This is a genomic window from Mesorhizobium sp. M4B.F.Ca.ET.058.02.1.1 (assembly GCF_003952505.1).
GTDB lineage: Bacteria > Pseudomonadota > Alphaproteobacteria > Rhizobiales > Rhizobiaceae > Mesorhizobium.
Map to the genome: position 1 here is coordinate 5025129 of NZ_CP034450.1, position 221891 is coordinate 5247019.

Consider the following 221891-nt stretch of genomic DNA (forward strand, 5'->3'; position numbering starts at 1 on the left):
TTCTGTGCCTCGACGAGCCGGCCGCCGGCCTCAATCCGAAGGAGTCGGCGGCGCTCAACGATCTCCTGATGGACATCAAGAAAAGCACCTCGATCCTGCTGATCGAGCACGACATGTCGGTGGTCATGCAGATCTCCGACCATGTGGTGGTGCTCGAATATGGCCGCAAGATCTCGGACGGCAATCCACAGTCGGTCAGGACCGACCCGCGCGTCATCGCCGCCTATCTCGGCGTCGACGACGAGGAGGTCGAGACGGTGCTGACCGAGGTCGGCGACGAGGATGTCATCGAACAGCTCGATACCGGCCCCGACGCCGCGCACGGCCCGGGTAGCTCATCTTCCTTTCTCGCCGGACCGGTGACCGATACGATCGGCCACAGCGAGGGCGAGCGCGTCACGGTCTCGAAGGGCGCCTCCAAGGCAGAACAGGTCGATGCAAAGGCCAACGCCCAGCCAAGAAAGCCGTCGGCGCGGGCCACGGCCAAGCCGACCGGAAAATCCCCGACAGCCAAGCCGCGCGGAGGGCGTAAATAATGGCCGGCACAACGCTGCTCGACATCAAGGGCGTCGAGACCTACTACGGCAACATCCGGGCGCTGAACGGTGTCAACGTGCAGGTCAACGAGGGCGAGGTGGTGGCGCTTATCGGCGCCAACGGCGCCGGCAAGTCGACGCTGATGATGACCATTTTCGGTGCTCCACGCGCTCGCGCGGGCACTATCACTTTTGCCGGTACCGACATCACACAGTTGCCGACGCACGAAATCGCCCGCATGCGCATCGCCCAGTCGCCGGAAGGACGCCGCATCTTCCCGCGCATGACAGTGATGGAAAACCTGCAGATGGGCGCCAGCCTCGACAACCTCAAATATTATGACGAGGACGTCGAGAAGGTGTTCACGCTGTTCCCGCGCCTCAAGGAGCGTATCGCCCAGCGTGGCGGCACGCTGTCGGGCGGCGAACAGCAGATGCTGTCGATCGGACGTGCGCTGATGGCGCGCCCGAAGCTGCTTCTGCTCGACGAGCCATCGCTCGGCCTCGCGCCGCTGATCGTCAAGCAGATCTTCGACGCCATCCGCGAGCTGAACCGCACCCAAGGCTTGACCGTGTTTCTGGTCGAGCAGAACGCATTCGGCGCGCTGAAGCTCGCCAATCGTGGCTATGTCATGGTGAACGGCAATGTGACGATGAGCGGCTCCGGCAAGGAACTGCTCGCCAATCCGGAAGTGCGCGCCGCCTATCTCGAAGGCGGCCACCACTGAGTTTGGAGCGGAATGTGTGCGTCCGGTATTCCGCTCCAAGTTGTTTGATTGTCGCATGACCTTTGCCCGAAAAGTCTGCAACTTTTCGGGATCATGCTAGGGAGACTTCATCATGCAGGGCATTCTCTACGAGGAACCCTCGATCTTCCAGTTCTTCTTCGTCACCTGCCTGCTCGGCGGCTGGGCCGCCTGGATGACCGGCAAGGCCAGCGCGCAGACATGGCGCAGCTTCTTCCAGCTCTTCCTCTACATGCTCGGACTGGGCATCGGCATCAGGTTCATCCATCACGCGCTGTTCGACGGCACGATGTTCTCGCTGCATTACTATATCGTCGACACCATCGTGCTGATGATACTGGGCTTCGTCGGCTATCAATACACGCGTACCAACCAGATGGTGACGCAGTATAATTGGCTCTACGAAAGAGCCTCGCTATTGAGCTGGAAGCCGAAAGGCTGACGTTCATGATTAACGTCGTCTCGGGGATGAAACGGCGTGACAAGTGCCTGAAAATCGGCAAACTATGCTTTCTGCGATAAGGGTGGGCATCGCATGAAAGTATCATCCACGCCCACTCCGTAAATGGGAGCGTTTATATGAAAAAGTCACTCTTGTCCGCCGTGGCTCTGACCGCGCTCGTCGCGTTCAGCGGTAGCGCGTGGGCTGACATCCTGATCGGCGTCGCCGGTCCGATCACCGGCCCGAACGCCGCCTTTGGCGCGCAGCTGCAGAAGGGCGCCGAGCAGGCCGCCGCCGACATCAACGCGGCGGGCGGCATCAACGGCCAGCAGATCAAGCTCGAGATCGGCGACGACGTGTCGGATCCGAAGCAGGGCATCTCGGTCGCCAACAAGTTCGTCGCCGACGGCGTCAAGTATGTTGTCGGTCACTTCAACTCGGGCGTCACCATCCCGGCCTCGGAAGTCTATGCCGAGAACGGCATCCTGGTGATCACGCCTTCGGCCACCAACCCGCAGCTGACCGAGCGCGGCCTGTGGAACACCTTCCGCACCTGCGGACGCGACGACCAGCAGGGCAAGGTCGCCGGCGACTATCTCGCCAAGAACTTCAAGGACGCCAAGATCGCCGTCATCCACGACAAGACGCCTTACGGCCAGGGCCTCGCCGACGAAACCAAGAAGGCGCTCAACGGCAACGGCGTCACCGAAGCCCTCTATGAAGGCATCAATGTCGGCGACAAGGACTTCTCGGCCCTCATCGCCAAGATGAAGGAAGCCGGCGTCTCGGTCGTCTATTATGGCGGCCTGCACACCGAAGCGGGCCTGATCATGCGCCAGCTCGCCGACCAGGGCCTCAAGGCCCAGTTCATGTCGGGCGACGGCATCGTGTCGAACGAGCTCGCCTCCATCGCCGGCGACGCCGTCAACGGCACGCTGATGACGTTCGCTCCGGATCCGCGCAAGAACCCGAACGCCAAGGAACTCGTCGAGAAGTTCCGCGCCGCCGGTTTCGAGCCTGAAGCCTATACGCTCTACTCCTACGCCGCTCTGCAGATCGTCGCCGCCGCCGCCGCCAAGGTCGGCTCCGCCGACGACGCGCAGAAGGTCGCGGAAGAGATCAAGAAGAGCGGCCCGTGGAAGACCGCGATCGGCGACATCGGCTATGATGCCAAGGGCGACATCACCCGCCCCGACTACGTGCTGTACACCTGGAAGAAGGGTGACGACGGCAAGTACACCTACTTCGAGCAATAAGCCGACGAACGTCTGAAATCCGGAAATGCCCGGCGCGAAAGCGCCGGGCATTTTTGTTTTGCGGGCCTTTCGTGCGCCGATTGGCGGCTCTGGCGCAAACAAACGATTTAAATCGGTTTAGATGTCGCGCGATTTAGTTTGCGCTGCAGCATTTTCACGCTAATCATTGCGCCAGCCCCCATCCTCTCCGTCCCTGGAGCCCAGTCCTTGGCCATCACGAAGATCCTCGTCGCCAACCGGTCCGAAATCGCCATCCGCGTCTTTCGTGCGGCCAATGAGCTTGGCCTCAAAACCGTGGCGATCTGGGCCGAGGAGGACAAATATTCGCTGCATCGCTTCAAGGCCGATGAAAGCTACCAGGTCGGGCGCGGGCCGCACCTCGCCAAGGACATGGGGCCGATCGAGAGCTATCTGTCGATCGACGAGGTGATCCGTGTCGCCAGACTTTCGGGCGCCGACGCCATCCACCCCGGCTACGGCCTGCTGTCGGAAAGCCCGGAGTTCGCCGAAGCTTGTGCCGCCGCAGGCATCACCTTCATCGGCCCGAAGCCGGAGACGATGCGCCGGCTCGGCAACAAGGTCGCGGCGCGCAACCTGGCGATCGAGGTCGGCGTGCCCGTGGTGCCCGCCACCGATCCGCTGCCGGACGACATGGAGGCGGTCAAGGAACTCGCCAAGACGATTGGCTATCCGGTGATGCTGAAGGCCTCGTGGGGTGGCGGCGGCCGCGGCATGCGCGCCATCCGCGCGGAAGCCGATCTCGCCCGCGAGGTGATGGAAGGCAAGCGCGAGGCCAAGGCCGCCTTCGGCAAGGACGAGGTCTATCTCGAGAAGCTGATCGAACGCGCCCGCCATGTCGAGGTGCAGGTTCTCGGCGACGGCCAAGGCAACGCCGTGCATCTGTTCGAGCGCGACTGCTCGATCCAGCGCCGCAACCAGAAGGTCGTCGAGCGTGCGCCGGCGCCTTATCTGAGCGAAGCGCTGCGCCAGGAGCTGTGCGGCTATGCGCTGAAGATCGCCAACGAGACCAGCTATATCGGCGCCGGCACGGTCGAGTTCCTGCAGGACGCCGACACCGGCAAATTCTACTTCATCGAGGTCAATCCGCGCATCCAGGTCGAGCACACGGTCACCGAGATGGTGACCGGCATCGATATCGTCAAAGCGCAGATCCACATCCTCGACGGCTTCGCCATCGGCACGCCGGACTCGGGCGTGCCGGCACAGAAGGACATCAGGCTGAACGGTCACGCGCTGCAGTGCCGCATCACCACCGAGGATCCGGAGCACAATTTCATCCCGGACTATGGCCGCATCACCGCCTATCGCGGCGCCACCGGCTTCGGCATCCGGCTTGATGGCGGCACCGCCTATTCGGGCGCCGTCATCACCCGTTTCTACGATCCGCTCTTGGAGAAGGTGACGGCGTGGGCGCCGACGCCGGCCGAGACGATCGCGCGCATGAACCGGGCACTGCGCGAGTTCCGCATCCGCGGCGTGGCGACCAACCTCACCTTCCTCGAGGCGATCATCAATCACCCGAGCTTCGCCGACAATTCCTATACGACCAAGTTCATCGACACGACGCCGGAACTGTTCCAGCAGGTGAAGCGGCAGGATCGCGCCACCAAGCTGCTCAACTATCTGGCCGATGTCAGCGTCAACGGCCATCCCGAAACGCGCGGCCGGCCGATGCCCAAGGCCGATGCCGCGGCGCCCATCGTGCCCTATCTCAACGGCAAGGTGCCGGGCGGCAGCAAGCAGCGGCTCGACGCGCTCGGCCCGGAGAAATTCGCCGCCTGGATGCGCGCGCAAACCCAGGTGCTGGTCACCGACACGACGATGCGCGACGGCCACCAGTCGCTGCTCGCCACCCGCATGCGCACGCATGACATCGCCGGCATTGCCGGCACCTATGCGCGGGCGCTGCCGCAGCTACTGTCGCTGGAATGCTGGGGCGGGGCGACCTTCGACGTCGCCATGCGCTTCCTCACCGAAGACCCGTGGGAGCGGCTGGGCAAAGTGCGTGAGGCGGCACCCAACCTTCTCTTGCAGATGCTTTTGCGCGGCGCCAACGGCGTCGGCTACACCAACTATCCCGACAATGTCGTGCAGCATTTCGTCCGCCAAGCGGCTGCCGGCGGCGTCGACCTGTTCCGCGTCTTCGACTGCCTGAACTGGGTCGAGAACATGCGCGTCGCCATGGACGCGGTCGGCGCCGAGGGCAAGCTGATCGAAGCGGCGATGTGCTACACCGGCGACATACTCGATCCGGCAAGGGCCAAGTACGACCTCAGATACTATGTCGGACTGGCGAAGGAACTCGAGGCTGCCGGCGCCCACATCATCGCCGTCAAGGACATGGCCGGGCTCTTGAAGCCGTCAGCGGCGCGCGTGCTGTTCAAGGCCTTGCGCGAGGCGACCGACCTGCCGATCCATTTTCATACGCACGATACGTCCGGCCTTTCGGCGGCCACCGTGCTGGCGGCGGTCGAGACCGGCGTCGATGCCGTCGACGCGGCAATGGATTCCTTCTCCGGCAACACCTCGCAGCCCTGCCTCGGCTCAATCGTCGAGGCGCTGAAGGGCACCGAGCGCGATCCCGGCCTCGATCCGCAATGGATCCGCAAGATCTCGTTCTATTGGGAAGCTGTGCGCAACCAGTACGCGGCCTTCGAAAGCGACCTCAAGGGGCCGGCCTCGGAAGTCTACCTGCACGAAATGCCCGGCGGGCAGTTCACCAACCTCAAGGAACAGGCGCGCTCGCTCGGCCTCGAAACGCGCTGGCACGAGGTGGCGCAGGCTTATCACGACGTCAACCTGATGTTCGGTGACATCGTCAAGGTGACGCCGTCGTCCAAGGTGGTCGGCGACATGGCGCTGATGATGGTGAGCCAGGATCTGACCGTCGCCGATGTCGAGAACCCGGCACGCGATATCGCCTTCCCGGACTCTGTGGTCTCGATGCTGCGCGGCGATCTTGGCCAGTCGCCCGGCGGCTGGCCGCCGGCGCTGCAGAAGAAAGCGCTGAAGGGCGACAAGCCGATCACCGCGCGGCCAGGCTCGCTGCTGAAAGCCGCCGACCTCAAGGCCAGCCGCAAGGAGATCGAGGGAAAGCTTGAGCGGAAGCTCAGCGAATATGAATTCGCCTCCTGGCTGATGTACCCGAAGGTCTTCACCGACTTCGCCGCGGCGCAGGAAACCTACGGGCCGGTCAGCGTCTTACCGACGCCGACCTACTTCTACGGCATGAAGTCGGAAGACGAGATCTTCGTCGACATCGAGAAGGGCAAGACGCTGGTGGTGCGCTGCCTTGCCATCGGCGACGTCGACGAGAAGGGCATGGTCACCGTGTTCTTCGAGCTCAACGGCCAGCCGCGGCGCGTCAAGGTGCCGGATAGGGCGCATGGCGCGTCGGCGGCCAAGGCGCGCCGCAAGGCGGAACCGGGCAACGAGGCGCATGTCGGCGCGCCGATGCCGGGCGTGGTCTCGGCTCTTGCCGTTGCCGCCGGCCAGGCGGTCAAGGCCGGCGACGTGCTGCTTTCGATCGAAGCGATGAAGATGGAGACGGCGCTGCATGCCGAGCGCGACGGCGTGGTCGCCGAAGTGCTGGTCAGGGCCGGCGACCAGATCGATGCCAAGGATCTGCTGATCGCTTTCTCCTGACAATGATCGAGGCTGTGAATGGCGGCTGACAGCAGCCCTTCATGCCGCACCGATAATGTCTTGACCCGCCGCGCCTGCTCGGGCATCGAACCCGCTCCAATTTGCCGGCCGGCCTTCGCGAGTCGCCGGTAGCCAAACGACGCGGAGAGAAAAATGGCCGACGATATCACCGAGACCAGCCAGACTGTTGCCGCCGGCCAGCTGCGTGCCTTCATCGAGCGCATCGAGCGGCTCGAGGAAGAGAAGAAGACGATTTCCGACGACATCAAGGACGTCTTCGCCGAGGCCAAGGGCACCGGCTTCGACACCAAGGCGATGCGCACCATCGTCCGGCTGCGCAAGAAGGACCAGGCGGAGCGCCAGGAGGAAGAGTCCATCCTCGACCTCTACAAAGCCGCGCTCGGTATGGTCTGAGACCGGCCCCGGTTCGCTTAGCAATTCTTTCGGACTGACGCAGGCGAGGCATCTGGAGCCTCGCCTCGTAGCTTGCACGCTTTAGCCTGGAGGCACTGCCGCGCGCGATAGCTGGCGGAGCGACCTCGGCTACGGACACGTCCAACACGGCCAAGAACGATGCGGCGTTCTATATCGATGCCTCGGCGTCCTATGATTTCGGCGCCATCGACAAGAAATATGACGGCATCACGGCAGCCTTGCCTGTCCGCAACATCGCCAATGCCCGCGCGACAGTTTGCAACGAGGGCTATTGCTATCTCGGCCAGGTCCGCAACATGACGGCATCGCTGACATACCGCTGGTAGTTTGCGGTGCCCTGACGGGGTGTGTCAGTTGCCTTCAGGCAGGGCGGTGTGATGTAAGACGGCCTCGTGGAGGCTGCAGCGAGCATCGGACCATGAGCGAATTCGACTTTGGTGGCCGCCGCGCCTCGGAATTCCGCCAGCGCGGCTTCTGGACGCTGTTCGCCGAGCGGCATCCTGAGGAAAGGGCCACGCTGGCGCGCCGCGGACCCTGGTTCTGGCAGCGTGGTCTGCCGGATTTCGCACTGGTCCTTTCCATGTATGTCGCGCCGGCGCAGAACCATGTCGGCGTCTTCTTCGGCCGCAACGAGAAGTTCGGCGCCACCGAATCGTGGTCGCGGTTGAAGCCGTTCCAGCCGGCGATTGAAGGCAGGCTGAGACTCAGGCCCGAACAGAGTTGCGAGGGCCTCGGCATCAATTCGATGTGGCGGGTGAATTGCTATGCCGAGGACAATTGGCCGGCGATGGCCGACTGGCTGGTGACGGAATGCTCGCGCTTTGAGCAGGCCGTCGTCGTGGTGCTCGGGGAAACCCGGCCCTAGGCCCGACGGTCGTTCGCTCTCCCCACTTGCCTGCTGTTCAGTTTGGCCCGGACCCGTCGCGGCCGATTTCGTCCAGATGCTGCTGCAGCGCCAGTTTGTCGAGCGAACCCATCGGCAGGTTGGTGAACACTGCGATACGGTTGCTCAGCATGCGATAGGCTTCGGCGAAGGCGAGATGCTGCTCGGCTTCGGTACCGGATGCCTTGGCGGGGTCCGGCACCGCCCAAAGCGCCGTCATCGGATGGCCGGGCCAGATCGGACAGCTTTCATTCGCCGTGTTGTCGCAGACGGTGAAGACGAAGTTCATCTCCGGCGCGTCAGGTCCGGAAAACTCCTCCCAGCCTTTCGACCGGGCGAAGGAGGTGTCGTATTTCAGGCTTTCCAGCAGCTGCAGCGCATAGGGGTTGACCGTTCCTTTCGGCTGCGAGCCGGCAGAATAGCCTTTGAAACGACCGGCGCCGACGCGGTTCAGGATGGCCTCCCCCATGATCGACCGGGCCGAGTTCGCATTGCAGAGAAAAAGCACATTGTAGACATGATCGCTCAATTTGAACTCCTCCATGCTGGCGCTGCAAAATGACTGACTGGCAATGCGGAACACAGGTTTCCGGCCCGCTTGAGCATAGATGCCAGATTTCCGTGTCATATTCGCGTCACATGTTGCGGGGGCTTGCTTTGACGGCAGGCTCCGGCATTTTCGAAGCGGCATGATCGCAAGCGGAGCCCAAACGATGGACGAATCGCATCCGGCCCGCACGGCGCCCAGCAAGTTTGGTGGCCTAGCCGGCTTCTTCCGCTCGCGCTGGCAGGGCCGGGTGCCACTCGACCGGCTGTTCTGGCGCGACATGGTGCTTGTCGGCACGGCTATCAACATCGCATCGTCGGTGCTGGCGCTCATCCTGCTCGGGCTGAAGCTGCCGCTTTGGCTGGTTCTGGCCGTGCATTTCACGCTGGTGCCCTACAATCTCTTCCTGACCTTCGCCGTCTGGCGAACCGCGGAAAAGTCAGGCGGTGGCAAGGCGTCGCTGATGATGCTCGGCTCGGCGCTGTGGCTGATTGCGACGGTCGTGGCTTGAAACGAAAAAGGGCGGCCGGAGCCGCCCTTTGCAGACCAGAAGTTGGGACGGTCGCTCAGGCGGCCGGCTCGAATTTCAGCGCCACGCCATTGATGCAATAGCGCAGGCCGGTCGGCGGCGGGCCGTCCTCGAAGACATGGCCGAGATGGCTGCCGCAGCGCGAGCAGTGGCATTCGGTCCGCACCATGCCATAGCTGCGGTCGACCGTGGTCTCGACCGAGCCCGGCACCGGATCGTTGAAGCTCGGCCAGCCGGTGCCGCTCTCGAACTTCAGCTTCGATTCGAACAGCGGCTGGTCGCAGCCGACGCAGGAAAAGGTGCCGGCGCGCTTCTCATAAAGCAAGGCGCAACTGCCGGGACGCTCGGTGCCATGGTTGCGCATGACGGCATACTGCTCGGGCGTCAGCCTGGCGCGCCATTCGGCATCGGTGCGGGTGACGGGATAGGCGTGGGTGTCCATGAAGATCTCCTCGGCCTTGGCGGCTCGTTGTTGGTTGGCATGTCGTATTCGCACGAAGATAGGTGTTTGTTACAGCTCTGCCTACCACCGGCCTGCGCTGGAGCTAGTGCCTGCGCGAAAGCTGTTTCGTCGCCGCTTCGAGCCCGGCAAGCGTCAGCGGAAACATGCGGCCGCCGAAGATGTCGCGGATCATCCCGATAGAATGGGTGTAGCCCCAGTTCTTCTGGCTTTCAGGGTTGAGCCATATCGCATTCGGCCATTGCTGCAGCAGGCGGCCGAGCCAGACGCCGCCGGCCTCCGGGTTCCAGTGCTCGACCGAGCCGCCGGGATGGGCGATCTCGTAGGGGCTCATCGAGGCATCGCCGACGACGATCACCTTGTAGTCAGGACCGTATTTGTGGATGAGGTCGAAGGTCGGGATCGTCTCGGCCAAGCGGCGGCGATTGTCCTTCCAGACGCGCTCGTAGGGGCAGTTGTGGAAGTAGAAATATTCGAGCTGGCGGAATTCTGCGCGGGCGGCGGAGAACAGCTCCTCGAGGCTCCTGATATGATCGTCCATCGAACCGCCGACATCGAAGAACATCAGAAGTTTTACCGCGTTGCGTCGTTCCGGCCGCGTCTTGACGTCGAGATAGCCATGCTCGGCGGTGGCGTGGATGGTGCCGGGCAGGTCGAACTCCTCCTCGGCGCCCTCGCGCACCCAGCGGCGCAGCCGCTTCAGCGCCACCTTGATGTTGCGGGTGCCGAGCTCAACGCCGTCGTCGAAATTCCTGAATTCGCGCTTATCCCAGACCTTCACCGCGCGGCGGTGGCGGCTCTCGTGCTGGCCGATGCGCACGCCTTCCGGATTGTAGCCATAGGCGCCGAAGGGCGAGGTGCCGCCAGTGCCGATCCACTTCGAGCCGCCCTGGTGGCGGCCCTTCTGCTCCTCCAGCCGCTGCTTCAGCGTCTCCATCAGCTTCTCGAAGCCGCCCAGAGCCTCGACCTGCTTTTTCTCCTCCTCGGTCAGGTGCTTCTCGGCGAGCCGGCGCAGCCATTCCTCGGGGATGTTGGCGACCTCGACGGCGTCCGGCCCGCCAAGCGCCTCGACGCCCTTGAAGATATGCGCGAACACTTGGTCGAAGCGGTCGATATGGCGCTCGTCCTTCACCAGGGCCGCGCGGGCGAGGTAATAAAAACCCTCGACATCATAGTCGACCAGCCCGGCTTCCAGCCCCTCCAGCAGCGACAGATATTCCCTGAGCGAAACGGGAACCCGCGCGACTTTCAATTCGAGGAAGAAGGGGAGGAACATGCGGCCATCTATAGCAGATCGTATTCGATGAAGCCCGTCCGCCGTGCCACATGGTCGTAGAGCCGGCGCGCGGTGGCGTTGGTCTCGTGCGTCATCCAGTAGACGTTCTTCACCCCGATCTTGCCGGCCTCGTCCTGCACCGCCTTGATCAACGCGGCGCCCACGCCCTTGCCGCGCACGCCCGGGTCAGCGAACAGGTCCTGCAGGTAGCAGTTGTTGACCAGCGACCAGCAGGAGCGGTGGTAGATATAATGGGTGAGACCCACCGCCTTGTCGTCCAGCGTGGCGATAAAACCTTTCGGCTCGAACTCGCCTTCCGTGAACAGCCGCTTCCAGGTCAGGGCGTAGACCTCGTCCGGCAGCGTGGTCTCGTAGAAGGTGAGGTAGGCGGTCCACAGGCGCCGCCAGTCGGCATGATCTGACTGCGCGAGCGGGCGGATGGTGATCTCGGACATCGAATGCTCTCCGTTTTCTTGCGCTGTAGCTTGGGCAATGTCCGCTAGCGCGGCAAGGGTCCACGGCGAGCAACCGCCTAATCCTGCTCTTAACCACTAGGCTCCAGGCAGAAGCTGGCTGGCAAAGACCTCAAAGCGGCTGACCTCTTCGAGAGATTCAACGGAGTATGGTTGAGACGTATCGATCTTCGCGATCAACCGACCGTATTGGTCTTGGCTTTGGGACAGGGCCAAGCAACGGATGTCGCCGGATCTCGGATAGATGCAATTCGCATCCAGCCATTCTGACGAAACAAGGCTCTGCTTTTCATGGAAGCGCCATAGCCGGCCAAACCGATCGCTGAACTCAAACTCAACGATTCCCGGCTGCGGCTCGTCATCGACCCAGCGTGTTATGGAGACAACCAACACTACATGTTCAGGCACGGCTTTACCCCTGCCGTCGCGCCATGAAGGCCAGGCGCTCGAACAGATGCACGTCCTGTTCGTTCTTCAACAGCGCGCCGTGCAGCTTCGGCAGCATGTTCTTGGGGTCGGCGCGCAGGTCTTCCGGCGCGATGTCGTCGGCGACCAGCAGGCGGATCCAGTCGAGCGCCTCGGAGGTCGACGGCTTCTTCTTCAGGCCCGGCACGTCGCGGATCTCGTAGAACTGGGTGAGCGCCGCCCGCACCAGGTTCTGCTTGATGCCCGGATAGTGGACGTCGACGATGCGGTGCAGCGTCTCGATGTCGGGGAAGCGGATGTAGTGGAAGAAGCAGCGGCGCAGGAAGGCGTCCGGCAGTTCCTTCTCGTTGTTGGAGGTGATGATGACGATCGGCCTCAGCGCCGCGCGAACTGTCTCGCCGGTCTCGTAGACGAAGAATTCCATCCGGTCGAGTTCCTGCAGCAGGTCGTTGGGGAACTCGATGTCGGCCTTGTCGATCTCGTCGATCAGCAGCACCACCTTCTTCGCCGCGGCAAAGGCATCCCAGAGCTTGCCGCGCTTGATGTAGTTCCTGATGTCGCTGAAGCGGTCGTCGCCGAGCTGGCTGTCGCGCAGCCGTGAGACGGCATCATATTCGTAGAGGCCCTGCTGCGCCTTGGTGGTCGACTTGACGTTCCATTCGATGAAATCCAGCCCGAGCGCCGCCGCCACCTGGCGGGCCAACTCCGTCTTGCCGGTGCCCGGTTCGCCCTTGACCAGCAAGGGCCGCTCCAGCGCGATCGCCGCGTTGACCGCAACCATCAGATCCTTGTCGGCGACATAGGCCGCGGTGCCTTCGAAACGCATTTTTGCTCCCTGGTTCGTCCGGGCCGACCGTAAGGACGCGACCTCGACAGCGCAAGGCGCGGCAGCGTCGCAACGCCAGGCCCGGGTTTGCTGGCCAGCGTTGTGCGAAAGATCCCGTTTCTCTGGCGCTCGGCCAGCCATCGGCCTATATTGGCTTTGGCGGTCTGCGCTTCCCGGCAGGAGAAACTTATCCCCGGGGCCTTATCGATCCTTAGGGAGCTGTCCCTGGGAAGACCCGTGGGTTTTCTCACACGGCGCCCACCTACTTTGTAGGCACCCGGGATCGACCTCTCCACCGGTTGCGTGGATCGTCACTCACCGAATTTTGGGATAAGCGGTAGAAAACGTCGCTCCTGCAACGCCGCCTCGCTGCGGCCTTTTCTAGCGTCCGCACATGACCTCTTCCAAAGACCTGAAAAAACATCTGCGCAAGGAAGCACTGGCCCGCCGCGACGCGCTCGACGAATTCTGGCGGGTGGAGATCGCGCTCGAAATGGCCGAGACGGCGCGCGACCAGATCGCCGTCGAGCATGGGCAGATCGTCTCCGGCTTCTGGCCGATGCGCTCGGAAGTCGACGTGCGGCCGCTGATGTTTGCGCTGCGCGAAAAGGGCGCAAGGCTCTGTCTGCCGGCCATCCTCGACAAGAGCACAATCGTCTTTCGCGAGTTGGTGCGTGGCGCGCCGATGGTCGAAATGGGCTTCGGCACGGTCGGTCCGCATGAGGAGGCGGCGGTGCTCGATCCGTCCGTCATGCTGGTGCCGCTCGCCGCCTTCGACGCGCGCGGCCATCGCATCGGCTATGGCGCCGGCTACTACGACCGTGCGATCGGCAAGCTGGCCGACAAGGGGTTGTCCCCCAGGCTGATCGGCATCGCCTTCGACTGCCAGGAGGTGGCACAGGTCCCCGATGAGAACCACGATGTGATCATCCCGGAAATACTCACCGAGAGCGGGTTGCGCCGGTTCACGCCGGAATTGTAGAAAAGCGTCTGAGAACGCATGATCTTTTGCGGAAAGTCATGCAGCTTTTGCTTGGCGGACTTTCAGCGCGGGATCGTATGAGACTTTTCTTCCTCGGCGACATGGTCGGAAAAACTGGGCGCACGGCGGTGTGGGAACAACTGCCGGGCCTGATCTCGGACTTCAAGCTCGACTTCGTCATCGTCAATGGCGAGAACGCCGCCGGCGGCTTCGGCATCACCGAGGAGATTTTTCGCGAGACGCTCGCCGCCGGCGCCGATGTCGTGACCACCGGCAACCATGTCTGGGACCAGCGCGACGCGCTGGTCTTCGCGCCGCGCGAGGAGCGCTTCCTGCGTCCGTCCAATTTCCCAAAGGGCACGCCGGGGCGCGGCTCCGGCGTCTACATCGCCAGGAACGGCGCGCGCGTGCTGGTCGCCAACATCATGGGGCGCGTCTTCATGCATCCCGAGCTCGACGATCCGTTCCAGGCCGGCGAGCGCGAGCTTGCCGCCTGTCCGCTCGGCGAGCAGGCCGATGCGGTGGTCATCGATTTCCACGCCGAGGCAACGTCGGAAAAGATGTGCTTTGCGCATTTCGTCGATGGCCGCGTCAGCCTCGTCGTCGGCACCCACACGCATCAGCCGACCGCCGACCACCAGATCCTCAATGGCGGCACAGGCTATATGTCGGACGCCGGCATGTGCGGAGATTATGATTCCTCGCTCGGCATGGACAAGGAGGAGCCGCTCAACCGCTTCCTGTCGAAAGTGCCGAAAGGCCGCTTCGAGGCGGCAAACGGTCCGGCGACCTTGTGCGGCGTCGGCGTCGAGATTTCCGACCGGACAGGGCTGGCGGAGAAGATCGCGCCGTTTCGTCGCGGGCCCAGGCTGGAAGAAACCGCGCCGTCCTTCTGGTCGTGACATTGATATGAGCGGCGTCAGTACCTAACTGGCGGCGACACCTGCTTCAGATCGTAGAGGGGACGACCTCCATGCAGCTCATCGAATTCCTGGCGCCGCACTTTGCCTTTGTCTCCGACCCGACCGCCTGGGTCGCGCTGCTGACGCTGGTGGTGCTGGAGGTCGTCCTCGGTATCGACAATCTGATCTTCATCTCGATCCTGACCAACAAATTGCCCGCAGGGCAAAGGGCCCGCGCGCGCCGGCTCGGCATCTCGGCGGCGCTGATCATGCGGCTGGTGCTGCTCGCCACCATCTCGATCATCGTCCAGCTGACGACGCCGGTGTTCACCGCCCTTGGCCACGGCTTCTCCTGGCGCGACCTGATCCTGATAGCCGGCGGCCTGTTCCTGGTATGGAAGGCGACCAAGGAAATCCACCACACGGTCGATCCCGAGGACCACAAGGACACGATGCTCGGCGAGACGCTGCAGATATCGCTCGCCGGCGCCATCTTCCAGATCCTTTTGCTCGACCTCGTGTTCTCGATCGATTCGATCATCACCGCCGTCGGCATGACCGACGAGATCGCCATCATGTACATCGCCGTCATCGTGGCGGTGAGCGTGATGATGCTGGCGGCCGGTCCGCTTGCCGATTTCATCGCCAAGAATCCCAGCATCGTCATGCTGGCGCTCGGCTTCCTGCTGATGATCGGCATGACGCTGATCGCCGACGGCATGGGCTACCATGTGCCCAAGGGCTACATCTACGCGGCGATGGGCTTTTCGGCGCTGGTCGAGGGGCTCAACATGCTGGCGCGGCGGCGCAAGAAGGCAAGGTCCGGCGAAGGGCATTGAGCATGGCAGCCCGCCCGGCGGCGGGCGGTCCCCTTCCCGGCTGCCTCGGGCTTATTTGCTGTCCGAAGTCGGTAGCTCACCACGCATTTCGCTGGGGTAGAACCCTTCACGCAGGTTGATGCCGTACTCGACATAGGCCTTCATGCAGGCGAGCATCTGTGACCAGCCCTCGCAATTGCCATAGGATGATTTGCGGCCGGCCTCATCCTCACGCCATCCGCTTTCGGCGATGGTGACGAAGGTGCCGCCGTCCTCCAGCGGCTCGAAGTTCATCTCGATCGTGGTCTTGTAAGCCGGCACTACGCCGGGGCCGCTGCCATCCCAACGCAGCAAAATGCGCTTGTTGGGAACCACCTCATCGACCTCCACCGGCACGGTCTTCCACCAGGTCACGGTGGTGCCGGCGACCAGTGGGGCGCTGGCGCCGCCAAGGGTGGTGAAATAGCCGCTCAGCTTGCCCGGATTGGCGACTGCGTCGAAGACCTCGGCGACCGGCTTGCCGATGCGACCGGAAACCCTGAATCCAAGAGACATATCCACAGCTCCTTCCTTGCTCGTCTCGACGATATGTTATATAATTATAACATGTCAAGCCGATCGCGAGACGACAATGTTTTCAAGGCGCTGGCGCATCCGCGCCGGCGGGAATTGCTGGATCGGCTGAAGGATGCGCCGCTCACCACAGGCATGCTGTGCGAGGCCTTCCCCGACATGGACCGGTGCACCGTCATGCTGCACCTCAAGGTGCTGGAGGAGGCCGAGCTCGTCGTGGCGAAGCGCGAGGGGCGCGAGCGTTGGAACCATCTCAACGCGCTGCCGATCAAGCAGATCCATGACCGCTGGATCAGCCAGTATGCCGGCCATGCGCTAAGCATCATCGGCCGGCTGAAGTCCGATCTGGAGCACTGAAGGCCGGATCGATCGGATCCGCGCGCGCCCCTTTACCACGCGCGGCTGGACGAATTGAGCCGATTTATCTATAAGCCGGCCATTCCGAGAGAGCGCCGTATGCCTTGCAGGCGTATCAGGGACGTTCTGAAATTTTGAATTCGAGCATTTTGCGAAGAGCAAGGTCACTGCACCTGGCTTCAGGATGCTCTAGCCGAAAACGACAGGGGTGCCATGGCTGGCCATTCACAGTTCAAGAACATCATGCACCGCAAGGGCCGCCAGGACGCGGTGCGGTCGAAAATGTTTTCCAAGCTGGCGCGCGAAATCACCGTCGCCGCCAAGACCGGCACGCCGGACCCGGCGATGAACCCACGGCTGCGCCTTGCCGTGCAGAACGCCAAGGCCGTCTCGATGCCGAAGGACAACATCCAGCGCGCCATCAACAAGGCTTCGGCCGGCGACGGCGAAAACTACGAGGCCGTGCGCTATGAGGGCTACGGCCCGGGCGGCGTGGCGCTGATCGTCGAGGCGCTGACCGACAACCGCAACCGTTCGGCTTCGAACGTGCGCGCCGCCTTCACCAAGGCCGGCGGGGCGCTGGGCGAAACCGGCTCGGTGTCGTTCATGTGGAACCGCGTCGGCGAGATCTATTATCCGGCATCGGCCGGCAACGCCGACAAGGTCATGGAAGCGGCGATCGAAGCCGGCGCGGACGACGTCGAATCGGACGAGGAAGGCCACACCATCTACTGCGCCTTCGAGAATCTCGGCGACGTGTCGAAGGCGCTGGAAGCCTCGCTCGGCGAGGCGGAATCGGTGAAGCCGATCTGGCAGCCGCAGAACAACGTTCCGGTCGACGAGGAACGCGCGCAGTCGCTGATGAAGCTGGTCGCCACGCTCGAGGACGACGACGACGTGCAGAGCGTCTACGCCAATTTCGAGGTCGACGACGAGACCATGGCCAAGCTCAGCGCGGCCTAAGTCCGAAATATGAGCGAAGCTCAACCTGATATGAGCGACAAGCCGCTGCCTACCGTCCGCATCACCTATTGCACGCAGTGCCAGTGGCTGCTCAGAGCCGGCTGGATGGCGCAGGAGCTGCTCTCGACCTTCGGCACCGATCTCGGCGAGGTGACGCTGGTGCCGGGCACCGGCGGCATCTTCAGCATTTCCTGCAATGACACGCTTGTCTGGGAGCGCAAGCGCGACGGCGGCTTTCCGGACGCCGCGAAGCTCAAGCAACTGGTCCGCGACGTCATCGACCCGGAGCGCGATCTCGGCCATGCGGATCGCAAAGGTGATAAAAAAGACCCGGCCTGAGCCGGGTCTTTTGTTTGTGCCTTGCGCTTCTCAAAGCATCGACAGGATGAAACAGGCCATCGACACGATGGCCGTGATGGTGCGGACGTGATTCCACATCACCCATTGGCTCAGATGGTTCGCCCACACGGCGGCGCCGTTGGCGCTCGCCGGGTCGACGGCGGCGAGCGCGTCGTTGAGCGGCACGTTGAAGACCATGGTCACGATCGGGTTGCCGACGAAATAGATCACGGCGCCGGCAAGCAGCCAATACGTGCCCGACTGGGTCCAGCCCAACAGCGCGGCGGCAATCAGCCCCAGGCAGATGAGGCCGGTGCCGAACAGGGCCGTCATGAACGTCGGGGTGATCACCGTGACGTTGATCGAATTCATCGCCGCGATGCCGCTTGGGACGGGCAGCCGGGCAAGCGCCGCCATGACGAAATTGGAAAAGGCGAAGAAAACGCCACCGACGACGCCGGAGCCGATCGCGGCAATGAAGGTGAGGGTGGGAAGAAGTTTCATCATCTCAATTGCTCCAGATGCCGCTGGCGGCGGTTTCGGTTGCATAAGCGGAAAAGTCCTTCGGCTGGCGGCCGAGCGCGCGCTGCACGCCGTCGGCCAGCGTCTCGTTGCGGCCGTCGAGCACCTTCGTGAAGAGCTCGTCGAGCAGCCAGCCGAATTCCGGCGGCAAATTGTGCGCCGCCACAGCCTCGGTGAATTCGGCATGTGAGATCTGCTGGTAACGGATGTCGCGGCCGGCGGCCTTGCCGATCTCGGCGACGGCGTCGGCGAAGCTCAACAGGCGCGGGCCGGTGAGCTCGTAAAGCTGGCCGATATGACCTGGCTCCGTCAGGACGGTTGCGGCGACGTCGGCGATGTCGTCGACTTCGACGAAAGGTTCACCGACATTGCCGACCGGCAAGGCGACCTCGCCCTCGAGGATAGACTCGATCAGGAAGCCCTCGCTGAAATTCTGCGAGAACCAGGCGCAGCGCAGGATGGTCCAGTCGGCGCCGGAGGCCTTCAACATCTCCTCGGCGCGCTGGGCTTCAGGCTCGCCGCGACCGGAGAGCAGCACCAGGCGCTTGACGCCGCGTTCGACGGCAAGCCGGGCAAACGCCTCGACGGTTTCGGCGGCGCCCGGCACGGCGATGTCTGGATAGTAGCTGATGTAGACGGCGCCGACGCCGTCGAGCGCACGGCCCCATGTTTCCTTGTCCAGCCAGTCGAAGGGTGGCGTGCCAGCGCGGGAGCCGATGCGCACAGGAATTTTCCTGGCGATCAGCCGTTCGGCCAGGCGCCGGCCGGTCTTGCCGGTGCCGCCCAGGATCAAAATAGGTTTCGCAGTCATCTCGATCTCCTCGGCTTACAAATATGAGTAATCCTCACATTTGCAAAACGTGATAAACCCTCGTATTTTGTGAGTCAAGCGAGTTGTCGCAGAATCTTTCCGGAGGACTCCATGGAAGGCAGAGGTGCCGCGCCGCATCAGCAGGATGGATCGGTGGCCTCGCCGCGCCGGTCCCCGAGCCAGCAGCGCAGCCGCGAGCGGGTCGAGCGCATGCTTGCCGCCGCCTCGGCGCTGATCGCGGAGCAGGGCAGCGACGCCATGCGCATGGGCGAGGTGGCGGAAAGGGCGGGCGTTTCGATCGGCTCGCTCTACCAGTTCTTCCCCGACAAGCGGGCGATCGTCTGGGCGCTGGCCGAGCGCTACACCGCCGAAAGCCAGGCCTGCATTGCCGCAGCGCTCAAGGATGTCGGCGACGCCGAGGGCTTGCGGCGAGCATTTTCGGAACTGGTGGACGTCTATTACCGTCTGTTCCTGGCTGAACCGGTGATGCGCGACATCTGGTCGGGCACGCAGGCCGACAAGGCACTGCACGCGCTGGAACTCGCCGACAGCCGCGCCAACGCGGAATTCCTGACAGCGGTGCTCAAGCGGCTGCGTCCGAATGCCGATCCGGTGGCGCTTGAGACGACAGCGCTGCTGATCTGGCAGATGGGTGAGGCCGCTATGCGGCTGGCGATCTCCGTTGACCGCAAGGAAGGCGACCGGCTGGTCGCGGCCTACAAGCGCATGGCGTTGCGAGAGCTGGTGGATGGGTAGAGACGAGCCGCCCTTGGCGTTTTTCCTGCCGCGTTGTCGATTGGCGGAATCGGCAATGAGAGCGTCCCCTGTCCCCAGGGAGAGGATGCCGGCAGGCAGCACGGGCCTATGATATTTGACGGCAGCTTTGTCGCGAAAAGTGCGCGGTCACCGAATTCCCGAATTGAATTTCTCAGCCAATTGTCGAGGTCGGCCCCGCCCCTCATCCGCCCGCCGGCACCTTCTCCCCGTATAGTGACGGGGAGAAGGGAGCTCTGGTCAACAAAAAACCCGCCTCGAAGGCGGGTTCTTGATCTGCGACAAGGCAGGAATAGGCTTAAAGGCCGAAACCTTCGAAGCGCTTCTTGAACTTCGACAGGCGGCCGCCGCGGTCGAGCAGGGTCTGCTGGCCGCCGGTCCAGGCCGGGTGCGTGGTCGGGTCGATATCGAGGTTCATCGTATCGCCTTCCTTGCCCCAGGTCGAACGGGTCAGGTATTCGGTGCCGTCGGTCATGACGACCTTGATGGTGTGGTAGTCGGGATGGATATCGGTCTTCATGGTTCTGTTCCTGGCTTACCGGCGCTGCCGACGGGCCCAAGGCCTGCGTCGATGCGCCCCTTTTTAAAACTCGAAGCCGCAGCTATTGAGGAGCCGCGGCTTCTAAAACGGTCGGCGAGCCTATACATCAGCCGGAATTGAATCACAAGGCCGCGGCACGCGCATATTCGAAGCGCATAGCCGAAGGTGGCCAGAGGAAACGGTCATGGCGAACATCAGTGGCGAGGAAGACGGGCGCAGACGCTCGCTCGGCCCTCTGAGACGCCTTTATCCTTACATCTTCCGCTACCGCAAGATGGTCATCGGCGCGATCATATCGCTGGTCGTAGCGGCGGCAACGACGCTGGCCTTGCCAATGGCCGTGCGCCGTATGATCGACCATGGCTTTTCCGCCTCCGATTCCAAATTCATCGCTGAATATTTCGCCATGCTGGTGGTGATGGCCGCATTGCTGGCTGCGGCCTCGGCCAGCCGCTATTATTTCGTCATCACCCTCGGCGAGCGGGTGGTCGCCGACATCCGCCGCGACGTTTTCGCTCATGTTACGACGCTGTCGCCGGCCTTCTTCGACACGGCCCAGTCGGGCGAGATCGTGTCGCGTCTTGCCGCCGACACCACGCAGGTGAAATCGGCGGTCGGCGCCACCGCCTCGGTGGCGCTGCGCAACGTCATCCTCGGTCTCGGTGCGGTGGCGATGATGGTGTTCACCAGCCCGAAACTGTCCGGCCTCGTCATCGCCGCCATCCCGCTCATCGTGCTGCCACTGGTCGCTTTCGGCCGTTCGGTCAGGCGCAAGTCACGGCAGGCGCAGGATACGCTGGCCAACGCCACCGCCTATGCCAGCGAGCAGATCGGCGCGGTGCGCACGCTGCAGGCCTTCACCAACGAGACGCTGGTCACCGGCCGTTTCTCCGCAGCAGTGGAAGCCGCCTTCGAGGCGGCGCGCGGCTCGGTCTTCGCGCGCGCCTTCCTCACCTTCTTCGCCATCTTCATGATTTTTTCCTCGGTGGTGGCGGTGCTGTGGTTCGGCTCGCGCGACGTGCTCTCCGGCACGATGTCGGCAGGCACGCTCGGCCAGTTCCTGCTCTATTCGGTGTTCGCGGCCGGCGCGCTCGGCGCGCTGTCGGAAGTGTGGGGCGAGCTCGCCCAGGCGGCGGGTGCCGCCGAGCGGCTGACCGAGATCCTGGCCGAGAAGCCGGCGATCCAGCCGCCCGCCGATCCGCGGCCATTGCCGGCGAAGGCGAAAGGCGCGATCAGCTTCGACGACGTCTCCTTCTCCTATCCGGCACGGCCGGACCGTGCCGCCGTGCATGGCCTCAGCTTCCAGGTGAAGCCCGGTGAGACGGTGGCCATCGTCGGCCCTTCCGGCGCGGGCAAAAGCACTGTCTTTTCACTGATCCTGCGCTTCTACGACCCCGAGACCGGCCGCATCGTCATCGACGGCATCGATTTGCGCGAGGCCGATCCGGTGGCGATCAGGCAGCGCATCGCCATCGTGCCACAGGACGTCACCATCTTCGCCGCCAGCGCTCGCGACAATATCGGCTTCGGCCGGCCTGGCGCCAGTGATGTTGAGATCGAGGCGGCGGCGAAGGCAGCACTCGCCGACGAATTCATCCTCAAGCTGGACAAGGGCTATGAGAGCCAGGTCGGCGAGCGCGGGGTGACGCTGTCCGGCGGCCAGCGCCAGCGCGTGGCGATAGCCCGCGCCATCCTGCGCGACGCACCGATCCTGTTGCTCGACGAGGCGACCTCGGCGCTCGACGCCGAAAGCGAGACGCTGGTGCAGACGGCGCTTGAGCGCCTCATGCAGGGCCGCACCACGATCGTCATCGCCCACCGGCTGGCGACGGTGCTGAAGGCCGACCGGATTCTCGTCATGGAAGGCGGCCGCATTGTCGAGGAAGGCACGCATCAGAGCCTGGTCGCCAAGGGCGGCATCTATGCGCGGCTGGCCAAGCTGCAGTTCGAGACCGGCGCCAGCGCCTTCAAAGGCGCGGCTGAATAATCGCCTCGGTTTTCATTCAGTTCAGTGCGGCAAGCCGCCGTTCGGGCCGGCGCGGTCCACCATGGTCGGCGTCGGCAGGTCGGTGCCGAGGTCGGCGGCCTTGATCGGAAAGTTCTTGGCGAGATCGTTGGCAGCCAGTGCTTTCAGACTCTTTCCGGCCAAAGTAAAGACTGGTGGCGAATGTTCCGGGTGTCTTGATCCAGAGAAGCGGGCTCAGTTGCCATAGCGCTTGCGCAGATGCTCCGTGAAATACGTTGCATTGAGCTTCTCGCCGGTGGCGCGTTCGAGCAGGTCTGGGGTCGACCAGCGCGACCCCTGCGACCAGATCCTTTCACGCCGCCAGGCGTTGATGGCGCTGAAGTCGCCCCTGGCGAGGTCGTCGTCGGCGGACGGATGCTCACGGGTCAGCGCCGCCCATTGCTGTGCCGCCATCATGGCACCTAGCGTATAGGACGGGAAATAGCCGAAGGCGGCGCCCGGCCAGTGCACATCCTGCATCGGTCCGTCGGCTGGATTGTCCAGGGTCGACAGGCCGAGATAGTTGCGCATCCTGCCGTCCCAGGCCTCGGGCAGGTCGGCAACCTCCAGCCGTCCCGAGACGAGTTCCTGCTCCAGTTCGTAGCGCAGGATGACATGCAGCGGGTAGGTGACCTCGTCGGCATCGACGCGGATCAGGCCGCGCTCGACCCGGTGCACATGCGGCAGGATGTCGTCGATCGACCAGGTCTCGCCGAGATGCTTCTCGACCACCGGCAGGGCCCAGCGCCAGAAGGCCGGATTGCGGCCGACCTGCTTTTCGACGAACAGGCTCTGGCTTTCGTGCACGGCCATGCCGCGCGCCTTGCCAAGCGGCCAGTGCGCCCAGGCCTTCGGTAGGTTCTGCTCGTAAAGCGCATGGCCGGTCTCGTGCAGCACGCCCATCAGCGCCGACAGGAAATCGGTGGTCTTGTAGCGGGTGGTGATGCGCACGTCGCTCGGCACGCCGCCGCAGAAGGGGTGATGCGACACCGACAGCGAGCCATGGGTGAGGTCGAAACCGACCGCCGCCATCATGGCAAGGCCGAGCTCGCGCTGACGCTCGATCGCATAGTTGCCGGAAAGCGGCTTCAGCGGATGCTTCGCCAGCCGCTCCTCCTGCAACGCCAGCGCCTCCGGCACGAAGCCCTTGAGGAAGGCCTTCAGCTCCGCGAAGACCGGCGTGATGTCGACGGCGCGGTTGCCGGGGTCATATTGCTCCATCAGCGCGTCATAGGGATCGAGCCCAAGCGCATCGGCGCGCAAGGCCGCTTCCTCGCGCACCAGGGCGATCACGCCTTCCAGCGCCGGCTGGAAACCCGCCCAGTCGTTTTTGGCGCGCAGGTCGCGCCAGAGCTGCTCGGAGCGCATGCGCGCCGTCGTCTGCCGCTCGACGAACTCGACCGGCAGGCAGGTCATGTTGGTGTATTGCCGGCGCAGTTCCCTGACCGCCGCCTGCTGCTCCTCGTTCAGCGCCTCCTCTTCCGCCGCAGCGATCCAGTCGCCGATCTCCGGCGCCGTCGCCCGGGCATGCAGCATCCCGGCGAGCGCCGACATCGCCTCGGCGCGCTTCTCGCCGCCGCCGACCGCCATATGTGTCGCCTCGTCGGCGCCGAGGATGGCGAGCGCATGTTCCAGCGCTTCGAGCTTGTGGCCGAGGTCGTCGAGTTTCTGAAAGGACATGGCGGTTCCAGTCTGGTCTGCTATCGAATTGGACGGCGCGAAAAGATACCAACGCGCCAGCCTTGGCAACCCCGACGAGGTGCCCGAGCCGCCTTGCGCGGGCAAGCTGCGGCGTGATCAATGTTGGCAACGAAGCGGAGGGGAAAATGATAGGCAACATCCTGGTCGCGCTGGTGGCGCTGATCCACTGCTACATCGTCTATCTGGAGATGGTGCTGTGGGATACGCCGCAGGGCCACAAGGCGTTCAGGCTGACGCCGGATTTCGCCAAGGCGTCCAAGGTGCTGGCCGCTAATCAGGGGCTCTACAACGGGTTTCTCGCCGCCGGGCTGATCTGGGGGCTCTATCTCGGCGCGGCCGGCTTCCAGGTCAGGATGTTCTTCCTGATCTGCGTCGCCATCGCCGGTCTCTATGGAGCGGCGACCGTCGGCAGGAAGATCCTGTTCATCCAGACCGTGCCGGCCGCGCTCGGCATCATCGCGCTCTGGCTGGGCTGGTAAAAAGGACGCCCTTGGGACGGAGTTCCCTCGGGCGCCAGGTGTCCCTTCCTCGGGTCGAGCGATCAGCCGTTGGGATAGTGCCCGCCGTCCGCGCCGTCGCCCATCAGGAAGCCGGCCCCGGTGTCGATGCGAAGCGCCTGGTCAACATCGTCGAGACGGCGCAGCAAATCATGATACTGCGCTGCCGGTATCCTGCCATGATCCGCGGCGGCCGTTTTCGCGGCGGCCTGGCTGATCTGGGCGGCGCGCATGCGCAACGTCTGTGCCTCGGCCGGCGTAATCGCATTCTGCTGCCGCGCATCGGTGATGCCCTGGTCGAGGCCCTGCACCTGCTCGATCAGGCCTGTCACGCGCGGACCGGTGAAATCGGTGGGATCGGGCGCGTCGAGAGCGCCCTTGTGATGTCCGGCAGCGTAAGCGCCGGCGAGCGGGGCCGTGACGAGAATTGCGGCAAGCGTGGCAGTCCTGAGAGAGAATGAAACGCGCATGCGGCGCATCCTTTTGCTGGGGAAGGGAGCGGCCGCGCCGCTCCGCTTTCCGACCTTGTGAGCCGTCGGTTCCGTCGTGCCGCGATGGGAGGCATCGCCGGCGGTTCTCGGCCCTGCGCGGCAAGCTAGGAGCGCCCAGCCGCGAAGTGTAATTAAAAAAAGATAATGTTTTCAGGACTTGCCGGTCACGTATCTGCGCCCTAGCGTTGAGTCTGTGAACAAATTCTCGTGATACGCGATCACCGTTCAGTGAGCTTCAGCTCGATGCGGCGGTTCTTGCTGCGCGCCTCGTCGGTGTCGGCTGGATCGAGTGGCTGGAATTCACCGAAGCCGGCCGCGACCAACCGATTGGCCGGCACGCCGTTCTCGATCAGGAACTTCACCACCGAGGTCGAGCGCGCCGTCGACAGCTCCCAATTGTCGCGATAGCGGCCGGCACCCGAGAGTGGCTTGTTGTCGGTATGGCCGTCGACGCGCAGCACCCAGTTGATCTCCGGCGGGATTTCCTTCTGCAATTCGATGATGGCGTCGGCGAGCTTCTTCATTTCAACCTTACCGGCATCGTTGATCTCTTCGGAGCCGGTCGGGAACAGCACCTCCGACTGGAAGACGAAGCGATCGCCGACGATGCGGATGTTCTCGCGGTCGGCGAGGATCTCACGCAGGCGGCCGAAGAAGTCGGAGCGGTAGCGGTTCAGCTCCTGCACGCGCTGCGCCAGCGCGACATTGAGGCGGCGGCCGAGGTCGGCGATCTTGGTGTTGGAGTCGCGGTCGCGCGCTTCCGAAACGTTGAGCGCGTCCTCGAGCGCACCGATCTGCTTGCGCAGGGCGGCGATCTGCTGGTTCAGGATCTCGACCTGGCTGAGCGCCTGCTGGCTGATCTGGCGCTGGCTGTCGAGCTCGCCGGAGAGGGCGGCGGCGCGCTGGTTGGCGGCGTCGCCGGCGCCGGCGCCTTGCGCCAGCAGTTGTTCGAGCCGGCTCTTTTCCGCCTCCGACGCCGATAGCGAGGCCTGCAGATTGGCGAGAGAATCCTCCCTGTCCTGCGTCGTAGAGCGCTCCAGCGCCAGAAGCTGGGTCAGTTCGTTGATCTGCGAATTGAGCCGGTTGAGCACCGTGTCCTTGCCGGAGATCTCGCGGCCGAGCAGGAACTGCGCCAGCACGAAGACGGTGAGCAGGAACATGATCGCCAGAAGCAGTGTCGATAGCGCGTCGACGAAGCCCGGCCAATAGTCGATGCGGCGATCGGCGCGCCGCCTTGCCAGCGCCACGTCAGTGCACTCCCGGCTTCTTCAGCGCGTCGGCGATCTTTTCCAGCGTGTTGCGCATCGCCTTCTGCTCGTCGGACTGCGCTTCGACCCAGTCGCGCATGATCTGCTGTTCCGAACGCATGTTCTTGACCAGGCCCGAAATACCGTCGGCGAGGTTGGCCATCGCGGTGGCGACGCGCGGATTGGAGCCGCCGCCATTCTCCTGCAGGCTGCGCAGCCTTTCCGACAGCAGGCGGATCTCGTCGGAGGGCTCGGTCCTGGCCGAGTCGGAGACGACGATATCGTGCGACAGATCGGTGACCGAGGACAGCCAGTTTTCCAGCTCGGTGTAGAAGCGGGTCTGGGCACGGCCGGCCTGCAGGTCGAGGAAGCCGAGCACAAGCGAGCCGGAGAGGCCGAACAGCGAGGACGAAAACGCCGTGCCCATGCCTGCGAGCGGCGCGGCAAGCCCTTGCTTCAGCGAATCGAGCACGGCGGCGGCGTCGCCGGTGCCGGGATCGAGCGATTCGATGGTTTCTCGGATCGAGCCGATGGTGTTGAGCAGACCCCAGAAGGTGCCGAGCAGGCCAAGGAACACAAGCAGCCCGACGAGGTAGCGCGAGGTGTCACGGCTTTCGTCGAGGCGAGTGGCGATGGAATCGAGCATCGTGCGCATCGAGCTGGTCGAGAAGGCCACCGTCGACGAGCGGCCGATCATCGCCTTCATTGGCGCGAGCAGCACAGGCTCCGTGGTCTCCGAGCCGGCGCGGAAGGAGTTGACCCAGCGCACCTCGCGAAACAGGCGCCCGACCTGGACGAAGGCCAAGAGGATGCCGACCACCAGCACGCCGATGATCAGGCCGTTGAGGCCGGGATTGGTGACGAAGGCGGTCGAGATCTGGCGGGTGAGGATAGCGGCGATGAATGCAACGATGATCAGGAAGATCACCATGGTGAGCAGGAAGACCTGCGGGCTCGACAATTTGTGCGGATCGTAGATCAGAACGTCGGAGCGCCTGCCCATGCCGAAGGATCTGAGAAAAGCCATCCGAACCCCGTTTCCGATGCCGCGCCGCCGATCAGGTTGACGGCAACTCTAAACGGAATTGTGACCAAATTGAATGGTGGTTGGCAATAATGCCGAGCCAGGGCTCAGAGCCTGTTCCATCCCCGATGGAAATCGGGATGGGACTCTACCTTCTTGTTGGAGCTGTTCTTTTCCGAAAACCGGTTCCCCACTTTCGGGATCACGCTCTAGATCCGGTTTATCACCAGACAGTCGACCATTGCGGCCAGATGCAAGCCGGCGCCGGTGACGACAAAGCCATGCCAGACGGCATTGTGGAAGCGCAGCCCCTTCCAGGCGAAGAAGATGACGCCAAGCGAATAGACGATGCCGCCGGCAACGATCAGCGCGATCGATGTCGTCGGCAAGGTCCGCACCATCGGGCCGACCAGGACAATGCCGCTCCAGCCGATGGCGAGGTAGAAGACAATCGCAAGCCGGTCGAAGCGGCCGGGGAAAAGCACCTTGATGGCGATGCCGATGGCCGCTGCCGTCCAGACCAGCACGATCATCGAGACGGCGAGCGGGGAGCCGTCGAGCTGGGCGAGAAAGGGCGTGTAGGTCGCGGCGATCAACAGATAGATCGCGGCATGGTCGAAGCGGCGCAGAATCCACTTCGCCGGCGACGACACCGGCCAAAGATTATAAGCCAGCGACACCGACAGGACGGTGAGCAGCGAGGCGACATAGAAGGCTGCAGCGACATACTCGCCGGGGCCGGCATGAAAGGCGGCCAGCGCCAGGAAGGCCGAACCCGCCGCGATCGCCAGCACGATGCCCACCGCATGTACGATGCCGTCGGCGATCACTTCGGCACGCGAGTAATGCCAGCGTCCCACGAACGGGATCTCGATCTGGGATTGTGACCTGGTGTCGCTCATGAACGGTCCTGCATGGCCCTCATCTGGGCGTCTGCCGGACAGTATTTCAAGCTTTGGTTGCCGTTTTGCGACTGCGGCGCTTCAGCGCGGCGCCCGTCAACGTGACTTGCCTGTCAACGAGATGGCAGCGGCTTCTTGACGGTCTTCAGCAGCGCGCGCTGGATGATCTCGTTGCCGGCAACGACCGAGCCGTGCTCCAGCATCTCCTGCCCACCCTCGAAATCGGAAGCGAAGCCGCCGGCTTCGCGGATCAGCAGCAGGCCGGCAGCGATGTCCCAGGCCGACAGACCGACCTCCCAGAACCCGTCCATGCGGCCGGCGGCGACATAGGCGAGATCGAGCGAGGCGGAACCGAGACGACGCACGCCCGAGACCTCGGCCATCACATTGCGCAGTTCGATGAGGAAATTGCCGTGCTGGCCACGGCCGAGATGCGGCACGCCGCAGCCGATCACGGCGTCGGTGAGCTTGGTGCGGCCGGCGACGCGCAGCCGGCGGTCGTTCATGAAGGCGCCGCCGCCGCGCTCGGCAGTGTAGAGCTCGTCCATCGCCGGATTGTAGATGACGCCGGCGACGATCTGGCCCTGGCGCTCCAGCGCGATCGAGATGGCGAAGAGCGGGATGCCGTGCAGGAAGTTGGTGGTGCCGTCGAGCGGGTCGACGATCCAGCGGTGCTGGCCATCCTCGCCCTCGATGGCGCCGCGCTCTTCCATCAGGAAGGCGTAGCCGGGTCTTGCCTTCGACAGTTCGGTGAACAGGATGTCCTCGGCCTTGCGGTCGGCCTGGCTGACATAGTCGCCTGGCCCCTTCATCGACACCTGCAGGTTCTGCACTTCGCCGAAGTCGCGCGCCAGCGAACGGCCAGCCTTCATCGCGGCCTGGACCATGACATTGAGGATCGCTGAACGCGCCATCTTGTTTTCCCGCTGTCCCGCGCTCTAGTCGGCGCGGCGGACGTAAGTGATTTCGTTGGTGTCGACGATGATGCGCTCGCCGGCGGCAATGAAGGGCGGCACCAGCACGCGGATGCCGTTCTCCAGCACCGCGGGCTTGTAGGAAGAGGCAGCCGTCTGCCCCTTCACCACCGGGTCGGCCTCGGTGATGGCCAGCGTCACCTGATCGGGCAGCGAAATGCCGATCGGCCGTTCCTCGTAGAGCTGGACCGTCACCATCATGCCGTCCTGCAGGAAGGCGGCGCGATCGCCGACGAAATCCTTCGCCAGTTCGAGCTGCTCGTAGCTTTCGGTGTCCATAAACACCAGCGCATCGCCCTGCTCATAGAGGAAGGAAAAATCCTTCAGATCGAGCCGGATCTGCTCGACGGTCTCGGCCGAGCGAAAACGCTCGTTGAGCTTGGTGCCGTTGATGAGGTTCTTCAGCTCGACCTGGTTGTAGGCGCCGCCCTTGCCGGGCTTGACGGTGTTGGTCTTGACCGCGACCCAAAGTCCGCCATCGTGCTCGATGACGGTGCCGGGACGGATTTCGTTGCCATTGATCTTGGCCATGATGATGCTGGTCCGGAGTGAGGGAGCCGCCGCGACGGCGATTTGGCGCCTCCAAGACCACAAATCGTCCGGAGAGGCAAGGAGGGAGCAGCGCGACGCAGCGCCGCCGCCCTGCGCCTCTTGCCCTCAAGGCAAACGGTTCGCCTTCTGCAGCGCCTGCTTGGTCTGGCCGTCGTCGAGGCCCTGGAGGAAATCATCCATTTCGGGATCGATAAGTCCGGCGCGACGGGCAACGATATACCAGGCGGCCGCGAGGATCAGGTCCGGTTCGGTGCCGATGCCTTCCATGTAGAGCTTGGCGAGGCGATTCTGGGCGGCGACGTTACCGCCCTCGGCCGCCTGTTTCATCCAGCCGAAGCCGGACTTCAGGTCGCGGTCGCCGCCGCGCCCCTCGATCATCCATGTGGCGAGATCGACCTGCGCCGTATCGTAGTTCTGCCTGGCGGCCTGCGCCAGCAGCCGACGCGCCTGGGCATCGTCGCGCGGCTTGCCGCCGGCGCCATTGGCGTAGATCTGCGCCATCGCATATTGCGCGTCGGCCAGTCCGGTGGCGGCGGCGCGCTCGTAATAGGTGGCAGCCTTGGCGATGCCGGCGTCGCCCGGATCCTGCTGGACAAGCAATTGCGCGAAATTGAACTGCGCCAGGCGGTTGCCGGCCTCCGCGGCGGCCTGCATCAGCGCATACGCCGCCTTCTCGTCCTTCTTGACGTAGCGGCCGTCGAGCAGCATCAGCGCGTACTGGAATTGCGATTCCGGCACGCCCTGCTCGGCGGCGAGCGCGTACCATTTCGCGGCCTCCGCGGCGTTGAGCGGTACGCCGAGCCCGCGCGACAGGATCTCCGCCACCAGGGTCTGGGCGGCGGGGTCCCCGTTCTGGGCGCGCACCAAGGCGAGATTGTAGGCGGTCTTGTAGAGGCCACGCTGAAAGGCGCCATAGGCCGAATCCGACGGTTTGGCGCCGAAGCGATCGGGATTAATGGCGTCCGCCGAAGGCAATGGGGCCGTGGTGGCGGGCTGCGGCAGCGGCGTGGCGATCGGCTTATCGACACGCACGCCGGTTGTTGGCGCACCTGCGGCGGGCGCATTTGCAGCCGGCGCGCTTGCGTCCGGTACGCCCGCATCCGGTCGGGGCTGCGGCAGCGGAACGGTCTGCGCCGCCGCCGCCGCCTCGGTCAAAAGGGCCGCGGCCAGAACCGCGAGGGGAAGCAAAGACCGGCGCACGTCAATCCTCGAAGCGCGGCGCGGTCTCGTCGAGCAGCACATTGGCGGCGGCGATCGCCCCCCTGGGGTCGATCCCGTCGGCGAAGACGGCGCTGGACAGCGCCACGAATTCGGCGCCGGTGGCGGCCACCGCCTCGACCGATGCGAGATCGGATCCGGCCATGACGATGCACGGGATCTGGATCATCTCGGCCCACCATTGGCCAAGAGACAGGTTGCGCGGATGCGGCTCCGGCTTGTTGTCGTAACCGAAGCGGCCGAAGAAAATGTAGTCGGGCCGCGCCTCGCCGAGCGCCAGCGCATCGTCGCGGGTCTTGGCGCCACCGACGCCGACCATCATCCTTCCCTGGAAGTGTTCGATGGTCTCGGCGAGCTCCTGGCTGGAGACCTCGACATGGATGCCGTCGGCCTGGACGCGGCCGGCGATGCGGGTATCGCCGGCGATGACGACCGCGATGCCTGCCGCCTGCGCCGTGGGCACGATCCTTTCGGCGAAGGCCTGGAAGGCGACGTCATCCATGCCGTTTTCCGGCAGGATGAGCGAGGCGACGTCACCGCCCTCGAAGGCCGCGGCAATACGCTCGCCCGGCGCGTCTTTCGGCGCGATCAGCACGATACGGCAGCGATTGGGCGGCGTGGCGTCGTTCATTGGTCATCGATCCCGGTTTTCGCCTATGCCGGGCGAAGATGGTTGCATTGCGGCATAGAGCAAAGCGCCCGGTTTGAACAGGCGGGCAAGCGGGATCATGATATCAGAGCTAACCGGGTCGGGCGGGACCGCCGCCCAGCCGAGACGGCAGGACGGCCGTCGCGGTCCTTCACTCGGCCGCTTGTGGGCTCGGCACCTTGGGCTTCCAAAGCGTCCAGCCGAGGGTCATGCCAGCGGCGGCGATCAGGATGGCGGCGGCGCCGAGGATCTGCGCGGGGTGCAGACGGTGGCCGAAGGCGCCGACGTCGACGAGGATCGCCACCACCGGATAGACGAAAGAGAGCGCGCCCTGCAGGTGTGTCGGCAGCTTCTGGATGGCGCCATACATCAATATGTACATCAGACCGGTGTGGACGACGCCGAGCGTCGCCAGCATCACCCAGCTCCGGGCGTCGGCGGGGAGGTGGGAAAGATTGGCGAAGGGCGCCAGCATGACAGCGCCGACGCAGACCTGGATGAGCGCGATCAGGTGCGGCGGCGTGCCCTTGAGCGTCTTGGTGACGATTGCCGCCACGGCCCAGAAGAAGGCCGCCCCCAGCGCCATCACGATCCCGGTGAAATAGTCGGTGCCGACATCGCCGGCATCGGGCCTGGTCTGTACGATCAGCAGCATGCCGGCGAAGGCGATGGCGAGCCAGGCCAGCTTGGTCAGGGTCAGGCGTTCGCCAAGGAAGAGCGCCCCGAAGCCAACCAGCATGAAGGGCTGGGTGTTGTACACGGCGGTGGCGATCGAGATCGAGGCGCGGGGAAAGGCGCTGAACAGCAGCAGCCAATTGATGACGATGGCAGCGCCGCCGAGAACGGCAAGCCCAGCGACGCGCGGCGTCAATGTCCCGCGCAGCAGGCCGAGCGCCGCGCAGATGACGAGCAGCGTCGCCGCGCCGAAGGCGCATCGCCAGAACACCACATCAATGGCAGGCTGGCCAGAAAGCACGACGAACCAACCGATCGTGCCGAGGATCGCCATTGCCGCGGTCATTTCGACCGTGCCGTGCAGAGTATTGTTCATGAGGCAGCCTCTAGATCTTTATGGCTGCATGATCTCAAGCTCCGACGGCCATTTCCATGCCGACAGAAAGATGGTATGCCGTATTGACCTAATTAAATAAGGCAAAACCACTCTTCATCGTGGAATGTGGAAATGCTCGACGATCTTGACAGGCACCTTCTCGACATCCTCGTCCGGGATTCCAGAACGTCGCTGAAAGATCTGGCGCAGCAAGTCGGCATGTCGTCACCGAGCGTTTCGGAGCGGCTGCGGCGGCTGGAGGAGCGCGGCGTCATCCGCGCCTTCACCATCGAGGTCGATCCGGAAGCGCTCGGCTACCCGCTGCAGGCGATCGTGCGCATCCGGCCGCTGCCGGGCAAATTGCACATCGTGCAGAAGCTGATCGAGGAGACGCCCGAATTCGGCGAATGCGACAAGGTGACGGGCGACGACTGCTTCGTCGCGCGGCTGTTCGTGCGCTCGATCGGCGAGCTCGATCGGCTTCTCGACCGGATCGCCGACAAGGCGGAGACGAGCACCGCCATCATCAAGGCGCAGCCGATCCGCCGCCGCCCGCCGCCGCTGGGCGTCTAGCTATTTCAGAAAAGCCGTGAGCGGTTCTCCGTCCGGAATTGCGTAAAAGCAATTCGGCGTTTCCGTGAAACGGTGAACCGCTCTTGAGGTCACCCGTCCGGCAGGCCGAAGACGGCGCACGATCTGGCGATTCCGCGCAATTGATGTTCGCCCAGCGCGACCACGGGCGTTGATGTTTCCGCCGCGACAGCGCCCGAGATCAGCACGCTCCGTCCAAGCGGCCGGCACAGGCCTTCGAGCCTGCTGACGAGATTCACGGCCGGGCCGATCGCGGTGAAATCGAGCCGGTCGGCTGTGCCGATATTGCCCCAGACCATGTCGCCCAGATGCAGCGCCATGCCGAACTGCAGTTCGGGCATGCCCTGTCTGGCACGGTCCTGATTGAGCTGCGCCATTCCCGCCCGCGCCGCTCCGATCGCGCGCAACGCTGCCTCGCAAGCCACTGAAGCCGAGCGCTCGCCGACAGGAAAGATCGCCAGCACCCCATCGCCGATGAATTTCAGCACCTCGCCGCCGAAAGCGTGAACGGCACCAGCGATGCGGTCGAAGCTAGCGTTGAGCGCCGCCACGACCTGTTCGGCGTCCGTCTCCTCCGACAGGGCGGTAAAGTCGCGCAAATCGCTGTAGAGCAGGACGGCACGGATCGTCTCACCAACCTCGCGCCGAGAACGGCCGGCCAACACCTGCGCCGCGCTTCGCTGCCCAAGATAGGCCTCAAGCAGGGCCGACAGCGCCGACCTGGCAGCGAGAGCGGCAAGTGGCGCGGCGGCGAAGCGTGCCACCTGGTCCAGTGTATTCGATTCGTGCTCCGCGAGAGGGCGGACCGCGACCCAATTCAGTTTTGGACTCTCGGATTGCGTATCCTGACGCTCAGGCCCGACCGTGTAATTGTGCACGACACCCGTTCCCAGTCCCGCCAGCCATTCGCGTCCGAGATCGCCCTCCCCGGTTCCAGGCGTCGTGCCGGCGCCAAAACCCAGCGCCTCCATGACGACGCCTGTCTCGGCCCGCCACAGCCAGGCGCGGCGCGTTATGATCGGATGCGGCGCGGCGAGCGTCAGGGATCCACCGGCGAGCGGCAGCCCATCGTCAACCAGTCGCGCGCCGAGCGTGGCCAGAAAAGCATCCGGTTGGACGGCGCTGCCGGCGCGGTCGACCAACCAGGCGAGAGTTGAAGAAAGCCGCATCGACACGATCATGCTTCGGCGTTCCGTCGCTGTCACCAGCGCGAAACAACCCGAGGAGTTTTTTGTTGAAAGGAAGGGCGATTTAGCTTCGAATCGAATGCGCTGGTCCGGCGCCGTGTGTCGGGCGAGCCGTGTTGCGGCGCGCACACCCGGGAGATTTCGATGGCTGAACCCTTGATCGTTCGTCGTGAGGTGCAGATCGCGGCGCCGCCGGCGACGGTTTTCGCCTTCCTGACAGATCCCGACAAGATCGTGCGCTGGATGGGAACGGAGGCAACGGCGGAACCCAACCCCGGCGGTCTTTACTTGCTGAATTTGGCAGGAAGGGCCACGGCACGCGGCCAATTCACCGAGGTCGTACCCGTCCACCGCCTTGCCTACAGCTTCGGCTGGGAGGGCAACGACCAGACTCCGCCGGGTTCGAGCCTTGTTGAAATCGACCTGGTCGAAGAGTCCGGCGGAACGCGGGTCAAGCTCACCCATAGCGGCCTTGCCGACCGAGAGATTTGCGACAGCCATGAGAAGGGCTGGACGCACTATCTGGGCCGGCTCGCAATCACCGCCGCCGGCGGCGACCCGGGACCTGACAAGATGTAGGCTGCGGCCGCGATTACCGACAGCCACGACACCAACCGCTAGAGCTCCAGCTTGTAGCCGATGTGGCTCGCCTTGAAGCCGAGCCGTTCATAGAAGCGGTGCGCATCCGCCCGGCTCTTGTTGGTCGTCAACTGGACGACCCTGCAGCCGCGCTTGCGGCATTCCCCGATCGCCCATTCGAGCAGGAGCTGCCCGAGCCGCTCGCCGCGCCGGTCTGCGGCGACGCGGACGGCCTCAATCTGGCCGCGCCATGCGCCCCGCAGCGACAGGCCGGCGAGATAGGAGATCTGCAGCGTGCCGATGACGCGGCCATCATCCGTCATGACGGCCAGGAACTGGTTGGGGTCGGCGTCGACAGCCGCGAAGGCGTCCCGATAGGATTTGGCCAGCGGTTGGCTGGCGTCCTCCCGACCGCGACCCAGCGGATCGTCCGCGAGCATGGTGACGATGGCCGGGAGATCGGCTTCCTCGGCGCGGCGGATGCGGATTTCGCTCATTGTCAAACCTCATGCACGGGTCCGGCGACCTTATGCATGGGCCATGCGCTTGCCGCAAATCCGCAAAAGCTGTGTTACGGACAGTTGATCGCGCAGGCGGCTGCCAGAGCACATTGGCTATCGCGATATACCGCTTTCTGGTCTATTGCAGGGCTCCCGCCATCCTCCAGCCGCTCTCACCCCATGTCAGGCCTGCTCAGCGATCCGTGGTTCTATGCCGCCGCCATTCCGGCGGTCATTCTCGTCGGCCTGTCGAAAGGCGGCTTCGGCGGCGCCGTCGGCTTCGTCGGCGTGCCGCTGATGGCGCTGGCCATGCCGCCGGTGCAGGCGGCCGCCATCCTGCTGCCGATCCTGTGCCTGATGGACATCGTCTCGGTCTGGACGTGGTGGGGCGTCTACGATCGCAAGATGCTGGTCGACATGATGCCGGGCGCGGTGATCGGCATCGGCCTCGGCTGGCTGACGGCGGCGCTGGTCACCGAGGAGATGGTGCGACTGATCGTCGGCGCGGTCGCGCTGATCTTCGTGCTGCGCTGGCTCTACCTGCAGTTCCGCCACGGCGCCGACCATGCAGCTGCGCCCAACCGCGTGGCGGCTGCCTTCTGGGGCACCGTCGCCGGCTTCACAAGCTTCGTCGCCCATGTCGGCGGCCCGCCCTTCCAGGTCTATGCCCTGCCGATCCGGCTCGACCCGAAAGTGCTGTCTGGCACATCGGCGATCTTCTTCGCCGCCACCAATGCGCTGAAGCTGATCCCCTACTTCGCGCTCGGCCAGTTCGACACCACCAACCTGACGGCGTCCGCCGTGCTGATGCCGCTGGCGCCGCTGGCGACCATCGCCGGCGCCTGGCTGGTGCGGCGCATGCGGCCGGAGATCTTCTATCCCTTCACCTACGCGACCGTCGCGATCGTTGCGGTCAAGCTGCTCTGGGACGGGATCGCCGGCCTGATATAGGCGGCGAGAATATCCGGCCGCCCTCGCCAATTGCGCTGTCAGGCGGCGCTTTCCACCAGCCGGCGGCCGCCGCCAAAGGCCAGCGTGGCGCCTGCCGCAACCACCAGCGCCATGCCGGCGAGGATGGCGATGTCGTGCACGGTCGGCTTGAGCACCATGTCGGCGATGATCACCAGCATCACCGAATAGTCGAAGCGGGCGGCGCCCATGACGCGCTGGCCCACGGCAAGGACGGCCGGAGTCACGCCATCCTTCGCGATCATGTCGGCCATGCGGTCGGCGCTCGGCTTGAACACGAGCATGCCGATCGCGAAGGTCGTGGCGTAACCGGCAAGGCCGATCAGGATCCAAAGGTCGGAAAAGCCAACCCAGAAAGCGCACATGATGAGGCCGAACAGCAGCGTCAGCATCGACATCGGCGCGAAGTAGCGGTTGCCCAACTGCCCGGTGGCACGCATCGCCTGCAGCTTGCCCTCGACATTGCCGGCGCGCTCGGCAAGCAGTCCAAGCAGGAACAGCGCGAAACCGCCGCCGACCCACAGAGTGGCCGAGACGACGTGGAGAAACTTGACAATCGAATACCAGTCCATGGGTTCGCTCCTGGCGATTTGCGGTCGAGCGGATTTGCCCGCCGGTTCAGAGGAGCGGGCGTTTAGCGTGGCGCCTGTTTCGGAACGATGTCGCGTGGGAGGCGGGCTTGTTTCGGCACCGGCATTCGCAGCCGTGCGGCGGACCATGGCCCGAACCACATTGCCGGGGCCGATTCGGCATCACGGCGGCTGTCCTGTTACGGCACAGAAGCGGCGCGCCTGGTAAAAAAATCTCGGCGCCGTTAAGACTTCATTAAGCTTTACAGGCGTTTACTATGCGCATCCAGTGATCTGGATTCTTACCGAGTGGTTGGAGCCACTTTGTTTGACGCCTCCCTGTTAAACTCCTGAGAGCCGCCTTATCCGCGGCTCTTTTTTTGTCCGCGGGAACCGTCGGCCGGGCCGTTAACCCTTCGTTAAACATGTGCTTGCCTTCACCGGCGGCGAAGCGCATTTTCAAGCTCAGTCGTTTTAGGGTGCAGGGCGTTACGGCAAGAATGCCGATTCGGCTTGCGGCAGTGCAGGGGCGTAGCGATGAACGAGCCTTCCAAGGGAAGCGCGAAAACCATCAAATTGGCGGAGCGCCGGGTTTTCTCCCAATCCTTCAAGCCGCTCTATCAGGAGGGCATGGGCCTCGTCGAACAGGCCGCCGAATATCTCGACGGCAAGGGCCGGGCCGAGGCCAAGAAGTTGTCGCGGACGGCTGCGACGCTCTATGCGGCCGAATCGATGCGGCTGACCACCAGGCTGATGCAGGTTGCCTCCTGGCTGCTGCTGCAGCGCGCCGCCAATTCCGGCGAGATGACCCGCGACCAGGTCGCCTCGGAAAAGTCCAAGGTACGGCTCGACACCGCGTCCGCGCATGACGAGGCGATCGGCTGGAACGAACTGCCGAAGGAATTTCTCGACCTCGTCACCCGCTCGCTGCGCCTGCAGGCGCTGGTACGCCGCATGGACGAGGAGATCTACGGCAGTGCGCTGGCCGACATGCCGCCAGCCGCCCGCCGCGTCAATCCGGTCTCCGACCAGATCAGCCTGCTGAACACGGCCTTCGCCCGCGGCTGATCCGGCAGCTTGATAATTCGCTCTGATGGCCATCCAGCGCCGTTTTCTGCGCTTCCCTACAGCGCCGCGCGTCCTTTCGGACGCGCAAAGGACGCTGTAGCGCTTCTTGATTTTGCGCGCAGCTCACTGCACTTGAGTACGCTTCGCTCCGGTTCTCGAAAGCAACGCAATATGGCTCATCAGACCAAATTCTGAAGCTGCCTGTCCCTGCCTGAGCCGTTTCTGGTTTGTTCACATTTTGCTGGCATCGCCCTGCGTTGGAGGTAGACTCGGCGCATGGGGGAAGCGATTCGCATCATCGGCATCGATCCGGGGCTGAGGCGCACCGGCTGGGGCATCGTCGAGAGCCTCGGCAATTCGTTGCGCTTCGTCGGCTCCGGCACGGTGCGTTCCGACGACAAGGCGGCGCTCGCGATCAGGCTCTGCCAACTGCATGATGGGTTGGTCGAGGTGCTGCATCAAGCTATGCCGCATGAGGCCGCGGTCGAGCAGACCTTCGTCAACAAGGATGCGACGGCGACGCTGAAGCTCGGCCAGGCGCGCGGCATCGCCATGCTGGTGCCGGCGCGCGCCGGGCTGGTGGTCGCCGAATATGCCCCCAACGCCGTCAAGAAAGCGGTGATCGGCGTCGGCCACGGCGACAAGAAGCAGATCCACATGATGGTCAAGGTGCTGATGCCGAAAGCGGTGTTCGACACCGATGACGCAGCCGATGCGCTTGCCATCGCCATCTGCCACGCGCATCACCGGCAAAGCGCCGCCTACCGGATTGCAGCGCTGGCGTAAGGGGACAGCGATGATAGGCAAACTGAAGGGCACGCTGGACGAGATCGACGAGGATTTCTGCCTCGTCGACGTGCATGGCGTCGGTTATGTCGCCCATTGCTCGGCGCGCACGCTGGCCTCCCTGCCGTCGCCCGGCGAGGCGGTGGTGCTGTTCATCGAGACCTATGTGCGCGAGGACATGATCCGGCTCTACGGTTTCCAGTCGGCGCTTGAGCGCGAATGGTTTCGGCTCCTGATGAACAATGTGCAGGGCGTCGGCGCCAAGGTGGCGCTGGCCATCCTCTCGACGCTGGCGCCGGCCGACCTCGCCAACGCGATCGCCTTGCGCGACATCGCCATGGTGTCGCGCGCGCCGGGTGTCGGCAAGAAGGTGGCCGAGCGCATCGTCACCGAATTGAAGGCCAAGGCGCCGGCCTATGCGGGCGCCGCCTCGGGCACGATCGGGCTGAAGCAGGAGCTCGGCGAGGGCGTGGCGCCGGCGCCGATCACCGACGCCGTCTCGGCGCTGGTCAATCTCGGCTATTCGCGCGACATCGCGGCCAACGCGGTTTCGGCGGCGCTGAAGGCGGCGGGCGAAGGCGCCGACGCCTCGAAGTTGATCCGTTTCGGGCTGAAGGAACTGGCGCGGTGAGCCTATGAAACTCAGTGGCTGGATTGACTTCCAGAGTGGTTTGGTTTTCTAGTGCGGTCCGTTTTTGCATGAGTAATCGACATGCGCCATTTCGCGACCAATATCGAAGGGAATTCAGGATCGGTTCTGGCCGAGTCTGAACGTCGCGCGCGCCTGCGGCATTGTCGAAGATAGCTTCATACAGCAATCCACTCGTCAGGCCGCTTCATTTGGAGCGGCCTTTTTATTTGGAGCGGGTAATGTTCCCGGTAATCGAAACCGTAAGCGATGTTCTGCCGCACATTCAGGGCAACATCGGCTTCTTTCTGACCCGCTTCGATGACTATGATGTCATCGACTATGGATTTGTGGGCGACGATACTTTTCGCAGCCCGATGACGCTCGAATGCCGTGGCTTGAAGTTCGCCAAGGACGGGCGCCTCATTGCCCGCCCGTTTCACAAATTTTTCAACCTTGGTGAGAGACAGCGCCCGGAAGACGTCGACTGGACGGTGCCGCATGTCGTTTTGTCGAAGCTCGATGGCTCGATGGTTCATCCGTGTGTCGTTCGTGATGAACTCGTGTTCATGACTCGGATGGGCGTCACGGCACAATCGACCGCCGCGTTGGCGCACGCTGGTGAGAATATTCGCAAGCTTTCGAAATGGGCCGTCGATGCAGGCATGACGGTGCTTTTTGAGTTCACGTCCCCCGAAAACAGGGTCGTCATCGCGTATAATCGGCCGTCGCTGACGCTTCTGGCCGCACGCGACAACCGGACCGGTCTCTATTCTACCTATCAGGAGCTTCAATCGCTGGCCGCCGAATTCGACGTGCCGCTGATCCAGTCGGTTCAGATGACGAGCTCGACAAGGGATTTCGTTACGATTGCCCGAAGCCAAGAGGGTATCGAAGGCTATGTCATTGCTTTCGATGACGGTCAGAGGTTCAAGCTCAAGACCGCATTCTACGCATTGCGGCATAAGGCGCTGTCTGGCCTTGCTCATGAAAAAACATCCTCGCATGGGTAGCAGAGGGTGCTGTGGACGACGTGGTCCCGCTGCTCGCGGCTGACCTTGCCGAGGAACTGAAGGCCTATCAGTCTGTGGTGGTCAACGGGCTCAACAGACACCTTGGCGATCTTGCCGCTTTTGTTACCGGGCACTCGGGCCGGGAGCGGAAGGAATTCGCAGCGGCAGTCAGCTCCAATCTCGATAAGAGACTCCAGGGGGCGGCTTTTGCCATGTTCGATGGAAAAGACGGCAGCGAAGTGCTTAGGAAACAACTACTGTGGGCCAGCTACGATGAGTCGCGGCTCGAGAGCATTCGTGATCTCTACGGCATGTCATGGAAGTCTCCTGCTATGACCGTCGAAGTGGGTTAATGAGATACCTTTGGCGATGCCCCCAGCAAGGACGAGGATGGATTTGTGAACGACCGCCTCATTGCTCCCGACAAGCGCGGCGAGGATGCCGACCAGAGCTTGCGGCCGCAGTCGCTCGACGAGTTCGTCGGCCAGGCGGCGGTCAGGGCCAATCTCAAGGTCTTCGTCGACGCCGCCAAGGGACGCGGCGAGGCGCTCGACCATGTGCTGTTCGTCGGACCGCCTGGCCTCGGCAAGACGACGCTGGCGCAGATCATGGCGCGCGAGCTCGGCGTCAACTTCCGCTCAACGTCGGGGCCGGTCATCGCCAAGGCCGGCGATCTCGCCGCGCTTCTCACCAATCTCGAAGACCGTGACGTGCTGTTCATCGACGAGATCCATCGCCTCAATCCGGCGGTGGAGGAAATCCTCTATCCGGCAATGGAGGATTTCCAGCTCGACCTGATCATCGGCGAGGGACCGGCCGCGCGTTCGGTCAAAATCGACCTCGCCCGTTTCACGTTGGTCGCCGCCACCACACGGCTCGGGCTTTTGACCAATCCGTTGCGCGACCGTTTCGGCATTCCGGTGCGGCTCAATTTCTACACGGTCGAGGAGCTGGAGCAGATCGTGCGCCGTGGCGCGCGCATCCTTTCGATGCCGCTCGGCGACGATGGCGCGCTGGAGATCGCCAGGCGGGCGCGCGGCACGCCGCGCATCGCCGGCCGGCTGCTGCGCCGGGTGCGCGATTTCGCCAGCGTTGCCGGCGATGGCCATGTCGACCGCCGCATCGCCGATGAGGCGCTAACCAGGCTGGAGGTCGACGGGCTCGGTCTCGACGCGCTCGACCGCCGATACCTGTCGATGATTGCCCGCAACTTCGGCGGCGGCCCGGTCGGCATCGAGACAATCGCGGCTGGGCTCTCCGAGCCGCGCGACGCCATCGAGGACATCATCGAACCTTATCTGATCCAGCAGGGCTTCATCCAGCGTACGCCGCGCGGGCGCGTGCTGACCGCCAATGCCTGGCGCCATCTCGGCCTCGACGCGCCAAAGGATCTGGCGCAGCAGCAGATCAGCCTGTTCCAGGAGGAGTAACGCAGATTTGTTCCCCACTTGCGCGGGGAACGGCCTGTCTGCGCAAAATCTGCTCGCCGCGGCCAAGCTGAAGACGCAATTGCCGCCTCTAGCTTGACGCAATTGCCATACCAAGGGCCGGGCGGACCTATGATCACCAGACGTGGCTTCCTGCGCCTCATCGGCGGCTCGTTCCTGTCGATGGTGTCGCTCAGCGCCTATGCGGTCGGCATCGAGCCGATGCTTCTGACACATGTGAAGCGCTATTCGCTGATGCCACCGCACTGGCCGGCGGGCCTCAAGCTGCGTGTCGTTGCGCTCGCCGACATCCATGCCTGCCGTCCCTGGATGACGCCGGAGCGGATCGCCTCGCTTGCCGCCGAGGCAAACGCCTTGCGTCCGGATCTCATCGTCCTGCTCGGCGACTATGTCGCCGGCATGCGCCTGGTAACGGACGAGGTGCCCGCTTCGGAATGGGCCTCGGCCCTGTCCGGCCTGAAAGCGCCGCTCGGCGTCAAGGCGATCCTCGGCAATCACGACTGGTGGCACGATCCTGTTGCGCAAAGGGCGGGGGCCGGACCAACCGAGGCGCGCAAGGCACTCGAGGGCGCCGGCATCACGGTGCTGGAAAACGATGCCTTGCGCCTGGAAAAGGACGGACACGGCTTCTGGCTGGCAGGCCTCGCGGACCAGCTAGCGTTGCTGCCGGGCGACGGCCGCGACGAGCCCAGGGGCCTCGACGACCTCGATGGCACGCTGGCCAAGGTGAGCGATAGCGCTCCCACAATCCTGCTCGCCCATGAGCCTGATATCTTCCCGAAAGTGCCGTGGCGGGTTTCGCTGACGCTGTCCGGCCACACCCATGGCGGGCAGGTGCGGCTGTTCGGCTATTCGCCGGTCGTGCCTTCGCGCTACGGCAATCGCTACGCCTATGGCCATGTCGTCGAAAACGATCGAAACCTGATTGTGTCCGGCGGACTCGGCTTCAGCATCATGCCGGTGCGTTTTGGCATGCGCCCGGAAATCCTGCAGATCGATCTCGGGTCCGCCTGAACCGCCCGCTTCAGTGAAGCGACCTGATCGCGTTCATTATGTCAGGCTCGGCCTTGTCGCCGTCGAAAGCGTCGACAATGCCGAAGGCACCGCCATAGCCCCACACCGACCAGGAGAAGCCGTGCGCCTCGGCGCGCCCAATCATCTGACTGACATAGGCGGCGCGGTATTCGGCGGGCATCACATAGGCGTTGCCGTATTCCTGGCGGATCATCCCGAATTCGCCGAGCGTGATGTTTTCCGGTCTTATCCCGTTGGCTTTCGCCCACGCTTCGACCGTCTTGAACGGCGCATCCATGATGCCGAGCAGCTTGTCGTCGCTGTCCATGCTGGCGACCTGCTCGTCGAGATAGGCAAGCATGCCGCTCCGGCGCGTCCATGGCGCCTCGGCCTTGATCCGGGCGCGGATCGTGTCCAGCGCCACATCGAGCTGCCCCTGCGGCACGGCTGTCAGCGGAAAGGGCAGGCCGGTGACATAGCGGATGAAGTCGCCGGCCCAGGTCGCGCCCTGATGGGTGAGCAGGAACGGATCGTAGGAATGGAAGGACCAGATGATGTTGTCGTCGGCGATCAGCTTCGGGTCGATCCTGGCCAGCGACGCGGCGTTGGAATAGCAGGCGCCGGTGAGGATCAGCGTCAACCTGGTGGCCGAGGAGCGCGCCGCCGCGAATAGCTTCTTCTGGCGCTCCGGCCAGAGATTTGTGCCGTCGCCGTCGCAGTCGACGATCGGCTCGTTCATCGGCTCGAAAGCGACCTGGCCCGGATCCTCGTTTGACAGCGTGCGCGCCATCTTGCGCACCATATCGACATAGGCGTCGAAGGTCCCGGGGTCGTCCATCACCTGCCCCATGCCAATCTTGCGGTTGCCGCCGGCGGGGATCAGATGCATGTCAACGATCACCTTCAGCCCGGCGCGGTTGATCATGCGCGCCGAGTCCAGCACGCTGGCGTAGAGGTCGTCGCGCAGCGCAAGTGTCTCTTCGGACAGGAAGGGGGAGGGGTCGACCGGCATGCGCAGGAAATCGAAGCCGGCATCTTTGAGCGCCTTGAGGTCATCCTCCTTGAGGAACTTTCGCCATTCCGGATAGGGCAGGATGGCGTTCGGGTCGTTCCATTTCTCCTCGCCGGTCCAGGTCGTCCACTGGTCGAGATTGAGGCCGCGCTTCATCGAGAACGTCGCGGCATAGGCGGGCAATGCCAAAGCCCCAAGCGCCAGCAGTGCCGCCATCAAGGTCTTGATCATCGCGCCCAACAGTGCCATCCGGTTCCAGCGCCGCAACACCTGCCTGCTCGGGCCAGAAAAGGAAAGCGCGATGGACGATCATGGTGAATCGGCGGCGCTCGGCGCGGGGCTTTCCGGCGCGCTGACGGAATTCGGCCATCGGCTGATGGCGCGGGTCTACTATGCCGATACCGATTTCTCCGGCGTCGTCTACCACGCCCGCTATCTCGAATTCTTCGAGCGCGGCCGCTCCGATTATCTGAGGCTCGCCGGCGTCCATCACACCGAGCTTGCCGATGGCAAGCATGGCGAGCGCATCGTCTGGGTGGTCAGGCGCATGGAGATAGACTTCAAGAGTCCCGCCCGCATGGACGACATCCTGACCATCGAGACGCGCACCGAGGATATTTCCGGCGCCCGCATCTTCATGGCGCAGCAGCTGAAGCGCGGCGACGAGGTGCTGGTCGAGGCGAAGGTCGAGGCGGCGATCATCGGCGAGAACGGCCGGCCGAGGCGCTTTCCGAGGGAGTGGGTCGCAGCGTTTATGCCAAAGGCAAGCGACTGATATTTCGGCCCTCGGCGACCTCCGCAGCCATTTGATCGACAGATGCGAGCAGCGACCCTGCGATATGGGGCGCGGCAATGCGCCGCGCTTCATATCATAACCCATCCTTAACCATAACGGTTCATGAAGAGATTGGTGAAGATTGGCGGAATCCGAACGCCTTCCTTTCACCAATATTTGCCCCGAAAAGGCCGCGAAACGGTGCATTCGGGGTGATCCCGCAAGCTTCAAGCTCGCGCGAACGGACCACAAGGGATGCCCATGGGCCCAGCCGCCAGCGACGCCCGGAAAATCTAAGGACGTAACCATGGAAAACATCGCACTCGCCGAACCGGGCGCGCATTTATCGATTTGGGCGCTGTTCATGCAGGCCAGCTGGGTCGTCAAGCTGGTCATGATCGGCCTGCTCTGCGCCTCGATCTGGACCTGGGCGATCATCGTCGACAAGCTCGTCGCCTATGGCCGCATGCGGCTGGCGCTGAACCGCTTCGAGCAGGTGTTCTGGTCGGGCCAGTCGCTGGAAGAGCTCTACCGTACGCTCGCCGACCGCAAGACCACCGGCATGGGCGCGATCTTCGTCGCCGCCATGCGCGAATGGAAGAAGAGCTTCGAGAAGGGAGCGAAATCGCCGCTCGGCCTGCAGACCCGCATAGACAAGGCGATGGACCTGGCGCTGACGCGCGAGATGGAGCGGCTGGAGGGACGGCTCGGCTTCCTCGCCACCACCGGTTCGGCCGCGCCCTTCATCGGCCTTTTCGGGACCGTCATCGGTATCATGACCTCGTTCCAGGCCATTGCCGCTTCGAAGAATACCAGCCTGTCGGTGGTCGCGCCCGGCATCGCCGAGGCGCTGCTCGCCACCGCCATCGGCCTGCTCGCGGCCATCCCGGCTGTCATCGCCTACAACAAGCTGTCATCAGACGCGAACAAGATCGCCGTGCGCATGGAAGGGTTCTCGGATGAGTTCTCCGCCATACTCTCGCGGCAAATCGATGAAAAAGTCGCGCAGAAGGCCTGAGGTACGATCATGGGTATGTCCGTAGGCATGGCGGGACGCGGCGGGCGCGGCCACAGGCGGCGCGGCCGCCATCACGGTCTGATGTCGGAAATCAACGTCACGCCGATGGTCGACGTGATGCTGGTGCTTTTGATCATCTTCATGGTCGCGGCGCCGCTCCTGACGGTCGGCGTGCCGATCGACCTGCCGGATACGCAGGCCAAGGCGATGAATGTCGATACGCAGCCGATTACCGTCTCGATCAACGCCTCCGGCCAGATCTACCTGCAGGAAACCGAGATCCCGATCGAGGAGCTGGTGGCCAAGCTGCAGGCGATCTCCAAGACCGGCTATGACGAGCGCATCTTCATCCGCGGCGACAAGCTGACAGACTACGGCACCGCCATGAAGGTGATGGCCCGCATTTCTGCGGCCGGATACAAGAACATCGGCCTGGTTTCGCTGCAGGAACAGGATCAGTAGAAGCAAGATGAGGACGGGCCTCACCACATCGGTGATCTTGCATACGGTGGCGCTGGCCTTCGGGCTGTTCACGCTGTCGTCGCCGCCTGCCATGCCTGCGTCCGATGTCGAGTCGGTGGCGGTTGACATCGTGCCGATGGAGGCCATCGCGCAGACACTGCAGGGCGACAAGAAGGCGGTGATGCATGACAAGCCGGCGCCGACGCCGACCAAGCGCCCGGACATCGTCCCCGATGCGCAGAAGGTCGGCGAAAACAGCGTCGATACCGACAAGCCGATCACGGACGAGGCCAAGCCGAAGCCGGTCGACCTGACATCGGCGCCGCCGCCGGCGCCAACGCCGACCGAAAAGCCGAAGCCCGAGGACGCGCCGAAGCCGAAGGAGACGCCGAAGCCGACGCCGGCAACGGAAGTGGCGCCGGTGCCGCAGCCGAAGGAAGAGGTCAAGCCCGAGCCGGTCAAGCAGGTGGAACCGAAGCCGACGCCGGCCAAGGAGCCGACACCAGCGCCGCAGCCGGACAAGACCGCGGCCATCCAGCCGAAGGAAGAGGTCAAGCCGGACGCCGTTGCTGAGGCCATTGCCCAAGAACCGCCGACCGAGACGACGCAGCTTCCAGACTCCGCGCCGGCGCCCGAGGCGCGGCCGAAGCCGCAGCCGGCCCAGGCCGAGAGCGCCAAGGCGCCGGACCGCAAGGACGCCGACAAGCCGGTCAAGGAAGCGTCGTCGAAGCCGAAGTCGGAAGACAAGCAGTTCAACGCGGACGAGATAACGGCGCTGCTCGACAAGCAGAAGCCTTCCGGTGGCGGCGCCAAGCGCTCGGCCCAGCAGGCTTCGCTCGGCGGCGAAAAGGACCAGGGCCAGAAACTCTCAAGGTCGGAACAAGGGGCGTTGGAAGACCAGCTCGGCCATTGCTGGACCCTCCCGGTCGGCCTCGAAGGTTCCGAGGATTTCACCGTGGTCGTTCGCTTCAACCTGAACGCCTCCGGTAAGTTGGAAGGCCGCCCGACTGTCGAAAAGTCCAGCGGCAACCCCCAGTTCGACGCCAGTGCGGTTCGCGCCGTGCAGAAATGTGATGTCGCCGGGCTGCAGGTGCCCGCCGGCAAGCAGGACATATGGTCCGATGTTCGCGTCAACTTTGATCCGAGAGCGATGCTTGGCCTGTAGCCTGAGCACCCGAAAAATCAGCAAGAGAAGCGAGAAGACATGAAATCCATCCTCAAGCCGCTCCTGGTGGTCGCCGCAATGGCGATGGGCATAATTTCTGTCGCCACCTTGCCTGCTCGAGCAACCCTCGAGCTCAACGTCAACAAAGGCAATGTCGAGCCGATGCCGATAGCCATCCCCGACTTTCAGGGAGAGCTTGGCGCGCAGATATCGGAGATCGTAACCGCCGATCTGAAACGGTCCGGACTGTTCGCGCCGATCGACAAGGCCGCCTTTGTCGAAAAGATCACGAACCCAGATGCGGCGCCGCGCTACGAGGACTGGAAGGTCATCAACGCGCAGGCGCTGGTGACCGGCAGCGTGAACAAGGAGGCGGACGGCCGCATCCGCGCCCAGTACCGGCTGTGGGATATTTTTGGCAACACGCAGCTGGCCGGCGAGCAGTTTTTCGCCAACGACGCCAATCAGCGCCGTGTCGCTCATATCATCGCCGATGCGATCTATGAGAAGATTACCGGCGAAAAGGGCTATTTCGACACGCGCGTCGTCTTCATCGACGAATCCGGCGCCAAGAATGCGCGCAAGAAGCGGCTCGCCATCATGGACCAGGACGGCGCCAACGTGCGCTATCTGTCCGACGGCCGCTCGATCGTGCTGACACCGCGCTTCTCGCCGAACCGGCAGGAAATCACCTACATGTCCTATGAGAGCGGCCAGCCGAAGGTCTATCTACTGCAGATCGAGACCGGGCAGCGCGAATTGGTCGGCAACTTCCCCGGCATGACGTTCGCGCCGCGCTTCTCGCCCGACGGCCAGAAGGTGATCATGAGCCTGCTGCGCGACGACGGCAATTCCAACATCTTCGCCATGGACCTGAGGAGCCGCTCGACCACAAGGCTGACCAATTCCACCGCCATCGATACCTCGCCGTCCTATTCGCCCGACGGCAGCCAGGTGGTGTTCACCTCCGACCGCGGCGGCCGCGCGCAGATCTACGTAATGGGCGCCGACGGCTCCGGCCAGACCCGCATATCGTTCGGCGACGGCGTCTATTCGACGCCGGTGTGGTCGCCGCGCGGCGACCTCATCGCCTTCACCAAGCAGACCGGCGGCGAGTTCCAGATCGGCGTCATGAAGACCGACGGCTCAGGCGAGCGCATTCTGTCGTCCGGCTTCCAGCAGGAGGGACCGACTTGGGCGCCCAACGGCCGCGTGCTGATGTTCTTCCGCGACTCAGCCGGCGGTCCGAAGCTGGTTTCGGTCGACCTCACCGGCCGCAACGAGCAGTCGATCCCGACCTCGAACTTCGCGTCCGACCCGGCCTGGTCGCCGCTGCTTGAGTGAGCGGTCGAAAAGGAGAATTGAAGAACTGATGAAATGAAGAATTGAAGAATGGAGAAAGAGGGCAGTTACATCAAGCGCGCCAAGGATTTGGAAGTCTATAGGCGTGCTTATGCAGCTTCCCTCGACGTCCACAGAGCGACGCTCGTTTTTCCGAAAATCGAGCAATACGCACTGCCGACCAAATGCGTCGATCCAGCAAGGCGATTTGCGCCAATCTGGCGGAGGGCTTCGCCAAGCAGACCCATTCCAGACCCGAATTCGCGCGGTTCATTTCGATGGCTATGGGATCCTGCAGCGAAGTTGAAAAGTGGATTTCGTATGCGTTCGATCTTGGTTACATCACGCAAGCGCAACGCGACGAATGGCAGCAATCCTACGTCCACATCTATGGAATGCTGGTGAATCTGAGGGAGAGATTGAAGTGATCCTTTTCCTCAATTCCCCAATTCTTCAGTTCTTCAATTCCCCTTTTTCACAGGCTGGTCGCGTTTTGGCCGCATTTCCGCCTACGGTCCGCGCGCATTGTCGCCCTTGGTAATGCGTGGGCGTAACGGCCGCGGACGGCGGCCTAATACCAAATTTTAACCGTGTTTCTTGAATGCCGGTTAACCCAAACGTGGTTACTGGGTGATCAACGAAATCACTCGAATGCGAAGGAGAGGCGGCATGGGCCGTATCGCAGCACTTACCAGAAACCCGGCCATGATCGCGCTGGTGGCGGCACTCGCCATCACGGGTTGCGCCTCGAAGAAGACCCCGAACAGCGCGGCCGATCTCGGCCTCAACGGCGCGGGCGCCGCGACGCCGGGCTCCGCCCAGGATTTCACCGTCAACATCGGCGACCGTATCTTCTTCGACACGGATTCGTCCTCGATCCGCGCCGACGCGCAGACGACGCTGTCGCGCCAGGCGCAGTGGCTGAACCAGTACAAGCAGTATGCCATCGTCATCGAGGGCCATGCCGACGAGCGCGGCACGCGTGAGTACAATCTGGCGCTCGGCGCCCGCCGCGCCGCCGCCACCCGCGACTTCCTGGTCTCCAAGGGCGTTTCGGCCCAGCGCCTGAAGACGATCTCCTACGGCAAGGAGCGCCCGGTCGCCGTTTGCGACGACATCTCCTGCTGGTCGCAGAACCGCCGCGCCGTCACCACGCTTTCGGGCGCCGGATCCTGATTGGCAAAAATACAACAGCACCATGCGAAAGGCGGCCAAATGGCCGCCTTTTTCATATCCAGCGCCCTGAAACAAAATTTGGCCGAAGTCTCGCGCCCTGCTATGAGCCGAGGGCGCTTGGTCCCACTCTGAATCGGAAGGGCGCAACGGGCTATCAATTTCACGGCGAGAGAAAGAATGCATTTCAGAACGGTCCTCAGCGGCACGCTTGCGCTGCTGCTCGTATCAAGCATCGCCGCCCCGGCAGCCGGCACGGGGCAGCCTGCCGATAGCGGGTTCTCCTTCCACCTGCCGACGCTCGGCATTTTCGGCGACAAGAAGAAACCGCAACAGCAGCAGATCGCGCAGCAGGACGGCGCCGGCGCCACTGGCCTGGAAGACCAACTCAGGCAGATGAACGGCAAGATCGAGGAACTCAATTTCCAGATACTGCAGATGCAGGAGCAGATCCGCAAGCAGCAGGAGGACAACGAGTTCCGCTTCCAGCAACTCGAGGGCGGCACGCAAGGCGGGCAGCAGCCGGCCAGCCAGAAGAAGTCGGAGGCCGCACCGCCTCCGAGCGGCGATGGCAATAGCGACAATGGCACCGACAACAGTGTCGCCGCGGCCCCGGCGACCCAGCCGCCGGCCGATGCGGGCGCCCAGTCGTCCGGCGGCGGCCAGAGCGTCGGCGAGGTCATCGTGGAATCGCAGACGGGCGACCCCGGCAAGGTAATCACCGGCGCGCCGCCGAAGCCGTTCGGCACCATCACCGTCGACAAGAACGGCAATGTGGTGAACGCCGACGAAAACACTCAGGCCACCGCCCCGGCGGCGCCGGCCGCAACCGCCGAAGGCACCAAGTCCGGAGGCACTGTGGTTGCCGCATTGCCTTCGACCAACGATCCGGACGAGCTCTACCGCAACTCCTACCAGTTCATCCTGTCGGGCGATTACGGCACCGCCGAACAGGGTTTCCGCGATCACATCGGCCGCTTCCCCAAGGACTCCAGGGCGGCGGACGCCCACTATTGGCTTGGTGAATCGCTGCTCGGCCAGCAGAAATACCGCGACGCGGCCGAGGTTTTCCTCGCCGCCAGCAAGGACTACCCGAAGGCCAAGAAGGCTCCCGACATGCTCCTGAAGCTCGGCGTGTCGCTGGTCGGGCTGAAGCAGAACGATGTGGCCTGCGCCACTTTCGGCGAGATCGGCAAGCGTTATCCCGACATCTCCAGCGCGCTCAAGGAGCGCGTCAAGCAGGAACGGGCGCTCGCGGCGTGTTAGCTTTCCGCTTGCCTGTCGGTGTCCCCAAATCGGGACCACTTTTAGGCGACACCCAGTGATGCTCGACACCGGGCCTGACCTTTCGGAACGGCTTTTTTCTGACATCGATTTATCTGACGGCGCGATTGCGGCCGTGTCCGGCGGCAGCGACTCGACCGCCCTTCTCATCCTCCTCAAGACCCATCTCGACCGAACTGCGCCCGCAACCAGGCTGCTGGCGGTGACGATCGATCACGATCTGCGGCCAGGCTCGGCGGCGGAAGCGCGCGGCGTGGCCAGGCTCTGCGCCGAGCGCGGCATCGCGCACCGCACCATCGTCTGGTCGGGGATGAAGCCATCGTCCGGCCTGCCCGCCGCCGCGCGCGAGGCGCGCTACCGGCTGCTGGCGGAGGCGGCGCATGCAGAAGGCATCGGCCTCATCCTGACCGGCCACACCGCCGACGACCAGGCCGAGACGGTGCTGATGCGGCAAGCGCGTGAAGAAGCGGCCCGTGAAGAAGGGAGACCTGACGAGGAGGCCAGCGACGAGGGCGCGCGCAGCGAGGGACGCGGGCTTGCCGGCATGGCGCCGGCCACCCTCTATGATTGGCAAAGCTGGATCGTCAGGCCATTCCTCGGCACGCGACGCGCGGCGCTGCGCGATGTGCTGCGGCGCCACAACATCGGCTGGGCCGAGGATCCGACCAATGTCGACCAGCATTTCGAGCGACCGCGCATGCGGGCCGCTCTTGCGGGTGACGATGGCGCGCGGCGTTTCGCGGAGGCGACCGCGTCGGCCGGGCAGGCCGCCGCGAGTCGTGACGAGCTTGGGCGGCACGCGGCTATGCTGATCCGCGACCTTGCCGGCATGCCGGTCCCCGGCCTCATCCGTCTCGATCCTGCTTTCGCCGCACCCGGCGATGCCGAGGCCGCCGTCTATGCCCTGCGCATCCTGCTTGCGACCGTCGGGGGCGTTGCCTTCCTGCCGGATGCGATCCGTAGCCAAGCGCTGTTCGAGCGGTTTCGGGCCGGACCGCTTTGCGCTACATTGTCGCGGACGGTGATCGACGCCAGGCGCTCCGGCATCTACCTCCGCCGCGAATCGCGCGGCCTGCCTGAGGCGGCGCTGGCCGTGAATAACGGCCTTTGGGACGGTCGCCGGCGCATCACGCTGAGCAACAGGCAAGGCGCATTGTTGATCGCGCCGCTCGGCGCGGCCACGGCGGGCAAGCGGGCTGTTGCCGAGGGCGGCGCGCCACCAAGTCTTGCGCGCGCGGCGCTAGCCGCCGAGCCGGCATTGTGGCGCGGGACGGAATGCATCGGTTTTCCCGGTGAGGGCGCGGCTCTCACGGAGATTGGCGTCGTCCCTGCCGTTGCGCCTTTTGCCCGCTTCCTACCGTCCTTCGATCTTGCGCCCGCCGCCGCCGTGGCCCGGCTGATCGGCGCGCCGCCGCTCCCGGCCTTGCCTTTCCGCGGCCACAGTGCCGCCTGATGATTGGGCGAAAGCTTAACCCACACGTGCTGTTATGCTTGGCAAGGGGAGGCGCTCTCCCTATGTTAGGCCCAAGCTTCCTCTGATCATGCGTGTCCGTCCGCGGGCTCCAACGGGACAATAGATGAATCCGAACTATCGCAACCTCGCGCTCTGGGCGATCATAGCGGTCCTGCTCATCGCCCTGTTCAACCTGTTCCAGACGCCGCAGACGCGCGGCGCTTCGAGCGAGGTCGCCTATTCGCAGTTCCTGCAGGATGTCGCGGCTGGACGGGTCAAGACGGTGACCATCGCCGGCGCCCGCATTTCCGGCACCTACACCGACAGTTCGACCGGCTTCCAAACCTATTCGCCCGGCGATCCGTCGCTGGTGTCGCGGTTGCAGGACAAGAACGTCACCATCAACGCCCGGCCTGAATCCGACGGTTCCAACTCGCTGTTCGGCTACCTGATCTCGTGGCTGCCGATGATCCTGATCCTCGGCGTCTGGATATTCTTCATGCGCCAGATGCAGTCCGGCTCCGGACGCGCCATGGGCTTCGGCAAGTCGAAGGCCAAGTTGCTGACCGAGGCGCACGGCCGCGTCACCTTCCAGGACGTCGCCGGCGTCGACGAGGCCAAGGAAGACCTGGAAGAGATCGTCGAGTTCCTGCGCGACCCGCAGAAGTTCCAGCGCCTCGGCGGCAAGATCCCGCGCGGCGTGCTTCTGGTAGGCCCTCCCGGCACCGGCAAGACGCTGCTTGCCCGCTCGGTCGCCGGCGAGGCCAACGTGCCGTTCTTCACCATCTCCGGCTCGGACTTCGTCGAGATGTTCGTCGGCGTCGGCGCCAGCCGTGTCCGCGACATGTTCGACCAGGCCAAGAAGAACGCGCCCTGCATCATCTTCATCGACGAAATCGACGCGGTCGGCCGCCATCGCGGCGCCGGGCTGGGCGGCGGCAATGACGAGCGCGAACAGACGCTGAACCAGTTGCTGGTCGAGATGGACGGCTTCGAGTCTAACGAAAGCATCATCCTGATCGCCGCCACCAACCGGCCCGACGTGCTCGACCCCGCGCTGCTCAGGCCCGGCCGCTTCGACCGCCAGGTGGTGGTGCCGAACCCCGACATCGTCGGCCGCGAGAAGATCCTCAAGGTGCATGTGCGCAACGTGCCGCTGGCGCCAAATGTCGACCTCAAGGTTATCGCGCGCGGCACGCCGGGCTTCTCCGGCGCCGACCTGATGAACCTCGTCAATGAATCCGCCCTGATGGCGGCGCGGCGCAACAAGCGCCTCGTCACCATGGCCGAGTTCGAGGACGCCAAGGACAAGATCATGATGGGCGCGGAGCGCCGCTCGTCCGCGATGACGCAGGCCGAGAAGGAACTGACCGCCTATCACGAGGCCGGCCACGCGATCCTCGCGCTCAACGTGCCGACCGCGGATCCGCTGCACAAGGCGACGATCATCCCGCGCGGCCGCGCGCTCGGCATGGTCATGCAGTTGCCGGAAGGCGACCGCTATTCGATGAGCTACAAGTACATGATCTCGCGCCTGGCGATCATGATGGGCGGCCGCGTCGCCGAGGAGTTCAAGTTCGGCAAGGAGAACATCACCTCCGGCGCCTCCTCCGACATCGAGCAGGCGACCAAGCTGGCGCGCGCCATGGTCACGCGCTGGGGCTTCTCCGACAAGCTCGGCCATGTCGCCTATGGCGACAACCAGGAAGAGGTCTTCCTCGGCCATTCGGTGGCGCGCACGCAGAACATCTCGGAAGAGACGGCGCAGATCATCGATGCCGAGGTGCGCCGGCTGATCGACGACGCCTATTCGACGGCCAAGGCGATCCTGACCAAGAAGAAGAAGGAATGGATCGCGCTGGCGCAAGGCCTGCTCGAATACGAGACGCTGACCGGCGAGGAGATCAAGCAGCTGATCGCCGGCCACAAGCCGGCGCGCGACCTCGGCGACGACACGCCGCCCAGCCGTGGCTCGGCCGTGCCGAAGGCCGGCACCGGCGGCCGCCGCAAGAAGGGCCCGGAGCCCGAAGGCGGCATGGAGCCGCAGCCGCAGGGCTAGTCGAGATCAGAGCGCTTCACCGTTTCAGGGAACGCAGAAGCGCTCTAATCTTTGGTTTGACCTATCCGACGGCTTCACGCGACGCGTTGTAAATCAGGAGACGCGCCGGATGTGCGTTGAAGCGCCATCCTCGGGCCTGTCCCGAGGACCTGCCAACGCAACCGGGTTGGCGGTTTCCAGCTCCCGTCGCCCGACAGCAGATCCTCGGGACAGGCCCGAGGATGACGGCTTGGCGCGTGGGAATCGCCTTATCCGCCGTATCCGATTTTTATGATTCAGCTTTCAGCCGCGCATTGCACAGGCTGTAATAGCCGCCGCCCTTCTGGATCCAACGAAGGCCGTTCAACGTACCTGCCTCCTTGTTGCCGTGGTACCCCTGCAGGCAGGTCTTCATCCGCGCCTTCGCGGGCTTTTCGGTCTTGAACTCGGCGGCCAGCGTGGTCGGGAATGTCACGCCCGCCGGCGCTACGGGGGGCGCGACCGCCGCGCTGGTTTCCTTTTTCGGCTGCGGCTCGGTTTTGACCGTATCCGTGCTGACACTCTCGGCAACGGGCATCGCACATTTCTCCTTGCGGAAAGCGGCCCAGTCCATGCCGTTCAGAGTGCCGCCTTCCTTGGCTGCGCGATAGGTCTCTCCGCATTCCTTCATCGTCAGTGCGCTTGCAGGGGCGACGCCCCACGCAACCAATGCCGTCACAGCCAATACGGCCAATTTCAAACTAGACATAAGACCCTCCGGGTTGCTAACGAGATCGATGTCTTTTTGTATACTGTTTGTTCTGCATATGTTCAATCAGAATTTTTGCGAGCTACTATAAAGCCTGGCGGTGGGAAGTGTGGCGGTTGACGATACCGATCGCTCCAGAGAGATGCAGATGCGAGCAAGGCCGGCGCCGGCGGCCGCGGCAAGAAGGGCCCGGAGCCGGAAGGCGGCATGGAGCCCAGCTGCAGGGGTGATGATAAGCGAACACCTACCAAAAACGCAGCGGCTGGTCCGTGACGTTTTTGCTTTTGACCCGCTCTCTTTTCAAAAGCCGGCGCTGCCCCTCATCGCCCTGCCGGGCACTTCTCCCCGTATAGTGACGGGAGAAGGTGGCCGGCCGCGGCCCCGGCGCTTTTCCTGCAACGTTCGCGATTGGCGAAATCGGCGATGAGAGCGCCCCTCTCCCCGGAGAGGAAGCCGGCAGGCAGGTGAGGGGCAGCAAAAACGCCTCAGAAATATCCGCTGGCCAACTCGCAAATCAGATGCGGCGTACTCGCTCAAACACGCCCAACAAAGAAAAAGGCCCGCGAACTTTACGGTTCGCGGGCCTTCGTCAACCGTAAACGAAGCGAAATCAGCTCTTCAGCTTGGCGTTGCACAGGCTGTAGAAGCCGCCGCCCTTCTGAATCCACTTGAGGCCGTTCAGCGTGTTGGCGTCCTTGTTGGCATAGTACAGCTCGAGGCAGGTGTGCATGCGGCCCTTGGCCGGGGTCTCGCTGGCAAACTTCTTGGAGATCGCCGTCGGGAACTTCACGCCCTTGGGAGCGGCAACGGACGGCTTCTCGGGTTCGCTGGTGTAGGTCGCCTCCGTCGGAGCCGGCACCGTGTCGTCGTCGTCCGCGGCGGCGCCGCACTCTGCCTTGCGGAAGTCGTTCCACTTCATGCCGTTGAGCTTGTTGCCGGTCTTGGCCACCTGGTACTTGGCGCTGCAATCGGCCATGCTGAGGCCCTTGCCTCCTTCAGCGGCGGCGGCCTTGGTCGTTGCCTTGGCGGGTTCCGCCGCGGCGGTTGCGCCGGGGCCGCATTCGGCCTTGCGGAAGTCGTTCCACTTGACGCCGTTCAACGTGCCGGCGGCCTTGGCGGCCTGGTACTTGGCGCTGCATTCCTTGGTGGTCAGGCCCTTGGCGGTCTCCTCGGTCGCGGCCGCCGCCTTGGTGGTCTTGGCGGGTTTGGCGTCGGCAGCTGCGGCGGTGGCTCCGGCGCCGCACTCGCTCTTGCGGAAGTCGTTCCACTTCATGCCGTTCAAGGTGCCGGCAGCCTTTGCGGCCTGGTACTTGGTGCTGCATTCCTTCGCGGTCAGGCCCTTGGCCGCGTTGTCGTCGTCGGCGGCGGCCGCCTTGGAGTCGGACTTGGCCGCATCGCTTGCCTTCGCCGTCTTCTTGGCGGGCTTGGTGTCGGTGGTTGCGGCGGCATCGGTGCCGCATTCAGCCTTGCGGAACTGGTTCCACGTCTGGCCGTTAAGTGTTCCGGCGTCCTTTGCCGCGTTATACTTGGTGCTACACTCGGCGATGGTAAGCGCGTTGGCCGGCGCCGCCAGGAACAAGGTTGCGACGGCTAATCCCGTCAAGGTTGCAAGTCGATGGATGAGCATGGCGTTTTCTCCGTTGCTGTCGCCCATAGGTTGTCCCTTTGCGAAACCAATAGCCCTCAACGCCCGCCCGCGCCAGATGCTACCAGCGCGGACGCCCTCACAAACTGTGTTCCTCCCGATAAGGTGATGGAATCCTTGCGATCTGGTCCGCCTGAGCAAGGTTTGCGGGGCGAATCTACAGCCAACGGACCTGCAACGCCTGGTCCATTGCCGCAAGACTGGACGGCCATGTTAGGCTGTCGAATCACTTGACCAGCCCAGCACAATGATTTTCTAAGGAATGGTAATATATAATCACGAAATGTGATGATCGGGTGCGGCTCAATTGTGGCAATACGGGCGGCTGAAAAACCGACGGGGATCTAGAAACGCATGGCAGGGCAGTATTTTGGCACCGACGGCATTCGCGGACGCGCCAACAAGTTTCCGATGACGGCCGAGGTCGCCATGCGGGTCGGTATGGCGGCAGGCCTTTCGTTCCAGCGCGGCAGCCATCGCCACCGCGTCGTGCTCGGCAAGGACACGCGGCTTTCCGGCTACATGATCGAGAACGCGATGGTGTCGGGCCTGTGCGCGGCCGGCATGGACGTGTTCCTGCTTGGCCCCATTCCGACGCCGGCGGTCGCCATGCTGGTGCGCTCGCTGCGCGCCGACATCGGCGTGATGATCTCGGCCTCGCACAATCCGTATTATGACAACGGCATCAAGCTGTTCGGCCCCGACGGCTATAAGCTCTCCGACGAGATCGAGGAGCGCATCGAGGGCATGCTGGACAAGGATATCGAGCTGGCGCTTGCTGATTCCGACGGGCTCGGCCGCGCCAAGCGCGTCGACGGGGTGCACGACCGCTATATCGAATTCGCCAAGCGTACGCTGCCGCGCTCAATGTCGCTGTCGGGCCTCAGGATCGTCGTCGATTGCGCCAACGGCGCCGCCTACAAGGTGGCGCCCGAGGCACTTTGGGAACTCGGCGCCGAGGTCGTGGCCATCAATGTCGAGCCCAACGGCTTCAACATCAACAAGGAATGCGGCTCGACCCATCCGGCCGGCCTGCAGAAGAAGGTGCATGAAGTGCGCGCCGATATCGGCATCGCGCTCGACGGCGACGCCGACCGGGTGGTGATCGTCGACGAGAACGGCGCCATCGTCGATGGCGACCAGATCATGGCACTGATCGCCGAGTCCTGGCACCAGAGCGGGCGTCTGGCCGGCGGCGGTGTCGTGTCGACAGTGATGTCCAACCTCGGCCTCGAACGCTTCCTCGGCGACATGAAGCTGCAGCTGCACCGTACCAAGGTGGGAGACCGCTATGTCGTCGAGCACATGCGCGCGCATGGATTGAATGTCGGCGGCGAGCAATCCGGCCACATCGTGCTCTCGGATTTCTCGACCACGGGCGACGGGCTTGTGTCGGCGCTGCAGGTGCTGGCCTGCATCAAGCGGCAGAACCGGCCGGTCAGCGAGCTGTCAAAGAAGTTCGAGCCGGTGCCGCAGCTCTTGAAGAATGTCCGCATCGCCGGTGGCAAGCCGCTCGAGGAGGCGCCGGTCAAGGCGGCGATCGAGGATGCGCGCAACCGGCTCGGCAAGGCCGGGCGGCTGGTCATCCGGCCCTCCGGCACCGAGCCGCTGATCCGCGTCATGGCCGAGGGCGACGACCCGCAGCTGGTCGAGGCTGTCGTCAACGATCTCGTCGGCGTCATTTCGGAAACGCGCAGCGCCGCCTGAGTGCGCGAAGCAATCCAGCTCTGCAAGCCCGCCGTCAGGCGGGCTTTTTTGTCCGTGCGCGAGCGATGCGGTCGGCCCTGTTCGCAATGCGACTCTATCTAAAATTGTATAGATTCGTGGTTAATCGGTACGGTTAAACGGCTTTTAACCTTTGCAATTCATTATCCAAACCCGAAGTCAATCATCTTCGGGCGGGTGTCGTCCCGAGGCTTCTTAGGGGTGACAGCATGTTCAATACAAGAATGGCATTGTTTGCCGCGCTGTTCGCGGGGATGGCGGCACCAGCGCTCGCAGCCGATCTTACGGAGCCGCCAGTGGTCGAAGCGGCGCCGCCGCCGGTCGCCTACGAGCAGCCGGTCGAAGTCGGCGGCTGGTACATCCGCGGCGATATCGACTATCACTGGTCGAATTTGGGTAGCATCGACTACATCACGTACGGGCCGCCGCCCGGCACCAACGATTTCGATTTCGGCGACCTAAAGGGCGGGTTCTCGCTCGGCGGCGGCGTCGGTTATAAGGTCAATGACTACTTCCGCACTGATCTAACTGCCGATTACTGGTTCAAGTCAGACTTCAACGGCCAGACCTCGGATCTCGTCACGACATCGACCGAGGTTTCGAAGATGAGCGCCTTCCTTCTGCTGGCTAACGCGTATGCCGATCTCGGCACCTATCACGGGATCACGCCTTATGTCGGCGCCGGCATCGGCGGCGCGCGTATCAAGTGGGACACGGTCCGCGATCCGAACACCACCGAGACCAACCCCGGGTCGACCAACTGGCGTTTTGCCTACGCGCTCATGGCGGGCGCTTCCTATTGCTTGACCGACAAGATCATCTTTGACGCGGGCTACCGCTTCAGCCACATCCAGGGCGGCCGCATGTTCGAGTTTGATACGACTAGCTCGGGTCCTGGCTTCGACCACGGCATAAGCACGCACGAGGTACGCGGCGGTCTGCGCTATCAGTTCGGCGGCAACAATGGGTGCGCAGCGCCGGTAGTGGCCTATCAGCCTGAGCCGGAGCCGATCTACACCAAATAAGCTCTTCGAGATCCGAGAGTTCCTCAACCGCCCGGCTTTTCGCCGGGCGGTTTTCTGTTTGAGCTATTTGCCCGAACGAAAACTCTTCGCGATCAATTCGCTAACCGTCTGTTATCCTTAACCGGCACTTAACCACTATGGTTAACAATGCTCCTTGAAAAACGGTGCTGCGCTGCGGCGCGCGCCAAGTTCGGGAGCCGGGGACATGGTATTCAAATCGCGTATAGCGCTGGCGCTGGCCGCCATCGTGCTGATGCCGGTGACGCAGGCGCTGCCGGCCGACTACGATCCGCCGATCTATGTCGACCAGGCGCCGGACTACGTGCCGGTCGAGGTCGGCTCGGGATGGTACCTGCGCGGCGATATCGGCTACGCCTTCAACAAGCCCTACGACTTCTCGGAGTCGCCAACCGGCGTCATCACCGATGTCAGCGCGCTGTCCGCATCCGTCGGCATGGGTTACCACTTCAACGACTACTTCCGCGGCGAGCTGAATTTTGGCCTGCTGCCGACGAGCAAGTTCGACAACCAGTATGTCACCACCTGCGAGGGCACCGAGACGACGACCGTGACCGACAACACTTCGGGCACCATCGTCAGCCAGGTGTCTGGGCCCAGCACCCGGTCCTGTAACGGCTCGGACTATACGCGCAACAAGGCCTATGACGTCATGGCCAGCGCCTTCGTCGATCTCGGCACCTATGTCGGCTTCACCCCTTATCTCGGCGGTGGCGTGGGGCTGGCCTACAGCACCTACACGCTGGCCCAGGGCGCCAGGGACTGCGAGAACGACTCGACCTCGGTTGTTGGCGGCGGCAACACTACGACGACCAGCTTCAGCTGCTTTGATTCGAGCGTCTATGACGGCACGGTCACGCGCGAAAGGCAGTTCAACATGGCCTATATGCTTGGCGCCGGCTTCGCCTACCAGGTCAGCAAGAATGTCGCGCTCGATTTCGGCTACGAATATGTATCGGTGCCGGGGCTGAAGTACGCGACCATCGACAACGTCGGCACGCCGACGATCCACAAGGGCATCGACTATCAGCAGGTCAAGGTCGGGCTGCGTTACGATCTCTGGTGAGGTTCGCATCAGCAAGGACAAGCGCCATGGCGGGTCATGTGATCCGCCATTTGCTTTTGCCATCACCACCGGCCGCTGCGATGCGAATATCCCGTCAGCGACAAAAACTTTGCTCTTGACGCCGGAAGCCTGAACGCATATCGCCGTCCGTGGGCCACCCCTCCCCAACGAGGGGCCACTATCTGGAAGGATAGACCACGATGACGACGCTTACGAAGCCCGGACTCCGTCCGGCAAACCCCAATTTCTCCTCAGGTCCTTGCGCAAAACGCCCCGGCTGGTCGGTCGAGGCGCTGACCAAGGCTCCGCTCGGACGCTCGCATCGCGCCAAGATCGGCAAGAGCAAGCTCGAGCAGGCGATCGAGCTGACGCGCGAGATCCTCAAGGTTCCCACCGGCTACCGCATCGGCATCGTGCCGGCGTCCGACACCGGCGCGGTCGAGATGGCGCTGTGGTCGCTGCTCGGCGAGCGCGGCGTCGACATGGTCGCCTGGGAGAGCTTCGGCTCCGGCTGGGTGACCGATGTGGTCAAGCAGCTGAAGCTCGCCGACGTGCGCAGGTTCGAGGCCAGCTATGGCGCGCTTCCGGATCTGGCCAAGGTCGATTTCGACCGCGACGTCGTCTTCACCTGGAACGGCACCACATCGGGCGTGCGGGTTCCGAACGGCGATTTCATTCCTGCCGACCGGAAGGGCCTGACGATATGTGACGCGACGTCGGCCGCCTTCGCGCAAAGGCTCGACTTCGAAAAACTCGATGTCGTCACCTTCTCCTGGCAGAAGGTGCTGGGCGGCGAGGGCGCGCATGGCATGCTGATTCTGTCGCCGCGCGCCGTCGAGCGGCTGGAGACATACAAGCCTGCATGGCCGCTGCCGAAAATTTTCCGCCTCACCTCGGGCGGCAAGCTGATCGAAGGCATCTTCAAGGGCGAGACGATCAACACGCCGTCGATGCTGTGCGTCGAGGACTATCTCGACGCGCTTCATTGGGCGAAGTCGATCGGCGGCCTTGACGCCCTGATCGCCCGCGCCGACGCCAATGCGGCGGTGCTCGACCGTTTCGTCGCCACCTCGTCATGGCTTGGCCATCTCGCCGCCGATCCGGCGACGCGCTCGAACACATCGGTCTGCCTGTCCTTCACCGATCCGCAAGTCGCGGCGCTCGACGCCGACGGGCAGGCGGCTTTCGCCAAGGCGCTGGTCTCGGCGCTCGACAAGGAAGGTGTGGCCTACGACATCGGCGCCTACCGCGACGCACCGCCCGGCCTGCGCATCTGGTGCGGCGCGACTGTCGAGACCTCCGATCTCGAGGCGCTGCTGCCCTGGCTCGACTGGGCTTTTGCCGCGCAAAAGGCGTCGCTGAAGGCAGCTGCCTGAGTTTCCCGTGGCGGCCATCGGGGCCGCCCATTTCCAAACGGATCAATCCCTTTCGAAGGAGGCCGCCATGGCGCCCCGCGTTCTCGTCTCAGACAAACTTTCCACCACTGCTGTGCAGATCTTCAAAGACCGCGGCATCGAGGTCGACTATCTGCCCGACCTCGGCAAGGACAAGGAAAAGCTGCTCGAAGTCATTGGCCAGTATGACGGCCTCGCCATCCGCTCGGCCACCAAGGTCACCGAAAAGCTGATCAACGCCGCCACCAGGCTCAAGGTTGTCGGCCGCGCTGGCATCGGCGTCGATAATGTCGACATCCCGGCGGCAAGCCGCAAGGGCATCATCGTGATGAACACGCCCTTCGGCAATTCGATCACCACCGCCGAGCATGCTGTCGCCATGATCTTCGCCCTTGCCCGCCAGATTCCGGAAGCGAACGCCTCGACGCATGCCGGCAAGTGGGAAAAGAACCGCTTCATGGGCATCGAGATCACCAGCAAGACGCTCGGTGTCATCGGCTGCGGCAATATCGGTTCGATCGTCGCCACCCGCGGCGTCGGGCTCAAGATGCATGTTATCGCCTTCGACCCGTTCCTGTCTGACAGCCGCGCCGAGGAGCTCGGCGTCGAGAAGGTCGAGCTCGACGAGCTCTTCGCCCGCGCCGATTTCATCACGTTGCACACGCCGCTGACCGACAAGACGCGCAACATCATCGACGCCGCCGCGATCGCCAAGATGAAGACAGGCGTACGCATCATCAACTGCGCGCGCGGCGGGCTGATCGTCGAGGCCGATCTGGTCGCGGCACTGAAGAGCGGCAAGGTGGCGGGCGCCGGCATCGACGTGTTCGAGGTCGAACCGGCGGAGAACAACGAACTGTTCGGGATGGAGAATGTCGTGGCGACGCCGCATCTCGGCGCCTCCACCGCCGAGGCACAGGAGAATGTGGCGCTGCAGGTGGCAGAGCAGATGTCCGACTACCTGCTCAAGGGCGCCGTCTCCAACGCCATCAACATGCCCTCGATCACCGCCGAGGAGGCGCCGCGGCTGAAGCCCTTCGTCAAGCTCGCCGAAGTGCTCGGCGCCTTCGTCGGCCAGGTCACCGAGGATCCGATCAAGGAGGTCGAGATCCTGTTCGACGGCTCGACCGCGACCATGAACACGCGTGCCCTGATCAGCGCGACCCTTGCCGGTCTGATCCGGCCGCAGGTCTCCGACGTCAACATGGTGTCGGCGCCGATCATGGTGAAGGAACGCGGCATCATCGTCGCCGAGGTCAAGCGCGACAAGTCTGGCGTGTTCGACGGCTACATCAAGCTGACGGTCACCACCGAGCACAGGACGCGCTCGATCGCCGGCACCTGCTTTTCGGACGGCAAGCCGCGCTTCATCCAGATCAAAGGCATCAATCTCGACGCCGAAGTCGGCCAGCACATGCTTTATACGACCAACGCCGACGCGCCCGGCATCATCGGCCTGCTCGGCACCGTCTGCGGCGAGAACGGCGTCAACATCGCCAACTTCCAGCTCGGCCGCAACCGGCCGGGTGGCGATGCCATCGCGCTGCTCTATCTCGACGCGCCGTTCCCCGAAAATGTGCTCGATCAGCTGCGGGCGCACAAGTCGATCGACTCGGCCAAGCCGCTGCACTTCGACGTCGGCGTAGCCTGAAGCCCGTCCTGCCGATTTGCATGACAGCGCCGCGCGTGCGATAGCCGCGCGGCGCTGTCATTCGTGCCAGGCGTCGGCGCCGGAAAGTGCCTGGGAGGAATGCCGGCGTAATCGCGCCCTGCTCGCCTCGGCAAATCGCGCGAAAGGCGAAAAATGTTATGCCCCGGGCGGCGTTCGGCGGCAAAGAATGGTCGCGTCGGTCCGCTCTTGACGCTATAGAGGCCTGTCGTTTTCAAGCCGCCAGTCGGCATTTCAAGGGAAAAGCAACATGGCCAATGTGGTGGTCGTCGGCTCGCAGTGGGGCGACGAAGGCAAGGGCAAGATCGTCGACTGGCTGTCGGAGCGGGCCGATGTCGTCGTGCGCTTCCAGGGCGGCCACAATGCCGGCCACACGCTGGTCGTCGACGGCAAGGTCTACAAGCTGTCGCTTCTGCCTTCCGGCGTCGTGCGGCAAGGCAAGCTGTCGATCATCGGCAATGGCGTGGTCTTCGACCCGCACGCCTTCGTCGCCGAAGTGGCGAAACTGAAGGCGCAAGGCGTCGAGGTGACGCCGGATCGCCTGAAAATAGCCGAAAACACCGCGCTTATCCTGTCGCTGCACCGCGAATTGGACGGATTCCGTGAGGACGCCGCCTCCAATTCCGGGACAAAGATTGGCACGACCCGCCGCGGCATCGGCCCCGCTTACGAGGACAAGGTGGGACGGCGCGCGGTCAGGGTGATGGATCTGGCGGATTTGGAAACGCTTCCCCTGAAGGTCGACAGGCTGCTGACGCACCACAATGCGCTGCGCCGCGGGCTCGGCCATGGCGAAGTCACGCATGACGCGATCATGCGCGAGCTGACTTCGGTCGCCGACGAGATCCTGCCCTACATGGACCGGGTCTGGAAAGTTCTCGACGATCGGCGCCGCGCCGGCGAGCGGATCCTGTTCGAGGGCGCGCAAGGCACGCTGCTCGACATCGACCACGGCACCTATCCGTTTGTCACCTCGTCCAATACCGTCGCCGGCCAGGCCGCGGCCGGCTCGGGTGTGGGGCCGGGCGCCATCGGCTATGTGCTGGGCATCACCAAGGCCTACACGACGCGTGTCGGCGAGGGCCCGTTCCCGACCGAGCAGAAGAACGAGATCGGCGAGTTCCTCGGCACGCGTGGTCATGAATTCGGCGTCGTCACCGGCCGCAAGCGTCGCTGCGGCTGGTTCGACGCCGTGCTGGTGCGCCAGGCGGTGGCCGTCAACGGCATCAAGGGGATCGCGCTGACCAAGCTCGATGTGCTGGACGGACTCGACGAGATCAAGGTGTGCACCGCCTACCGCCTCGACGGCGAGACGATTGACTATCTGCCGGCCAGCCAGGGCGCGCAGGCGCGCGTCGAGCCGGTCTACGAGACGCTCGAAGGCTGGAAAGGCACCACCGCCGGCGCGCGCAGCTGGAACGATCTGCCGGCCCAGGCGGTCAAGTATGTACGTTACATCGAGGAGCTGATCGGCGCGCCGGTGGCGCTGCTCTCGACCAGCCCGGAGCGGGACGACACGATACTTGTGACTGATCCGTTTCAAGACTAGTTTCTCAGCCTTTCCGGGCTCAGCGGCTGATTTGCGGGGGCCGGCCCAGGAACAAAATGCGGGTCCACTGAAGCATGGCAGATTTCATCACCGTTCTGAAAAAGACGATCGACGGTCTCAGCGAAAACACGCCCGAGATGCGCTCGAAAGTCTATGACAAGGCGCGGGCGACAATCGCCAAGAAGCTTGCGGATCACGTCCCGCCTTTGGCGCCGTCGGTTGCCGATCAGCAGAAGCGCACGCTGGAGGATGCGATTTCCAACGTCGAGCGTGGTTATGCCAAAAGCCAGCCGGCGGTCGATCCGCTGGCCGAGCTGGAGCACATCTTCTCCTCGATCGATCGCAACAAGAACCAGCCGAGCCATGTGCGGCAGCCTGTCGTTGCCAAAGCCGAGCCTGCCAGGCCTGAGCCCGCCAAGCCGGAGCCTTTCCGGCCGGCTGCGCCAGTCGCCAAGGCGGAGCCAAGCTGGCAGAAGGCGCCGCAAACGCCTCCGCCATTCGAGACCGATGCCCGCCTGCCGGGCATGGACGCCTCGATGCCGAACGACCAGAATGACGTCTTTGTCAGTGAGGAAGAACCGGCGGCGGCCGACACGTTCCAGCGGCTGCGCCCTGCGGTGCGCAAACGCAGCTATGGCGGGCTGATCGCCGCTGCCGCCGCCGTCCTGGTGATCGGCGGTGGCGGCTATGGCATCTGGCTGAACAAGGACGCGTTCGGCTCCATGCTCGGCCTTGGCGGGAGCAAGACCGTCACCACGGAGCCGCTGGTGAAGCCGGCTCCGGCCAAGCCGGCGGCCGACGTCGCGGCAACACCGCCGGCGGCGGCCACCGGCGAAACGGCCGAAGCGACCAAATTCACCCAGCGCCTGACGCCGGAGGGCAAGGAGACCGATCCCGGCCCCGCCGGCGGGCAAAGCGGCATTGGCGAAGGCGAATCCGTCGCCGCGCTGACGACGCCGCCACCGGCTGCGCCCGTGGTGCCGGCGCCGACCAGCCCGCCGGCGGCGGCAACCGGCGCTCCCGCAGCTCCCGCGCCCGGGGCGGCAACACCGCCGGCAGATGGCGCCACACCCGCAACGCCGGCAGATGCGGCCGCGACGCCGCCGGTACCGCCCGCTGGCGCACAGCCAGCCGCGCCGGCCACCGGCGCCGCACCGTCGACACCGGCGGCAGCGCCGGTTGAAACCGCGCTGCCGGTCGGCCAGAAGGCGATCTTCTACGAGGAACGCACCAGCACCCAGCAGGGCTCGGCCGAGCCGGGCAACATCGTCTGGTCGCTGGTGCAGGAATCGCCGGGCGGCGATCTGCCGCCGGAACCGGCGATCCGCGCCGAGGCGACGATACCGGGCAAGGACATCCAGCTGCGCATGACGATCAGGCGCAACACAGACCAGACGCTGCCGGCCAGCCACATCATCGAGATGATCTTCCTCACGCCGGAAGGATTTGACGGCGGCGGCGTCGACAACATCCTGCGCATCGCCATGAAGAGTTCCGAACAGGATGCCGGCAGCCCGCTGATCGGCATCCCGGCCAAGATCGCCGACGGCTTTTTCCTCGTCGCGCTCAACGACACCAAGGCCGATGAGGACGCCAATCTGACGCTGCTCAGGGGCCAGGACTGGATCGATGTGCCGGTCGTCTACAAGACCGGGCGGCGCGCCCTGCTCACCATGGAAAAGGGCATCCCCGGCGAGAAGGTGTTCGACGAGGCGCTGAAGGCCTGGCAGGCGAAGACGTCTGGTTGACTCGCAGCGGTGGCTTGAGGCCCTCGCCGCTCAGAACCCCTGGAACGGCATGTCGAGCGCAGCGGCGATCTCGTCGTGAGGCCGCATCAGGTTCAGCCGGCTCGCGCCAAGTTCCGTCGTCGAAACCGTGGCGAGCAGATGGGTGGCCATCACCAGCTGCGTCCGTTGATCTCAAAGATCGGATGGAGCTTCCGCATTGCAGGCGGCGCCACCGAGACGGGCAGAAGTGGGACCACCACCCGTGTCTTGAAGTGATCGAGCAGATCGGATTGAACGTCGAGAGGATAGCCGCCTTCGATGCCGTCTGGCGGCGAATACGTCGTAGCGCGCCATCAGAACTGCCGGTGCTCCTTGAGCGGAACACCATGTGCTTCGACATAGCCGTTCCAGGCGTCCATCGTTGCGCGGTTCTCAAGCTTCCAGAGCCGCGTCTTTTCGGCTGCCACTGCTTCGGCTATCCCGGCTTCGGCGGCGCGCGAGACGTTCACGTTGAGCCCCTTTGCTTCCTTCATCAACTGTGAATGAGGCCTCCGCAACATGCGTATTCCATATGCGCATCCGGGGCACCGCCGCAACGGCTGGGCTGCGCGGGCGGCATGACGAAATTGATGCCATATGCTAATGTTCGCGAGATCGGTGGGCGAGATCGTGCACGGCGATGACCAATGCGAAGATCAACCTTCGTGAGCTCGGCGAAACCATCCTTCTGACAGATGGCGGCCTCGAAACGTCGCTCGTCTTCCTGGAAGGGCTCGATCTGCCGTTCTTTGCCGCTTTCCCCCTGCTTGCGACCGATGAGGGCCGAGAGAGGCTCGGGCGCTATTTCCGTCAATATCTGGATATCGCCGAACAGCGCGGCGTCGGCTTTGTTCTCGACACGCCGACATGGCGCGCCAATCCCGACTGGGCCGGGAAACTCGGCTACTCGCGCAGTGAGCTGTCGGCCGCGAACCGGCGCGCGGTCACGTGGGCGCGTGCGCTGGCAGCGCCCTATGCGGCGCGTGGGATGCTTGTCCTCGTGAATGGGGTAGTCGGGCCGCGCGGCGACGGCTACCGGGTCGATGCAGCGATGACGACGGCCGAGGCCGAAACCTATCACAGCGACCAGATCAGAGCGTTCCGCGATGCCGGCGTCGATATGGTCAGCGCCGTCACCATGACCTATTCGCACGAGGCCGCCGGCATAGCTTGCGCGGCCATGGCATCGGGGCTCCAATCGGTGATTTCCTTCACCGTCGAGACGGATGGGCGCCTGCCTTCCGGCGAAAGCCTGAAAGACGCCATCGAAACCGTTGACGACGAGACTGACGGCGCCCCGGCCTATTTCATGATCAACTGCGCGCACCCCAGCCATTTCGATGCGGTTCTTGCCGCCGGCGAAGGCTGGATAGGTCGCATTCGCGGCGTGCGGGCCAACGCATCCGCCAAGAGCCATGCCGAGCTCGACGCAGCGACCGAACTCGACCCCGGCGATCCGGTCGATTTCGGTCGGCGCTATAGCGCGATGCGCGACCGCTTCGGTCACATCGCCGTGCTTGGCGGCTGCTGCGGCACGGACAGACGCCATATTGCCGCGATCTGCGACGCCTGTCTGTGAGGGCAGCTAGCGGGAGGAGGGACTACCCCTCCATTTCCTCGCGCAGCATCTCCAGTTCCAGCCACTCTTCTTCCAGCGCGGCCAGCGTCGCGCGTTCCTTGTCGAGGGCGGCGATGGTCTTCTGGAACGAGGCCGGGTCGCGCTCGTAATAGGAGAGATCGGCGATGTTGTTCTCCAGCCTGGAGATCGACGCGGTCACCGCCTCGATCTTCCTGGGCAGGGATTCCAGCGCGAATTTCTGCTTGAACGACAGTTTCTTCGCTGGGACTTTCGGCGGCGCCGGCTCTGCCTTGCCGGTGGCCGCCTGTTCCGCCGTATCCGCTTTCGGCCTCGCCTTGCGATCCTCCAGCTTCGAGCCGCCGCGCTGCGCCAGCATATCGGAATAGCCGCCGGCATATTCGATCCAGCGGCCGGCGCCATCCGGCGCGATCACGCTGGTGACGGTGCGGTCGAGGAAATCGCGATCGTGGCTGACCAGGATGACCGTGCCGGCAAAGCTGGCGACCAGTTCCTGAAGCAGTTCCAGCGTCTCCATGTCGAGGTCGTTGGTCGGCTCGTCGAGCACCAGCAGGTTCGCGGGCCTGGCCAGCACGCGGGCGAGCAGCAGCCGCGCGCGTTCGCCGCCCGAAAGCTCGCGCACCGGCGTACGCGCCTGCTCCGGCTTGAACAGGAAGTCCTTCATGTAGGAAACGACATGGCGCTGCTCGCCATTGACGAGAAGGTTCTCGCCGCGCCCGTCGGTGAGGTAGTGCGCCAGCGTCTCGGCCGGATCGACGGCCTCGCGCTTCTGGTCGAGCGTGGCGATCTCGAGATTGACGCCGAGCCGCACAGTGCCGGCGTCAGGCGCCAGTTCACCGGTCAGCATCTTCAGCAGCGTCGTTTTTCCGGCGCCGTTCGGGCCGACCAAACCGACGCGGTCGCCGCGCTGGATGCGGCTCGAGAAGCCCTTGACCACGGTGAGGTCGCCGAAGCTCTTTTCGATGCTCTTGGCCTCGATCACCAGCTTGCCGGACTCGGCGGCGTCGCTGGCCACCAGGGTGGCCGTGCCCTCGGCGCCGCGATGGCTGCGGAAACGCTGGCGCATGGTCTGCAGTTCGCCGAGCCGTCGCATGTTGCGCTTGCGCCGTGCGGTCACGCCGTAGCGCAGCCAGTGCTCCTCGCGCACGATCTGGCGGCCGAGCTTGTGCTGCTCGCGCTCTTCCTCTTCCAGCACCTGGTCGCGCCATTCCTCGAAATGGCCGAAACCCTTGTCCAGCCGTTTGGTCTGGCCGCGGTCGAGCCAGACAGTGGCGCGCGATACGCGCTCGAGAAAACGACGGTCGTGCGAAATCAGGATCACCGCAGAGGAGGTGCGGGCAAGCTCCTCTTCCAGCCATTCGATCACCGACAGGTCGAGATGGTTGGTCGGCTCGTCCAGCAGCAGAATGTCGGGCTCCGGCGCCATGACGCGGGCAAGGGCCGCGCGGCGCGCCTCGCCGCCGGAAAGGTCGTTTGGCCGCTCCTCGCCGGTCAGGCCAAGATGCTCCATCAGATAGGTGGCGCGGTAGGGATCGTCGGCCGGTCCGAGCCCTGCCTCGACATAGGCGCGCACATTGGCGAAGCCATCCATGTCGGGCATTTGCGGCAGGTAACGCACCGTCGCCGAAGGCTGGCGGAACACCTCGCCATCCTGTGGTTCGATCATGCCGGCGGCGATCTTGAGCAGCGTCGACTTGCCGGAGCCGTTGCGGCCGACCAGCGCGATCTTGTCGCCGGCGGACGCGCTGAGCGCCGCGCCATCGAGCAGCGGCGTGCCGCCGAAGGTCAGTCTTATCCCGTCGAGATTGAGAAGAGGCGGGGCCATGTCAGCTTTCAGGAAGGGGATAGGGGTGAGCGAGCAGCAACGCGCGCCCGTGGCCGAGCGCGATCTCAAGCCGCCCCTTGACCTCGTTTGATATAGTCAGCGACGAGCCGAACGTCACCTCGACGTGATCGAGCGGCCATTTGGCGCCGGCGACGCTCAGGCCGGAAAGGTCGGAGAAGCCGAGCACCGAAAACAGCGTGCCGTCGGCATAGTCGAAGCCGGCCTTGCCAGGCAAAAGCGGAATGCCTTCCTGCGCGCCGCTGGTCATAACCACGCTCATGCCGGCCTCGGCCAGGCGAACCGCGAGTGCCAGATGCAGGAAGGCGTGGTCAGCGCGCTTGCCGCCGAAGGCGCCGGCCAGCACGAGGCCGGTGGCGCCGCGCTCGAGGGCGGCGGCGATCGCCAACTCGCCGTCCGTCTTGTCCTTCTCGGCCGGAAACACCTGGCGTGGCACGGCGGCCAGATCATCCGGCAAATCCGGCGGCACGGAATCGAAATCGCCGACCCAGAGCTCAGGCGTCAGGCCCAGCATGCGGGCATGGCCGATGCCGCCATCGGCGGCGATGACGCGCGCGCCGGCCAGCTGGCTGTCGAGCCGCGGCGTGCGGACGAGGTCGCCGCCAAGCAGGATGGTGAATGTGCCCATGGGCGTCGCCCTTACCAGCCCCGCCCGAGAAACGGAAGCCGGGGGTGCAGGCACCCGGCAAACTTCCGCTTGCGCGGTGCCGTGCCCGGGCCTATGTGTCGAAACGCTCTAACGGGGTGCCGGACGCGGGTTTTCGCGGACCGGCTGAGAGGCAACCGCCAACCCGCTGAACCTGATCCGGTTTGTACCGGCGGAGGGATTAGACGTCTCGGACCATCCGGCGCCTCAATTCCTTTCAATACCAACGAAGGAGGCGCCGATGCGCACGCTCTTGTCCCACCTTGTTCTGGCAACCGGCCTGGTTTCGCTTCTGGCGGGTCCGGCGGCCGCGAAGGACAAGCTCACCGTCTATACCTATGAGAGCTTCACCGCCGACTGGGGTCCCGGCCCGGCGGTAAAGAAGGAATTCGAGGCCGAATGCGGCTGCGATCTCGAATTCGTCTCGGTCGCCGATGGCGTGGCGTTACTCAACCGCGTCAAGCTGGAGGGCGCGGCGACCAAGGCCGACATCGTGCTCGGCCTCGACACCAACCTGACGGCCGAAGCCAAGGCGAGCGGCCTGTTCGCGCCGCATGGCGACGTGTCCGGCCTCAATGTCCCCGGCAACTGGAGCGACGACACATTCGTGCCGTTCGACTATGGCTATTTCGCCGTCGTCTACGACACCGAAAAGCTGAAAGTCCCGCCGAAGAGCCTGAAGGAACTGGTCGAGGGCAGCGCCACCGACAAGATCGTCATCCAGGATCCACGCACCTCGACGCCCGGCCTCGGCCTGCTGCTCTGGGTCAAGTCGGTCTATGGCGACAAGGCGCCGGAAGCCTGGGCCAAGCTCAAGTCCAAGGTGCTGACGGTGACGCCGGGCTGGAGCGAGGCCTATGGCCTGTTTACCAAGGGCGAGGCGCCGATGGTGCTGTCCTACACCACCTCGCCGGCCTATCACATGGTCGCCGAGAAAACTGAACGCTACCAGGCCGCGTCCTTCGAGGAGGGCGAATATCTGCAGATCGAGGTTGCCGGCATCACCACGACAGGGGCGAAGAATCCGCTGGCGGAGAAGTTCATCGCCTTCATGACCGGCCCGAAATTCCAGGATGTCATCCCCGAGACCAACTGGATGTTCCCGGCCGGTAAGACCGACAAGCCGCTCAATCCGGCCTTCGACAAATTGGTCAAGCCGACCAAGACCTTGCTGTTCAGCGCCGATGAGGTCGCCGCCAACCGCAAGGCCTGGGTGGACGAATGGCTGGCGGCGATGAGCAAGTAGGCTTTCGATCGCCTCGATGTCTGCGCCAAGCCACCCCCTCTGTCCTGCCGGACATCTCCCCCTCAAGGGGGAGATTGGCTGTCACGGCGGTTTTCGCCAACCTTTGGCGGTGTGGGATGGAACGCGGCGTCGACGCTGCTGATCTCCCCCTAGAGGGGAGATGTCCGGCAGGACAGAGGGGGGGCGAAGGAACGCGGCTTTCGCTAAGTTCCGCCAGGGTGCAGCGTGCAGCTCGCGCCTCGCTCTGACCCCCGCATCACCGCCGGCATCGCCGCGCTAGGCGCCATCACCTTGCTGATCGGCGGGGCGTTCGCCGGCCTCGTCCTTGAAGGCGCGCATGATTTCTCCGGCGCCGCCTCGGCCTTCGATCCCTATATCCTGCGCGTCGTCCGCTTCACACTCTGGCAGGCGCTGTTGTCGACCCTGCTTTCCGTTGTGCCGGCGCTGTTCGTCGCGCGCGCGCTCTCCCGGCATCCGCTTTTTCCGGGCCGCGGGCTGATCCTGCAGCTCTTCGCCCTGCCGCTGGCGCTGCCGGCCATTGTCGCGGCGCTCGGCATCCTGGCGCTCTACGGCAATGCCGGCTATTTCGCCGGCCTGCTCGGCGGACGGAACTGGCCGGGCATCTACGGACTGTCCGGCATCCTCGTTGCCCATGTCTTCTTCAACTTGCCCCTGGCCACGCGGCTGTTCCTCGAGGCGCTGGGCACGGTGCCGGCCAATCACTGGCGATTGGCAAGCCAGCTCGGCATGGGCGGTCGGCCCGCCTTCCGGCTGATCGAATGGCCGGCGTTGCGGGCAGCGCTGCCCGGTGTCTCCGGGCTGGTCTTCATGCTTTGCATCACCTCCTTCACCATCGTGCTGACGCTCGGCGGCGGGCCGGCCGCCACGACGCTGGAGGTCGCCATCTACCAGGCGCTGCGCTTCGATTTCGATCCGGCGCGGGCGGTGACGCTGACGCTGCTGCAGATCGCGCTGACCTTCGCCGTAGTGCTTGCACTGACGCGGCTCGGCGCCAACACCGTCGGCGACGCCAACCTGCCGGTGGCGCCGCGCCGGTACTTTTCGGCGAGCCCGGCGGAAACCTCGCTGAACGCGGCTCTGATCGTGCTCGCGCTGCTGTTCGTCGCCGGACCGATGGCGGCCACGGTCGCGGCGGGCCTCGGCGCCGATCTCGGCCGGCTCGCCGGCGAGAGCGCGGTGCGGCAGGCGACGCAGACCAGCGTGGTGCTGGCCTTCCTGTCGGCGTCGCTCGCGGTGGCGATGTCGCTGGCGCTGATCGCGGCGCGCCGGGCGCTGGCCCTGAAGCGCTGTGCCGGCCGCAAGACATTGCTGGAGCACGCAACGGATACCGGTGCCGGGTTCGTCCTCGTCGTACCGCCCATCGTCGTCGGCGCCGGCTGGTTCCTGCTTTTGCGTACGGTCAGCGACGTCTTTGCCCTCGCCCCGGTGATGGTCGTCGCAGTCAACGCGGTGATGGCGATGCCCTTTGCCATCCGCGCGATCCGCCCCGCCTACGATGCAGCAAGCGAGCGCCACGAGAGGCTCTGCCTGCTGCTCGGCATATCAGGCTGGAACCGGCTCAGCCTGGTCGACTGGCCGTCGCTCAGGCGGCCGCTCGCAACCGGCTTCGCCTTCGCCATGGCCCTGTCGCTCGGCGATCTCGGCGTAATCGCGCTGTTCGGCAGCGATTCCGTGCAGACCTTGCCCTATCTTCTGCTGGCGCGCATGGGCAGCTATCGCACCGCCGACGCCGCCGGCCTTGCCTTGCTGCTCGGTCTCGTCTGCCTGGCGCTGGTGCTTGCCGCCGATCGCCTCGGGCAAGGAGAGAAATCATGACGCCGGCGAAGGAAGTCGGGGCGAAAGGCGCGGCCGTCCGGCTCGAGGACGCTTCGTTCAGCTATGGCGAAGCGCCGTTCCGTTTCGACGTCGGGTTCGCCGCCTCGAAGATCACCGCCATCATGGGGCCGAGCGGTTCGGGAAAGTCGACGCTGCTCAACCTGGTGGCTGGTTTCGAGATGCCAGGATCCGGCCGCGTGCTGATCGACGGTGGCGATGTCAGCGCCGCGCCGCCTTCGGTGAGGCCGGTCTCGATGGTGTTCCAGGAGAACAATCTGTTCGCCCATCTTTCGGTGGAGCGGAATGTCGGGCTCGGCCGCTCGCCGTCGCTCAGCCTCACTGATGCCGACCATGCGGCAATTGCCGATGCGCTGGCGCGTGTCGGCCTTGCGGGCAAGGAGAGGCGCCTGCCACGCGAGCTTTCCGGCGGCGAGCGGCAGCGCGTCGCGCTGGCGCGCGTGCTGGTGCGCGACCGGCCGGTGCTCTTGCTCGACGAGCCGTTCGCCTCGCTCGGACCGGCGCTGCGCGACGACATGCTCGATTTGCTGGCCAGTGTCCATACCGAACGGCAGATGACGGTGCTGTTCGTCACGCACCAGCCGGAGGACGCGCGCCGCATCGGCCAGGACATGGTCTTCCTTGACAACCACACGGTCGCCGCGACGGGGACGGCGGCCAACTTCTTCGACGCCTCTGGACCGGACGGCTTTCGGCGCTATGTCGGCATGGATCCAGCCAAGGGGCGTCGCGCCTGAACGACCTCAAGGGATGCGCTTGGGTTCTGTTTTTGAGCAGGTCGTTGCCTCAAAACCACAGCACATTTCCAGGTGACATGCATTGCTGCCGGATCTCGGCATGTTGCCCGGAAGCGGACATAATTTACGCTCAAACCGGGTTCGGGTGATGCAGCGTTTGCTTGCCTTGACTGGAGGAGTATGGCTAGGTCCGCCCATACTGGTCTGGCACAGGCCGTGATTTGCCCGCAAAGATTTGGAAAGGAAGCCGATCTGCCGACCGGCAAGCATAGATTGCTGACGAAGCCGCTGGCGCGACTGCTCGCGCTTGCCGGCCTTGCCGTGGCGCTGGCCAGCTGCCAGATGTTCACGCCGCCGGATGTGCAGGAGTCCGGTTTCCAGCCGTCCGACAAGCCGATCACCGTCGACAATGTTGTCGCCAACTCGAAGCTCGCCGAAATGGCGAAGGCGCAGCATCCGCGCATCCTCGCCACCTATGGCGGCGAATATTCCGATCCCAAGCTCGAGCGCATGGTGGCCAAGGTCGTCGGCAACCTGACGGTGGTGTCGGCCAATCCGACCCAGACCTACCGCATCACCATCCTCAATTCGCCCAACGTCAACGCCTTCGCGCTGCCCGGCGGCTATCTCTATGTAACGCGCGGCCTGCTGGCGCTGGCCAATGATTCGTCCGAGCTCGCCGCCGTCATCGCGCACGAGATGGGCCACGTCACCGCCAATCACGGCCTGCAGCGGCAGCAGCTGGAGGCCGAGGAAGGGCTGGCGACCAAGGTGGTGTCGGATGTGCTGGGCGACAGCCCGACAGCCAAGGCGGCGCTGATCCGCGGCAAGCTGAGGCTCGCGCAGTTCTCGCGCAACCAGGAACTGCAGGCCGACGCCATCGGCATCAAGTCGATCGGCGAGGCCGGCTATGATCCTTACGCCGCCGGCCGCTTCCTGCAGTCGATGTCGGCCTATACCGATTTCCGCTCAATCAGCGGCGCCACCGACGCCAGCCTGGACTTCCTGGCGACTCATCCCAACACGCCGCAGCGGATCGATCTTGCCCAGCGCCTTGCCCGCAACTTCGGCCCGCCGGGCATCGGCACGCGCGACCGCGACGCCTTCCTGGCCGGTATTGACGGGCTGCTCTACGGCGACACGCCGGAAGAGGGCTATGTGCGCGGCCAGACCTTCCTGCATCCGGGCCTCGGCGTGTCGTTCACCGTGCCCGACGGCTTCGTCATCGACAATTCGGCCGCGGCGGTGACGGCGACCGGCCCCGGCGACATGGCGATCCGTTTCGACGGCGTTTCGATCGACAAGTCGCGGGCGCTGACCGACTACATCCGCAGCGGCTGGGTGGCCGGCCTCGATGACGCCAGCGTTCACCAGGAAACCATCAACGGCAACGAGGCGGCGGTGGCGCGCGCCGGCGCCGACGGCTGGCAGTTCGACATCGCGGTCATCCGCGCCGGCGGCCAGGTCTACCGGCTGCTGACGGCGGCACCGGCGGCCAGCACTGCGCTTGAGCCGGTGGCGCGCTCGGTCAGCGGCTCGTTCCGCATCCTGAGCGCGGCCGAGAAGGCGGCGCTGAAGCCACTGCATATCCGCGTCGTCACCGTGCAGGCCGGGCAGACCATGGGCTCGCTCGCCGCTCAGATGGTCGGCGTCGACCGGAAGCTCGACCTGTTCAGGGTGCTCAACGCGCTGTCGCCCGGCGCCGCTGTTTCGACCGGCGACAAGGTCAAGATCGTCACTGATAGGTAAGCCTAGGCAGGCAGGAGTCAGGCGGCTGTCGCCAGGAATTCCGGGTTCTGCTCGACCAGCGCGACTTTCAGCTTTTCCATGGCGCGCGCCTCGATCTGGCGCACGCGTTCCTTGGAAATGCCGAGCGCCTCGCCGAGCGCTTCCAGTGTCGCGCCCTCGTCGGTCAGCCGGCGCTCCTCGATGATCCTCAGCTCGCGCGCATTGAGCGCGCCGAGCGCCGCCTTCAGCCACAGCGAGCGGCGCTCGATGTCGATCGTGTCGCCGACGACCTCGTCCGGCAGGGGATCGTCCGAGATCAGGAAATCCATGCGCTCGGCCGGGCCGGAATCGTCGCCAAGCGGCGCATTGAGCGAGCTGTCGGGCGCGGAGAGGCGCGAATCCATCATCGCCACGTCGGCTTCGGGCACGCCGAGCGCCGCCGACACCTCGCGATAGAGCGAGGCGTTGGAGATCGGCTCGGCGCCATTCGCCAGCCGGGCGCGCAGGCGCCGGAGGTTGAAGAACAGCGCCTTTTGCGCCGAACTGGTGCCGCCGCGCACGATCGACCAGTTGCGCAGGATGTAATCCTGCATCGAGGCTCGGATCCACCAAGTGGCATAGGTCGAGAAACGCACCTCGCGCTCCGGTTCGAAGCGCGCGGCCGCCTCGAGCAGGCCGACATGGCCCTCCTGGATCAGGTCGCCGAGCGGCAGGCCGTAGTGGCGGAACCTCGAGGCCATGGAGATGACCAGCCGCATATGGGCGACGGTGATGCGGTGCAGTGCCTGCTGGTCGTTATCCTCTTTCCAGCGCAAGGCCAGGAGATGCTCCTCCTCGCGCTCCAGATAGGGCGCCTTCATCGCCGCGCGGACCATCGTCCGTCCTGCCGTGTCCTCAATCATGCCGCGCTCCCTTGTCCTGACGTCACGGACATTTCGGTGTCCGATCCCTTCAGCGGCGTCAGCAGCGGTTGAAATGGCGGCGCCGCGCCCTACAAAGCCAAGAACGTGCCATGCAGTGGAATGTTCCGCCGCGACGGCCGGACGGCCTTGTGTTGTCTTGGAGACGAGACAAATGGCCGGAGCGGGAGTTGTAGGCCGTTTCTGGTACGAGTTGGAGAATCTCGTTTCTGGAATGCCATATTTTTGAAATCTGGTTCCTTATGTCGCGCATCTCTATCTGTCAGTTTCCGGCTCTTACACCGCGCCGGGGCACCGGCCAAAACGGGATCACAGAAAAATGAAATGGCTTAAATCGCTCATCATCGCCGGAACGCTGCAGGCTCTGGCGGTCACCGCCGGGCATGCCGGCGCCAATCTCGATCAGATCAAGCAGGCCGGCGTCATCAAGGTCGGCACGGAAGGCACCTATGCGCCCTTCACCTATCATGACGCCTCGGGCGCGCTGGTCGGCTTCGACGTCGAAATCGCCAAGGCGGTCGCGGACAAGCTCGGCGTGAAGGTGGAATTCCTCGAAGGCAAGTGGGATGGCCTGATCGCCGGCCTCGACGCCAACCGCTACGACGCCGTCATCAACGAGGTCGGCATCACCGACGCGCGCAAGGCCAAATATGATTTCTCCGATCCCTACATCGCCTCCAAGGCGGTGCTGATCGTGCGCGGTGACGACACCGAGATCAAGACCTTCGCCGACCTCAAGGGCAAGAAGGCGGCGCAGTCGCTGACCTCCAATTACGGCAAGCTCGCCGAGATCAACGGCGCCGAGCTCGTCGGTACCGACGGCTTCGACCAGTCGATCCAGCTTCTGCTCACCGGCCGCGCCGACGCCACCATCAACGACAGCCTGTCCTTCCTCGATTTCAAGAAGCACAAGCCCGACGCCAATGTGAAGATCGCCGCGCAGGAAGAGAACGCCGACTATTCCGGCGTCATCGTGCGCAAGGGCGATCCGGAACTGGTCGCCGCGATCAACAAGGCGCTGGCCGACATCAAGGCGGACGGCACCTACAAGAAGATCGCCGACACCTATTTCGGCCAGGACGTTTCGCAGTAAATCCGCCTGATCGGGCCGCGAATCGGCCCCAGGACATCGGCGGGCCGTCTTTGACGGCTCGCCGATTTTCGCGTGATATGCGCCCGCAGTCTTCGCCGCAGCCGCACGTCGCGACGCGGGCTCTACCGACGCCTGTTCAGGCTGCATCTGGCAAGGAGAGGGCCCCGTGCCGCACTGGCTGCAATTAATGCTGGAATCGCTGCCGACCCTGTTATGGGCGGCGCTGATCTTCACCGTGCCGCTGACGCTTTTGTCGTTCGCCTGCGGCCTCGCCGCCGGGCTGGCCACGGCGCTGCTCAGGCTGTTCGGCCCAAAGCCGCTGGCGGCCGTGGCCCGCTTCTATGTCTGGATATTCCGTGGCACACCGCTCCTGGTGCAGCTGTTCCTGATCTTCTACGGTCTGCCCTCGATCGGCATTCTGCTCGATGCCTTTCCCGCGGCGCTGATCGGCTTCACGCTCAACATCGGCGCCTACACGTCGGAGATCATCCGCGCCGTCATCGGCTCGGTGCCGAAAGGGCAGTGGGAGGCGTCCTATTCGATCGGCATGACCTGGAGCCAGTCGATGCGGCGCACGATTCTGCCGCAAGCAGGGCGCGTCGCCGTGCCGCCGCTTTCCAACACCTTCATCTCTCTGGTCAAGGACACCTCGCTGGCGGCCGCCATCACCGTGCCGGAGATGTTCCAGGCGGCGCAGCGCATCGTCGCCACCACCTACGAGCCGCTGATCCTCTACATCGAGGCGGCGGCGCTCTACCTAGTGATGAGCTCGGTGCTGTCGGTGCTGCAGGCGCGGCTGGAGGTACGCCTCAACCGCTACGGCGGCTTCCTGGAGGCGAATGCATGATCGGCCTCGACAACATCGAGAAGCGGTTCGGCGACAATCTCGTCCTGAAGGGTGTCACCGTCAGCATCGAGGAAGGTAGCGTGACGGCGCTTGTCGGCCCCTCTGGGGGCGGAAAAAGCACTCTTCTGCGCTGCATCAATCTGTTGGAGATTCCAAGCTCGGGCACGCTGCGCATCGGTGAGGAGACGCTGCAGTTCCGTCCGGGGGTCAAGGTACCCGCCAGGGACATCCAGCGCATTCGCCTGCAGACAGGCATGGTGTTCCAGAACTTCCAGCTGTTCCCGCATCGCACCGCGATCGAGAACGTCATGGAAGGGCTGGTGACGGTGCTGAGATGGACGGCCGGCAGAGCCCGCGAACGGGCAATGGCCCTGCTCGAGAAGGTCGGCATGGCGCACAAGGCCGATGCCTGGCCGGCGACGCTGTCAGGCGGCCAGCAGCAGCGTGTTGCGATCGCCCGGGCGCTGGCGCCGTCGCCGCGTGTGCTGCTGTGCGACGAGCCGACCTCGGCGCTCGACCCGGAGCTCGCGCAGGAAGTGGTCGACGTGCTCGGCCAGCTCGCCCGGGAAGGCACGACCATGGTGATGGCCACGCACGATCTGAGGCTCGCCTCCAAGATCGCGCAGGAGGTGGTGTTCCTCGATGCCGGCGTCGTCGTCGAGAAAGGCCCGGCCTCGGTCGTGTTCGACAGGCCGGAGCGCGAGCGGACGAAACGCTTCATTGCCTCGCTGAGGCAGGAATCGCACAGGGAAACTGGCGGCGAGTAGCCTTCCGAAACAAAAAACCCGGCACGAGGCCGGGTTTTCTGAATTCGCGAAGGAAAAAAGCTCAGGCAGCTTCTTCCTGTTCGGCTTCCTCATTGTCGGCCTTGGCGCCGCGCTTCGGGCCCTTGTTGAGGTTGACCTCGATAAGGCGCACGGCCTCGGTCTCCGACATGCGGTTGACGGCAGCGATCTCGCGGGCCATGCGATCGAGCGCGGCCTCGTAAAGCTGGCGCTCGGAATAGGACTGCTCCGGCTGGTTGTCGGCGCGGTAGAGGTCGCGCACGACTTCCGAGATCGAGATCAGGTCGCCCGAGTTGATCTTGGCATCATATTCCTGGGCGCGGCGCGACCACATGGTGCGCTTGATGCGGGCACGGCCCTGCACAACCTTAAGCGCGCGGTCGACATAATCCTCTTCCGACAGCTTGCGCATGCCGATGGAGGTCGCCTTGGCGACCGGCACCTTGAGGCGCATCTTGTCCTTCTGGAAGTCGATGACGAACAGTTCCAGCTTGTGGCCGGCGACTTCCTGCTCGTCGATCGAGACGATCTGGCCGACGCCGTGCGCCGGATAGACGATGAACTCGCCGGTCTTGAAACCGTGACGCGCTGCGTTGGACTTCTTCTGCGGGGTGATCGTTGCCATTACGCCCTGAACTCCTTGTTGTAGCGCCGGCATGGCGGCGCCGGCTGAACTCGCGCGATCGGGATCGCCGACCGTTAGCCGCACAACAGATGAGCCCATCCGGAAAAGCCAGGGCAAGCACACCGCATAATTGCGACCGCCTGCCCCAGATCGCTCTGGTCCGGATTGAGAAGCTCACCTTTCAGTGATTTGGGGCGTTTGCGCCATAAATCGACGTTGTGTCACCGGCATGTTTGGCTGATGTAGCACAAAAAGTCGGAAGAATCAAGGTTTTGCTGCATTCGCGAAGGCCAAGCGCCGCCGCTGCCTGTCAAGGCAGTTCCTGTTTCATGCCCGTTACGTTACGTCACGCCGGCCGGACCGGCACCGTCACTTTTGATTTTGCGCATGATCCTTTCCGAAAATCGGAACCGATTTTCGGGGTCATGCGCTAGTCGCCTTCGCCGGGCTCGGCCGAGAAATATTTCTCGAACTTGCCGGTCTCGCCGTCGAAGTTTTTCGCGTCGGCCGGCGGTTCCTTCTTGGCGGTGATGTTCGGCCACTTCTCGGCATATTCGGTGTTGATCTGCAGCCATTTCTCAAGCCCCGGCTCGGTATCCGGCTTGATCGCGTCGGCCGGGCATTCCGGCTCGCAGACGCCGCAGTCGATGCACTCGTCCGGATGGATGACGAGCATGTTCTCGCCTTCGTAGAAACAGTCGACCGGACAGACCTCGATGCAGTCCATGTATTTGCATTTTATGCAATTGTCGGTCACGACATAGGTCATCGCAGGCTCCGGGACGTCCCATTTCTGCTGGGTTTTTTGGTGAGGTAACGCCTTTGCCGGTCGCTGGCAAGGGCGGCCATTCCTGACGGTGCCGTCGCGCCCGGAATGGAGTTGCAGAACCTCGATGCGGTTGAGATCGTTCCCGCCCTCAATCCTCGCCGAGCAGCCGGTCGGTTTCCCGCCTTTCTTTCTTGGTCGGGCGGCCGCTGCCGGCCTCGCGTAAAGCCGGAAGAGCGTCCGGAACGGCCTCGTCCTTCGGCGTGGGTTGCGGCGACATATCCTCATAGAGCAGGCGTGCCTCCTCGGCGGGGCCGCGCCTGGCGCCGGCGCCGAGCACTTTCCAGACCAGGATGCGCCGGTCCAGCGTGATGGTCAGCACGTCGCCGGGCCGGACAATGTCGGAGGCCTGCGCTGCTTTGTCGCGATTGATGCGCACGCGGCCAGCGACCACGAGCTTCGCCGCCAGCGAGCGCGATTTCACCGCGCGCGAGAAGAACAGCCATTTGTCGATGCGCTGGCGGGCATCGGTGACCATCGGACCCGCGGGCTACTTCTTCAGCTGGTCGCGCAAGGCGGCGAGCTTGGCGAAGGGCGAGTCCGGGTCGAAGCGCGCCGGCCGTTCGTCGCGCGGCTTGGCCTGGAAGGCAGGCTTGCCGGCTTGCGCGCCGCCCTTGCCATCCTGCCGGCCGCCTTTCCAGTCGGGCCTGCCGTCGCGGCGGTCGGGACGCTCGCCTTGCGGCCTGCCTTCGCGCCGCTCGCCAGCCTCGCCTGGCGGCCTCGGCTTGAACTTGGAGCGGTCGAAGCGCGGCTTGCCGGCACCGTCGCGCTGGTCGCGGCGCCCGTCATTCGGGCGTCCGCCCGGCTGGCCGGCCGCTTCGCCAGTTGCGTCGGACCGGCCGCCCTGCGCGGCCGGTCCGTTGCGCGGGCGATTGTCGCGGCGGTTGTCGTGCCGGTGGCGTGGGCGCTGCTCGAAACGACCCTGACGCCACAACAGGATAGGCTTCGGCTCCTCGGCCTCGGATGCCGTCTCGCCGGCTTCCGCAGTCGCGGCAGGCTGGGTGGACCCGTCGGCCGCCGCCGGCGAGTCCTCGGCCACCGGCTCTCCCGCTACGACGTCGACTTCCGCAGTCTGGGCTTCTGCCTCCGCCTCGGCTGCCGGAGCAGCGTCAGCTGGTTCTTCGGCGACGGCTTCCACCACCACCGGGGCCTCGTGCGTGGCTTGGGCTGGAGCCTCAAGCGGCTCTTCAGCGACCAGTCCGGTGACGGGTTCGGCCGAAACGTCGACCGTGGCTTCCGGCGCGACAGCGGCGTCCGGCCCAGGTCCAGAACCCTCGGCCGGTGTTTCGGCACCGGCTTCCGCAGCCGTGGCTGCGGCCGCTGCACCCATCTCGGCCTTTGCCGCCTCTTCCGCCGCAAGCTTGGCGGCGGCCGCCTCGCGCGCGGCACTGTCTTGCGCCTCGAGCCGCGCCTTGACCTCGGCTGCCGGCTTCGGCTCGGCGCGATAGCCGAGACCTTTGAGGATCTCTTCCATGTCGTCGGCGGTAGCGCCGAGGATCGACATCATCGGCGGCGTCACCATGAAGGCGTGGCCGTCATAGGCGCCGTCGGGACGCTGGCCCAGCTCCGGCTTCCAGTTGGTCGCGGGGCGGATCAGGTCGGCCAGCCGCTCGAGGATATCGACGCGCACCGCGCGGCGACCGAGATTGCGGTAGCCGGCGAGCTTGTAGAAGCTCTTGTCGAAGGCGGGATCGATGACCACCGAGGTGCGGCCCGACGCCAGCGCATGCACCACGTCGCCAAAGCCGGGCTTGTCCTTGCCGTCATTCTTCAGCGCCCAGAGAAGCGTCACCAGCCCGGCCGGCGCCGGCTTGACCAGCGCCGGCACGAAGACGTGGTAGGCGCCGAAGCGCACGCCCAGCCGGCGCAGCGCCGCGCGGCCCTCCTGGTCGAGCGACTTCATCTCCTCGGTGATGTCGCGGCGGTTTATGAGGCCGAAATGCTCGACGAGCTGGAAGGCGATGCCGCGACCGATGCCGGTGAGCTGCTCGGCATTCTTCAGGTCGACCAACGGCTTCAGCAGCGACTCGATCTGGAAATTGACAAAGCGCTCGGCGCGCGCCGCCACCTTGTCGCGGGCCGGGCCGGTGAGCTGCTCGTCGGCCAGCAGCACGAGGCGCGGCTTCAGCGGCTCATCGCCGGCAACCAGCGTGCCGATCGGCGCGCCGATCCAGCGCAGCGTTCCGTCGGAGCCGAGCGCGAGATCGCCATTGGCGCAGGCGCCGAAGCGTTCGGCGCGCGTTTCGAACTCGGCGGCAAGCGCCTTTTGGGCAGCCGTGCGTACGGCCTTGGCATCCTCGCCGCCGGCGCTCTGGTCGGCGGTGAAGCGGAACCCCTGCAACTCGCCGACATGATGGCCTTCGACGAGGACGGTTCCGGTAGGGCTTATTTCGGCTTCAGGCATTGTATTTTCTCTAAGGCGCCGCATGAGGACGGAAGTCCTGCGGTCTACGAAGCGTTTCGTCAACCGCTCATGCAGCGCATCCGACAATCTGTCTTCGATTTCGCGCGTCTTTTCCTGCCAGTGTGCCTGATCGGCCAGCCAGCCAGGCCGGTTGGAGACAAAGGTCCAAGTACGAATCTGGGCGATGCGGTGCGAGAGCGTGTCGATATCGCCATCGGTCGTGTCGGCGCGGCGGACCTGCTCGGCCATGTAGTTCTCATCGACATGGCCGCGCCTGGCGAGGTCCATGTAGATCGACGCGATCAGGTCGGCATGCTGGGCCGGTGCGATCTTGCGGTAGTCGGGCAGGGCACAGGCTTCCCAGAGCAGCGCGACGCGCCTGGCATCGGTGGCGAGCGAGCGGATCTCCTCGTCGCGCGACAGATGCTCCAGCGCCTGCGCATCGACCGCCGGCAGGGCGCGTGTCAGGCCCTCCACCGGAGCGTTGGTCTCGATCGAGCGCTTCAGCGCGTCGAGGCTGGAGAAATCGAAATCGGCGGTGCGCCATTGCAGGACCTTCACCGGATCGAAGTCATGGCCCTCGATCTTCTGGACCAGTTCCTCGTCCAGCGGATCGACCTGGCCGGTGACGCCGAACGTGCCGTCGCGCAGGTGGCGGCCGGCGCGGCCGGCGATCTGGCCGAGCTCGGCCGCGGTCAGGTTGCGGTATTGGTAGCCATCGAACTTGCGGTTCTGGGCGAAGGCGACGTGGTCGAGGTCGAGGTTGAGCCCCATGCCGATGGCGTCGGTGGCGACAAGGTAGTCGACGTCGCCCGACTGGAACAGCGCCACCTGCGCGTTGCGGGTGCGTGGCGAGAGCGCGCCGAGCACGACGGCGGCACCGCCCTGCTGGCGGCGGATCAGCTCGGCGATGGCGTAGACCTCGTCGGCTGAGAAGGCGACGATCGCGGTGCGCCGCGGCAGGCGGGTCAATTTCTTCGAGCCGGCATAGGCCAGGTGCGACAGCCTGGGCCGCGTCACCACCGAGATGCCCTTCAGGAGGCGCTGCAGGATGCCGTGCATGGTGGCCGCGCCGAGCAGCAGCGTTTCCTGGCGGCCGCGCAGATGCAGGATACGGTCGGTGAAGATGTGGCCACGCTCGAGGTCGCCGGCAAGCTGCACCTCGTCGATGGCGACGAAGGCCGCATCGGTCTCGCGCGGCATCGCCTCCACCGTGCAGACCGAATATCTGGCGCCCGCCGGTTGGATCTTCTCCTCGCCGGTGATCAGCGCCACCTTGTGGACGCCGACCTTCTCGCAGACGCGCGCATAGACCTCGCGCGCCAGGAGCCTGAGCGGCAGGCCGATGACGCCGCTCTCATGCGCCACCATGCGCTCGATGGCGAGGTGGGTCTTGCCGGTGTTGGTGGGTCCAAGCACGGCCGTCACGTCGCGGCCGGAAAGGATCAACGGCTGGGGGTGTTTCGGCTGGACGTTCATCGGCCCGGAAATAGACTTTCTGCCGCTCGTAGTCGGGGGCGCGCCGGCGATGGCGCGTGTGACAGCCGACACATAGGGATTTCGAGCGCGAAGCGAAAGCGGAATGTTCCGCCGTCGGTCTCCATGGGTCGCGTGGGGGGGCGAAATCCGCTCCCGATTAACGGTTGGAACGAGTCTGGAACGAATCGGCGACGAATCGCTGACTCGCCGAAGTTCATGGTTTGTTCATGGCTACATGTGGATTTTTTGACGATGAGTCTCACCATATGCTGAATCGCTTGATTGGCCCGTTTCATGCAGGACGAACGCGAGTCGCGCGTCGCCGTTAACCTTTGCCGATGAACGACCGACGTTGTTCGTCTGGCCTCGGCCAAGATTATGAAATTCTTGACGTTTCCTAACGGGCCTTAATCTTTCGGGTACGTTTCTCGGCCCTCGGCGTTAACGTTCCGGCCCAAAGCCGGAACGAATCGGCGACGAATCAGCGATGTCGGGATTTTCTTGGTTTGTTCACCCCAACATGTTGTGTCGCAGGGAGGTTTTCCACCGAGAATCCACAGGTTGGGCACATGCTTTTGCACAGGCCGCGCGCGAGCCATTAACCTTTGCGTGCCGGAGCGGGGCAAAGGCGTCGCGCGAGGGGCCCGCACAGCGGAGAGGTGACAAACAAAACGGGCCGGTTTCCCGGCCCGTTTTTGTCGATGTCTATTTCTCGGCGCGGGGCGTCAAACGAAGTACTGGCCGCCATTCGCGGTGATGGTCGAGCCGGTGATGAAGCCGGCCTCGTCGGAAGCGAGGAAGACGACGCAGCGCGCGACTTCTTCCGGCTCGCCGAGCCGGCCCACCGGGATCTGCGGGATGATGCGCTCGTTGAGCACCTTCTCGTCGATTGCCCTGACCATCTCGGTGGCGATGTAGCCGGGGCATATGACGTTGACGGTGATGCCGGCGCGGGCGCCCTCTTGAGCCAGCGCCTTCGAGAAGCCGATGTCGCCGGCCTTGGCGGCGGAATAGTTGACCTGGCCGGCCTGGCCCTTCTGGCCGTTGATCGAGGAGATGGTGATGACGCGGCCGAACTTGCGGTCGCGCATGCCGCCCCACAGCGGATGCGTCATATTGAAGACGCCGGACAGGTTGGTGTCGATGACCTCTTTCCACTGCTCGCGGGTCAGCTTGTGGAACATGGCGTCGCGAGTGATGCCGGCATTGTTGACGAGCACCGAAACCGGGCCGAGATCGGCCTCGACCTGCCTGATGCCGGCAGCGCAGGCGTCATAGTCGGCGACCGACCATTTGTAGACCGGGATGCCGGTCTCGGCCTTGAACTTCGCGGCCGCCTCGTCATTGCCGGCATAGTTCGCCGCAACCGAATAGCCGGCCTTCTTCAAAGCGATCGATATCGCCGCGCCGATACCGCGCGATCCGCCCGTGACGATTGCTACCTTACTCATGCAGTTCCTCCCTTTGGTCGGAAGAGCGAATAGGGAGTAGCGAATAGCGAGTAGGGATCTGATATCCCGTCACGTCATTCTACCCTATTAGCCACTCCCTATTCGCTATTCGCTAAGTTCAGAGCGCTTCCACGCACATGGCGACGCCCATGCCGCCGCCGATGCAAAGCGTGGCAAGACCCTTCTTGACGCCGCGGCGGCGCATCTCGAAGACCAGCGTGTTGAAGACGCGGGCGCCGGAGGCGCCGATCGGATGGCCGATGGCAATGGCGCCGCCATTGACGTTGACGATCGACGGATCCCAGCCCATGCCCTTGTTGACGGCGCAGGCTTGTGCGGCGAAGGCCTCATTGGCCTCCACCAGGTCCAGGTCCTTGACCGACCAACCGGCCTTATCCAGCGCCCGCTTCGAGGCCGGAATCGGGCCGGTGCCCATGATCGCCGGATCGACGCCGGCGGTCGCCCAGGAAGCGATGCGGACCAGCGGGGTGATGCCGCGCCGGGCGGCTTCGGCCTCGCTCATCAGCAGCGCGCCGGCCGCGCCGTCATTGATGCCGGAGGCATTGGCGGCGGTGACCGTGCCGTCCTTGTCGAAAGCGGGCCTAAGTTTGGTCATGGCGTCGAGCGTCGCGCCGTGGCGGATATATTCGTCCTGGTCGACGATCGTATCGCCCTTCTTGCCCTTGATGGTGAAGGCGACGATCTCGTCCTTGAACTTGCCGGCCTTCTGCGCGGCCTCGGCCTTGTTCTGCGAAGCCAGCGCGAACTGGTCCTGGTCGTCACGGGTGATCTGGAACTGGCGCGCGACATTCTCGGCGGTATTGCCCATGTGATAGCCGTTGAAGGCATCCCACAGCCCGTCCTTGATCATGGTGTCGATCATCTTGTAGTCGCCCATCTTGACGCCGGCGCGCAGATGCTGGGCATGCGCCGAGAGCGACATCGATTCCTGGCCGCCGGCGACGATCACCTTGGCATCGCCGGTGGCGATCTGCTGCATGCCGAGCGCGATCGCGCGCAGGCCCGAGCCGCAGACCTGGTTGAGGCCCCAGGCGGTGGTCTCCTTGGGCAGGCCGGCGTTGATCGAAGCCTGGCGGGCAGGGTTCTGGCCCTGGGCGGCGGTCAGAACCTGGCCGAGGATCACCTCGTCGACTTCCGAGGGCTCGACGTTGGCCCGCGCGAGCAATTCCCTGATGACGACCGCGCCGAGTTCATGTGCCGGGGTGGCGGCGAAGCTGCCGTTGAAGGAGCCGACTGCCGTGCGCGCGGCGCTGGCGACAACTATGCCATTGGATGCGGACATTTTCTTCTCCAGACTTCGAGGTGTCGTGTTTTAGGCTATCGTTGAGGAACTTTCTTGCCCTTTCCCGGTGCCAAGTCAAACCGGAAATGGGCATGCCGGCCATGCGCCGCAAGCAGGCCTGCGCTGGCCAGGGCTGCAGTCCCCGCTTCGCTGCGCAGCATATTCCGGCCGCCATGCAGCATTAATCGATCTTGCACTGCACAAACCACTTGGAATTGTGACGCTTTTGCGCATATCCTTGACAGGGCGCAATCGTTACCGGCTGCTTACTCAAATGCGCCGGTGTCCGGGGAGGATACTGATGGCCGCGAAAGACGACCCGATCGTCATCAAGAAATATGCCAACCGCCGACTCTACAACACCGGCACCAGCACCTATGTGACGCTGGAAGACCTCGCCGACATGGTCAAGAAGGGCGAGGAATTCACCGTCCAGGATGCCAAGACCGGCGACGACATAACGCATCCAGTGCTGACCCAGATCATTTTCGAGCTGGAGAACAAGGATGGGCAGAACATGCTGCCGATCCCGTTCCTGCGCCAGCTGATCGCCTTCTACGGCGACCAGATGCAGATGATCGTGCCCAGCTTCCTCGAGCAGTCGATGATCGCCTTCTCCAAGGAGCAGGAACGTTTTCGCGAACAGATGAAGGGCGCGTTCGGCAAGTCGCCGATGGACATGATGAAGATGTCGACGCCGATGAAGGCGCTGGAGGAGCAGACGCGCCGCAACATGGAGATGTTCCAGAACGCCATGCGCATGTTCACGCCGTTTCCGTCGGCGACGGCGAACGGGGCTTCGCCGACCCCAGCCGAGCCTGCGAAAAAGGAAGTGCCGGAAAAGTCCGATGATCTCCAGGAGCTGAAGGAACAGATCGCGGCCATGCAGCGCAAGCTCGACACGATGTCGTGACGGGCACGTTGCCATACAGGTGAAGCCGGCCTGACCTGAATCTCAACAAGCCCTGGAGCGACGCGCCCCAGGGCTTGGCTTTGATAAGCACCAGTTCCGCTAAATCCCGACGGGCCCGTCGTAGCGGGCGCGGGGCCTGATCAGGCGGTTGCTCATGACCTGCTCGACGGCATGCGCGGCCGAGCCGACGCTGCGCCCGAGCGCGAACAGCCGGAACGGCGCATCGGGCGGCAGGCGCAACTGACGCGTCAGCGCGGCCAACGCGAAGTCAATGTTCGGGCGCGCCCCCGTCGCGCCGAGAACGGCATCGCCGAGGCATGACATACAGCCATCGATCTCGACATCGGACAACAACGCCTCCGCCCTTGGGTCGCCCTCCGGATAGAGTGGATGGCCAAAGCCGGGCAGCGGCCGGTCGTGGCCAAGCCAGCGCTCGACCGCCGCATCGGCTCCCAGCCTTTCGGCGTCCTCGACGAGATTGAGCAAGGCCTCGCCGGCGCCGCCATGGCGCGGTCCGGACAGTGTGGCAAGACCGGCAAGCAGGCAGGCGGCAACCGACGCGCCGGTGGACGCGGCGACCCGCGTGGCGAAGGTCGAGGCGTTCAACTCGTGATCGGCGAGCAGCACCAATGCCCTGCGTATCAAATTGGCGCCGGCAGTGCCGACCGACCAGCCGCGCGCCAATCGCTCATGCACGGCGCCGTTTCCCGCAGCCGCGCCGAGCGCCTCGGCCAGGGCCGCGATGGCGTCGGCAGCATCGCGGTAGAGCGTGGCTGGCCCGCGTCCCAGCGAAGGCCGGCCTTCGGCAGCCAGTTCAGCCAGCGTCGCGAATGCCGCGCCGCGACCGCTCTCGCGCGCGTCATGGCGGCCGGGCGAGGCAAACGACACCGGGACGTCCGCTGCCCAGAGCAGGCTTGCCGTCTCCTCCAGCGTGGCCGCGCCGGAGAGCGCCACAGCATCCTTGCCGCGATAGAAAAGGCCGCCATGCTGGATGGTCGAGATCGTGGTGGCAAAAGCCGGCTCGCCCCAGTCGATGGCGCTTTCTGCGATCGCTCGCGGGCTTCGGCCGCGCGCGCGGCGCGTGGCGAGGGCGGCGATGTCGTCGGCGCGATACTGGCTGCGGCGCGGATCGGCTGCGTCCGGACGCATGCCGATACGGCCACGGCTGACATAGGCATAGAGCGTCTGCGGCCGCACCTTGAGCCGTTCCAGCGCCTCCTCACGCGTCAGCCATTCGGTCATGTTGTTTGTCATGCAGCCGATTGCTTGGACATATTGATTCACTTGATCAAGATTGATGCCTCGAACTTGTACCATTAATTCAAGTCCGTAAATGGCGAAGGAGACGGACATGGCAAACGGGCTCGATGATGTGGTGGCGGCGGAAACCGTGCTTTCCGATGTCGACGGCCTCGGCGGCCGGCTGACGATCCGTGGCCATTCGCTGCCGGAACTGGCCGGCCGTTGGCGCTATCCGCAGGTGGCGCGCCTGTTGCTCGACGGCTTCTTCGACGACCTTCCCGGCGATGCTGAACTGGCCGAGGCGATCGGCCGGGCGCGGGTCGAGGTGTTCCTGCGGCTCCAGCCGATTTTTCCGACGCTGGCCGCGCTCGATGTCTACAGCGGCATGCGGGCCGGCATCGCCCTTTTGCCGGACGGCGGGACGTTGACGGATGCGCTGCGGCTGATCGCGGCGCCGGCGGTGCTGACTCCGGCCTTGCTGCGGGCGGGACGCGGGGACCAGCCGGTCGCACCAAACAAGGATGCCGATCATGCCGCCGACATGCTGCGCATGCTTGGTGGCAGCGCGGCCTCGCCCGATCTGGCCAAAGCGCTCGACACCTATCTCGTCACTGTCTGCGACCATGGTCTCAACGCCTCGACCTTCGCCACCCGCGTCGTCGCCTCGACTCAAGCCGGGCTGACCTCGGCGATTCTGGCTGGCCTAGGCGCGCTCAAGGGGCCGCTGCATGGCGGCGCGCCCGGACCGGTCATCGAGATGCTGGACGCGATCGAGGCGTGCGGCGACGGCGCCGGCTGGCTGCGCGACGAGATCGCGCAAGGCGAGCGCATCATGGGTTTCGGCCACCGCATCTACCGGGTGCGCGATCCGCGCGCCGACGTGCTGAAAGCGGTGGTGCGGCAACTGGCCACCCGCAAGGGGCCAGGTAGCGGGAAGATGGGCAGCCGGCTGGCTTTTGCCGAGACGGTGGAGCAGGCGGCGCTCGACGTGCTTCGGGTCGCCAAGCCGCAGCGTTCGATCCAGACCAATGTCGAGTTCTACACTGCGCTCCTGCTGGAAGCGGCAGGCTTCCCAAAGGACGCATTCACCAACGTCTTCGCCGCCGGCCGCATCTCGGGCTGGATCGCCCATGCGCGCGAGCAGCAGACGACAGGACGGTTGATCCGGCCGCAGTCGCGCTATGTCGGGCCGGTGCCGGATCTCGTCGCCTAAGGCGGCCAGCCCATCTTGATGAATGTCGCCTCTCCGCCAAAAGGCGGTGAGGCTCTTCTTCATGACCGAAATTTCATGTGATCACGCGACCGTGTTCGTGTTCTTGCCTTGGTCAGGACTTATATGCTGCACTGCAACATAGGTCCGCTGCCGGCGCGTCGCCCGATTCCGGGCAGGACGAGGCCGGCCATTCAACGACAGGAACGCCATGACGACCAACGGCAAGGCGGAGGAAAAGAAGAAGATCAACATCGCGCTTCAGGGGGGCGGCTCGCACGGCGCCTTTTCCTGGGGCGTTCTCGACAGGCTGCTGGAGGATGGAAGGCTAGAGATTTCAGCCGTTTCCGGCACCAGCGCCGGCGCGATGAACGCGGTGGCGCTGGCCGACGGCTTTGTCCGTGGCGGCGTCGAGGGAGCACGCAAGAAGCTCGACGATTTCTGGCGCGCGGTGGCGCGGAAAGGCCGCTTCAGCCCGGTGCAGCGCATGCCGTGGGATGTCGCCTGGGGCAACTGGTCGATCGAGAACACGCCGGGCTATGTCTTCTTCGACACCATGTCGCGGGTGTTCTCGCCCTATGTCGCCAATCCGCTCGGCCTCAATCCGCTGCGCGACGTGGTCAAGCAGGAGATCAACTTCTCCAATGTGCGCGCCTGCAAGTCGGTGGAGCTGTTCATCTCGGCGACCAATGTCGAGACCGGACAGCTGCGCGTCTTCTCCGACGGCGAGATCGACCTCGACACGGTGATGGCCTCGGCCTGCCTGCCGCAACTGTTCCGCGCCGTCGAAATCAAGGGCGTGCCCTACTGGGATGGCGGCTATGGCGGCAATCCGGCGCTCTATCCGTTCTTCAAGACGACTGCCACCGAGGACGTGCTCCTAGTCCAGATCAATCCGGTGGTGCGCGATGGCACGCCAAAGAGCGCCAACGAGATCCAGAACCGCATCGACGAGATCACCTTCAATGCCGGACTCCTGCGCGAATTCCGCTCGATCGCCTTCGTCAAGGAACTGATCGCCGCCGGCCGGCTGCCGCATGGCGAGTACCGCGACATTCGCATGCACCGCATCGATGCCGACGAGGCTTTCAAGGACCTGTCGGCATCGTCCAAGGTCAACGCCGAATGGGCCTTCCTCGCCTATCTGCGCGATCTTGGCCGCAGCGCCGCCAGCGACTGGCTGGAGGAGAATTATGACGCCGTCGGCAAGCGGCCGACGCTCGATCTCTCCGGCGAACTCGACGACGGCTTCAAGCCGATGCGCGGCCCGGCGCCGGGCCGGCGGGTAAAGGAGTTCCTCGCGGCGCGCAGGAAGCCCGAGCAAGCGCGGCGCCAAGCCTAGCTCGACCGGGGGCGCCGACCGCCGACGTCATCCTTTCCGCAGCGCCAGGTCGATCAGCCTGATCAGCGCGGCGGCGGCCCGTCGCTGCTCGTCCGGATTGCTGATGCGCATCTTCATGCCTTCCAGCCCGTCGAGCAGCATGTCGGCCAGCAGCCGCGCCGAAAGCCCCTTGGCGGCGAGGTCGACGCCGTTCCGTTTCACTTCGCCCTCGACCGCGCTGGCGATGTGCTCGACAAGGCCGTCGCGCCAGCAGCCGACGAGGTCGGCGACGCTCGACTTCAAGTCGAGCAGTTCGGCGCCGTGCGGGGAAGCACGGACAGCGCCGATCATCGAGATCAGCGCTGCGTCGACGGCGCGCATCGTGCGTTCGGCGAAGGTGCCGCCGCCTTCGAGCTCGCTCTTCGCCTGCTCGATGGAGCGACCGAGCAGCATCAGGGCGATGGCGCGGAAAATGTCGGTCTTGTTCTTGAACAGCAGATAGAGCGCCGGCCGCGACATGTCGGCGGCGCGCGCGATGTCGTCCATGGTGGTGCGCGTAAAGCCATAGGCGAGGAACACCTTCATCGCGCCTTCCAAAATGCGGGCGCGCTTGGGGTCGGCGGCGATGTCCTCGGCTTCGATCATGGCGAACAGTCTACCCTGTGCAAACTCTATTGACAAAATGACGGATTTTGTCAAGGTGTATGAAGACGAAATGGCCGCCTTGCCATTTCGCTTCTGGTTATAGACGACAACGAAGGATATCCCCATGCGCCTCACCGTCGACGGGCAATCATTCGACATCGATGCCGATCCGGGAATGCCGCTGCTGTGGGCGCTGCGCGATCTGATCGGCAAGACGGGCCCGAAATTCGGCTGCGGCATCGCCGCCTGCGGTGCCTGCACGGTGCATGTCGACGGCCTGCCGGTTCGCTCCTGCTCGCTGCCGGTCGGGGAAGTCAGCGGCGCAGTCACCACCATCGAGGGCATCGGCACCGGCGGCAAGCTGCATCCGGTGCAGCAGGCCTGGCTGGAAGAGCAGGTGGCGCAATGCGGCTACTGCCAGGCCGGCCAGATCATGAGCGCGGTGGCATTGCTCGAGGAGGTGGCGGACCCGAGCGACGACGACATCGACAACGCCATGGGCGGCAACCTCTGCCGCTGCGGCACCTATCCGAAGATCCGCGCGGCGATCAAGAAAGCCGCGGCGCTGAAGACGGCGGGGCTCTGATCATGGCCAGCATCGGAAAGATCGCCCGCCGCACCTTCCTCATCGGCGCCGCCGCTGTCGCCGGCGGTGTCGCCGTTGGCTACTATTACTACCGCAAGCCCTTCGCCAACCCGCTCGAGGCCGATCTCGGCAAGGGCGAGGCAACCTTCAATCCCTATGTGAAGATCGGCGCCGACAACACCATCACCATCGTCGCGCCGCGCGCCGAGATGGGGCAAGGCGTGTCGACGACGCTTGCCGCCATGGTCGCCGAGGAACTCGACGTCGGCCTCGATCAGGTCAAGGTCGAGCACGGCCCGGCTTCCTATGCCTATTACAACGCGGCGATACTCCAGGAGGGCGGTCCGTTCCCCTTCTTCGACGAGAGCATGACGGCGGAAGCGGTGCGATCCGGACTCGGCGTCGTCGGAAAGCTGCTCGCCCTGCAGGGCACCGGCGGCTCGTCCTCGATGCGCGACGGGTTCGACAAGATGCGGCAGGCGGGCGCGGCCGCCAGGCAGATGCTGATCTCGGCGGCGGCGCAGAAGCTCGGCGTTTCCGCCGGCGAACTGGAAACCGCCAACGGCGCGGTCCTGCATAAGGCGTCGGGCAAATCGGTCACCTATGGTGAAGTCGCCGCCTCAGCCAGCGCCATGCCGCCGCCGGCCGAGGTCAGGCTCAAGGACAAGGCCGACTGGAAGCTGCTCGGCAAGCCGCAAAAGCGCGTCGACATGCTGGCCAAGGTCACCGGCGCGCCGATCTTCGGCATCGATGTCAGGCTGCCGGAGATGCTCTACGGCACGGTGAAGATGAGCCCGCGCTTCTGGTCGAAGCCGGTGAGCGCCGACCTCTCCAAGGCCGCGAAGATGCCCGGCGTGGTCAAGATCGTGCCGATCGAGACCAGCTACGGTCACGGTTTCGGGGTCATCGCTGAAAACACCTGGGCGGCGTTCAGAGCCGCCGAGGCGATCGAGGCCAAATGGGCCGACCCCGAATATCCGCTGGACAGCGCCGCCATCGACGAGGCGATGAAACAGGCGCTCACCACCAAGGGTTCGCCATTGCGCAACGACGGCGATGTCGACACCACTTTCGCCGACACGCCGCGCGAAAAAATCGTCGAGGCCGACTATGCAGTGCCGTACCTGGCGCACGCAACGATGGAGCCGATGAACGCCACGGCGCGGCTGAAGGACGGCGCCCTCGACATCTGGTGCGGCAACCAGGCGCCGACGCTGGTGCGGCAGCTGTGCGCCAACGCGGTCGGCATCGAGCAGGACAAGGTCGCGGTGCACACCACCTTCCTCGGCGGCGGCTTCGGCCGGCGCGTCGAGATGGATTATGCACTGTGCGCGGCGCTGATGGCCAAGGAAGCCGGCGGCCGCCCGGTCAAGGTGACCTGGACGCGCGAAGAGGACATGCGCCACGACGCCTACCGCCCCGCGGCAATCGGCAAGTTCCAGGCGCGGCTCGGCGACGATGGCCTGCCGGTCGCCGTCGAAATGAAGATATCGTCGCCATCGATGATCGCCAGCACCTTGCGGAGGCTGTTTCCGTCGCTATCGGCAATGGGGCCGGACAAGACCATCGTCGACGGCGCGTACGACCAGCCCTACACGATCCCGAACTACCGGGTGAGCGGCATCGCCGCGCCCGTCTCCATTCCCGTCGGTTCGTGGCGATCGGTCGGCAGCTCGATCAACGGCTTCTTCCATGAAGGCTTCATGGACGAGATCGCGGCCGCTGGGAAAACCGATCCGGTCGAATTGCGCAAGAAGCTGATGGCCGCTTATCCGTCGGCGGTGAAAGTGGTCGAGACCGTCGCCGGGATGGCGAAATGGGGCGAGGCGCTGCCGGCCGGCAAGGCGAAGGGCATGGCCTTCACGCTGTCCTTCGGCAGCTGGGTCGGCGAGATCGTACAGGTCGCGGACACGCCGGCCGGCATCCGCATCGAGAAGGTGTGGATCGCTGCCGATGTTGGTACCGCGCTCGATCCCGACATCATCAAGGCGCAGCTCATCTCCGCCGCCATCTACGGCCTGTCGGCGGCGATGGGCCAGGAAATCACCTTCGCCGACGGCATGGTCGAGCAGTCGAATTTCCACGATTTCGACGCCATGCGCATCTTCCAGTGTCCGGTGTTCGAGGTCGCGGTGCTGGAGAATTTCCACAAGATGGGCGGCGTCGGCGAGGTCGGCACGCCGCCGGCGGCGCCGGCGCTCGCCAATGCCATCTTCGCGCTGACCGGTAAGCGCATCCGTAGGTTGCCGTTGTCCAAAGCGGTGGCCTTCGCATGAGGAAGCTTCATATCATGCTGACGCCTGCTGCCATCATGTTCTTGGCGGCACCTTTCGCAGCCGCTCAGGAGAGCCAATCGCCGGCGCCGGTGAAGGTCGATGCAGCCAGAGGGCTGCCCGAATGGGACAAGGTCTATAAGGTATTCTCGCATCCGCGCTGCGCCGATTGCCATGTCGCCGATGACCGCCCGCGCTGGTCGGGCGCGCATTATGGCGGCACCCGCGTGCATGGCTTCAACGTTCAGCGCGGGAGCGACGGCTCCGGCTTCGGCAATCCGGGCCTGCGCTGCACGACCTGCCATTTCTCCAGTAATTCCAAGGCATTGCACGGGCCGCCGGGAGCCGAGAACTGGCACCTGGCGCCGGCCGAGATGGTCTGGTTCGGAAAATCCTCGGCTGAAATCTGCGCCCAGATCAAGGACCCTGCCCGCAATGGCGGGCGCAGCCTGCAGGATGTGGCGCTGCATGTTCGCGACGACAAGCTGGTCGCCTGGGGCTGGGCGCCGGGGGCTGATCGAGAGCCGGCCCCAGGCTCGGCAAAGGAGACATACAATGCGATCGAGAACTGGATGGCGGCGGGCGCGCCCTGTCCGGCAGCGCAATGATCCATCAAACTTTCTGACTATTTTGCGTTGCAACTTTGAGGTAGAAGCGGCGCTTCGCCGATCACGGCAAATTGAATAGGGCCTTGCGCGCACCCATATCGGCGACGCGCCCGCATTTAAAAAAGCGGCCTGGCCGAACCCCGCAGTGGAAAACGACGATGCCGAAAATCAGGTTTCACAAGCTTGCAGCCATTGTTGTGCTCATTGGATTCGCAGCCTGGATGGGAACGGGAGAGTTTTCATCCGTGGGCAGCGCCGCCGCCGACAATCCGAAGGCGGGAGACGCCCCAAAGGCAACGCAGCCCGAGGTCGGAGCACCGAAGACGGCTGACGCCGAGCCGAAGGCGCCGCTGCGCACCGTCGCGGTGGTGACGCCGCCGCGCAAGACCTATGCGCGGGCGATACGAATCTCGGGGCTGACGGAGGCCGACAAGCGGGCGGTGCTGGCGACGCGTGTCGCCGGTGTCATCGACCAGCTGCCGGTCAAGCAGGGCCAGCGCGTCAAGACCGGCGACCTGGTGCTGATGCTGGCGGCCGAGGAGAAGATCTCCAACGTCGACAACGCCAAGCAGCTTCTGGTGCAGCGCCAGGCCGAACTGGAAGCGGCCCTGCGGCTGATGAAAACCGGCAATCTGCCCGCACTGCAGCTCGACACCGCGCGCTCGAACCTGACGTCCGCGCAATCCCAGCTGGAGACCGCGCAAGCCGAGCTCGACCGCAACGAGGTCAAGGCGCCGTTCGATGGCGTCATCGACCGCATTCCGGTGGAACTCGGCAGCTCGGTGATGCAGGGCGGCGAGGTGGCGACCATCCTCAAGCTCGACCCGGTGATCGCGCGCGGCGAGGTCAGCGAGCGCGACCTGCGTTACATCAAGATCGGCGACGAGGCCAATGTGCGCCTGGTCAACGACCAGAAGGTGACCGGCACGGTTCGCTACATCAGCCGCGACGCCTCATCGCAGACCCGAACCTTCCGCGTCGAGGTGGCGATCCCCAATGCCGATGGCGCCATCCCCGCCGGCATGACGGCCGAAATCACGCTCAGCGCGCAGCCGACCGATGCGGTCATGCTGCCGCGTTCGGTGGTGACGCTGGGCGACAAGGGCGACCTTGGCATCCGCGCCGTCGGCAAGGACAACAAGGTGGCGTTCTATCCGATCGATCTCGTCGACGACACGCCGAACGGGCTGGTGCTGGGCGGCATTCCGCAGGACGCCCGCATCATCGTCGCCGGCCAGGAGCTGGTAAAGGAAGGCGACGCGGTCAAGCCGGTCGAGGCCGACCAGGCAACAATCAACAAGCTGATCGGCGAAGCCACCGCCGGCACGCAGTAGCGCGGCCAGGCGCCGGGCGCTGCCCGGCGACGGCTAGGTCGCTGCTCCTCGAAGACAACAGCAGGCATAAGTCATGGATATCGTCAGACTCGCCATCCACAACGCCCGCCTCACAATATCCGCGCTGCTGTTCCTGCTCGTGGCGGGCTGGGTCGCCTATCAGTCGACGCCGAAGGAAGCGGAGCCCGACGTTCCGATTCCGATGATGTATATCAGCCTGATTTACCAGGGCATCTCGCCGGAGGATTCCGAGCGCCTTCTTCTGCGCCCGATGGAAAGCAAGCTGAAGAACCTCAAGGGCCTCAAGGAGATGCGTTCGGCCGCCTTCCAGGGCGGCGGCTACGTGCTCGTCGAGTTCCAGCCGCAAACCAATCTAGCGACCGCGCTGCAGGACACGCGCAGCAAGGTGCAGGACGCCAAGGCCGATCTGCCGCAGGCCGCCGAGGAACCGACGGTCAACGAGGTCAACGTTTCCGAATTTCCGGTTCTAGTCGTGACGCTTTCGGGCGACGTGCCGGAGCGCGTGCTGACGGCGGCGGCGCGCGAACTGCGCGACCGCATCGAGGAAGTGCCTGGCGTGCTGGAGGGTTCGCTGCAGGGCGCCCGCGACGATCTGGTCGAAGTGGTCATCGATCCGGTCAAGCTGTCGTCCTACGGGCTGCAGCTCGACCAGGTCATGCAAGGCGTCGGCGCCTCCAACAGCCTGGTCGCCGCCGGCAATCTCGAGGGCTCGGAAGGCAAATACGCCGTCAAGGTGCCGTCGCTGATCGAGACGCCTGAGGACGTCGCCAACCTGCCGGTCGTCGCCACGCCAAATGCCGTGGTGCAGGCCAAGGACGTCGCCACCATCCGCTCCACCTTCAAGGATGCCGAGACGGTGACGCGCCTTGACGGCAAACCGGCGATCGCCATTGAGGTGAAGAAACGAATCGGCGCCAATCTGATCGACACGCTGAACCACGTCAGGGAAGTGTCCGACAGCTTCATCAAGACGATGCCGGAAGGCATGCACGTCACCTACACGCAGGATAAGTCGGTCTTCGTCAACCAGTTGCTCGGCGACCTGCAGAACCACGTGATGATCGCCGTCATCCTGGTGTTCATCGTCATCCTCTACGCTTTGTCAGGCCGCGCTTCCTTGCTGATTGGCCTCGCCATCCCGTCGTCCTTCCTGATCGGCATCCTTCTGCTCGCCATGATGGGCTACACGATCAACATGATCGTGCTGTTCAGCCTCATCCTGGCGGTCGGCATGCTGGTCGACGATGCCATCATCGTCACCGAATTCGCGGAACGGCGCATGAGCGAGGGCATGCCGAAGGCGGATGCTTTCGCGCTGGCCGCAAGGCGCATGGCCGGCCCGGTCATCGCCGCGACGATGACGCGCATCGCCGCGTTCTCGCCGCTCTTGTTCTGGCCTGGCATCATCGGCGACTTCATGAAATACATGCCGATCACGCTGATCGTGACGCTGTCGGCCTCGATGCTCTATGCGCTGGTGTTCGCGCCGACGCTGGGCGCCATCTTCGCCAAGGCGCCCAAGCATCACGAGGACGAGAACCGCGACGGCTGGTACATGGCGCTGGTCAAGCAGGCGGTGCGCTTCCCGATCACCGTCATCCTGCTCACCGTCGGCCTTTTGGTCGGCGTCGGCTTCGCCTACTCGAAATACGGCGCCGGCGTCGAGTTCTTCCCCAGCGTCGAGCCGGATTACGGCCTGCTCTACGTGCATGCGCGCGGCAATCTTTCGCTGGCCGAGATGGACGCCGCCACCAAGGAAGCGGAGAACCGGCTGCTCGGCTGGCCGGGCGTCAAGTCGGTCTACACGCGCGCCGGCAAGACGCAGGGCGGCGGCCAGGATATCCCCGAAGATGTCGTCGGCGTCATCCAGTACGAGTTCGTCGACTGGCGCGAGCGCAAGTCGGCCAACCAGATCCTCAGCGATCTGCGCGGCGTCATGGCAGGCATTCCCGGCGTCGATGTCGAAGTGCGTGTGCCGGAGGCAGGCCCGCCGACCGGCAAGCCGATCCAGATCAGGCTTTCGGCCGCCGACCCCAAGGGCCTCGACGACAAGGCACGCGCGGTGGCGGCGCGGATCGCCAAGATACCCAACGTCATCGACATTTCGGACGGCCTGCCGCCGCCCGGCGTCGACTGGGCGCTCGAGGTCGACCGCGCCAAGGCGGCGCAATACGGCATCAGCCCGACCTCGGTCGGAACGGTGGTGCAGCTGGTGACCAACGGCTTGAAGCTCTCGGAATACCGGCCCGCCGGGGCGGACGACGCGGTCGACATCAGGCTGCGGCTACCCGAGGACCGGCGCACGCTGTCGACGCTCGATGAGTTGAGAGTGCAGACCTCGCAAGGGTCGGTGCCGATCTCGAACTTCGTCGTGCGCAAGCCCGAGCCGACGGTCGGCATCCTCAACCGCATCGACGGCGCGCGAACAGTGGTGGTGCAAGCCAATGTCAGCGCCGGCGCGCAGGTCGCGGCGGTGCAGCAGGAGGTCACCAAGGCCGTCTCCGAGATGGATCTCGGCAGTGGCATCCGCTGGAAGCTCGCCGGCTCCAACGAGGACAGCGCCGAGGCCGGCGCCTTCCTCAGTAAGGCCTTCGGCGCGGCGATCTTCCTGATCTTCCTGGTGCTGCTCATGCAGTTCAACAAGTTCACCAGCGTCTGGCTGGTGCTGTCCTGCGTGGTCATGGCGACGGTCGGTGTGTTCCTCGGGCTGCTTCTGACGGGCGAGGCCTTCGGAATCGTCATGTCCGGCATCGGCGTCATCGCGCTGGCCGGCGTGGTGGTGAACAACAACATCGTGCTGATCGACACCTACGACCGGCTGCGCGAGGAAGGCTGGGACAAGATGGACGCGGTGCTGCAGACCTGCCGCGAGCGTGCCCGTCCGGTGGTGTTGACGGCGGTGTCGGCCATCCTCGGCGTGCTGCCGATCGCCTTCGGCCTTGGCCTCGAAATCTTCCATCACGAGACGACGATCAACGCGCCGTCGACGCAGTGGTGGATTTCGCTGTCGTCGGCGATCGTCTTCGGCCTCTCCTTCGCCACCTTGCTGACGCTGGTGGTGACGCCGTCGATGCTGATGGTGTTCACGCGCAGCAAGGATAGCCGCTTCAACGCGTTTTTCGGGCGGCTGTTCCGGCGCGGCAAGGGCAAGGTTTCAACGACCGTTGCCGACCACAGTGCAGGCGCCGAGCCGGCAATCGCCTTCCAGAAAGCTGCCGAATAAGTCAACTCAACCAGCAAGATAAAGGCCGCCCGGGGAACAACCGGGCGGCCTTTTGCATTGTTCCGGCATAACTTCACCTCACGGCGAGGGCTTTCTCATGACGATCAGCACACTTCTCGTCATTATTCTCATCCTCATCCTGATCGGCGCCGTGCCGGCATGGCCGCATTCGCGCTCCTGGGGCTACGGCCCTTCGGGCATCGTCGGCGTCATCCTGGTGGTGCTTTTGATCCTGCTGCTGATGGGCAGGATCTGATCCTTATGCGACCGAGCCATGTCACGGCTCGGTCGTTGTCAGCTCAAATCAGGCGGCCGCGCGTGGGGCGGGCGCGACGGCAATGCCGATGTCCCGCATGGCTTCCTTCACCGCCTGATCGAGCGGGGTGTGTGGGATTTCGCCAATGATCTTCTCCAGCCGTGTCGAGACCAGCCGGTGCTCCTCGAAACGAAGGTAGGACATCGAGACGATCTCACGCCACATCGCCACGAACGGGCTGCCAGCGCGTAGCACCCACCAGGGCATGAAGCCGAGCTTCAGCTTGCGCCCGAGCGGATTCTCGGCCGCTGCCTTGATATCGAGGTCGGTGACGGCATGGCCGGGGAAGTTGAGCGCCTCATAGAAGCCGAGCTTGTCCAGATTGCGCGCCAGGCCGACGAAGGCCACGGCGAAGTCGGGCAGATAGGCCCATTCATGGACGAGGTCGGCCGGGCCGGGCGCGGTGTAGATGCCCTTCTCCATCTTGGCGGCAACGACCAGGTCGAACCAGGAGCCGCTGCCGGTGCCGCCGAAGAAGTCGCCGGCCCTGAGCAGAATGGTGCGCACGCGGCCGGCCTCGGCCTCGCGGCGAAACAGATCCTCCATCGCGACGCGGATGCGGCCCTTCTCGGTCGTCGGCCGGAAAGGCGTGTCTTCCGTGATCACGCGAGGCATCGGCGAGCCGTAATTGTAGACGGTGCCGGGGAACAGATGAAGCGCGCCGTTAGCGCGGCAAGCGGCCGTGACGTTCTCGGCCATCGGCAGGCATTTGCCCCAGTCGGTGTAGATCGGGTTCAGGCCGTTGAAGATGATGTCGACGCCTTGCGTTGCGCGGATCAGCGAGTCTCGGTCGAGCGCATCACCGGCTATCGCTGTAGCGCCCTTAAGCTCGGCGGGCACCTTGCCGCTGCGGGTGACGGCGCGAACGTCGAAGCCGGCGTCGATGAAGGCTTTGCCTACGACGCGGCCGAGCCGGCCATTCGCGCCGAGGATTGCGATCTTGGTCATGTTTCGTCTCCGTGTCTGCGTTAGGCCACCAATTTGAGGTTTTCGCAAACGAATGGAAATTGACTGATTTTGGCGATTTGATATTCATAAATGGATGACGGAAATCGACTGGAACCTGATCAAGAGTTTCGTCACCGTGGCAGAGACCGGCAGCCTCTCCGGCGCCGCACGAAAGCTTGCGGCCAGCCAGCCGACGCTCGGCCGCCACATCGCCGAGCTGGAGCAGGCGATCGGCGTGACATTGTTCCGACGCGGGCGCAGCGGCTATGCGCTGACCGAGGCTGGCAACGTGCTGTATGAGCGCGGCAAGGCCGTCAGCGAGCAAGCGAGCGCGTTCTCGCTGCTGGCCCTTGGATCGGTCGAGGCGATCGAGGGCACCGTGCGCATCGCCGCCAGCGAGGTGGTGGCGGCCTATGTGCTACCGGATATCACCGCGCGGCTCGGCGTGGAGGAGCCGGGCATCGAGGTCGAGATCGTCGCTTCGAATCAGGTCGAGAACCTGTTGCGCAGGGATGCCGATATCGCCATCCGCATGGTCAAGCCGGCGCAGAACGAGCTGGTGGCGCGCAAGGTCGCCGACATTCCGCTGCGTTTCTGTGCGGCGAAGGCCTATCTCGACCGGCGCGGCCGGCCGAGCCGGCCCGGTGACCTCGCCGATCATACGCTGGTCGGCTTCGACCGCAGCGATGAGATCGTCCGCGGCCTCAATGCGTTCGGCATTCCCGTCAGCCGCGGCAGCTTTCGCTTCAGGACCGACAATCAAATCGTTCTTTGGGAAGCGGTGCGGACGGGAAATGGCATCGGCATCGGCCAGGAACCGCTGGCCGAACGCGATCCGTCGCTGGAGCTCCTGCTGCCCGGGCTGCCGTTGCCGTCGCTGCCGGTGTGGCTCGCCATGCATCGCGACGTGCGTAGCAGCTTGCGCATCCGCCGCGTCGCGGATTTCCTCCATGAGGAGCTGAAACGCTATTCGGCCGGCGCGGGCTCGGGGGAGAATTCGGCGCGGTGAGCAAGCCCGGCCATCAGAAGGACGACAACCAGCAGTCCCGACAGCGCGACGAAGATCGGGCCGAAGCTCGAATGCTCGGCGACGAAGCCGATCGCCAACGGCGCCACCAGTATGCCGGAATAGCCCATGGTGGTGACGACGCTCATGCCGGTGCCGGATGACATGCCTTCCTGGTTGCCGCCGGCCGAGAAGATGATCGGTACCATGTTGGCGATGCCGAAGCCGCAAAAGCCGAAGGCGGCAATCGCAAGCCATGGCGAGGGCGACAGCCCGGCCACCAGCATGCCCGCCGCGGCGGCAAGAGCCGAACCGCGCAGCGTCGTCACCGCGCCGAAGCGGTCGCGCACACCGTCGCCGAGGAAGCGCATGAGCGCCATGACGCCGGAAAAGGCGGCATAGGCAAGGCCGGCGAAGGCAAGGTCGGCGCCGAGCTCCTGCTGCAGGTAGAGCGCCGCCCAGTCGAGCACCGCGCCCTCGGAGACCATGGTCAGCAAAGCCATCAACCCGACCAGATAGACCACGGGGTGGCCCGGCAGCGAGAATTTCTGGTGCTCTGTCTGCTGCGGCTTGTCCTCTGCGATCAGGTAGCCGATCGCAAAAGCGACAACCGCGAAGGCGAGCGCCGTAACCACGGTCGCATGGACGAGATGGCCGTAATTCTGGATGGCGAAGCCGCCGAGAGCGCCGCCAGCGAAACCGCCAAGGCTCCAGAAGCCGTGCGAGGACGACATGATGGCGCGGGCGAGCCTTCTTTCCACCGCCACCGCATTGGCGTTCATGGCGACATCCATGCCGCCGATCGAGCCGCCGAAGATGAACATGGCGATGGCCGCCAGCGGTACGTTGGGGGCGAGCGCCACGGCCAGCAAACCGAAACTGCCGCACAGGCCGAACCAGCGCAGCACCGTGCGCGAGCCGTGCCTGGAGATCAAATGGCCGCACCAGGTCATCGCCGCCACGGCACCGGCGCCGAACAGGAGGATCAGCAGGCCGAGCGTGAATTTCGAGATATCCAGACGGGTCAGGAACACCGGGATCTGCGGCGCCCAGCTGCCGGTCAAAAAACCATTGGCGAGGAAGATGCCGGCCACGGCCCAGCGTCCGCGAATGGCGGCCTCAATCGTGTTTTGCGCGCTCATGGTCTGTCCGCAATACGAATGGTTTGGGCGCAAGTTAGATCGATTCAATCGGCGGTCAAGAGCCGCATTAGGCGACGTGCTTGGACCAAAGGGCGACGGAGGACCGGTTTTCGTTCGTGGCAGGCTGCTGCCTTGGAGGTTGGCGAGAACGCTTCCCGTTCGTCATCCACGGGCGGAGCAAGGAGCGGAGCGACGCGCGCAGACCCGAGGATCCATGCCGTTACCTAAGAGCGCCGCTACCGTGCAGAACACTCCCTGGGTTGCCTCGTTACGATCTTATCCTGTATCGCCGTGCTCTTCGGCAGCCGTCACGGAATGGATTCTAGGGTCTGCGCGACGTCGCTTCGCGACTGCTTCGCCCTAGAATGACGAAGTCGCGAAGGCGCTCGGCGCCGCTAGTGATCCTTCGGGCGCCTTGCCTCGAACTCCGCCTTCTTCGCGTCGGAAGCCTCGGTCTGGTTCAGCGCCTGCCACTCGGCATAGGGCATGCCGTAGATGATCTCGCGCGACTCGTCCTTGGAGAGCGCGACGCCGTCGACCTGCGCCGCCTCGCGATACCAGTTCGACAGGCAGTTGCGGCAGAAGCCGGCAAGGTTCATCAGATCGATGTTCTGCACGTCGCCGCGCTCGCGCAGGTGTTCGACCAGCCGGCGGAAGGCGGCGGCCTCGAAATCGCGCTTCTGCTCGTCGCTAAGCTCGGTCATGTCATGCGCTCCTCAGGCCCTGTCACACCGGCCCGGTGCGCGAGCCGAACTTCTTCACCTGGTGTATATCGGGACGGCGGTCGATCGCGTCAACGATCGGCGCCAGCTGCTCGGCCCAGGCGAGGGCGTCTTCGCGCCCGGCGATCAGGTCCTGGCGGATCTCGATCAGCGCATGGGCGAAGCCGTTGACGATGGCATGCCGGAACATGGTGTCGCCGCGCAGCGCCCCATCGTAAGGTTCGTTGTCGCCGACGACGAGGCTCTTGTCGGCGGCGAGCATGTCGATCAGCGGCCGCGCCACGCGGTCGTCCAGGTCCCACAATATACCGACATGCCAGGGCCGCCGGATGCCCTGCATGACCGGTGTGAAGGAGTGGACCGAGAAGATGAAGGGCGCCTTGCCGGACGCCTCGGCCACCGAGGCGATCATGGCGCCGACGGCGTCGTGATAGGGCCGGTAGAAGCGGTCGAGCCGTCTTTCCCGCTCTTCCGCGGCCATGGGGTAGTTTCCCGGCACGATGGTGCCGTCATAGAGCTGGCGGATCAGCGTCGGGTCGTCCTCGCCGCGGTTGGGATCGATCAAAAGCCGCGAGAAGTTGGCGAGCACAGCCGGCACGCCGAGCGTCGCCGCCAGCTCGCGCGTCACCGTCTCGACGCCGATATCGTAGGCGATGTGCCGCTCGAACTCGCTCGCCGGCAGGCCGAGGCTGCCATACTCCTCAGGCAGGGCGCGGCGGGCATGATCGCCAAGCAGAACGATGCCTCGCTTGCGATCGCCTTCGACGATATCGAAAGGCGCGAAAACTGTGGATCGGGTCATCGGCTGGAATTGGTCTGGTCGCTGGCTTCCCGGCAGGGTGGTAACGTCATTCCACGAAGAGGACGCTGGCGCAATGCCGTTGTTTGGCCACGGTTTCTGCGAAGAATCCAACGCATGGCGACAAATCGCGCCTGGGGCCTTCTAAATCGATTGGAATTGAACAAAACGGCGCGTTGACATGCGCCCGGAGTTTGCCGAAAAGGGGCGTCGAGAGATGCAGATGTCGTTCTTGAGGGGTTTCAGGATGGGTTCCGCCGGCAGGTCGCGCATGCGCCGTGCCTTCGCCTTGCCGATCCTGACCGTCGCCGCCGGGCTCACAGCCATGGTCGCGGCGTCGCCCGCCCGGGCCGATTTCCGCGTCTGCAACGCCACACAGAACCTGGTCGGCGTCGGCATCGGCTATCGCGCCAAGGCCGGCTGGATCACCGAGGGCTGGTGGCACATCGAAGGGTCGAGCTGCAAGACGCTGATCGAGGGTCCGCTGTCATCAAGGTTTTACTATCTTTATGCAGAAGACGCCGAGCGCGGCGGGCGCTGGGATGGCCCGATCAACATGTGCGTGGCCGAAAAAGAGTTCAAGATTGCCGGCGTAACCGATTGCGTCGCCCGGGGCTTCCAACGCGCCGGATTCCAAGAATATGACACGGGCGAGCAGGCAAGCTGGATGGTCCAGCTGACCGACGAGCCCGCAACGGGAGGCGCACCAGCGGCCCCCGCCCCGGGAACAAACAGTCAATGAGACGTAACCGCAAGGTCAAGATCCTCGCCACCATCGGTCCGGCCTCCTCCTCCGAGGAGATGTTGAAGAAGCTTTTCGAAGCCGGCGCCGATGTCTTCCGCATCAATATGAGCCATACTGACCACGATCTGATGCGCACGCTGGTCGGGCGCATCCGCGCGGTCGAGGACGCGGTCGGCCGGCCGATCGGCATTCTCGCCGACCTGCAGGGTCCGAAGCTGCGCGTCGGCAAGTTCGCAAACGGCAAGGAGACGCTCAGCGTCGGCCAGACCTTCACGCTCGACAACAATCCGGAACCCGGCACCTCGAGCAGAGTCTACCTGCCCCATCCGGAAATCCTGAGCTCGGTCGAGGCCGGTCACCGGCTTTTGATTGATGACGGCAAGCTGGAGCTCAGGGCGGTGAAGAGCGACGGCAAGTCGATCATTTGCACGGTCGTCGCCGGCACCACGATCTCCGACAAGAAGGGCGTCAGCCTGCCCGACACCGACCTGCCGGTCGGCGCGCTGACCGAGAAGGACCGCGCCGATCTCGACGCGGTGCTGGCGGCCAGCGTCGACTGGGTGGCGCTGTCCTTCGTGCAGCGGCCGGAGGATCTCGCAGAAGCGCGCAAGATCGCGCGCGGCCGGGCACTGATCATGGCCAAGATCGAGAAGCCGCAAGCGGTGGCCCGTCTGCCTGAAATCATCGAGCTGTCGGACGCGCTGATGGTTGCGCGCGGCGATCTCGGCGTCGAAATGCCGCTGGAGGCGGTGCCCGGCATCCAGAAGCAGATCACGCGTGCCGCGCGCCGCGCTGGCAAACCGGTGGTAATCGCGACGCAGATGCTGGAATCGATGATCACCGCGCCGGTGCCGACGCGCGCCGAGGTCTCGGACGTGTCGATCGCCGTGTTCGAGGGCGCGGACGCCATCATGCTTTCCGCGGAGTCCGCGGCCGGCGCCTATCCGGTCGAGGCCGTCGCGATGATGAACCGCATAGCCACCAAGGTCGAAGCCGATCCGACCTATGCCGGTATCATCAACGCGCAGCGCTCGGAGCCGGAAGCGACGGGCGCGGATGCCATTTCGCTTGCCGCGCGCGAAATCGCCGAGACGCTGAAACTGTCGGCGATCGTCACCTATACGGCCTCCGGCACGACCGGCTTGCGCGCCGCGCGCGAGCGGCCGCAAGTGCCGATCGTGGCGCTGTCGCCGATCCTCAACACGGCGCGGCGGCTGTCGCTACTGTGGGGCACGCATTGCGTGGTGTCGCCCGATGCCATCGACCTCGACGACATGGTCGACCGCGCCTGCCGCATCGCAATCGACGAGGGCTTCGGCAAGCCGGGCGACCGCGTCATCATCACCGCGGGCGTGCCGCTCAGGACGCCTGGCTCGACCAACATGCTGCGCATTGCGTATGTCGGGTCTGAGACCCAAGGCAGCCGCCCGGCCTGATCGTTTCAGGTCGGCGCCAGCTCGGCTTCCGGTGCCTTGAGGTCGGGACATGCGTCGGCGCCTTGCGCGTCGCCGGCGATGCGCGCTTCCACGGCCTTTGCCATCGACTGCAGGTCGATGGCCCTGCCGGCGGTCTTCTCGATGCCGCCGACGACCAGGTCAGCCGCGATCCAGTCAGGCTTGTGGCCGAGATTATGCACCCAGACTAGCTCAGCGCCGGGGATATCGCGGGCAAGGCCGGTCGAATGGATGGTCGCGTAGACGACCTTATCGCGATCGCCGGAAATGATCACGGTCGGCGCCTTGATGTCGCGGTAGTGCGTCGAGGCATCGCGCGCGTAGCTGTAGAGCCCCGCCACGTCGGCGGCGTTGGCGCGAAAGGCGCCAGGCCGCAGAACAAGCGGGATCGAGGCGGCGGCGACGTAGCCGTCCGGCACCTTGTTGGGGGCAAAGACGCAGGCGGTGGCGGCATCGATGCGCAACGCTCCCGCTGGATAGGCCAGTGTCTCGGAAAACAGCGGACCGATCAGGGGAATGGCTGTCAGATTGTAGTACCAGGCAGTCGCGCCGCCTGGCCAAGGATGGCTGGCCGGCGACAGGAAGACGAGGCCCTGCGTCTTGTCCGGATGCTTGCGGGCAAAGGCGGTGGCGACCGCGCCGCCGAAGGAATGGCCGACGATGATCGCCGTCTTCATGCCAAGGCGATCCATCAGCGCAGCGATGGTGTTGGCCTGCGCGGGCAAGGTCTCATTGTCGCCGCGTCCGGACCAGCCGAATCCGGGCCGATCCAGGAACAGCATCTCGGCGCGGCCTTCGAGCAGCGGCCGCAGGGGCAGCATCTGATCCTTGAGATTGGCGCTGGCGCCGTGGAGGAAGACGATCGGCGGCAACTCCGGGTTCGCCGGCGCCGGGACATGGACATAGTGGATGCGCGCGCCGCCGATGTCGGCGAAGTCGCCGACAGGCAGATTGCGGCGCTCGATCAGCCAGTGACCTGCTCGGGTGACTCCGGCAAAGGCGAAGAGGAGCGCGAGGAAGAAGGCAAACACAGCGTAGACGAGGTTCATAATGGAGAATACGGAACGGAGCGGAAATAGTTCTAGGGTAGGGCAGTAGGGCAGTAGGGCAGTAGGGCAGTAGGGCAGTAGGGCAGTAGGGCGAGCCACTCGAGGCACTTCACATATTGCCCTACTGCCTTATTCCCCTAAATCAAATGCCTTCGCCGGCAAGCTCCTCCGACAGCGTCGAGACCTGGTCCTGGGCGCTGCGCATCATCGGGTAGATGGCGAGCACCTTCTGCCAGGCTTCAAGGGCCGACTGCTTGTGGCCGGTCTCGGCCATGATCTGCGCCAGGCCGGACAGAGCGCCGAAATGGCGCGGCTCAAGGTGCAGCGTGTGGTCGATGTCCGACATCGACTTACCGTAGTTCTTCATCATGAAATGCACAGTGGCGCGGCGGTTCCAGCCTTCAGCATACGTCGGCTGCAAGGTCACCACCTGGTCGAGGAAATCGAGCGCGACGTCGTATTTCTGGTTTTCCATCGCCTTTTGCGACCATTGCATCATCAGGTCGATCGAGGCGCTGCCGGACTGGGCCCATTCGCTCCAGATACGCTGGGCTATGCGCGTCGCGGCCTTTTCGTTGCGCTCGCGCTTCAGGTCGGTGAATAGCTGGTCGAGGCGGGCCTGGCTGGTCGTGGCGACGGGGGGAGCGACCGGATCATCCGCCCAGGCCAGCAAGACAGTGAGCGGCAAGAGGGCGGCCGGCAGGACCGCGCCGGACAGGCAAAGGGTCGCGAGAAAAGCAAGACGAATCCGCATCGCCGGAATCTAGTCCCGGTCGGCGGATCGTCAAAGTGATTTTAGCGTGAAGGAGCCGGCAGGCCGGCGACAAACATCGGGCGCGGTGTGGTCTCTTTTGCATGTCGTTGTCCCAAAACCGCTTCGGCACTTTTGGGCGACATGCGCTGAGCCGCGCACAAGGCTCAGCCCTGACGCGCCTTGTAACGCGGGGCGGTCTTGTTGATGATGTAGATGCGGCCCTTGCGACGAACCAGTCGGTTGTCACGGTGACGGGCCTTCAGCGCCTTGAGCGAATTCTTGATCTTCATGGTCTTGCCTGTTCGGTCAGGGCCCGCTGCCGGGCCGAATTTTAAAGGCGCGCCCGAAAAAGCGCGCCTTTGAACTTGCGTGGCTCATAAACGAGGAGGCTTGCCCGTGTCAACCGCAAGCATGCTTTATGGCGTGCGCAAATGCCTGGCAATCAAATGTTCGCCATCTCCGCTCTGTGGCATTGCGCGGCCGGGATCGGGCTGGAATGGTGCCGTCGGCCCGCGAGATGATTTGGAGACGCTGATGCGCCCGATGTTTCTGTTCGCCTGTCTTGCCGTGCTGGCGGCGGCCCCGGCCGCGCGGGCGCAGGAATGCGACCGCAACGACGACAGCCAGCAGATGATGAATATCTGCGCCGATGCCGACTACCAGGCCGCCGACGCCAAGCTCAATGCAACCTACAAGGGTCTTGTCGGCGATGGCGACGAGAAGTCCAACAAAATGCTGCAGGCGGCGCAGCGCGCCTGGATCACGTTCCGCGACGCGGAATGCGCCTATTCCGCGGCGGACAGCGAGGGCGGCTCCATCCATCCGATGGAGGTCTCGCAGTGCCTGACGGAGCTGACCAACGAGCGCGTCAAACAGCTCACTTCCGGCCGCAACTGCCAGGAAGGCGATGCAAGCTGCGCCAGCCCAGACGAGGACGAAGATCAGGATATGCAGTAAGCCGGCCGTTGTCGGCAACCGGCTTCCAGATCATGCTCAACTTCGACGGCTGACGCAGGTGAAATGACCCATCTTGCGGCCGGGGCGCGATTCGGCCTTGCCGTAGAGATGCAACATCAGGTCGGGCTCGGCGAGCAGGGCCGGAACGCGTTTGATGTCGTCGCCGATCAGGTTTTCCATCACGCAGTCCGAGTGGCGGCCGGGCGTGCCCAGCGGCAGGCCGGCGACGGCGCGGATATGCTGCTCGAACTGGGAGACCGTCGCGGCGGCCTCCGTCCAGTGGCCGGAATTATGGACGCGCGGCGCCATCTCGTTGGCGAGCAGCGAGCCGTCGGCAAGTACGAAGAACTCGACGCCGATGACGCCGACATAATCGAGCGCGGCCAATATCTTTGCCGCCGCGGCCTGCGCCGCCGCCGCCGTCTGATGGCTGATTCTTGCCGGTAGGGTCGACGTGTGCAGGATGCCGTCGCGATGGACATTCTCGGCCGGATCGAAGGCGGCGATGCTCCCGTCAGGACCACGCGCGGCGATCACCGAGATCTCGCGCTCGAAGGCGACGAAGGATTCGAGGATCAGCGGCACGTTGCCCATCGCCTCGCAGGTGCCGGAAAAGCCACCGGTGTCCATATTGCGGAAGACGCGCTGGCCCTTGCCGTCATAGCCCAGGCGCCTGGTCTTCAGGATGCCGCTGCCGCCGAATTCCTTCAGCGCCGCCGTCAGTTCGGCGTCATTGTCGATTGCGCGAAACTCGGCCGTGGCAATGCCGATGCCGTTAAGGAATTTTTTCTCGGCCAGCCGGTCCTGCGCCACTTCGAGGGCGCGCGCCGGCGGGTAGACCGGCACCTTGGCGGCCAGCGTGCTGGCGGCGGCCACCGGCACGTTCTCGAATTCGTAGGTGACGACGGCGCTGGCCGCGGCGAGTTCGGCGAGGGCCGCGGCATCGTCATAGGCGGCTGTTATCTGGCGGTTGGCGACCTGGGCCGCCGGGCAATCGGCCTGCGGTTCGAGCACCGCCGTACGATAGCCGAGACGGGCCGCGGCCATCGCCAGCATGCGGCCGAGCTGGCCGCCGCCGATGATGCCGATGGTCGATCCCGCCGGCAGGCTCATGGCGCGTCCGTCGGTTCGGCGGCAACCTTGGCGGTCTGGGCGGCGCGCCAGGCGTCCAGCCGGGCGGCCAGCCGGTCGTCGTTTAGCGCCAGCACGGCGGCGGCCAGCAGCGCCGCGTTCGCGGCACCCGCCTTGCCGATGGCCAGCGTGCCGACCGGAATGCCGGCCGGCATCTGGACGATGGAGAGCAGCGAATCCTGGCCCGACAGCGCCTTCGATTCCACCGGCACGCCGAAGACCGGAAGCGGCGTCATCGCCGCCGTCATGCCGGGCAGGTGCGCGGCGCCGCCGGCGCCGGCGATGATAACCTTGTAGCCGGCCGCCTTGGCGCTCTTGGCGAAATCATAGAGCCGGTCGGGGGTGCGGTGGGCCGAGACGATCAGCCGCTTGTGCGGGATGCCCAGCGCGTCCAGTGTTTCCGCTGCATGACGCATCGTCGCCCAGTCGGACTGGCTGCCCATGATGATGGCGACGTCGGCACGCTGATCGGTCAAAGTTTTCGCTCCCGGCGGCAAAGGCGCGCCTTAGCGGAATTCGCCAATCGCCGCAAGGATTGTCGCCGCAGCAAGGCCGCGGCCACGGGAGCCTAGTCCGGCCAGCGCAGCGATCCGGCTGAATCCTTGCGCGCCGCTTTCATCGCGTCGGCCGGGCGGTCATTCGCGGCCAGCACGGCGCGCAGGCGCTCGGCGACGATCTCGGCCTCGCCGGGATGGAGATTGCACGGATCGAGGAAGAAGTGGCCGCGCTCGACCTCGTGGTTGCGCACGATGATCGGCGGCAAGCCGGCGGCCAGCGCCGAGGCGAGGCCGGCGGCGGTGAAGCGGCTTTCGGGCGCGACGAATATTTGCAGGCGGTCGAGCGGATTGGCAGTCGGATCGGGAATGATGCGCGCGGCGATGCCGGGTAGACCCTGCAGCGCGTCCTTCCACAGATTGAGCGCCGCTTCCTCGCGCCGACGTATGCCGGCATGGTCGCGCTTCTCCCAGGCTTCCAGCGCCGCCATCGTGCCGGCGATGCTCTCCTTGCCGACCTTCATGGCTCGCGCAACACCGCGGTTCTGCAAATAGGCCGTGCGCACCAGATTCTTGCGGCCGGTGACGATGCCGCTGGTCGGGCCCGAGAGGAATTTGTGACCGCTGTAAACGACGATGTCGGCGCCACGCGCCAGGAAGCTGCGCAGATCGTATTCGGAAGCGGCGTCCACGATCACCGGCACGCCCTTGGCGTGGCAGATATCGCAGAACTCCTCCAGCGACAGCATGCCGTACTGCACGGTGTGATGGGCGACGACGTAGAGGGCGGCCGCCGTGCGCTCGTTGATCGCCTCGCGCACATGATAGTCCTGCGTGACGCTGACGGTGCCCGCCGGGACGACCCTTGCGCCGGCCACCCGGATCGACTGGTCGATCGGCGCGCCGTAGTTGACGATGTGGCCGAGCTGGATAACGACCTCCGACTTGAGGCCCTCGGTGTCGTCGGGCAGCCGCTCGATCGCCAGAAGGTTGGTGCCGGTCATCGCGCCGGCGATCGCCATTGTGATGCCTGAGGCGCAGCAGGCGGTGATGAAGCCGGCTTCGCCGCCGGTCAGCCGCGTGATGACCGTGCTGGCAGCGCGCTGCAGGTCGTCCATCTCCACCCATTGCGAGGCGATCTCGGCCATCGCGGCGATCGCTTCCGGAACGATGATCGAGGCGCCGAGCGTCGTCATCGTGCCGGAGACGTTGATGATCGGGCGCAGGCCGAGACGTTCGCGGATTGTCATGTTGGAGATCGTCATCTCTGGAATCCCATCTTGAAAAGACCTCAGGCGGCGATTTCGACCACCGCCTCGATTTCGACCGTGATGTTGCCCGGCAGCGAGCCGACGCCGATCGCCGAGCGCGCGTGCCCGCCGATCCTATCAAAGACGTTGGCGAAAAGATCGGAGCAGCCATTCACCACCTTCGGGTGGTCGCTAAAGGTCGGCGTGGCGTTGACGAAGCCGAGCAGCTTGACGACGCGCACGATGCGGCCGAGGTCGCCGGCGGCCGCATGCATGACAGCCAGCAGGTTAAGCCCGGTGAGGCGGGCATGCTGATAGGCCTCCTCGACGGTGACATCCTCGCCGACCTTGCCGGTGCAGAGCGTACCGTCGGACCGCAGGGGCCCCTGTCCGGAAAGGAAGATCAGCCGGCCGGCCTCGGCATGGGTGACGAAGTTGGCGATGGGCGTCGGCGGCTCGGGCAGCTGGAGGCCGAGTTCGGCGAGCCGGATGTAAGGCGTCATGTATTCTCCTTGCGGCGGCTCTTTGTTCTACGCAACTCCAGACGGAAAACCGCTTACACTTTTCCTGGAGTTGCTTTGGGTCGCTGCCCGATGTCAGAACTGCGAGGCGCGGAAGCGCGCCAGGAAGCTGCGGAGGCGCTCGTTGGAGGTCTCCGCCGCCAGGATCTCCTTCGGCGGGCCAACGGCGCTGACACCGCCATCGGCCATGAAGACGATGCGGCTCGAAGCGTCGCGGGCGAAGGCCATCTCATGCGTCACCATCAGCATGGTCATGCCGTCCTCGGCGAGCCTGCGCACGACGGCCAGCACTTCGCCGACCAGCTCCGGATCGAGCGCCGAGGTGATCTCGTCGAGAAGCAGGATCTTCGGATCCATCGCCACGGCGCGCGCAATGCCAACGCGCTGCTGCTGGCCGCCGGACAGTTCGGCCGGCAGGCTGTCGGCCTTGTGGGCGAGACCGACGCGGCCGAGCCAGTGCTCGGCAATGGTGCGCGCCTCGGCTTCGCTCTTCTTCCGCACTTTGGTGAGGCCGAGCATGATGTTGCCGGCCGCCGTCAGATGCGGGAACAGGTTGAAGCTCTGGAACACCATGCCGGTCTCGGCGCGCATGGCGGCGAGATCGCGCTCGCCGCGGCGCTGGCGCGTTCCAGTTTCGCGGTAGCCAACCTCTCTGCCGTCAATACGGATCGAGCCGCTGTCGTAGCTTTCGAGGAAGTTGACGCAGCGCAGCAGAGTGGTCTTGCCGCTGCCGGAGGGCCCGACGATGGTCACCACTTCGCCGCGCGCGACCTCGAGGCTGACGGAGCGGAGCACTTCGACGGGACCGAAGGCCTTGGAGACATCGCGGACTTCGAGCAGCGCGGGACTGGCGTTCGAGGCGTCGGACATCATGCTATTCCCTAATGAAGGAGAAGCGCCGTTCCAGCCGCCGGCTGGCGAGCGAAAGGGCGTAGTTGACCGCGAAGTAGACCAGCGCGCCGAGGATATAGAGCGGCATCGCTTCATAGGTGCGGCCGATGACCTGGTTGATCGCCTGCATCAGGTCGGTGATGCCGAGCAGCGAGACCAGCGCGCTGCCCTTGACCGCGTCGGTGACGCCATTGATCCAGGGCGGCAGGAAGCGCCTGAAGGCCTGCGGAAAGATGACGTAGGTCAGCTGCTGGCGGAAGGTCAGCCCGATCGCCATCGCCGCTTCGGACTGGCCCTTGGGGATTGAGGCGACGGCGCCGCGCAGATATTCGACGACCTGCGCCGTCTTGAACAGCGTGAGCGCCAGCACCGCGGCCCAGAAGGACTGCAGGTGAAGCCCGATCGCGGGCAGGCCGTAATAGACAAAGAACATCAACACCAAAATCGGGATGCCGCGGATGGTGTCGCTGAAGATGCGCACCGCCCAGCGCAGCGGGGCGGGGCCATAGACCAGGCCGACGCCGAGCGCGACACCGGCGATAAGCGAAAGCACCACGACCAGCAGCGACACCCACAGGGTGATGGCGAAGCCCTGGGCGAGGAACGGCACGGCGTAGAGGATCTGGCTCAGCATGTCAGCGTGCCGCCCTGAACCGGCGCTCGACGAGCCTGAGCGCGAAAAGCAGCGCATAGCCGGTCACCAGATACATGGCCGTGGTGACCAGGTAGACCTCGACGATGCGGAAGGTGTTGAAGTTGATCCACTGGGCGCCGTAGGTGAGCTCGGGCACCGAGATGACCGAGGCGATCGAGGTGTCCTTGAACAGCGAGATGAAGGTGTTGGAGAGCGCCGGCAGCGTGATGCGCAGCATCGTCGGCAGACGCACATGCAGCAGCCGCTGCCATGGGGTCAGGCCGATCGCCTTGCCGGCATCGAGTTGGCCGCGCGGCACGGCCTCGAGGCCGGAACGGAAGACTTCGACCAGGTAGGCGCCGCTATAGACCGACAGTGTCAGGACAAACGAGGTCGGCGCGCTGTAGGCGATATCGATCACAGTCGGCAGACCGTAGAAGACCAGATAGACCAGCAGGATCAGCGGCACGTTGCGGATGAACTCGACATAGGCGGCGATGATCGCCCGCACCGTGCGTCCGGCCGAAACGTACCAGACCGCCAGCACCAGCCCGATGACGATGCCGATGGCGATCGAGATGACGGCAAGCTCGAGACTGAGCAGCAGCCCGCCCCACAGCTTGTCGAAATGGCGCCAGATCAGGTTGAAATTGAGCGCGTAGCCCATATGCGTTGGCCTCAAAATATCCGGCGCGGCGCGAAGAGGCCGCGCCGCGCTGGGAGGGGATGGAAGGGTGCCGGAAACACCCTTTCCCCGAACGGCATCAGATGACCGGGAAGCCCGGATGACGCGCCGGCGGCTCCAGCCCGAAATAGTCCTTGAAGGCGGCGTCGTAGAGCGCCGTTTCGTGGCCGAACATGGCGATGGTGAAGGTCTGGTTGACAAAGGTCAGCCAGTCGAGATCGCCCTGCCGAAGCGCGGCGCCGTAGAGCATCGAGTACCAGCTCTTGCCGGCGTCGAAGTATTTGTCGGGATTGCGCGAGGCGAGCCAGCGCACAGTCGAGAGATCGACGGCGGCGGCGTCGACGCGCTTGGATTCCAGCGCCTGCAGCACGTTGGCCTGAGTGTCGATCTGCATCACCTGAGCCTGCGGCAGGGCGAAACGGACCGAGGTTTCGGCATCGACGTTCTGCAGGATCGAGACGCGGGTCGCCGAACCGGCGGCAAGCAATTTGTCGAAGGTCTTGTTTTCGGCTCCCGGCAAGGTCAGCAGGGCGACGCCTTCGACATAGTAGGGCCGCGAGAAGTTGATCAACTGCGAACGCTGGGCCGTCATGGTCATGAACTGGATGGTGATGTCCACCTTGTTGGTGGTAACGTTCGGAATGCGCTGCGCCGGGTCCTGCATGACGAACTCGACCTTGGTCGGATCGTCGAACAGGCCCTTGGCCAGGATCCGGCCCATGGTGATGTCCATGCCGACAAGCTCGCCGGCATCGTTCTCGAAATGCCAGGGCGCGTTGGTGCTGCCGGTGCCGACGATCAGCTTGCCGCGATCGAGCACCGTACGCAGCAAGCTGTCCGGCGCTGCCTGCGCGGCCGCCTTTTTCGCATCGACCGTCGCCGCCACGCTCATCACGCCGGCCGTTGCCAGTCCAGCCATTCCCAGTTTCAGAAATTCACGCCTTTTGGATGTGTCGTTCACGGCGACCTCCTTTCGTGTGTTCCCCTTTGCAGATACACGTGCATTCGATTTGATTGTCTCTTACAAAAGACACGTGTATCTTGTACAAGACAGATACTAGCACCGGAAATCAGCAATGCAAGATGGCAATGACGTCATGGATCGGCAGAGTCCGAACGAGGACAAGGTCTCACGCGAGAAAGGCCTCAACCGGGTGCTGGAGATCCTGGAGTACCTGCACACGACACAGCGCGCGATCGGCATCGGCGATCTCGCCAAGGGCGTGAACGCGCCGCGTTCGACCACCTATACGCTGGTGCGCTCGCTGGTCGACGCGGGGCTCCTGGAAATGGCCGGTGACGGCAACCGCGTCTATTTCGGCAAGAAGCTCTATCTCTATGGAATGGACTATGTGCGCGGCAACGACCTGCTGCGGAGGGGCCGCCAGGAGGTCGACAACCTGTCACAGGAGACGGGCGAGACATCCGAATTGTGCATGCTGCAGAGCGGCCGCTACACGATCATCCATTCCAGTCCCGGCACGAGGCCGTTCCGCATCAGCTCGGCCACCGGCCTGCAGATACCGCTCCCCTGGACCGCTTCCGGCAGGCTGCTGCTTGCGGGCTTCGAACGGGGCCGGATCGAAGCCATGATTACCGAGGGCGACCTCATTCTGCCGGACGGCCGCAAGCTCGAACTCGACGATTTCATCGACGACATCGGCAAGGCACGGGCCACGGGCTATTGCGTGACCTCAGGGCTCGTCGACGCCTACACCAAATGCCTGGCCGCGCCGGTTTTTTCGGCGCCGGGCAAGGTCGAGGCAACGATGTGCCTGGTCGTTCCGATAGACACATCCGAGGAGCGGACAGGCGAACTCATCGCCCTTCTGCGTGAGCGCGCGGCACGGCTGTCGATCGCGGCGTGAGCCGATCGGGCCGCGAGGCCCGGCCATCGGTCAGGCGATGATGTCGGGGATGATGCGATCTTCCAGCGCCATCAGCCGGTCCTTGAGGAAGAGTTTCTTCTTCTTCATGCGCTGAATCTGCAGGGGGTCGCAGCCGGTTGCGATCATCGCATTGATGGCGGCGTCGAAATCGGCGTGTTCCTGCTTCAGGCGGGAAAATTCGAGCCGGATCTCGGCCTGTTCCTGTTCGGACATTCTCTACCGTCTGCACGTCTGCGGCGCCCAAGAGATGGGCCTGATTGGGCGGGGCCGGTGGGGTTTTGCAACCGGCGCGCCGCTCATATCACATTTCACATTGTCGTGGAATGCTACCACAGGGTATTCGACATCGGGATTGGTTGGTGGCAAAGTGTCATCGTGCTGTCACAGATGCGGACTGGCGGTGGGCGCATTTTGGCGGCTGCAATCGAGGAAACCATGAAAGGGAGAACCAATCATGTCTCTTGCATCCCATCTTGATGAGTTGCAGCGGAAACACGGTGACATCGAACGCGAGCTCACCGATGCGATGAACCATCCATCGGTCGACGACCTCGAAATCGTGAATCTCAAGCGGCGCAAGCTGGCAATCAAGGACGAGATTGAAAAGCTGAAGGCGAAACCGACGACGCACTGACGCTCCTCTAACAAAAGCCGCGCCGCCTTCGGCGCGCGATCATCTTTCCGGTGGCAGTCCTGTCACCGGAGATGTTCTGTTTTTTGTCCCGACAGACGATCCGGTCGCTTCAGGCATGCGAATTGCGTGCATCGGGCGCCGTCTAGACTGCTCCCGCCATTCATCTCGACATGTGAATTGGCTCAGCAGTCGGCCACGGCGGTGCGCAACGGTCGCATCGCCGCCGCGCCGATTGCGGCTTTTCGCCCACCCATTGCCATTGACAAGCCATCTTTGCTCCTCCACCTCATGCCCGGACCCTTGAGCACGCTATGCTCTGAGCAAAAGGTGCCGGCATGACCGGATATTTTTCTTCCCCCTTCCCGCGCCGCGCATCGGTCGGCGTCGACGTTGGCGGCGTGATCGTCGGCGGCGGCGCGCCTGTCGTCGTGCAGTCGATGACCAACACCGACACTGCCGATGTCGATCAGACGGTCGCCCAGGTCGCGGCGCTGCACCGCGCCGGCTCCGAGATCGTGCGTATCACCGTCGACCGTGACGAAAGCGCCGCCGCCGTACCCGCCATCCGCGACCGGTTGGCGCGGCTCGGCATCAATGTGCCGCTGGTCGGCGATTTCCACTATATCGGCCACAAGCTGCTTGCTGACCATCCGGCCTGCGCCGAGGCGCTGGCGAAATACCGCATCAATCCCGGCAATGTCGGCTTCAAGGACAAGAAGGACCGGCAGTTCGCCGCGATCGTCGAGATGGCGATCAAATACGACAAGCCGGTGCGCATCGGCGTCAACTGGGGCTCGCTCGACCAGGAACTGCTGACGCGGCTGATGGACGAGAACCAGGCGCAAGGCTTTCCGCTCACCGCGCAGGAGGTCACCCGCGAGGCGATCGTGCAGTCGGCGATCCTGTCGGCAGAGATGGCCGAAGAGATTGGCCTTGGCCGCGACAAGATCATCCTGTCGGCCAAGGTGAGCGGCGTACAGGACCTGATCGCCGTCTACACCGAGCTCGCCACCCGCTCCAACCATGCGCTGCATCTCGGCCTCACCGAGGCCGGCATGGGCACGAAGGGCATCGTCGCCTCGTCCGCTGCCATGGGCATCCTGCTGCAGCAAGGCATCGGCGACACGATCCGCATCTCGCTGACGCCGGAGCCGAACGGCGACCGCACGCGCGAGGTGCAGGTGTCGCAGGAACTGCTGCAGACGATGGGCTTCCGCCAGTTCGTGCCGATCGTCGCGGCTTGCCCCGGCTGCGGCCGCACCACCTCGACGGTATTCCAGGAACTCGCCCAGAACATCCAGGCCGATCTCCGCAAGAACATGCCGGTGTGGCGCGAGAAGTATCCAGGGGTCGAGAACCTCAAGGTCGCGGTGATGGGCTGCATCGTCAACGGTCCCGGCGAATCCAAGCATGCCGATATCGGCATATCGCTGCCCGGCACCGGCGAGACGCCGACGGCGCCGGTGTTCGTCGACGGCAAAAAGGCGGCGACCCTGCGCGGTCCTTCGATCGCCCAGGATTTCGAGAAGATGGTCGCCGACTATATCGAGCAGCGCTACGGACGCGGCAAAGCCGCTGCGGAGTAGACCTGATGCGGCGTTTCCTGAGGGCGACGCTGATCCTGTTTTGCGTGGCGGGCTGGGCTGCAACAGCACAAGCCGATCCGCCGCCGTCCGCCAAGCAGCGGCTCATCGGCAAGGTCTGCAATCTGATCGAGGCGCACGCCGTCGGCAACGGCCTGCCTAAGGATTTCTTCGCCCGGCTGATCTGGAAGGAGAGCCGGTTCGATCCCAATGCGGTGAGCCCCGTTGGCGCCGAAGGCATTGCCCAGTTCATGCCGGGTACGGCAAAGATGCGGGGATTGGCCAACCCTTTCGACATCGAGCAGGCTATTCCCGCCTCGGCGAAATACCTTGCCGAAATGAAGGTTAGCTACGGCAATCTCGGCCTGGCGGCCGCCGCCTACAACGCCGGCGAGAACCGCGTGTCGCGCTGGCTCGGCTCCGGCGGCTTCCTGCCGATGGAGACCGAGAGCTACGTCTTCGACGTCATGGGCGAGCCGGTCGACAAATTCTCGGATGCCTCCTATGCCGGCAAGATCGAGCCGCTCGATGCCAACGCAAGCTTCGCCGCCGCCTGCCGCAAGCTGCCGGTGATCATGTCGCAAACCGTTGCCATGGCCTCGATCAACGTCAAGCCCTGGGGCGTGCAGGTGGCCGGCAATTTCCGCCGCAGCGCCGCGGTCAGCCAGTGGCTGAGGGTCAGGAGCCGCTTCCCGGCGCTGCTTTCCAATCACGATCCGGTGGTCAGCCGTGTGCGCACGCCGATCGGCCGGCGCGGCATCTATGCGGTTCGAATCGGCGCCGACAGCCGCGGCGAGGCCAATGGCATCTGCCAGAAACTGCACGGCGTCGGCGGCGCTTGCCTGGTGGTGCGCAACCGTTGACGGGATGGCGGGAGGGCGTTCGCAGATGACAGCCAGGATCGTCCCGCTGAATGAGGTCGGCAGCGCCGGCAAGAGCTCGATCGCCAGGGCATTGCAGGCGACAACGGCCAAGCCCTTCCTGCATGTGCCGATGGACGCCTTCCTGGAAATGCTGCCCGAGGCGCTGCAGGATCATGCGCAAGGCTTCTCCTTCGAGACCAGCTGGCAGGACGGCAAGCCGTCCGTCGCCATCAAGGCCGGCCCATGCGCCGAGCGGACAAAAGCCAAGTTCCAGTTGTAGGACAACGGGCTCGGTCGCGCCTCACGCTGTCTTCACCGCGACCGTCTCGCTGAGCCAGGTGCCGATCTTGCTGCCAAGGCGGTCGGGCGAGATCGGCTTCGCCAGATAATCGTCCATGCCGGCCTCGATGCATTTCTCGCGGTCGCCCTTCAGCGCGTGGGCGGTGACGCCGATGATCGGCGTGTGGCTGCCGTTCTGCCGTTCGATCTGACGGATGGCGCCGGTCGCCTCGTAGCCGTTCATCTCTGGCATCGAGACATCCATCAGGATCAGCCTTGGCCGCAGCGCCCTGTACATCTCCACCGCTGTGCGGCCGTTGCCGGCGATGCGGTAGCTGAGGCCGAGGCCATTTAGGATCTGGCCGAAGACAAGCTGGTTCACGTCATTGTCCTCGGCGATGAGGATGTCGATCGGACCGTTCGGCGCGGCCGCCGGTTCCGGCGCGGGGGGCGCCGGTGTGGCCGGACCGTGAATAACGGTGAAGGCCGGCGCGGGCGCTGCTTTCGGCGCGACTGCCTCACGAACGAAGTGTGCCTTGCCGACCTGGGAACGCGCCTTCTGGATCACCGAGATGACGGTGCCGAGGAGGACGGCCGAGCGCGCCGGCTTGGTCAGATGCGCAGCGATGCCGAAATCGATGACCATCTTGCCGAAATCGACCTGGTCGACCGAGGTCAGGATCACCACCGGAATGGAGGACATGCGGCTGTCGGCGGCAATGGCCTTGGCGACGTCGGCGCCGCTCATGCCCGGCATCTGGTAGTCGAGGATGATGCAGTCGACAGCGGCGCCGAGCTGGCTGGCGCGGTCGAGGAAGGCGAGGCCGACGGCGCCGCTTTCGGCGGCGGCGCAGTCGAAGCTCCAGCTCCGCAACTGTTCCAGCAGGATCTCGCGGTTGACCGGATTGTCGTCGATGACCAGCACGCGCGCGCCGGTGACGTCGACCGGCACGATCTCGTCGCGCGCATCCTGGCTGTGCGCTGGCAGCGGCACGGCGAACCAGAAGACCGAGCCGCGGCCGATCTCGCTCTCGACGCCGATCTTGCCGCCCATCAGATCGACGAGGCGGGCAGCGATCGCCAGGCCAAGGCCGGTGCCCTCGTGGCGGCGCGTCGAGGAGCCGTCGACCTGCGCGAATTTCTCGAACACGCTCTGCAGCTTCTCGGCCGGAATGCCGATGCCGGTATCCTCGACACGAACCTTGAGCTGGACGACGCCGTCCGTCACTTCGCCGCCGACATCGACCAGCACGTGGCCCTTCTCGGTGAACTTCACCGCGTTGCCGACCAAATTGGTGACGATCTGCCTGAAGCGCCCGGCATCGCCGACGACGAAGGACGGCAGCCGCGGATCGACACGCACGATGAGCTCGATGTTCTTCTCTGCGACGCGCGCCGACACCAGCGTCGCCACGTCCTCGACCGCTTCCGACAGACGGAAAGGCGCCGGGTCGAGCATCATCTGGCCGGCGTTGATCTTGGAGAAGTCGAGGATGTCGTTGATGATGGTGAGCAAGGCATTGCCGGATTTGACGATGACGTCGGTGAAGGTCTTCTGACGCGTGGTCAATTCGGTCTTGGCCAGAAGCTCGGCCATGCCGAGCACGCCATTCATCGGCGTGCGGATCTCATGGCTCATATTGGCCAGGAATTCGGACTTGGCGCGGTCGGCGGCCTCGGCCTTGAACAGCGATGCCGCGGTCTCGGCAAAGGCGCGGCGGATCGCCTTTTCCATCGGCCTGAAGACCCAGAAGGCGACGATGCCAAGCACCGCGAACAACAGGCAGCTCGCCCACAGAAGCAGCCTGTCGCCGGCCGCGTCGGCCAGATGACGCTCATTGTCCATGGCGGTGCGGACGCGGACCAGCATCGGCTGCGCAAACAGGTCGTTCTGGTTGCGGATCTCGCGATAGCTCCATTCGTCGACCTTCTGCGCCACCGACATCAGGTTGAAGTTGCGCACCATGTCGCGCGCCGACCAGAACAGGTCGCCGTTCACGGAAGCGGAATCGAGCTCGTTGAGGGTGTTCTTCGACAGGCGCGGCCGCAGGGCGGCGAGCCTGGCGGTGAGGGTCTCGACCTCGCCGGAAAGTCGTTCCGAATGGCCACGTGCCGACGCCACCAGGCCATCGCGCGTCTCGGCGCGCCAGGTGGTGCCGGTGGTCTCGGCGAAATTGGTCGCGTTGCGCAGGTCGCGGCCGAAAATGACCAGATTGCCGCTCAGCGCGTCGACGTCATGACGAAAGGAGTTGACGCGGTTGAGCGCAAACATGACCACGGCGGAGGCCAGCGCGAAGATCAGCAATCCAGACAGATAACGGATCCGGATCGACCGGATGAACGAAGAATATTCCGGCATGCGCAACCCCAACACATACGCATAATTTTAATTGTCGGGATTACGCTTGATTTACATTAAGATTTCGTTCGCGTGGCAGTCGCCGCGCAGTTTGCTGAGAACGTCAAAATGCGGGCATTGCGCTTTTCGGCGATCGGTTTCGCTTCTGTGCTGCTGTCGACCTTCGCCTGGTGGGTCGTCGCCCCAAGTAGCGCGGCGGCAGCCACGACCACGAACCTCCCTGAATTGTGCCGACAGGTGAAGAACGACGACACCATCCGCCCCTATTCGCACGATCTTTACGACGGCACGGCCAAGGCGTTCAAAAGGCTGTTTCCGGACGCCAATGGCGCACCGCAGGAGTCCGAATTGCAGGCACAGGCCAACTATCGCTGCATGAACGGCAAGGTGCTGGTCTGCTTCGTCGGCGCCAACCTGCCTTGCGCCAGGATGAACGCCGCGCGCGACAATCCCGGCGCGGATGAATTCTGCAAGGCCAACCCGAATGACGACGTCGTACCGGCCTTCGTGACCGGCCACGACGCTGTCTATTACTACAAATGCCGGAACGGCAAGGCGGTGATCACCGGCAATCCGTGGCAGCTCGACAAGCGCGGCTTTGCCGTCAAGCTGTGGACCACGCTTCCCGGCAACTGAGGCCGGCTAGACTAGACGGAAAGCATCACCTTGATCGCACGGCGTTCGTCCATGGCGCGGTAGCCTTCGTCGACTTCCGCCAGCGGCAGCTGCAGGTCAAAGACCTTGCCGGGCTTCATCCTGCCCTTGAGCACGCGGTCAATCAGGTCAGGCAGGAAGCGGCGGACGGGCGCCGGGCCGCCCAGCATGCGTTTTTGGCCGAAGAACAGGTTCTGGCCGTCAAAGGTGACGCCATGCGGCACGCCGACATAGCCGATCGTGCCGCCGGGGCGCGAGCAGGCCAGCGCCTGATCGAACGATTCCCGCGTGCCGACGCATTCCAGCACCGAGTCGGCGCCAACGCCTCTGGTGAGTTCCTTGATGCGCGCTACGCCGTCCTCGCCGCGCTCGGCCACGATGTCGGTCGCGCCGAACTCGCGGGCGAGTTTCTGGCGGCTTGCATGGCGGCTCATGGCGATGATGCGCTCCGCCCCCATCTCCTTCGCCGCAAGAACGCCCATCAGGCCGACGGCGCCGTCTCCGACCACGACGACCGTCGATCCTTGCCGCACCTCGGCCGCGTCGGCCGCATACCACCCGGTGCCGAGCACGTCTGACACGGCCAAAAGGTCAGGCACCAGTTCGGCCGGCGGAACCTCGGCGGTAGCCACCAGCGTGCCGTCGGCCAGCGCCACGCGGGCATAAGGCGCCTGCGCGCCGGACATGAACTCGCGCTGTACGCAGGAAGACTGGAAGCCGAAGCGGCAATGCGGGCAGGTGTTGTCGGAGAGGCAGAACGAGCCGACGACGAATTGGCCGGGACGGACCGTGCGCACCTCTGCGCCGACCTCGACGACGATGCCGCAGTACTCGTGGCCCATATGCATCGGGCCGTCCACCGGCTGGAGCCCGCGATAGGGCCACAGATCCGAACCGCAGATGCAGCTCGCCGACAGCTTGATGATGGCGTCCGTCGGCTGAAGGATTTTCGGATCGGCGACCTCCTCGCAGCGGATGTCGCCGGGCTTGTGGAGAACGGTTGCGAGCATGCTTGTTTCCTTTCGTTCAATCGCGGGAGGTCAGGCGCTGTATTCGGCGTCGGTGACGTGTTCCAGCCACTCGACGGCCTTGCCGTCCTTGATCTCCTGGACGGCGATATGGACCATCGCGGTCTGTGGCGAAGCGCCGTGCCAATGTCTTTCGCCGGGAGCGAACCAGACGACATCGCCTGGCCGGATCTCCTCGACCGGGCCACCCTTGCGCTGCACGCGACCAAAGCCGGCAACGACGATCAGCGTCTGTCCCAGCGGATGCGTGTGCCATGCGGTGCGGGCGCCGGGCTCGAAGGTCACCTGTGCGCCCTGCACTCGCGCGGCGTCGAACGGGTTGAAGAGCGGATCGATGCGGACCGTGCCGGTAAACCAGTCCGAGGGACCTTTGCCGGAGGGCCTCGTGCCGGCGCGAATAATGTCCATGGTGATCTCTCGTCTGTGCGTTTTTGATGTGGGCGGCCGCAGGTGAATGCGGGATCTTCGACCCAGTTGGCAGAGCCCGACTGGGGCGCCGGAGAGCCTCCCGCGCCGACTTGCGGGGAAGATATTGCGGTCGACCTCGTTCGAATAGGCGATATAATCCGCATGGACTTATCGATACCTGATATAAATCTGGATCACGAGGCAGCGATGCAACGCGACGGCATGAAGGATCTACTCTGGTTCGTGGCGGTCGCGCGGGAGCGCAGCTTCACCAGGGCAGCGGCGAAGCTCGGAACCTCGCAGTCGACGCTCAGCCACACGATCAAGGAATTGGAAGCGCGCCTGGGCGTTCGGCTGCTGACGCGCACGACGCGAAGCGTCGCGCCGACCGAGGCGGGCGAGCGGCTCTACCAGTCGCTCGTGCCGCGTTTCGAGGAGATCGAAGCCGACCTGGCAAGCCTGGTGGCCTTTCGCGACAAGCCGTCGGGAACGGTCCGCATCACGCTCTCCGACCACGCGCTGCAGTCGACCGTCTGGCCAAGGCTCGAGCCGGTGCTTCGCGACTATCCCGACCTCAATGTCGAGCTCTACAGCGACAACGGCATGCGCAACATCGTCGAGGAGCGCTTCGATGCCGGCGTGCGGCTCGGCGAGAGCATCGACAAGGACATGATCGCGGTGCGGATCGGCCCGGACTGGCGGCTGGTGGCCGTCGCCTCGCCAGACTATTTCTCCCGCCGCCCGGCGCCCAGGACACCGCAGGATCTGGTCGGGCACGACTGCATCAACCTGCGGCTGACGACGTTCGGAGGCCTCTATGCGTGGGAATTCGCCAAGGGCGGCCGCGACCTCAGGGTCCGGGTGGAGGGCCAACTCACCTTCAACTCGACCATCCCGATGGTCGACGCCGCGATCAGCGGCTCAGGCATCGCCTATGTGCCGGAAAGCCTCGTCAGCCGCCACATCGCCGAGGGGCGCCTGACGCTGGTGCTCGGCGACTGGAGCCCGCCCTTCGCCGGCTATCATCTCTACTATCCGAGCCGGCGGCTGCTCTCGCCGGCATTGGCGGTGATCGTCGACGCCCTGCGGCACCGGAGTTGAGGAGCAGAGGCGCTTGTTGGCTTAGATCAGCCGCTGCCCGCCGTCGAACGTGGATGGTCTCGCCGGTCATGGTGCCTCCTCGCACATCGCGAGCTACTCTACGAGCCCGTCAATCGCGAGTGGCGCGTTTTCGCGATTTCGGTCCGTCTTTCAGCCGGCGGACCAAAGGCTCCGGAAGCGCCGCCGCCTGAGCCTCCGCAGGTCTCCCGAGAGCCACCTCGAGCGCCGACCGTCGCTGTCTTTCCCGCAATCCGAAAGCAGGCAAATAGCCGAGGGTCTCCGCCGGTCAGTCGTTGCTGGTCATCGCCACAAATGTCGTGTCGCATCGCCAAGGCACCGCAGCCATTGTGCGGTGCCGGTCAATTCTCCGCCAGCGGAAACTCGTTGGCGATCGTGACATGGTGGTGGATGCGGCCCTCGAAATATCGGCCCAGCACCGCCTCGGTCGCGGCGCGCGATTCGGCGCGGGCGGGGCTGGCGAGGGCCGCGTCGACCGCCGCCAGGTCGCGGTAGTTGATCGCCAGGATCATCGGGAATTCCGGCGCGCCGTCGTCGCGCTTCTCGGCGAAGGAGACGCGGACATCGAGCGCGCCCGGGAAGGCTTTCCATTTGGGCAGGACGGTCTCGATCACGTCTCTGCGGAACGCTTCCGTCTGGCCGTCCTTCACCTTGCCCTCGAACAGTGCGTAGCGCGTAATCATTTGCCGTCCTCTTTGCGTTGGAAGAATTCCATCAGTGCGGCCTGGTCCTCGCCGCCCAGTCCGGCGGCCGTCAGCAGCCGATGCACCTCGGCGCAGACTGCTGTCAGCGGCATCGCGGTGTGCGTGCGCCGCGCCAAATCCTGGGCGGCGTTGAGGTCCTTCACCATGTTGTCAATGCGGCCGGTGCGGCGGTAGTCGCGGGTGGCGAAGCGCGGCAGGTACTCCTGCAGGATGGCGCTGTCGGCGCGGCCGCCCTTCAGCGCCTGCGGGATCTTGAGCACGTCGACGCCGGCGTCGAGCGCCAGGCGGGTCGCTTCCGCCACGGCCATGAAATTCAGCGCGCACAGCACCTGGTTGATCAGCTTGGTCGTCTGGCCGGCGCCGGCCGGTCCCATATGGGTGTAGTTGCTCGCGACGTCGCGCAGCACGGCGTGGGCATCCGCAACGTCCTGTGCCTCGCCGCCAGCCATCAGCGTCAACTCGCCGATCAGCGCCTTGGGCGCACCGCCGGAGAGCGGACTGTCAACCCAGCGCAAACCCTTGTCGCTCGCATCGGCGGCCAGCTGGCGCGTCGCGTCGGGATCGATGGACGACATGTCGATGATCAGCGTGCCGGGCCTTGCGCCCGCAGCCACGCCGGCGTCGCCGAACACAGCGCGGCGCACGATCGCGGCTGAATTGAGGCTGAGGATGACATAATCCGCCGCGCCGGCCGCCTCGGCCGCGCTCGCCATCGCAGTCGCGCCCCTGGCGACCAGCGCCTCGACCTTGGCCTTGTCGAGGTCAAACACAGCGAGGCGATTGCCGGTGGCGAGCAGGCGCTCGCCGATCGCTCCGCCCATGGCGCCGGCGCCAATCAGTGCGACTCTGTTGGTCATGTCGGTCCTCCCGCCAGCCTGGCTGCTATGTCCGCGACGATCTCATCGAGCGGCGCAGCGATTGTCACCGCGATCGCATTCTCGTCCTTGCCCGGCACCTCCAGCGTCGCGAACTGGCTGTCGAGCAGGCTGGTGGGCATGAAGTGGCCGGTGCGCTCATGCATGCGCTTCGAAATCAGCTTGCGCGAACCGTCGAGATAGATGAACAGCACCGGCTCGCCTGCTTGCTCGGTGATGAAATCGCGATAGACGCGTTTCAGCGCCGAGCAGCCGACGATTACCGGCGCGGGCCGTTGCCGCAGCGTTTCGCCGACCTTGGCCAGCCAGGGCCACCTGTCGGCATCGTCGAGCGGAATGCCGGCGCTCATCTTGGCGATGTTGGCCTCAGGGTGCAGCTTGTCGCCATCGACGTATGTCGCCGAGATCGCATGGGCGAGCGCCTCGCCGACCGTCGTCTTGCCCGAACCGGTGACGCCCATGACCACCATGCGCGGCGGGGGATCAGATCGAAGCCGTGATGCCGCCGTCGACATAGAGAATGTGTCCATTGACAAAGGATGACGCATCGGAGGCTAGGAAGACGCAGGCGCCGACCAGTTCCTCGACCTGGCCCCAGCGACCGGCCGGCGTACGCTTTTCGAGCCAGGCGCTGAATGCCGGGTCGGCGACGAGCGCCGCATTGAGCGGGGTGTCGAAATAGCCGGGCGCGATCGCGTTGCATTGCAGGCCATGCCTGGCCCAGTCGGTCGCCATGCCCTTGGTCAGGTTGCCGACCGCGCCCTTGGTCGCCGTATAGGGCGCGATGCCGGGGCGGGCGAGCGCGGTCTGGACGCTGGCGATGTTGATGATCTTGCCGCGGCCGCGCCCGATCATGTGCCGCGCCACGGCCTGGCCGACATGGAAGACGCTGGCGACATTGGTCTGCAGCAGGCGCTCGAAGGCGTCGGCGGGAAAGTCCTCGAGCGGCGTGCGGAACTGCATGCCGGCATTGTTGACCAGGATGTCGATCGACCCGCCGGCAAGCTCGAAAGCGTCAATGGCGGCGCGGACCGCATCATGGTCGGTGGCGTCGAAGGCGAGCGTCGCGGCGCCCGGAATGTCCGCTGCCGCGGCACGCAGCTTAGCTTCGTCGCGGCCATTGAGCACGACCTTGGCGCCGGCTTCGGCGAGGCCCTTGGCCAAGGCAAAGCCGATGCCTTGCGAGGAGCCGGTGACGAGCGCGGTGCGCTCGGTGAGATCGAACAGTTTGGACGACATTTTCCTGATTGCCTCTCGTCGCTGAGCGTCTTATGTTATCGATAACATCATCTGTCAAGTCAAGTGGAGCGAATAGCGATGCAGCGGCCTCACATCCTTCAGGTCGGACCCTATCCCGCATGGGACGAGGAGCCGCTCAACGAAGCCTTCACGGTGCATCGCTATTTCGCGGCCGACGACAAGCCGGCCTTCCTCGCGGAGGTAGGGCCGCTTGTGCGCGGCATAGCCACGCGCGGCGAGCTTGGCGCCAACCGCGCCATGATCGAGGCCTGCCCGTCGCTCGAACTCGTTTCCGTCTATGGCGTCGGTTTCGACGCGGTCGATCTCGTGGCCTGCCGGGAGCGCGGCGTGCGCGTCACCAACACGCCGGACGTGCTGACCAACGACGTCGCCGATCTCGGCATCGCCATGATGCTGTGCCTGTCGCGCGGCATGATCGGCGCGGAGCGCTGGGTGCGCGACGGCAGCTGGACGGCGAAGGGGCTCTATCCGCTCAAGCGCCGGGTCTGGGGACGGCGGGCCGGCGTGCTCGGCCTCGGCCGCATCGGCTATGAGGTGGCCAAGCGCCTTGCCGGCTTCGGCATGGACATCGCCTACAGCGATGTCGCGCCGAAGGAGTTTGCCGGCGATTGGGAGTTCCTCGCCGATCCCGTCGCGCTGGCCAGGCGTTCGGACTTCCTGTTCGTGACGCTTGCCGCGTCCGCCGCGACGCGCCACATCGTCAACGGCGAGGTGATCGCGGCGCTTGGCGAGGAAGGCATGCTGATCAACATCTCGCGCGCGTCCAACATCGACGAGGAAGCGCTGCTCGACGCCCTCGAGAACAAGGTGCTCGGCTCGGCCGCGCTCGACGTCTTCGAAGGCGAGCCGAATCTCAATCCACGCTTCCTCGCGCTCGACAACGTGCTTTTGCAGCCGCACCATGCCTCGGGCACGGTCGAAACGCGCAAGGCGATGGGCAGACTGGTGCGCGACAACCTCGCCGCTCATTTCGCCGGCCAGCCGCTCATCTCGCCGGTGCTGTAGGAGCTCGCTCACCATGAAGTCGATCGTCATCCACGCCGCCAAGGACCTGCGCATCGAGGACCGTTCCGTCGAGGAGCCGGGGCCGGGCCAGGTGCTGTTGCGTCTTGCCGCCGGCGGTATCTGCGGCAGCGACCTGCACTACTACAATCATGGCGGCTTCGGAACTGTGCGCCTGAAGGAGCCGATGATCCTCGGCCACGAGGTCTCCGGCCTGATCGAGAAGATCGGTTCCGGCGTCAGCGGGCTGGAGCCCGGCCAACTGGTCGCGGTCTCGCCGTCGCGGCCCTGCTACAGCTGCCGATACTGCCGCGAGGGGATGCATAACCAGTGCCTCAACATGCGCTTCTACGGCAGCGCCATGCCATTCCCGCACATCCAGGGCGCGTTCCGCGAAATGCTGGTGGCCGATGCGCCGCAATGCGTGCCCGCCGATGGATTGAGCGCCGGCGAAGCGGCGATGGCCGAACCGCTGGCGGTCTGCCTCCACGCCACCCGCCGGGCCGGCGAGATGCTGGGCAAGCGCGTCCTGGTCACCGGTTGCGGGCCGATCGGCCTGTTGTCGATCCTCAGCGCCCGGCGCGCGGGTGCGGCCGAGATCGTCGCCGTCGACCTCGCCGATTTCACCTTGTCGATGGCGTTGCAGGCCGGCGCCGACAAGGCGATCAACACGAGGACCGATCCGGAGGGCCTGGCTCCCTATCTCGCCGACAAAGGGACGTTCGACATTCTCTACGAATGCTCGGGCGCGGCGGCGGCGCTGGCGCAAGGCATCGCGGCGACGCGTCCGCGCGGCACCATCGTGCAGCTCGGCCTCGGCGGCGCCGAGATGGCGCTGCCGATGTCGACGGTCACCGCCAAGGAACTGTCGATCAACGGCTCGTTCCGCTTCCATCCGGAATTCGCCGTCGGCGTCGGGCTGATGCGCAAGAAGCTGATCGACGTCAAGCCGCTGATCACCCACACGGTGGCGTTCGACGAGGCGCTTTCCGGCTTCGAGCTTGCCAATGACCGCAGCCGGGCGATGAAGGTCCAGATCGCCTTTGCATAAGCGTCGGCGGCGCGTTGCATTCCGTTGTGATATCGATAACGTACGGCCATGCAGTCCTCGCCCAAACGCCCGACCATGGCCGATGTCGCGCATCGCGCCAACGTCTCGACGATGACCGTCTCGCGCGCCTTCAAGCGCGACGCCTCGGTCAGCGCCGACACGCGAGACCGCATCCTGCAAGCGGCTGAAGAGCTAGGTTATGTCTTCGACAGCATTGCCGCCAACCTTTCCTCGCGCCGCTCCGGTTTCGTCGCGGTGACGATACCCTCGATCAACAACGCCAACTTCGCCGACACGGTGCGCGGCATGACCGAAGGTTTGCGCGACAGCGGGCTGGAAATCCTGCTCGGCTTCACTGACTACAACGTCGAGGAGGAAGAGCGCCTGGTCGGGCAATTGCTGCAGCGGCGGCCGGAAGCGATCATCGTCACTGGCGGCCGCCACACGCCGCGCTGCCGCAAGATGCTGGCCAATGCCGGCGTGCCGGTGGTGGAGACGTGGGATCTGCCGAGCGACCCGATCGGCCATGTCGTCGGCTTCTCCAACGCCGAGGCCGGGCGGCTGATGGTCGATCATTTCGTCGCGCGCGGCTACTCGAGGCTCGGCTTCATCGGCGGCGACACCTCGCGCGACACGCGCGGCCTCGACCGGCGGCGCGGTTTTTTGGCGGCGCTGCAGGACCGCGGCCTCGACGCCTCGCGTGTCATCGCCTCCGGCGTGCCGCCGATCTCGATGCGCGAGGGCGCGGCCGCCATGGTCGAGATGATCTCGCGCTGGCCCGATACGCAGGCAGTGATGTGCGTGTCCGACCTTTCCGCCTTCGGCGCGCTGATGGAATGCGTGCGGCGCGGCATCAGTGTGCCCGACGACGTCGCGATCGCCGGCTTCGGCGCCTATGACCTTGCCGAGCAGTCGGTGCCGTCGATCACCACGATCGATGTCGGCGCGCATGAGATCGGCATCCGCGTGGCCGAGTTGGTGCTCGATCTGCTCAATGGCCGCCGCGCGGCGGACGACCGGGTCGTCGTCGGCATGACACCCAAGGTGATTGCGCGCCACACGGCTTGAACGCTTTTGGAATGACCAACGGCCGGCAGGATGACCGCCGGCCGTTGGCTGTTCCGACAGATGCTGCCGAAGCCTATTTGCCCCAGATCTTCTTGTATTCGTCGCGGTAGCCGTTGCCAGGGTCGAAGCGGTTGTCCGGGCCACCGTCGAACTCGACATTGTCCGAGGTCACTACGTGCAGCGGCGAGATGTAGCCCGACCATTTCTCGCCGGCCATGGCGCGGTTGAGCTCGTCGACCAGCTGCCAGCCCTGCAGGTCCGCTGGTCAGCCGATTCCGACCGTTCTGAACTGGCTGGCAGCGGATGCGCTGGTCAGGCCGATTCCGACCGTCGCCGGCGACGACGGCGCGTCGGTGCCGGACTGCCGGCCGCCGCCAGCGACGGCCCCATGAAGTCGAAATAGAGGTCGTTGATCGCCAGCGAATGGGTCCATTCATCGCCGTACTTCTGCAGCAGCGACGTGGTGAGCTGCGGCATGCGCTGCGAGGTCTCGGCGATCGGCGTGTCGACATATTCGAGCACCTTGCCGCCGAGATCTTCGATCTCCTTCTTCATCCGGTCCGCCTTGGCGATGGCGATCTGATAGGTGGAATCGGTGAAGATAATGACGCCGGGCTTGCCCTTGGCATCGACAAAGGCCCAGTCGGCGGCCGCCTTGGAGACTTCCATCGGATCGGTCGAGACGTTGGCGATGATACCGAGGTCGTCGATCGGGCCGACCGTCGGTGCTGCATGCCATGCCGCCATCGGGATCTTGGCGGCCTTGGCCTGCTCCATCGCCGGCTTTTGCTCGACGGCGTCGAAGCCGTTGATGATGATGCCGTCCGGATTGAGCGCCAGCGCCTGGCCAAAGGCCGCCGTGCGGCCGCCGATGGAGCCGGCGCCGTCAAGCGTCTTGACCGTCCAGCCAAGTGCCGCCGCCGCTTCCTCGACGCCCTTGGTGACGCCGAGAATGCCGCCGTTCTTCATGTCGGCGCCAAGCACGACGATCGTCTTGCCCGCGGCCCCCTTAGGCCCTGTCATCGGCCCGTCCCATTTCTCGACCTTGCTGGCGTATTTGTCGACGACGGCCTTGGCGTCGGCCATCGGATCGGCGAGCGCGGTCGAGGCGATGCCGAGCGCCAGGCAGGCGACGCCAAGCTGAAGGACTGTTCTGCGATGCATGCTGTTTCTCCCATTAAGCATTGTTGGTTGTCGTTGTTCGTTGGCTGGTGGCTGGTTGAGTGGCGGCGGGCGGCACCACGGCGCCGCGGCGGCGCTGCGCGTAGCCGGCAATGCCGATCGCGACGAGCAGGGTGACGCCGTTGAACAGCGGCTCGACCCAGAACGAGCCGCCGAACTGCTGGATGCCGGAAATGCCGACGGCGAGGATGACGACGCCGATGATCGTGCCCCAGACATTGACGCGGCCGGGCTTGATGGTGGTCGATCCGAGGAAGGCGCCGACCAGCGCCGGCAGCAGATATTCGAGACCGACGCTGGCCTGGCCGATCCTCAGCTTCGAGGCGAGCAGCACGCCGCCGAGCGCGGTGAGCGCGCCGGAGGCGACGAAGGCGCCCACGACGAATTTCTGCACCGGGATGCCGTTGAGCGCGGCGGCCTTCGGATTGGCGCCGATGGCGTAGAGGTAGCGGCCGATCGGCAGGTATTCGAGCACGAGCCACATCGCCAGCGCCAGGACGACCACGTAGTAGCCGGTGATCGGCAGGCCGAACAGCATCGTGCCGTTGAGGGAGAGGAAGCCGTCGGGAAGCACGCCGACGACCTGCCGGCCGCCGGTGTACCACATGGCCAAAGCATAGAGCACGGTACCGGTGCCGAGCGTGGCGATGAAGGAATCGATGCGCGCCACCTCGACCAGCCAGCCATTGATGAAGCCGGTGAGCACGCCGAGCAGGATGACGATCAGCACCGCGATCGGCCAAGGGATGCCAAAGGCCGTTTGCAGGCTGATGGCCAGGATGTGCCACAGCACGATGCCGTAGCCCACCGTAAGGTCGATGCGGCCCGAGGCCATGGGGATCATCGCCGCAAGCGACAGCATCGCGATGATCGCCTTGTCGGAGATGATCGAGCGCAAATTGAGCAGCGTCGGGAACGTCCGCGGCAGCAGCAACGAGAACAGCACGATGAGCAGCAGCGTCAGGATCGGCAGGCCGTAGACCGGCAGGTAGCGCGAAGCCTTCTGGCCGAGGCTCAGCCCGGAAAGTTCCGACCGGGTCGGCTCCAGCGCCGTCGATTTGATCGAATTCATGGGGGTCCTCCTAGAGCATGATGCCGAAAAGTGTGAGGCGGTTTTCGGACGACATCATGCTCTATCTCTTTGATTTAGAACCGGATTCAAATTTCAGGTCGATTGGACCTGAAATCATCCGGCTCTAGGCGGCTTCGGACACGGAGGCGGCGCGGATGAGCGCAGCCGTCGTCAAGGCATCGCCGGCAAGTTCGCGTACGATGCGGTTATGCGAGAAGACGAGGGCGCGATGGCAGATATGGGCGACCTCCTCGAAATCGGTGGAGACGACGATGACCGCCAGCCCGGCTTCGACGGCCGCCGCGATCAGGCGGTAGATCTCGGCCTTGGCGCCGACATCGACGCCGGCCGTCGGGTCCTCGGCGATCAGCAGCTTGCGGCCCGTCGCCAGCCAGCGGCCGACGACCACCTTCTGCTGGTTGCCGCCTGAAAGCGCCTCGATCGGCAGATGCGGATCGTTGGGTCTCAGCCCCAGCCGCGCGCCGAGTTCCTGCGTCAACTCGCTCTCCCGCGCCGGCTTCATGAAGGAGAATAGTCCACGACCGACCGCCGACGGATTGAGATACATATTCTCGCGCACGGAAAGCGACAGCGCGACCGATTCCTCGGTGCGGTCGCGCGCGATGAGGCCGACGCCGGCGGCAAGGGCGGCACCGACCGAAGACAGGTCGAGGCGCTTGCCGTCGAGCGAGACCGTTCCCTCGAAACGCTCGGCGCCGAACAGCGCGCGGCCGACGGCTTCCTGTCCGGCGCCGCGCAGGCCGACCAGCCCGAGCAATTCGCCGGAGCGCGCCTCGAAGGTGACCGGGCCGACGTTGCCGCAAACGAGGTTTTCGACCTTGAGCCGCTCCGGCCCGTCCTGCCATTGCGACTTGGCGAACATCTGGTGCGCCGGCCGGCCGACGATCAGGTCGACCAGTTCTTGCGGCGTGGTCTCGACCACTGGCTTAACCGCGACCATGCGGCCGTCGCGCATGACGGCGACGCGGTCGGCGATCCGGAACACCTCGTCCAGCCGGTGCGAGACATAGATCATGCCGACGCCGCGCTCGCGCAGCGGACGCAGCGCCTCGAACAGGCGTTCGACCTCGTCGGCCGGCAGGCTTGCCGTCGGCTCGTCGAGCACCAGAACGTCGGCTTCGGTGGCGAGTGCGCGAGCGATCGCCACCAGCGACTTTTCCGTGCGCGAAAGGTCCTGGACGCGCGTCGCCGGATCGAAGGCGCAGCCGACCAGCGCCAGCGCGCGCTCGGCGCGGCGCTCGGTGTCGCGCCAATCGATCAGGCCCGAGCGGCGCGAAAAGCCCTGCGCCATGCCGACATTCTCGGCCACCGTCATCCATTCGATGAGGCCGAGGTCCTGATGGATAAAGGCGACCTTCTGTGGCTGGTTGGGACGCGGCGGGCGGTGGTGATAGTCTTCGCCGCGAAAGCGGATCGTGCCCTGGTCGCGCTTGTGGATGCCGGCGAGCGTCTTGATCAGCGTCGACTTGCCGGCGCCATTCTCGCCAAGCAGGGCGACGATCTCGCCCTCGTGGATGTCGAGCGAGACCGACTTCAGCGCCAGAGTGCCGCCGAAGCGCTTGGAGATGTCGATGAATTCGATGAGCTTGGGCCGCATCTATGGCCCTCCCAAGCCAAGCAAACGGACTGAATTGGCACCGATGTTATCGCTAACATTTTTGCAGGTCAAGTCTTGAAAACGGTTTGCCGCGAAGGCTATCGGTAACCCGTTTTCGCGGAGGATGGAGCATGTTCGGAGACTTAGAGGGCGCGGGCTTCGAGGTTCTCGACGAGCGGTTCGAAAGCTGTTTCGTCGGCCATGTGGCGGTCGAGCGGGTGTGGACCGGAGGGCGCTGGCTGGAAGGCCCGGCATGGTTCGCGGCCGGGCGCTATCTGGTCTTCTCCGACATCCCCAACGACCGCATCATGCGCTACGACGAGACCAATGGCGTGGTTTCGGTGTTCCGGGCGCCGGCAAACAGTGCCAACGGCAACACGGTCGATACAGAGGGACGGCTGGTCACCTGCGAGCATCGGTCGCGGCGCGTCACGCGCACCGAGCATGACGGATCGATCACGGTGATCGCCGACTGCTTCGACGGCAAGCGCCTGAATTCGCCCAACGACGTCGTGGTGCGCTCCGACGGCACGGTGTGGTTCTCCGATCCGCCCTATGGCATCGCGACAGACTATGAGGGCGACCGCTCCGAACAGGAGATCGAGGGCTGCCACGTCTACCACGCCGATCCCGCGACCGGCGAGGTGGCGCGCGTCGTCTCGACGATGGCGAAGCCCAACGGTCTCGCCTTCTCGCCGGACGAGACGGTCCTCTATGTCGGCGACACCGGCATCACGCATCAGAAGGACGGGCCGCGGCACATCCGCAAGTTTGCCGTCGAAGGCAATGCGCTCAAGGAACTCGGCGTTTTCGCAACCTGCACGGCCGGCCTGTTCGACGGCTTCAGGGTGGATACGGCGGGTCGGGTCTGGGCAGGCGCCGGCGACGGCGTGCATTGCTTCGATCCCGACGGCACGCTGATAGGCAAGATCCGCATCCCGGAAACGGTGGCGAACCTCGCCTTCGGCGGCGCCAAGCGCAACCGCCTGTTCATCACGGCGCGGCAGTCGCTCTATTCGGTGTTTGTGGTCGCCAATGCGGCCGCAAGAGGCTGAGGTCCGACCTAGGCGGGGACGGATCGAATGGGCTCACGCGATCGTGTGTTCGCCTATCAAAAATGGACTATTGCATTTGCCCGAAAGGCGAGCCGCTCGACAAGCGGCTCGCCTTGTTCATGTCAGGCAACATCCTTAGCCCGATAGGCATCGGGAAGGACAAAGACTTCATCGGCGCGGCCGTAGCCTCCATCAGGAACTTCTTCGATCAGCACCATGGTGTAGGGGCGCACACCCTCGCCGAAATAGTCCACGAACATCTGCGTGGTCTTGTGGACGAGATCTTCCTTCTGCGCTTTTGTGAGGGCGGCCTCGGGCATCTTGAAGTTGGCAAAGGGCATTTGCAGGTTCCTTTCAGTGGCATTTCACGGCGCCGGTTGGCGCGTCCGATGACGACGGTCGCGTCGTCATCGGACGGATCGATCTTCGTTGTCATGGGGCGGATATAGATTGCCGCGGATGTCGGATAATCACCCCGCTGCTGGCAGCACTATTCGGAAAGAGCGAACAATCGGAGCGACGTCGGCGCCCTATCCGCAGCTCGCTCAGCGGTGCTGGGCATCCCGCATTTTCGCGCTGGCAGGGTTGTGAAGATCGGACCGGTGGCGAGCCGGCGTCGTTCGCCTGTGCAACAGGTCAGCTGTTGCGCGTCGCCACGAATGTCGCCGCTTCCTTCAGCAGGGCCGCGCGCTCGCCATAGGGATCGAGCAGCGCATGCGCCTGGCCGACGAGGCCGTTGAGCTGCTTGCGCGCCCAGTCGGCGCCGTGCAGGGCGACCAGCGTCGCCTTGCCTGCGGCGGCGTCCTTGCCGGTCGCCTTGCCCATCTGGTGCGCATCCGCCGTCAGGTCGAGCAGGTCGTCGGCAAGCTGGAAGGCGAGCCCGATCGCCGAGCCGAATTCGGCCAGCCGCTCGCGGTCTTCCGGCGGCGCGCCGGCGACGATGGCGCCGGCCTCGCAGGCAAAGCGGATCAAGGCGCCGGTCTTCATCGCCTGCAGCCGGATGATGCCGGCCTCGTCCGGCGGAGTGCGTCCGGCATCGAGATCGAGCATCTGCCCGCCAACCATGCCGCCAATGCCCGCGGCGCGGGCAAGCGCCAGCACCAGCGCTGCCCGGCGTTCCACGGGCAGCACGGTGGCCTCGTCGGCGAGGATGTCGAAGGCAAGCGTCAGCAGCGCGTCGCCGGCGAGGATGGCGGTGGCATCGTCGAAGGCCCGGTGCACGGTCGGCTGACCGCGGCGCAGATCGTCATTGTCCATGGCCGGTAGATCGTCATGGATCAGCGAATAGCAATGCACGCATTCGAGCGCCGCCGCCACGCGCGATGCCGCCTCGCCATCTGCGGAAAAGAGCGCTGCACTTTCCATAACCAGAAAAGGGCGCAGGCGCTTGCCGCCGTTCAACACGCCATGGCGCATGGCCGCCATCAGCCGCTCCGGCCGGGCGATCTCGCCGGACAGCGCGCGCAGGTCGAGAAGCCGCCTGAGCAGCGCCTCGATTGCCGCTGCGCGTGTCAGAAGTGCGGTTTCGAACGCGATTTCTTCGTCTTTCGCCATGGCCGGGAGCGGTAGCCGACACTCAGACATTGCGCAAGAAGCCGCGCGCCATTATGCCGGTTGAGCTGATGGCACGGGTGGGGCGGCTTGACGGAACCGATCGTCGATCATGAAATCGAAGGACTGGACATGGCGCGGCCGAGGCGCCTGAACCGGGCCGGTCTCAAGCGCCTTGGCCGGCGCTCCCTGGTCGTTGCCGCCATCCTGGCGGTGGTACCGGTGGTGCTGACCTTCCTCTATCTGCCGTCCTTCGTGCATCCGGTGTCGACGCTGATGCTGAAGGACCTCGCGACCTTCTCCGGCTACGACCGGCGCTGGGTTTCGATCGACGACGTGTCGCCGGCGCTGGCGCATTCGGTGATCATGTCGGAGGACGGGCAGTTCTGCTTCCACCGCGGGGTCGATCTCGGCGAATTGCGCGGCGTCGTGGACGACGCGCTGGCCGGCGAGGCGACGCGCGGTGCCTCGACCATCACAATGCAGACGGTGAAGAACCTCTTCCTCTGGTCGCGGCCGCTGGGCACGGTGCGCAAGGTGGTCGAACTGCCGCTCGCCGTCTATTTCGACGCGGTGATGTCGAAGCGGCGCATTATGGAGATCTACCTCAACATCGCCGAATGGGGCCCGGGCATCTACGGCATCGAGGCGGCCGCCCAGCATCATTTCGGCGTCTCGGCAAACAAATTGTCGCGCCGGCAGGCGGCGCTGCTCGCCGTCACGCTGCCCAATCCGATCGCCCGCAATCCGGCAAAACCGGGGCCGGGCTTGCGACGCCTGGCGGCACTGATCGAGCGGCGCGCCGGTAGGTCGGGAGCCTATGTGGGTTGCCTTGATTAGGACGAACCAGCGCCGGCTCAAAAAAATTTGCCGCGGTGCTGGCCAAAACGGCGCAAGGCGTGTATAGGCACCCGACTTTCTCAGATTATGGCCCCAGACGCGGCCCTTTCACGAGGGTTGCCGGGGCATTTTGACCATGTAGTGGAGCATATCCATGGCCGTTCCGAAACGAAAAACCTCTCCGTCGAAGCGCGGCATGCGCCGCTCGGCCGACGCCCTCAAGGCCCCGACCTATGTCGAGGACAAGAATTCCGGCGAAATGCGCCGCCCGCACCATATCGACCTGAAGACCGGCATGTATCGCGGCCGCCAGGTTCTGGAGCCGAAGGAAAGCTGAGAAGCTTCCGGCGGTTTGCGACTTCCAAAAAGACCGGCCATTGGGCCGGTCTTTTTGCGTTTGGCCTCGCCAATCGCTCCAGCGTCGCGGTCCGATACCGACTCCGCCGACGGACCCTGCGCGCCGGTCTTTGTGGCCTGACAGGCGCGGGAGGAACCCCCGCTAACATGCTTGTTTCGCGCGGTCTTCGAGCGTGTTAGCGGCGACGCATGAAACTTCTTGACGAGGAAGGCCGGCGGGCTGCAACTGAAGGAAGCTCAATCGGAGACGCCAGATGTTCGGTGCCATCCCCCTGCTGATCGTGCCCTTCGTGCTCTACAATCTCGGGCTGCTCGGGATATTCGGCAGCGGCGACGATCCCTGGGCCAACGAGATGTTCTCGTTCCGCATGATGTCCGGTGGCGTTTTCTCGATGACGCTCGGCGACCTGATGGTGCTGATCGGCCTGATCTTCCTGTTCGTCGAGATCTCAAAATCGGTGCGCACCACCAACGCCTCGATCCTCGACCATCTGTTGTCGACACTGGTCTTCATCGCCTTCCTGGTCGAGTTCCTGCTGGTGAAGGGCGCAGCGCATTCGGTCTTCTTCACCCTGATGGTCATCGCGCTGTTCGACGTGCTCGCCGGCTTCTCGGTGTCGATGCGGTCGGCAAGCCGGGATATCAACCTGAACTAGGATGTGCCGATATTCAGGTGAGACCGGTCTGCAAATGATCCGGGCTCAGCCCGGATCGGCAGTGAAGCCGGCGGCTTCGATGCCGGCGATCGCGGCGGCCTCGTCATTGTCCGACGTGTCGCCGGAGATGCCGACCGCGCCGATGACGGCGCCGACATGATCGCGGATCAGCACGCCGCCGACGACAGGCAGGACACGACCGCCGGAGACGTCGGAGATGCCGGCGATCAGATGCGGCCGTTCCTTGGCGAAGGCTTCGACGCGGCGCGAGCCCATGCCGATGGCGAGCGCGCTATAGGCCTTGCCGGCCGACATTTGCGGACGCAGGAACGATGCGCCGTCCTGGCGCTGGAAGGCGACCAGATGGGCGCCGGCATCGAGCACCGACACGCCGAGCGGCCTGAGCTTCAGCTCGGCACCCCTGGCGAAGGCGGCGTCGATGATTTGCTTGGCTTTCTCGAGCGTCAGCGCGGTCATGGCAGTCTCCTGTTGAAGGCCGCGATCATCGTCGACGAGACGCAAGATACAATCCCGGCCGCGGTTGAAACTGATTTTCGGGAAGTGGCGAAACGCCGCGCCCTGTCTAGCCGGCGGCAGCCTCAGCCTTGCGGGCGACCACCACCTCGTAGCCGGCCTGCAGGGTCGCCCGAACGGTTGGCCCCTCATGGTCGATCGGCGCGCCGAGGTGTTCATGGCGCAATTCGTCCATGAAGCGCTCCCATAAGGGTGGGCCGCCGTTTTCCAGAAGCTCAGCGCGGATCGAGAGCTCCTCGCTGACCGGCAGCCAGACACGGCCCCAGGCGCCGAGATGCGCCATGATCGGCACCAGGGTGATGGCCATCTCGGTCAGGCTGTAGATTGCCTTCTGCTTGTGGGAAGGATCGTCGGCCTTTGTCAGCATGCCCAGCTCCATCAGCCGCTTCAGCCGGTCGGCAAGGATGTTGGACGCGATGCCCTCGATCGATCCGTTGAGCATTTCGCGAAAATGACGCCGGCCGCCGAAGATCATGTCGCGCAGGATGATCAGGCTCCAGCGATCGCCGAACACTTCGAGCGACAGATTGATCGGGCAGCCGGAGCGGTGATCGGTGTTCATGCAAAGTCTCCAGAAAAACCGGTTGCATTATCGTATCAGTCTGATTATCGTGCAACTGATTGCAAAATGCAATCGGATTGACAGAGAAGGAAGCGACCATGAAGACGAAAGAGCAGCCCCGGATCGTTTCCGAAACTTTTGGCAGTCCCGGCGATCCGGCCGTTCTGCTGATCATGGGCGCCATGGCGTCGATGCTGTGGTGGCCAGAAGCGTTCTGCCGGAAGCTGGCCGGCGAGGGTCTGTTCGTAATCCGCTACGACAATCGCGACACCGGCCACTCGAGCAAATACGCGCCTGGCGAGCCGCCCTACACATTCGATGACATGGCCGACGATGCCATCCGCGTGCTCGACGATCATGAGGTCGTGAGGGCGCATGTGGTCGGCATGTCGATGGGCGGCATGATCGCGCAGCTGGTGGCGCTGAAACACCCGTCGCGCCTCACGGCGCTGACCGTGATCAGCACGTCGCCTGTCGGCATCGACACCTCGCATCTGCCGGGAATGTCCGAGAGCTACAAAGAGCACGCGGCGGCAGGTGAGAAGGTCGATTGGTCGGATCGCGAGCAGGTGATCGACTTCATCGTCAGCGAAGCCCGCGTCATCGCAAGCACCGCGCATCCGTTCGACGAGAAGCGGACAAGGGCGTTCGTCGAGCGGGACTATGACCGGTCGGGAGGCCTGCTCAGCGCGACCAACCACTTCCTGCTCAAGAACGGCGGAGACTGGAAGGACCGCCTTCGGGCGATGCGGATTGCGCTGCTCGTCATCCACGGCACGACGGATCCGATCTTTCCGGTCGAGCATGGCGCAGCGCTCGCCGAGGCGGTTGCCGGTGCGAAGTTGGTGCGTATCGAGGGCGGCGGCCACGAACTGCATCCGGACGACTGGGCCGTCATGATCGCCGCCATCGTGGCGCATGACCGGGCAGCGCGGGCGCGGGCCGATCCATCCCCGGCGTGACAGCGCCTCACCGGATGCGCCATTATCAAGACCAGAAGCCCCCTTCCGCCCGGACCGGCGGCCACAAGCGAGCAAGCAATGTCTCTGACCATGCACCTCCACCCGCTGGCATCGTTCTGCTGGAAGCCGCTGATCGCGCTCTACGAGAACGGCACGCCTTTCGATGTCGTCATTGTCGATCTCGGCAACGAGCAGTCGCGCGCGGCGTTCCTGAGACTGTCGCCGGCGGGCAAGATGCCGGTGCTGCGCGACGAGGCGCGCGGACAGACGGTGCCGGAATCAACCATCGTGATCGAGTATCTGGCCGTCCACTATCCTGGCCCGACCGCGCTGATCCCGGCCGATGCCGACCTCGCCCGCCAGGTTCGGACCGCCGACCGCTTCTACGATTTCTATGTGCAGGAGCCGATGCAGAAGATCGTCGGCGACCGGCTGCGGCCGCAGGGCCAGACCGACCCGTTCGGTGTCGAGCAGGCGCGGGCGCAGTTGCGCGCCTCCTACGCCATCATCGAAACCGAGATGCAGTCGAGGATTTGGGCGGTTGGCGAAACCTTCACCATGGCCGACTGCGCGGCGGCTCCGGCGCTGTTCTACGCCAACAAGGTCGAGCCGTTCGGCGACAGGTTCCCCGCGGTTAGGCGTTATCACGATCGCCTGCTCCAACGACCGTCCTTCGCCCGCGTGATCGAGGAAGCCCAGCCCTACTTCAAGTTCTTCCCCTACAACGACGGCTGACATCAGTGCTTCGCGATCGGAGGCGAGCGGTCCTTCTCACCTGGCCTTGCATCGCTCCTATGGCTCGATCACCTTCTTGCGGCCCTCCGGTTCCACCATCTCGAGCCGAGTTTCGGGACCATCCGCCTCGAGCAAAATGTAGCTTGCGTCGTCGCCGCCGACGAAACTCAGACCGGCGCTGGCGGTCGTGGCGCTGATCTTGACCGAGGGCTGGCCATTCTCCGCGATGAGGCGGAACAGCACGGTTTCGGCCTCGCCGGCCTTCGCCGGGAGCACGGAGATGCTGGAGCGCACCCGGCCCTGACTATCGACAATCTGAAGCCCGCTTCCGCGCAGAATGCCTGGGCTGTCCTGCGCCTTCGCCGGCAGGATCTGCGTCAGCCCCATGCCAGCGAGCAGAACCAGATTGATTGCCGTCAGAGCGCCAAGAACCGCTTCGCGTCGCATGGGTTTCCTCCTCCACAGCCAGAAAAAGCGCAGAACGGAATCGCATCAAGCAAGTGCCGGACCGGTCATGCCGCCCAGAGGTCACTCGCCGGGCAATGCTTCCCAGAACTGGTCGAGCCAGATGTTCAACCGCAGGAAGCCGGCACTGCTGACCGTGTAGACCCGCCGCGTGCCTTCCGCCTTGGCGTTGACCAGGCCGGCCTCGAGCAGAACCTTCAGGTGCTGCGAGACGGCTGGGCGTGAAACTGGCAGTCCGGCCGCCAGTTCGTTGACGGTCTTCGGGCCGCGCCGGAGCTCTTCGAGAAGATAGCGCCGGTTGGGATCGGCAATCGCCACAAAGGCATCAGAAAACATCATGCGTCATTTTAGAGGCAAAGTTTCCCAAATCTCAACCATTGGTTTCAGCCTTTCTGCGCGGATCGAGCCGCAAGGCTTCCGGCGTCACCGAACGGTCGGCCGGCTGGGTCTTGAAGGCGTCGCGGTTTTCGATCGGCACCGGGGCGCGGCGGCTGATGCGCAGCAGGGTGTAGCCCGCCAGGCAAAGATGGGCGAGCGCGGTGGCCAGGAACAGGCCCTCGGGGCGCAGCCAGCCCATCAGGCCGGCGGCGAGCAGGGGCCCGATCATGGTGCCGAAGCCGTAGAGCAGCAGAAGACCGCCCGAAACCTTGACGAAATCCTCCGCCCGCGCGTGGTCGTTGGCATGCGCCACTGCGATCGAATAGAGCGTGTAGGCGAAAGCGCCGTAGGCGGCGGTCAAGACGATGACGAAGACGCCGGAGCGCGGCTCGAACAGGAAGACGAAAATGGCAAACAAGGCTGCGCCAAAGGCCGCACCCGCCAGCACGAAACGGCGGTCGGTCTTGTCCGAGAGGCGTCCCGCCGGAAGCTGCATGGCCGCTCCCGCCACCACCACCAGGCTCATCATCAGCGCGATCTCGGCCGTTGAGATGCCGATGCGGGCGCCATAGACGGCGCCGAGCGTGCCCCAGGCGCCGTTGGCAATGCCGATCAACAGGCAGGCAATCGCCGACACCGGCGAATTGGCGTAGAGCCCCTTCACGTCGAGCTTCACGTCCTGCAGCGGCTTCGGATGCGACTGCGTCGAGACGGCGGTCGGGATCAGCGACAGGCAGAACAGGATGCCGGTGATCATGAACAGCGAAGCCGACTTCACGTCGCCGCCGGCGACGATCATCTGGCCGCCCATGATCGATGCATAGGTGACCATCATGTAGAGGCCGAAGACGGTGCCGCGGTTCTCGTTGGTGGCCTTCTCGTTCAGCCAGCTTTCGATGACCATGAAGGCGCCAGCCATGGTGAAGCCGGTGAAGGCGCGCAGCAGGATCCAGACATATTCATCGATGATAAGGCCGGTGAGCAAAGCGACGATGGCGCCCGACGCGGCAAAGGCGCCGAAGGCCCTGACATGGCCGGCGCGGCGAACCAGGCGCGGCGCAAAGAAGCAGCCGGTGACGAAGCCGCCGGCCCAGGCGGTGCCCATCAAGCCCAGCGATGCCGTGGAAAAGCCCTCCAATTGGCCTCGCAACGGCAGCAGCAGCCCGTGCAGGCCGGACGCCGCGAGCAGGAAGGCCGTGCCGCGAAGCAGCGAGAGGATCGGTCGGTAGGTCGCAAACATTGGCTGATCCGGCTGGAGGTTCGTGGCGCTGGTCTGACAGGCGCATTCGGGCTTTTCGGCGGCGAACACTGCCGCTTTCAACGCTAGCCGCGGCGGAACAGCGCCTCGGCCGCTGATTTGGTCGCTCCCTTGGCCTTCAACTCGGCTTCCAGCCGGGCGATCTCGTCGCGCAGCATGCCGATCCGCTCGGACAGTTCGTCGGCCGAAAGCAGGGCCAGATCCTGCCCGATCTCATGCGGGCGCGCCTTCTTAACGGGTTCGTCGTCGAAGATCGCCATCGTCGCTCCTCCCTGATATGCCATTTGCCGGATTCGACAATGAGCATACATAGGGCACGGGTGCTGATGCAAACGGCCAGCCAAAGAGGCCAGACGAGGACGGGACAATTCATGGCGAGCGCACAGAAGATTCCGGCGAAGATGATGGCGATCGCGATCTCGGCGCCAGGCGGGCCGCGGGTGCTGAAGCCGGAAACGCGCGATGTGCCCCTGCCGGGGCCAGGCGAGGTCCTGATCCGGGTGCGTGCCGCCGGCGTAAACCGGCCGGATGTGCTGCAGCGCAAGGGCGCCTATCCGCCGCCGCCCGGCGCCTCCGATCTGCCGGGGCTCGAGGTCTCGGGCGAAGTCGCGGCACTTGGCGACGAGATATCGCGCTGGCGCATCGGCGACCGGGTCTGCGCGCTCACCCCCGGCGGCGGATACGCCGAATATGTCAAGGTGCACGCCGGCAGCGTGCTGCCGCTGCCGGCCGGCTTCACCCACACCGAAGCGGCGGCGGTGCCGGAAACCTATTTCACTGTCTGGCACAATGTGTTCGAGCGCGGCGGCTTGAAGTGCGGCGAAACGCTGCTGGTGCATGGCGGTTCGTCGGGCATCGGCACCACGGCGATCCAGTTGGCGTCGGCCTTCGGCGCCTACGTCATCACCACCGCCGGCAGCAGGGAAAAATGCGACGCCTGCCTGAAGCTCGGCGCCGACCGGGCGATTAATTACCGCGAGGAGGACTTCGTCGCCGCGGTCAAGGACGCGACTGGTGGCAAGGGCGCCAATGTGATCCTCGACATGATCGCCGGAGACTATGTGACACGCAATTACGAGGCCGCGGCGGTGGAAGGCCGCATCGTCCAGATCGCCGTGCAGGGCGGGGCGGCGGCGAGTGTCGATTTCTCCAGGCTCATGGTCAAGCGGCTCACCCATACCGGCTCGACGCTGAGGCCGCGCACGGTCGAATTCAAGGCGGCGATCGCCGTGGCGCTGGAGGCGCAGGTCTGGCCGTTGCTCGGCAGCCGCAAGATAGCGCCGGTGATGGACACGATCCTGCCGCTCAGCGAAGCCTGGCGGGCGCATGAGCGGATGGAGGATGGGGAGCATATCGGCAAGATCGTGCTCGACGTCGGCTAGGATGCATCGATATTCAGGTGAGGCCGGCCTGCAAACGGCGCTTTCCTGCGCTTCCGGTGCTCACGTAGTTTCCTTGCTGCCGCATGTCCTTGTCGGAAAACCGGGACCACTTCTCCGGGACATGCGGAAGTACGCTCCGCTCCGGTTCTCGGAAACCACCGTTTTGGTCGCCCCGCGCCCGTCTTCGACTCCGCCTCGGCCTGACCTGAATCTCGACGCGCCCTGGTGTGTAAATCGCCTGCGGAAAAGCTGAACAAGAGCTTAATGCTGCAATGCACAAAACGCATTGCCGCCATGCAAAAGCGTCCGTTCAATTCTTAGGCGGCGGTGCCTATTTACACGGCATCGAACAAATCAACCAACGACTGGAGACCCGCCATGAACCCGATCCGCGCTTTCCGTAACTGGCGCATGTACAACGAGACCGTGCGCGAGCTGAACAAGCTCAACGCCCGTCAGCTTCACGACCTCGGCATCAACCGCGCCGACATCGAGCGTATCGCCCGCCAGGCTCTTTGATCTCAAGCGCGCCCCGGCCGTGAGGCCGGGGCAGCGTTGCGAAGCCAGAGCCGTCGAAGACGCTTGCTCGTCTCCGGTTCCGAACCCGCTGGACCCAGTCCGGCGGGTTTTGTCTTTCTTGGGCCGCGGCCGTGCCCGGCCTCTCCTCCAGGGCTCTCCAAAAACATTGCGAAATGGTGACGGAGCGGTTATACAGGCCGCGAATTTCCCATTTTGGTGGCTCTAAAACCACCGCCCGCGCGGGAACGCGGGCGAACGAGAAGGATTTTTGGAAATGGCCAATACGCTGCTGATGCCCAAGGCGACCGCCGTCTGGCTGGTCGACAACACCGCGCTCTCCTTCGAGCAGATCGCCCAGTTCTGCGGGCTGCATCCGCTTGAGGTCAAGGCGATCGCCGACGGCGAATCGGCGCAAGGCATCAAGGGCATGGACCCGATCATGACCGGCCAGCTGACCCGCGACGAGATCGCGCGCGCCGAGAAGGACCCGAACCATCGACTGAAGCTGTCCGACCCAAAGGTCAGGGTGCCGGAATCCAAGCGCAAGGGCCCGCGCTACACGCCGCTGTCGAAGCGTCAGGACCGGCCGAATGCCATCCTCTGGCTGGTGCGCAACCATCCCGAACTGAAGGACGCGCAGATTGCCCGTCTTGTAGGCACCACCAAGTCGACGATCGAGCAGATCCGCGAGCGCAAGCACTGGAATTCGGCCAATCTGCAGCCGATGGATCCGGTGACGCTGGGTCTCGCCTCGCAGATCGACCTCGACATGGAAGTCAACCGCGCCTCGCGCGGCCGCGAGCAGGCGCAGCCGGTCGGCGACACGCTGCTGCCGGCGGCGTTGACGGAACGGCTGGTCCCGGCGCCGGAAAAGCCGAAGGACGAGGACGCCGAGCTCGACGCCAACGCCGTCTTCGCCAAGCTCTCGGCGCTGAAGTCGAAGGACAAGGACACGGACGACGAGGAGTAGAATTCTCGGCATGCCAACAAAAAAGCCCGCTTCGAGCGGGCTTTTTTATTGGCCTTCGAGCCTTCAGTTGCGCGCCGCCCGGTCCGGCGTCATGCCATAGTCCTCGCTGCGCTCCACCGCGCGGTAGAAATCGGCGAGCTGCTTGCCGCGCTCCGGTTTGTAGACGCGGCCGGCGATCACCACCGAGGCAATGCGGTCGATGCGGAAGGCGCGGAAATCGTCGCGCATCTCGCACCAGGCGACCAGCGTCCACACCTTGCCCCAGAACCACAGGCCGAGCGGCCGGATGTCGCGCGCCGTGCCGCGCCCGGCCTCGTCCGAATAGTCAATGGTCAGGACCTGGCGTTTCTCGATCGCGCGCTCGATCAGGTCGATCGCCTCGCGCGCGGCATCGCTCACCACCCACATCGGCGTGTGGATCTCGGTGCGGGCGATGCGGTCCTTCTCGGTATCGGGCAGCACGGCGCCGATCTTGACCAGCGCCTCGTCGGCGGCCCGCGCCATTGCGGCGCCGCCAAAGGCGCGCACCATGCGGGCGCCGGCGACCAGCGCCACGATCTCGTCACGCGTGAACATCAGCGGCGGAAGGTCGAAACCCTCCCTCATCATGTAGCCGACGCCCGCCTCGCCGTCGATTGGCACGCCGGTCGACTGCAGGTCGGCGATGTCGCGATAGATCGTGCGCTCGGAAACCTCGAGCCACGTACCCAGCTTCTGGGCAGTGACCAGACGGCCGCCGCGCAAATGCTGCACGATCTGGAAGAGCCTGTCGGCACGACGCATCGTATGGTTCCTCGATGTTGTTCCTATGCATGTCGTGGTTCCCAAAACCGGTTCCCACTTTTGGGCGACATGCACTATGGCTTCAGCCCTTCGCGCTTGCGCTGCACGGCGACGAACTCCGTGCCGAAGGACAGTTTCCTCGTTGTCGGCGTCCTGGCGTCCAGCACCCGCCAGAACGGCGCGATCTCGCTCAGCGCCATGCCGTGCTCGAGATCCTCGCCGGCGGCCTCGGCAACAGTGCGCAGATGATAGCCAATGGCGACCGGGCATGTCACTTCAGCCCCGTTCTCGATGGCCAGCGCGGTGCGCAGCGCGCGGACGTCCATCTCGACGCCTTCGGGGATCGAGCGGATGAAATCATCGACCTGGCGCGCCGTCGGCACCAGCATCGGCTGGCCTTCGACGACGTCGGCGAAGCTCCGCGGCGACGGCTTGATACCATTGACGCCCGGCGTGTTCAGCCTGTCGTTCCAGCTCTTCACCATGCGAAGTTCACTCTCTACTCCTGCCACACCATGACACGACCCTCCTGACAGCATACTGTCAGGAGGGTTCAGCACGTCTGCTGACGATAGGGTGCCTACATCCTGCTCGAACCATCAACTTTCTCACGCTCGATTGCCCGAAGTATTTCCGCTCCGTCGCTTCTACATCTGGGCGCGGCAGTGTCCGCATCCAAGCGCGGCCTGCAAAAATCGTTCAATGGTCGAGGTGGCGGCCGTTGCCGTACATATCCGGCCAGCCAATGTCCTTGCGGATGTCCGCGGGCAAGCTGTTCATGAAACGCTGGGTGCGGATCTCGTTGCGCATCGTGCGGATCTTGCCGACATAGTGCTCGATGCTGCGCAGTACCGTGAAGCTGGTCATGGCTGGTCTCCTCTTTTCGATGAGAACACTATCGCACACCCCTGCTGACAGCAGTCTGTCAGGAGGGTGGCAGGTCTGCGAAGAAGATTGCGGTCAGCCCGGCCGGCACCCCGGGAAACGGCCGTCTTGCGCGGTTCTGTTTGGGTCCGGAAGTGCGACGCCGGCTTTGACAGCAGGCTTCGATGCTGCTCAAAGGCGGCATGTCGAAGCTCCTGGCGCTCGTTGTCATTGGCATCATGCTCATCCAGCTGATCAAGCCGCTCGGCTGGCCGGGGCTGAGGCGGCGCAGCGATTTCTGGAAGCTGGCGCTGCTTGCCATGGCGGCGATCTCGATCACCGCTGTGCTGGGGCACTGGGGCTAGAGCCGAAGCGCCACCCCATCGGGCGCCGCTACGCCAAGGGCTGCTCGCCCAGAACAGGGGCTAGCAGATGCTCCGCCCAGGCGCGGTAGCCGGCTTCCGAGGCGTGGAATCCGTCGACGGCAAAGCCGGCCTGCGGATCGAGGATCGGCAGCCGCGACGCAGGAACCGCGCCGCGCTCCAGGCAGAGGCGCTTGCCCATCCGGTTCATCTCGGTGGCCCTGATCTCGAGAATCCTGCCAAGCAAGGATGGCATCGCCGGCGCCCGCGTGAACTCCAGCACCGGCGACCACACCACGCGCGCCTCCGGCCATTTGGCGCGCAGCGCGTAAAGCAGGCCGCCGAACTCCTTCTTGAAGCGTGGCACCGAGTGGAAGTTCTTGGTGTCGTTGGTGCCGATGGCGAGCACGATATGCGTCCACGGATCGGCCGACAAATTGGGCAGGACATGGTCGCGCACCTGGCCGGAAGTCGCCGAATTGAAGCCGGCCGCCCGCCAGCGCACCGCACTGCCGGTCCGTTCGGAAATCAGGATGGCGAGCTGCGCCGCAAGTCCGTTCTCGGAATGGCCAATGCCGACCGAGGCGGCGGAGGAATCACCCAGCACCAGCAGCGTGATCGCCGGCGCCTTGCCCTGCATCTCATGCATGACCGGACCCCGCGCCGGCAGCATGCGGCTGGTGCGACGGCGCACGCCGAGCCCCTGCCAGACATAGACGGGAAAGGCGAGCCAGGTGAGGAAGGCGAGCAGGCGCTGCATGGCTCATGCCCTTAGCGCATATTGTTGTGCGGGTGAACGATCTTGCCGCGCCGGTTCAGTCGCAACACGCCGACGGCGGCTCGGATACGTCCCCGTACTCGTCATGCAGCCGCACCCAGTCCATCAGGCCACCATAGGGGCCGGTCTCGTTGCGGCCCTTCGGCGTCATGTCGAGATAGTGATAGGCGCCGATCAGCTGATCGCCGCCGCGAGCGCGCGACGTGAAGGTGAGGAAGATATCGCCGGCCTCGTCCCTGTAGAACACGCTGGAACCGGGCAGGTCCTTGGAGGTGCGGGCGCGCCTTTCGAAATTGTAGGTGGTGTCGCCGGCCGCGATCTGCTTGTCGGTGAAGGAAACCTGCATGTCGAAGTTGAAGTCGGACGCATAGGACGACACCCAGTCGAACCGCCAGCCCATGCGCTGCTTGTAGGGCAACAGCTCGGCCAGCGGCGCGCGCGACACCACGACCAGCGACACGTCATGATGCTGGAGATGCAGATTGGCGCCGTCTATGTGGTCGGCGAGGAAGGAGCAGCCCTCGCAGCGATGGTTCGAACCGGGCGCCAGCATGAAGTGATAGACGATCAGCTGGCTGTTTTCACCAAAGAGCCCAGCCAGCCGTTTCGGGCCTTGCTCGCTCTCAAAGACGTAGTCCTTGCGGATCTTCAGCCAGGGCAATTCGCGCCGTTCGGCGGCGACGCAATCACGAAACCGAGTCAGTTCCTTCTCGCGCTCGAGGTGCTTTCTGTGCGCCTCGAACCAGTCTTCCCGCGAAACGATGGCATTGCGATGCATGACTATCTCCTGTCCTCTCCTGCCAAGGACGTTCGACATCGGGGCGATCCGACATGGCCGGCGCGCTTTCGACGCAGTCCCAGAAGTGGGGATGCCCGGCCGCGAAAACAAAACCCGGGCGCGTAGCCCGGGTTTTTCGTCGCGTCTGAAGAAACGTGTCAGGCGGCCCTTTCCAGCGCCGGCTGCCATTTGCCGAGCGCCGCCAGATGGTTCATGTGGGCGCGATGGATAAAGGCCGCCTGCCCGGCGGCTATGTTCGACGCCTTGCCACTCCAAGCTTTCTGCGCGGCTGCCTGCAAGGCACGGCCATAGGAGAAGGTGAGCTTCCACGGATGCTGGCCGATGGCGTTGATGGCGTTGAGGTTGGCGGTCGCCTCCTCGTCCGATTGGCCGCCGGAGAGGAAGGCAATGCCCGCAACCGCCGCCGGCACCGTCTCGCGAAACAGCTTTATTGTCTTTTCGGCCACGATCTCGGGACTGTCCAGCTTGCCCGATTTCTTGCCCGATATGACCATGTTGGGCTTCAGGATGGTGCCTTCGAGCACGACGCGCGCGGCATAGAGCTCGCTGTAGAGCTTGAGCAGCGTCGCCTTGCTGACCTCGTAGCAGGTGTCGATGCCGTGGGCGCCGTCCATCAGCACTTCCGGCTCGACGATCGGCACGATGCCGGCCTCCTGGCAGAGCGCGGCGTAGCGCGCGAGCGCATGCGCGTTCGAGCCGATCGAGGTCGCCGACGGCACACCCTTGGCGACGTCAATATCGATCACCGCGCGCCATTTGGCGAAGCGGGCGCCGAGCTTGTAGTAATCCGCCAGGCGTTCGCGCAGGCCGTCGAGGCCCTCGGTGATGGTGTCGCCGGGAAAGCCGGCCAGCGGTTTGGCGCCGGCATCGACCTTGATGCCGGGGATGGCGCCGGACGCCTTGATGATGTCGACCAGCGGCGTGCCGTCGGCAGCCTTCTGGCGGATGGTCTCGTCATAGAGGATGACGCCGGAAATGTAGCGCGTCATCGCGTCCCCGGCGCGGAACATCATCTCGCGATAGTCGCGACGGCTGTCGGCCGTCGATTCGACGCCGATGACGTCGAAGCGCTTCTTGATGGTGCCGGAGCTTTCATCGGCGGCCAACAGGCCCTTGCCGTCGGCCACGATCGCGGCGGCAATGTCTTCGAGACGTTCGCTCATTGTTGCTTCCTCCTGACAGCGGTTTTCCGCGGTTCACGGAACTCTACCGCCAAAGGAATGATGCCGGAAAGCGCGAAATCGAACGAATGTCGCGCCGCCGGGCCGGCTCGCCGAGTGTTGATCGAGTCGATTGGGCTGGTCGCATTCGTGCAACCCAGGCGTCACCGCTTGGCTGCAAGAATGCTCCGTTTTCACGGGCGGAAAAACCGCAGCCCGATTTTCCTGGAATTGCTTCAGCGCTTCAGCACCTCGACGCCGGGCAGCGGCTTGCCTTCCATCCATTCCAGGAAGGCGCCACCAGCGGTCGAGACATAGGTGAAGTCGTCGGCGACGCCGGCATGGTTGAGCGCGGCCACCGTATCGCCGCCGCCGGCCACCGAGACCAGCTTGCCGGCCTTGGTGCGCTGGGCGGCGTGCTTTGCCGCCGCCACCGTGGCGCGATCGAAAGGCTCGATCTCAAAGGCGCCGAGCGGGCCGTTCCAGACCAGCGTGGCGGCGCGGTCGATCCAGTCGGCGACGGCCTTCACGGTCTTTTCGCCGACGTCGAGGATCATGCCGTCGGCCGGCACCTCCGATATGGCGACGGTCTCGCTGGCGGCGCCAGCCTTGAACTCTTTCGCCACCACGCCATCGGCCGGCAGGATGATGGCGCAGCCGGCCTCGGCCGCCTCGATCATGATCTGCTTGGCGGTGGCGGCAAGGTCATGCTCGCAGAGCGACTTGCCGACCGCGGTGCCGCGCGCGGCAAGGAAGGTGTTGGCCATGCCGCCGCCGATGACCAGCGCGTCGACCTTCTTCACCAGGTTCATCAGGAGGTCGATCTTGGTCGAGACCTTGGCGCCGCCGACGATGGCGACGACCGGACGGACAGGATTGCCAAGGCCCTTTTCCAGCGCGTCGAGCTCGGCCTGCATGGTGCGGCCGGCGAAGGCCGGCAACAGATGCGCCAGGCCCTCGGTCGAGGAGTGGGCGCGGTGCGCGGCGGAAAAGGCATCATTGACGAAGATATCGCCATTGGCGGCGAGCTTCTCGGTGAAGGCCGGATCGTTCTTCTCCTCAGCCTTGTAGAAGCGGGTGTTTTCCAAAAGCAGCACATCGCCCTTGTCCATGGCGGCGACGGCGCTGCCTGCTGTGTCGCCGATGCAGTCGGCGGCGAAGCCGACGGGCCGGCCGAGCACGTCCGCCGTGGCATTTGCGATCGGCTCGAGCGAGAATTCGGGCGTGGGGCCGTCCTTGGGCCGGCCGAAATGGGCGAGCAGGATGACCTTGGCGCCCTTGCTGGACAATTCGGAGATGGTCGGCGCGATGCGCTCGATGCGGGTGACGTCTGTGACCTTGCCGTCAGCGACGGGAACGTTGAGGTCGACGCGCACCAGCACGCGCTTACCGGAGATGTTGCCGATGTCGTCCAGTGTCTTGAAGCCGGCCATGCTGGGTCCCTTTCTGCGAAAATCGCCGGGACCTTACCCACCACCGGCGACTATGCAAGGCCCGCGTTAAAGCGCGCGCGCAAAAATGATGTAGGCGCGTAAGATCAGCTTTCGCTCGCTGCCTTTTGCCCGACCGGTTCGGGTGTCGGGGGCTGTTCCGCCGGCGTCTCGGCGCCAGGCGCCCGCGCCGGCCTGCGCCGGCCGCGGATGAAGGCGGCGATGCGGTCGACGATCTCGCCGGCGCTGAGGAACACCGGCACGCGCGCCACCGGCGCGGTCGGCTCGAACGACAGGCCGATGCCGGTGATCCGGCCCTTGTCGTCAACGTCGCGCACGATGAGCTCGATCGGCCCGATCAGCACCCGGTCGGCATATTCGGGATGGCCGCCGAGCCGCTCCGTGACCAGGGCGCCGACCGTCAGCTTGCGTTCTGCCTCGGTCAAGCCCGGCGCGTAGGCAGCCTCCAACTCCTCGGCCGAGCGCGTCGGATCTAGCGCAAAGGCGCCGAAGAAGTCCGCGTCCTCCGGATCGACCACGGCGCGGCTGGCGAACAGCTTGTCGAGCAGGCGCGGATAACGGTCCGGCACGAAGATGTATACTTGGTCGCCGGCGGCGAGCCGGCCCATGTCCTGGAAGCGCATCGAGCGGCCGTCGCGCAGCACCAGCGAGGGCCGCGCCCAACGCGGGATGCGCTCGCCACGCGCCACCGGGCTGCCCGGCGCCACGCGATAGGCGAGCAGCTCGTGATGGGCAGAGCCCGGCAGTTCGAGCTCGACCTTGTCCAGGGGCCCGAGCCTCGCCGGCACGATGAGGCCGAGGCGGCGCGCCAGCGGGCCGACGGTCCAGCCCTGCACGACCAGCGACACCAGCACAATGATGAAGGCGACGTTGAAGATGAGGCGGCCGTTTTCCAGGCCGCCGAGCAGCGGCGTGATGGCGAGCAGGATGGAGACCGCGCCGCGCAGGCCGACCCATGAGACGAAAGCGACCTCGGGCCGTGGCAGGCGGAACGTGACCAGGCAGAGCCAGACGGCGATCGGCCGCGCGACGAAGATCAGGAACAGGCCGAGCAAGGTCGCCGGCACCAGGATCGCCGGAAATTGCGAGGGCGTGGCAAACAGGCCAAGGATCAGGAACATGATGATCTGTGCCAGCCACGACATGCCGTCCTGGAAGCGCCTAAGGATGGTGACGGCGCGGATGTCTGAATTGCCCGATACCAGCCCGGCGAGATAGACCGCCAGGAAGCCCGAGCCGCCAATGGCGCCGGCGGCCGCGAACACCATCAGCGACAGCGTCAGCACGAAGATCGGCAACAGGCCGTGGTCGAGGTTCAGCCGCTCGACCAGGCGCACGATGGCAAGGCCGCCGAGAACGCCGATGACGGCGCCAAGCCCCATGCTGATGAGGAAGCCGAGCACGAGGCTGGTGGCAAGCACATTGGCTTCGGGATTGGCGTGGGCGGCGATGATCTCGACCAGAGTGATGGTCAAGAAGATGGCGATCGGGTCATTGGTGCCGGATTCCACCTCGAGCGTCGCGCGCACGCGCTCGCGCAGATTGATCTCGCCGGCTCGCAGCAGGAAGAAGACGGCCGCTGCATCGGTCGAGGCGACGGCGGCGCCGAGCAGGAAGGATTCCAGCCAGGTGAGGTCGAGCATGTAATAGGCAGCGGCCCCGAACAGGCCGGTGGTCAGGATGACGCCGACGGTCGCCAGCGACAGTGCCGGTCCGGCCGCCTGGCGCAAGGCATTGAGCGGCGTGCCGAACCCGGAATCGAAGAGGATGACGGCCAGCGCCAGTGAGCCGGCAAAGTAAGCCAGGCGGGCATTGTCGAACTCGATGCCGAGACCATCGGTTCCGGTGGCCAGACCGATGCAGAGGAACAGCAGCAGAAGGGGAGCGCCGAAGCGAAAGGCGATCAGGCTCGAAAACGCGGCGGCAACGACAAGGGCGGTGCCGACCAGCGTTACAAGATAGATCGCATGCTCCATCCGGAATTGCCCCTCAAATCCGCCTCCCTCCCCGCTTTACGGCAGAGTGGGGCGAAGACATGACCAGCGCAAGGCGGCAGCGTGATTTTTTGCTCCTATGGGGCTGATTTCCGGGGGTTTTGCCGCTCGGGGCGCCAGCCGGCCTGCAAACGAAAAACGCCCGGCCGAAGCCGGGCGTCTGATCTGGAAAGATTGCGGCCTGCGTCGATCAGGCGATGGTCTTGCCGAAGGCGACGGCGGTGTCGCCCATGCGGTTGGAGAAGCCCCATTCATTGTCGTACCAGGACAGCACCGACACAAAGTTGCCGTCCATCACCTTGGTCTGGTCAAGCGCCACGATCGAGGAATGCGGATCGTGGTTGAAGTCGATCGAGACATTCGGGTGATGGGTGACCGACAGAACACCCTTCAGCTTGCCCTTGGATGCGGCGATCACCGCTTCGTTGATTTCCTGCGCGGTGGTCGAGCGCTTGGCGATGAACTTGAAGTCGACGACCGAGACGTTCGGGGTCGGCACGCGGATCGAGATGCCGTCGAGCTTGCCCTTGAGGTCGGGCAGCACAAGGCCGATCGCCTTGGCCGCACCGGTCGAGGTCGGAATCTGCGACAGCGCAGCCGCGCGGGCGCGGTAGAGATCCTTGTGCATGGTGTCCAGCGTCGGCTGGTCGCCGGTGTAAGAGTGGATCGTCGTCATCATGCCCTTCTCGATGCCGACCGTCTCGTGCAGCACGGCGGCCAGCGGCGCCAGGCAGTTGGTGGTGCAGGACGCATTCGAAATGACGATATGGTCCTTGGTCAGCTTGTCGTGGTTGATGCCGTAGACGACGGTGAGATCGGCGCCTTCGGCCGGCGCCGAGACAATGACGCGCTTGGCGCCGGCGGTGAGATGCGCGGCGGCCTTGTCGCGGGCGGTGAAGATGCCGGTGCACTCGAGCGCGATGTCGATGCCGAGTTCCTTCCAAGGCAGCTGGGTCGGGTCCTTGATGGCGGTGACCTTGAACTTCTCAGAGCCGACCGAGATCTGGTCGCCGTCGACCGTCACTTCGTGCGGGAAGCGGCCATGCACGCTGTCGTAGCGCAGCAGATGCGCATTGGTCTCGACCGGGCCGAGATCGTTGACGGCGACGACGTCGATGTCCTTGCGGCCGGATTCATGGATGGCGCGCAGGATGTTGCGGCCGATGCGGCCGAATCCGTTGATGGCAACTCTGACGGTCATGTTTCTCTCCCTGGGAGGCGGATGGGGTCCGCAGCTTCATAGCGGCGGACGGACAAAGAATCCAGCCTTGGAAGGCCTGGATTTAAATCGATTAGGTTGGGCCAGTCCGCCGAAACGGCCATGCGCGGTTTTGGCGGGCTCGCTTGCCTCAACCCTTACTTGCCATGCAGGCGGGCTTCCACCGCTTTCGCCGCAGCATCGGCGGTGATGCCGAAATGCGGATAGAGCTGCTCGATGGTGCCGGAGGCGCCGAAGCCGGTCATGCCGATGAAGATGCCGTCGCTGCCGATGATGTGGTCCCAGCCCTGACGGATGCCGGCCTCGATGGCGACCTTCACCTTCGCGCTGCCGATCGTGTTTCTGCGGTAGTCGTCGCTCTGCTGATCGAACAGTTCGAAGCAGGGCACCGATACGACGCGGGTCGGGTGGCCGTGCTGCTGCAGCAAATCACGCGCGCCGAGCGCGACCTCGACTTCGGAGCCGGTGGCGAAGATCGTCACCGCCGCCTCGCCGTTTGCCGCGGCCAGCTCATAGGCGCCGGATGCGCTGAGGTTCTTCTCGCTGTGCTCGGTGCGAACGGTCGGCAGGTTCTGGCGGGTCAGCGCCAGCGTCGACGGCGTCTTTTCGGATTCGAGCGCCAGCTGCCAGCATTCCGCCGTCTCGACCGCGTCGGCCGGGCGGAAGACCTTGTGGTTCGGAATAGCGCGCAGCGCTGCCATATGCTCAACCGGCTGGTGCGTCGGCCCATCCTCGCCAAGGCCGATCGAGTCATGGGTCATGACGAAGATCGAACGAATGCCCATCAGCGAGGCCAGGCGCATCGAAGGCCGGGCATAGTCGGAGAAGCACAGGAACGTGCCGCCATAGGCGATAAGGCCGCCATGCAGCGTTAGCCCATTGATCGCCGCCGCCATGCCATGCTCACGGATGCCGTAGTGGACATAGCGCTGGCCGTAATCGTCCGGCGTGATATTCTTGGTCTGGCTGGTCTTGGTGTTGTTGGAGCCGGTGAGATCGGCCGAGCCGCCGATGGTTTCCGGCACAGCGCCGTTGATGACCTCGAGCGCCATCTCCGACGATTTGCGGGTGGCGACCTTTGGCTTGTCGGCCGAGAGCTTCTTCTTGTAGTCGGCAATGACGCTGTCGAAGTTCGACGGCAGCTTGCCACTGACACGGCGTTCGAACTCGCCCTTCAGCTCGGCGTCCGTCTTGGCGAGACGCCCTTCCCAGTCAGCGCGGGCCTTGGCACCGGCCTGACCCGCCGCGCGCCATGCGTCGAGGATGTCGCCCGGAATCTCGAAGGGCGGCGAGTCCCAGCCGAAGAACTTGCGCGCGCCGGCGATCTCCTCGGCGCCGAGCGGCGAGCCGTGCGCCTTGTTGGTGCCGGCCTTGGTCGGGGCGCCGAAGCCGATGGTGGTCTTGCAGGCGATCATCGTCGGCTTGTCGGAGTGACGCGCCGCCTCGATCGCATAGGCGATCGCTTCCGGATCGAAGCCGTCGATGTGGCTGGCGTTCCAGCCGGAGGCCTGGAAGCGGGCGACCTGGTCGGTGTTGTCGGCCAGCGACACCGGACCGTCGATCGAGATGTTGTTGTTGTCCCACAGCACGATCAGCTTGTTGAGTTTGAGATGCCCGGCGAGCGCGATGGCCTCCTGGGAGACGCCCTCCATCAGGCAGCCGTCGCCGGCCAGCACATAGGTGTAGTGGTCGACGAGATCCTTGCCGAAGGCGGCATTCATGATGCGCTCGCCGAGCGCGAAGCCGACCGAGTTGGCAAGGCCCTGGCCGAGCGGCCCGGTGGTGGTCTCGATGCCGGCGGCATGGCCATATTCGGGGTGGCCCGCGGTCTTCGAGCCGAGCTGGCGGAAATTCTTGATCTGGTCGAGGGTCATGTCCTCGTAGCCGGTCAGATAAAGCAGCGAATAGAGCAGCATCGAGCCGTGGCCGGCCGACAGGATGAAGCGGTCGCGGTCAGCCCAGTGCGGGGCCCTGGCGTCGAATTTCAGGAAGCGGGTGAACAGCACCGTGGCGATGTCGGCGCAGCCCATGGGCAGGCCGGGGTGGCCGGAATTCGCCTTCTCGACTGCGTCCATGGAGAGAAAACGGATCGCATTGGCCATCCGGTCATGTTGTTCACGCGAGGTCATGCTTCCTCCGGGGTGGGGGTTTGAGGCCTTGGGAGAGGCCTGGAAAGGGTGCGCGACACATAGCAGGCGCGGCCCTTGAGTCAACAAATCGGTGCGTTTTTGCCGGCCTTGTGATGGTCCCGACAGACTTACATTAGCGTTAGCGGGGGACAGTCGCGAGAGCTTTATTGACGTTGCCTTCACACGGCGCCTAATGTTTCCTGGATAACGCGTTCTGAACGCGAACGATTCGGTGATGGGCAGGGTGCAGGACGAGCCATGACCGGGGAAACGACGCTCAAGGAAGTCATCGCCAGGCTGGGCAAAGCCATCGAAGGCCTGGAAAACGCCGTCGCGGCCAAGCTCGAGCACGAGCGCGACTATTCGGAGGCCGAGGCGGAGGTGCAGCGCATGAACGCCGATCGCTCCAGGCTGGCGCAGGAGCTCGACAATTCCGAAGCGCGAGCCGAACGGCTGGAAGACGCCAACAAGGAAGTCTCGCGCCGGCTGGTGACCGCCATGGAAACCATCCGCGCGGTGTTGGACAGGTAGGCCAATGGCACAGGTCACGGTTTCCATCGACGGCAAGCAGTATCGCATGGCCTGCGACGAGGGCCAGGAAGAGCATCTGATCGACCTGGCCGAGCGTTTCGACCGCTATGTCGCGCATCTCAAGGACTCGTTCGGCGAGATCGGCGACCAGCGGCTGACGGTGATGGCCGGCATCATGGTCATGGACGAGCTTTCCGAGCTGCAGAAACGCGTCAAGGGCATGGAAAGCGAAGTGGTGACGCTGCGCAAGACGCGCGACGAGGCGCTGGCCAAGGCCGGCAAGAACGACAGCGTGCTGACCGATGCGCTGGGCGCGCTGGCCCAGCGCATGGAAGACCTCGCGACGACGCTGGCGATCAAGAAGGCCTGAGCCTCGACGCGGCAGAAATTCCTGCCGCATTTGCCCGGAAAAGGTGAAAATATTTCGTCGCCGGTGCCATTCTCGGCGGCGGTTGCCGTATGAAGCATGCGGTCAGAGTGGTAGAGATTGCGAGCGGTGCCGGCGCGGCATGCCGGCGACAGTCAAAGGGTAGGGACACGTCATGAGTCTTCGTATCAACGATATCGCGCCGGACTTCACGGCCGAAACCACGCAAGGGACGATCAGCTTCCATCAATGGATCGGCGACGGCTGGGCGGTGCTGTTCAGCCACCCGAAGAATTTCACGCCGGTCTGCACGACCGAGCTCGGCACGATGGCCGGGCTGGAAGGCGAATTCAAAAAGCGCAACGTCAAGATCATCGGCATTTCCGTCGACCCGGTCGCCAGCCACGACAAATGGCAGGCTGACATCAAGACGGCGACCGGCCAGGAGGTGAAATATCCGCTGATCGGCGACAAGGACCTCGCGGTCGCCAAGCTCTACGAGATGCTGCCGGCAGGCGCCGGCGAGAGCTCGGAAGGCCGCACGCCGGCCGACAACGCCACGGTGCGTTCGGTCTATGTCATCGGGCCGGACAAGAAGATAAAGTTGGTGCTGACCTATCCGATGACCACCGGCCGCAACTTCGACGAGATCCTGCGCGTCATCGATTCCATCCAGCTGACGGCCAAGCATCAAGTGGCGACGCCGGCGAACTGGAAGCAGGGCGAGGACGTCATCATCACCGCCGCGGTTTCCAACGAGGACGCGATCAAGCGCTTCGGGGCGTATGAGACGGTGCTGCCTTATCTCAGGAAGACCAAGCAGCCGACGGCCTGAGGCCTGAGCCTTCCTTCTCCCCGTTTCACGGGGAGAAGGTGCCCGAGGGCGGATGAGGGGCAGCGCGGCGTTCCGCGATGGCCGCTGGTGTCACGGACAAGCTTTGGGAGATTGCGGATATCGTGGCACTGATCGAGGCGAAGGAAGCTGAAAAGCCGGTCGTGCGCGGCCCTTACAAGAAGCGGGCAGTAGCATGACGCAAAGGATCTCGCTCGCCTCAAAAATCACGCTGTCCTATGTGTTTGGCGTGATTGGAAGTTTGTTAGCCGTGTCGAATCCTTCGCCGGAGAATCCATGGTCTGAGACACTTTTGCTTTTCGCCGCTTATTTTGTGGCCGGCATCCTAGTGTCGTGGCCGCTTTACCTGGCAGCAGTTGTTGCAGCCATCGCTTTCCCACGCACTGTTGCCGGGAGACCAGGACTGTGGACTTCCGTGGCGGTTCTTATCGCAGTAAGCTTCTCTTTTTTGACCCTTCCGTATGACGGGCATTTCAGATCACTCGCTACGCTAGGGGCGCTCGCTGCTCTGCTCGCCGGCTTTTGTTTCTACTGCATAGCAAAGCCGATGAGGCAGATTTCAAACTAACCCGCTACCCATTCTGGGATGCGATTGTTTCCTTGCCCCGAAACGATACCCTCGCAGCGTCGGCGCTGCCCCTCATTGTCCTGCCGGACATTTCTCCCCGTATAGTGACGGGGAGAAAGGGCTGGACCGCCGCTTTCGCCAAACAAAAAAGGCGGCACCGCAGCGCCGCCTTTTTTCATTCATGCCTTGAGCCTTACGCCGCCGGCTGCGCCTCGATGGTGCGCAGCGCCTGCGTCTGGCGCTTGGCTGCGGCCTTGACCGCATCCTGCACCTTCTCGAAGGCGCGCACCTCGATCTGGCGCACGCGCTCGCGGCTGATGTCGAACTCGGCCGACAGTTCTTCCAGCGTCAGCGGCTCATCGGCGAGGCGGCGCGCCTCGAAGATGCGCCGTTCGCGCTCGTTGAGCACGGAGAGGGCGCCCGACAGCATGGCGCGCCGGTTTTCCAGCTCGTCCTGCTCGATCAGCATCTCTTCCTGGCTTTCGTGGTCGTCGACCAGCCAGTCCTGCCACTCGCCGGACTCGCCCTCGCTTGCCCGGATCGGAGCATTGAGCGAAGCGTCGCCCGACAGGCGACGGTTCATCGACACTACTTCCGCCTCGGAGACGTTGAGACGGGTGGCGATCTCGGCGATCTGGTCGGGCTTCAGGTCGCCATCGTCAAGCGCCTGGATCTTGCCCTTCACCTTGCGTAGGTTGAAGAACAGCCGCTTCTGGTTGGCGGTGGTGCCCATCTTGACCAGGCTCCACGAGCGCAGGATGTACTCCTGGATCGAGGCCTTGATCCACCACATGGCATAGGTGGCGAGCCGGAAGCCGCGCTCCGGTTCGAATTTCTTGACGGCCTGCATCAGGCCGACATTGCCTTCCGAGATCACCTCGCCGATCGGCAGACCGTAGCCGCGATAGCCCATGGCGATCTTGGCGACGAGCCGCAAATGGCTGGTGACGAGCTTGTGCGCGGCCGAAGTGTCCTCATGCTCGGCGTAACGCTTGGCGAGCATGTACTCTTCCTGCGGCTGAAGCATCGGAAAGCGGCGGATTTCTTCCAGGTAGCGGCTGAGGCCGCCTTCGCCGGAGACGATACTGGGTAGTGACTGGGCCATGATAGCGCCCCCTCTCTCTTGGAGTGATGCCCCCGAAACGCGGCGGGCATGTGACGCGAATGCCAAACGGCTCATCCGCGGCAACTGCTGTATATAGGAACAAAACCAGAAAGGACAGGCATTTGTTCAACACGAAACAGTGTGTCACGCTAAAGTGAACAACGCCAGTCAGGTTTTTTTGATGGTTGCTTTGAAGCGGGTCGATGGTCGGTTTGAAGCGGATCGATGGCGGGCTCAGAGCTTGCGAAAGCCGCCGACGAGTGCCTCCATGTCCCTCGGTATCGGCGCTTCGAACCTCATCGCTAGATGGGTAGCCGGGTGCTGGAATTCAAGGAGCCAGGCGTGCAAGGCTTGCCTGGCAAATGCGTTGACTTCGCCTTTCAGCGGTTCGGGCAGCCGGTTGGCCTTGGTGCGGAAGGCCTGGCCGTAATCGGGATCGCCGACCACGGGATGGCCGATATGGGCCATGTGGACGCGGATCTGGTGGGTGCGGCCGGTCTCCAGCCGGCATTCGACCAGACTTGCCGTTGCGAATTCCTTCTGCCGCTCGCCGAAGCGCTCGATCACGGCAAAATGCGTGACGGCGTGGCGAGCGTCGTCGCGGCCTTCCGGCACCACGGCGCGGCGCACGCGGTCGGCGGCGCGGCCGAGCGGCGCGTCGACCGTTCCGGTCGGCCTCGACGGAATGCCCCATACGAGCGCGAGATAGGCGCGTTCGAGGTCGCCGGTGCGACCATGATCGGCAAACGCCTCCGACAGCGCCTTGTGGGCACGGTCGGTCTTGGCGACGACCATGACGCCACTGGTCTCCTTGTCAAGACGATGAACGATGCCCGGCCGCTTGACGCCGCCAATGCCGGACAGGCTGTCGCCGCAATGGTGGATGAGCGCATTGACCAGCGTGCCGGTCCAGTTGCCGGCGCCGGGATGGACGACCAGTCCCGCCGGCTTGTTGATGACGATAAGCTCATCGTCCTCATAGAGGATGTCGAGGGCGATCGCCTCGCCCCGCGGCTCCGCCGGTTCAGGCTCCGGCATCTCCACCGAGACGCGCTCGCCGGCGGCCATCCTGCGCTTGGCCTCCTCGGCGACCTTGCCGCCGATCCTGACCGCGCCCTGCCTGATCAGCATCTGCACCCGGCTGCGCGAGATGTCCCGGCCGAGCCGGCCGGCCAGCCATTGGTCGAGGCGCTGGCCGGCGGCATCCGGGCCGGCCTCCAGCATGACCGATCCGCCGGCTGTCAAATCACTGCCTGTCAAACGATCCTCTATTAATCTGGAGGCCTCTTCGCTATGAGCGCTCATCGAAAACCGTTCTGGAACCCAATTCCATGGCCAGGCCAATTGCCGAGGAAGACGAAGAAAAGCCGCTCGACGCCGAAGTCGAGAAGGTGCGCGGCAAACTCATCCGCTTCATGGCCGTCAATCTCGGGCTGCTGTTCCTTGCCCTTATGGTGGTGATCGCGGCGCTTGTCTACAAAGCGCGCAACGCGCCGCCTGCCAGCGCCCCGGTTGCCAGCGATATCCAGGTGCCGGCCGGCGAACCGCTTAGCGCCGACATCGTGCTGCCGGTCGGCGCCAAGGTGATCAGCCAGTCGCTGTCCGGCAACCGCATCGCGATCGATGCCGAGCTTGCCGACGGCAGCCGCGCCATCTTCGTCTACGACATCGCCGAGCGTCGCGTGATAGGCCAGTTTGCGATCCGCAACAAATGAGCGGCTTCGCCGACAAGCGCTGCATCGCTACCGTGGCGCTCGTCGTCGGGAACTATGACGAGGCGATTGACTGGTATGTCGAGCGGCTGGGCTTCGCGCTTGCCGAGGACGTCGATCTCGGCGGCGGTAAGCGCTGGGTGATCGTAACGCCGGCGAACGCAAACGGCGCGCGGCTGCTGCTTGCCGAAGCAGCGGACGAGACGCAGGCGAGCCGCATCGGCAACCAGACCGGTGGCCGGGTCTTTCTCTTCCTCGAAACCGACGACTTCGCCCGCGACCATGTGGCGATGCTGGCCGGCGGCGTCGAGTTCCGCGAGGCGCCGCGCTTCGAGGCCTACGGCACGGTGGCGGTTTTTGCCGATCTCTACGGCAATCTCTGGGACCTGATCGAGCCGAAACGACGGGGCTGAGCCCAGCAGTTTTGGAATATCGGCGAACTCTCCGAAGCCCAGTTGCTTTTTCCTGGCCGCCAGCCTATATCGCCGGTTCTTGAGCGCGCCCATCGTCTAGCGGTCAGGACACCGCCCTCTCACGGCGGGAACAGGGGTTCGATTCCCCTTGGGCGTACCAAGTCTCTCCAGCACATTTTTCCATTCCAGGATACGCCCCCGGATTCCGCGCGACGTTAGCAGCGCTTCGGCGCTTCTGGCGCAACGCCGCCGATTGAATTAGCATCCTGTCATTACCTTGCGCCAAAGGCGCAGGGCGGCGCCTTGGGGAGCGCCGGCGGTAAATGCCGATCCGAACTGGCCCGACAGAGGCGAGGATCGCAGGGAGGGAGACCGATGCAGAAACTGCAATCGCAGGGCGTCCATCACATCACGCTGGTCGGCGCCGGGCGCCAGACGTCGATCGATTTCTGGGAAGGCGTGCTCGGCATGCCCTTCGTCTTCGAACAGCCCAATCTCGACAAGGCGAGCGAGAGCCATCTCTATTTCGATCCGGGCGACGGAAGGCTGATTACCGTCTTCACCGATGAGAGCCGCACGGCGGTGCCCAGGCGTACGCCCACCGATACGGGCTGCGTCCACCACATCGCGTTTGCGGTGTCGCGCGTCACCTTCCTGCAGGCGGTCGCCCGGCTCGACGAGCGCGGCATCAAGCATAGCGGCGTCAAGGATCGCGGCTTCATGGATTCGATCTATTTCGAGGACCCGCTTGGCCTCTTGATCGAGCTCGCCTCGTACCGCTTCGAACCACCGGCGGGCTTCACCCATGCCGATGTGCTGATGCAGGCGCACAAGATCCGCGTCGCGCGCGGCGACTACAACATCGCGGAAGTGCATCTGGCCGACGCGATCCAGACGCTGGTCGAATGGTCGCGCGCGACCTTGTCGGACGAAAGGGCACCGAAAAATCCATATGAAAAGGCCTGAGGGAGGAACAGATGGCAAAGGCAGCAACGAAGAGTGCAAGGAAACCGGCGGCCAAGGCTGCGGTGAAGGCCGCCAAGCCAGCGCCGAAAGCAAAGGCAAAAGCAGCGGCCAAGCCAGCCGCGAAGGTGACGGCAAAGGCCGCACCCAAGGTGACGGCAAAGGCCGCGAAGAAGCCTGGGCTGAAGCTCAGCATGCTGAAGCCGAGCGTCAACAACATGACCGTTCGGGTGTTCGCGCGCGCCGCCGGCTTCGACCATGCCGAGACCGACGCTTGGGGGCTTACGCGCTCGCCGGAGTTCATGGCGCGCAACCCGGCCCATCTGACGCCGATGATCGAGGACAAGGGGCTGCCGAGAGGCGTGTTGTGGGAAAGCTGCGCCATCATGCAGTATCTCGCCAACAAGCACGGGCTGGAGAAATTCTACCCCAAGGCGCCGGCCAAGCGGGCGATGATCGACAGCGCCATGTTCTATCTGGTCGGCACGCTTTACCCCTACGTGGCGCGTGCCACTTATCCGGCGCTCGGTTTCCCGCAATATGCCGGCGAGGTCGGCCACAGCGACGCCCATCCTGACAGGAAATCAGAGGCCCAGAAGGCGGCAGCGGCAGCAATCGCCGAGCCGCTCGACGTCTTCCACAGCTTCTTCCGCAACGGCAAGCCGTTCATCGGCGGCAGCAATCCGTCGATTGCCGACATTCGGCTGGCGGCGACGCTCGAGTTCCTAGCGGTCATCGACTACACGCTGCCCAAATGGGCGAAGGACTATATGGCGGCGATGGAGAAGAAGCTCGGCAAGGCCTATGCTGAACCGGCCGGTGATGTGCGCGGCTACATCGCCTACGTGAAGTCGCAGGCGAAGGCGTAAGGACCACTGTGGTGGCGTTCCGGATTTGCCGGGCGCTTCGAGGCTAAGGATTCGTTAACCAAGGACCCTGTCTAATGGTCACTGGTTCAGCTCAGGCGCGCGACCACGGATGTACTGGCGCGATGCCGAGGCGAAAGCAAAGGTCGGCCATGCGCCGGCCTTTTGCTTTTCAACCGCCGCCGGTCCGGAAGCACTCTCAGCCTCGTGGCTGCGCCCGGCGATTGCCGAGAAACCTGTTGTCACCTGCGGCTTTGACCGTAGCATGAGATCGGCGGCGGAGCGGGAGAGACGAGGATCCTGGCAATGAAAAACGTTGCATTGCCGACAATCGCCGCGGCGCTCCTGGCGGCCATGTCCTGTCGATCGAATGCGGCCGAGCTCAACACCATGAACGATGTCGGCGCGGCGCTGCAGGCGTGCTGGGTCCCGCCGGCGAATTCCGAAAACTCGTCGGTCACCTTGAGCTTCAGCCTCAGGCGGGACGGCACGCTGATCGGTCCCCCCAGGCCGACGGCGATCAAGGTGAGCGGCGACGCCAAGGCCAGGCAAGCCTATGTCGAGGCCGCAACCTCGGCACTGCAGCACTGCCTGCCGCTGAGCTTCTCGCCGGCGCTGGCGCAGGGGATTGCCGGCAAAGTCTACGTGCTGCAGTTCAACTCGCCCAAGAGATAGCGCTGGATCCCCAAGTTCAGCCGGTCATCTCAGTGCCGACGGCGCCGAAGCGGGTTCAGGAAACCGGGGCGGACGACCCGTTGACGGCTGTCACGTCCGACAGCCTCTCTCGCTTCTCGAGCGGCGGCTTTTCGTAGGTCTTCTGGCTTTGCCTGCAGGCTGGCGGGAAGTATTGCGCGCCGGCATCGTGGCTGGCGGCGGCTAGAAGGCGATCGGCAGCCTCGGGGTCAGTGCCGCGCGCGCCTCGCGTTTACATGGCGCTGCAGATCCGGCGTCTCGTAGACGTAGTCGCTCCACGCCGATTCCGGAATTTGCCCGGCCAGATAGCATTCCAGCAAAAGGTTCTGCTCCGGTGTCAGAGGCCTCGGTGCCCGCTCGTGGTCCAGTCCGAGTGAGTGGATGAGGTTTCTGGTCAGGCCGGAGACGGTGAAGTGAATGGACATCCTCGGTCTCCCTTTGCCGCTACAACGCGAAGTGTGGGGCAAAGGTTTCACCGGGACCATTCGACACTTTGAGCTATACCGTCTGGCGGCTGAGGGCGCCGCCCGGGGGCCGTCCCACAGGGGGCCGGCGCCAGCGAAAGCAAAGGCGCGGTCGACAAACCGGCCGACCCGCGCACGGGGAGAGTGGTCGGCCTCGGCCTTCTTCCCAGCAAACTGAGTCTATCGCCCTGCTATTCGCAGACCACGCGGAAGCGCTTGCCGGGTGCGCTGACATTCCTGCAGGCCAGGGGCTGTTCCGGCTCGGACGACAGCGAGGGGGACTTGCCGTCTGTCCTGGTGGCGCCGGCGGCGGGGGGAGCCTGCGGCCCGCGAGGCGTCTGGGTGCCTGCGGCGGCGCCGGAAAGGCACCTGGCTGCAACTGCGGCGGACCGGCTTGCGGCGGCGGCGGCCTGTCCCAGATGCGTCGGACATCGAGGGGCTTCGGGATCATCACCGTGCCGTCGTCGCTACGCGCGCAGCCCCCCGCCGCAAGCAGCGCCAGGCAAAGGAAAAGCAGCACGATTCGTCCGAACATTAGCAAAACCCTCATATGCCTTATAACGCGGCCGCGCGACGGCCGACAACCGGCGCGACACGGCTAGGCCGCGACCGACCCCGATCTCCGCTGATGTTTTGTTAAGGTTAGCGGATCGTTAATGCTTCTGAGGCACAGTCCGCCGACGAACCGCGACGGGGGTTCGGCTGGGGGTGGCATCAGCATGGCGGACGTGGACGGGACGGGCGGGAACGGCGGCAAACGCGACCCCCTCGAAGCAGCGGTTGCGCGTGGCGACGATGCGCTCGCCGGCGAAGACAGCGTACAGCATCTTGCCGATCTCGAGCGCACGATGGACGCCATGCACATGGGCGTCGTGCTCCTGGATGCCAAGCTCGATACACTGATCATCAACAAGGCCTACCGCGACCTCTCCAGGATTCCCGACGGAGCCGTGGCCGTCGGCGCTCCGTTCAGCCGCCTGATGGAACTCAACCGCCGCAACGGCATCTATGGCGATATCGACGAAGAGGAATGGCAGCGCTACCTCGCCGGCCGCGTCGCGGAGATTCGCGACGGCTCCGTGTCGCCGCGCGAGTTTGTCCACGCCGACGGCAGGACGATGATGTTTTCTGTCACCGCGCTGTCCGGGGGCAAGCGGCTGTTGACCTACTACGAGATCACCGACGTCAAGCGCCGCGATGCCGAGATCGAGAGCGCCAACGCCAGGACCGCGGAGACCTTCGCCAATCTTCGCGCCATGGTCGACCAGATGCCGATCGGCGTCTTGGTCCTCGACGCGGACATGCGCGCGCAGGTGATCAACCGCGCCTTCCACGAGTTCTGGAAAATCGAGCCCAGCCGCGCCGGGATCGGCAGCGGCTTCCGCGAGCTGATGGAAGCGAGCCGCGGGATCGACCCCTACGGAGCCGACGACGAGGCATGGCAGCGCCTCATGGCCGAGCGCGAGGCCGAGATCAGGGCTGGCGTTGCCGGATCGCGGCAGCTGCCACTCAATGACGGCCGCACGCTGATTGCCTCGCTGGCGCCGCTCGCCGGCGGCAAGCGGCTGATCTCCTACGTCGACGTCACCGACATGAAGGAGCGCGAGGCGGAGGCCGAGGATGCGCGCAAGAACCTCGCCACCGTGCTGGAATCGCTGCCGGCCGGCGTCATCATCTACGATCGTGACGACAGGTTCGTCTTCGCCAACCGCAAACTGCAGGAGACGCTTCCGGCGCTGAAGCCGGTGTGGCAGCCCGGCCGCAGTTTCCGCGAGGCGCTGGTTCTCGGCCATTCGGTCGGCTATTTCCGCCAGAGCGGCGATCCTGAGATCGACAGCCTCTATGAGCGCGATCGCGACGGGTGGTTCGACGCGATGCTCGCCCACTACCGGCTGCCGAACTCATCCTATGAACGGCGCAATCCGGACGGCCGCTGGTACCAGGTCTACGACATGCGGACCGAGGACGGCACCTTCATCGGCGTGCGCGTCGACATTTCCGACATCAAGAGTCGCGAGAAGGCGCTGCATGACTCCATGCGGCAGATCGACCTGTTCCGGCACGTCATGGACGAGCTGCCGGTGGCTGCCTTCATCAAGGCCCAGGATCTCAGCATCGAATTCGTCAACAAGGCATGGTGCGCGCTCACCGGCATTGCCAAGGAAGATGTCATCGGCCGCACCGATCGCCAGCTGTTCGGCGCCGATGATGCCGAAAACTACAGCCATGACGACATCGAGGTCGTCGCCACCGGCAACGGGCGCGAGGTCGAGGAGTCTGTCACCCATCGCGACGGCACCGTGCGGCAGCTGATGACGCGCAAGAGCCGCCTGGTGGCGACGGACGGGTCGGTGCATCTGGTCGGCTCCAGCACCGACATCACCGACGTCAAGGCGCGCGAGCGGGCGCTGGAAGAGAGCATGCGCGAGAATGAGGTGTTCCGCAGCCTCATCGACAATGTGCCGGTGTCGATCTACGCCAAGCGTTCGGACCTCAGGCAATTCTACGTCAACAAGGGCTGGTGCGATCTCACCGGCTTCGCCAAGGATGAGGCGATCGGCAAGACCGATGTCGAGATCTTCGGGCCGGACGGCGAGGCCTTCGTCGCCGGCGATCTCGCCGTGCTGCGCACCGGCGAGACGCAGGAGATCGAGGAGAGCGTGACGCTCGCCGATGGCAGCGTCAGGCACCAGTTCGCGCGCAAGGGGGCGATGATCGCCTCCGACGGTTCGCTCTATCTCATCGGCTCCACCACCGACATCACCGAGCTCAAGCAGCGCGAGGCCGAGCTCAGCGAAGCGCGGCAGCGCGCCGTGCTCGCCGACCGCGCCAAGTCGGAATTCCTGGCCAATATGAGCCACGAGATCCGCACGCCGATGAACGGCGTGCTCGGCATGGCCGAGCTGCTGGCCAAGTCGGATCTCGACCCCAAGCAGAAGACCTTCACCGACATCATCGTCAAGTCGGGAAACGCGCTGCTCACCATCATCAACGACATCCTCGACTTTTCCAAGATCGACGCCGGCCAGATGGTGCTCGATCCGGCTCCCTTCAACCTGGCCGAGGCGATCGAGGATGTGGCGACGCTGGTTTCGACGCGCGCCAAGGAGAAGGATCTCGAGCTCATCGTGCGCGTCCAGCCGGGCCTCGACAGCCACTTCATCGGCGATGTCGGGCGCATCAGGCAGATCGTCACCAACCTCCTCGGCAATGCGGTAAAATTCACCGACGAAGGCCATGTGCTGGTCGACGTCACCGGCGAGCGCGTGCCGATGGGAACGAAGCTGACCATCTCGGTCACCGATACCGGCATCGGCATCCCCGAGGACAAGCTGAGGGCTGTGTTCGAAAAGTTCAGCCAGGTCGACACCTCCTCGACCAGGCGGCACGAGGGTACCGGGCTCGGCCTGGCCATCACCTCGCGGCTGGTCGATCTGATGGCCGGCGAGATCGGTGTCGAGAGCGCCGAAGGCAAGGGCTCGACCTTTTGGTTCACGGTGACGCTGCCGCGCGCCGTCCAGGAGGGCGCGCAGCGGATCATGCCGGTGGACGTGACAGGGGCACGGGTGCTGATCGTCGACGACAATGCCGTCAACCGCTCGATTCTCAGCGAGCAGATGGCGTCCTGGACGTTCGATTCCTGCGCGGCTGAAAGCGGAGCCGAGGGGCTGAAGGTACTGATCGCGGCGGCCGCCTATGGCGTGGCGGTCGACTGCGTCGTGCTCGACTACCAGATGCCGGGCATGAGCGGCGCCGAAATGGCGCGCATCGTGCGCAATACCGACGGCCTCGCGCACACGCCGATCATCATGCTGACGTCCGTCGACCAGTCGCTCGCCAACACCAGTTACCGCGACCTAGGCATCGACGCGCAGCTCATAAAGCCGGCCCGCTCCTCCGTGCTGCTGGAGACGTTGGTCGCCACCATCCAGCGCCATCGCCACAGCACGGTCGGCAGCCGTCCGCCGCAAGCGGGAGCTGGCGCCCTCGGCAGCGGACCGCCGCGCGCAGCGCCGGCGCAGGCGCCCACGGCAGCGTCGGAACGGGCCCTGCTGCAGCCGCCGCCGGTTCGTGCGCGCGCCCGGCCGGCAAGCGCCGAACGCGGGCTCGACATCCTCGTCGCCGAGGACAATGAGGTGAACCAGATGGTGTTCACGCAGATCCTCGGCGAGACCGGCTACGGCTTCGAGATCGTCGGCAATGGCCGCAAGGCGCTCGACGCCTACGGCCGGCTCAATCCGCGCATGATCCTGATGGACGTGTCGATGCCGGAGATGAACGGGCTGGAGGCGACGGCCGTCATCCGCCGGCTCGAGGAGGAGAGCGGCATGCATGTGCCGATCGTCGGCGTCACCGCGCATGCGCTGAAGGGCGACCGCGAGCGCTGCCTGGAGGCCGGCATGGACGACTACCTGCCCAAGCCGATCAGCCCGAGGGCGCTGCTCGAGAAGCTCGAGCGCTGGCTCGGCACGGGCGCCCAGGTCCAGAGAAACGCCGGCTAGGCCTGCCGAGGCGAAGGGCCGATTATCTCCTGCGGGCCGGCGCCGTCGCGTCCAATTTGTGCAAAGCACACCGGGAACCGAAGGGATGTCGCAAGGGTATGGTGCGATCGCACCATACCCTTGTGGGCGTCGAGCCGGAACAATGGCGGCATCGGATTCGCTCCTTCGGTTACGGGCGGGAGCAGCGACCGCCGGCATGAAACAGCGTCGAATCTACCCCAACGGACCTGTTTTCGGCGATGGCTCGGCCATGATGCGCTCTGGCCAGGGGCAACGCGCTCTCGTCCGGCTTTTCTTTTCTCGGCGGCCGCGGCTCGCGCCGCCGAGGGCGGGGGCGGTCATCGAAATTCGCGCAAGTCCCTGATTCCCTCCGGCAAACGGCCTTTGCCTCGCGGAGGCTGGCGGCCAGCCGTTTCCGCCAGACCAGTGAGACGTTACCGGGCTGACACGAAACTGTCATGCAACTGTAATAATCGGAAGCTATTGGCCTCACCGGGCGCCAATGGACAGCGGTGCCGAGAGACCATCTTCCGAACAGGAGCAGGCCACATGAACAAATTCCTTCTCACGGCGTCGGCCGCTGCGCTTGCGCTCGCCGCGTCGTCCGGCTTCGCCGCCGCGCGCGACCAGATCCAGGTTGCCGGGTCGTCGACCGTCCTTCCCTATGCCAAGATCGTCGCCGAGCAGTTCGGCGAAACCTTCACCAAGTTCAAGACCCCGGTGGTCGAGTCCGGCGGCAGCGGCGCCGGCATCAAGGAATTCTGCAAGGGCGTCGGCGAAGACACCATCGACATCGCCAACTCCTCGCGTCCGATCAAGAAGGACGAGATCAAGTCCTGCGCCGACGCCGGCGTGAAGGACATCCAGGAAGTCCGCATCGGCTATGACGGCATCGTCTTCGCCACCGACGTCAAGGGCCCGGACTGGGCGCTGGCTCCCGCCGACATCTACAAGGCGCTCGCCGCCAAGCTCGTCGTCGACGGCAAGCTGGTCGACAATCCGAACACCAAGTGGAACCAGGTCAACCCGAAGCTCCCCGACTGGGACATCGCCGCCTACATCCCGGGTGAAAAGCACGGCACCCGCGAGGTGTTCGAGACCAAGCTTCTCGACGCCGGCTGCGACAAGGCCGCCATCAAGGCCACCGGCATCAGCGACGACAAGGAAGTCGGCAAGACCTGCATCGCCATCCGCAAGGACGGCAAGGCTGTCGACATCGACGGCGACTACACCGAGACGCTCGCCCGCATCGACTCCAACAAGACCGGCGTCGGCGTGTTCGGCCTCGCCTTCTACGAAAACAATGCCGACAAGCTGAAGGTCGCCACCGTGGAAGGCGTCACGCCTTCGACCGAGACCATCGCCAGCGGCAAGTATCCGGTTTCGCGCCCGCTGTTCTTCTACGTCAAGAAGGCGCATCTCGGCGTCGTTCCGGGCCTGAAGGAATATGTCGAGTTCTTCCTCGACGACCAGATGATCGGCCCGGAAAGCCCGCTCGCCGAGTACGGCCTGGTTTCGGCTCCCGATGCCGAGCGTCAGGCGCAGCGCGACGCGTTCGCCGCCGGAAAGACCATGTAATCAAGCTTGCGGACCGGGGCGCGGGTTTGCCCGCGCCCCGATCTCTTCGCCTGCCGCAGCGGCGGTAGCGACCGGAGCATGATCCCGAACCGAAGCACCGCGTCAGCGAAAAGTGGGGACCGGTTTTTGCTTCGCTGACCTCTGGTTCGGATAAGATCATGCTCAAACAAGGGATTTCCCCTGGGGTGGGTTCATGTCGTCCATGCTCGTACTTGCCATTGTAGTCGCCGTCGGCCTGGTCGCATTCTTCATCGGTCGCCAACGCGCCGTCGCGCAGGACAATGGATCGGTGAAGCCGCATTCGCGCGCTCACTATCACGGCTGGTGGGCCTTCCTGCTCGCTGTCCTGCCGGCCCTCCTGCTGCTTGCCGTGTGGAACATCGGTTCCTCCATCTACCTCGACCGCCACATCCATGCCGCTTTGCCCGAGCGCACCGCCGACAGCGCGGTCGCCAGCGAGGCGCTCGACGTCAGCCTGGTGAAGAGCCTCGCCAAGGGCCTGCGCCAGCTCGATGCCAACACCCAGCTTCCCGCCAGCTTCGCCGAATTGCAGCCGCTGCTCGCCGCCAAGGGCGTGGCGCTGGCGACGGACACCCAGGATTACATGATCCCGATTGCCGTCGAGGCGAACGCGGTGCAGGGCCGGCTCGGCATGATCGGAGCCGTCGTCACCCTTGCCCTGTCGATCGCCGGCGCCTTCTATGCGCTAAGACAAGTCGCGCCACGGGCGCGCGCCAGGAACAATGTCGAGCGGCTGATGCTGTGGGGGCTGCTGGCGGCCTCGACCATCGCCATCCTGACCACCGTCGGCATCGTGCTTTCGATGCTGTTCCAGACCATCCAGTTCTTTGAGAGCGTCTCGCCGGCGAGCTTCTTCTTCGGCACCGTCTGGGATCCGCGCTTCGCCGCCGCCGGCTCGGGCGGCAGCCAGGGCCAGTTCGGCCTGATCCCGCTTCTGGCCGGCACGCTCTACATCGCCTTCGTCGCGCTGCTGGTGGCGGTGCCGGTCGGCCTGATGTCGGCTGTCTACATGGCCGAATACGCCTCGCCCAAGGTGCGGTCGGTGGTCAAGCCGGCGCTCGAGTTGCTGGCTGGCATCCCGACCATCGTCTACGGCATCTTCGCCGTCGTCACGCTGGGGCCGTTCCTGCGCGATCTCTCCGCGGCGCTGACCGGCGGCTCGCCCTTCATCCAGGGCCAGAGCATCTTCACCGCCGGCCTGGTCATGGGCGTCATGCTGATCCCGGTCGTCTCCTCGCTTTCCGACGACATCATCACCGCGGTGCCGCGCGCCATGCGCGACGGCTCGCTCGGCCTCGGCGCGACACGCTCCGAGACGATCAAGCGGGTGATCCTGCCGGCGGCATTGCCCGGCATCGTCGGCGCCATCCTGCTCACCGCCTCGCGCGCCATCGGCGAGACGATGATCGTGGTGCTCGCGGCCGGTGTCGCCGCCAATCTCACTGCCAATCCGTTCGAGGCGATGACGACCATCACCGTCAAGATCGTCAACCAGCTGACCGGCGACCTCGAATTCAATTCGCCGCAGACGCTGGTCGCCTTCGCGCTCGGCATCACGCTGTTCGCGCTGACGCTGGTGATGAACATCGTGGCCCTCTACATCGTGCGCAAATACCGGGAGCAGTACGAATGACCGATATCCCGCTGGATACGATGGTCCGCACCGCGGCCCCCGCGCGCCGCGACATCGGCCTCAAGGCGCGCTACGCCGCCGAGCGCCGGTTCCGCATCTACGGCGCGCTGGCGATCTCGGTCGGCCTCGCCTTCCTCGCCATCATGCTGATCACCATCGTCTCGAAGGGCTACACCGCCTTCTGGCAGACGACGGTATCGCTGCCGATCAATTTCGACGAGAAGGTCATCGATCCTTCCAACAAACGCGCCACCGACCCGGAGGTGCTGATCAAGGCCAACTACCCCAAACTTGCCGACAGAGCGCTGATGGCCAAGCTTGGCATCGACCCCAGCAACAAACCGATGGCATTGAAGCTGAAGGGCTTCCTGTCGGAGGGCGCGCGCGTCCAATTGCGCGACATCGTCGTTGCCGATCCGTCGGTCATCGGCACGACGCGCAATGTCGACATCCTCGTCGCCGCAAACCTCGATTCCGCCTTCAAGGGGCAGATCGATCTCAATGTCGAGGAAGCGCGCCGCAAGGTCTCGGACCAGCAGGTCGCCTGGATGAACCAGCTCAAGGCCGACGGCACCATGGCCGAGCATTTCAACAAGGGCCTGTTCAGCTATGGCGCCTCGAGCCGTCCGGAGACATCGGGCATGGGCGTTGCCATCATCGGCTCCTTCTACATGATGGTGATCGTGCTGCTTCTGGCGCTGCCGATCGGCGTCGCCGCCTCCATCTATCTGGAGGAGTTTGCCAAGAAGAACCGCTTCACCGACCTGATCGAAGTCAACATCAACAATCTGGCGGCGGTGCCGTCGATCGTCTTTGGCCTGCTCGGCCTCGCGGTGTTCATCAATTTCCTCGGCATGCCGCGCTCGGCCGCCTTCGTCGGCGGCCTGGTGCTGACGCTGATGACACTGCCGACGATCATCATCGCCACCCGCGCGGCGCTTGCCGCCGTGCCGCCGTCGATCCGCTCGGCGGCGCTCGGGCTTGGCGCTTCCAAGATGCAGATGGTGTTCCAGCATATCCTGCCGCTTGCCGCCCCCGGCATCCTCACCGGCACCATCATCGGCCTGGCGCGCGCGCTCGGCGAAACCGCGCCGCTGCTCCTGATCGGCATGGTCGCCTTCGTCGCCGACTATCCGAAGACTCCGTTCGATCCGGCGACCGCGCTGCCGGTGCAGATCTACATGTGGGCCAACGAGGCCGAACGCGCCTTCGTCGAGCGTATGTCGGGCGCCATCATCATCCTGCTCGTCTTCCTCATGGCCATGAACATCACAGCGATCGTGCTCAGGCGCCGGTTCGAACGGCGCTGGTAAAAGAAGGCATCTGGTATGAACATCATGACCGAACAGTCTCTTGAAAACGCAGTGGGCGACAAGATGAACGCCAAGTCGAACGAAGTGATCAAGATGCGCGGCGACAAGGTCGGCGTGTTCTACGGCGAAAAGCAGGCGCTGTTCGACGTCAATCTCGACGTCCGCCTCAATCAGGTGACGGCGCTCATCGGACCTTCGGGCTGCGGCAAGTCGACCTTCCTGCGCTGCCTCAACCGCATGAACGACACCATCGACTCGGCGCGCGTGACGGGCAAGATCACGCTGGACGAGGAGGATATCTACGACAAGAACATCGACGTCGTGGAGCTTAGGGCTCGCGTCGGCATGGTGTTCCAGAAGCCCAACCCGTTCCCGAAGTCGATCTACGAGAATGTCGCCTACGGCCCGCGCATCCATGGGCTGGCCAAGCGCAAGGCCGACATGGACCAGATCGTCGAATCCAGCCTGAAGAAGGCGGCGATCTGGAACGAGGTGAAGGACCGCCTGCACGAGCCCGGCACCGGCCTGTCCGGAGGCCAGCAGCAACGCCTGTGCATCGCCCGCGCCATCGCCGTGTCGCCGGAAGTGATCCTGATGGACGAGCCCTGCTCGGCGCTCGACCCGATCGCCACCGCCCGTGTCGAGGAGCTGATCGACGAACTGCGCCAGAACTACACGATCGTCATCGTCACCCACTCGATGCAGCAGGCGGCCCGCGTGTCGCAGCGCACGGCGATGTTCCATCTCGGCTACCTGGTCGAGGAAGGCGCCACCGACAAGATGTTCACCAACCCCGACGACAAACGCACCCAGGACTACATCACCGGCCGGTTCGGCTGATTTCCACGCACGAGGACAGGATCATGGGTGAACATCATACGGTTGCGTCTTTCGACGAGGATCTGGGAGCGATCAGCAAGCTGATCGCCGACATGGGCGATCTCGCCCGCTCGATGGTCGCCGGCTCGACGCGCGCGCTGCTCAATTCCGACAATGCCCTGGCGCAGCGCGTTGTTTCCGACGACGCCATCATGGATGCACGCCAGCGCGAACTCGACGACCGCGCCATCACGCTGATCGCCAAGCGGCAGCCGATGGCCAACGATCTGCGCGCCGTGGTCGGCTCGATCCGCATGGCGGGCGACCTCGAACGCATCGGCGACCTCGCCAAGAACATCGCCAAGCGTGTCGGTACCGTCGGCCTCAGCGTCACGCCGCGTGATCTCTCGCATTCCATCGACGGCATGGCGCAGCTTGTGCTGGTCCAGGTGCAGGGCGTCATCGAGCAATATGCCGCCGCGGATGCCGCAGCCCTCGCCAAGCTCCGCAACGACGACGAACGCATCGACGTCAAATACACCTCGGTGTTCCGCGAGCTCCTGACCTACATGATGGAGGATCCGCGCAACATCACCGCTTGCACGCATCTTCTATTCTGCGCCAAGAACCTGGAGCGCATCGGCGACCATGTCACCAACATTGCCGAGAACGCCTACTACGTGCTGACCGGTCAGCAACTGCCCGCCAATCGTCCGAAGCTGGACGAGACGGCGATGTCGGCGCCGGCGGCCTGAGAAGAAGGGTGACCGGCTGATGATCGCGCCACGCATCATGGTGGTGGAGGACGAGGAGCCGCTGGGGGTGCTGCTCCGCTACAATCTGGAATCGGAAGGCTACCAGGTCGAGGTGGTCACACGCGGCGACGAGGCCGAGATCCGGCTGCAGGAAAACGTGCCCGATTTGCTGGTGCTCGACTGGATGGTGCCGGCGGTTTCCGGCATCGAGCTCTGCCGGCGCCTCAGGATGCGGCCGGAGACCGAGCGGCTGCCGATCATCATGCTGACGGCGCGCGGCGAGGAAAGCGACCGGGTGCGCGGCCTTTCGACCGGCGCCGACGACTATCTGGTCAAGCCGTTCTCTACGCCGGAGTTCATGGCGCGGGTGAAGGCGCTGCTACGCCGCGCCAAGCCGGAAGTCCTGTCCAGCATGCTGAAGGTCGGCGACATCGTGCTCGATCGCGAGTCGCATCGCGTTTACCGCAAGAAGAGCGAGATCCGGCTCGGCCCGACCGAATTCCGGCTGCTCGAATTCATGATGCGGCATCCCGGCCGGGTGTTCTCGCGCAGCCAGCTGCTCGACAATGTCTGGGGCGAGACGATCTACATCGACGAGCGCACCGTGGACGTGCATGTCGGGCGCTTGCGCAAGGCGGTCAACAATGGCCGCATGCCGGATGTCATCCGCACCATACGCGGCGCGGGCTACGCGATCAGGGAAGATTGACGCTCAGGCCACGCTCTTCCCGGCGGCGCTGCCTTTCGCCTGGACGCCTGGCGCGAAAATCTCCTGGTCGACAAAGCCGAGCGCGCGCATGGCGCAGCCCTCGCGGATCAGCGGCAGTTCGTTCGGCTCGGTGTCGAACGAGATCGATTTCGAATGCTGGCCGCCGGCGGTCTGGGCGATCGCCTCGCGCAGCGCCGGCTCGATCAGGTCGAAGGCGGCGGCGCTGACGCCGACCATGGCGACCGGTGCGGGATCGATCAGCGCGAACAGGCTGCCGAGGCCGAAGCCGAGCGCCTCGCCGGCCTTGCGATAGGCTTGGCGCTCCGGACCGTCGCCGGCGCGCGCCCGCGCTGCGAGCGAGCGCATGTCGGCGTCGCTGACATCGACCGGCTCGGCGTCCTCGCCCATCTCCTTGGCATTGCGCCAGATGGCGTAGTTGCCGGCATAGGCCTCGACGCAGCCGCGCCGCCCGCAGCGGCAGAGCGCGCCGCCCGGCCGGTGGATCATATGGCCGAATTCGCCGCCCGAGGAATGGGTGCCGGTGAACAGCTCTCCCTTCAGCACCAGCCCCATGCCGATGCCGTGCGACAGCAGGATGGCGATGAAGTCGTCGCGGTAGCGGTCAGGGTCACGCCACTGCAGGGCCACCGCCATCATGTTGCAGTCGTTCTCCATGGTGGCCGGAACGCCGAATTCGGCTTCCAGTATGTCGGCGAAGGCGATGTCGGTCTGCGGCGTGATCGGCGACCACAACATGGCGCGGGCATGGGTGTCGGTGATGCCCTGGATGCCCATGGCGATGCGGGCGACGCCGCGGACGTCGAGATCGGGATCCTCGAAGCGGCGCCGGACGATGGCCACGCATTCGCCGATCAGCTCGTCGCGCGGCATGATCGCCGTGTCGAGGCGGCGCTGCTCTTCGGCAATGACCTGCCCGGCGTAGTCGATGACGGCGACGGAAAGGAAGTTCAGCGACAGGACCACCGTCATCACCGCCGTGGCTTCCGGATTGAGCGCAAGCCCGACCTGCGGCCGGCCGCGCTTCAGCGAAACAGCCTCGTTTGCCTTGCTCTCGGTCAGGATGCCTTCCTGGATCAGGTCGGACGAGATCGCCGAGATGGTCGAATGGCTGAGGCCGGTGGTGGCGGCGATCTCGGTCCGCGACGGCTGGCCGGCGCGGCGCACGGCCGAAATCACCATCGCCCGGTTGCGTCGGCGCAGATCGTCGTGGCGGATTCCAACCGACATGCCCTATTTCCTCCCGGTCGTCGCGGCCGTTTTTGATCTCAAGGGGCCGTCGGCGGACACCGTATGAATTGTGGCAGAAGCGGGCCGGCCTGTCATTTATTTATTACGGAGCTCGAAAAAAATTCGCAGGGGCGTCAGAATCCAGCAGAATCAATGTTGACAGCGCTCCGGCGTTGGATCACTATTTTTTCGAGGCTCGAAAAAAAGCCTCTATGCCGGCCTCAGGGCCAGTCTGGGTCGCGCCGCAATGGCGCAGGGAGGATATCATGAAGAAATTCGCAGCCGCCATGCTGGCGGGTGTCGCCATGTCGTTGACGCTCGCGTCGGTCGCCGAGGCGAAGGACAAGGTGATCGGTGTTTCCTGGTCGAACTTCCAGGAAGAACGCTGGAAGACCGATGAAGCGGCGATGAAGAAGGCCATCGAGGCGGCCGGCGACAAGTATATTTCCGCCGACGCGCAGTCCAATCCGGGCAAGCAGCTGACCGACGTCGAAAGCCTGATATCGCAGGGCGCCAACGCCCTGATCGTGCTGGCGCAGGACGCCTCCGCGGTCGGACCGGCGGTGCAGAAGGCGCTGGACGAAGGCATTCCAGTCGTCGGCTACGATCGGCTGATCGAGAACAAGGACGTCTTCTACCTGACCTTCGACAACAAGGAAGTCGGCCGTATGCAGGCCCGCGAAGTGTTCAAGGTCAAGCCGGAAGGCAACTATGTCTTCATCAAGGGCTCGGGCGCCGACCCGAACGCCGATTTCCTGTTCGCCGGCTCCATGGAAGTCCTGAAGGTAGCCATCGACGGCGGCAAGGTCAAGAATGTCGGCGAGGCCTATACCGACGGCTGGCTGCCCGCCAACGCGCAGAAGAACATGGAGCAGTTCCTGACCGCCAACGACAACAAGGTCGATGCGGTGGTGGCGGCCAATGACGGCACCGCAGGTGGCGTCGTCGCCGCGCTGACGGCGCAGGGCCTCGCCGGGACCGTTCCGGTGTCGGGCCAGGACGGCGACCACGCCGCGCTGAACCGCATCGCACTCGGCACGCAGACCGTGTCGGTGTGGAAGGACGCGCGCGAGCTCGGCAAGAACGCCGCCGAGATCGCCTCGGCGCTCGCCGACGGCAAGAAGATGACAGACATCGCCGGCGTCAAGGATTTCACCACGCCGGGCGGCAACACCGTCAAGTCGCTGTTCCTGACGCCGGTGGCGATCACCAAGGACAACCTCAACGTCGTCATCGACGCGGGCTGGATCAAGAAGGACGAAGTCTGCGCCGGCGTTGCCGCCGGCGCCGTCGCCGCCTGCAACTGAGGCAAGCCTTCCGGTTTGAAGACTCGGCGCCGCGGCCCAAGAGCCGCGGCGTCCATCGAGCTTCGCTTCGCAACGGCTTCCGGCTTCAAGTGAGCCGGGAAAGCCAATAGAATCATGTTCCGGCAACCGCGCCAGACGGCAACCGGTGGGAGGAAATCATGACCGATACGACCTCAAGCACGGTCGCCGCGGACCGGGCACGCGCAGCCGAACTCAGCGCCGCCGGCCGCTTCCTTAAGGCAACCGAACTCGACACGCGCATGCTCGGCATGGTCGGCGCGCTGCTGGTCATCTGGATCGGCATCCACGTCCTGTCGGGCGGGCTCTTCCTGACCCCGCGCAACCTTTGGAACCTGTCGGTGCAGACCTCCTCGGTGGCGATCATGGCGACCGGTATGGTGCTGGTCATCGTCATGCGCAACATCGACCTTTCCGTCGGCTCCGTCGAGGGCGTGGTCGGCATGATCATGGGCGTGGCGCAGGCCGAATTCCTCATTCGAGTCATTGGCTTCCAGCTCGGCAATCCGTGGCTCTGGATCATCGCGCTCGCCGCCGGCGTGGTGCTTGGCCTGGCGATCGGCGCGTTCCAGGGCTTCATCATCGCCTACATGGAGGTGCCGGCCTTCATCGTCACGCTGGGTGGCCTGCTGGTCTGGCGCGGCATGGCCTGGATGATCACCAGCGGCCGCACGGTCGCGCCGCTCGACGCCACTTTCCAGCTGATGGGCGGCGGACCGCGCGGCTCGATCGGCGCCACAGCCAGCTGGGTCGTCGGCGTCGTCGCCTGCGCGGCGGCCGCTTTCGCGCTGCTCAACGGCCGCTCGCAGCGCAAGCGGTTCAATTTCCCGCTGCGCCCGGTATGGGCCGAAATCTTCCTCGGCATCGTCGCCTGCGCCGCCATCCTCGGCGCGGTCTGGGTCGCCAATTCCTATCCGTGGCCGGTCGGCATCGTGCGCCAGTACGCCGAGCAGAAAGGCATCGCCATTCCCGAAGGCGGCCTGTTCATCGCCCATGGCATCGCCATACCGGTGCTGATGGCGGTCGCGGTCGGCATCGTCATGACCTTCATCACCAGGCGCACCCGCTTCGGCCGCTATGTCTTTGCCATCGGCGGCAATCCGGAAGCGGCCTCGCTCGCCGGCATCAACACGCGCTGGGTGACGATGAAGGTGTTCATGATTATGGGCGTGCTGGCCTCGATCAGCGCGGCGATCTCGTCGGCGCGCCTCAACGCCGCGACCAACGCGCTGGGCACGCTGGACGAACTGCTGGTCATCGCCGCCGCCGTCATCGGCGGCACGTCGCTCGCCGGCGGCTCGGGAACCGTGCTGGGAGCCATGCTCGGCGCGCTTTTGATGCAGTCGCTGCAGTCAGGCATGGTGCTGCTCGGCATCGACTCGCCGCTGCAGAGCATCGTCGTCGGCGCGGTTCTGGTCGTCGCCGTCTGGCTCGACACCGTCTACCGCAAGCGAGTCTGAGCAAGAACTTCAGGGAGGAGACGCGACCATGGAAAAGACAGCTCCCACCACCGGCACGCCGCTGATCGACATGCGCAACATCTCGATCGCCTTCGGCGGCATCCGCGCCGTCGACGACGCCTCGATCGATCTCTTCCCCGGCGAGGTGGTGGCGCTGCTCGGCCACAACGGCGCCGGCAAGTCGACGCTTATCAAGATACTGTCCGGCGCCTACAAGCGCGACGCCGGCCAGATCTTCGTCAATGGCGAGGAGGCGCACATCTCCAACCCGCGCGACGCCAAGAAATACGGCATCGAGACGATCTACCAGACGCTGGCGCTCGCCGACAATGTCGACGCCGCGGCCAACCTCTTCCTCGGCCGCGAGCTGATGACCGGCTGGGGCACGCTCGACGATGTCGCGATGGAGGCCGAGGCGCGCAAGGTGATGGGCCGACTCAATCCGCGTTTCCAGCGCTTCAAGGAGCCGGTGATCAAGCTTTCCGGCGGCCAAAGGCAGTCGGTGGCAATCGCGCGCGCCATCCTGTTCAATGCCCGTATCCTGATCATGGACGAGCCGACGGCGGCACTCGGGCCGCAGGAGACGGCGCAGGTCGGCGAACTGGTCAAGCAACTCAAGGCCGACGGCATCGGCATCTTCCTGATCAGCCACGACATCCACGACGTGTTCGAGCTCGCCGACCGGGTCTGTGTGATGAAGAACGGCCAGGTCGTCGGCACCGCGCGCACCAGCGACGTCACCCAGGACGAGGTGCTCGGCATGATCATCCTCGGCAAATGCCCGCCTGGCGCCATTCCTGGGCCGGGAGCGCTGAAGATCGCCGCTTGAGTCTGTAAGCCGGCTAAGTGACGCTCGCGGATGGGCCAAGCGTCATGATGGTTTGACAGCGCCATTGTGTTGCCGCGGCGACTTGCTCATAAAGGAGCGTATGCTCAGGGGCACCGCCATCCTTTGAAGAAGTTCTTCCCGATCGTCGCCTTCATCGCCGTCGCGCTGATCAGCCTGACGATGGCGGGGTTCGCCTATTTCGCCACGCAGGAAGCGGCGCGAATCAAATTCGATGCGACAGCAGACGACGCGCTCAACCGCATCGAGAGCCGTATCGATCTCCATCTTTCGCTGCTGCGCTCGACCCAGGCGCTGTTCGACGCCCGCAATGGCGACATTTCACGCGGCGAGTTCAAGGCGTTCTTCAGCGCGCTCGATGTCGACAACAATTTCGCCGGCCTGCGCGGCATCGGCTTCCTGCGGCTGGCCAAGGCCGGCGACGAGGCGGCGGTCGAGCGCGACATCCTGCGCGACCACGGCGTCGCCCATCAGGTCTACCCTGCCACGACGCAACCCTGGCGCACGCCGATCGTGATGTTCGAGCCGATAGACCCGTCCAACCAGGCCAGCATCGGCTTCGACATGTTCACCGAGCCGGCGCGGCGGGCGGCGATCGAAAAGGCAATGGCCGACGATCAGCAGCATGCAAGCGGTCTGGTCCAGCTCGGCCAGGGAACCGGTGCCACTCAGACCTTCCCCGGCTTCCTGGTCTTCGTGCGGCTCAATGTCGAGACCGCGCCCGAAGTCATCAACGCCAGCCGCTCCTCGACCGCTGGTTTCCTCTATGCGGCGTTTCGTGCCCGCGATCTGTTCCAGACGGCGCTCAGCCGCACGCCGCTCCTGCCGGTCAACACGGAGATCTATGACGGCCAGCCTGACGCCGACAATCTCCTTTTCCGGTCGGAGACGCCGCCGGTGGAGACCTTTGGCGACAGGCTGCTGGTGACCCGCAAGATCGTCGTCGCCGGCCGTCCCTGGACTGTGCTGTTTCGGCCGACAAGCGCTTTCTCGCTGCCTTCGTCGCGCGCCATTCCGGTGATGCTCGGCCTGTTCGGGCTGCTGCTCGCCGGCGCGATCGCGCTGGTGGCGCGCTATCAGGAGCGGGCTTACGACGCAGTGTCGCTGCTACACGAGACGACGGAAAAGAGCCTGCTCGAAAAGGAGCTGATGCTGCAGGAAATGAAGCATCGCATCAAGAATTCGATCACGCGGGTGCTGGCGATAGCGCGCCAGACGGCCTCGCACGCCACCGACGTGAAGGAGTTCTCGTCATCCTTCGCGGCGCGGCTGCAGGCGATGGCAGCGTCCCAGGACATGCTGACCCGCTCGCGCTGGCAGAAGGCCGATCTCGGCGATCTCCTGCGCATCGAGCTCGGCCAGGTGTTCGGCAAGGAGCTTCCCGAAGACATATTGTCGGGGCCGGAGGTGCTGCTTGACGAGACGACCACCCAGGCGCTCGGCCTGACCTTCCACGAACTGGCGACGAACGCACTGAAATATGGCGAGGCCGGCAATTCCGTGGGAGCACTCAAGGTCGACTGGTTGCTGGAAGGGCGCGGCCGGGATCGGACGTTGGTGCTCAACTGGCGAGAGGCCGGGCAGAAGCAGCTCGAAGCACCGGCCAAGACAGGCTTCGGCACCAAGCTGATAGACCTCAACGTCACGCGCGAATTGGGCGGCACGATCAAGCGCGATTTTCGCGCCGAGGGGCTGGTGGTGGTAATCAGGGTCCCGCTGGCGGGGTGAATGGATCCCGTTCGCTCTGAACGGTCATTTTCAGGCGGCACAAACAAACGGAGACCGGACGAGCCGGCCTCCGTTCCTATTGCGCCTGATGCGAAGCGATCAGCAGCGTGCCGTGTAGAGACGGCCGCGATTGTCGCGATACTGGCAATAGCCATTGCGCAGGTTGCGGACCAGCAGACCCGAGCCGGCGCCGACGGCCGCACCGATCAGCGCGCCCTTGGTGCCGCCGATCAGGCCACCGGCGACAGCGCCGACACCGGCGCCAACGCCAACGTCCTGCTCGGTCGTGCTGCAGCCGCTGACAGCGACCACCGCAACCATGGCAATAATCATCTTCCGCATAGAGTCACCTCTCCTTTGTCCTCACTTTAGGAGGCTACAACCGCCATTTAACATGAAACAACAGCCTTGGCCCGCTCGATTTTATTGTTGACCAAGATAGGTTTTTTCGGGGCGCGCACTGTTGTTGGAGGCAAGGACGAGGCTGGATACCTGCAATGATGCGTCGAGCGTGCCATCCGCACGCACGTTCCAGACGACCTGGTCGTAGTCGTCCTCCAGCGCCGGATCGACAGCGAGGCACTCGGCAACGACATGAGCAGCCTGACCCTGAACGTCGGCCATGGCGAAAGGCCGCTCGGCAGTGCATTGTTCGGCGGTCTCGAAGACGCTGACTGGCACCGACAATTCGCGGCATTCGGTCATGGAGCCGGAGCAGCCGATAACCAGCAGCAAGGCAGCGATATGTTCCATGGCGAGAATCCTCTCGCCACAAAAACGGACCAAAACGGGCAAAGTTCCTGCGCAGGCGGTGCCGCATCGAATAAATTGGCGGTCAGGCGCGCGACAGCGGATCGCGGGCGTCAGTTGAACTGCGTGGCCAGTGTCAGCGCGATGGCCGCGACCAAGGCAACGGCGACCAGCCGAAGCACGGGATGGGTGGCGCGGGCCGAGGTCGAGGGCGGAGCTTCGGCATCCTGGAAACCGCTCATCGAGACGCGAGCGGCCTGCTCCAGCCTGTTCATGTCGGCAACCGTCAAGACGATTCCTCCCCTGTTGCGCCGGACCCGACGGCGGCCGCAGGCCATCGCCAGGTTTCAGCGTCATCTGGGAAGAACAGCATCGGACTTTATGGTGAACAGCCGGTTAAGGATGTTGTCCGCGGGCCACAGCGCCGTCTTCGGCGCGCCTGTCGATCCATGTCAGTCCGTTTCGAAATTGCCCTTGGGAATGACGAGGCCATATTCGAGGCGATCTTCCGTGATCTCGAGCGTCGCCGTGCCGTTCAGCGACGTCGGCACGACGCGTTCCAGGGCGACGCTGCCAAAGCGCTTCTCGTTGTGCCCGACCTCACGGCCTCCGATGGCTTCGACCCAGATCAGCGACAGAGCAGGTTCGCCGTCGGCGGCAGTCGTCAGTCTGGCCGTCACCTTGACATGGCCGTTCGGCCGCGACAGGGCGCCGTAGCTAACCGAATTGACGGCGAGCTCATGCATGGCGAGACCGACATGCAAGGCGGCGTTGGGATTGAGGTAGGGGTTTGCGCCCTCGAAGCGCACGCAGCGTCTGGGGTCGGCGGCATAGCGGCCGACCTGGCCGGAAACGAGCTCGTGAAGCTCCGCACCCCGCCAGTTGGAGGATGTCACCAAATCCTGCGAGGCGGCCAACGACTGCAGCCGGCCGCGGAAGCGCGTTAGGAAATCACCCGACGTTCCGGAATAGCGACTGGTCTGGCTGGCGATGCTCTGGATGATGGCGAGCAGGTTCTTCGAGCGGTGGCTGACCTCGCGCAGCAGCGTCTTGAGCGTTTGCTCGCGGCGCTTCTGCTCGGTGGTCTCGACCATGGTGGTGACGACGCCCTGCACCTCGCCGCCGTCGCTGTGATCGGCGTCGATCCAGACCTGGAACCAGCGGACGCCGTCTTCGGCGGGCACGCCGAGCTCGAGCCGTTCAGGGTTGCCGGAGGCTATGACGCTGCGCTTGGCGGCGCCGATACGCTCGGCCTGCGCCGGCGGCAGGATGCCGTTGCTGTCTGGCGTGTCCGAGGCCCATGGCGCGCGCATGTTGCGCGCCCAGATCGTCTTCATCTCGCGGTCCTGGTAGAGCACCGAGATGCCGGCGTTGTGCAGCGCGTGGAGAAGAGCCCGGCCAAGCTGCATTCCGCTTTCGGCCGGATGCAGGGCGATGACCTCTTCGCCCTGCCCGCTGTTGCTCATGTTTGCGGCCTTGGAACGCATCGATCGCTTGCCACCGAACTCAGGCTGAACGGCCTATTGCAAAATGGGTTCCTGAAATGAGGATCCAGATACGGTCCGCCGAGCGGCATCTCGTTGGAGGATACCGCCCGGCGGGGGCTGGAAACCGTTTGAGGGGTGCGGCTTCCAGTGTTCGGAGGCTCGCCCTCACGCCCGTTTGAACAGGCCGGCAATGAGCGAGATGATCAGGAAGGCGAGGAAGATGAAGAAGAGTATCTGCGCGATGCCGGCCGAGGTGCCGGCGATGCCGCCGAAACCAAGCGCACCGGCGATGATCGCCACGACGAGAAAAACGAGCGCCCAGTAAAGCATGATCCGTCTCCTTCCTATGCTGCGGTAAAACGTGGGTGGGTAGCGTTTGTTCCACCATTTACCGAAAAAGACGATCCCTGGAAGGGGTGGGATGCGAATTCCAAAGTCTCGCCGCGACGCCCGTCCGAGACGCGCCGAAAAGCTCTATTTCATGCGGGATGGCGGACGGCGGCGGGGCGCGCGGCACCCCGTACTACGCCGCAGCCTTGGCCTGCCGATCGAAGAACAGCGCCTGGCTGATCAGCGCCTTCACCATGTCCGGGTTGAACGGCTTGGTCACCAGGAAGGCCGGTTCCGGCCGCTCACCGGTCAGCAGGCGCTCGGGAAAGGCGGTGATGAAGATCACCGGCACCGGCGTGGAGGACAGGATCTCGTTGACGGCCTCGATGCCCGAGCTGCCGTCGGCAAGCTGGATGTCGGCCAGCACCATCTTCGGCCTGGTCTTGCCGAAAATCGCCACCGCCTCGGCATGGGTGCGCGCGGTGCCGACGACGCGATGGCCAAGGCTCTCGACCATTTCCTCGATGTCCATGGCGATCAGCGGCTCGTCCTCGATGATCAGCACGTCGGTCGCCACCTGGCGGGAAATCTCGTTGCTCGCCTGGGCAAGCAGATCGGAGAATTCCTGCTCGTCGGCATCCAGGATCTCGGCCGCCTCGTCCTCGCTGAAGCCTTCGACGGCGACCAGCAGGAAGGCCTGCCGGGGCCGAGGGGCAATCGCGTTGAGATTTGCGGCCGCCCGCTGTTCCCATGCCGACTGTGCGTGTTCCTGCGGAACACGGATGGCGACCGACGTGAAAAGCCTGGCGAAGACCTTGTAGAGCGCGATGCGGTCGTTCGACGCCTGGGGAAAGATGTCGACATCGGAGATGATGGCCTCAAGCATCGCGGCGACCAGCGCGTCGCCGCTCTCCTGCGATCCGGAGACGGCGCGCGAGAAGCGGCGCAGGAACGGCAGATGCGGCGCGATGGTGGCGGAAAGGCTCATGATTGACGTCTCCCTCAGATGACGCAGTTGCATAGGTTGCCGGTCAAGCCGATGGCAAGCCCCGAAAAAATGAAACGCCGGCTTTCCGAAAAAGTTCCTATGGTGTGGAACTAATATAAGGGGACGACGTTTGAGGTCGGGACGGGCAACCAGACGAGGGTGCCGCTTTGCGTTGTGTGTTAGGGGCGGCCAGGGTGCTGGAAATAAAGGGCGAAATGAAGGATATGACGAAAGACACTTCGGCTGGCGCCGCAGGCAGGCGCCGGGCTATTTCCGGCGACCCGCTCGGGCCAAACTCGGAAATCGGCCGCAAACTCAAGCAATATTACGACGAGCTGGTCTCCGATCAGGTGCCGGACCGCTTCTCCCAATTGCTCAGTCAATTGGAGCAGGCAGACCCCGCACGGAAAAAGGATTGAAGCATGGCGGCCGTCTCGCAGAGCTTCAAGACCGACCTGCTCGGCTCGATCCCGAGCCTGCGCGCCTTTGCGGTATCGCTGACGCAAAACGCCGACAAGGCCGACGATCTGGTGCAGGAAACGCTGGTCAAGGCCTGGGACAAGCATGAAAGCTTCCAGCCGGGCACCAATCTCAAGGCCTGGCTGTTCACAATCCTGCGCAACGAGTTCTATTCGCAGATGCGCAAGCGCGGCCGCGAAGTGCAGGACAGCGACGGCATCATGACGGCGAGGCTCGCCGTTCATCCGGCCCAGCACGGCCAGCTCGATCTGAAGGATTTTCGAGGCGCGCTCGAACAGTTGCCGGAGGATCAGCGCGAAGCCATCATCCTGATCGGTGCATCGGGCTTTTCCTACGAGGAAGCGGCGGAAATCTGCGGCTGCGCCGTCGGAACGATCAAGAGCCGTGTCAGCCGTGCACGTGCCAGGCTGCAGGAAATCCTGAAGATATCCGGCGAAGACGAGTACGGTCCGGATGCGATATCGGCGCAAGTGACAGGGTCGAACGCCGCCTAAGGGTCCGGGCGACCTCGAAGCCGGCTTTCAGCACTCATGCCAGCGGTCCGCGGCCGCAGGCCGCCGCCACCGCCTCGACAAGATCCTCCCCGGAGAAGGGTTTGCTGACCAGCCTGATCTCCGGAAAGGACGTCTTCAATTCGTCCAGGTCGGAATAGCCGGAGGCGAAGATGAAGGGCAGGCCGGATTCGCGCAGCCGCGAGGCGAAGTCGAGGGTAGAGGCGCCGCTCAGCATCAGGTCGACGATGGCGGCGTCGAATCGGGCGGCCACATGCTCCGGCTCGATCTCGGTGAGGTCGCCCGCAACGACCACGTCGCCGGCGCCATAGTCGCGGCACAGCTGTTCGACATCCGCGGCGATGAGGAATTCGTCTTCCAGGACGAGAATCCGCAATCCGTCAAGCAATGGCACCTAGCAAAATCTCCTCAGATATGCCTCCCAGAAGAGGCAGTCATGAGCGCTATCGGGCGCGCTGTCATTTAAAAAGTTATGTCGGAGCGCCGACGAATTTTTGATGAGACAGGAGCGAGCGGTCCGGATCCGGCACGGCCTCGCCGAAGGGTTCCGCCGATTCCATTTACTGGCTCGGAACCTTGCCGTGTGTCGGGCGTTGAAAGCAAGCAAACGCAAGGAGTTAAGCCATGGCGAGCGCCGCAGGAAGAGCCGCGAATGACGGCCGGACGAGTCCAGACCTCGAAGCCGACATCAGGCAACTGAAAGCCGACATCGAAAAACTGACCAAGCAGTTGGCGAAGACCGGCGAGCACGGCTATGGAACGGCGCGGCGGGCCGCCAGCGAAGGCGTCGAGCAATTGCGCGCCCAAGGCGAAGCTGCCTTCGAAGGATTGCGCGGCAATGCCAGGGACATCGAGGCGCAGATCGCCGCCAATGTGCGCGAAAAGCCGGTGACCTCGCTGGCGATCGCGGCAGGTGTCGGCTTTCTGTTCGCGCTTCTGGCGCGGCGCTAGTTCCGCACAGATGGGAATGCTGGCATCGCTGATTTCGGCTGTCGCCTCCGGCGAGGCCGTCGCGGCGCTCGGCCGCGCGCGGACGATGGCGATCGTCTACGGCGTTGCGGCGCTCGCGGCACTCACCGGCCTCGGCTTCCTCATCGGCGCGGCCTATATCTGGGCCGCCGGACGCTATGGCCCGATGGCGGCCTCGCTGGGCTTCGGCATCGGCTTCCTCTTGATCGCCGGACTTATCCTTGTTGTCTACCAGTTGTCGGCGGGCCTGCGGGCGCGGCGCCGGGCACGCCGGCGCCTCGCCGATATGAAGGCGCTTGGCATCACCGCCGCGCTCGCCGCGCTACCAGTTCTGCTCAAGGGGAAGGGCGGGCTCGGCGCCGTTCTTGGTCCGGCGCTGGCGTTGGTTGCCTATGCGATCTACCGGGAGAATGCGAAGCCGGACCACGGCAAGGATCCGGACAACGAGACAGGCTAGAACGATTCCAGGTAACCGGTTCGCACTTGTCCTGGAATTGCTCAAGTTCCATAGCTATTTGGGCAGATCCTCCAACGGCATCGATATTTCGGCAAAGACGCCGTCCGGGCGGAATTCGTGCTTCACTGCGCTGGAGATGACCTTGGTCAGGCCGCGGCGGATCAGGATCGAGCCGAAGCCGTGACGATCCGGCGGCTCCACCTGAGGGCCGCCGGTTTCGCGCCAGGTCAGCACCAGGCGACGAGTGCCCTTTCTGCCGTGCGTCTTCCAGCCGAGTTCGACCCTGCCGGACGCTACCGACAGCGATCCGTGCTGCAGGGCGTTGCTTGCCAGTTCATGCAGGATCAGTCCGAGCCCGACCGCCTGGTCGGGGGTGAGCAGCAAGTCGTCGCCAGTGATCGTCATGCGCGGCTGCTCGGCGCTATCGAACGGCTTGACCTCGACCTGCACCAGCTCGTTGATGCCGATGCCGCGCCATTCGCGATCGGACAGGAGGTTGTGGGCGGCGCCCAGCGCCTGCAGCCTTGCGCCGAAGGCTTCCAAGAACTCGCTCGGCCGGCGGGCGTGGCGAACGGTCTGCGTCGCCAGCGCCTGCACCGTCGCCAGCGTGTTCTTGACCCGGTGGTTCAGCTCGCGCAGCAACAGCCGCTGGCGCTCGTCGCCGAGCTTGCGCTCGGTAATGTCGTAGTTGACGCCGAAGATCAGTGTCGGCTTGCCGTCGTCCTCGCGTTCGATGACGCGGCCACGCGTGGCGATCCAGCGCGGCGGGTAGATACCCTTCACCCGGTATTCGCCGAAATAGTCATCGCTACCGGTCAGCGCGTCGCGAAAGCGCGTCTCGGTCTGATAGACGTCGCGCGGATCGATGGCCGCCAGGATGTCGCGCGCCTTCAGCCGGTTCGAGCGCGGCAGGTTGAAAAGTTCGGACAGCAGCACGTCGCATTCGATGATGTCGGTGCGGATGTCCCATGCCCAACTGGCGAGCGAGGCGGCGTCGAGGGCGATGGCGCGGCGCTTTTCCTCCTGCGCCAGCGCCTCTTTTGCGATAGCGCCGCTGCGGGTTGCGTCCTTCAGCGCGAACAGGCTGGCGGCGAGTTCGGCCAGCGCCTTCAGCTGGCCGAGCTGATCAGCCGACGGAAAGGCGCGCGGCTTGCGGTCGAGCACGCAGAGCGTGCCGATGCGGGCGCCTGCCACGACCATCGGCACGCCGGCATAGAAGTGGACATGATGCTTGCCGGTGACTGCGGGACTCGCGGCGAAGCGTGGGTCGAGGGTCGCGTCGGTCACCACCATCGGCTCGTCGCCGGCGGCGATGGCATGTGCACTGAAGGGCATTCCGGTGGTGGTTTCGGTTTCGCCCAGGCCCAGGCTGGATTTGAACCACTGGCGCTCGGCATCGACGAGGGTGATCAGCGCGATCGGTGCCTGAAGCACAGCGGCGGCAAGACCGGTGACGCGGTCGAAATCAGGATCGGGCTCCGTGTCAAGCAGACCATGAAGCACGGCCAGGCGGTGCTCCGCCTTCACCGCGCCAAGGACATCGGCCGGCAGTCCCGGCGTTTTGCGCACCCTGCTATCCACCAAGCCCCAAATGCCGCGTCCTGCAGCCAGCACCCGCGGTGCCGACATATGCCAACGCCCCAGGCTGCGGAACCTTCGCGGCGAGGAACCGTTACCCGACCATATTCTGCCAGACGCGCCGGCCGGTGCCAAACGATACGGAGGCCGACCATGACCAAGATCATTCCCGAGGAGAAAGCCCGCCAGGGACGCTGGGGGGTCAATGTGCTCAAGATTCTTGTCGCAGGGCTGCTTCTGGCATTCGTTGCGTGGGGGATCGCGGAGATTTATGGCGAAGTCATCAAAGCTCCGACCACCGAGCAGGGGCCCAAGGGCTAGAGGCCACGTCCGCGTCCATCTCGTTTCCCGGTGCATCACGCCGCCTCTGCCCGCGCGACCCGAGACGGCACCAGCACCTTTAGCGCACCGGGGTGAATTGCGATCTCGGTCTCGCGTTCGAGTTGGACGAGCTCGCCATCCATAACGGCGCGGTATTTGCTGCTCGCGGCATGGATTTTCAGCCTGGCACTCTCCGCCTGATGGATTTCGACATGGGCGCTGTCGCGCCATTTGCCACGCGCCATGTCGAAGAAGACCCTGACCAGCTCGCCACGCCTGCGCGCCACCGAGATGTAGATGCCGAGCACGCCGCCGGCGGGGTTGTCGGCATAGGGCAGGTGGCCCTCGCCGAACAGGTTGTTGGTGACACCGATGCCGGTGGCGCGGGTCACGATCTCGGCCTCGCCGATGGTGAGTGTCACCTTCAAGGCCGGCGGGTTCTTGATCGTCGCCCAGGCGGCACGCGCCGAGGCCCGCATCTTCCCAAGGCGCGAGCCGAATTCCATGCCCTCGCGCAGCTGCACCATCTTGGCGTGCAGGCCGATGGAGAATTGGTGGATGAAAGGCCGGCCATTGGCGCTCGCCATGTCGACCGCTATCACCTCGCCATCGGCAAAGGACTTCAGCGCCGCGTCGAGCGTCTGCGGAACGCCGAGCCCGCGGGCGAAGAGGTTCATCGTGCCTGCCGGCAGGATGGCCAGCGCCGTCTTGCGGTTCATCAGCAGGCCGGCTGCGGCCGAAATGGTGCCGTCGCCGCCGCCGGCCAGTACGACATCGACGTCGCGCCGCCGGGCCGCCTTTTGGAGGGCCGCTGCAATGTCTTCGCCGGCAACCACATCGACATCCACGGAATGGCCGGCCGCCTCGAGCGTTTGGCGCAGCCGGTCACAGAAGCCGGAAAGATCGGTTGTCCGCAACGTGCCGCCATCCCGGTTCAGCACCGCCGCAAATCGCATGCCCCACTCCGTTGTCGCACACCGAGCCGCGATAGGCTCAGCCGCAGGCTGAAACGGAATGGCTAGAGAAAGGTTCCCGGGTCCGGTGAAACCGGCCAGCGCCAGCAATTTCATGGGCTTGTCCGAAGCGCGCAGCCGCATTTTTCGGAACAACGATGTGGTCACGACGTTGTGAACCTGTAGAAACGCCGCGGCCGATCCTCCAGCGACGGTGCGGTGGACCCGAAATCATGCACGAGGAGGAAGCATCATGATACGCACCCTTTTTGCGACCACCGCGCTCGCCACACTGATTGCAGCCGGCGCCTACGCGCAGACAGCGACGACCCCGGCGCCAGCCACGCAGAACGAGGCGCCGGCCGCCCCGGTGATGCGTGCCGAGGGCAGCCTTGCCACCAACATCATCGGCGAGTCCGTCTATAACGGCACGGCCGACGATGCCCAGGATATCGGCAAGGTCAGTGATGTCGTCTTTGACGAGACCGGCAAGGCGAAATCCGCCATCATCGGCGTTGGCGGTTTCCTTGGCATAGGAGCCAAGGACGTCGCCTTCGACTACGACAAGCTGCAATGGGTCGAGAAGAACGGCGACCGCTGGCTTGTCGCCGAGACGACGAAGGAAGCCCTGACGGCCCTGCCGGACTTCGACAGGAAGCCGTATGATCCGGCACCGGCTGCTCAGACCGACACGACAGCGCAGGCGCCGTCGACCACGACGGACGGCACTGGCGCGCAGAAGCCTGTCGATATGAATGCCGCGCCGGCTGAACCGGTGAAGAAGGCGGATGGCAACCTCGCCACCAACATAATCGGCGAATCCGTCTACAATGGCACAGCCGACGACGCGCAGAACATCGGCGACGTCAATGACATCGTTCTCACCAAGGACGGCAAGGCCGAGGCGCTCGTCATCGGCGTTGGCGGCTTCCTCGGCATAGGCGAAAAGAACGTCGCCTTTGACTTCGCCAAGGCCAAGTGGGCCGAAAAGAACGGCGATCGCTGGCTGGTCGCCGAGACCACGAAGGAAGAGCTGCAGGCGCAGCCGGACTTCAACCGCAAGGCCTACGATCCGGCGCCGGCAACCACAGCGTCGACCGAGGTCCCGAAGGCCGCGGCTCCGACTGCGACCGCTCCGGCGCCGATGGACAAGACAGCCGAGGCCCCGGCCGCTCCTGCGCCTGACGCCAAGGCAACCGACCCGACACAGACCGCGGCAATCGATAAGTCGACGCTGACGGAGATGCCGGTCGGCGAGATCCGGGGCGACGACCTGAAAGGGACGACCGTCTACGGCGCCAACGATGTCCAGGTCGGCGAGATCGGCGATGTCGTGCTGACGCCCGACAACAAGCCGGACGCGGTGATCGTCGATGTCGGCGGCTTCCTCGGCATCGGCGAAAAGGAAGTCGCTGTCGGCATGGACAACCTCAAATTCATGACCGACAAGGACGGCAAGAAGTACCTCTACACCACCTTCACCAAGGAACAGCTCGAAGCGCAGGCGGCCTATGACAAGGGCAGCTACGCCGAACAGCGGGACCAGCAGAGGATGATAGTGAAGTAAAGGCAATGGGAGTTGGGCGGTAGGCAGTAGGGAAGCAAGCTTTTCTACTGCCTACTGCCTATTCACATATCCAACCACGCCATCCTCCGTTAGCTCCGCCAGCGCCAGCGACTGGTCGAGATGCTCGGCCCGCCAGGCCAGCAGCCTTTCAGCAAATTGCAGTCGGACCGCGAGATAGGCAGGATCGTTGGCGACGTTGGTCAGTTCGCCCGGGTCCCTCGCAAGATCGAACAGCAACGGCGGCAGGCCGCCGCCGAAATGCACATATTTGAAGTCGTTCGAACGGATGACGGCGAGGTTGCACTGGCGCGAGCCGATGCCGAAGTGGCGCTCGGCCTCGCCGTCGGCCACCGAGCGGAAATCGAATTCCCAACGCGCGGCGTCGCGCCAGTCGCGCGGCGCGCCGCCTTCCAGGAACGGTTTCAGTGAGCGGCCGTCGAGGTGCGGTGGCGGATCCTCGCCGAGGAGATCGAGCAGGGTCGGCAGGATATCGACGGCTTCGCTGAAGCAGTCGACCTTGCCGCCGGTCGCATGGCCCAGGCGCGGGTCGCGGATGATCAGCGGGATGTGGTAGCTGCCGTCGAAGAAGCCGCCCTTGCCGAGCATGAAATGCTCGCCCATCATCTCGGCGTGGTCGGAGGTCAGCGCGATCACGGTCTCGTCCCAGGCTGTCGCCGCCTTGAGCGCCTGCCAAAGGCGTCCGAGTTGCGCGTCGACTTCGGAGATCATGCCGTAATAGATGGCCCGGATGGCGCGGATATTGTCCTCGCCCCAGTCGCGCACCCTGCCTTCGGCGCCGGGGCGGAAGTTCTGCCGCATCCGGCAGTCGAGATCGTAAGCGAGGTAAGGGTGGCTCTCGGCCTCGGCCTGCCAGCGCCCGGCGCGACTGAAAGCGGGACCGTCGGCCGGATCATACATGGTGTTGTAGGGCCCAGGCACGATGAAGGGCGGGTGCGGGCTGATGAAAGAGAGATGCGCGAACCAGGGCGCGCCGCGCTCCTGCTCGCCCAGCCAGCGGATGAACTCACCAGCGAGGAAAGCCGTCGGCGTCTGGTCCTGCGAGTAAACGGGTGGCGCATTGGACACGGGGTCGCTCGGTTCGCCAACCGGGCGGTGGATGTCCGGATGGCCGGCACTGACGTCGATGCCTTGGGCCCGCAGCCAGGATAGCCAAGGCTTCTGATGCTCGGGCAGGAATTGGCGCACCGTGAAGCCGGGCAGGACGCCCTCATAGGTTCTCAGCCTGGGGTCGCCGGGTGAAAGCAGGCGCGGATCGAGCGAGACGTCGGTATAGCCGAAAAGCGTCGGGTCATAGCCAAGCGCCCGGGCGGCAAGCGCGATGTTGCCGTGGCGGGCATCCAGCGGCGTGCCGTTGCGGCAGACGCGGTTGTTCATCTGATAGAGGCCGGTATAGAGGCAGGCGCGCGCCGGCGAGCAAGGGGCCGCGCCGCCATAGTGCCGGCGAAACAGGACGCCCTCGGCGGCAAGCGCGTCGGCATTCGGCGTTTTCACCACGGGATGACCGGCGGCGGAGAGGCAATCGCCGCGCCACTGGTCGCATGTGATCAGGAGAATGTTGGGGCGTCCGCTCTTGCTGGCCACGCGCTTGCTCCTTATCCGGCACGCCGCTCATGGAGCCGAATTCAGGCCGCCGCGCAAGGCCCCTGCCCATCTATTGATTGGTGAACAAACAGTGCGATATTGTTCACTTTTACAGCACAGTCCATTCTGTGTTTGCGTCCTTTGCCGCGGCCGTGCCGATCCTCATATTGGCGTGGACAGCGGCGAGGGCCGCACCAGCCAAAAAGGAAGGAGCAAGACAATGCTCGACCAGATCAAGGGCCTGCATCACGTGACCTCGATGGCCAGCGATGCACGCCTGAACAATGAATTCTTCACCAGGAAACTCGGCCTGCGCCGGGTCAAGAAGACCGTCAATTTCGACGCGCCCGACGTCTACCATCTCTACTATGCCGACGAGGTCGGCACGCCGGGTTCGGTGATGACCTATTTCCCGTTCCCCAATATCGGCAAGGGCCGGCATGGGGTGGGCGAGGTTGGCACCACGGTCTATTCGGTGCCCGAAGGCACGCTTGCCTATTGGGAAAAGCGCTTCGCCGACGAAGGCGTGAGCGGCGTTTCCCGCACGGAGAGCTTCGGTGAGAAGCGGCTCAACTTCGCCGGTCCCGACGGCGACGGTTTTGCGCTGGTCGAGGACAGGTCCGATAGCCGAGCGCCCTGGGTGAAGGGCGGGGTCCCGACCGACGAGGCGATCCGCGGTTTTCACTCGGTCGCCCTGAGGCTGAAGGACGGCGGCGCCACCGAGGAGTTGCTGAAGTTCATGGGCTACGAGGAGGTCGACAAGTCCGGCAATATCCGCCGGCTGGCGATCAAGAACGGCAATGGCGCCGATGTGGTCGACATCGAATCGTTGCCGGGTGCCGGCTTCGCCAATCTCGGCGCCGGCTCGGTCCACCATGTCGCATTCGCGGTCGAGGATCGCGCCAGGCAGCTCGAGGTCCGCAAGGCGCTGGTCGATACGGGCTACGGCGTGACACCGGTGATCGACCGCGACTATTTCTGGGCGATCTATTTCCGCACGCCGGGCGGCGTGCTGTTCGAGGTGGCGACCAACGAGCCGGGCTTCAACCGCGACGAGGACACCGCCCATCTCGGCGAGGCGCTGAAGTTGCCGACGCAGCACCAGCACCTGCGGCCCTATCTCGAACAGCACCTGCAGAAGCTGGAAGACTGAGCCATGAGCAAGGATGCCTACTTCCACAAGCTGCTGCCCGGTTCGCCGGGCAGCCCGCTGCTGTTCGTTTTCCACGGCACAGGAGGCGATGAGAACCAGCTGATATCGCTGGGGCGCGAGCTTCTGCCCTCGGCAACCATCGTGTCGCCGCGCGGCGACGTGTCGGAGCAGGGCGCCGCGCGCTTCTTCCGCCGCACCGGCGAGGGCGTCTATGACATGGACGACCTCGCGCGGGCGACCGGCAAGATCGCCGGCTTTATGAAGGCGCATGTCGAGGCGGCGAAACCCTCGGCAGTTCTCGGGCTCGGCTATTCCAACGGCGCCAACATCCTGGCCTCGGTGGCTTTTGCGCAGCCAGGCCTGCTCGACGCGGCGGCGTTGATGCATCCGCTGATCCCGTTCGAGCCGCAGGTGAAAGGCAGCCTTGCCGGCCGCCATATGCTGATCACGGCCGGCAAACGCGATCCGATCTGTCCGCCCAGCCTGACGTCACGGCTGGAGGCCTATTTGCGCGCCGATGGCGCCGATGTCACAGTGGAATGGCACGATGGTGGGCACGAGGTGCGGCCGAACGAAATCGAGGCGGCGCGGCGGTTCTTCGCCGCCTTGCCGGTTGAAGGGAGCGTGAGCAATGGCTGATCAATTGCCCGAGATCGAACTGGAGGATCGCGGCTCCAAGGGCCGCTATGTTCTGCGCGGGCCCGGCGGCGCCGAGGCCGAGATGACCTTCACCAAGATCGGCGAGCACCAGCTCATCATCGACCACACCGAGGTGCCGGACGTGTTTCGCGGCCAGGGCGCGGGGCTTCGCCTCGTCACCCGCGCCGTCGAGGACGCGCGCGCGGCCGGCAAGAAGATCATCCCGCTCTGCCCGTTCGCCAACGCCCAGTTCCGCCGCCATCCGGAATGGGCCGACGTGCTGAAGCAGTAGTCGCCGCCCCTTTGGGTCGGCAGCCACAAATCCAAGCGCCGGTCTGGCATTTGCGCGATTTAGCCATCTTGCCTAAGTAGAGGTATCGTCCGCGGGCGCATTCGCCGTCCGCGGCCCGCCACCTCAAGCCAATGGCCTCCTGATGACCGCAACCGACCTCATCCCCGTCTTCGACGGCCACAACGACACGCTGCTCAGGCTCTACCAGTCGAAGGAAGCGGATGTCGAAAAGCTGTTCATCGAAGGCACGCCGGGCGGCCATATCGACCTGCCCCGCGCAAAAAAGGGTGGCTTTGCCGGCGGCATGTTCGCGATCTTCCCGCCGCCGATCCAGAAGACCAAGCGCAGCGCCGTGCCGCCGGCGCCGAGCGACAACGAACCCCTGCCGCCGGAGCTGCCGCGTGCCGAGGCGGTCACATCGACCATCGGCATGGCCTCGATCCTGTTTAGGCTGGAGCGGGCAGGCGCGCTGACCGTCTGCCGCAGCGCCGGTGACGTGCGCGAGGCGATGGCGAAGGGCTCGATCGCGGCGGTGTTCCATATCGAAGGCGTCGAGGCGATCGATCCCGAGCTTGCCATGCTAGACGTGCTGCACGTCGCGGGGCTGCGCTCGCTGGGCATCGTCTGGAGCCGCCCCAACGCCTTCGGCAACGGCGTGCCGTTTCGCTTTCCGTCGTCGCCGGACACAGGGCCCGGCCTGACCGACGTGGGCAAGGCGCTGGTCAAGGCCTGCAACCAGCTCAGAATCATGATCGACCTCTCGCATCTCAACGAAAAGGGTTTTCGCGACGTGGTCGCGCTCAGCGATGCGCCGCTGGTCGCTACCCATTCCAACGTGCATGCGATCTGCGGCCATTCGCGCAACCTGACCGGCTGGCAGCTCGGCGCGATCCGCGAGACAGGCGGCATGGTCGGCCTGAACTTCGCCACCGGCTTCCTGCGCGAGGATGGCAAGATGAACGCCGATACCGGGCTCGACATCATGGTCCGCCATATCGACTCGCTGCTGCAGGCGCTAGGCGAGGATGGCGTCGGGCTGGGCTCGGATTTCGACGGCGCGATGATCCCGGCGGTGATCGGCGATGTCGCCGGCCTGCCCAAGCTGATCGATGCGCTGGCCGCAGGCGGCTTCGGGCGCGCGCTGATCGAGAAGATCGCTTATCGCAACTGGTTGAGCGTGCTGGAGAGAACGATAGGTTAGGTTACAGCACGCAGCCGATGCGCTTCAGCCAGTCCTTGCCGACGCCGCGATCGCGGGGCAAGGGGTCTTCGTGATCTAGGCGGGCGCAGATGCGGTAGACCTCGAGCGTCTCGGCATTCATCTCTCCGCGCTTGAAGAAGATCGTCGTCCGCTTGGCTTGCCATGTCAAAAATCCGCCGGCGGGCTGGCGGTGCGACGGTCGAGCCTGATAAAGGGGCGCTGCACCACCTTCGCGCGTTTCATCAGCTTCTGGTACTGCAGCTCGCGCATGGCGTAGATCTCGACCCAGAGGTCGTCGACGATCGTATCGCCATAAGGCCGCTGCAGCGAGGCGAGAGCGATGTTGCGCTTGGCCATCGGCGACCACATGGCGGCGCTGACCAGCCCGACCTCCTGGCTCTTGCGATAGTAGACGATGGCATGCTCGGCCGGGATGTTGCCCTCGATCTCCAGCCCGACCAGCACGAGGCGCAGCTTCCTCTTCGTCCGCGCTTCGAAAATGGCACGTCGGCCGTTGAAGTGCCCCTTCTCGGGATCGACCATGAAACCGAGGCCGACCTCGTCCGGCATGCGCAGGCGGTCGGCGCGAATGGCATGCTCGGCGGTGGTGAAGTCGGCATTGGCGACGATCAGGCCGGCTTCGAGCCGGGCGCGGTTCAGCGCCGTGTAGCCGATGGCGCGGATGCCGCGCAGTTCGCCCGCCGCCATCAGCCGGTCCCACAGGCTCAGCGCCTTGTCGGCGGGCACGAACAGCTCGTAGCCGAGATCGCCGGTGAAGCCGGTGCGCGAGATCGTAACGGTGGCGCCGTCATGCGCGAACTCGGCGAGGTCGAAAACCTTCAGCCGCTCGACACCGGCAAAGCCGGCGTCGCGCAGGATGGCGAAGGAGGTCGGGCCTTGCAGCGCCAATCCGGCGACGGCTTCGGTCTCCTCCTCGACGTTGACCTCGTAGCCCATGGCGCTGTCGAGCAGCCAGGGCAAATGCCGCTCCTGCGAGCAGAGGCGAAAGCGCGTCGGCGACAGCCGCAACAAAGTGCCGTCGTCGAGGACAAAACCTTCGTCGTCGCACCAGGCGGTGTAGTGGACGCGGCCGGGCTTCAGCCTGGTCACGTCGCGCAGCGTGACACGGTCGAGATAGGCTTCGGCGTCCGGCCCCTCGATGCGGTATTTCGTCATCGGCGAGATGTCGAAGAGTGCCGCCTGGCTGCGGATGGCGAAATATTCGAGCTCCTCGTCCCATAACGAGTGCGGGGCGCGATAGCCGGCCCAGCTGTACCACTCCTGCTTCAAGCCCAGCGCGTCGATGCGCGGCTGGAAGGGCGTGCCCAGCCGCAGCGTGCGGAAGTGTGATTGCGCGATGGTGCGGGCTTCGAGCGCTGCATCGGCCTCGGTCTCGACGGGCTTCTTCCTGGTTGCTTGCGCCATGCTCATGCCCTCATCGCGATGATGCGGCGCGCGGCGTTGAGGCCGGGCGCGCCGGAGATGCCGCCGCCCGGGTGCGAGCCGGCTCCGGCGAGGAACAGTCCTTCGAGCGGGGTGTCGTAGCCCGACCAGCCGGAGACCGGCCGCGACACCAGCATCTGGTCGGCCTGCAATTCGCCATGGTGCCAGTGGCCGCCGGGCATGCGGTAGCGCGCCTCGATGTCGGCAGGCGTCAGAAGCTCGGCATGGCGCACCGTCGCGCCGATGCCCGGCGCGTAGGTCTCGAGCTGTGCCATGATCGCCTTGAGGAATTGCGGCCTGCCGGCGGCCCAGCCCGCTCGCAGCGCATAGGGGGCATATTGCACCACGGCCGAGAGCACGCAGGCGCCGGAGGGTGCCAGCGAGGCATCGGCCAGGCTGGGCAGCGTGATCTCCATCACCGGCTCGGGCGAGAACGCGCCATATTTCGACGGGTTGAAGGCGCGCTCGACATGGTCGGGCGAGGGCGCGATGACCAACCGGCCCTTGTGGCCGGCAGCGCCGACGCCGGAAAATTGCGGCGGTTGGTCGAGCGCCAGATGCAGCTTCGCCGCGTCGCCCTTCATGCGGATGTTCTTCACCCTGCGCACGAAGCCCGTGTCGACCTCGCGCGGGCCGACGAGATCGAGGATGGTCGTCGCCGGATTGATGGCGGAAACGACAGTCTTTGCCCGCAGCGTCTCGCCGCCTTGCGTGACGACGCCGACGGCGCGGCCCTTCTCGACGACGACCTTGGCGACCGGCGATGCCGGGCGGATCGTCACACCTGCCCTCTCGGCCGCCGCGCGGATGGCGGCGACGATGGCGCCCATGCCGCCTTTCGGCAGCATCTGCGCGCCGGCAAGGCCGCCGATCTCGCCGGCCAGCCGGTAATAGAGACCGAGCAGCGAGGTCGGCGAGCGCGGGCCGAGATGGGAGCCGAGCGTCGCGTCGAAAGCGAGCAGGCCCTTCAGCCTGTCGTCCGAAAGCTGCTCGTCGAGCAGGTCGTAAGCATTCATCAAAAGCACGCGCAGGAAGTCGCGCATGTCCTCCTTGCCGAGCCGCTTCAGCGCCAGCGCGGTCTGGCCGAGGCCGGTCATCTCGGCGATCGACATGCCGGCAAGATCCGGCGGCCGGCGCGACAGGAACGGCTTCAGCACGCCGGCATAGCGAAGCAGCTGCGCGCGCAGTTCCTTCCATGCGGATTGCTCGGTGGGGCTGGCGCCGGTCAGCACCTCGCCATAGGCACCGTGCAGCACCAGCGGGCCGTCCTTCGACAGCGCGACCGAAGGCACGATATCGGCGCGCTCGACCTTGAGGCCGCGGCGCTCCAGCTCCAGCGTCTTCACCACATCGGGATGCAGGCGGTTGAGCAGGTGGGCGACCGCCGAGACACGAAAGCCGGGCGCGAATTCCTCGGTGCGGGCGGCGCCGCCGACATCACTGCCTGCTTCGAGCAGCAGCACCTTGCGGCCCGATTTCGCCAGCGTGGCGGCGGCGACGAGGCCGTTGTGGCCGCCGCCGATGACGATGGCATCCCAATTCACTTCAGATGACGTCATGGGCCGGGCTCATATGTGAGGTTGGCTTGGCGAGATCGCGCAGGATCTCGGCGGCGGCGTTGCGTCCGGGCGCGCCCATGACGCCGCCGCCCGGATGGGTGGAGGAGCCGCACATATAGAGCCCGCCCACCGGCGAGCGGTATTGCGCGTAGCCAGGCACCGGGCGGTTGAACAGCAATTGGTCGAAGGTCAGTTCGCCCTGGAAAATGTTGCCTTCGGTGAGGCCGACCTCGGCCTCGATTTCGCGCGGCGTGCGCACCTCCATATGGACGATGCGGTCGCGGAAGCCGGGCGAGTATGCGGCGATCTGCGAAATCACGCTTTCGGCGAAGCCGTCGCGGTCGGCGTCGGTCCAGTCGCGGCCGTCAATCTTCGGCGGCGCGTATTGCACGAAGCAGCTCATGAAATGTTTTCCCGGCGGCGCCATGGTCGGGTCGAGCGTGGTCGGGATCATCATGTCGAGGAAGGGGTCGGCCGACCAGCGATCGGCCTTCCAGTCGTCATAGGCGCGCTCCATGCGCTCGATGGAATCGGTGAAGTGCATGTCGGCGCGATAGACCGGCGAATCCTTGGGCAGGGCCCGGAATTCGGGCAGCGAATCCAGCGCGATGTTGACCTTGCCGGAGGAGCCGCGGATCTTGAAGTTCCTGACACGGCGCAGAAAGATGTCGGGCAGTTCCTTCTCCTCGATCAGCTTCAGGAAGGTGCGCTTGACGTCGGCGTTGGAGATGACGAGCTTGCCGTAGATCTCCTCGCCGCCGGCGAGCACGACGCCTTTGGCCTTGGCGTTCCTGACCAGCACATGATCGACCTCGGCGCCGGTGCGGATGGTGCCGCCGGAGGCCCTGAAGGACGCGGCCAGCGCCTTGGTGACGGCGCCCATGCCGCCGCGCGCATAGCCCCAGGCGCCGACCGAGCCGTCGACCTCGCCCATATAGTGGTGGAGCAGCACGTAGGCCGTGCCCGGCGACATCGGCCCGAGCGCGGTGCCGATGATGCCGGACAGCGCGAAGTTAGCCTTGATGACGTCGGTCTCGAAATACTCGTCGAGGAAGTCCGAGATCGACATCGTCCAGAAGCGCAAGGTCAGCGCCATCTCCTCGGCCGTTAGGCCAGCGAACTTTTTCCCCAGATAGAGCATTTCGCCGAGGTCGCGCGGCTTGAAACTGGTCGGGTCGGGCGCGGTGCGCATCAAGAGCGGCTGGATGAAGCGGCATTGCCGCGTCACGTCGCGCGAATAGCGGTCATAGGCCTCCGCGTCGCGCCTGGAAAAGCGGGCGAACTCGCGGCGATGCGCGTCATGGTCGCGGTAGTTGGCGAGATAGTCGCCGTCGCGTGTGAACACCGCGCCGCCTTCATAGGAGATCACCTGCAGCCCGAAGCGCGGCAGCTCCAGGTCGCGCATGATCTCTGGCCGGAACAGCGAACAGACGTAGGAACAGTTGGAATAAAGGAAGCCTGGCGTCAGCTCGCGGCTGGTGGCGGCGCCCCCGACCCAGTCGTTCTTCTCGACGACCAGCACGTCGAGCCCGGCGCGCTGCAGGTAACAGGCATTGACCAGGCCGTTGTGGCCGCCTCCGATGACGATCGCATCCCACGCCTTCATGTGCGCTCAACCTCCATCCGGATGCCCTTCTTTTTGTGTGGTCTGTTCCCCGATGCGTCGAATTTGGCACGGATCAAGGATTTCTGTCTAGCCATTTTGAATGAATGTTCAACAAATGGTGTTGCGTTTTCCTGTTTATGCGCTAGGCTTTGCGGGCAATTGGAACTGGCCACTTTCGAAATCTTGGGTTGAGATCCGATGATCGAAACGGCGGACGCCGAGCCGGAGTACGACGACACCGCCATTCGCTTCCTGGAGGCGCTCTGGGGCGACGGCTATCTGTCGCCGGGCGGACCCGAGGAGGTCGACAGGGTGGTAGAAGGCCTGTCGCTGAAGGGCAAGACGATCCTCGACATCGGCTGCGGCGCCGGCGGGATCACGCTGCATCTGGTCAAGCGTCACGGCGCGGCGTATGCCACCGGCTTCGATGTCGAAGGACCCGTCATCGAGGCCGCCAGGCAACGGGCGGCCGCGAGATCTCTCGGCGAGCGCACCAGCTTCATCCAGGCGCCGCCCGGTCCGCTTCCCTTCGCTGACGCATCCTTCGATGTCGTCTTCTCCAAGGATGCGCTGCTGCACGTGCCCGACAAGGACGCGTTGTTCGCCGAGATCTTTCGCGTGCTGAAGCAGGGTGGCGTCTTCGCCGCGTCGAACTGGATGATTGCGCATGACGGCGAACCGTCGCCGGAGATGAAGGCCTATGTCGCGGCCGAAGGCCTGTCCTTCACCATGGCCTCGCCGGCGCGCTATGCGCAGGCGATGCGCTTGGCGGGCTTCGCCGATATCGCCGTGCGCGACCGCAATCCCTGGTATCGCGAAGTGGCGCGCGACGAGCTGGCGCGGCTCAAGGGGCCGCTTTATTGGCCTGTCGCCGCCGTGGTGGGTGCCGCCTATGTCGACAAGAACATCCATACCTGGGAGGCGATGCAGAAGGTGCTTGACAGTGGTGAGCACCGTCCCACTCATCTGCGCGGTTGGAAGCCGGTGGTATAGCCGGCGATGCTGGAGACCGTGACGCTCATGAAGACTGCAGAGGCCAGGAAGGTTCTCCCCGAACCGTCGCGAAAGGGCGACGCCGAAAAGCGCGGCCGCAAGGCCTCGAAGGAGGTCAGGCAGCTGCAGCTGATCGAGGCGACGATCGATTCGCTGGCCAAGCGCGGCTACGCGGAGACGACGATGGCCGATGTCGCCGATGGCGCCGGCCTGTCGCGCGGCATCGTCAACTTCCATTTCGAGAGCAAGGAAAAGCTGCTGATCGCCACGCTGCAGCACATGTATGACGAATATTCGGCGCATTGGCGCGCGGCCCTGCAGAAGGCTGGCGATGATCCGGCAAGGCAGCTGCAGCTGCTGGTGTGGGCCGACTTCGACCGCTCGATCTGCAACAAGCGCAAGCTCGCGGCATGGCTGGCCTTCTGGGGCGAGGCCAAGTCGCGGCCGACCTACCAGGCGCTGAGCAGCTCGCGCGACAACTACTACCAGCAGGTCTTCATCGATCTCTGTGCGAAGCTCAAGGAGAGCGGTGGCTACACCTATGAACCCCAGGTCATAGCGCTGGCGCTCAGCGGCATGCTCGAGGGGCTCTGGCTGCGGCTGATGATGGGCACCGAGGACACCACCCGCGAAACCGCGCTGCAGGCGGCGAATGCGTTCCTGGCGGCGGCATTTCCCAGGCACTACCCATGAGAAGAAGGCCGGCCGACGAGCCGGCGGAAAAGACAAGGAGGATGGAACAGCAATGAGAACCCTGAGCCGACGCCTGACGCTGACCCTGGCACTGACCGGTGTGCTCGCCGCTTCCGCGGCGGCGCTGGCGGTTGCCGCCGACAAGGACCTGATCGTGTTCGACTGGTCCGGCTATGAGGATCCAAGCTTCCACGGGAAGTATGTCGAGAAGGATGGCGACTCGCCGACCTTCGCCTTCTTCGGCGACGAGGACGAGGCCTTCGAAAAGGTGCGCTCCGGCTTCAAGGCCGATCTCGGCCATCCCTGTTCGCAAAGCGTGGTGAAATGGCGCGAGGCCGGATTGCTGCAGCCGCTCGATACGTCGAAGATCATGGGCTGGAAGGACCTCAATCCCGGCATCATGGCGATGAAGGATCTCGCTACCACAGCCGACGGCAAGGCCTGGTTCATGCCGTGGGACTGGGGCGACACCCAGCTCACCTACAATTCCGAAAAGATCGACGAGAAGGACGTGCAGTCGCTGAAGGCCTTCGCCGATCCGAAGTTCAAGGGCCGGGTCTCGATCGGCGACAATGTCGACGACGCCTATGCGCTGGCAAGCCTCGCCATCGGGCTCAAGGACTGGACCAAGATGACGGACGACCAGTTCAAGCAGGCCTCGGATTTCCTGCGCCAGGTGCACAAGAACGTGCGCTCCTACTGGACCGACACCACCGACATCGTGCAGCTGCTCTCCGGCGGCGAGGTGGATCTCGCCTGGGCCTGGAACGACGCGGCGGTGCAGTCACAGGCCGCAGGCGTGCCGATCAAGTCCAGGAAGGACACCGAAGAGGGCATGTCGACCTGGGTGTGCGGCTATGTGCTGTTCAAGGATGCGCCGGGCAATGTCGACAAGGCCTATGACTATCTAAATGCCGTCAACGATCCCTCGGTCGCCAACATTCTGGTCAAGGACTGGGGCTACGGCCAGGCCAACGCCAAGGGCATGGCCGGTGTCGACCAGGCGGTGCTGAAGGAAAAGGGCTACGACAATGTGGAAAAGTGGGTCGACAAGACGCTGTTCCAGCAGCCGCTGCCTTCCGAGCTGAAGCTCAAGATGATCGCCGAGTTCGAGAAGATCAAAGCCGGCTATTAGGCCTGATTCTGGTGTCCCGTCCGCTCCGGCGGACGGGCTCGCCAACGCCCGGGAATTCTCCTAACCTCCCCCGTCGCTTTTCGCGACGGGGGAGTTTCGCGTCATGAATTCCACGATTCGTTGCCTTGCTCTTGCCGCCGTCGTCACCGTCGGAGCGGGCGCCGCCTACGCGCTTGCCGATGGCATGGTGGCCGCGTTCGAGAAGATCAAGGCCGGCTATTGACGACGGCAGCTGACAGAACCGGAGTCGTCATCGTCGGGGCCGGCTTCACCGGCCTGACGGCCGCGCTCGAGCTGAAGAAGGCCGGCATCGATTTCCTCGTGCTGGAAGCGCGCGACCGGGTCGGCGGGCGGGTGGAGGCGACGCGGAACGGGCTCGGCGAGCTGATCGACCGTGGCGGCCAGTTCCTGTGCGAGGACATGCCAGAGCTGATGGCGCTGGCTAAGGCGCGCGGCAAGACATTCGTCGAGACCTATGTCTATGGCGATTTCATCACCCATCCGTCGATGTCGGCCGGCCAGGCGGAGCGGACCTATGTGACCGCGATGGCGATCCGCGAACGCATGAACCGAATCGAGCCGGACGATCCCGCGATCGCTGGGCTGACCGTCGCCGGCTGGCTGCAACGCCAGGAGGATCCGGCCGATGCCAAGGCGGCCTTCCGTTCGATGATCGAGGGCCTGTGGTGCCTGGCGCTGGACAAGCTGCTGCTCTGGTATCTGATCGACAATGATCGCCGCATCACCAACGAAGTGCCGGAGCTGCAGTATTTTCTGCGCGAAACCATGCAGTCGCTGGCCGAGGACCTTGCCGGCGACCTCGGCGACCGGCTGCGGCTGAACGAAGCGGTCATTCGCATCGAGTGCCGACCGTCAGGCGTTCGCGTCGTCTCGGGCAGTGCTGCCATCGAGGCGCGCGAGGCCCTGGTCGCCCTGCCGCCTGCGACGGCCGACAAGCTCGATTTTCAGCCCGCCTTGCCGGCGGCCTTGAAGAAGGCGCTTGGCGTCTGGGAAAGCGGCGCGGTGGTCAAGATACTGATCCGTTACCCCAAGCCGTTCTGGCGCGAACGGGATCTGAGCGGCATGGTGATGTGGCGCGACATGCCGGGCCTGTTTGCATGCGACGCCAGCAAGGATGCCGAGCACGCAGCGCTCGTCGTCTTCATCGGCGGACCGCTGGCGCTGCGCTGCCGCAAGCTGAGCGCCGCGGCGTTGCGCGCCGAAGTCACGGCGAAGCTCGTGGATGCGCTTGGCCCGGAGGCGGCCGATATGCTCGATTTCAGCCACCGCGACTGGACGGATGACCGCTGGAGCGGCGGCGCCTATGGCGATCTCATCGTCGACGCGACGGCACGGGATGCCGAGCGCACGATTCTTGCCGGCGCGCCGCCGGTGCATTTCGCCTCGTCGGAAGTGTCGCCGTCATTTCCCGCCTATGTCGAGGGCGCTATCGTGGCCGGGCGCATCGCCGCCGGAAAGATCCTGACCAGCCTTCAATCCGCCATCGCCACCAGGGCTTCGGGATCGTAGGCGAGGCGGATCGGCGCGCCGACGGGGATGTCGTCGGCGCCGAAATCGTTGGTCTCCGTCACCGAGAGCGGCTTTTCCAGGCCGGGTATCTCGACGATCAGGTGGGTGATCTCGCCGAAATAGTGGCGCTCGACCACCTTGCCGGCGACCTCGAATTTGGCCGTCGCATTGTCCCACAGTACGCGCAGCCGTTCCGGCCGGATGCCGAGCGTCGCCGCGCCGCCATTGCGGACAAAAGCCTTCGGCTTGTCGGTCCTGACGCGGCCGAAACCCAGCGTGTCGAGCACCAGCGAGGCGCCGTTCTCCTCGACGATTTCGGCCTTGACGAAGTTCATGCCGCCGAGGAAATCGGCCACCTGGCGGTTGACGGGGCGCTGATAGATCTCCTTCGGCGAGGCGATCTGCGCGATCTTGCCGCCGAACATCACGGCGATGCGGTCCGACATGGCCAGCGCCTCGTACTGATCATGCGTGACCAGCACGAATGTGATGCCGACCGCCTGCTGCAACCGGCGCAGTTCAACCTGCATCTGCTCGCGCAGCTTCTTGTCCAGCGCCGAGAGCGGCTCGTCGAGCAGCAGCACCTTGGGACGCATGACCAGCGCGCGGGCGAGCGCCACGCGCTGGCGCTGGCCGCCGGAGAGCTCGGTGGCCCCGCGCTTGCCGAGACCGGTCAGCGACACCTGCGCGAGTGCCTCCTCGACGCGGCGCCTTTCCTCGCCCGCTTGCAGCTTCAAGCGCTTCAGCCCGTAGGCGACGTTCTGCTCGACATTGAGATGTGGGAAGATGGCATAGCTTTGGAATACCATGTTGGTCGGACGGCGGTTGGCGGGAATGCCCTCCATCGGCTGGCCGTCGACGGCGATCGAGCCGCTGGTCGGATTGTCGAAGCCGGCGATCATGCGCAAGAGCGTGGTCTTGCCGCAGCCAGATGGGCCGAGCAACGAGAAGAACTCGCCTTCCCGGATGGTCAGCGAAGCATCGTCAAGCGCCTTGAAGGCACCGTAGCTGCGGGTGACATCGCGGATCTCGATCATCGGCCGCTCCGACTGGAGACGATCGGCCTGGCGCGGCCGTTTGGCCTCAATCACATCAGGCATAAAGGCCTCCCTCGGTCTGCGTGCGCCTGGCCGCCCGTCGGCGCAGGATCTCGGCAATGGTCATCAGCAGGAAAGAAGCGAGGAGCAGCAGCGTGCCCAGCGCCAGCACACCCGGCAGCTTGGCCGCGAATCGCAGCTGGCCCCAGATGTAGATCGGCAGCGTCGCCTCGGTGCCGGTCAGGAAGAAGGCGATGATGAACTCGTCGAGCGAGATGGTGAAGCAGACGAGCAGGCTGGAGATGATCGCCGGCATCACCATCGGCAGTGTCACCCGCCGGAAGGTGCCGAAGGCACTCTCGCCGAGATCGGCGGAGGCTTCCTCGAGGCTGCGGTCGAAGCCCTCGAAGCCGGAGGTCAGCACCGTCATCGAATAGGGGATGCAAACCAGCACATGGCCGAGCACGACGGTGAACAGCGACAGGCTGAGGCCGAGCTGCAGCATCACCAAGAGCATCGAAATGGCGACGATGACCTCCGGCAGCACCAGCGGCGCCATGATCAGCCCGTTGATGGCGCGTCGGCCGGGGTAGCGGTAGCGGGTGATCGAGCGGGCGGCCAGGATGCCAAGCACGGTCGACAGGACCGAAGCGGAGACGCCGACGATCAGGCTGTTCCAGGTGGCGTCGATCAGCGCCGGCGTGCGCGGCAGGTCCTCGTACCATTTGAGGGTGACGCCCGAGAGCGGGAATTTCGGTGTCGCCGCGGTGTTGATCGAGAAGATCGGCAGGAAGACGACCGGCAGATAGAGGAAGGCGACATAGAGGAAGGCATAGGCCGATAGCCAGCCGCCTGGGAGCAAGCGTTTGATCGCCATCATCGAGCCAGCCTCTGCGCGGCGCGGATGATCAGCACCGTGGCGCCCGCCATCAGCGTCACGATCACCATGGTGGTAACGGAGAGCGCGGCGCCCAGCGGCCAGTTCGACGCCTTGCCGAACTGCGCCTGGATGGCGTTGGCGATCATGACGCCGTCCTTGCCGCCGACCAGCTTCGGCGTCACATAGTCGCCGACCGTCGGGATCATGACGATGAGCATCGCCGAGATGACCCCCGGCGTCGACAGCGGCAGGGTCACGCGCAGGAAGGAGCGCAGCGGGCCGTCGCCGAGATCCGTCGCAGCCTCGACCAGCGTACGGTCGACTTTTTCCAGCGAAACGAAGATCGGCAGGATGGCGAAGGTCGCCCAGGCATGGGTCAGCGTGATGATGACGGCGCTCGAATTGTAGAGCAGCGCGGTAGAAGGCTCGTCGATGATGCCGAGGCCCATCAGGCCGGAATTCAAGACGCCGTTGTAGCCGAGGATCACCTTCCACGACATGACCCGCAGCAGGTAGCTGGTCCAGAGCGGGATGGTGATGAGGAACAGCCACAGGCTCTTGTGACGGCCGCCGTGGAAGGAAATGAAATAGGCGATCGGGTAGGCGAGGATGACGGTGAGCACGCTGACCGTCAGTGAGATGTAAAGCGAGCGCCAGAGCAGATCGCGATAGATCGGCTCGGTCAGTGCGATGCGGTAATTCTCCAGCGTGAAGGCGTGGTCGATGGTCAGGTAGTTCTGCGTCCAGAAGGAGTGGGCGAAAACCACCAGGATCGGCAGCACCAGCAGGACGAGGGCATAGAGGAAGGTGGGGCTGATCAGGGCAAAGCCCTGGACGGGTTCGGACCGCAGAAGGGCATTTCGTCTGGCCCGCGACATGCGCAGCGGGGGCGAGCCTTCGGCAGCCGCCGTCATTGCAGCGCTCCGGGCGTGATTTCGGTCGCTGGCACGAACAGTTCCGGCATGTGGTTCCCATTGGTCAGCGCCGGCGGCTTGTTCCCTTTTTTGCTCGCGGCGCAACCGAACGGTGCGTTGCTGGTCGCGCCGCTTGCTTGCCGGCTTTCTTTCATCATGAGCGCATCCGCCAATTGAAATCAAGCGCTATTTCTGTAATATTGATTGAACGGACATTCAAAATGAAGTGAAGAAAGACCATTTTTCCGGGGCTTGCCGCTTCATTCTTTGTCCGCCGAAGGATCCACAACCATACGATGCGAGGCTAAGATGGCGGCTGCAAGGGAGATCAGGGCGAGGGAAACCAACCAGCCCGGCGATGACGATGCCGTGGAGCTGGCCAAGCGCCATCTCGTCCAGCCCTGGCCGTATGCCGGCTCGGTCGGCGCCGAGGCGCGCGCGCTGATCGGCGAGGGCGACGGCATCTACATCACCGATGCTTCCGGCAAGCGGCTGATCGACGGGCCGGCCGGCATGTGGTGCCTCAATGTCGGCCACCGCCGCGAGGAACTGGCCAGCGTGATGTACAACCAGGCGATGGCGCTGTCCTACAACACTCCGTGGTACACGATGAACGCGCCCTCGGCGGAGCTCGCCAGGCGCATTTCCGGTCACGCGCCCGCCGATCTCAGCCACACTTTCTTCACCACCGGCGGCTCGTCGGCGGTGGAGACGGCGCTGCGCTTCATGCAGTTCTACAACAATGTGCGGGGACGGCCGGAGAAGAAGCTGATCCTCAGCCGCGGCGGCGCCTATCACGGCTCGACCTATCTGTCGGCCTCGCTCAATGGCCGCCCGCGCGACCGCGACTGGATGGACGGCGCCGACGAGTTGGTGGTCAAGCTCTCCTCGCCCGATCCGTTCCGGCGGCCGAAGGAGATGAGCATCGCTGCCTTCACCGATTTCCTGGTGGATCAGTTCCGCGACACCGTCGCCCGCGTCGGTGCCGACAGGATCGGCGCCTTCGTCGGCGAACCGGTGCAGGCCTCGGGCGGCGTGGTCGTGCCGCCGGAGGGCTATCTGAGGCGCGTCCGCCAGATCTGCCGCGACAACGACATCCTCTATGTCTCGGACGAGGTGGTGACCGGCTTCGGACGTCTCGGCCACGTCTTTGCCTCCGGCGAGGTGTTCGGCATAGACCCGGACATGATCACCTTCGCCAAGGGCGTCACCTCGGGCTATTTCCCGCTCGGCGGCGTCATCATCTCGGGGCGGCTGCTGGAACAACTGCGCCGTTCCAACCATCCCGACGCGCTGTTCGGCCACGGCCTCACCTACACCAGCCATCCGATCGGCTGCGCGGTGGCGCTGAAGAATCTCGACCTGCTGGAAGACGGCGTGCTCGGGCACGCGCGTGAGGTCGCGCCCTATTTCCAGGCGCGGCTGAAGTCGCTGGAGGAATTGCCGCTGGTCGGCGAGGTGCGCGGCATGGGGCTGATGGCTTGCATCGAATGCGTCGCCGATCGCGAAAGCAGGAATCCGCTGCAGCTCGACAAGGACGTCGGCAAACGCATCGACGCACATTGCCATGAGCTAGGCTTGCTGGTCAGGCCGCTGATCAACATGTGCGTGATGTCGCCGCCGCTGATTATTTCGCGCGAGCAGATCGACGACATGGTGGCGATCCTGCGAGAGGGCATTTCGCGCACGATGGACGATCTCAGGAAAGAGGGCGTCTGGCGGGGGTGAGGGTTCTTCCTTCTCCCCGTTCTACGGGAGAAGGTGCCCGCAGGGGGATGAGGGGCAGCGCCGACCTCGGCGATTGGTTGGTCGCCGGACGACGCCAGAAATTGGCGTCTGACTAAAACGATAATCTCAAAAACCTGCGCTGCCCCTCACCTGCCTGCTCTATCCCCTCGACCGCAGCGCGTCGTTCAGCGCCCACATGTTCTTTTCCTCCGGCGCCGTCTCCAGGCCGAGCACGGGGATCTGCTTGCGCAGATGATCGTGGTGGGTGCGCACGCCATATTCGAGGTCGGAGAGATAGAACCCCTCGAAGGCTTCCGACAGCATGGATTCGTTCGACCACACCGAAAGCTGCACGTCCTCGTCCATTGTGTCGCGGTCGATGCGGTAGGCGAGATAGCGCGCCGCCGCCTGTTCTCTCGTTTCGTCCTTGTAGCGGTAGATTGCGCCGCGCAGCAGGGTCTCGCCGGTCGACAGCGGGAACTCCTGATAGAACTGCACGGATTCCGGCATGATCGACAGCGCGTTGTTGGGGAAGATGCCGTAGTAGATCCAGGCCTTGCGCAGATGCTCCGGCAGATGCGAAGCGTCGGGCGCTCGCTTGATGTATTCGCGCACGCTCCAGCGCCGCCCGGCATGCGGATTGTAGGTGGCGAAGGATCGCGACACGCCGTTGACGAAGGGCTCGTCGAAATAGGTCGCACCATAAAGATCCTGTAGCGCCGGATGCGCCATGGCGACGTGGTAGCCTTCATTGTCGACGTCGCGCACCGACTTCCAGTTGACCGGCGATTTTTGGGTCCAGATGCCCCACGATGGCACCATCTCGGCGACGCGATAGTGCGCGATCTCGGCCTCGATCGGCTTCAAAAGCTCGGCCACCGAGGGCTGCGGGCCTCCCTCGTGGAAGCGGATGAAGATGAAACCCATCCAGATTTCGAGGTCGAGCGGCATCAGGCCGAATTCGGTCTTGTCGAGATCGGGGAAGGAGCGCGGACGGGCGGCACCGCGCAGCGTGCCGTCGAGATTGTAGACCCAGCCATGGAACGGGCAGACAAGCGCGTTCTTGCAGGTGCCCTGGCTGTCGGCGACGACGCGGCTGCCGCGATGGCGGCACATATTGTTGAAAGCGCGCACGAGGCCGTCCTTGCCGCGCACGATCAGCGCCCGTTCGCCGATGACATCCATGGTCAGATAGTCGCCGGGATTGGGCACGTCGGAGACATGTCCGGCGATCTGCCAATGGTTGCGGAAGACGTATTCCTTCTCGAGTTCTAGAAGCGCGTTGGAGTGGTAGCTCCATCCCGGCAGACCCCGCCGGTCCCAATCGTTGGGGATCGCCACGTCACGGAGATGCGGGTTCATAGAAGGCTCTTCTTTTGTTGAATGATCATTCAATATAAGTATATTTTGCTTTGAAATGCAATGGTTTGTTGAAATATAAAATTTTGATGGCGCTGGGTTTGCATCCGCTCAGCGACGATCTGGCCAGGGAAAATCACGGAAAATCCGGGCGTTAACCAGGGTTCTGAAACAGGCCCGGAGCGGCCCGATCGACGTCGACCTGGCAGCGAGAAGCGGCGGCTCTCAGAGACGCAGTCCCGGCCCCGATTTCCTTCGCAAGTGTGAGATTGCTCATAGTCCGCAAGACCGCCTCAGGCCCATTGCTTCGCCTGTGAGGTCGCCTTTCAGGTCGCGCTTATGGAACAGAAATTGCAAACGAACACGAAAATCGGGGAATGACCGAATATGCCCGATCATGCCCGATTTTTCTGTTTCAAGCCGGTTACACGGGCAGCCATCGCGTATCATCCATCCGTTACCGGGTGCGGATACATTCGTTTCATAGCAAAAAGAAAGACAATGAAGGGGATTGCGATGTTCACGAAAGTCCAGACCGCCAACAACCGCCTCCAGGCACCGGAGCGCAACGATCGGCGACCGAAGCTGGCGCTGCGCCAGCGCGCCAGCGACCATCCGATGGCGATGTTCATGGCGATTGGCGCCCTTGCCTTCGCCGGCATGTTCCTCACACCGGCGGCAGGCCCCGCCTTCGCGTCGCTCAATCCGCCGGCAGGTGCCGTCGAAGGCGCGTCGACCACGATCAAGACCGGGCGTTTGCCGATGCCGCAGATCGATTTCGCCTGCAAGGGCCAGGCTTGGGGCGCCGAGAGCGCGGACTGTCTGCGCGCCATTGCCGAGCAGTCCGGCAAGCATAGGGAACGCGCGGTGCGCATGATCGCCAATGCCGCGCCGCTGACCAGCACGCCGAACGTCTTCTGACTTGTCGAACGTGATCCGCGAAACAGTTCCCCGCTTCGCGATCACGCTTTGACCTCCCCAGAGCGCTCCTCCTGCGCTCAAGTCAGGCTCCCACCGCATCGTCGGTTGGGAGCCTCTTTTTTTCGGTCTGTCGATATTCAGGTGAGGCCGGCCTGCTAACGGCGAGTTCCTGCGCTTGCTCCAGTATCTTTGAACGGCTGGATGTCAGCTCTCCACGGCAGCCTGCTCGGCGATGGCCGAAAGCACGCCGCGCACGTCCAGCGTGCTGAACGGCTTTTCCAGGATCTGCGGCCGCTGATGCGGCGGCAGCGCCTCGATCTCGGCCTTGGCGCCGATCAGGTCGCCGGTGACCAGCACGAAGCGCTGCGCCAGCGCCGGCCGTTCGGCGAGCAACTCGCGATAGATTGCGATGCCGCTGGTGCCGGGCATGCGCAAATCGGAAAAGACGATGTCGGGCGGCATCTGGCCGCTGAGGATCGCCGCCGCCGACGTCCACGCCGGCACGACGCGCGACTTGACGCCCATCAGCTCCAGTATGTCGGAGAGCGAGCCGGCGACATCGGGCTCGTCGTCGATGATCAGCGCGTGGCGCAGGCCGCTTGAGCGCGCCGGTCCTTCGCTGCCAGCGGCCGCGCCGGCAGTGATCGCCGGCAGCTGGACCACGAAACGCGCGCCGTGCGGCTGCACCTCCTCGAACCAGATGTTGCCGTTGTGCCGCTCGATGATCGACTTCGAGATCGACAGGCCGATGCCTGTGCCGACGCCGATCGGCTTGGTGGTGAAATAGGATTCGAAGATGCGTGAACGGATCGCTTCCGGCACGCCAGGGCCGTTGTCCTCGACGGAGAAGCCGGGATTGCCGCGATCGCTGCGAAACGTGCGCACCTTGATCAGCCGGTCGCCTGCGACGCCAGCCAACGCATGCTGACTGTTGACGAGGAAGTTGGCGGCCACCTGCGTGACATGGTCGGCATCGGCCATGGCCAGCAGCGGGCCGACGGCGAACTCGGTGTCGATGATGATGCCGCTGGAGCGCGCGCCATAGGCTGTCACTTCGAGCGCGGCGCGGATCACCTGGTTGAGGTCGGTCTCTGCCTGCTCGGTCGGATGCAGGCGCACCATCGACAGGAAGCTCTTGACGATGCGGCCGCAGCGCTCGGCGGCTGCGCGTACCTTCTCGGCGCGCACCTTGGTCTGCGGGTCGGTGGCGAACTCATGCAACAGCGTCGATTGCGCGACGACCACGGCAAGGGGGTTGTTCAGCTCGTGCGAGACGCCGGCCAGCAGCGAACCCATGGCGGCCATCTTCTCGTTCTGGTGCAGCTTCTCGCGCTGGCGGCCGATTTCCTCCTCGGCGCGCAGCTTGTCGCGCAAATCGCGGATCGAGCCGAAGATCAGCCTGCGGTCGGCAACCCGCATCTCGGTCGCCGTCAGTTCGATCGGGAACACCTCGCCGGCGGCATTCTGGGTCACGGTCTCGAGCCGCTGGCCAACCATTGGCGCGCCGCGGCCCGACATGTATTCGGCGCCCGAGGCATAGCCCTTGCGGTAGTAGATCGGAACGATGGTGTCGAGCAGGTCCTTGCCGAGGATGTCGCTGCGCGGGAAGCCGAACATCTTCTCGGCCGCCGGATTGAACTCGATGATCGAGCCGGTCTCGTCGATGACGACGATGGCGTCGAGCGAAGCCTGCAGCATGGTGCGGCGGATAACCTCACTGGCATGGGCGTCGGAGGGCGAGTGCTCGATGGCATCGCCGATGGCCAGCGCGATGATGTGCAGCGTCGCCTCTTCCTCATCGGTCCATTCGCGCTCGGCGACACAATCGTTGACCGCCAGCGTGCCCCAGAGATGGCCATGCGCGAAGACCGACACCGACAGGAACGACTTGATATTCTGCTTCTCGAAGTCGGCTCTCAGGAAGCCGTCGAGATCGCGGGTATGGCCGGCAAAGACCTTGCCTTGCCGCTCGTCCTCCTGCAGCCGCTCCAGCAACGGGTCGGAATTGATGATCGACTGCATGATGACGGTGGGCGAGGCGAGTTCGCCGCCGAATTCGGGATCGATCCAGTAGGCCGAGACCGACTGGGCGAAGCCCTGGCCCGGAAGCTCGCGAAGCCGAAACAGAATGCCGCGCTGGCAATCCATGGCGCGGCAGAGCGTCTCCAGGATGATGTCCATCTCGCGCTGCCAGTCACCGGCCTCGCGCAGCCGGCGCACGACGCGGACGGCCGCCATCGCCGCGCCCTGGCGGGTGGCTTGCATATCCGTTCGGGCGGCTTCGGCTGTCATGTTCAATACGTCACCCAGGGCCAGATCGGCAGGATATGAAATTCAGCACACAGTTCGAAAATCGATCGTGGGTTCCCGGAGGAACCATATGCAGGACAAAAATGCTACAGCGTTCTTTGCGCATCCGGAAGGACACGCGCCAGCCGGATTCCGGATATCGAAGGTCACCGGCCGTCATGGCCGAATGACGGCGGCCTCACAGTTCGGGCCGCTGCGGTTCAGGCTCAGTTGCCCTCGCCGCTCGGCAGCGAGAAGATATAGCCCTCGCCGCGCACCGTGCGCAGGAACTTCGGGTTGGCGGGGTCGGT

General features: G+C 64.6%; 229 protein-coding genes, 1 tRNA gene, 1 other RNA gene, 4 pseudogenes and 1 riboswitch (2 of these 236 cut by a window edge). Of the genes and pseudogenes, 125 read left to right on the forward strand and 110 right to left on the reverse strand.

The annotated features are described in order from the left end of the window. The 8 genes and pseudogenes from EJ073_RS24350 to EJ073_RS24385 all read left to right on the forward strand — a co-directional run. A pseudogene (locus EJ073_RS24350) lies at window positions 1-443 on the forward strand (ABC transporter ATP-binding protein) (its annotated part extends 565 nt beyond the left edge of the window); the annotation flags it as partial. A 92-nt stretch (window positions 444-535) separates the two neighbouring features. Then, the gene (locus tag EJ073_RS24355) at window positions 536-1264 is read left to right on the forward strand and encodes an ABC transporter ATP-binding protein (protein WP_126057824.1); all 729 of its coding nucleotides are present in this window, start codon (window positions 536-538) and stop codon (window positions 1262-1264) included. A gap of 112 nt (window positions 1265-1376) precedes the next feature. Then, a complete protein-coding gene (locus tag EJ073_RS24360; protein ID WP_126057825.1) occupies window positions 1377-1724 on the forward strand; it encodes a DUF6867 family protein in 348 nt (115 codons plus the stop codon). 137 nt (window positions 1725-1861) lie between these two features. After that, window positions 1862-2980 carry a branched-chain amino acid ABC transporter substrate-binding protein gene (locus EJ073_RS24365; protein WP_126057826.1) on the forward strand — a complete coding sequence of 373 codons (1119 nt, stop codon included), beginning with the start codon at window positions 1862-1864 and terminating at the stop codon, window positions 2978-2980. A 207-nt stretch (window positions 2981-3187) separates the two neighbouring features. Continuing rightward, on the forward strand, window positions 3188-6646 hold the full coding sequence (gene pyc, locus EJ073_RS24370; RefSeq protein WP_126057827.1) for a pyruvate carboxylase: 3459 nt from the start codon (window positions 3188-3190) through the stop codon (window positions 6644-6646). Window positions 6647-6799: 153 nt separating this feature from the next. Continuing rightward, complete coding sequence (locus EJ073_RS24375; RefSeq protein ID WP_126057828.1) at window positions 6800-7060, forward strand: DUF2312 domain-containing protein; 261 nt, start codon at window positions 6800-6802, stop codon at window positions 7058-7060. Window positions 7061-7191: 131 nt separating this feature from the next. After that, window positions 7192-7407, forward strand: a pseudogene (locus EJ073_RS24380) (hypothetical protein); the annotation flags it as partial. A gap of 92 nt (window positions 7408-7499) precedes the next feature. After that, a complete protein-coding gene (locus tag EJ073_RS24385; protein ID WP_126057829.1) occupies window positions 7500-7946 on the forward strand; it encodes a hypothetical protein in 447 nt (148 codons plus the stop codon). Window positions 7947-7983: 37 nt separating this feature from the next. On the opposite strand, the gene EJ073_RS24390 is transcribed toward EJ073_RS24385, so the two are convergent. After that, complete coding sequence (locus EJ073_RS24390; RefSeq protein ID WP_189347377.1) at window positions 7984-8493, reverse strand: arsenate reductase ArsC; 510 nt, start codon at window positions 8491-8493, stop codon at window positions 7984-7986. Between the two features lie 184 nt (window positions 8494-8677). On the opposite strand from EJ073_RS24390, the gene EJ073_RS24395 reads away from it, so the two are divergent. Next, window positions 8678-9022: a hypothetical protein gene (locus EJ073_RS24395; protein WP_126057831.1), complete on the forward strand. Its 345-nt coding sequence runs from the start codon at window positions 8678-8680 to the stop codon at window positions 9020-9022. A 55-nt stretch (window positions 9023-9077) separates the two neighbouring features. Here the strand turns inward: EJ073_RS24395 and msrB are convergent, their stop codons facing one another. From msrB to EJ073_RS24420, 5 genes are all read right to left on the reverse strand, one after another. Beyond that, window positions 9078-9482 carry a peptide-methionine (R)-S-oxide reductase MsrB gene (msrB, locus tag EJ073_RS24400; protein WP_126057832.1) on the reverse strand — a complete coding sequence of 135 codons (405 nt, stop codon included), beginning with the start codon at window positions 9480-9482 and terminating at the stop codon, window positions 9078-9080. A 103-nt stretch (window positions 9483-9585) separates the two neighbouring features. After that, window positions 9586-10776, reverse strand: a complete 1191-nt coding sequence (locus EJ073_RS24405) for a VWA domain-containing protein (protein ID WP_126057833.1) — start codon at window positions 10774-10776, stop codon at window positions 9586-9588. A gap of 8 nt (window positions 10777-10784) precedes the next feature. Then, the gene (locus tag EJ073_RS24410; protein WP_126057834.1) at window positions 10785-11231 is read right to left on the reverse strand and encodes a GNAT family N-acetyltransferase; all 447 of its coding nucleotides are present in this window, start codon (window positions 11229-11231) and stop codon (window positions 10785-10787) included. Between the two features lie 96 nt (window positions 11232-11327). Then, window positions 11328-11657: a hypothetical protein gene (locus EJ073_RS24415; protein ID WP_126057835.1), complete on the reverse strand. Its 330-nt coding sequence runs from the start codon at window positions 11655-11657 to the stop codon at window positions 11328-11330. Between the two features lie 4 nt (window positions 11658-11661). Then, on the reverse strand, window positions 11662-12501 hold the full coding sequence (locus EJ073_RS24420; RefSeq protein WP_126057836.1) for a MoxR family ATPase: 840 nt from the start codon (window positions 12499-12501) through the stop codon (window positions 11662-11664). Window positions 12502-12659: 158 nt separating this feature from the next. On the opposite strand from EJ073_RS24420, the gene ssrS reads away from it, so the two are divergent. The 4 genes from ssrS to EJ073_RS24440 all read left to right on the forward strand — a co-directional run bounded on the left by ssrS (window position 12660) and on the right by EJ073_RS24440 (window position 15224). Then, window positions 12660-12815: non-coding RNA, 6S RNA (gene ssrS, locus EJ073_RS24425), on the forward strand. 80 nt (window positions 12816-12895) lie between these two features. Then, a complete protein-coding gene (locus tag EJ073_RS24430; RefSeq protein WP_126057837.1) occupies window positions 12896-13483 on the forward strand; it encodes a 5-formyltetrahydrofolate cyclo-ligase in 588 nt (195 codons plus the stop codon). Between the two features lie 77 nt (window positions 13484-13560). Further along, a complete protein-coding gene (locus EJ073_RS24435; protein ID WP_126057838.1) occupies window positions 13561-14385 on the forward strand; it encodes a YmdB family metallophosphoesterase in 825 nt (274 codons plus the stop codon). A gap of 71 nt (window positions 14386-14456) precedes the next feature. Next, on the forward strand, window positions 14457-15224 hold the full coding sequence (locus EJ073_RS24440) for a TerC family protein (protein WP_126057839.1): 768 nt from the start codon (window positions 14457-14459) through the stop codon (window positions 15222-15224). 51 nt (window positions 15225-15275) lie between these two features. Here the strand turns inward: EJ073_RS24440 and EJ073_RS24445 are convergent, their stop codons facing one another. Further along, window positions 15276-15758 carry an SRPBCC domain-containing protein gene (locus EJ073_RS24445; protein ID WP_126057840.1) on the reverse strand — a complete coding sequence of 161 codons (483 nt, stop codon included), beginning with the start codon at window positions 15756-15758 and terminating at the stop codon, window positions 15276-15278. A 51-nt stretch (window positions 15759-15809) separates the two neighbouring features. On the opposite strand from EJ073_RS24445, the gene EJ073_RS24450 reads away from it, so the two are divergent. From EJ073_RS24450 to EJ073_RS24460, 3 genes are all read left to right on the forward strand, one after another. Next, window positions 15810-16133 (forward strand): helix-turn-helix domain-containing protein, encoded by a 324-nt coding sequence (locus EJ073_RS24450; RefSeq protein ID WP_126057841.1) that lies wholly within the window; start codon window positions 15810-15812, stop codon window positions 16131-16133. A gap of 213 nt (window positions 16134-16346) precedes the next feature. Next, window positions 16347-17096: a YebC/PmpR family DNA-binding transcriptional regulator gene (locus tag EJ073_RS24455; RefSeq protein ID WP_126057842.1), complete on the forward strand. Its 750-nt coding sequence runs from the start codon at window positions 16347-16349 to the stop codon at window positions 17094-17096. Between the two features lie 30 nt (window positions 17097-17126). Then, on the forward strand, window positions 17127-17435 hold the full coding sequence (locus EJ073_RS24460; protein ID WP_245455343.1) for a SelT/SelW/SelH family protein: 309 nt from the start codon (window positions 17127-17129) through the stop codon (window positions 17433-17435). Window positions 17436-17465: 30 nt separating this feature from the next. On the opposite strand, the gene EJ073_RS24465 is transcribed toward EJ073_RS24460, so the two are convergent. After that, entirely contained in the window at window positions 17466-17942 is a 477-nt protein-coding gene (locus EJ073_RS24465) for a DUF1772 domain-containing protein (RefSeq protein WP_126057844.1), read from the reverse strand. Between the two features lies 1 nt (window position 17943). After that, entirely contained in the window at window positions 17944-18768 is an 825-nt protein-coding gene (locus EJ073_RS24470; protein WP_126057845.1) for an NAD(P)H-binding protein, read from the reverse strand. A 111-nt stretch (window positions 18769-18879) separates the two neighbouring features. Here EJ073_RS24470 and EJ073_RS24475 point away from each other — a divergent pair, with 111 nt between their 5' ends. Then, entirely contained in the window at window positions 18880-19524 is a 645-nt protein-coding gene (locus tag EJ073_RS24475) for a TetR/AcrR family transcriptional regulator (protein WP_126057846.1), read from the forward strand. A 316-nt stretch (window positions 19525-19840) separates the two neighbouring features. Here the strand turns inward: EJ073_RS24475 and rpmE are convergent, their stop codons facing one another. Continuing rightward, window positions 19841-20062, reverse strand: coding sequence for a 50S ribosomal protein L31 (gene rpmE, locus EJ073_RS24480; protein ID WP_126057847.1), 222 nt, complete (start codon window positions 20060-20062; stop codon window positions 19841-19843). Between the two features lie 205 nt (window positions 20063-20267). Between rpmE and EJ073_RS24485 the strand changes: the two genes are divergently transcribed. Beyond that, on the forward strand, window positions 20268-22070 hold the full coding sequence (locus EJ073_RS24485; RefSeq protein WP_126057848.1) for an ABC transporter transmembrane domain-containing protein: 1803 nt from the start codon (window positions 20268-20270) through the stop codon (window positions 22068-22070). Window positions 22071-22091: 21 nt separating this feature from the next. Here EJ073_RS24485 and EJ073_RS31745 read toward each other — a convergent pair whose 3' ends face one another. Together EJ073_RS31745 and EJ073_RS24490 are read right to left on the reverse strand one after the other, a co-directional pair. Then, entirely contained in the window at window positions 22092-22232 is a 141-nt protein-coding gene (locus EJ073_RS31745) for a hypothetical protein (protein WP_189347509.1), read from the reverse strand. A gap of 51 nt (window positions 22233-22283) precedes the next feature. Further along, window positions 22284-23768, reverse strand: coding sequence for a carboxypeptidase M32 (locus EJ073_RS24490; protein WP_126057849.1), 1485 nt, complete (start codon window positions 23766-23768; stop codon window positions 22284-22286). Between the two features lie 146 nt (window positions 23769-23914). Here EJ073_RS24490 and EJ073_RS24495 point away from each other — a divergent pair, with 146 nt between their 5' ends. Beyond that, window positions 23915-24268: a DUF1304 domain-containing protein gene (locus tag EJ073_RS24495; protein WP_126057850.1), complete on the forward strand. Its 354-nt coding sequence runs from the start codon at window positions 23915-23917 to the stop codon at window positions 24266-24268. Window positions 24269-24330: 62 nt separating this feature from the next. On the opposite strand, the gene EJ073_RS24500 is transcribed toward EJ073_RS24495, so the two are convergent. The 9 genes from EJ073_RS24500 to EJ073_RS24540 form a co-directional block, all read right to left on the reverse strand. Beyond that, the gene (locus EJ073_RS24500; protein WP_127406765.1) at window positions 24331-24756 is read right to left on the reverse strand and encodes a hypothetical protein; all 426 of its coding nucleotides are present in this window, start codon (window positions 24754-24756) and stop codon (window positions 24331-24333) included. 239 nt (window positions 24757-24995) lie between these two features. Then, window positions 24996-26024: a peptidoglycan -binding protein gene (locus EJ073_RS24505; RefSeq protein WP_126057852.1), complete on the reverse strand. Its 1029-nt coding sequence runs from the start codon at window positions 26022-26024 to the stop codon at window positions 24996-24998. Window position 26025: 1 nt separating this feature from the next. Continuing rightward, window positions 26026-27051 carry a MotA/TolQ/ExbB proton channel family protein gene (locus EJ073_RS24510; RefSeq protein WP_126057853.1) on the reverse strand — a complete coding sequence of 342 codons (1026 nt, stop codon included), beginning with the start codon at window positions 27049-27051 and terminating at the stop codon, window positions 26026-26028. A gap of 206 nt (window positions 27052-27257) precedes the next feature. Next, on the reverse strand, window positions 27258-27950 hold the full coding sequence (locus EJ073_RS24515) for a hemolysin III family protein (RefSeq protein WP_126057854.1): 693 nt from the start codon (window positions 27948-27950) through the stop codon (window positions 27258-27260). Between the two features lie 113 nt (window positions 27951-28063). Beyond that, entirely contained in the window at window positions 28064-28864 is an 801-nt protein-coding gene (locus EJ073_RS24520; protein WP_126057855.1) for an inositol monophosphatase family protein, read from the reverse strand. A gap of 24 nt (window positions 28865-28888) precedes the next feature. Then, the gene (gene efp, locus EJ073_RS24525; protein ID WP_126057856.1) at window positions 28889-29455 is read right to left on the reverse strand and encodes an elongation factor P; all 567 of its coding nucleotides are present in this window, start codon (window positions 29453-29455) and stop codon (window positions 28889-28891) included. A gap of 126 nt (window positions 29456-29581) precedes the next feature. Continuing rightward, entirely contained in the window at window positions 29582-30676 is a 1095-nt protein-coding gene (locus tag EJ073_RS24530; RefSeq protein ID WP_126057857.1) for a tetratricopeptide repeat protein, read from the reverse strand. 1 nt (window position 30677) lies between these two features. Next, entirely contained in the window at window positions 30678-31325 is a 648-nt protein-coding gene (locus EJ073_RS24535) for a thiamine phosphate synthase (protein ID WP_126057858.1), read from the reverse strand. A gap of 169 nt (window positions 31326-31494) precedes the next feature. Next, a complete protein-coding gene (locus EJ073_RS24540; RefSeq protein ID WP_126057859.1) occupies window positions 31495-32394 on the reverse strand; it encodes a DMT family transporter in 900 nt (299 codons plus the stop codon). Between the two features lie 132 nt (window positions 32395-32526). Here EJ073_RS24540 and EJ073_RS24545 point away from each other — a divergent pair, with 132 nt between their 5' ends. Continuing rightward, the gene (locus tag EJ073_RS24545) at window positions 32527-32967 is read left to right on the forward strand and encodes an Lrp/AsnC family transcriptional regulator (RefSeq protein WP_126057860.1); all 441 of its coding nucleotides are present in this window, start codon (window positions 32527-32529) and stop codon (window positions 32965-32967) included. A gap of 89 nt (window positions 32968-33056) precedes the next feature. On the opposite strand, the gene EJ073_RS24550 is transcribed toward EJ073_RS24545, so the two are convergent. Continuing rightward, window positions 33057-34154, reverse strand: a complete 1098-nt coding sequence (locus EJ073_RS24550) for an adenylate/guanylate cyclase domain-containing protein (protein WP_126059328.1) — start codon at window positions 34152-34154, stop codon at window positions 33057-33059. A 162-nt stretch (window positions 34155-34316) separates the two neighbouring features. On the opposite strand from EJ073_RS24550, the gene EJ073_RS24555 reads away from it, so the two are divergent. Beyond that, window positions 34317-34751: an SRPBCC domain-containing protein gene (locus EJ073_RS24555; protein WP_126057861.1), complete on the forward strand. Its 435-nt coding sequence runs from the start codon at window positions 34317-34319 to the stop codon at window positions 34749-34751. A 38-nt stretch (window positions 34752-34789) separates the two neighbouring features. Here EJ073_RS24555 and EJ073_RS24560 read toward each other — a convergent pair whose 3' ends face one another. Next, a complete protein-coding gene (locus tag EJ073_RS24560; protein WP_126057862.1) occupies window positions 34790-35248 on the reverse strand; it encodes a GNAT family N-acetyltransferase in 459 nt (152 codons plus the stop codon). Window positions 35249-35431: 183 nt separating this feature from the next. Between EJ073_RS24560 and EJ073_RS24565 the strand changes: the two genes are divergently transcribed. Further along, entirely contained in the window at window positions 35432-36202 is a 771-nt protein-coding gene (locus EJ073_RS24565; protein ID WP_126057863.1) for a sulfite exporter TauE/SafE family protein, read from the forward strand. A 38-nt stretch (window positions 36203-36240) separates the two neighbouring features. Here EJ073_RS24565 and EJ073_RS24570 read toward each other — a convergent pair whose 3' ends face one another. Further along, on the reverse strand, window positions 36241-36792 hold the full coding sequence (locus EJ073_RS24570; RefSeq protein ID WP_126057864.1) for a DUF2269 family protein: 552 nt from the start codon (window positions 36790-36792) through the stop codon (window positions 36241-36243). Window positions 36793-37326: 534 nt separating this feature from the next. Between EJ073_RS24570 and EJ073_RS24575 the strand changes: the two genes are divergently transcribed. The 7 genes from EJ073_RS24575 to EJ073_RS24605 all read left to right on the forward strand — a co-directional run bounded on the left by EJ073_RS24575 (window position 37327) and on the right by EJ073_RS24605 (window position 42746). Beyond that, window positions 37327-37857 carry a DUF1465 family protein gene (locus tag EJ073_RS24575; RefSeq protein WP_126057865.1) on the forward strand — a complete coding sequence of 177 codons (531 nt, stop codon included), beginning with the start codon at window positions 37327-37329 and terminating at the stop codon, window positions 37855-37857. Window positions 37858-38133: 276 nt separating this feature from the next. Further along, entirely contained in the window at window positions 38134-38643 is a 510-nt protein-coding gene (gene ruvC, locus EJ073_RS24580; protein WP_126057866.1) for a crossover junction endodeoxyribonuclease RuvC, read from the forward strand. Window positions 38644-38653: 10 nt separating this feature from the next. Further along, a complete protein-coding gene (gene ruvA / locus EJ073_RS24585; RefSeq protein ID WP_126057867.1) occupies window positions 38654-39274 on the forward strand; it encodes a Holliday junction branch migration protein RuvA in 621 nt (206 codons plus the stop codon). 239 nt (window positions 39275-39513) lie between these two features. Next, complete coding sequence (locus tag EJ073_RS24590) at window positions 39514-40284, forward strand: RNA ligase (protein ID WP_126057868.1); 771 nt, start codon at window positions 39514-39516, stop codon at window positions 40282-40284. 11 nt (window positions 40285-40295) lie between these two features. After that, window positions 40296-40637: a hypothetical protein gene (locus EJ073_RS24595; RefSeq protein WP_126057869.1), complete on the forward strand. Its 342-nt coding sequence runs from the start codon at window positions 40296-40298 to the stop codon at window positions 40635-40637. A gap of 45 nt (window positions 40638-40682) precedes the next feature. Further along, window positions 40683-41714, forward strand: a complete 1032-nt coding sequence (gene ruvB, locus EJ073_RS24600) for a Holliday junction branch migration DNA helicase RuvB (protein ID WP_126057870.1) — start codon at window positions 40683-40685, stop codon at window positions 41712-41714. 129 nt (window positions 41715-41843) lie between these two features. Beyond that, the gene (locus tag EJ073_RS24605; RefSeq protein ID WP_126057871.1) at window positions 41844-42746 is read left to right on the forward strand and encodes a metallophosphoesterase; all 903 of its coding nucleotides are present in this window, start codon (window positions 41844-41846) and stop codon (window positions 42744-42746) included. 10 nt (window positions 42747-42756) lie between these two features. Here EJ073_RS24605 and EJ073_RS24610 read toward each other — a convergent pair whose 3' ends face one another. After that, the gene (locus tag EJ073_RS24610) at window positions 42757-44007 is read right to left on the reverse strand and encodes a cellulase family glycosylhydrolase (RefSeq protein ID WP_126057872.1); all 1251 of its coding nucleotides are present in this window, start codon (window positions 44005-44007) and stop codon (window positions 42757-42759) included. A 52-nt stretch (window positions 44008-44059) separates the two neighbouring features. Between EJ073_RS24610 and ybgC the strand changes: the two genes are divergently transcribed. From ybgC to ftsH, 10 genes are all read left to right on the forward strand, one after another. Next, window positions 44060-44533 carry a tol-pal system-associated acyl-CoA thioesterase gene (ybgC, locus tag EJ073_RS24615; protein WP_126057873.1) on the forward strand — a complete coding sequence of 158 codons (474 nt, stop codon included), beginning with the start codon at window positions 44060-44062 and terminating at the stop codon, window positions 44531-44533. A gap of 307 nt (window positions 44534-44840) precedes the next feature. Beyond that, entirely contained in the window at window positions 44841-45551 is a 711-nt protein-coding gene (gene tolQ / locus EJ073_RS24620) for a protein TolQ (RefSeq protein ID WP_126057874.1), read from the forward strand. A gap of 9 nt (window positions 45552-45560) precedes the next feature. Beyond that, a complete protein-coding gene (gene tolR / locus EJ073_RS24625; RefSeq protein ID WP_126057875.1) occupies window positions 45561-46013 on the forward strand; it encodes a protein TolR in 453 nt (150 codons plus the stop codon). Window positions 46014-46020: 7 nt separating this feature from the next. Next, window positions 46021-47178 (forward strand): energy transducer TonB, encoded by a 1158-nt coding sequence (locus EJ073_RS24630; RefSeq protein WP_126057876.1) that lies wholly within the window; start codon window positions 46021-46023, stop codon window positions 47176-47178. A 39-nt stretch (window positions 47179-47217) separates the two neighbouring features. Continuing rightward, window positions 47218-48522 (forward strand): Tol-Pal system beta propeller repeat protein TolB, encoded by a 1305-nt coding sequence (gene tolB, locus EJ073_RS24635; protein ID WP_126057877.1) that lies wholly within the window; start codon window positions 47218-47220, stop codon window positions 48520-48522. A 182-nt stretch (window positions 48523-48704) separates the two neighbouring features. Further along, window positions 48705-48947: a four helix bundle protein gene (locus EJ073_RS32570; protein ID WP_245455345.1), complete on the forward strand. Its 243-nt coding sequence runs from the start codon at window positions 48705-48707 to the stop codon at window positions 48945-48947. Between the two features lie 241 nt (window positions 48948-49188). Beyond that, complete coding sequence (gene pal, locus EJ073_RS24645) at window positions 49189-49695, forward strand: peptidoglycan-associated lipoprotein Pal (RefSeq protein ID WP_126057878.1); 507 nt, start codon at window positions 49189-49191, stop codon at window positions 49693-49695. A 177-nt stretch (window positions 49696-49872) separates the two neighbouring features. Then, window positions 49873-50958 carry a tol-pal system protein YbgF gene (gene ybgF / locus EJ073_RS24650; RefSeq protein WP_126057879.1) on the forward strand — a complete coding sequence of 362 codons (1086 nt, stop codon included), beginning with the start codon at window positions 49873-49875 and terminating at the stop codon, window positions 50956-50958. 58 nt (window positions 50959-51016) lie between these two features. Continuing rightward, a complete protein-coding gene (tilS, locus tag EJ073_RS24655) occupies window positions 51017-52429 on the forward strand; it encodes a tRNA lysidine(34) synthetase TilS (protein ID WP_126059329.1) in 1413 nt (470 codons plus the stop codon). A gap of 124 nt (window positions 52430-52553) precedes the next feature. Further along, entirely contained in the window at window positions 52554-54488 is a 1935-nt protein-coding gene (gene ftsH, locus EJ073_RS24660; RefSeq protein WP_126057880.1) for an ATP-dependent zinc metalloprotease FtsH, read from the forward strand. 268 nt (window positions 54489-54756) lie between these two features. Here the strand turns inward: ftsH and EJ073_RS24665 are convergent, their stop codons facing one another. Both EJ073_RS24665 and EJ073_RS24670 read right to left on the reverse strand, forming a co-directional pair. After that, complete coding sequence (locus EJ073_RS24665; protein WP_126057881.1) at window positions 54757-55215, reverse strand: hypothetical protein; 459 nt, start codon at window positions 55213-55215, stop codon at window positions 54757-54759. 610 nt (window positions 55216-55825) lie between these two features. Further along, window positions 55826-56842, reverse strand: a complete 1017-nt coding sequence (locus EJ073_RS24670) for a hypothetical protein (protein ID WP_126057882.1) — start codon at window positions 56840-56842, stop codon at window positions 55826-55828. 372 nt (window positions 56843-57214) lie between these two features. Here EJ073_RS24670 and glmM point away from each other — a divergent pair, with 372 nt between their 5' ends. The 7 genes from glmM (at window position 57215) to EJ073_RS24705 (ending at window position 67054) form a co-directional block, all read left to right on the forward strand. Continuing rightward, the gene (gene glmM, locus EJ073_RS24675; protein ID WP_126057883.1) at window positions 57215-58567 is read left to right on the forward strand and encodes a phosphoglucosamine mutase; all 1353 of its coding nucleotides are present in this window, start codon (window positions 57215-57217) and stop codon (window positions 58565-58567) included. 227 nt (window positions 58568-58794) lie between these two features. Further along, window positions 58795-59610, forward strand: a complete 816-nt coding sequence (locus EJ073_RS24680; RefSeq protein ID WP_126057884.1) for an outer membrane protein — start codon at window positions 58795-58797, stop codon at window positions 59608-59610. A gap of 205 nt (window positions 59611-59815) precedes the next feature. Further along, window positions 59816-60694 carry an outer membrane beta-barrel protein gene (locus EJ073_RS24685; protein WP_126057885.1) on the forward strand — a complete coding sequence of 293 codons (879 nt, stop codon included), beginning with the start codon at window positions 59816-59818 and terminating at the stop codon, window positions 60692-60694. A gap of 200 nt (window positions 60695-60894) precedes the next feature. Next, window positions 60895-62070 (forward strand): phosphoserine transaminase, encoded by a 1176-nt coding sequence (locus EJ073_RS24690; protein ID WP_126057886.1) that lies wholly within the window; start codon window positions 60895-60897, stop codon window positions 62068-62070. A gap of 67 nt (window positions 62071-62137) precedes the next feature. After that, window positions 62138-63739 carry a phosphoglycerate dehydrogenase gene (gene serA / locus EJ073_RS24695; protein WP_126057887.1) on the forward strand — a complete coding sequence of 534 codons (1602 nt, stop codon included), beginning with the start codon at window positions 62138-62140 and terminating at the stop codon, window positions 63737-63739. Between the two features lie 268 nt (window positions 63740-64007). Next, window positions 64008-65306 carry an adenylosuccinate synthase gene (locus EJ073_RS24700; protein WP_126057888.1) on the forward strand — a complete coding sequence of 433 codons (1299 nt, stop codon included), beginning with the start codon at window positions 64008-64010 and terminating at the stop codon, window positions 65304-65306. A gap of 74 nt (window positions 65307-65380) precedes the next feature. Continuing rightward, on the forward strand, window positions 65381-67054 hold the full coding sequence (locus EJ073_RS24705; protein WP_126057889.1) for a hypothetical protein: 1674 nt from the start codon (window positions 65381-65383) through the stop codon (window positions 67052-67054). A gap of 30 nt (window positions 67055-67084) precedes the next feature. On the opposite strand, the gene EJ073_RS32575 is transcribed toward EJ073_RS24705, so the two are convergent. The 3 genes from EJ073_RS32575 to EJ073_RS24715 all read right to left on the reverse strand — a co-directional run bounded on the left by EJ073_RS32575 (window position 67085) and on the right by EJ073_RS24715 (window position 67593). Next, on the reverse strand, window positions 67085-67207 hold the full coding sequence (locus EJ073_RS32575; protein ID WP_245455346.1) for a CcdB family protein: 123 nt from the start codon (window positions 67205-67207) through the stop codon (window positions 67085-67087). Continuing rightward, complete coding sequence (locus EJ073_RS32580; protein WP_348627217.1) at window positions 67204-67293, reverse strand: hypothetical protein; 90 nt, start codon at window positions 67291-67293, stop codon at window positions 67204-67206. Before EJ073_RS32580 ends, EJ073_RS32575 begins: the two co-directional genes overlap by 4 nt. A gap of 93 nt (window positions 67294-67386) precedes the next feature. Next, complete coding sequence (locus EJ073_RS24715) at window positions 67387-67593, reverse strand: type II toxin-antitoxin system CcdA family antitoxin (protein WP_126057890.1); 207 nt, start codon at window positions 67591-67593, stop codon at window positions 67387-67389. 119 nt (window positions 67594-67712) lie between these two features. Here EJ073_RS24715 and EJ073_RS24720 point away from each other — a divergent pair, with 119 nt between their 5' ends. After that, window positions 67713-68651, forward strand: coding sequence for a homocysteine S-methyltransferase family protein (locus tag EJ073_RS24720; RefSeq protein ID WP_126057891.1), 939 nt, complete (start codon window positions 67713-67715; stop codon window positions 68649-68651). A gap of 22 nt (window positions 68652-68673) precedes the next feature. Here EJ073_RS24720 and EJ073_RS24725 read toward each other — a convergent pair whose 3' ends face one another. Together EJ073_RS24725 and EJ073_RS24730 are read right to left on the reverse strand one after the other, a co-directional pair. Beyond that, entirely contained in the window at window positions 68674-70494 is a 1821-nt protein-coding gene (locus EJ073_RS24725) for an ABC-F family ATP-binding cassette domain-containing protein (protein WP_126057892.1), read from the reverse strand. 1 nt (window position 70495) lies between these two features. Further along, entirely contained in the window at window positions 70496-71140 is a 645-nt protein-coding gene (locus EJ073_RS24730; RefSeq protein WP_126057893.1) for a thiamine diphosphokinase, read from the reverse strand. A gap of 102 nt (window positions 71141-71242) precedes the next feature. Further along, window positions 71243-71356: riboswitch (TPP riboswitch) on the forward strand. Window positions 71357-71399: 43 nt separating this feature from the next. Here EJ073_RS24730 and thiB point away from each other — a divergent pair. The 4 genes from thiB (at window position 71400) to EJ073_RS24750 (ending at window position 76744) form a co-directional block, all read left to right on the forward strand. Next, a complete protein-coding gene (gene thiB / locus EJ073_RS24735) occupies window positions 71400-72404 on the forward strand; it encodes a thiamine ABC transporter substrate binding subunit (RefSeq protein WP_126057894.1) in 1005 nt (334 codons plus the stop codon). Window positions 72405-72629: 225 nt separating this feature from the next. Then, on the forward strand, window positions 72630-74240 hold the full coding sequence (gene thiP, locus EJ073_RS24740) for a thiamine/thiamine pyrophosphate ABC transporter permease (protein ID WP_126057895.1): 1611 nt from the start codon (window positions 72630-72632) through the stop codon (window positions 74238-74240). Continuing rightward, window positions 74237-74995 (forward strand): thiamine ABC transporter ATP-binding protein, encoded by a 759-nt coding sequence (gene thiQ, locus EJ073_RS24745; RefSeq protein ID WP_126057896.1) that lies wholly within the window; start codon window positions 74237-74239, stop codon window positions 74993-74995. Before thiP ends, thiQ begins: the two co-directional genes overlap by 4 nt. A gap of 273 nt (window positions 74996-75268) precedes the next feature. Beyond that, window positions 75269-76744, forward strand: a complete 1476-nt coding sequence (locus tag EJ073_RS24750) for a M48 family metalloprotease (RefSeq protein WP_245455348.1) — start codon at window positions 75269-75271, stop codon at window positions 76742-76744. Window positions 76745-76761: 17 nt separating this feature from the next. Here EJ073_RS24750 and EJ073_RS24755 read toward each other — a convergent pair whose 3' ends face one another. Next, window positions 76762-77625, reverse strand: coding sequence for an RNA polymerase factor sigma-32 (locus EJ073_RS24755; RefSeq protein ID WP_126057897.1), 864 nt, complete (start codon window positions 77623-77625; stop codon window positions 76762-76764). A gap of 337 nt (window positions 77626-77962) precedes the next feature. Here EJ073_RS24755 and EJ073_RS24760 point away from each other — a divergent pair, with 337 nt between their 5' ends. The 3 genes from EJ073_RS24760 (at window position 77963) to EJ073_RS24770 (ending at window position 80350) form a co-directional block, all read left to right on the forward strand. After that, window positions 77963-78736, forward strand: coding sequence for an amino acid ABC transporter substrate-binding protein (locus tag EJ073_RS24760; RefSeq protein ID WP_126057898.1), 774 nt, complete (start codon window positions 77963-77965; stop codon window positions 78734-78736). 166 nt (window positions 78737-78902) lie between these two features. Continuing rightward, on the forward strand, window positions 78903-79583 hold the full coding sequence (locus tag EJ073_RS24765; protein WP_126057899.1) for an ABC transporter permease subunit: 681 nt from the start codon (window positions 78903-78905) through the stop codon (window positions 79581-79583). Further along, window positions 79580-80350, forward strand: coding sequence for an amino acid ABC transporter ATP-binding protein (locus EJ073_RS24770; protein ID WP_126057900.1), 771 nt, complete (start codon window positions 79580-79582; stop codon window positions 80348-80350). The genes EJ073_RS24765 and EJ073_RS24770 overlap by 4 nt, the downstream gene beginning before the upstream one ends. A 61-nt stretch (window positions 80351-80411) precedes the next feature. Here the strand turns inward: EJ073_RS24770 and EJ073_RS24775 are convergent, their stop codons facing one another. The 6 genes from EJ073_RS24775 to EJ073_RS24800 all read right to left on the reverse strand — a co-directional run bounded on the left by EJ073_RS24775 (window position 80412) and on the right by EJ073_RS24800 (window position 88456). Beyond that, entirely contained in the window at window positions 80412-80993 is a 582-nt protein-coding gene (locus EJ073_RS24775) for a CarD family transcriptional regulator (protein ID WP_126057901.1), read from the reverse strand. A gap of 430 nt (window positions 80994-81423) precedes the next feature. Continuing rightward, window positions 81424-81762, reverse strand: coding sequence for a ferredoxin FdxA (fdxA, locus tag EJ073_RS24780; RefSeq protein ID WP_126057902.1), 339 nt, complete (start codon window positions 81760-81762; stop codon window positions 81424-81426). A 148-nt stretch (window positions 81763-81910) separates the two neighbouring features. Beyond that, window positions 81911-82297, reverse strand: a complete 387-nt coding sequence (locus EJ073_RS24785) for an RNA-binding S4 domain-containing protein (RefSeq protein ID WP_126057903.1) — start codon at window positions 82295-82297, stop codon at window positions 81911-81913. 12 nt (window positions 82298-82309) lie between these two features. Continuing rightward, the gene (locus EJ073_RS24790; protein ID WP_126059331.1) at window positions 82310-85702 is read right to left on the reverse strand and encodes a helicase-related protein; all 3393 of its coding nucleotides are present in this window, start codon (window positions 85700-85702) and stop codon (window positions 82310-82312) included. Window positions 85703-86427: 725 nt separating this feature from the next. Further along, the gene (phbB, locus tag EJ073_RS24795; protein ID WP_126057904.1) at window positions 86428-87153 is read right to left on the reverse strand and encodes an acetoacetyl-CoA reductase; all 726 of its coding nucleotides are present in this window, start codon (window positions 87151-87153) and stop codon (window positions 86428-86430) included. A gap of 118 nt (window positions 87154-87271) precedes the next feature. Next, on the reverse strand, window positions 87272-88456 hold the full coding sequence (locus EJ073_RS24800; RefSeq protein WP_126057905.1) for an acetyl-CoA C-acetyltransferase: 1185 nt from the start codon (window positions 88454-88456) through the stop codon (window positions 87272-87274). Window positions 88457-88757: 301 nt separating this feature from the next. Between EJ073_RS24800 and phaR the strand changes: the two genes are divergently transcribed. Beyond that, entirely contained in the window at window positions 88758-89369 is a 612-nt protein-coding gene (phaR, locus tag EJ073_RS24805; protein ID WP_126057906.1) for a polyhydroxyalkanoate synthesis repressor PhaR, read from the forward strand. A 99-nt stretch (window positions 89370-89468) separates the two neighbouring features. On the opposite strand, the gene EJ073_RS24810 is transcribed toward phaR, so the two are convergent. Further along, window positions 89469-90611, reverse strand: a complete 1143-nt coding sequence (locus EJ073_RS24810) for a citrate/2-methylcitrate synthase (protein WP_126059332.1) — start codon at window positions 90609-90611, stop codon at window positions 89469-89471. A 109-nt stretch (window positions 90612-90720) separates the two neighbouring features. Between EJ073_RS24810 and EJ073_RS24815 the strand changes: the two genes are divergently transcribed. Both EJ073_RS24815 and EJ073_RS24820 read left to right on the forward strand, forming a co-directional pair. Continuing rightward, window positions 90721-91824 carry a citrate synthase/methylcitrate synthase gene (locus tag EJ073_RS24815; RefSeq protein WP_126057907.1) on the forward strand — a complete coding sequence of 368 codons (1104 nt, stop codon included), beginning with the start codon at window positions 90721-90723 and terminating at the stop codon, window positions 91822-91824. A 208-nt stretch (window positions 91825-92032) separates the two neighbouring features. Continuing rightward, entirely contained in the window at window positions 92033-93163 is a 1131-nt protein-coding gene (locus tag EJ073_RS24820) for a patatin-like phospholipase family protein (protein ID WP_126057908.1), read from the forward strand. A gap of 27 nt (window positions 93164-93190) precedes the next feature. On the opposite strand, the gene EJ073_RS24825 is transcribed toward EJ073_RS24820, so the two are convergent. Continuing rightward, a complete protein-coding gene (locus EJ073_RS24825; protein WP_126057909.1) occupies window positions 93191-93787 on the reverse strand; it encodes a TetR/AcrR family transcriptional regulator in 597 nt (198 codons plus the stop codon). A 124-nt stretch (window positions 93788-93911) separates the two neighbouring features. On the opposite strand from EJ073_RS24825, the gene EJ073_RS24830 reads away from it, so the two are divergent. The 6 genes from EJ073_RS24830 (at window position 93912) to EJ073_RS24855 (ending at window position 102088) form a co-directional block, all read left to right on the forward strand. Further along, complete coding sequence (locus tag EJ073_RS24830) at window positions 93912-94373, forward strand: (2Fe-2S)-binding protein (RefSeq protein ID WP_126057910.1); 462 nt, start codon at window positions 93912-93914, stop codon at window positions 94371-94373. A 2-nt stretch (window positions 94374-94375) separates the two neighbouring features. Next, window positions 94376-96649, forward strand: a complete 2274-nt coding sequence (locus tag EJ073_RS24835; RefSeq protein ID WP_126057911.1) for a xanthine dehydrogenase family protein molybdopterin-binding subunit — start codon at window positions 94376-94378, stop codon at window positions 96647-96649. Beyond that, the gene (locus tag EJ073_RS24840; RefSeq protein ID WP_126057912.1) at window positions 96646-97254 is read left to right on the forward strand and encodes a hypothetical protein; all 609 of its coding nucleotides are present in this window, start codon (window positions 96646-96648) and stop codon (window positions 97252-97254) included. Before EJ073_RS24835 ends, EJ073_RS24840 begins: the two co-directional genes overlap by 4 nt. 158 nt (window positions 97255-97412) lie before the next feature. Further along, window positions 97413-98588, forward strand: coding sequence for an efflux RND transporter periplasmic adaptor subunit (locus tag EJ073_RS24845; protein WP_126057913.1), 1176 nt, complete (start codon window positions 97413-97415; stop codon window positions 98586-98588). A 73-nt stretch (window positions 98589-98661) separates the two neighbouring features. Next, window positions 98662-101832, forward strand: coding sequence for an efflux RND transporter permease subunit (locus EJ073_RS24850; protein ID WP_126057914.1), 3171 nt, complete (start codon window positions 98662-98664; stop codon window positions 101830-101832). A gap of 97 nt (window positions 101833-101929) precedes the next feature. Further along, window positions 101930-102088, forward strand: a complete 159-nt coding sequence (locus EJ073_RS24855; protein WP_126057915.1) for a DUF3309 family protein — start codon at window positions 101930-101932, stop codon at window positions 102086-102088. A gap of 48 nt (window positions 102089-102136) precedes the next feature. Here EJ073_RS24855 and EJ073_RS24860 read toward each other — a convergent pair whose 3' ends face one another. After that, entirely contained in the window at window positions 102137-103096 is a 960-nt protein-coding gene (locus EJ073_RS24860) for an SDR family oxidoreductase (protein WP_126057916.1), read from the reverse strand. 94 nt (window positions 103097-103190) lie between these two features. Here EJ073_RS24860 and EJ073_RS24865 point away from each other — a divergent pair, with 94 nt between their 5' ends. Further along, complete coding sequence (locus tag EJ073_RS24865) at window positions 103191-104105, forward strand: LysR family transcriptional regulator (RefSeq protein WP_126057917.1); 915 nt, start codon at window positions 103191-103193, stop codon at window positions 104103-104105. Here EJ073_RS24865 and EJ073_RS24870 read toward each other — a convergent pair. The 3 genes from EJ073_RS24870 to EJ073_RS24880 form a co-directional block, all read right to left on the reverse strand. After that, the gene (locus tag EJ073_RS24870; RefSeq protein ID WP_126057918.1) at window positions 104063-105244 is read right to left on the reverse strand and encodes an MFS transporter; all 1182 of its coding nucleotides are present in this window, start codon (window positions 105242-105244) and stop codon (window positions 104063-104065) included. The genes EJ073_RS24865 and EJ073_RS24870 overlap by 43 nt on opposite strands. 395 nt (window positions 105245-105639) lie before the next feature. Continuing rightward, complete coding sequence (locus EJ073_RS24875; protein WP_126057919.1) at window positions 105640-105948, reverse strand: DUF1244 domain-containing protein; 309 nt, start codon at window positions 105946-105948, stop codon at window positions 105640-105642. Window positions 105949-105970: 22 nt separating this feature from the next. Beyond that, on the reverse strand, window positions 105971-106768 hold the full coding sequence (locus EJ073_RS24880) for an N-formylglutamate amidohydrolase (protein ID WP_126057920.1): 798 nt from the start codon (window positions 106766-106768) through the stop codon (window positions 105971-105973). 268 nt (window positions 106769-107036) lie between these two features. Here EJ073_RS24880 and EJ073_RS24885 point away from each other — a divergent pair, with 268 nt between their 5' ends. Together EJ073_RS24885 and pyk are read left to right on the forward strand one after the other, a co-directional pair. Next, complete coding sequence (locus EJ073_RS24885) at window positions 107037-107507, forward strand: DUF1036 domain-containing protein (RefSeq protein WP_245455349.1); 471 nt, start codon at window positions 107037-107039, stop codon at window positions 107505-107507. Continuing rightward, a complete protein-coding gene (gene pyk, locus EJ073_RS24890; protein ID WP_126057921.1) occupies window positions 107504-108946 on the forward strand; it encodes a pyruvate kinase in 1443 nt (480 codons plus the stop codon). The genes EJ073_RS24885 and pyk overlap by 4 nt, the downstream gene beginning before the upstream one ends. A gap of 5 nt (window positions 108947-108951) precedes the next feature. Here the strand turns inward: pyk and EJ073_RS24895 are convergent, their stop codons facing one another. The 3 genes from EJ073_RS24895 to ykgO form a co-directional block, all read right to left on the reverse strand. After that, entirely contained in the window at window positions 108952-110013 is a 1062-nt protein-coding gene (locus EJ073_RS24895) for an alpha/beta hydrolase (protein WP_126057922.1), read from the reverse strand. Window positions 110014-110155: 142 nt separating this feature from the next. Next, window positions 110156-110767 carry a hypothetical protein gene (locus tag EJ073_RS24900; protein WP_126057923.1) on the reverse strand — a complete coding sequence of 204 codons (612 nt, stop codon included), beginning with the start codon at window positions 110765-110767 and terminating at the stop codon, window positions 110156-110158. 164 nt (window positions 110768-110931) lie between these two features. Further along, entirely contained in the window at window positions 110932-111057 is a 126-nt protein-coding gene (gene ykgO / locus EJ073_RS24905; RefSeq protein WP_040974291.1) for a type B 50S ribosomal protein L36, read from the reverse strand. A 244-nt stretch (window positions 111058-111301) separates the two neighbouring features. Here ykgO and EJ073_RS24910 point away from each other — a divergent pair, with 244 nt between their 5' ends. Then, window positions 111302-111724 (forward strand): lysozyme inhibitor LprI family protein, encoded by a 423-nt coding sequence (locus tag EJ073_RS24910; protein ID WP_126057924.1) that lies wholly within the window; start codon window positions 111302-111304, stop codon window positions 111722-111724. A gap of 36 nt (window positions 111725-111760) precedes the next feature. Here the strand turns inward: EJ073_RS24910 and EJ073_RS24915 are convergent, their stop codons facing one another. The 8 genes from EJ073_RS24915 to EJ073_RS24950 form a co-directional block, all read right to left on the reverse strand. Next, entirely contained in the window at window positions 111761-112837 is a 1077-nt protein-coding gene (locus EJ073_RS24915; protein ID WP_126057925.1) for a 5-(carboxyamino)imidazole ribonucleotide synthase, read from the reverse strand. Next, entirely contained in the window at window positions 112834-113331 is a 498-nt protein-coding gene (purE, locus tag EJ073_RS24920) for a 5-(carboxyamino)imidazole ribonucleotide mutase (RefSeq protein ID WP_126057926.1), read from the reverse strand. Before purE ends, EJ073_RS24915 begins: the two co-directional genes overlap by 4 nt. 92 nt (window positions 113332-113423) lie before the next feature. After that, on the reverse strand, window positions 113424-114599 hold the full coding sequence (locus tag EJ073_RS24925) for an aminotransferase class V-fold PLP-dependent enzyme (protein WP_245455773.1): 1176 nt from the start codon (window positions 114597-114599) through the stop codon (window positions 113424-113426). Window positions 114600-114640: 41 nt separating this feature from the next. Next, window positions 114641-115102 carry a RidA family protein gene (locus EJ073_RS24930; RefSeq protein WP_126057928.1) on the reverse strand — a complete coding sequence of 154 codons (462 nt, stop codon included), beginning with the start codon at window positions 115100-115102 and terminating at the stop codon, window positions 114641-114643. A gap of 93 nt (window positions 115103-115195) precedes the next feature. Continuing rightward, the gene (locus EJ073_RS24935) at window positions 115196-115990 is read right to left on the reverse strand and encodes an amino acid ABC transporter ATP-binding protein (RefSeq protein ID WP_126059334.1); all 795 of its coding nucleotides are present in this window, start codon (window positions 115988-115990) and stop codon (window positions 115196-115198) included. Between the two features lie 4 nt (window positions 115991-115994). Then, window positions 115995-116645: an amino acid ABC transporter permease gene (locus tag EJ073_RS24940; RefSeq protein ID WP_126057929.1), complete on the reverse strand. Its 651-nt coding sequence runs from the start codon at window positions 116643-116645 to the stop codon at window positions 115995-115997. Between the two features lies 1 nt (window position 116646). Then, entirely contained in the window at window positions 116647-117312 is a 666-nt protein-coding gene (locus tag EJ073_RS24945) for an amino acid ABC transporter permease (protein WP_126057930.1), read from the reverse strand. A gap of 97 nt (window positions 117313-117409) precedes the next feature. Continuing rightward, entirely contained in the window at window positions 117410-118249 is an 840-nt protein-coding gene (locus tag EJ073_RS24950) for a transporter substrate-binding domain-containing protein (protein WP_245455351.1), read from the reverse strand. 157 nt (window positions 118250-118406) lie between these two features. On the opposite strand from EJ073_RS24950, the gene EJ073_RS24955 reads away from it, so the two are divergent. Next, entirely contained in the window at window positions 118407-119198 is a 792-nt protein-coding gene (locus EJ073_RS24955; RefSeq protein ID WP_126057932.1) for an IclR family transcriptional regulator, read from the forward strand. Between the two features lie 30 nt (window positions 119199-119228). Here the strand turns inward: EJ073_RS24955 and EJ073_RS24960 are convergent, their stop codons facing one another. Further along, complete coding sequence (locus EJ073_RS24960) at window positions 119229-119432, reverse strand: YdcH family protein (protein ID WP_126057933.1); 204 nt, start codon at window positions 119430-119432, stop codon at window positions 119229-119231. Window positions 119433-119673: 241 nt separating this feature from the next. Here EJ073_RS24960 and EJ073_RS24965 point away from each other — a divergent pair, with 241 nt between their 5' ends. The 4 genes from EJ073_RS24965 (at window position 119674) to EJ073_RS24980 (ending at window position 122579) form a co-directional block, all read left to right on the forward strand. Beyond that, window positions 119674-119853: a YdcH family protein gene (locus tag EJ073_RS24965; RefSeq protein WP_126057934.1), complete on the forward strand. Its 180-nt coding sequence runs from the start codon at window positions 119674-119676 to the stop codon at window positions 119851-119853. A 335-nt stretch (window positions 119854-120188) separates the two neighbouring features. Continuing rightward, window positions 120189-121439: a flavodoxin-dependent (E)-4-hydroxy-3-methylbut-2-enyl-diphosphate synthase gene (gene ispG / locus EJ073_RS24970; protein ID WP_126057935.1), complete on the forward strand. Its 1251-nt coding sequence runs from the start codon at window positions 120189-120191 to the stop codon at window positions 121437-121439. Window positions 121440-121444: 5 nt separating this feature from the next. Next, a complete protein-coding gene (locus EJ073_RS24975) occupies window positions 121445-122299 on the forward strand; it encodes a lytic transglycosylase domain-containing protein (RefSeq protein WP_126057936.1) in 855 nt (284 codons plus the stop codon). Between the two features lie 25 nt (window positions 122300-122324). Next, window positions 122325-122579 carry a hypothetical protein gene (locus EJ073_RS24980; RefSeq protein WP_245455352.1) on the forward strand — a complete coding sequence of 85 codons (255 nt, stop codon included), beginning with the start codon at window positions 122325-122327 and terminating at the stop codon, window positions 122577-122579. A gap of 21 nt (window positions 122580-122600) precedes the next feature. Here EJ073_RS24980 and EJ073_RS24985 read toward each other — a convergent pair whose 3' ends face one another. Next, window positions 122601-124937, reverse strand: a complete 2337-nt coding sequence (locus tag EJ073_RS24985; RefSeq protein WP_126057937.1) for a response regulator — start codon at window positions 124935-124937, stop codon at window positions 122601-122603. Window positions 124938-125045: 108 nt separating this feature from the next. Here EJ073_RS24985 and EJ073_RS24990 point away from each other — a divergent pair, with 108 nt between their 5' ends. Next, window positions 125046-125573 carry a hypothetical protein gene (locus EJ073_RS24990; RefSeq protein ID WP_126057938.1) on the forward strand — a complete coding sequence of 176 codons (528 nt, stop codon included), beginning with the start codon at window positions 125046-125048 and terminating at the stop codon, window positions 125571-125573. A gap of 11 nt (window positions 125574-125584) precedes the next feature. Here EJ073_RS24990 and EJ073_RS24995 read toward each other — a convergent pair whose 3' ends face one another. After that, window positions 125585-126601: a zinc-dependent alcohol dehydrogenase family protein gene (locus EJ073_RS24995; protein WP_126057939.1), complete on the reverse strand. Its 1017-nt coding sequence runs from the start codon at window positions 126599-126601 to the stop codon at window positions 125585-125587. A gap of 30 nt (window positions 126602-126631) precedes the next feature. Continuing rightward, window positions 126632-127027, reverse strand: coding sequence for a cupin domain-containing protein (locus EJ073_RS25000; protein WP_126057940.1), 396 nt, complete (start codon window positions 127025-127027; stop codon window positions 126632-126634). A gap of 207 nt (window positions 127028-127234) precedes the next feature. On the opposite strand from EJ073_RS25000, the gene EJ073_RS25005 reads away from it, so the two are divergent. Beyond that, on the forward strand, window positions 127235-128128 hold the full coding sequence (locus EJ073_RS25005) for a LysR family transcriptional regulator (RefSeq protein ID WP_126057941.1): 894 nt from the start codon (window positions 127235-127237) through the stop codon (window positions 128126-128128). Window positions 128129-128487: 359 nt separating this feature from the next. Here EJ073_RS25005 and EJ073_RS25010 read toward each other — a convergent pair whose 3' ends face one another. The 4 genes from EJ073_RS25010 to EJ073_RS25025 are packed head-to-tail and all read right to left on the reverse strand — an operon-like array spanning window position 128488 to window position 130964. Further along, window positions 128488-128829, reverse strand: a complete 342-nt coding sequence (locus EJ073_RS25010) for a hypothetical protein (protein ID WP_126057942.1) — start codon at window positions 128827-128829, stop codon at window positions 128488-128490. Continuing rightward, complete coding sequence (locus EJ073_RS25015) at window positions 128826-129707, reverse strand: NAD(P)-dependent oxidoreductase (RefSeq protein ID WP_126057943.1); 882 nt, start codon at window positions 129705-129707, stop codon at window positions 128826-128828. Before EJ073_RS25015 ends, EJ073_RS25010 begins: the two co-directional genes overlap by 4 nt. Further along, window positions 129704-130240 carry a gluconokinase gene (locus EJ073_RS25020; RefSeq protein ID WP_126057944.1) on the reverse strand — a complete coding sequence of 179 codons (537 nt, stop codon included), beginning with the start codon at window positions 130238-130240 and terminating at the stop codon, window positions 129704-129706. The genes EJ073_RS25015 and EJ073_RS25020 overlap by 4 nt, the downstream gene beginning before the upstream one ends. Beyond that, complete coding sequence (locus tag EJ073_RS25025; protein WP_126057945.1) at window positions 130209-130964, reverse strand: SDR family oxidoreductase; 756 nt, start codon at window positions 130962-130964, stop codon at window positions 130209-130211. The genes EJ073_RS25020 and EJ073_RS25025 overlap by 32 nt, the downstream gene beginning before the upstream one ends. 78 nt (window positions 130965-131042) lie before the next feature. Here EJ073_RS25025 and EJ073_RS25030 point away from each other — a divergent pair, with 78 nt between their 5' ends. From EJ073_RS25030 to EJ073_RS25040, 3 genes are read left to right on the forward strand one after another with little or no spacing between them, the layout of a single operon-like run. Then, window positions 131043-131990: a 2-hydroxyacid dehydrogenase gene (locus EJ073_RS25030; RefSeq protein ID WP_126057946.1), complete on the forward strand. Its 948-nt coding sequence runs from the start codon at window positions 131043-131045 to the stop codon at window positions 131988-131990. Window positions 131991-132003: 13 nt separating this feature from the next. Beyond that, a complete protein-coding gene (locus EJ073_RS25035; RefSeq protein WP_126057947.1) occupies window positions 132004-133038 on the forward strand; it encodes an L-idonate 5-dehydrogenase in 1035 nt (344 codons plus the stop codon). A 48-nt stretch (window positions 133039-133086) separates the two neighbouring features. Continuing rightward, entirely contained in the window at window positions 133087-134106 is a 1020-nt protein-coding gene (locus tag EJ073_RS25040) for a LacI family DNA-binding transcriptional regulator (RefSeq protein ID WP_189347888.1), read from the forward strand. A gap of 73 nt (window positions 134107-134179) precedes the next feature. Here the strand turns inward: EJ073_RS25040 and EJ073_RS25045 are convergent. The 3 genes and pseudogenes from EJ073_RS25045 to EJ073_RS25055 all read right to left on the reverse strand — a co-directional run bounded on the left by EJ073_RS25045 (window position 134180) and on the right by EJ073_RS25055 (window position 137978). Next, a pseudogene (locus tag EJ073_RS25045) lies at window positions 134180-135270 on the reverse strand (substrate-binding domain-containing protein). 13 nt (window positions 135271-135283) lie between these two features. After that, window positions 135284-136360 carry an ABC transporter permease gene (locus EJ073_RS25050; RefSeq protein ID WP_126057948.1) on the reverse strand — a complete coding sequence of 359 codons (1077 nt, stop codon included), beginning with the start codon at window positions 136358-136360 and terminating at the stop codon, window positions 135284-135286. A gap of 124 nt (window positions 136361-136484) precedes the next feature. After that, window positions 136485-137978, reverse strand: a complete 1494-nt coding sequence (locus EJ073_RS25055; protein ID WP_126057949.1) for a sugar ABC transporter ATP-binding protein — start codon at window positions 137976-137978, stop codon at window positions 136485-136487. A 131-nt stretch (window positions 137979-138109) separates the two neighbouring features. On the opposite strand from EJ073_RS25055, the gene EJ073_RS25060 reads away from it, so the two are divergent. Further along, on the forward strand, window positions 138110-139033 hold the full coding sequence (locus EJ073_RS25060; RefSeq protein ID WP_126057950.1) for an SMP-30/gluconolactonase/LRE family protein: 924 nt from the start codon (window positions 138110-138112) through the stop codon (window positions 139031-139033). Window positions 139034-139155: 122 nt separating this feature from the next. Here EJ073_RS25060 and EJ073_RS25065 read toward each other — a convergent pair whose 3' ends face one another. Beyond that, a complete protein-coding gene (locus EJ073_RS25065) occupies window positions 139156-139374 on the reverse strand; it encodes a 4-oxalocrotonate tautomerase family protein (protein ID WP_126057951.1) in 219 nt (72 codons plus the stop codon). A gap of 295 nt (window positions 139375-139669) precedes the next feature. Then, window positions 139670-140587 carry a polyprenyl synthetase family protein gene (locus EJ073_RS25070; RefSeq protein ID WP_126057952.1) on the reverse strand — a complete coding sequence of 306 codons (918 nt, stop codon included), beginning with the start codon at window positions 140585-140587 and terminating at the stop codon, window positions 139670-139672. Window positions 140588-140716: 129 nt separating this feature from the next. Between EJ073_RS25070 and EJ073_RS25075 the strand changes: the two genes are divergently transcribed. From EJ073_RS25075 to EJ073_RS25085, 3 genes are all read left to right on the forward strand, one after another. Next, window positions 140717-141424: a transglycosylase domain-containing protein gene (locus EJ073_RS25075; protein WP_126059336.1), complete on the forward strand. Its 708-nt coding sequence runs from the start codon at window positions 140717-140719 to the stop codon at window positions 141422-141424. A 154-nt stretch (window positions 141425-141578) separates the two neighbouring features. Then, entirely contained in the window at window positions 141579-141761 is a 183-nt protein-coding gene (rpmF, locus tag EJ073_RS25080; protein ID WP_006203806.1) for a 50S ribosomal protein L32, read from the forward strand. A gap of 274 nt (window positions 141762-142035) precedes the next feature. Further along, window positions 142036-142437, forward strand: a complete 402-nt coding sequence (locus EJ073_RS25085) for a hypothetical protein (protein WP_126057953.1) — start codon at window positions 142036-142038, stop codon at window positions 142435-142437. 45 nt (window positions 142438-142482) lie between these two features. Here EJ073_RS25085 and EJ073_RS25090 read toward each other — a convergent pair whose 3' ends face one another. Further along, window positions 142483-142914 carry a heme-binding protein gene (locus tag EJ073_RS25090; protein WP_126057954.1) on the reverse strand — a complete coding sequence of 144 codons (432 nt, stop codon included), beginning with the start codon at window positions 142912-142914 and terminating at the stop codon, window positions 142483-142485. A 106-nt stretch (window positions 142915-143020) separates the two neighbouring features. Continuing rightward, entirely contained in the window at window positions 143021-143533 is a 513-nt protein-coding gene (locus EJ073_RS25095) for a helix-turn-helix domain-containing protein (protein ID WP_126057955.1), read from the reverse strand. A 98-nt stretch (window positions 143534-143631) separates the two neighbouring features. On the opposite strand from EJ073_RS25095, the gene EJ073_RS25100 reads away from it, so the two are divergent. Both EJ073_RS25100 and EJ073_RS25105 read left to right on the forward strand, forming a co-directional pair. After that, window positions 143632-144495 (forward strand): alpha/beta hydrolase, encoded by an 864-nt coding sequence (locus tag EJ073_RS25100; RefSeq protein WP_126057956.1) that lies wholly within the window; start codon window positions 143632-143634, stop codon window positions 144493-144495. Between the two features lie 78 nt (window positions 144496-144573). Continuing rightward, a complete protein-coding gene (locus tag EJ073_RS25105) occupies window positions 144574-145230 on the forward strand; it encodes a glutathione S-transferase family protein (RefSeq protein ID WP_126057957.1) in 657 nt (218 codons plus the stop codon). A 57-nt stretch (window positions 145231-145287) separates the two neighbouring features. On the opposite strand, the gene EJ073_RS25110 is transcribed toward EJ073_RS25105, so the two are convergent. The 4 genes from EJ073_RS25110 to EJ073_RS25125 form a co-directional block, all read right to left on the reverse strand. Further along, the gene (locus EJ073_RS25110) at window positions 145288-145677 is read right to left on the reverse strand and encodes a hypothetical protein (RefSeq protein WP_126057958.1); all 390 of its coding nucleotides are present in this window, start codon (window positions 145675-145677) and stop codon (window positions 145288-145290) included. 81 nt (window positions 145678-145758) lie between these two features. After that, window positions 145759-146034 (reverse strand): metalloregulator ArsR/SmtB family transcription factor, encoded by a 276-nt coding sequence (locus tag EJ073_RS25115; RefSeq protein ID WP_126057959.1) that lies wholly within the window; start codon window positions 146032-146034, stop codon window positions 145759-145761. Window positions 146035-146065: 31 nt separating this feature from the next. Continuing rightward, a complete protein-coding gene (locus tag EJ073_RS25120) occupies window positions 146066-147313 on the reverse strand; it encodes an MFS transporter (RefSeq protein ID WP_126057960.1) in 1248 nt (415 codons plus the stop codon). A gap of 83 nt (window positions 147314-147396) precedes the next feature. Beyond that, window positions 147397-147591 carry a DUF1192 domain-containing protein gene (locus tag EJ073_RS25125; RefSeq protein WP_126057961.1) on the reverse strand — a complete coding sequence of 65 codons (195 nt, stop codon included), beginning with the start codon at window positions 147589-147591 and terminating at the stop codon, window positions 147397-147399. 111 nt (window positions 147592-147702) lie between these two features. Here EJ073_RS25125 and EJ073_RS25130 point away from each other — a divergent pair, with 111 nt between their 5' ends. The 3 genes from EJ073_RS25130 to EJ073_RS25140 all read left to right on the forward strand — a co-directional run bounded on the left by EJ073_RS25130 (window position 147703) and on the right by EJ073_RS25140 (window position 150202). Further along, the gene (locus EJ073_RS25130; protein ID WP_126057962.1) at window positions 147703-148713 is read left to right on the forward strand and encodes an NAD(P)H-quinone oxidoreductase; all 1011 of its coding nucleotides are present in this window, start codon (window positions 147703-147705) and stop codon (window positions 148711-148713) included. A 378-nt stretch (window positions 148714-149091) separates the two neighbouring features. Continuing rightward, the gene (locus EJ073_RS25135) at window positions 149092-149232 is read left to right on the forward strand and encodes a DUF1127 domain-containing protein (protein WP_126057963.1); all 141 of its coding nucleotides are present in this window, start codon (window positions 149092-149094) and stop codon (window positions 149230-149232) included. Between the two features lie 274 nt (window positions 149233-149506). Then, window positions 149507-150202, forward strand: a complete 696-nt coding sequence (locus EJ073_RS25140; protein ID WP_126057964.1) for a DUF1013 domain-containing protein — start codon at window positions 149507-149509, stop codon at window positions 150200-150202. Between the two features lie 63 nt (window positions 150203-150265). Here EJ073_RS25140 and EJ073_RS25145 read toward each other — a convergent pair whose 3' ends face one another. The 3 genes from EJ073_RS25145 to EJ073_RS25155 form a co-directional block, all read right to left on the reverse strand. Beyond that, window positions 150266-150985: a YafY family protein gene (locus tag EJ073_RS25145; RefSeq protein WP_126057965.1), complete on the reverse strand. Its 720-nt coding sequence runs from the start codon at window positions 150983-150985 to the stop codon at window positions 150266-150268. 74 nt (window positions 150986-151059) lie between these two features. Then, the gene (locus EJ073_RS25150; protein WP_189347769.1) at window positions 151060-151470 is read right to left on the reverse strand and encodes a hypothetical protein; all 411 of its coding nucleotides are present in this window, start codon (window positions 151468-151470) and stop codon (window positions 151060-151062) included. 214 nt (window positions 151471-151684) lie between these two features. Next, window positions 151685-151852, reverse strand: coding sequence for a hypothetical protein (locus EJ073_RS25155; protein WP_126057966.1), 168 nt, complete (start codon window positions 151850-151852; stop codon window positions 151685-151687). A 182-nt stretch (window positions 151853-152034) separates the two neighbouring features. On the opposite strand from EJ073_RS25155, the gene EJ073_RS25160 reads away from it, so the two are divergent. Continuing rightward, the gene (locus tag EJ073_RS25160) at window positions 152035-152214 is read left to right on the forward strand and encodes a hypothetical protein (protein ID WP_189347771.1); all 180 of its coding nucleotides are present in this window, start codon (window positions 152035-152037) and stop codon (window positions 152212-152214) included. Between the two features lie 28 nt (window positions 152215-152242). Here the strand turns inward: EJ073_RS25160 and EJ073_RS25165 are convergent, their stop codons facing one another. The 7 genes from EJ073_RS25165 to tkt all read right to left on the reverse strand — a co-directional run bounded on the left by EJ073_RS25165 (window position 152243) and on the right by tkt (window position 161741). After that, window positions 152243-152971: an SGNH/GDSL hydrolase family protein gene (locus EJ073_RS25165; protein WP_126057967.1), complete on the reverse strand. Its 729-nt coding sequence runs from the start codon at window positions 152969-152971 to the stop codon at window positions 152243-152245. 55 nt (window positions 152972-153026) lie between these two features. Further along, window positions 153027-153767 carry a thioredoxin family protein gene (locus tag EJ073_RS25170; RefSeq protein ID WP_126057968.1) on the reverse strand — a complete coding sequence of 247 codons (741 nt, stop codon included), beginning with the start codon at window positions 153765-153767 and terminating at the stop codon, window positions 153027-153029. Window positions 153768-153925: 158 nt separating this feature from the next. Then, a complete protein-coding gene (locus EJ073_RS25175) occupies window positions 153926-154951 on the reverse strand; it encodes a class I fructose-bisphosphate aldolase (protein ID WP_126057969.1) in 1026 nt (341 codons plus the stop codon). A 233-nt stretch (window positions 154952-155184) separates the two neighbouring features. After that, window positions 155185-156381 (reverse strand): phosphoglycerate kinase, encoded by a 1197-nt coding sequence (locus EJ073_RS25180; protein WP_126057970.1) that lies wholly within the window; start codon window positions 156379-156381, stop codon window positions 155185-155187. A gap of 104 nt (window positions 156382-156485) precedes the next feature. After that, entirely contained in the window at window positions 156486-158375 is a 1890-nt protein-coding gene (locus EJ073_RS25185) for a potassium/proton antiporter (RefSeq protein ID WP_126057971.1), read from the reverse strand. Between the two features lie 208 nt (window positions 158376-158583). Continuing rightward, window positions 158584-159594: a type I glyceraldehyde-3-phosphate dehydrogenase gene (gene gap / locus EJ073_RS25190; protein ID WP_126057972.1), complete on the reverse strand. Its 1011-nt coding sequence runs from the start codon at window positions 159592-159594 to the stop codon at window positions 158584-158586. Between the two features lie 155 nt (window positions 159595-159749). Next, window positions 159750-161741: a transketolase gene (tkt, locus tag EJ073_RS25195; RefSeq protein ID WP_126057973.1), complete on the reverse strand. Its 1992-nt coding sequence runs from the start codon at window positions 161739-161741 to the stop codon at window positions 159750-159752. 258 nt (window positions 161742-161999) lie between these two features. On the opposite strand from tkt, the gene EJ073_RS25200 reads away from it, so the two are divergent. The 5 genes and pseudogenes from EJ073_RS25200 (at window position 162000) to EJ073_RS25220 (ending at window position 164060) form a co-directional block, all read left to right on the forward strand. Then, on the forward strand, window positions 162000-162272 hold the full coding sequence (locus EJ073_RS25200) for a DUF4164 domain-containing protein (protein WP_006200774.1): 273 nt from the start codon (window positions 162000-162002) through the stop codon (window positions 162270-162272). Between the two features lie 4 nt (window positions 162273-162276). Then, entirely contained in the window at window positions 162277-162642 is a 366-nt protein-coding gene (locus EJ073_RS25205) for a cell division protein ZapA (protein ID WP_126057974.1), read from the forward strand. Window positions 162643-162814: 172 nt separating this feature from the next. Continuing rightward, window positions 162815-163474 (forward strand): peroxiredoxin, encoded by a 660-nt coding sequence (locus EJ073_RS25210; protein WP_126057975.1) that lies wholly within the window; start codon window positions 162815-162817, stop codon window positions 163472-163474. 74 nt (window positions 163475-163548) lie between these two features. Further along, window positions 163549-163671: pseudogene (locus EJ073_RS25215) on the forward strand (IS1 family transposase); the annotation flags it as partial. After that, on the forward strand, window positions 163668-164060 hold the full coding sequence (locus EJ073_RS25220) for a hypothetical protein (protein ID WP_126057976.1): 393 nt from the start codon (window positions 163668-163670) through the stop codon (window positions 164058-164060). The pseudogene EJ073_RS25215 and the gene EJ073_RS25220, both read left to right, overlap by 4 nt. Window positions 164061-164253: 193 nt before the next feature. Here EJ073_RS25220 and rpoH read toward each other — a convergent pair whose 3' ends face one another. Both rpoH and EJ073_RS25230 read right to left on the reverse strand, forming a co-directional pair. Further along, on the reverse strand, window positions 164254-165165 hold the full coding sequence (gene rpoH / locus EJ073_RS25225) for an RNA polymerase sigma factor RpoH (protein WP_126057977.1): 912 nt from the start codon (window positions 165163-165165) through the stop codon (window positions 164254-164256). 234 nt (window positions 165166-165399) lie between these two features. Then, a complete protein-coding gene (locus tag EJ073_RS25230) occupies window positions 165400-166470 on the reverse strand; it encodes an RluA family pseudouridine synthase (protein ID WP_126057978.1) in 1071 nt (356 codons plus the stop codon). A gap of 26 nt (window positions 166471-166496) precedes the next feature. Between EJ073_RS25230 and EJ073_RS32585 the strand changes: the two genes are divergently transcribed. The 6 genes from EJ073_RS32585 to EJ073_RS25260 all read left to right on the forward strand — a co-directional run bounded on the left by EJ073_RS32585 (window position 166497) and on the right by EJ073_RS25260 (window position 169794). After that, window positions 166497-166880, forward strand: a complete 384-nt coding sequence (locus EJ073_RS32585) for a fimbrial protein (RefSeq protein ID WP_245455354.1) — start codon at window positions 166497-166499, stop codon at window positions 166878-166880. Further along, window positions 166877-167290 carry a VOC family protein gene (locus tag EJ073_RS25240; RefSeq protein ID WP_126057979.1) on the forward strand — a complete coding sequence of 138 codons (414 nt, stop codon included), beginning with the start codon at window positions 166877-166879 and terminating at the stop codon, window positions 167288-167290. Before EJ073_RS32585 ends, EJ073_RS25240 begins: the two co-directional genes overlap by 4 nt. Window positions 167291-167375: 85 nt before the next feature. Continuing rightward, window positions 167376-167450, forward strand: a tRNA-Glu gene (locus tag EJ073_RS25245). A gap of 215 nt (window positions 167451-167665) precedes the next feature. Next, window positions 167666-168256: a VOC family protein gene (locus EJ073_RS25250; RefSeq protein ID WP_126057980.1), complete on the forward strand. Its 591-nt coding sequence runs from the start codon at window positions 167666-167668 to the stop codon at window positions 168254-168256. An 11-nt stretch (window positions 168257-168267) separates the two neighbouring features. Further along, window positions 168268-169122, forward strand: coding sequence for a glutathione S-transferase family protein (locus EJ073_RS25255; RefSeq protein ID WP_126057981.1), 855 nt, complete (start codon window positions 168268-168270; stop codon window positions 169120-169122). A 303-nt stretch (window positions 169123-169425) separates the two neighbouring features. Next, window positions 169426-169794: a hypothetical protein gene (locus tag EJ073_RS25260; RefSeq protein WP_126057982.1), complete on the forward strand. Its 369-nt coding sequence runs from the start codon at window positions 169426-169428 to the stop codon at window positions 169792-169794. Between the two features lie 227 nt (window positions 169795-170021). On the opposite strand, the gene EJ073_RS25270 is transcribed toward EJ073_RS25260, so the two are convergent. Further along, complete coding sequence (locus EJ073_RS25270; protein WP_126057983.1) at window positions 170022-170237, reverse strand: hypothetical protein; 216 nt, start codon at window positions 170235-170237, stop codon at window positions 170022-170024. Window positions 170238-170995: 758 nt separating this feature from the next. Between EJ073_RS25270 and EJ073_RS25280 the strand changes: the two genes are divergently transcribed. The 7 genes from EJ073_RS25280 (at window position 170996) to phoB (ending at window position 181606) form a co-directional block, all read left to right on the forward strand. After that, complete coding sequence (locus tag EJ073_RS25280) at window positions 170996-174778, forward strand: response regulator (protein WP_126057984.1); 3783 nt, start codon at window positions 170996-170998, stop codon at window positions 174776-174778. A 549-nt stretch (window positions 174779-175327) separates the two neighbouring features. Beyond that, window positions 175328-176356, forward strand: coding sequence for a substrate-binding domain-containing protein (locus EJ073_RS25285; protein WP_126057985.1), 1029 nt, complete (start codon window positions 175328-175330; stop codon window positions 176354-176356). A 193-nt stretch (window positions 176357-176549) separates the two neighbouring features. Continuing rightward, on the forward strand, window positions 176550-178010 hold the full coding sequence (gene pstC / locus EJ073_RS25290) for a phosphate ABC transporter permease subunit PstC (protein ID WP_126057986.1): 1461 nt from the start codon (window positions 176550-176552) through the stop codon (window positions 178008-178010). Next, window positions 178007-179323, forward strand: a complete 1317-nt coding sequence (gene pstA / locus EJ073_RS25295) for a phosphate ABC transporter permease PstA (protein ID WP_126057987.1) — start codon at window positions 178007-178009, stop codon at window positions 179321-179323. Before pstC ends, pstA begins: the two co-directional genes overlap by 4 nt. Window positions 179324-179338: 15 nt before the next feature. Next, window positions 179339-180163 carry a phosphate ABC transporter ATP-binding protein PstB gene (gene pstB, locus EJ073_RS25300; protein ID WP_126057988.1) on the forward strand — a complete coding sequence of 275 codons (825 nt, stop codon included), beginning with the start codon at window positions 179339-179341 and terminating at the stop codon, window positions 180161-180163. 23 nt (window positions 180164-180186) lie between these two features. After that, window positions 180187-180897, forward strand: a complete 711-nt coding sequence (gene phoU / locus EJ073_RS25305) for a phosphate signaling complex protein PhoU (protein ID WP_126057989.1) — start codon at window positions 180187-180189, stop codon at window positions 180895-180897. Window positions 180898-180916: 19 nt separating this feature from the next. Beyond that, window positions 180917-181606: a phosphate regulon transcriptional regulator PhoB gene (gene phoB, locus EJ073_RS25310; RefSeq protein WP_006203872.1), complete on the forward strand. Its 690-nt coding sequence runs from the start codon at window positions 180917-180919 to the stop codon at window positions 181604-181606. A 3-nt stretch (window positions 181607-181609) separates the two neighbouring features. Here the strand turns inward: phoB and EJ073_RS25315 are convergent, their stop codons facing one another. Beyond that, window positions 181610-182854 (reverse strand): ROK family protein, encoded by a 1245-nt coding sequence (locus tag EJ073_RS25315; RefSeq protein WP_126057990.1) that lies wholly within the window; start codon window positions 182852-182854, stop codon window positions 181610-181612. A 266-nt stretch (window positions 182855-183120) separates the two neighbouring features. Here EJ073_RS25315 and xylF point away from each other — a divergent pair, with 266 nt between their 5' ends. The 4 genes from xylF to EJ073_RS25335 all read left to right on the forward strand — a co-directional run bounded on the left by xylF (window position 183121) and on the right by EJ073_RS25335 (window position 188214). Beyond that, entirely contained in the window at window positions 183121-184161 is a 1041-nt protein-coding gene (xylF, locus tag EJ073_RS25320) for a D-xylose ABC transporter substrate-binding protein (RefSeq protein WP_126057991.1), read from the forward strand. 158 nt (window positions 184162-184319) lie between these two features. Beyond that, window positions 184320-185639 (forward strand): sugar ABC transporter permease, encoded by a 1320-nt coding sequence (locus tag EJ073_RS25325; protein ID WP_126057992.1) that lies wholly within the window; start codon window positions 184320-184322, stop codon window positions 185637-185639. A gap of 28 nt (window positions 185640-185667) precedes the next feature. After that, entirely contained in the window at window positions 185668-186468 is an 801-nt protein-coding gene (locus EJ073_RS25330; protein WP_126057993.1) for an ATP-binding cassette domain-containing protein, read from the forward strand. A gap of 123 nt (window positions 186469-186591) precedes the next feature. Continuing rightward, window positions 186592-188214, forward strand: coding sequence for a CHASE domain-containing protein (locus EJ073_RS25335; protein ID WP_126057994.1), 1623 nt, complete (start codon window positions 186592-186594; stop codon window positions 188212-188214). 99 nt (window positions 188215-188313) lie between these two features. Here EJ073_RS25335 and EJ073_RS25340 read toward each other — a convergent pair whose 3' ends face one another. The 6 genes from EJ073_RS25340 to EJ073_RS25360 form a co-directional block, all read right to left on the reverse strand. After that, window positions 188314-188556 (reverse strand): YMGG-like glycine zipper-containing protein, encoded by a 243-nt coding sequence (locus tag EJ073_RS25340; protein ID WP_126057995.1) that lies wholly within the window; start codon window positions 188554-188556, stop codon window positions 188314-188316. 81 nt (window positions 188557-188637) lie between these two features. Next, window positions 188638-188967 carry a hypothetical protein gene (locus EJ073_RS25345; protein WP_126057996.1) on the reverse strand — a complete coding sequence of 110 codons (330 nt, stop codon included), beginning with the start codon at window positions 188965-188967 and terminating at the stop codon, window positions 188638-188640. Window positions 188968-189077: 110 nt separating this feature from the next. Further along, window positions 189078-189254 carry a hypothetical protein gene (locus EJ073_RS31750; protein ID WP_189347275.1) on the reverse strand — a complete coding sequence of 59 codons (177 nt, stop codon included), beginning with the start codon at window positions 189252-189254 and terminating at the stop codon, window positions 189078-189080. 162 nt (window positions 189255-189416) lie between these two features. Then, complete coding sequence (locus tag EJ073_RS25350) at window positions 189417-190430, reverse strand: sensor histidine kinase (protein ID WP_245455356.1); 1014 nt, start codon at window positions 190428-190430, stop codon at window positions 189417-189419. 186 nt (window positions 190431-190616) lie between these two features. Next, on the reverse strand, window positions 190617-190781 hold the full coding sequence (locus tag EJ073_RS25355; protein ID WP_036240811.1) for a DUF1328 domain-containing protein: 165 nt from the start codon (window positions 190779-190781) through the stop codon (window positions 190617-190619). Between the two features lie 193 nt (window positions 190782-190974). Then, window positions 190975-191769, reverse strand: a complete 795-nt coding sequence (locus tag EJ073_RS25360) for a response regulator (protein WP_126057998.1) — start codon at window positions 191767-191769, stop codon at window positions 190975-190977. A gap of 215 nt (window positions 191770-191984) precedes the next feature. Here EJ073_RS25360 and EJ073_RS25365 point away from each other — a divergent pair, with 215 nt between their 5' ends. After that, on the forward strand, window positions 191985-192188 hold the full coding sequence (locus tag EJ073_RS25365; protein ID WP_126059339.1) for a NepR family anti-sigma factor: 204 nt from the start codon (window positions 191985-191987) through the stop codon (window positions 192186-192188). Between the two features lie 3 nt (window positions 192189-192191). Then, complete coding sequence (locus EJ073_RS25370; protein WP_126057999.1) at window positions 192192-192743, forward strand: RNA polymerase sigma factor; 552 nt, start codon at window positions 192192-192194, stop codon at window positions 192741-192743. Window positions 192744-192777: 34 nt separating this feature from the next. On the opposite strand, the gene EJ073_RS25375 is transcribed toward EJ073_RS25370, so the two are convergent. Next, window positions 192778-193149, reverse strand: coding sequence for a response regulator (locus tag EJ073_RS25375; protein ID WP_126059340.1), 372 nt, complete (start codon window positions 193147-193149; stop codon window positions 192778-192780). A 236-nt stretch (window positions 193150-193385) separates the two neighbouring features. On the opposite strand from EJ073_RS25375, the gene EJ073_RS25380 reads away from it, so the two are divergent. Continuing rightward, a complete protein-coding gene (locus tag EJ073_RS25380) occupies window positions 193386-193712 on the forward strand; it encodes a DUF883 family protein (RefSeq protein ID WP_126058000.1) in 327 nt (108 codons plus the stop codon). A gap of 10 nt (window positions 193713-193722) precedes the next feature. Further along, entirely contained in the window at window positions 193723-194187 is a 465-nt protein-coding gene (locus EJ073_RS25385; RefSeq protein ID WP_126058001.1) for a hypothetical protein, read from the forward strand. Window positions 194188-194241: 54 nt separating this feature from the next. Here EJ073_RS25385 and EJ073_RS25390 read toward each other — a convergent pair whose 3' ends face one another. After that, on the reverse strand, window positions 194242-195768 hold the full coding sequence (locus EJ073_RS25390) for an HWE histidine kinase domain-containing protein (protein ID WP_189347273.1): 1527 nt from the start codon (window positions 195766-195768) through the stop codon (window positions 194242-194244). A 150-nt stretch (window positions 195769-195918) separates the two neighbouring features. Here EJ073_RS25390 and EJ073_RS31755 point away from each other — a divergent pair, with 150 nt between their 5' ends. After that, window positions 195919-196086: a hypothetical protein gene (locus EJ073_RS31755; protein ID WP_189347266.1), complete on the forward strand. Its 168-nt coding sequence runs from the start codon at window positions 195919-195921 to the stop codon at window positions 196084-196086. 35 nt (window positions 196087-196121) lie between these two features. Here EJ073_RS31755 and EJ073_RS25395 read toward each other — a convergent pair whose 3' ends face one another. Continuing rightward, window positions 196122-197042, reverse strand: coding sequence for a diacylglycerol kinase family protein (locus EJ073_RS25395; RefSeq protein WP_126058003.1), 921 nt, complete (start codon window positions 197040-197042; stop codon window positions 196122-196124). Between the two features lie 250 nt (window positions 197043-197292). Here EJ073_RS25395 and EJ073_RS25400 point away from each other — a divergent pair, with 250 nt between their 5' ends. Further along, entirely contained in the window at window positions 197293-198606 is a 1314-nt protein-coding gene (locus tag EJ073_RS25400) for a PRC-barrel domain-containing protein (RefSeq protein ID WP_126058004.1), read from the forward strand. Window positions 198607-198657: 51 nt separating this feature from the next. Here EJ073_RS25400 and EJ073_RS25405 read toward each other — a convergent pair whose 3' ends face one another. Next, window positions 198658-200208 (reverse strand): alkaline phosphatase family protein, encoded by a 1551-nt coding sequence (locus EJ073_RS25405; RefSeq protein WP_126058005.1) that lies wholly within the window; start codon window positions 200206-200208, stop codon window positions 198658-198660. A gap of 220 nt (window positions 200209-200428) precedes the next feature. Here EJ073_RS25405 and EJ073_RS25410 point away from each other — a divergent pair, with 220 nt between their 5' ends. The 4 genes from EJ073_RS25410 to EJ073_RS25425 all read left to right on the forward strand — a co-directional run bounded on the left by EJ073_RS25410 (window position 200429) and on the right by EJ073_RS25425 (window position 203493). After that, entirely contained in the window at window positions 200429-201361 is a 933-nt protein-coding gene (locus tag EJ073_RS25410) for a VOC family protein (RefSeq protein ID WP_126058006.1), read from the forward strand. A 3-nt stretch (window positions 201362-201364) separates the two neighbouring features. Beyond that, window positions 201365-202000: an alpha/beta hydrolase gene (locus tag EJ073_RS25415; RefSeq protein ID WP_126058007.1), complete on the forward strand. Its 636-nt coding sequence runs from the start codon at window positions 201365-201367 to the stop codon at window positions 201998-202000. Further along, complete coding sequence (locus EJ073_RS25420) at window positions 201993-202292, forward strand: GNAT family N-acetyltransferase (RefSeq protein WP_027166574.1); 300 nt, start codon at window positions 201993-201995, stop codon at window positions 202290-202292. The genes EJ073_RS25415 and EJ073_RS25420 overlap by 8 nt, the downstream gene beginning before the upstream one ends. A 142-nt stretch (window positions 202293-202434) precedes the next feature. Beyond that, on the forward strand, window positions 202435-203493 hold the full coding sequence (locus tag EJ073_RS25425; RefSeq protein WP_126058008.1) for a dipeptidase: 1059 nt from the start codon (window positions 202435-202437) through the stop codon (window positions 203491-203493). Window position 203494: 1 nt separating this feature from the next. On the opposite strand, the gene EJ073_RS31760 is transcribed toward EJ073_RS25425, so the two are convergent. From EJ073_RS31760 to EJ073_RS25440, 4 genes are read right to left on the reverse strand one after another with little or no spacing between them, the layout of a single operon-like run. Further along, window positions 203495-203662: a hypothetical protein gene (locus EJ073_RS31760; protein ID WP_189347280.1), complete on the reverse strand. Its 168-nt coding sequence runs from the start codon at window positions 203660-203662 to the stop codon at window positions 203495-203497. Then, on the reverse strand, window positions 203659-204918 hold the full coding sequence (locus EJ073_RS25430) for an aminomethyltransferase family protein (RefSeq protein WP_126058009.1): 1260 nt from the start codon (window positions 204916-204918) through the stop codon (window positions 203659-203661). The genes EJ073_RS31760 and EJ073_RS25430 overlap by 4 nt, the downstream gene beginning before the upstream one ends. 2 nt (window positions 204919-204920) lie before the next feature. Continuing rightward, window positions 204921-206495, reverse strand: coding sequence for an NAD(P)/FAD-dependent oxidoreductase (locus EJ073_RS25435; RefSeq protein ID WP_126058010.1), 1575 nt, complete (start codon window positions 206493-206495; stop codon window positions 204921-204923). Beyond that, window positions 206482-208101, reverse strand: a complete 1620-nt coding sequence (locus EJ073_RS25440; RefSeq protein ID WP_126058011.1) for an NAD(P)/FAD-dependent oxidoreductase — start codon at window positions 208099-208101, stop codon at window positions 206482-206484. The genes EJ073_RS25435 and EJ073_RS25440 overlap by 14 nt, the downstream gene beginning before the upstream one ends. Before the next feature lie 198 nt (window positions 208102-208299). Here EJ073_RS25440 and EJ073_RS25445 point away from each other — a divergent pair, with 198 nt between their 5' ends. The 4 genes from EJ073_RS25445 to EJ073_RS25460 all read left to right on the forward strand — a co-directional run bounded on the left by EJ073_RS25445 (window position 208300) and on the right by EJ073_RS25460 (window position 212452). After that, window positions 208300-209094, forward strand: a complete 795-nt coding sequence (locus tag EJ073_RS25445) for a methyltransferase domain-containing protein (RefSeq protein ID WP_126058012.1) — start codon at window positions 208300-208302, stop codon at window positions 209092-209094. Window positions 209095-209121: 27 nt separating this feature from the next. Then, entirely contained in the window at window positions 209122-209787 is a 666-nt protein-coding gene (gene betI, locus EJ073_RS25450) for a transcriptional regulator BetI (RefSeq protein ID WP_245455358.1), read from the forward strand. A 52-nt stretch (window positions 209788-209839) separates the two neighbouring features. Then, entirely contained in the window at window positions 209840-210922 is a 1083-nt protein-coding gene (locus tag EJ073_RS25455) for an ABC transporter substrate-binding protein (protein ID WP_126058014.1), read from the forward strand. 219 nt (window positions 210923-211141) lie between these two features. Then, complete coding sequence (locus tag EJ073_RS25460) at window positions 211142-212452, forward strand: flavin monoamine oxidase family protein (RefSeq protein ID WP_126058015.1); 1311 nt, start codon at window positions 211142-211144, stop codon at window positions 212450-212452. On the opposite strand, the gene EJ073_RS25465 is transcribed toward EJ073_RS25460, so the two are convergent. Genes EJ073_RS25465 through EJ073_RS31765 form a run of 4 tightly spaced genes read right to left on the reverse strand, consistent with a single transcriptional unit; the run spans window position 212416 to window position 215441 of the window. Next, complete coding sequence (locus tag EJ073_RS25465; protein ID WP_126059341.1) at window positions 212416-213489, reverse strand: ABC transporter ATP-binding protein; 1074 nt, start codon at window positions 213487-213489, stop codon at window positions 212416-212418. The two genes, EJ073_RS25460 and EJ073_RS25465, sit on opposite strands and share 37 nt — an antisense overlap. Window positions 213490-213544: 55 nt before the next feature. Beyond that, window positions 213545-214369: an ABC transporter permease gene (locus EJ073_RS25470; RefSeq protein WP_126058016.1), complete on the reverse strand. Its 825-nt coding sequence runs from the start codon at window positions 214367-214369 to the stop codon at window positions 213545-213547. Then, complete coding sequence (locus tag EJ073_RS25475; RefSeq protein WP_126058017.1) at window positions 214366-215283, reverse strand: ABC transporter permease; 918 nt, start codon at window positions 215281-215283, stop codon at window positions 214366-214368. The genes EJ073_RS25470 and EJ073_RS25475 overlap by 4 nt, the downstream gene beginning before the upstream one ends. Further along, window positions 215280-215441 (reverse strand): hypothetical protein, encoded by a 162-nt coding sequence (locus EJ073_RS31765; RefSeq protein ID WP_189347883.1) that lies wholly within the window; start codon window positions 215439-215441, stop codon window positions 215280-215282. Before EJ073_RS31765 ends, EJ073_RS25475 begins: the two co-directional genes overlap by 4 nt. A gap of 151 nt (window positions 215442-215592) precedes the next feature. Between EJ073_RS31765 and EJ073_RS25480 the strand changes: the two genes are divergently transcribed. Then, entirely contained in the window at window positions 215593-217011 is a 1419-nt protein-coding gene (locus EJ073_RS25480; protein ID WP_126058018.1) for an aminotransferase, read from the forward strand. Between the two features lie 159 nt (window positions 217012-217170). Here EJ073_RS25480 and EJ073_RS25485 read toward each other — a convergent pair whose 3' ends face one another. Next, the gene (locus EJ073_RS25485) at window positions 217171-218373 is read right to left on the reverse strand and encodes an aromatic ring-hydroxylating dioxygenase subunit alpha (RefSeq protein ID WP_126058019.1); all 1203 of its coding nucleotides are present in this window, start codon (window positions 218371-218373) and stop codon (window positions 217171-217173) included. A gap of 513 nt (window positions 218374-218886) precedes the next feature. Here EJ073_RS25485 and EJ073_RS25490 point away from each other — a divergent pair. Beyond that, window positions 218887-219291 (forward strand): hypothetical protein, encoded by a 405-nt coding sequence (locus EJ073_RS25490; protein WP_126058020.1) that lies wholly within the window; start codon window positions 218887-218889, stop codon window positions 219289-219291. A 204-nt stretch (window positions 219292-219495) separates the two neighbouring features. On the opposite strand, the gene EJ073_RS25495 is transcribed toward EJ073_RS25490, so the two are convergent. Continuing rightward, window positions 219496-221556 carry a sensor histidine kinase gene (locus tag EJ073_RS25495; protein ID WP_245455360.1) on the reverse strand — a complete coding sequence of 687 codons (2061 nt, stop codon included), beginning with the start codon at window positions 221554-221556 and terminating at the stop codon, window positions 219496-219498. 251 nt (window positions 221557-221807) lie between these two features. Beyond that, window positions 221808-221891 carry the end of a response regulator transcription factor gene (locus tag EJ073_RS25500; protein WP_245455362.1) on the reverse strand. The gene runs 648 nt beyond the window's last position, so the window shows 84 of its 732 coding nt (coding positions 649-732); its start codon lies beyond the right edge, outside the window; its stop codon occupies window positions 221808-221810.

Bases quoted from the DNA above. Each gene is read 5' to 3' on its own strand.
- EJ073_RS24355 (WP_126057824.1), top strand. From the start codon at position 536: ATGGCCGGCACAACGCTGCTCGACATCAAGGGCGTCGAGACCTACTAC.
- EJ073_RS24360 (WP_126057825.1), top strand. From the start codon at position 1,377: ATGCAGGGCATTCTCTACGAGGAACCCTCGATCTTCCAGTTCTTCTTC.
- EJ073_RS24365 (WP_126057826.1), top strand. From the start codon at position 1,862: ATGAAAAAGTCACTCTTGTCCGCCGTGGCTCTGACCGCGCTCGTCGCG.
- EJ073_RS24375 (WP_126057828.1), top strand. From the start codon at position 6,800: ATGGCCGACGATATCACCGAGACCAGCCAGACTGTTGCCGCCGGCCAG.
- EJ073_RS24385 (WP_126057829.1), top strand. From the start codon at position 7,500: ATGAGCGAATTCGACTTTGGTGGCCGCCGCGCCTCGGAATTCCGCCAG.
- EJ073_RS24395 (WP_126057831.1), top strand. From the start codon at position 8,678: ATGGACGAATCGCATCCGGCCCGCACGGCGCCCAGCAAGTTTGGTGGC.
- msrB (WP_126057832.1), bottom strand. From the start codon at position 9,482: ATGGACACCCACGCCTATCCCGTCACCCGCACCGATGCCGAATGGCGC.
- EJ073_RS24405 (WP_126057833.1), bottom strand. From the start codon at position 10,776: ATGTTCCTCCCCTTCTTCCTCGAATTGAAAGTCGCGCGGGTTCCCGTT.
- EJ073_RS24410 (WP_126057834.1), bottom strand. From the start codon at position 11,231: ATGTCCGAGATCACCATCCGCCCGCTCGCGCAGTCAGATCATGCCGAC.
- EJ073_RS24420 (WP_126057836.1), bottom strand. From the start codon at position 12,501: ATGCGTTTCGAAGGCACCGCGGCCTATGTCGCCGACAAGGATCTGATG.
- EJ073_RS24430 (WP_126057837.1), top strand. From the start codon at position 12,896: ATGACCTCTTCCAAAGACCTGAAAAAACATCTGCGCAAGGAAGCACTG.
- EJ073_RS24435 (WP_126057838.1), top strand. From the start codon at position 13,561: ATGAGACTTTTCTTCCTCGGCGACATGGTCGGAAAAACTGGGCGCACG.
- EJ073_RS24440 (WP_126057839.1), top strand. From the start codon at position 14,457: ATGCAGCTCATCGAATTCCTGGCGCCGCACTTTGCCTTTGTCTCCGAC.
- EJ073_RS24445 (WP_126057840.1), bottom strand. From the start codon at position 15,758: ATGTCTCTTGGATTCAGGGTTTCCGGTCGCATCGGCAAGCCGGTCGCC.
- EJ073_RS24450 (WP_126057841.1), top strand. From the start codon at position 15,810: ATGTCAAGCCGATCGCGAGACGACAATGTTTTCAAGGCGCTGGCGCAT.
- EJ073_RS24455 (WP_126057842.1), top strand. From the start codon at position 16,347: ATGGCTGGCCATTCACAGTTCAAGAACATCATGCACCGCAAGGGCCGC.
- EJ073_RS24460 (WP_245455343.1), top strand. From the start codon at position 17,127: ATGAGCGACAAGCCGCTGCCTACCGTCCGCATCACCTATTGCACGCAG.
- EJ073_RS24465 (WP_126057844.1), bottom strand. From the start codon at position 17,942: ATGATGAAACTTCTTCCCACCCTCACCTTCATTGCCGCGATCGGCTCC.
- EJ073_RS24470 (WP_126057845.1), bottom strand. From the start codon at position 18,768: ATGACTGCGAAACCTATTTTGATCCTGGGCGGCACCGGCAAGACCGGC.
- EJ073_RS24475 (WP_126057846.1), top strand. From the start codon at position 18,880: ATGGAAGGCAGAGGTGCCGCGCCGCATCAGCAGGATGGATCGGTGGCC.
- rpmE (WP_126057847.1), bottom strand. From the start codon at position 20,062: ATGAAGACCGATATCCATCCCGACTACCACACCATCAAGGTCGTCATG.
- EJ073_RS24485 (WP_126057848.1), top strand. From the start codon at position 20,268: ATGGCGAACATCAGTGGCGAGGAAGACGGGCGCAGACGCTCGCTCGGC.
- EJ073_RS24490 (WP_126057849.1), bottom strand. From the start codon at position 23,768: ATGTCCTTTCAGAAACTCGACGACCTCGGCCACAAGCTCGAAGCGCTG.
- EJ073_RS24495 (WP_126057850.1), top strand. From the start codon at position 23,915: ATGATAGGCAACATCCTGGTCGCGCTGGTGGCGCTGATCCACTGCTAC.
- EJ073_RS24500 (WP_127406765.1), bottom strand. From the start codon at position 24,756: ATGCGCGTTTCATTCTCTCTCAGGACTGCCACGCTTGCCGCAATTCTC.
- EJ073_RS24510 (WP_126057853.1), bottom strand. From the start codon at position 27,051: ATGGCTTTTCTCAGATCCTTCGGCATGGGCAGGCGCTCCGACGTTCTG.
- EJ073_RS24515 (WP_126057854.1), bottom strand. From the start codon at position 27,950: ATGAGCGACACCAGGTCACAATCCCAGATCGAGATCCCGTTCGTGGGA.
- EJ073_RS24520 (WP_126057855.1), bottom strand. From the start codon at position 28,864: ATGGCGCGTTCAGCGATCCTCAATGTCATGGTCCAGGCCGCGATGAAG.
- efp (WP_126057856.1), bottom strand. From the start codon at position 29,455: ATGGCCAAGATCAATGGCAACGAAATCCGTCCCGGCACCGTCATCGAG.
- EJ073_RS24535 (WP_126057858.1), bottom strand. From the start codon at position 31,325: ATGAACGACGCCACGCCGCCCAATCGCTGCCGTATCGTGCTGATCGCG.
- EJ073_RS24540 (WP_126057859.1), bottom strand. From the start codon at position 32,394: ATGAACAATACTCTGCACGGCACGGTCGAAATGACCGCGGCAATGGCG.
- EJ073_RS24545 (WP_126057860.1), top strand. From the start codon at position 32,527: ATGCTCGACGATCTTGACAGGCACCTTCTCGACATCCTCGTCCGGGAT.
- EJ073_RS24550 (WP_126059328.1), bottom strand. From the start codon at position 34,154: ATGCGGCTTTCTTCAACTCTCGCCTGGTTGGTCGACCGCGCCGGCAGC.
- EJ073_RS24555 (WP_126057861.1), top strand. From the start codon at position 34,317: ATGGCTGAACCCTTGATCGTTCGTCGTGAGGTGCAGATCGCGGCGCCG.
- EJ073_RS24560 (WP_126057862.1), bottom strand. From the start codon at position 35,248: ATGAGCGAAATCCGCATCCGCCGCGCCGAGGAAGCCGATCTCCCGGCC.
- EJ073_RS24565 (WP_126057863.1), top strand. From the start codon at position 35,432: ATGTCAGGCCTGCTCAGCGATCCGTGGTTCTATGCCGCCGCCATTCCG.
- EJ073_RS24570 (WP_126057864.1), bottom strand. From the start codon at position 36,792: ATGGACTGGTATTCGATTGTCAAGTTTCTCCACGTCGTCTCGGCCACT.
- EJ073_RS24575 (WP_126057865.1), top strand. From the start codon at position 37,327: ATGAACGAGCCTTCCAAGGGAAGCGCGAAAACCATCAAATTGGCGGAG.
- ruvC (WP_126057866.1), top strand. From the start codon at position 38,134: ATGGGGGAAGCGATTCGCATCATCGGCATCGATCCGGGGCTGAGGCGC.
- ruvA (WP_126057867.1), top strand. From the start codon at position 38,654: ATGATAGGCAAACTGAAGGGCACGCTGGACGAGATCGACGAGGATTTC.
- EJ073_RS24590 (WP_126057868.1), top strand. From the start codon at position 39,514: ATGTTCCCGGTAATCGAAACCGTAAGCGATGTTCTGCCGCACATTCAG.
- EJ073_RS24605 (WP_126057871.1), top strand. From the start codon at position 41,844: ATGATCACCAGACGTGGCTTCCTGCGCCTCATCGGCGGCTCGTTCCTG.
- EJ073_RS24610 (WP_126057872.1), bottom strand. From the start codon at position 44,007: ATGGCACTGTTGGGCGCGATGATCAAGACCTTGATGGCGGCACTGCTG.
- ybgC (WP_126057873.1), top strand. From the start codon at position 44,060: ATGGACGATCATGGTGAATCGGCGGCGCTCGGCGCGGGGCTTTCCGGC.
- tolQ (WP_126057874.1), top strand. From the start codon at position 44,841: ATGGAAAACATCGCACTCGCCGAACCGGGCGCGCATTTATCGATTTGG.
- tolR (WP_126057875.1), top strand. From the start codon at position 45,561: ATGGGTATGTCCGTAGGCATGGCGGGACGCGGCGGGCGCGGCCACAGG.
- EJ073_RS24630 (WP_126057876.1), top strand. From the start codon at position 46,021: ATGAGGACGGGCCTCACCACATCGGTGATCTTGCATACGGTGGCGCTG.
- tolB (WP_126057877.1), top strand. From the start codon at position 47,218: ATGAAATCCATCCTCAAGCCGCTCCTGGTGGTCGCCGCAATGGCGATG.
- EJ073_RS32570 (WP_245455345.1), top strand. From the start codon at position 48,705: ATGCGTCGATCCAGCAAGGCGATTTGCGCCAATCTGGCGGAGGGCTTC.
- pal (WP_126057878.1), top strand. From the start codon at position 49,189: ATGGGCCGTATCGCAGCACTTACCAGAAACCCGGCCATGATCGCGCTG.
- ybgF (WP_126057879.1), top strand. From the start codon at position 49,873: ATGCATTTCAGAACGGTCCTCAGCGGCACGCTTGCGCTGCTGCTCGTA.
- tilS (WP_126059329.1), top strand. From the start codon at position 51,017: ATGCTCGACACCGGGCCTGACCTTTCGGAACGGCTTTTTTCTGACATC.
- ftsH (WP_126057880.1), top strand. From the start codon at position 52,554: ATGAATCCGAACTATCGCAACCTCGCGCTCTGGGCGATCATAGCGGTC.
- EJ073_RS24665 (WP_126057881.1), bottom strand. From the start codon at position 55,215: ATGTCTAGTTTGAAATTGGCCGTATTGGCTGTGACGGCATTGGTTGCG.
- EJ073_RS24670 (WP_126057882.1), bottom strand. From the start codon at position 56,842: ATGCTCATCCATCGACTTGCAACCTTGACGGGATTAGCCGTCGCAACC.
- glmM (WP_126057883.1), top strand. From the start codon at position 57,215: ATGGCAGGGCAGTATTTTGGCACCGACGGCATTCGCGGACGCGCCAAC.
- EJ073_RS24680 (WP_126057884.1), top strand. From the start codon at position 58,795: ATGTTCAATACAAGAATGGCATTGTTTGCCGCGCTGTTCGCGGGGATG.
- EJ073_RS24685 (WP_126057885.1), top strand. From the start codon at position 59,816: ATGGTATTCAAATCGCGTATAGCGCTGGCGCTGGCCGCCATCGTGCTG.
- EJ073_RS24690 (WP_126057886.1), top strand. From the start codon at position 60,895: ATGACGACGCTTACGAAGCCCGGACTCCGTCCGGCAAACCCCAATTTC.
- serA (WP_126057887.1), top strand. From the start codon at position 62,138: ATGGCGCCCCGCGTTCTCGTCTCAGACAAACTTTCCACCACTGCTGTG.
- EJ073_RS24700 (WP_126057888.1), top strand. From the start codon at position 64,008: ATGGCCAATGTGGTGGTCGTCGGCTCGCAGTGGGGCGACGAAGGCAAG.
- EJ073_RS24705 (WP_126057889.1), top strand. From the start codon at position 65,381: ATGGCAGATTTCATCACCGTTCTGAAAAAGACGATCGACGGTCTCAGC.
- EJ073_RS24715 (WP_126057890.1), bottom strand. From the start codon at position 67,593: ATGTTGCGGAGGCCTCATTCACAGTTGATGAAGGAAGCAAAGGGGCTC.
- EJ073_RS24720 (WP_126057891.1), top strand. From the start codon at position 67,713: ATGACCAATGCGAAGATCAACCTTCGTGAGCTCGGCGAAACCATCCTT.
- EJ073_RS24725 (WP_126057892.1), bottom strand. From the start codon at position 70,494: ATGGCCCCGCCTCTTCTCAATCTCGACGGGATAAGACTGACCTTCGGC.
- EJ073_RS24730 (WP_126057893.1), bottom strand. From the start codon at position 71,140: ATGGGCACATTCACCATCCTGCTTGGCGGCGACCTCGTCCGCACGCCG.
- thiB (WP_126057894.1), top strand. From the start codon at position 71,400: ATGCGCACGCTCTTGTCCCACCTTGTTCTGGCAACCGGCCTGGTTTCG.
- thiQ (WP_126057896.1), top strand. From the start codon at position 74,237: ATGACGCCGGCGAAGGAAGTCGGGGCGAAAGGCGCGGCCGTCCGGCTC.
- EJ073_RS24755 (WP_126057897.1), bottom strand. From the start codon at position 77,625: ATGATTGAGGACACGGCAGGACGGACGATGGTCCGCGCGGCGATGAAG.
- EJ073_RS24760 (WP_126057898.1), top strand. From the start codon at position 77,963: ATGAAATGGCTTAAATCGCTCATCATCGCCGGAACGCTGCAGGCTCTG.
- EJ073_RS24770 (WP_126057900.1), top strand. From the start codon at position 79,580: ATGATCGGCCTCGACAACATCGAGAAGCGGTTCGGCGACAATCTCGTC.
- EJ073_RS24775 (WP_126057901.1), bottom strand. From the start codon at position 80,993: ATGGCAACGATCACCCCGCAGAAGAAGTCCAACGCAGCGCGTCACGGT.
- fdxA (WP_126057902.1), bottom strand. From the start codon at position 81,762: ATGACCTATGTCGTGACCGACAATTGCATAAAATGCAAATACATGGAC.
- EJ073_RS24785 (WP_126057903.1), bottom strand. From the start codon at position 82,297: ATGGTCACCGATGCCCGCCAGCGCATCGACAAATGGCTGTTCTTCTCG.
- EJ073_RS24790 (WP_126059331.1), bottom strand. From the start codon at position 85,702: ATGAACGTCCAGCCGAAACACCCCCAGCCGTTGATCCTTTCCGGCCGC.
- phbB (WP_126057904.1), bottom strand. From the start codon at position 87,153: ATGAGTAAGGTAGCAATCGTCACGGGCGGATCGCGCGGTATCGGCGCG.
- EJ073_RS24800 (WP_126057905.1), bottom strand. From the start codon at position 88,456: ATGTCCGCATCCAATGGCATAGTTGTCGCCAGCGCCGCGCGCACGGCA.
- phaR (WP_126057906.1), top strand. From the start codon at position 88,758: ATGGCCGCGAAAGACGACCCGATCGTCATCAAGAAATATGCCAACCGC.
- EJ073_RS24810 (WP_126059332.1), bottom strand. From the start codon at position 90,611: ATGACCGAATGGCTGACGCGTGAGGAGGCGCTGGAACGGCTCAAGGTG.
- EJ073_RS24815 (WP_126057907.1), top strand. From the start codon at position 90,721: ATGGCAAACGGGCTCGATGATGTGGTGGCGGCGGAAACCGTGCTTTCC.
- EJ073_RS24820 (WP_126057908.1), top strand. From the start codon at position 92,033: ATGACGACCAACGGCAAGGCGGAGGAAAAGAAGAAGATCAACATCGCG.
- EJ073_RS24825 (WP_126057909.1), bottom strand. From the start codon at position 93,787: ATGATCGAAGCCGAGGACATCGCCGCCGACCCCAAGCGCGCCCGCATT.
- EJ073_RS24830 (WP_126057910.1), top strand. From the start codon at position 93,912: ATGCGCCTCACCGTCGACGGGCAATCATTCGACATCGATGCCGATCCG.
- EJ073_RS24835 (WP_126057911.1), top strand. From the start codon at position 94,376: ATGGCCAGCATCGGAAAGATCGCCCGCCGCACCTTCCTCATCGGCGCC.
- EJ073_RS24840 (WP_126057912.1), top strand. From the start codon at position 96,646: ATGAGGAAGCTTCATATCATGCTGACGCCTGCTGCCATCATGTTCTTG.
- EJ073_RS24845 (WP_126057913.1), top strand. From the start codon at position 97,413: ATGCCGAAAATCAGGTTTCACAAGCTTGCAGCCATTGTTGTGCTCATT.
- EJ073_RS24850 (WP_126057914.1), top strand. From the start codon at position 98,662: ATGGATATCGTCAGACTCGCCATCCACAACGCCCGCCTCACAATATCC.
- EJ073_RS24855 (WP_126057915.1), top strand. From the start codon at position 101,930: ATGACGATCAGCACACTTCTCGTCATTATTCTCATCCTCATCCTGATC.
- EJ073_RS24860 (WP_126057916.1), bottom strand. From the start codon at position 103,096: ATGACCAAGATCGCAATCCTCGGCGCGAATGGCCGGCTCGGCCGCGTC.
- EJ073_RS24865 (WP_126057917.1), top strand. From the start codon at position 103,191: ATGACGGAAATCGACTGGAACCTGATCAAGAGTTTCGTCACCGTGGCA.
- EJ073_RS24870 (WP_126057918.1), bottom strand. From the start codon at position 105,244: ATGAGCGCGCAAAACACGATTGAGGCCGCCATTCGCGGACGCTGGGCC.
- EJ073_RS24875 (WP_126057919.1), bottom strand. From the start codon at position 105,948: ATGACCGAGCTTAGCGACGAGCAGAAGCGCGATTTCGAGGCCGCCGCC.
- EJ073_RS24880 (WP_126057920.1), bottom strand. From the start codon at position 106,768: ATGACCCGATCCACAGTTTTCGCGCCTTTCGATATCGTCGAAGGCGAT.
- EJ073_RS24885 (WP_245455349.1), top strand. From the start codon at position 107,037: ATGCGCCGTGCCTTCGCCTTGCCGATCCTGACCGTCGCCGCCGGGCTC.
- pyk (WP_126057921.1), top strand. From the start codon at position 107,504: ATGAGACGTAACCGCAAGGTCAAGATCCTCGCCACCATCGGTCCGGCC.
- EJ073_RS24895 (WP_126057922.1), bottom strand. From the start codon at position 110,013: ATGAACCTCGTCTACGCTGTGTTTGCCTTCTTCCTCGCGCTCCTCTTC.
- EJ073_RS24900 (WP_126057923.1), bottom strand. From the start codon at position 110,767: ATGCGGATTCGTCTTGCTTTTCTCGCGACCCTTTGCCTGTCCGGCGCG.
- ykgO (WP_040974291.1), bottom strand. From the start codon at position 111,057: ATGAAGATCAAGAATTCGCTCAAGGCGCTGAAGGCCCGTCACCGTGAC.
- EJ073_RS24910 (WP_126057924.1), top strand. From the start codon at position 111,302: ATGCGCCCGATGTTTCTGTTCGCCTGTCTTGCCGTGCTGGCGGCGGCC.
- EJ073_RS24915 (WP_126057925.1), bottom strand. From the start codon at position 112,837: ATGAGCCTGCCGGCGGGATCGACCATCGGCATCATCGGCGGCGGCCAG.
- EJ073_RS24925 (WP_245455773.1), bottom strand. From the start codon at position 114,599: ATGACAATCCGCGAACGTCTCGGCCTGCGCCCGATCATCAACGTCTCC.
- EJ073_RS24930 (WP_126057928.1), bottom strand. From the start codon at position 115,102: ATGACGCCTTACATCCGGCTCGCCGAACTCGGCCTCCAGCTGCCCGAG.
- EJ073_RS24935 (WP_126059334.1), bottom strand. From the start codon at position 115,990: ATGTCCGACGCCTCGAACGCCAGTCCCGCGCTGCTCGAAGTCCGCGAT.
- EJ073_RS24940 (WP_126057929.1), bottom strand. From the start codon at position 116,645: ATGCTGAGCCAGATCCTCTACGCCGTGCCGTTCCTCGCCCAGGGCTTC.
- EJ073_RS24945 (WP_126057930.1), bottom strand. From the start codon at position 117,312: ATGGGCTACGCGCTCAATTTCAACCTGATCTGGCGCCATTTCGACAAG.
- EJ073_RS24950 (WP_245455351.1), bottom strand. From the start codon at position 118,249: ATGGCTGGACTGGCAACGGCCGGCGTGATGAGCGTGGCGGCGACGGTC.
- EJ073_RS24955 (WP_126057932.1), top strand. From the start codon at position 118,407: ATGCAAGATGGCAATGACGTCATGGATCGGCAGAGTCCGAACGAGGAC.
- EJ073_RS24960 (WP_126057933.1), bottom strand. From the start codon at position 119,432: ATGTCCGAACAGGAACAGGCCGAGATCCGGCTCGAATTTTCCCGCCTG.
- EJ073_RS24965 (WP_126057934.1), top strand. From the start codon at position 119,674: ATGTCTCTTGCATCCCATCTTGATGAGTTGCAGCGGAAACACGGTGAC.
- ispG (WP_126057935.1), top strand. From the start codon at position 120,189: ATGACCGGATATTTTTCTTCCCCCTTCCCGCGCCGCGCATCGGTCGGC.
- EJ073_RS24975 (WP_126057936.1), top strand. From the start codon at position 121,445: ATGCGGCGTTTCCTGAGGGCGACGCTGATCCTGTTTTGCGTGGCGGGC.
- EJ073_RS24980 (WP_245455352.1), top strand. From the start codon at position 122,325: ATGACAGCCAGGATCGTCCCGCTGAATGAGGTCGGCAGCGCCGGCAAG.
- EJ073_RS24985 (WP_126057937.1), bottom strand. From the start codon at position 124,937: ATGCCGGAATATTCTTCGTTCATCCGGTCGATCCGGATCCGTTATCTG.
- EJ073_RS24990 (WP_126057938.1), top strand. From the start codon at position 125,046: ATGCGGGCATTGCGCTTTTCGGCGATCGGTTTCGCTTCTGTGCTGCTG.
- EJ073_RS24995 (WP_126057939.1), bottom strand. From the start codon at position 126,601: ATGCTCGCAACCGTTCTCCACAAGCCCGGCGACATCCGCTGCGAGGAG.
- EJ073_RS25000 (WP_126057940.1), bottom strand. From the start codon at position 127,027: ATGGACATTATTCGCGCCGGCACGAGGCCCTCCGGCAAAGGTCCCTCG.
- EJ073_RS25005 (WP_126057941.1), top strand. From the start codon at position 127,235: ATGCAACGCGACGGCATGAAGGATCTACTCTGGTTCGTGGCGGTCGCG.
- EJ073_RS25010 (WP_126057942.1), bottom strand. From the start codon at position 128,829: ATGATTACGCGCTACGCACTGTTCGAGGGCAAGGTGAAGGACGGCCAG.
- EJ073_RS25015 (WP_126057943.1), bottom strand. From the start codon at position 129,707: ATGACCAACAGAGTCGCACTGATTGGCGCCGGCGCCATGGGCGGAGCG.
- EJ073_RS25020 (WP_126057944.1), bottom strand. From the start codon at position 130,240: ATGTCGACGGCGGCATCACGGCTTCGATCTGATCCCCCGCCGCGCATG.
- EJ073_RS25025 (WP_126057945.1), bottom strand. From the start codon at position 130,964: ATGTCGTCCAAACTGTTCGATCTCACCGAGCGCACCGCGCTCGTCACC.
- EJ073_RS25030 (WP_126057946.1), top strand. From the start codon at position 131,043: ATGCAGCGGCCTCACATCCTTCAGGTCGGACCCTATCCCGCATGGGAC.
- EJ073_RS25035 (WP_126057947.1), top strand. From the start codon at position 132,004: ATGAAGTCGATCGTCATCCACGCCGCCAAGGACCTGCGCATCGAGGAC.
- EJ073_RS25040 (WP_189347888.1), top strand. From the start codon at position 133,087: ATGCAGTCCTCGCCCAAACGCCCGACCATGGCCGATGTCGCGCATCGC.
- EJ073_RS25050 (WP_126057948.1), bottom strand. From the start codon at position 136,360: ATGAATTCGATCAAATCGACGGCGCTGGAGCCGACCCGGTCGGAACTT.
- EJ073_RS25055 (WP_126057949.1), bottom strand. From the start codon at position 137,978: ATGCGGCCCAAGCTCATCGAATTCATCGACATCTCCAAGCGCTTCGGC.
- EJ073_RS25060 (WP_126057950.1), top strand. From the start codon at position 138,110: ATGTTCGGAGACTTAGAGGGCGCGGGCTTCGAGGTTCTCGACGAGCGG.
- EJ073_RS25065 (WP_126057951.1), bottom strand. From the start codon at position 139,374: ATGCCCTTTGCCAACTTCAAGATGCCCGAGGCCGCCCTCACAAAAGCG.
- EJ073_RS25070 (WP_126057952.1), bottom strand. From the start codon at position 140,587: ATGGCGAAAGACGAAGAAATCGCGTTCGAAACCGCACTTCTGACACGC.
- EJ073_RS25075 (WP_126059336.1), top strand. From the start codon at position 140,717: ATGGCGCGGCCGAGGCGCCTGAACCGGGCCGGTCTCAAGCGCCTTGGC.
- rpmF (WP_006203806.1), top strand. From the start codon at position 141,579: ATGGCCGTTCCGAAACGAAAAACCTCTCCGTCGAAGCGCGGCATGCGC.
- EJ073_RS25085 (WP_126057953.1), top strand. From the start codon at position 142,036: ATGTTCGGTGCCATCCCCCTGCTGATCGTGCCCTTCGTGCTCTACAAT.
- EJ073_RS25090 (WP_126057954.1), bottom strand. From the start codon at position 142,914: ATGACCGCGCTGACGCTCGAGAAAGCCAAGCAAATCATCGACGCCGCC.
- EJ073_RS25095 (WP_126057955.1), bottom strand. From the start codon at position 143,533: ATGAACACCGATCACCGCTCCGGCTGCCCGATCAATCTGTCGCTCGAA.
- EJ073_RS25100 (WP_126057956.1), top strand. From the start codon at position 143,632: ATGAAGACGAAAGAGCAGCCCCGGATCGTTTCCGAAACTTTTGGCAGT.
- EJ073_RS25105 (WP_126057957.1), top strand. From the start codon at position 144,574: ATGTCTCTGACCATGCACCTCCACCCGCTGGCATCGTTCTGCTGGAAG.
- EJ073_RS25110 (WP_126057958.1), bottom strand. From the start codon at position 145,677: ATGCGACGCGAAGCGGTTCTTGGCGCTCTGACGGCAATCAATCTGGTT.
- EJ073_RS25115 (WP_126057959.1), bottom strand. From the start codon at position 146,034: ATGATGTTTTCTGATGCCTTTGTGGCGATTGCCGATCCCAACCGGCGC.
- EJ073_RS25120 (WP_126057960.1), bottom strand. From the start codon at position 147,313: ATGTTTGCGACCTACCGACCGATCCTCTCGCTGCTTCGCGGCACGGCC.
- EJ073_RS25125 (WP_126057961.1), bottom strand. From the start codon at position 147,591: ATGGCGATCTTCGACGACGAACCCGTTAAGAAGGCGCGCCCGCATGAG.
- EJ073_RS25130 (WP_126057962.1), top strand. From the start codon at position 147,703: ATGGCGAGCGCACAGAAGATTCCGGCGAAGATGATGGCGATCGCGATC.
- EJ073_RS25135 (WP_126057963.1), top strand. From the start codon at position 149,092: ATGAACCCGATCCGCGCTTTCCGTAACTGGCGCATGTACAACGAGACC.
- EJ073_RS25140 (WP_126057964.1), top strand. From the start codon at position 149,507: ATGGCCAATACGCTGCTGATGCCCAAGGCGACCGCCGTCTGGCTGGTC.
- EJ073_RS25145 (WP_126057965.1), bottom strand. From the start codon at position 150,985: ATGCGTCGTGCCGACAGGCTCTTCCAGATCGTGCAGCATTTGCGCGGC.
- EJ073_RS25150 (WP_189347769.1), bottom strand. From the start codon at position 151,470: ATGGTGAAGAGCTGGAACGACAGGCTGAACACGCCGGGCGTCAATGGT.
- EJ073_RS25155 (WP_126057966.1), bottom strand. From the start codon at position 151,852: ATGACCAGCTTCACGGTACTGCGCAGCATCGAGCACTATGTCGGCAAG.
- EJ073_RS25160 (WP_189347771.1), top strand. From the start codon at position 152,035: ATGCTGCTCAAAGGCGGCATGTCGAAGCTCCTGGCGCTCGTTGTCATT.
- EJ073_RS25165 (WP_126057967.1), bottom strand. From the start codon at position 152,971: ATGCAGCGCCTGCTCGCCTTCCTCACCTGGCTCGCCTTTCCCGTCTAT.
- EJ073_RS25170 (WP_126057968.1), bottom strand. From the start codon at position 153,767: ATGCATCGCAATGCCATCGTTTCGCGGGAAGACTGGTTCGAGGCGCAC.
- EJ073_RS25175 (WP_126057969.1), bottom strand. From the start codon at position 154,951: ATGAGCGAACGTCTCGAAGACATTGCCGCCGCGATCGTGGCCGACGGC.
- EJ073_RS25180 (WP_126057970.1), bottom strand. From the start codon at position 156,381: ATGGCCGGCTTCAAGACACTGGACGACATCGGCAACATCTCCGGTAAG.
- EJ073_RS25185 (WP_126057971.1), bottom strand. From the start codon at position 158,375: ATGGAGCATGCGATCTATCTTGTAACGCTGGTCGGCACCGCCCTTGTC.
- gap (WP_126057972.1), bottom strand. From the start codon at position 159,594: ATGACCGTCAGAGTTGCCATCAACGGATTCGGCCGCATCGGCCGCAAC.
- tkt (WP_126057973.1), bottom strand. From the start codon at position 161,741: ATGACCTCGCGTGAACAACATGACCGGATGGCCAATGCGATCCGTTTT.
- EJ073_RS25200 (WP_006200774.1), top strand. From the start codon at position 162,000: ATGACCGGGGAAACGACGCTCAAGGAAGTCATCGCCAGGCTGGGCAAA.
- EJ073_RS25205 (WP_126057974.1), top strand. From the start codon at position 162,277: ATGGCACAGGTCACGGTTTCCATCGACGGCAAGCAGTATCGCATGGCC.
- EJ073_RS25210 (WP_126057975.1), top strand. From the start codon at position 162,815: ATGAGTCTTCGTATCAACGATATCGCGCCGGACTTCACGGCCGAAACC.
- EJ073_RS25220 (WP_126057976.1), top strand. From the start codon at position 163,668: ATGACGCAAAGGATCTCGCTCGCCTCAAAAATCACGCTGTCCTATGTG.
- rpoH (WP_126057977.1), bottom strand. From the start codon at position 165,165: ATGGCCCAGTCACTACCCAGTATCGTCTCCGGCGAAGGCGGCCTCAGC.
- EJ073_RS25230 (WP_126057978.1), bottom strand. From the start codon at position 166,470: ATGAGCGCTCATAGCGAAGAGGCCTCCAGATTAATAGAGGATCGTTTG.
- EJ073_RS32585 (WP_245455354.1), top strand. From the start codon at position 166,497: ATGGCCAGGCCAATTGCCGAGGAAGACGAAGAAAAGCCGCTCGACGCC.
- EJ073_RS25240 (WP_126057979.1), top strand. From the start codon at position 166,877: ATGAGCGGCTTCGCCGACAAGCGCTGCATCGCTACCGTGGCGCTCGTC.
- EJ073_RS25250 (WP_126057980.1), top strand. From the start codon at position 167,666: ATGCAGAAACTGCAATCGCAGGGCGTCCATCACATCACGCTGGTCGGC.
- EJ073_RS25255 (WP_126057981.1), top strand. From the start codon at position 168,268: ATGGCAAAGGCAGCAACGAAGAGTGCAAGGAAACCGGCGGCCAAGGCT.
- EJ073_RS25260 (WP_126057982.1), top strand. From the start codon at position 169,426: ATGAAAAACGTTGCATTGCCGACAATCGCCGCGGCGCTCCTGGCGGCC.
- EJ073_RS25270 (WP_126057983.1), bottom strand. From the start codon at position 170,237: ATGTCCATTCACTTCACCGTCTCCGGCCTGACCAGAAACCTCATCCAC.
- EJ073_RS25280 (WP_126057984.1), top strand. From the start codon at position 170,996: ATGGCGGACGTGGACGGGACGGGCGGGAACGGCGGCAAACGCGACCCC.
- EJ073_RS25285 (WP_126057985.1), top strand. From the start codon at position 175,328: ATGAACAAATTCCTTCTCACGGCGTCGGCCGCTGCGCTTGCGCTCGCC.
- pstC (WP_126057986.1), top strand. From the start codon at position 176,550: ATGTCGTCCATGCTCGTACTTGCCATTGTAGTCGCCGTCGGCCTGGTC.
- pstA (WP_126057987.1), top strand. From the start codon at position 178,007: ATGACCGATATCCCGCTGGATACGATGGTCCGCACCGCGGCCCCCGCG.
- pstB (WP_126057988.1), top strand. From the start codon at position 179,339: ATGAACATCATGACCGAACAGTCTCTTGAAAACGCAGTGGGCGACAAG.
- phoU (WP_126057989.1), top strand. From the start codon at position 180,187: ATGGGTGAACATCATACGGTTGCGTCTTTCGACGAGGATCTGGGAGCG.
- phoB (WP_006203872.1), top strand. From the start codon at position 180,917: ATGATCGCGCCACGCATCATGGTGGTGGAGGACGAGGAGCCGCTGGGG.
- EJ073_RS25315 (WP_126057990.1), bottom strand. From the start codon at position 182,854: ATGTCGGTTGGAATCCGCCACGACGATCTGCGCCGACGCAACCGGGCG.
- xylF (WP_126057991.1), top strand. From the start codon at position 183,121: ATGAAGAAATTCGCAGCCGCCATGCTGGCGGGTGTCGCCATGTCGTTG.
- EJ073_RS25325 (WP_126057992.1), top strand. From the start codon at position 184,320: ATGACCGATACGACCTCAAGCACGGTCGCCGCGGACCGGGCACGCGCA.
- EJ073_RS25330 (WP_126057993.1), top strand. From the start codon at position 185,668: ATGGAAAAGACAGCTCCCACCACCGGCACGCCGCTGATCGACATGCGC.
- EJ073_RS25340 (WP_126057995.1), bottom strand. From the start codon at position 188,556: ATGCGGAAGATGATTATTGCCATGGTTGCGGTGGTCGCTGTCAGCGGC.
- EJ073_RS25345 (WP_126057996.1), bottom strand. From the start codon at position 188,967: ATGGAACATATCGCTGCCTTGCTGCTGGTTATCGGCTGCTCCGGCTCC.
- EJ073_RS25350 (WP_245455356.1), bottom strand. From the start codon at position 190,430: ATGAGCAACAGCGGGCAGGGCGAAGAGGTCATCGCCCTGCATCCGGCC.
- EJ073_RS25355 (WP_036240811.1), bottom strand. From the start codon at position 190,781: ATGCTTTACTGGGCGCTCGTTTTTCTCGTCGTGGCGATCATCGCCGGT.
- EJ073_RS25360 (WP_126057998.1), bottom strand. From the start codon at position 191,769: ATGAGCCTTTCCGCCACCATCGCGCCGCATCTGCCGTTCCTGCGCCGC.
- EJ073_RS25365 (WP_126059339.1), top strand. From the start codon at position 191,985: ATGAAGGATATGACGAAAGACACTTCGGCTGGCGCCGCAGGCAGGCGC.
- EJ073_RS25370 (WP_126057999.1), top strand. From the start codon at position 192,192: ATGGCGGCCGTCTCGCAGAGCTTCAAGACCGACCTGCTCGGCTCGATC.
- EJ073_RS25380 (WP_126058000.1), top strand. From the start codon at position 193,386: ATGGCGAGCGCCGCAGGAAGAGCCGCGAATGACGGCCGGACGAGTCCA.
- EJ073_RS25385 (WP_126058001.1), top strand. From the start codon at position 193,723: ATGGGAATGCTGGCATCGCTGATTTCGGCTGTCGCCTCCGGCGAGGCC.
- EJ073_RS31755 (WP_189347266.1), top strand. From the start codon at position 195,919: ATGACCAAGATCATTCCCGAGGAGAAAGCCCGCCAGGGACGCTGGGGG.
- EJ073_RS25395 (WP_126058003.1), bottom strand. From the start codon at position 197,042: ATGCGATTTGCGGCGGTGCTGAACCGGGATGGCGGCACGTTGCGGACA.
- EJ073_RS25400 (WP_126058004.1), top strand. From the start codon at position 197,293: ATGATACGCACCCTTTTTGCGACCACCGCGCTCGCCACACTGATTGCA.
- EJ073_RS25410 (WP_126058006.1), top strand. From the start codon at position 200,429: ATGCTCGACCAGATCAAGGGCCTGCATCACGTGACCTCGATGGCCAGC.
- EJ073_RS25415 (WP_126058007.1), top strand. From the start codon at position 201,365: ATGAGCAAGGATGCCTACTTCCACAAGCTGCTGCCCGGTTCGCCGGGC.
- EJ073_RS25420 (WP_027166574.1), top strand. From the start codon at position 201,993: ATGGCTGATCAATTGCCCGAGATCGAACTGGAGGATCGCGGCTCCAAG.
- EJ073_RS25425 (WP_126058008.1), top strand. From the start codon at position 202,435: ATGACCGCAACCGACCTCATCCCCGTCTTCGACGGCCACAACGACACG.
- EJ073_RS25430 (WP_126058009.1), bottom strand. From the start codon at position 204,918: ATGGCGCAAGCAACCAGGAAGAAGCCCGTCGAGACCGAGGCCGATGCA.
- EJ073_RS25435 (WP_126058010.1), bottom strand. From the start codon at position 206,495: ATGACGTCATCTGAAGTGAATTGGGATGCCATCGTCATCGGCGGCGGC.
- EJ073_RS25440 (WP_126058011.1), bottom strand. From the start codon at position 208,101: ATGAAGGCGTGGGATGCGATCGTCATCGGAGGCGGCCACAACGGCCTG.
- EJ073_RS25445 (WP_126058012.1), top strand. From the start codon at position 208,300: ATGATCGAAACGGCGGACGCCGAGCCGGAGTACGACGACACCGCCATT.
- betI (WP_245455358.1), top strand. From the start codon at position 209,122: ATGAAGACTGCAGAGGCCAGGAAGGTTCTCCCCGAACCGTCGCGAAAG.
- EJ073_RS25455 (WP_126058014.1), top strand. From the start codon at position 209,840: ATGAGAACCCTGAGCCGACGCCTGACGCTGACCCTGGCACTGACCGGT.
- EJ073_RS25465 (WP_126059341.1), bottom strand. From the start codon at position 213,489: ATGATCGAGATCCGCGATGTCACCCGCAGCTACGGTGCCTTCAAGGCG.
- EJ073_RS25470 (WP_126058016.1), bottom strand. From the start codon at position 214,369: ATGATGGCGATCAAACGCTTGCTCCCAGGCGGCTGGCTATCGGCCTAT.
- EJ073_RS25475 (WP_126058017.1), bottom strand. From the start codon at position 215,283: ATGACGGCGGCTGCCGAAGGCTCGCCCCCGCTGCGCATGTCGCGGGCC.
- EJ073_RS31765 (WP_189347883.1), bottom strand. From the start codon at position 215,441: ATGATGAAAGAAAGCCGGCAAGCAAGCGGCGCGACCAGCAACGCACCG.
- EJ073_RS25480 (WP_126058018.1), top strand. From the start codon at position 215,593: ATGGCGGCTGCAAGGGAGATCAGGGCGAGGGAAACCAACCAGCCCGGC.
- EJ073_RS25485 (WP_126058019.1), bottom strand. From the start codon at position 218,373: ATGAACCCGCATCTCCGTGACGTGGCGATCCCCAACGATTGGGACCGG.
- EJ073_RS25490 (WP_126058020.1), top strand. From the start codon at position 218,887: ATGTTCACGAAAGTCCAGACCGCCAACAACCGCCTCCAGGCACCGGAG.
- EJ073_RS25495 (WP_245455360.1), bottom strand. From the start codon at position 221,556: ATGCAAGCCACCCGCCAGGGCGCGGCGATGGCGGCCGTCCGCGTCGTG.